At 28.2% G+C, this 193,465-nt stretch carries 138 protein-coding genes, 5 tRNA genes, 2 other RNA genes and 1 pseudogene (1 of these 146 only partly in view); 64 read left to right on the top strand and 82 right to left on the bottom strand.

Annotated features, from left to right (window positions below):
* A partial coding sequence (locus VBM89_RS01155) for a hypothetical protein (RefSeq protein WP_323188491.1) occupies positions 1–2,482 on the bottom strand: 2,482 nt, incomplete at its 3' end.
* 172 nt (positions 2,483–2,654) lie between these two features.
* Between VBM89_RS01155 and VBM89_RS01150 the strand changes: the two genes are divergently transcribed.
* From VBM89_RS01150 to VBM89_RS01100, 11 genes are read left to right on the top strand one after another with little or no spacing between them, the layout of a single operon-like run.
* Positions 2,655–3,689, top strand: a complete 1,035-nt coding sequence (locus VBM89_RS01150) for a DnaB-like helicase C-terminal domain-containing protein (protein WP_323188490.1) — start codon at positions 2,655–2,657, stop codon at positions 3,687–3,689.
* Positions 3,676–4,494 carry a hypothetical protein gene (locus VBM89_RS01145; RefSeq protein ID WP_323188489.1) on the top strand — a complete coding sequence of 273 codons (819 nt, stop codon included), beginning with the start codon at positions 3,676–3,678 and terminating at the stop codon, positions 4,492–4,494. The genes VBM89_RS01150 and VBM89_RS01145 overlap by 14 nt, the downstream gene beginning before the upstream one ends.
* Positions 4,495–4,503: 9 nt before the next feature.
* Positions 4,504–6,183, top strand: a complete 1,680-nt coding sequence (locus VBM89_RS01140; RefSeq protein ID WP_323188488.1) for a hypothetical protein — start codon at positions 4,504–4,506, stop codon at positions 6,181–6,183.
* A complete protein-coding gene (locus VBM89_RS01135) occupies positions 6,170–7,378 on the top strand; it encodes a hypothetical protein (protein WP_323188487.1) in 1,209 nt (402 codons plus the stop codon). The genes VBM89_RS01140 and VBM89_RS01135 overlap by 14 nt, the downstream gene beginning before the upstream one ends.
* The gene (locus tag VBM89_RS01130) at positions 7,362–9,512 is read left to right on the top strand and encodes a hypothetical protein (protein ID WP_323188486.1); all 2,151 of its coding nucleotides are present in this window, start codon (positions 7,362–7,364) and stop codon (positions 9,510–9,512) included. The genes VBM89_RS01135 and VBM89_RS01130 overlap by 17 nt, the downstream gene beginning before the upstream one ends.
* Positions 9,513–9,552: 40 nt before the next feature.
* Positions 9,553–10,068 (top strand): hypothetical protein, encoded by a 516-nt coding sequence (locus tag VBM89_RS01125; RefSeq protein ID WP_323188485.1) that lies wholly within the window; start codon positions 9,553–9,555, stop codon positions 10,066–10,068.
* Between the two features lie 11 nt (positions 10,069–10,079).
* The gene (locus tag VBM89_RS01120) at positions 10,080–11,039 is read left to right on the top strand and encodes a hypothetical protein (protein WP_323188484.1); all 960 of its coding nucleotides are present in this window, start codon (positions 10,080–10,082) and stop codon (positions 11,037–11,039) included.
* Positions 11,040–11,045: 6 nt separating this feature from the next.
* Positions 11,046–12,380: a hypothetical protein gene (locus VBM89_RS01115; protein WP_323188483.1), complete on the top strand. Its 1,335-nt coding sequence runs from the start codon at positions 11,046–11,048 to the stop codon at positions 12,378–12,380.
* Between the two features lies 1 nt (position 12,381).
* A complete protein-coding gene (locus tag VBM89_RS01110; RefSeq protein ID WP_323188482.1) occupies positions 12,382–14,052 on the top strand; it encodes a hypothetical protein in 1,671 nt (556 codons plus the stop codon).
* Positions 14,053–14,055: 3 nt separating this feature from the next.
* Positions 14,056–14,415, top strand: coding sequence for a hypothetical protein (locus tag VBM89_RS01105; RefSeq protein WP_323188481.1), 360 nt, complete (start codon positions 14,056–14,058; stop codon positions 14,413–14,415).
* A 1-nt stretch (position 14,416) separates the two neighbouring features.
* Positions 14,417–14,590 carry a hypothetical protein gene (locus VBM89_RS01100; RefSeq protein WP_323177455.1) on the top strand — a complete coding sequence of 58 codons (174 nt, stop codon included), beginning with the start codon at positions 14,417–14,419 and terminating at the stop codon, positions 14,588–14,590.
* Here VBM89_RS01100 and VBM89_RS01095 read toward each other — a convergent pair.
* Genes VBM89_RS01095 through VBM89_RS01080 form a run of 4 tightly spaced genes read right to left on the bottom strand, consistent with a single transcriptional unit; the run spans position 14,587 to position 16,907 of the window.
* On the bottom strand, positions 14,587–15,093 hold the full coding sequence (locus VBM89_RS01095) for a hypothetical protein (protein WP_323188480.1): 507 nt from the start codon (positions 15,091–15,093) through the stop codon (positions 14,587–14,589). The genes VBM89_RS01100 and VBM89_RS01095 overlap by 4 nt on opposite strands.
* Before the next feature lie 2 nt (positions 15,094–15,095).
* Entirely contained in the window at positions 15,096–15,554 is a 459-nt protein-coding gene (locus VBM89_RS01090) for a hypothetical protein (protein WP_323188479.1), read from the bottom strand.
* Positions 15,554–15,886 (bottom strand): hypothetical protein, encoded by a 333-nt coding sequence (locus tag VBM89_RS01085; protein ID WP_323188478.1) that lies wholly within the window; start codon positions 15,884–15,886, stop codon positions 15,554–15,556. Before VBM89_RS01085 ends, VBM89_RS01090 begins: the two co-directional genes overlap by 1 nt.
* Positions 15,873–16,907, bottom strand: a complete 1,035-nt coding sequence (locus VBM89_RS01080; protein ID WP_323188477.1) for a tyrosine-type recombinase/integrase — start codon at positions 16,905–16,907, stop codon at positions 15,873–15,875. Before VBM89_RS01080 ends, VBM89_RS01085 begins: the two co-directional genes overlap by 14 nt.
* A gap of 1,417 nt (positions 16,908–18,324) precedes the next feature.
* Between VBM89_RS01080 and VBM89_RS01075 the strand changes: the two genes are divergently transcribed.
* Both VBM89_RS01075 and VBM89_RS01070 read left to right on the top strand, forming a co-directional pair.
* Entirely contained in the window at positions 18,325–18,462 is a 138-nt protein-coding gene (locus VBM89_RS01075; RefSeq protein WP_323188476.1) for a hypothetical protein, read from the top strand.
* A 161-nt stretch (positions 18,463–18,623) separates the two neighbouring features.
* Positions 18,624–19,853, top strand: a complete 1,230-nt coding sequence (locus VBM89_RS01070) for an IS3 family transposase (RefSeq protein WP_323188475.1) — start codon at positions 18,624–18,626, stop codon at positions 19,851–19,853.
* Between the two features lie 95 nt (positions 19,854–19,948).
* On the opposite strand, the gene VBM89_RS01065 is transcribed toward VBM89_RS01070, so the two are convergent.
* The 7 genes from VBM89_RS01065 to VBM89_RS01035 all read right to left on the bottom strand — a co-directional run bounded on the left by VBM89_RS01065 (position 19,949) and on the right by VBM89_RS01035 (position 65,328).
* Positions 19,949–29,791 carry a lipoprotein 17-related variable surface protein gene (locus VBM89_RS01065; protein ID WP_323188474.1) on the bottom strand — a complete coding sequence of 3,281 codons (9,843 nt, stop codon included), beginning with the start codon at positions 29,789–29,791 and terminating at the stop codon, positions 19,949–19,951.
* A 300-nt stretch (positions 29,792–30,091) separates the two neighbouring features.
* Positions 30,092–40,348 carry a lipoprotein 17-related variable surface protein gene (locus VBM89_RS01060; protein ID WP_323188473.1) on the bottom strand — a complete coding sequence of 3,419 codons (10,257 nt, stop codon included), beginning with the start codon at positions 40,346–40,348 and terminating at the stop codon, positions 30,092–30,094.
* A gap of 448 nt (positions 40,349–40,796) precedes the next feature.
* Positions 40,797–50,072 (bottom strand): hypothetical protein, encoded by a 9,276-nt coding sequence (locus tag VBM89_RS01055; protein ID WP_323188472.1) that lies wholly within the window; start codon positions 50,070–50,072, stop codon positions 40,797–40,799.
* Between the two features lie 367 nt (positions 50,073–50,439).
* Complete coding sequence (locus tag VBM89_RS01050) at positions 50,440–60,234, bottom strand: hypothetical protein (RefSeq protein ID WP_323188471.1); 9,795 nt, start codon at positions 60,232–60,234, stop codon at positions 50,440–50,442.
* A gap of 841 nt (positions 60,235–61,075) precedes the next feature.
* Positions 61,076–62,875, bottom strand: a complete 1,800-nt coding sequence (locus tag VBM89_RS01045; protein ID WP_323188470.1) for a hypothetical protein — start codon at positions 62,873–62,875, stop codon at positions 61,076–61,078.
* Between the two features lie 186 nt (positions 62,876–63,061).
* Positions 63,062–63,439: a hypothetical protein gene (locus tag VBM89_RS01040; protein ID WP_323188469.1), complete on the bottom strand. Its 378-nt coding sequence runs from the start codon at positions 63,437–63,439 to the stop codon at positions 63,062–63,064.
* A 128-nt stretch (positions 63,440–63,567) separates the two neighbouring features.
* Positions 63,568–65,328 (bottom strand): GIY-YIG nuclease family protein, encoded by a 1,761-nt coding sequence (locus tag VBM89_RS01035; RefSeq protein WP_323188468.1) that lies wholly within the window; start codon positions 65,326–65,328, stop codon positions 63,568–63,570.
* Positions 65,329–65,462: 134 nt separating this feature from the next.
* On the opposite strand from VBM89_RS01035, the gene VBM89_RS01030 reads away from it, so the two are divergent.
* The 11 genes from VBM89_RS01030 (at position 65,463) to VBM89_RS00980 (ending at position 77,033) form a co-directional block, all read left to right on the top strand.
* On the top strand, positions 65,463–67,265 hold the full coding sequence (locus VBM89_RS01030; RefSeq protein ID WP_323188467.1) for an ABC transporter permease: 1,803 nt from the start codon (positions 65,463–65,465) through the stop codon (positions 67,263–67,265).
* Complete coding sequence (locus VBM89_RS01025; protein ID WP_323188466.1) at positions 67,265–67,978, top strand: ABC transporter ATP-binding protein; 714 nt, start codon at positions 67,265–67,267, stop codon at positions 67,976–67,978. The genes VBM89_RS01030 and VBM89_RS01025 overlap by 1 nt, the downstream gene beginning before the upstream one ends.
* On the top strand, positions 67,956–68,909 hold the full coding sequence (locus VBM89_RS01020) for an aromatic motif membrane protein (protein WP_323188465.1): 954 nt from the start codon (positions 67,956–67,958) through the stop codon (positions 68,907–68,909). The genes VBM89_RS01025 and VBM89_RS01020 overlap by 23 nt, the downstream gene beginning before the upstream one ends.
* Positions 68,902–69,897 carry an aromatic motif membrane protein gene (locus tag VBM89_RS01015; RefSeq protein WP_323188464.1) on the top strand — a complete coding sequence of 332 codons (996 nt, stop codon included), beginning with the start codon at positions 68,902–68,904 and terminating at the stop codon, positions 69,895–69,897. Before VBM89_RS01020 ends, VBM89_RS01015 begins: the two co-directional genes overlap by 8 nt.
* Entirely contained in the window at positions 69,887–70,762 is an 876-nt protein-coding gene (locus VBM89_RS01010) for an aromatic motif membrane protein (protein ID WP_323188463.1), read from the top strand. The genes VBM89_RS01015 and VBM89_RS01010 overlap by 11 nt, the downstream gene beginning before the upstream one ends.
* An 8-nt stretch (positions 70,763–70,770) precedes the next feature.
* On the top strand, positions 70,771–71,640 hold the full coding sequence (locus VBM89_RS01005) for a hypothetical protein (protein WP_323188462.1): 870 nt from the start codon (positions 70,771–70,773) through the stop codon (positions 71,638–71,640).
* A 179-nt stretch (positions 71,641–71,819) separates the two neighbouring features.
* A complete protein-coding gene (locus tag VBM89_RS01000) occupies positions 71,820–71,963 on the top strand; it encodes a hypothetical protein (protein WP_257088689.1) in 144 nt (47 codons plus the stop codon).
* Positions 71,964–72,001: 38 nt separating this feature from the next.
* Complete coding sequence (locus VBM89_RS00995; RefSeq protein ID WP_323188461.1) at positions 72,002–73,387, top strand: ABC transporter ATP-binding protein; 1,386 nt, start codon at positions 72,002–72,004, stop codon at positions 73,385–73,387.
* Positions 73,371–74,210, top strand: a complete 840-nt coding sequence (locus VBM89_RS00990; RefSeq protein WP_323188460.1) for an ABC transporter permease — start codon at positions 73,371–73,373, stop codon at positions 74,208–74,210. Before VBM89_RS00995 ends, VBM89_RS00990 begins: the two co-directional genes overlap by 17 nt.
* On the top strand, positions 74,203–74,982 hold the full coding sequence (locus tag VBM89_RS00985) for an ABC transporter permease (RefSeq protein WP_323188459.1): 780 nt from the start codon (positions 74,203–74,205) through the stop codon (positions 74,980–74,982). Before VBM89_RS00990 ends, VBM89_RS00985 begins: the two co-directional genes overlap by 8 nt.
* A gap of 2 nt (positions 74,983–74,984) precedes the next feature.
* Positions 74,985–77,033, top strand: a complete 2,049-nt coding sequence (locus tag VBM89_RS00980; protein WP_323188458.1) for a hypothetical protein — start codon at positions 74,985–74,987, stop codon at positions 77,031–77,033.
* Positions 77,034–77,116: 83 nt separating this feature from the next.
* Here VBM89_RS00980 and VBM89_RS00975 read toward each other — a convergent pair whose 3' ends face one another.
* The 3 genes from VBM89_RS00975 to rpsD form a co-directional block, all read right to left on the bottom strand.
* Complete coding sequence (locus VBM89_RS00975; protein WP_323188457.1) at positions 77,117–78,109, bottom strand: YwaF family protein; 993 nt, start codon at positions 78,107–78,109, stop codon at positions 77,117–77,119.
* A gap of 180 nt (positions 78,110–78,289) precedes the next feature.
* Complete coding sequence (gene rpmE, locus VBM89_RS00970; RefSeq protein ID WP_323188456.1) at positions 78,290–78,502, bottom strand: 50S ribosomal protein L31; 213 nt, start codon at positions 78,500–78,502, stop codon at positions 78,290–78,292.
* 27 nt (positions 78,503–78,529) lie between these two features.
* Positions 78,530–79,129, bottom strand: coding sequence for a 30S ribosomal protein S4 (rpsD, locus tag VBM89_RS00965; protein ID WP_257088713.1), 600 nt, complete (start codon positions 79,127–79,129; stop codon positions 78,530–78,532).
* A gap of 375 nt (positions 79,130–79,504) precedes the next feature.
* On the opposite strand from rpsD, the gene trpS reads away from it, so the two are divergent.
* From trpS to VBM89_RS00950, 3 genes are read left to right on the top strand one after another with little or no spacing between them, the layout of a single operon-like run.
* Complete coding sequence (gene trpS, locus VBM89_RS00960; protein WP_323188455.1) at positions 79,505–80,527, top strand: tryptophan--tRNA ligase; 1,023 nt, start codon at positions 79,505–79,507, stop codon at positions 80,525–80,527.
* Between the two features lie 13 nt (positions 80,528–80,540).
* Positions 80,541–82,286, top strand: a complete 1,746-nt coding sequence (thrS, locus tag VBM89_RS00955; protein ID WP_323188454.1) for a threonine--tRNA ligase — start codon at positions 80,541–80,543, stop codon at positions 82,284–82,286.
* A complete protein-coding gene (locus VBM89_RS00950) occupies positions 82,279–82,836 on the top strand; it encodes a hypothetical protein (protein ID WP_323188453.1) in 558 nt (185 codons plus the stop codon). The genes thrS and VBM89_RS00950 overlap by 8 nt, the downstream gene beginning before the upstream one ends.
* Positions 82,837–82,986: 150 nt before the next feature.
* Here VBM89_RS00950 and VBM89_RS00945 read toward each other — a convergent pair whose 3' ends face one another.
* Positions 82,987–84,291, bottom strand: coding sequence for a hypothetical protein (locus VBM89_RS00945; protein WP_323188452.1), 1,305 nt, complete (start codon positions 84,289–84,291; stop codon positions 82,987–82,989).
* A 237-nt stretch (positions 84,292–84,528) separates the two neighbouring features.
* Positions 84,529–85,326 carry a PTS glucose transporter subunit IIA gene (locus VBM89_RS00940; protein WP_323188451.1) on the bottom strand — a complete coding sequence of 266 codons (798 nt, stop codon included), beginning with the start codon at positions 85,324–85,326 and terminating at the stop codon, positions 84,529–84,531.
* A gap of 143 nt (positions 85,327–85,469) precedes the next feature.
* Here VBM89_RS00940 and VBM89_RS00935 point away from each other — a divergent pair.
* Positions 85,470–85,545, top strand: a tRNA-His gene (locus VBM89_RS00935).
* Positions 85,546–85,636: 91 nt separating this feature from the next.
* Here VBM89_RS00935 and atpC read toward each other — a convergent pair.
* The 9 genes from atpC to VBM89_RS00890 all read right to left on the bottom strand — a co-directional run bounded on the left by atpC (position 85,637) and on the right by VBM89_RS00890 (position 92,710).
* A complete protein-coding gene (atpC, locus tag VBM89_RS00930; RefSeq protein WP_257088725.1) occupies positions 85,637–86,056 on the bottom strand; it encodes an ATP synthase F1 subunit epsilon in 420 nt (139 codons plus the stop codon).
* A complete protein-coding gene (atpD, locus tag VBM89_RS00925; protein ID WP_323176570.1) occupies positions 86,056–87,492 on the bottom strand; it encodes a F0F1 ATP synthase subunit beta in 1,437 nt (478 codons plus the stop codon). The genes atpC and atpD overlap by 1 nt, the downstream gene beginning before the upstream one ends.
* A gap of 19 nt (positions 87,493–87,511) precedes the next feature.
* Positions 87,512–88,369, bottom strand: a complete 858-nt coding sequence (gene atpG, locus VBM89_RS00920) for an ATP synthase F1 subunit gamma (protein WP_323176569.1) — start codon at positions 88,367–88,369, stop codon at positions 87,512–87,514.
* A gap of 5 nt (positions 88,370–88,374) precedes the next feature.
* Complete coding sequence (gene atpA, locus VBM89_RS00915; protein WP_323188450.1) at positions 88,375–89,955, bottom strand: F0F1 ATP synthase subunit alpha; 1,581 nt, start codon at positions 89,953–89,955, stop codon at positions 88,375–88,377.
* A 3-nt stretch (positions 89,956–89,958) separates the two neighbouring features.
* Positions 89,959–90,519, bottom strand: a complete 561-nt coding sequence (atpH, locus tag VBM89_RS00910) for an ATP synthase F1 subunit delta (RefSeq protein ID WP_323177420.1) — start codon at positions 90,517–90,519, stop codon at positions 89,959–89,961.
* 62 nt (positions 90,520–90,581) lie between these two features.
* Positions 90,582–91,127, bottom strand: coding sequence for a F0F1 ATP synthase subunit B (atpF, locus tag VBM89_RS00905; RefSeq protein ID WP_257088735.1), 546 nt, complete (start codon positions 91,125–91,127; stop codon positions 90,582–90,584).
* Between the two features lie 5 nt (positions 91,128–91,132).
* Complete coding sequence (gene atpE, locus VBM89_RS00900; protein ID WP_257088737.1) at positions 91,133–91,435, bottom strand: ATP synthase F0 subunit C; 303 nt, start codon at positions 91,433–91,435, stop codon at positions 91,133–91,135.
* 19 nt (positions 91,436–91,454) lie between these two features.
* Entirely contained in the window at positions 91,455–92,234 is a 780-nt protein-coding gene (locus VBM89_RS00895) for a F0F1 ATP synthase subunit A (protein ID WP_323177418.1), read from the bottom strand.
* 20 nt (positions 92,235–92,254) lie between these two features.
* Positions 92,255–92,710, bottom strand: a complete 456-nt coding sequence (locus tag VBM89_RS00890) for a hypothetical protein (RefSeq protein WP_323177417.1) — start codon at positions 92,708–92,710, stop codon at positions 92,255–92,257.
* A 538-nt stretch (positions 92,711–93,248) separates the two neighbouring features.
* Between VBM89_RS00890 and VBM89_RS00885 the strand changes: the two genes are divergently transcribed.
* The 6 genes from VBM89_RS00885 to VBM89_RS00860 all read left to right on the top strand — a co-directional run bounded on the left by VBM89_RS00885 (position 93,249) and on the right by VBM89_RS00860 (position 104,927).
* Positions 93,249–94,244, top strand: a complete 996-nt coding sequence (locus VBM89_RS00885) for an Mbov_0400 family ICE element protein (RefSeq protein ID WP_323188449.1) — start codon at positions 93,249–93,251, stop codon at positions 94,242–94,244.
* A 605-nt stretch (positions 94,245–94,849) separates the two neighbouring features.
* The gene (locus VBM89_RS00880) at positions 94,850–96,418 is read left to right on the top strand and encodes a type I restriction-modification system subunit M (RefSeq protein WP_323188448.1); all 1,569 of its coding nucleotides are present in this window, start codon (positions 94,850–94,852) and stop codon (positions 96,416–96,418) included.
* Complete coding sequence (locus tag VBM89_RS00875; protein WP_323188447.1) at positions 96,418–98,358, top strand: restriction endonuclease subunit S; 1,941 nt, start codon at positions 96,418–96,420, stop codon at positions 98,356–98,358. The genes VBM89_RS00880 and VBM89_RS00875 overlap by 1 nt, the downstream gene beginning before the upstream one ends.
* 71 nt (positions 98,359–98,429) lie before the next feature.
* Positions 98,430–98,921 (top strand): restriction endonuclease subunit S, encoded by a 492-nt coding sequence (locus VBM89_RS00870; RefSeq protein WP_323188446.1) that lies wholly within the window; start codon positions 98,430–98,432, stop codon positions 98,919–98,921.
* Between the two features lie 75 nt (positions 98,922–98,996).
* On the top strand, positions 98,997–102,239 hold the full coding sequence (locus VBM89_RS00865) for a type I restriction endonuclease subunit R (RefSeq protein WP_323188445.1): 3,243 nt from the start codon (positions 98,997–98,999) through the stop codon (positions 102,237–102,239).
* Between the two features lie 114 nt (positions 102,240–102,353).
* Positions 102,354–104,927 (top strand): UU173 family protein, encoded by a 2,574-nt coding sequence (locus tag VBM89_RS00860; protein ID WP_323188444.1) that lies wholly within the window; start codon positions 102,354–102,356, stop codon positions 104,925–104,927.
* A gap of 56 nt (positions 104,928–104,983) precedes the next feature.
* Here the strand turns inward: VBM89_RS00860 and VBM89_RS00855 are convergent, their stop codons facing one another.
* Positions 104,984–107,230 (bottom strand): hypothetical protein, encoded by a 2,247-nt coding sequence (locus VBM89_RS00855; protein WP_323188443.1) that lies wholly within the window; start codon positions 107,228–107,230, stop codon positions 104,984–104,986.
* Positions 107,223–109,787, bottom strand: coding sequence for a S8 family serine peptidase (locus VBM89_RS00850; RefSeq protein ID WP_323188442.1), 2,565 nt, complete (start codon positions 109,785–109,787; stop codon positions 107,223–107,225). The genes VBM89_RS00855 and VBM89_RS00850 overlap by 8 nt, the downstream gene beginning before the upstream one ends.
* 275 nt (positions 109,788–110,062) lie before the next feature.
* On the opposite strand from VBM89_RS00850, the gene dnaE reads away from it, so the two are divergent.
* The 9 genes from dnaE to VBM89_RS00805 all read left to right on the top strand — a co-directional run bounded on the left by dnaE (position 110,063) and on the right by VBM89_RS00805 (position 119,815).
* Positions 110,063–112,978, top strand: coding sequence for a DNA polymerase III subunit alpha (gene dnaE, locus VBM89_RS00845; RefSeq protein WP_323188441.1), 2,916 nt, complete (start codon positions 110,063–110,065; stop codon positions 112,976–112,978).
* A complete protein-coding gene (locus VBM89_RS00840; protein ID WP_323188440.1) occupies positions 112,971–113,882 on the top strand; it encodes a 5'-3' exonuclease in 912 nt (303 codons plus the stop codon). Before dnaE ends, VBM89_RS00840 begins: the two co-directional genes overlap by 8 nt.
* Complete coding sequence (locus tag VBM89_RS00835; RefSeq protein ID WP_323188439.1) at positions 113,863–114,426, top strand: dephospho-CoA kinase; 564 nt, start codon at positions 113,863–113,865, stop codon at positions 114,424–114,426. The genes VBM89_RS00840 and VBM89_RS00835 overlap by 20 nt, the downstream gene beginning before the upstream one ends.
* A gap of 59 nt (positions 114,427–114,485) precedes the next feature.
* Positions 114,486–115,448 (top strand): hypothetical protein, encoded by a 963-nt coding sequence (locus VBM89_RS00830; RefSeq protein WP_323177405.1) that lies wholly within the window; start codon positions 114,486–114,488, stop codon positions 115,446–115,448.
* 15 nt (positions 115,449–115,463) lie between these two features.
* The gene (locus VBM89_RS00825) at positions 115,464–116,372 is read left to right on the top strand and encodes a hypothetical protein (RefSeq protein ID WP_323177404.1); all 909 of its coding nucleotides are present in this window, start codon (positions 115,464–115,466) and stop codon (positions 116,370–116,372) included.
* A 7-nt stretch (positions 116,373–116,379) separates the two neighbouring features.
* Positions 116,380–117,228, top strand: coding sequence for a methionyl-tRNA formyltransferase (fmt, locus tag VBM89_RS00820; protein ID WP_323177403.1), 849 nt, complete (start codon positions 116,380–116,382; stop codon positions 117,226–117,228).
* Positions 117,229–117,302: 74 nt separating this feature from the next.
* The gene (gene cdd, locus VBM89_RS00815) at positions 117,303–118,175 is read left to right on the top strand and encodes a cytidine deaminase (RefSeq protein WP_323188438.1); all 873 of its coding nucleotides are present in this window, start codon (positions 117,303–117,305) and stop codon (positions 118,173–118,175) included.
* 2 nt (positions 118,176–118,177) lie between these two features.
* Positions 118,178–119,059, top strand: a complete 882-nt coding sequence (gene era / locus VBM89_RS00810; RefSeq protein WP_323188437.1) for a GTPase Era — start codon at positions 118,178–118,180, stop codon at positions 119,057–119,059.
* A gap of 165 nt (positions 119,060–119,224) precedes the next feature.
* Positions 119,225–119,815 carry an FMN-dependent NADH-azoreductase gene (locus VBM89_RS00805; RefSeq protein ID WP_323188436.1) on the top strand — a complete coding sequence of 197 codons (591 nt, stop codon included), beginning with the start codon at positions 119,225–119,227 and terminating at the stop codon, positions 119,813–119,815.
* 61 nt (positions 119,816–119,876) lie between these two features.
* Here VBM89_RS00805 and rnpB read toward each other — a convergent pair.
* Positions 119,877–120,154: RNase P RNA component class B (gene rnpB, locus VBM89_RS00800), an RNA gene on the bottom strand.
* 153 nt (positions 120,155–120,307) lie between these two features.
* Between rnpB and VBM89_RS00795 the strand changes: the two genes are divergently transcribed.
* Together VBM89_RS00795 and VBM89_RS00790 are read left to right on the top strand one after the other, a co-directional pair.
* Positions 120,308–120,955, top strand: a complete 648-nt coding sequence (locus VBM89_RS00795; RefSeq protein ID WP_323188435.1) for a chromate transporter — start codon at positions 120,308–120,310, stop codon at positions 120,953–120,955.
* The gene (locus tag VBM89_RS00790) at positions 120,955–121,608 is read left to right on the top strand and encodes a chromate transporter (RefSeq protein ID WP_323188434.1); all 654 of its coding nucleotides are present in this window, start codon (positions 120,955–120,957) and stop codon (positions 121,606–121,608) included. Before VBM89_RS00795 ends, VBM89_RS00790 begins: the two co-directional genes overlap by 1 nt.
* A gap of 55 nt (positions 121,609–121,663) precedes the next feature.
* Here the strand turns inward: VBM89_RS00790 and VBM89_RS00785 are convergent.
* Both VBM89_RS00785 and VBM89_RS00780 read right to left on the bottom strand, forming a co-directional pair.
* Positions 121,664–122,424 (bottom strand): annotated as a pseudogene (locus tag VBM89_RS00785) (SPFH domain-containing protein).
* Between the two features lie 314 nt (positions 122,425–122,738).
* Positions 122,739–124,610, bottom strand: coding sequence for a ribonuclease J (locus VBM89_RS00780; RefSeq protein ID WP_323188433.1), 1,872 nt, complete (start codon positions 124,608–124,610; stop codon positions 122,739–122,741).
* A 219-nt stretch (positions 124,611–124,829) separates the two neighbouring features.
* Between VBM89_RS00780 and VBM89_RS00775 the strand changes: the two genes are divergently transcribed.
* The 3 genes from VBM89_RS00775 (at position 124,830) to ffs (ending at position 126,929) form a co-directional block, all read left to right on the top strand.
* On the top strand, positions 124,830–126,107 hold the full coding sequence (locus VBM89_RS00775) for a hypothetical protein (RefSeq protein ID WP_323188432.1): 1,278 nt from the start codon (positions 124,830–124,832) through the stop codon (positions 126,105–126,107).
* A 1-nt stretch (position 126,108) separates the two neighbouring features.
* Complete coding sequence (locus VBM89_RS00770; protein ID WP_323188431.1) at positions 126,109–126,819, top strand: pseudouridine synthase; 711 nt, start codon at positions 126,109–126,111, stop codon at positions 126,817–126,819.
* Positions 126,820–126,834: 15 nt separating this feature from the next.
* Positions 126,835–126,929: signal recognition particle sRNA small type (gene ffs / locus VBM89_RS00765), an RNA gene on the top strand.
* A gap of 129 nt (positions 126,930–127,058) precedes the next feature.
* Here ffs and rplL read toward each other — a convergent pair.
* Positions 127,059–127,430: a 50S ribosomal protein L7/L12 gene (rplL, locus tag VBM89_RS00760; RefSeq protein WP_257088781.1), complete on the bottom strand. Its 372-nt coding sequence runs from the start codon at positions 127,428–127,430 to the stop codon at positions 127,059–127,061.
* Between the two features lie 31 nt (positions 127,431–127,461).
* On the bottom strand, positions 127,462–127,959 hold the full coding sequence (gene rplJ, locus VBM89_RS00755) for a 50S ribosomal protein L10 (protein ID WP_323177393.1): 498 nt from the start codon (positions 127,957–127,959) through the stop codon (positions 127,462–127,464).
* Between the two features lie 458 nt (positions 127,960–128,417).
* Between rplJ and VBM89_RS00750 the strand changes: the two genes are divergently transcribed.
* Entirely contained in the window at positions 128,418–129,071 is a 654-nt protein-coding gene (locus tag VBM89_RS00750; protein ID WP_323188430.1) for a hypothetical protein, read from the top strand.
* A 117-nt stretch (positions 129,072–129,188) separates the two neighbouring features.
* Here VBM89_RS00750 and rplT read toward each other — a convergent pair whose 3' ends face one another.
* From rplT to infC, 3 genes are all read right to left on the bottom strand, one after another.
* Positions 129,189–129,539: a 50S ribosomal protein L20 gene (gene rplT / locus VBM89_RS00745; protein WP_257088787.1), complete on the bottom strand. Its 351-nt coding sequence runs from the start codon at positions 129,537–129,539 to the stop codon at positions 129,189–129,191.
* Between the two features lie 62 nt (positions 129,540–129,601).
* Positions 129,602–129,790: a 50S ribosomal protein L35 gene (rpmI, locus tag VBM89_RS00740; RefSeq protein WP_257088789.1), complete on the bottom strand. Its 189-nt coding sequence runs from the start codon at positions 129,788–129,790 to the stop codon at positions 129,602–129,604.
* 1 nt (position 129,791) lies between these two features.
* Entirely contained in the window at positions 129,792–130,340 is a 549-nt protein-coding gene (infC, locus tag VBM89_RS00735) for a translation initiation factor IF-3 (protein WP_416234920.1), read from the bottom strand.
* A 472-nt stretch (positions 130,341–130,812) separates the two neighbouring features.
* On the opposite strand from infC, the gene whiA reads away from it, so the two are divergent.
* Positions 130,813–131,685, top strand: a complete 873-nt coding sequence (whiA, locus tag VBM89_RS00730) for a DNA-binding protein WhiA (RefSeq protein WP_323188429.1) — start codon at positions 130,813–130,815, stop codon at positions 131,683–131,685.
* Between the two features lie 77 nt (positions 131,686–131,762).
* On the opposite strand, the gene VBM89_RS00725 is transcribed toward whiA, so the two are convergent.
* The 18 genes from VBM89_RS00725 to VBM89_RS00640 all read right to left on the bottom strand — a co-directional run bounded on the left by VBM89_RS00725 (position 131,763) and on the right by VBM89_RS00640 (position 150,020).
* Positions 131,763–133,610 (bottom strand): transglutaminase domain-containing protein, encoded by a 1,848-nt coding sequence (locus VBM89_RS00725; protein ID WP_323188428.1) that lies wholly within the window; start codon positions 133,608–133,610, stop codon positions 131,763–131,765.
* 555 nt (positions 133,611–134,165) lie between these two features.
* On the bottom strand, positions 134,166–134,591 hold the full coding sequence (locus VBM89_RS00720) for an MscL family protein (RefSeq protein ID WP_323188427.1): 426 nt from the start codon (positions 134,589–134,591) through the stop codon (positions 134,166–134,168).
* Between the two features lie 142 nt (positions 134,592–134,733).
* The gene (gene gyrA, locus VBM89_RS00715) at positions 134,734–137,121 is read right to left on the bottom strand and encodes a DNA gyrase subunit A (protein ID WP_416234919.1); all 2,388 of its coding nucleotides are present in this window, start codon (positions 137,119–137,121) and stop codon (positions 134,734–134,736) included.
* A gap of 374 nt (positions 137,122–137,495) precedes the next feature.
* Positions 137,496–138,215 carry a pseudouridine synthase gene (locus tag VBM89_RS00710; RefSeq protein WP_323188425.1) on the bottom strand — a complete coding sequence of 240 codons (720 nt, stop codon included), beginning with the start codon at positions 138,213–138,215 and terminating at the stop codon, positions 137,496–137,498.
* Positions 138,215–139,339, bottom strand: coding sequence for a nicotinate-nucleotide adenylyltransferase (locus VBM89_RS00705; RefSeq protein WP_323188424.1), 1,125 nt, complete (start codon positions 139,337–139,339; stop codon positions 138,215–138,217). The genes VBM89_RS00710 and VBM89_RS00705 overlap by 1 nt, the downstream gene beginning before the upstream one ends.
* Positions 139,340–139,344: 5 nt before the next feature.
* Positions 139,345–140,559 carry a DNA polymerase IV gene (locus VBM89_RS00700; RefSeq protein WP_323188423.1) on the bottom strand — a complete coding sequence of 405 codons (1,215 nt, stop codon included), beginning with the start codon at positions 140,557–140,559 and terminating at the stop codon, positions 139,345–139,347.
* On the bottom strand, positions 140,543–140,965 hold the full coding sequence (sufU, locus tag VBM89_RS00695; RefSeq protein WP_323188422.1) for a Fe-S cluster assembly sulfur transfer protein SufU: 423 nt from the start codon (positions 140,963–140,965) through the stop codon (positions 140,543–140,545). Before sufU ends, VBM89_RS00700 begins: the two co-directional genes overlap by 17 nt.
* Complete coding sequence (locus VBM89_RS00690; RefSeq protein WP_323188421.1) at positions 140,955–142,109, bottom strand: aminotransferase class V-fold PLP-dependent enzyme; 1,155 nt, start codon at positions 142,107–142,109, stop codon at positions 140,955–140,957. Before VBM89_RS00690 ends, sufU begins: the two co-directional genes overlap by 11 nt.
* Positions 142,109–142,627, bottom strand: coding sequence for a hypothetical protein (locus tag VBM89_RS00685; RefSeq protein ID WP_323188420.1), 519 nt, complete (start codon positions 142,625–142,627; stop codon positions 142,109–142,111). The genes VBM89_RS00690 and VBM89_RS00685 overlap by 1 nt, the downstream gene beginning before the upstream one ends.
* A complete protein-coding gene (locus tag VBM89_RS00680; protein WP_257088813.1) occupies positions 142,627–143,070 on the bottom strand; it encodes a transcription antitermination protein NusB in 444 nt (147 codons plus the stop codon). The genes VBM89_RS00685 and VBM89_RS00680 overlap by 1 nt, the downstream gene beginning before the upstream one ends.
* Before the next feature lie 104 nt (positions 143,071–143,174).
* Positions 143,175–144,593: a hypothetical protein gene (locus VBM89_RS00675; protein WP_323188419.1), complete on the bottom strand. Its 1,419-nt coding sequence runs from the start codon at positions 144,591–144,593 to the stop codon at positions 143,175–143,177.
* A 123-nt stretch (positions 144,594–144,716) separates the two neighbouring features.
* Positions 144,717–144,790, bottom strand: a tRNA-Gly gene (locus VBM89_RS00670).
* Between the two features lie 95 nt (positions 144,791–144,885).
* Positions 144,886–144,962: transfer RNA gene (locus VBM89_RS00665), tRNA-Arg, on the bottom strand.
* Between the two features lie 5 nt (positions 144,963–144,967).
* A tRNA-Cys gene (locus VBM89_RS00660) sits at positions 144,968–145,042 on the bottom strand.
* Between the two features lie 212 nt (positions 145,043–145,254).
* Positions 145,255–147,057 (bottom strand): molecular chaperone DnaK, encoded by a 1,803-nt coding sequence (dnaK, locus tag VBM89_RS00655; RefSeq protein ID WP_257088817.1) that lies wholly within the window; start codon positions 147,055–147,057, stop codon positions 145,255–145,257.
* 101 nt (positions 147,058–147,158) lie between these two features.
* Positions 147,159–148,055, bottom strand: coding sequence for a nucleotide exchange factor GrpE (gene grpE, locus VBM89_RS00650; protein WP_323188418.1), 897 nt, complete (start codon positions 148,053–148,055; stop codon positions 147,159–147,161).
* Between the two features lie 36 nt (positions 148,056–148,091).
* Positions 148,092–149,135 carry a heat-inducible transcriptional repressor HrcA gene (locus VBM89_RS00645; RefSeq protein WP_323188417.1) on the bottom strand — a complete coding sequence of 348 codons (1,044 nt, stop codon included), beginning with the start codon at positions 149,133–149,135 and terminating at the stop codon, positions 148,092–148,094.
* Between the two features lie 108 nt (positions 149,136–149,243).
* Positions 149,244–150,020, bottom strand: a complete 777-nt coding sequence (locus tag VBM89_RS00640; RefSeq protein WP_323188416.1) for a class I SAM-dependent methyltransferase — start codon at positions 150,018–150,020, stop codon at positions 149,244–149,246.
* A 197-nt stretch (positions 150,021–150,217) separates the two neighbouring features.
* On the opposite strand from VBM89_RS00640, the gene gap reads away from it, so the two are divergent.
* From gap to VBM89_RS00615, 5 genes are all read left to right on the top strand, one after another.
* On the top strand, positions 150,218–151,219 hold the full coding sequence (gene gap / locus VBM89_RS00635) for a type I glyceraldehyde-3-phosphate dehydrogenase (RefSeq protein WP_323188493.1): 1,002 nt from the start codon (positions 150,218–150,220) through the stop codon (positions 151,217–151,219).
* Positions 151,220–151,313: 94 nt separating this feature from the next.
* Entirely contained in the window at positions 151,314–152,084 is a 771-nt protein-coding gene (locus tag VBM89_RS00630; RefSeq protein ID WP_323188415.1) for a hypothetical protein, read from the top strand.
* 154 nt (positions 152,085–152,238) lie between these two features.
* Positions 152,239–152,700, top strand: coding sequence for a YhcH/YjgK/YiaL family protein (locus VBM89_RS00625; protein WP_323188414.1), 462 nt, complete (start codon positions 152,239–152,241; stop codon positions 152,698–152,700).
* 13 nt (positions 152,701–152,713) lie between these two features.
* Positions 152,714–154,069, top strand: coding sequence for an asparagine--tRNA ligase (asnS, locus tag VBM89_RS00620; protein ID WP_323188413.1), 1,356 nt, complete (start codon positions 152,714–152,716; stop codon positions 154,067–154,069).
* 75 nt (positions 154,070–154,144) lie between these two features.
* On the top strand, positions 154,145–154,915 hold the full coding sequence (locus tag VBM89_RS00615; RefSeq protein ID WP_323188412.1) for a hypothetical protein: 771 nt from the start codon (positions 154,145–154,147) through the stop codon (positions 154,913–154,915).
* Positions 154,916–154,956: 41 nt separating this feature from the next.
* Here the strand turns inward: VBM89_RS00615 and VBM89_RS00610 are convergent, their stop codons facing one another.
* From VBM89_RS00610 to VBM89_RS00550, 13 genes are all read right to left on the bottom strand, one after another.
* Positions 154,957–155,700 (bottom strand): hypothetical protein, encoded by a 744-nt coding sequence (locus VBM89_RS00610; RefSeq protein WP_323188411.1) that lies wholly within the window; start codon positions 155,698–155,700, stop codon positions 154,957–154,959.
* A gap of 106 nt (positions 155,701–155,806) precedes the next feature.
* Positions 155,807–157,609, bottom strand: a complete 1,803-nt coding sequence (locus VBM89_RS00605; protein ID WP_323188410.1) for a hypothetical protein — start codon at positions 157,607–157,609, stop codon at positions 155,807–155,809.
* Positions 157,610–157,784: 175 nt separating this feature from the next.
* Entirely contained in the window at positions 157,785–159,827 is a 2,043-nt protein-coding gene (locus VBM89_RS00600) for a hypothetical protein (RefSeq protein ID WP_323188409.1), read from the bottom strand.
* Positions 159,828–159,833: 6 nt separating this feature from the next.
* Entirely contained in the window at positions 159,834–160,106 is a 273-nt protein-coding gene (locus tag VBM89_RS00595; protein ID WP_257088842.1) for a hypothetical protein, read from the bottom strand.
* 3 nt (positions 160,107–160,109) lie between these two features.
* Positions 160,110–161,099 (bottom strand): carbohydrate ABC transporter permease, encoded by a 990-nt coding sequence (locus VBM89_RS00590; RefSeq protein WP_323188408.1) that lies wholly within the window; start codon positions 161,097–161,099, stop codon positions 160,110–160,112.
* Positions 161,056–162,123 carry a sugar ABC transporter permease gene (locus VBM89_RS00585; RefSeq protein WP_323188407.1) on the bottom strand — a complete coding sequence of 356 codons (1,068 nt, stop codon included), beginning with the start codon at positions 162,121–162,123 and terminating at the stop codon, positions 161,056–161,058. The genes VBM89_RS00590 and VBM89_RS00585 overlap by 44 nt, the downstream gene beginning before the upstream one ends.
* Positions 162,107–164,185 (bottom strand): ATP-binding cassette domain-containing protein, encoded by a 2,079-nt coding sequence (locus VBM89_RS00580; protein WP_323188406.1) that lies wholly within the window; start codon positions 164,183–164,185, stop codon positions 162,107–162,109. The genes VBM89_RS00585 and VBM89_RS00580 overlap by 17 nt, the downstream gene beginning before the upstream one ends.
* A 70-nt stretch (positions 164,186–164,255) precedes the next feature.
* The gene (locus VBM89_RS00575) at positions 164,256–165,671 is read right to left on the bottom strand and encodes a hypothetical protein (protein ID WP_323188405.1); all 1,416 of its coding nucleotides are present in this window, start codon (positions 165,669–165,671) and stop codon (positions 164,256–164,258) included.
* Positions 165,672–165,758: 87 nt separating this feature from the next.
* On the bottom strand, positions 165,759–168,164 hold the full coding sequence (locus VBM89_RS00570; RefSeq protein WP_323188404.1) for a P68 family surface lipoprotein: 2,406 nt from the start codon (positions 168,162–168,164) through the stop codon (positions 165,759–165,761).
* A gap of 311 nt (positions 168,165–168,475) precedes the next feature.
* A complete protein-coding gene (locus tag VBM89_RS00565) occupies positions 168,476–169,153 on the bottom strand; it encodes a potassium channel family protein (protein ID WP_257088853.1) in 678 nt (225 codons plus the stop codon).
* Between the two features lie 14 nt (positions 169,154–169,167).
* On the bottom strand, positions 169,168–170,739 hold the full coding sequence (locus tag VBM89_RS00560; protein WP_323188492.1) for a potassium transporter TrkG: 1,572 nt from the start codon (positions 170,737–170,739) through the stop codon (positions 169,168–169,170).
* A 207-nt stretch (positions 170,740–170,946) separates the two neighbouring features.
* A complete protein-coding gene (locus tag VBM89_RS00555) occupies positions 170,947–171,192 on the bottom strand; it encodes a YneF family protein (protein WP_323177362.1) in 246 nt (81 codons plus the stop codon).
* 46 nt (positions 171,193–171,238) lie between these two features.
* Entirely contained in the window at positions 171,239–172,318 is a 1,080-nt protein-coding gene (locus VBM89_RS00550; RefSeq protein ID WP_323188403.1) for a M42 family peptidase, read from the bottom strand.
* Between the two features lie 104 nt (positions 172,319–172,422).
* Here VBM89_RS00550 and VBM89_RS00545 point away from each other — a divergent pair.
* Positions 172,423–172,507 (top strand) — tRNA-Leu (locus VBM89_RS00545).
* Between the two features lie 91 nt (positions 172,508–172,598).
* Here the strand turns inward: VBM89_RS00545 and VBM89_RS00540 are convergent.
* Both VBM89_RS00540 and VBM89_RS00535 read right to left on the bottom strand, forming a co-directional pair.
* Positions 172,599–172,862: an HPr family phosphocarrier protein gene (locus VBM89_RS00540; protein WP_257088861.1), complete on the bottom strand. Its 264-nt coding sequence runs from the start codon at positions 172,860–172,862 to the stop codon at positions 172,599–172,601.
* Between the two features lie 106 nt (positions 172,863–172,968).
* Entirely contained in the window at positions 172,969–174,486 is a 1,518-nt protein-coding gene (locus VBM89_RS00535; protein WP_323188402.1) for a phospholipase D-like domain-containing protein, read from the bottom strand.
* Positions 174,487–174,722: 236 nt separating this feature from the next.
* Here VBM89_RS00535 and VBM89_RS00530 point away from each other — a divergent pair, with 236 nt between their 5' ends.
* From VBM89_RS00530 to VBM89_RS00515, 4 genes are all read left to right on the top strand, one after another.
* The gene (locus VBM89_RS00530) at positions 174,723–176,408 is read left to right on the top strand and encodes a hypothetical protein (RefSeq protein ID WP_323188401.1); all 1,686 of its coding nucleotides are present in this window, start codon (positions 174,723–174,725) and stop codon (positions 176,406–176,408) included.
* A gap of 55 nt (positions 176,409–176,463) precedes the next feature.
* Positions 176,464–176,724, top strand: a complete 261-nt coding sequence (gene rpsT / locus VBM89_RS00525) for a 30S ribosomal protein S20 (RefSeq protein ID WP_257088867.1) — start codon at positions 176,464–176,466, stop codon at positions 176,722–176,724.
* 87 nt (positions 176,725–176,811) lie between these two features.
* Positions 176,812–177,078, top strand: a complete 267-nt coding sequence (locus VBM89_RS00520) for a hypothetical protein (RefSeq protein WP_323188400.1) — start codon at positions 176,812–176,814, stop codon at positions 177,076–177,078.
* 35 nt (positions 177,079–177,113) lie between these two features.
* Complete coding sequence (locus VBM89_RS00515; protein WP_323188399.1) at positions 177,114–178,040, top strand: IS3 family transposase; 927 nt, start codon at positions 177,114–177,116, stop codon at positions 178,038–178,040.
* Between the two features lie 94 nt (positions 178,041–178,134).
* Here the strand turns inward: VBM89_RS00515 and VBM89_RS00510 are convergent, their stop codons facing one another.
* A complete protein-coding gene (locus VBM89_RS00510) occupies positions 178,135–179,004 on the bottom strand; it encodes a Cof-type HAD-IIB family hydrolase (RefSeq protein WP_323188398.1) in 870 nt (289 codons plus the stop codon).
* A gap of 66 nt (positions 179,005–179,070) precedes the next feature.
* Between VBM89_RS00510 and VBM89_RS00505 the strand changes: the two genes are divergently transcribed.
* The 3 genes from VBM89_RS00505 to VBM89_RS00495 are packed head-to-tail and all read left to right on the top strand — an operon-like array spanning position 179,071 to position 180,453.
* Positions 179,071–179,553: a hypothetical protein gene (locus tag VBM89_RS00505; RefSeq protein ID WP_323188397.1), complete on the top strand. Its 483-nt coding sequence runs from the start codon at positions 179,071–179,073 to the stop codon at positions 179,551–179,553.
* Positions 179,553–180,059 (top strand): hypothetical protein, encoded by a 507-nt coding sequence (locus VBM89_RS00500; protein WP_323188396.1) that lies wholly within the window; start codon positions 179,553–179,555, stop codon positions 180,057–180,059. Before VBM89_RS00505 ends, VBM89_RS00500 begins: the two co-directional genes overlap by 1 nt.
* A complete protein-coding gene (locus VBM89_RS00495) occupies positions 180,040–180,453 on the top strand; it encodes a hypothetical protein (protein WP_323188395.1) in 414 nt (137 codons plus the stop codon). The genes VBM89_RS00500 and VBM89_RS00495 overlap by 20 nt, the downstream gene beginning before the upstream one ends.
* Positions 180,454–180,557: 104 nt before the next feature.
* Here the strand turns inward: VBM89_RS00495 and rplA are convergent, their stop codons facing one another.
* The 10 genes from rplA to VBM89_RS00445 all read right to left on the bottom strand — a co-directional run bounded on the left by rplA (position 180,558) and on the right by VBM89_RS00445 (position 190,340).
* Entirely contained in the window at positions 180,558–181,253 is a 696-nt protein-coding gene (gene rplA / locus VBM89_RS00490; protein WP_323188394.1) for a 50S ribosomal protein L1, read from the bottom strand.
* Positions 181,254–181,255: 2 nt separating this feature from the next.
* Complete coding sequence (gene rplK, locus VBM89_RS00485; RefSeq protein WP_257088881.1) at positions 181,256–181,849, bottom strand: 50S ribosomal protein L11; 594 nt, start codon at positions 181,847–181,849, stop codon at positions 181,256–181,258.
* 165 nt (positions 181,850–182,014) lie between these two features.
* Positions 182,015–183,040 carry a hypothetical protein gene (locus VBM89_RS00480; RefSeq protein ID WP_323188393.1) on the bottom strand — a complete coding sequence of 342 codons (1,026 nt, stop codon included), beginning with the start codon at positions 183,038–183,040 and terminating at the stop codon, positions 182,015–182,017.
* A 2-nt stretch (positions 183,041–183,042) separates the two neighbouring features.
* A complete protein-coding gene (tpiA, locus tag VBM89_RS00475) occupies positions 183,043–183,780 on the bottom strand; it encodes a triose-phosphate isomerase (protein ID WP_323188392.1) in 738 nt (245 codons plus the stop codon).
* 68 nt (positions 183,781–183,848) lie between these two features.
* A complete protein-coding gene (gene obgE, locus VBM89_RS00470) occupies positions 183,849–185,114 on the bottom strand; it encodes a GTPase ObgE (protein WP_323188391.1) in 1,266 nt (421 codons plus the stop codon).
* Between the two features lie 122 nt (positions 185,115–185,236).
* The gene (gene secDF / locus VBM89_RS00465) at positions 185,237–187,834 is read right to left on the bottom strand and encodes a protein translocase subunit SecDF (protein ID WP_323188390.1); all 2,598 of its coding nucleotides are present in this window, start codon (positions 187,832–187,834) and stop codon (positions 185,237–185,239) included.
* Between the two features lie 65 nt (positions 187,835–187,899).
* On the bottom strand, positions 187,900–188,856 hold the full coding sequence (gene ruvB / locus VBM89_RS00460) for a Holliday junction branch migration DNA helicase RuvB (RefSeq protein ID WP_323188389.1): 957 nt from the start codon (positions 188,854–188,856) through the stop codon (positions 187,900–187,902).
* Positions 188,828–189,430 carry a Holliday junction branch migration protein RuvA gene (gene ruvA / locus VBM89_RS00455; protein WP_323188388.1) on the bottom strand — a complete coding sequence of 201 codons (603 nt, stop codon included), beginning with the start codon at positions 189,428–189,430 and terminating at the stop codon, positions 188,828–188,830. Before ruvA ends, ruvB begins: the two co-directional genes overlap by 29 nt.
* Positions 189,431–189,520: 90 nt before the next feature.
* Positions 189,521–189,721, bottom strand: coding sequence for a 50S ribosomal protein L32 (rpmF, locus tag VBM89_RS00450; RefSeq protein WP_257088893.1), 201 nt, complete (start codon positions 189,719–189,721; stop codon positions 189,521–189,523).
* Positions 189,722–189,860: 139 nt separating this feature from the next.
* Positions 189,861–190,340: a hypothetical protein gene (locus VBM89_RS00445; RefSeq protein ID WP_323188387.1), complete on the bottom strand. Its 480-nt coding sequence runs from the start codon at positions 190,338–190,340 to the stop codon at positions 189,861–189,863.
* A gap of 121 nt (positions 190,341–190,461) precedes the next feature.
* On the opposite strand from VBM89_RS00445, the gene VBM89_RS00440 reads away from it, so the two are divergent.
* Positions 190,462–191,397, top strand: a complete 936-nt coding sequence (locus VBM89_RS00440) for a nucleotidyltransferase (RefSeq protein WP_323188386.1) — start codon at positions 190,462–190,464, stop codon at positions 191,395–191,397.
* Between the two features lies 1 nt (position 191,398).
* Here the strand turns inward: VBM89_RS00440 and VBM89_RS00435 are convergent, their stop codons facing one another.
* Positions 191,399–192,628 carry a hypothetical protein gene (locus tag VBM89_RS00435; RefSeq protein WP_323188385.1) on the bottom strand — a complete coding sequence of 410 codons (1,230 nt, stop codon included), beginning with the start codon at positions 192,626–192,628 and terminating at the stop codon, positions 191,399–191,401.
* Positions 192,579–193,465: the 3' portion of a DNA polymerase III subunit delta gene (gene holA, locus VBM89_RS00430; protein ID WP_323188384.1), read on the bottom strand. The gene runs 67 nt beyond the window's last position; only the last 887 of its 954 coding nucleotides appear in the window; its start codon lies off the right edge, out of view — the gene reads right to left on this strand; its stop codon occupies positions 192,579–192,581. Before holA ends, VBM89_RS00435 begins: the two co-directional genes overlap by 50 nt.

The raw sequence follows: 193,465 nt of genomic DNA, 5'->3' as shown, positions 1-193,465 counted from the left end.
CTTTTTGTTTTTGTGTTAAATATGAATAATCAGAATTAATTTTTCTAATCGCTTCTTCTTTAGCTGTTTTTAATCTCTCTTCACCGTTTAAAGCAGTAACAGCATTATTAAGTGCTGTAGTTTTTTCTTTTACTTGTTCTAAAGTTAAATTAGGTCCACTTGTTTTATTAATGTCATTTTCTTTAGCAGTAATTAAATTTTCTAAAGTATTTTGATTATCTGCTTGAGTATAATCGGTAGTTGTTCTAATTGATTCAATGTTAGCTGCACTTTGACCATAACTTTTCATAGCACCGTCAAGTTTTTTATTTTCAGCATCTTGATTATTAACACCATTTACAGTTGCTAATGCGTTAATTTTATTAATTGCATCTGTTTTTTGCGCATCATTTAGATATGTATAAGAAGTATCTAATTTATTTTTTGCTTGTTGTTTGGCTTCTGTTAGATTTTCATCACCATTTAAATCTTCTTTCGTTTGTTTTAAGGCTGTAATTTTTTGATCAATTTGTTCAATTGTTAAATTATCAGTTGAACTTGATAAATCAGTGCTTCTTTGATCTAAAGCATTATCAAAAGCAGTTTTTTCATCATTATCTGCTTCAGTATAATCAGTGCTTTTCTTAATTGTTGCTACATTGTCTTCATCTCTGCTAGTATCATCCTTGAATGTATTTTTATAATCATTCATTTTTTGATTTACTGTTTCTGATTCAGTTAAAATTGCATTTACTTTTGTAGCATCATTAATATTTTGATCATTAATTTTATTTTTGAAATATTCTTTTTGTGCTGGATTTAAACTATCTAAACTATCTATTTTAGCCTTTGTGATTGTTTTAAGTAGAGGAAAATCATATGGACTATTATTTTCATTTATAGTTTCAGAACTAATTAAATTTTTATATTTATCTTTTTCTGTGTCTTCTAAAGAAGTTTGATTAATTAAATTATTAGCATTTTCTTTCATTTTGCTAAAAATTTCTTTTTCAATTTCTTTAATTTTTGTATCTTTTGCTTGATCGTCCAAATTTGAATCTTTATAAACGTTTTTAATTTGCTCACGATAAGGATCTTTTTGTTGTTCATTAGTTCATAAACTAAATTTATTTAAGATTTTTTCTACATTTGAATCCGCTTCAACTGAATTTTTGATCTCATTTCCAAGTTCTACCAATTTAGAATAATTATCTGCATCTTTGCCCAAACTATCGATTTTGTCAGTATAGCGTTTTTTCTGCTCATCAGATAAAGAAGAATCTGAAAGTATTTTTTCTAATTCTGCAACTTTTTCTTTATATTTTAATAAACCTTCTAATTTTTCTTCAGCAGCAACATAAGTGCTTAAACCTGTTGTTAACTCTTGATTAGTAGTAGTTAAATTTAATATTTTTTGTTTCTTTCTACTACTTCAACCAGCACTTTCAATACTTCCATCAATAGCTGTATTTAATCCATTTAACTTGTTTTGTAATTCTTGTAATTGAGTTGTTAATTTTTCTTTTTCACTATCAAAACCTGCTTTATCAGGATCTTCAGGTTCAAATTTATAATCAAAAGAAGATTTTTTCTCTTGATAAGTAGCCAATTTTTCTCTAATTTGAGCAATTTTGTTATTTATCCCAATTAATCCATTATCCCCTAATAAGTCCAAGGCTTTATCATAAGTTCCACCTCTTGCTTTTTCATTAGCATTGAAGTTATTGCTATTTTTTAATCAATTCAACAATGTATTGCTTAAATCCTGTGGAATATTTCTATTTAAATTATCTGGATCACTTGAATTAACAGTTGCATTTTTTACAATAGTTACAAAATTATCATAATATGCTCTAGGAGCGTTGTAAACTTCTTTTTTTAACTCTTCTTTAAGTTCATTTAAAACACAAGTTTCAAATTCTTCAAAAGTATTAAATCTTCCTCAATATTCACTAAGTGTTTTAAAAGTTGTTAAATCTTTTATTTTTTGATCAAATACATCAATTGCATTTTCAGCTGCGTGATCTTCATCAGTAATGGCTTCTTCAGGCATATATCTTCATTCTATTGAACTTGTTTTGTTTTTGGAGTAAGCACCATTATATGAATTAAATCTTTCAAAAAATCAATTTTTAATTTCTTGAATTCACACATTTTTAGAGTTTTCATTATTAATTTGATTAAAACTTGGTAATTGAATAAAGAAATCATAAACTGATTGCAATTTATTTTCATCAATTGCAAAATCTATTATTTCATTATATTTTCTTGAAGTTTTGTATTCACCTGGCATATGTAAATTGACAATTCATTTTTGAATTTCAGTTCAACTACTTGTATCACCCTTTTTTTGTTTTTCAATAAAAGCTTTGAGTTCTTGAGCTGCTGCTTTCTGAGAATCATTTCAATTTTCTTGATTGGCAACAGTAATAGCTGAAATCGAAACTAAAGATGATGCTATTATCGCACCAAAAGAAAGAAAAATTTTTCTACTTTTCTTCATTTCAATAACACACCTTTCCTATATATATATATATATATATATATAATTTTGAGTTGCTGATATCACAAGCAAGTGGTGGGTGCTAAGAAAAAAAATAGGGTCTATGTTCATTTAATCACAACGCAAAATTTCAACCAATAATCTCTTTCAAAATTGAAGGAGATTTTTTTGTATGCAAAACTTTGAAAATATCAAAATCAAAGGTGTAGGTTCAGTAATAACTGAATGAATGGAAAAACCAAACTTGAATCAAATGACTTTAAAAGGGACAGGGTTTAAGTTTATAGACAATGAACTTCAGGGGTTAAGGCCTTCACAGTTTATTGTTTTAGGGGGAAGACCTGGTACAGGAAAAACAACCTTTTTAATTAACTTGATAAATGAACTCAATAGTTCATTAGATAAAGACGAGTGTGTCTTGTTCATCTCATTAGAACAAACTGCTTCAGAGATTACACAAAAGCTTTTTTCTATGAATACGTTTTATGAATTAAAAAACTTTTATGAGTCTTTAAATATAGTTGAAGATTTAAAAGCTTTCAATAAGATGGGTTTTGATAGAGTGATTGAAAACTCAAAATGTTATTTTGTAGATGACCCTGATATAAGAGCAGAACACATTAAAAACTTAATTGTATTTTTTGAACAAAGAACACAAAAGAAAGTTAGAGCTGTTTTCATAGACCATATACAAATACTTTCAACAGCTAAACATTTCTCTAGTAAGTATGAACAAACTTCATATATATCAAGAATATTAAAAAAGCTAGCTTTAGATACATCCATTCCTGTCGTTGCTCTTTCTCAAATGAGCAGAGACTGAACAACTTCACAACAAAGAAAACCAAAAACAACAAAAAAAGCAAATGAAAAAGGACAGCAACCTACACCAGTTGAAAAGTTAAAAGCAGAACCACCTGTTCTTACTGATTTAAGAGACAGTGGAAGTATAGAACAAGATGCTGATATTGTGTTGTTCCTATATGAGAGAGACATTGAAGAGAATAAAGAGAGAAACAATTATTCAATGGTTAATTTATCAATTGCTAAAAACAGGAATGGATGTATAGGAAAAGAACAAGAAATTGTATTCATTCAACCTTTAGCTTTAATGATTGAATTAACACAAGAAAATCAATCTTGAATTGTTAGTGCTTTTAGAAATCTAGAGAAACAAAGAAAGGAAAGAGAAAATGGAAAACAATAAAACAATCAACTACACCTTTCACAAAGGTTTCTCATATTGTGAAGGTGTAGTCTATGTTAAAGAAGTAAGTCAATTAATTACAAAAACAACACAAAGTGGTTTTGAAGTTAAAGAATTATATGTTGATGTTCTTTATGCTGATAAATTCCATTCAGAGAATTACAGACCAACACCTGCTTCAGCTAAATTAAAATTCACAGGAAAGCAAGCAGAACAAGCATCTAAAGAAATTCAAGTGGGACACTTCTTAAATTTCTATGGAAGTGTGTTAGCAAATGATTTCAATAATGAACACACCAATCATATATTTAATACATTTATGTATCTAATTTATCACTATCAGATACTTAACAAATACGTATCAGAGGTAATTGCTTACCATATAGCAGACGCTTATAAAGCAGTGCAAGGAACATTTATTTTTGTAAATGCTTCAGTCGAATTATTAACTGATGAAATTAGAACAGAGAAAAACTTTGTATATTGCAAAGCTGCTATTCCATTAAAAGACAATCAAAAGAAATTTTTAACATTAATCAAAACCTTAAAAGTAAGACACCCTGCTATGATGGATGGAGCAGTTCCACCAATATATGAATCACCTTATCTAAACAAAAAAGGTTCAAGAGCATTTGTAAAGTTTGTCCCTTTAGTCCAAAAGAACTTATCAAAAGATGAAAAGACAACTTATTATCAAGTGTATGGAAGCTATGAAGAACTTTCGATGGTTGAAGAACCACAAGAAAAACCAACAGAGACAAAACCAAAACACGAATCAAATTTTGAATTCGTAGAAGAAAAGTAGGAAGTTAATATGTCGTTGTTCCCACTCGAAAAATTAAAGGAGATATTACACTATACAGACCTTCCAGATAACCCTGCTTTTGATGCTTTTGAAAGCTCTGAATTCTTTGAAATTCAGAGTGGAGCAAAAGGGGTTTCGAAGTCTTTCAATGGTGCTATTATCACACTTTATAGATTAGCTAATGAAACCAACTTTAACTCTGTGTGATGTAGAAATCAATACAACCATATTAAGAATACATTGATACCAATGTTTCAAAAAGCAGCAGACTTTTTAGAAACAAAACACAAAATCAATATCAAGAGATATTTAGTCTTTACACAGGATGCTATCTACTGAAGTGATGGGACTGATACCAAAACATGTAGAAAAATATTGTTTCAAAACTTTGAAAAGATTCAAGCATTCCAAGGTATCACATTACCAAAAGCAGATTATTATTTTGGAGAGTTGGTTATTGATGAACCAATTGAAGACCCTGAAAACACAAACTATACACCCGGTCAATTAAGGGACTTATACCAAAACCAAAAGGAGAACATACCTTTATTAATTCAAAACACTGTTTTGAGAACTAAAGCACCACAAGATACAAAATTAAAAGTTAAGTTCTTTTATAACATTTTTACAACAGAGCACTTTTTAATAACTGATTATCACAATAAAGTCATTCCATTAATTTCACACAATGGAACAACTAACATTCAAGTGTTAGATAGATTAGTTAAAGATAAGTTTATTTATGAAACATCCCCAACATTCTCTGAAGGTTTAGGCATTAATGTAATTATGTATTCAAAACTATTCACTCCAAATAGTGAAATGAGCGAAATACAAAAAAAACAATTTGAACTTTTAAAATCAACTAACTTCAGATTGTGAGTTATTACTGTAGCAGGTTTTGCTTTTGTTAATGAAGATAAACAAAGTGCTTTCTATCTTAAAAGTTTAATCTATGATAACAACAACTTTAATAGCAATATTGAATTCATTACAAAAGAGCAAGTATCAGAGTTTATAAGAGCAGGAAAAGTTTTAGGTGTTTTTGATGGATACGACCCCGGGAAGAGCGATAATGCTTCTTGATGTAGAACGCTGCTTTTAGATGATGGAAAGATTGTAATATTAGATGCTATAGAAGACCTTAAAAGGTTCTTCAAACATAGACCAACAAGAGTTGAAGTTAATAAGTTATTAATTGATTTGATTATTAAAAGCAATATTTGAATATTTGAAGAGTTAAAAAATTCTTATCATACAAATGAATTTTTTAACTTAAACAAATTTGAGAATGTTATCTTAACAGATAATGACCATGTAAGCGATTATGTAAATCTGGAACTCCAGCAATTAGCTAGCAAGTTCCCAGATTTCAAAATATATTCAAGATTAGCGAACAGAAAAGATACAAGAACTGAAAAGTTTGGTATCGAAAGCAGACAAAGATGAACAGAGTGAATCTTTGGAAATAATATGGTGTATATCTTAAATACAAATGATACAACAAAGCTATTAGAGAACTTATCAAAGCAATATGTTGAACCTGGAGAAAAGAAAAGAGATGAAACTGTTTTTCCAGAGATATATGACTTAATAAATGCTTTTGAAATGTCTAACAGCTTAACATACAAAAAGCAGAAAGTGCTTTGAAATTTAGCACAGCAAGGAGAGAATTATGGCGTTAGATAATGAAGCAATTTTCAAAAAAGGAGCTATGGTCATAAATAACTCCATTATTCCAACAGAGATTGATAATGAATTCAAAATCAACTCAAGAAGTTTTTTTGAAAAGCAAGGAGCATTACTTCAAGTTTCAGAGTTAGCAACTGAACTTCCAACTTTTGAGTTTGCTAATGGGAAAGAAGAGTTTGATGCTTTCTTAAAGAGAAATGATTTTCTTTCAATTATTCAACAACTAGAAAAGTTCTTATTCACAAAAGGAATTTGAGCTTTAGGAATTCAAAACAATAAAAAGGTAGTTTTAGCTCAAGTTGTCGATTATGAAACTAATGATGATAATGAGTTAGTTTATTTACAAATTAACACAGGTAAGTTATCAAACGGTGTTGATGAATATAACACATTTACAACATATGATTTATTAAATAATAAGGGTTATGTTGAAAAGTCAATTATTGATAAGAACGGAAAGAGACAACCGCTTTCAAGCTTATTAGGTAAAAGATACAAACAAGAAATATTCAAAGATAACTTTATTCCTTTTGTTATCTTCAAAAACAATTCAACAGGACAAGCAGAGATGGACTTAATAGACCAAGAACTTTTTGCTCTGTTAGACATTAAGTTGAGTGCTTTATATTTTGATAGTTTCTTATCTGCTCCAATTCCTTTAATCAATTGAGATTTAGGAAACTCTAAATCTAACAGTGTGTCTAAATCATTGTTCTCATTAGGAAAAGATAGAATCATTCAAACACACTCAATAGCACCTTATAGTGACCAAATGGTTAAACCTTTCGAAATAGCGCAATCACAAAGCACAGCGCTTTCAACAATTCAATCAATTGAAAGCATTATGTATTGAATCAAACAAGCTTTAATCTTCAAAAAAGATTCAACTGATGGTGGAACTCACAACATTCATTCAGTGGAAGCACAACAATTAAACAGTTCATATAATCACTATATTGAAGGTAAAGCAAACTTAAGAGAGATATATTATGAGAAGTTTGCTAGATTAGTGTTGAGAGTGTTAGGATTGGATTATTTACAAGATATCAATGTTATAACAACTAGCTCTTCAAAATATTTAGAACAACAAGCAAAAATATTATCAACTGACCAAAATGGGGTTCTATTAAATAGAAACCAAGACATTCGACAAACAAAAACAAATGAGGTAAACGATGAACTTCAACAATAACACTTCAAAGCTTTTTGTTTATAAGATTGAATCAAATAAACCTTTAAGCTTCATCAAACATAGTATCAATGTTATTAACTTATCAGAACCTGAAGAGTTTGATGTTATCAAGTTAAACCATACAAAACTATCAAACACCTTATTAGATGATGGTAATGTTAGCAATGAATTGTTTAACTCTTACACAATCACAGGAGATAGTGATTTATATAACTATTTAGAGGTTGAACCATCTAAAAACATCTTTTATCTTTTCACATTTGATAGTCCTTATGTGACTCAATTCAATGAGTTCTATATTATCGAAAACAAAATTGATAATATGGAACTCAACGATGTATTAGAAGCATATGCTGATATAACACTTACACAATTAGACTATTACAAAGAACTTCATAATATTGACTTTGTTATTAGGAAAAACAACCCTGTTGATTTAACAACTGATAACTTTGTCTTAAAGATGAATAAGGGAGCTTTAATCAACTCTATTAACTTCTTAAATGATAAAGATAGATTGATTAAAATGGACAACAGGTCTCAAGCTCCATATATGCTTACAATCAACCCTTTTAATGTGTTTAAAAATAGATATTCATTGAACTTCTGAAGTTTAGCAAATAACAATTTTTATTTATTAAATGAATATCTGAAAAACCAAAACACAATACCACAAAATGAGTTTTTAATTTTCTTAAAAGAATTAATAAGTGTAACTAATACAGTGAAGTCAGGTTATAAAGGACTTAATGAAGAAGCTATTAAGAAGTTTGAAGAAAAAAACGGGAAGATATCAGACTTAAAGAATTGAACAGATAATGCAATTAAAACAAAGTTAAATCAATATTTTGTATCTGGTGAGTTTGAAAAGACAAATATATTAAAAAACTATATTCTAGCTTTCTCAAATATGCTTATAACAACATATGCTTGAAAAGGTGGTCTGAATGATGAAAACTTCCTTTATTCTCCTTTAATCTCTTGATACAACAATGGAGAATATAAATGATTTTCTTACTTATATGATGTTGATAATAATGGAGACATCTTATCAAGGATAAAAAACACATTTTTGAATAACAACACTTTTATGTTCAATGGTTCAAATGTTCAACTTCCAATTTTAGGTGAATCATTAACAGAGATCGATTATTCATCAACACCAGTTGAATTTAATGATAAGTCTTATAACTATAACTGACCTTTTTACTTATTTTTAAAACCATCAGGGTTTAAGAAACTAGTTGAATATAGTGCTGCTATTGACCAAAATATAGGAGCAAGCACAAGGTCAGTAATTGTTCCTTATAGAGTGATGAATGTTGTAATTGGTGAAAGTAATAATTATCCTTCAGAGAGATTTTATATTCCACCAACTGTTATTTCAAAATTTATAAATGATAACCCTCAATATGGTGGAGAGTCAATTTATCATTTTTATGACTTTGAAAGATATTCAAACAGCTTTATATCAGTAAATACCGATTTAATTTATGGTGAAAGATATAACTGATATAAAAACCTTATAAAAGGAATTAAGGAATTTGAAAGTCAAGCAAGATATCATTATCATATTAGTGATGAGTACGAACTTATAGATTATAAGTTAGCATCTAAATGGATAAGGTCTGATGTTATTCAAGCACACGGTGGTCACGGGGGAGTTGCTTACACTTCTTCACTTGGAAGTGCTAGAAAAAATTATATTAATAAATGATTAAAAGAAGCAGATGTGATACTTCCTGAATTAGATAAGTACCCTGATAAATATCTTCCATTGTTTGATAAAAACGGAAATGAAATAAGTCCAACTCCAGGTTGAGCTGATAGACCAAAAGATTCAACAATTGGTCTAGCACAATTTGTTTTCTCAAACAAACCAAAAGCAATTAAACCACACCAATTCTATGAAACACTTAACAATACAATATTTAACTCACCTGATGAGTTTGTTAAGTCAGTAGGTCTAGTTGATGATGACTTTCAAGACCATAACAGTATTGTTATTCATAAAGAGAATAATGATACTGTTAGATGCATTGAAATTAGAGCATTATGACTAGATTGAATTATGGTTAATGATATGGAAATTCCAATCAATAACAAACCATATAACAAAATTATTTTCTGATAAGAAAGGACAAGGAACTGCGGCCTTATAAAGACAGAACATTATGGAAATTATCAAGAAGATTTCACAAAAATTAGGTCTTTCTGACCAAGAAACTTTTCAAAAATTAGGTTTATCTGAAGATGCTAAAAGAACTCAAATTCTTAATGCTTTAGATACATATGCTATTTTTGAAACAAAAGAAGAATTAGAGAACTATATTAAAACAAAGTTATCAAATAAAGAACAAGAGATTGAAACTCTAAAATCAACTCTCTCTGAATTTGAAACAACAAAAGAACTCTATTCAAAACTTTTTGAAGAGAATAAATTAGCAAAAGAAAATATTAAGTTAATTGTTGATAATACCATTGATACAATGAACTTTAAAGGAAAAGTTAACAAAGAAAAGATTGAGCTCAATAATTTAGATTTTACTAATTTAAAAACTTCAATATTAAAACAAGCTTCTGAATTAGGTTGAGAAGTTAAAGAAGAAACACCAGAACCAACACAAAGCAAAGAACCGCAACAAGAGTTCAAAGCTAAGTATTGAGGTAATGGAATAATCATAGATTAAAGGAGATAAACATGTTAAATACACAAATTAAATCAATTTTAACAAGTGAAAAGAGTTTAGTAGATGCATCAAACTCAAACTCACCAATTACACTTTCACAAATCACAGCGACACAATTAGTTGATTACTATAAAGACAGATCACTTTTTTCAAAATACGCACAAGGGAACACAGTTTTAGAAGTTTCACAAAGAAGCATTTCTGTTATGTTAAACCCTTCAACTGTTTTCAAAAATAGAGCAGAAGGAATTGGAGCAGGAGCACCTGATAAATTCAGATTAGGAAAACAAGTTTCAGTAAGCTGAAATGAACCTTTAGTTGCTTATGAAGGACTTACAGCTCAAGAAAAAGAATTGCTACCAATTGATATTGCTTCAATTAAGCTTTCAAAGATGTCTCAAGACTTCGTTAGATTAACAGAAAGAACAGGATTCAACCTTTTAGAAAATAGAGCTATTGAAAACAGCAAAGTTTCAGTTATTGATTTCGAAACAAAAACACCTGCTGAATATAAAAAAGAAATTGTTAAGTTAGCAACAAAACTTACATTAACATATTCACCAGAACAAGGAATTGACCAAATTGCACCAGATGATATTTTAGTATCAATTCACCCTGTAGCATTTGACTATTTAGCTGATGCTGGAGTTGTTGGAGACAGAGCAAAAGAAACATTTGATGGTGGTCAATACTCAATTGGTTATATCGGCGGTTACAAAGTTGTTTCTAACCCTTTTCTTAACCAATTAGATGTGTTGGTTGCTCCAACATTCGTTGGTTTAAGAGCGGTAAATGCTATCAAAATGTATATGGGACCAATTGATAATGCTTCAGCTGATATTGTTGTAAGAGCTGAAATTGCTAATGCTTTAGGTGTTTTATACACTGGGTTAGTTTATGGTATTGCTTCAAGCGCTAAATCTAAACAAAATGAAGACAAATTCATCACTGAACCAGCTACAAGAGATTAGACAGTTATGCTTTTAGTTTTCAAGGAACCTCAAATTAAGTATCAATCAACACAAGAGAGATTATCTTATTTAAGAGCTATCAGAGAAGACAAGGAGAAAAAAGATGAAACAATTTGAAGCAAAATATTCAAAGCTGTTTCATCTTTTTTTATAGACGTTGTTTTAGAGGTAGCAATTGATGCTTTAAGTGTGGTATTACCAATTGGTGCTATTCCTTTACAACTTATCAAGATAGGAGCAAGATTTGTAAAGAATGTAATTGTTTCATTGGTTGAGAATAATGGAGCAGTTGATTGAGCTTCTGTTGCTATATCAACTGCTATTGAAACAGCAACCTTTGGTTTAGCAAAAGGACTTTCATATATTAAAAAAGTAACTAAATTTGGAAAGGGTATTGCTAAAGGTATTCAAGCAGCAAAAAAAGCTGTTTCATTTATTAAACAAGGACTAACACAAAAGATTGAAACAATTACAAAGACTGCTTTTAAGTATGTTGATAAATACAAACTAATTAAAAGCACCACAATTAGAAAGTTTGTAAATGCTAAAACAATAAGCAAAGCAATTCAAACAGGAAAAGAGTTTTTCTCAATTGTAAAGAACCCTTTTAGTTTAGTGACTAAATTATCAACAAAAGCACAACAATTAGTTAAAAAGAATATTAAAGACAAAATGGTTAGATTACAAGCTGCTTATTATAAAAAGCAATTACAAAATCAAATCATTAAAAAGAAGGTAATTAGTCCAAAAACAGCAAACAAATATATCAGAGCAAATAGATTAGCAAATAAAGGACAATTCTATTTTAATAGTTCGTGAATTAGTGGAATACGACTTTATGATGAAAGATATTGAGACCAAAGCAATGATGTTTCATTCTTCTTATACTTTAAGAGAGATGCGACTAAATCAAAGAACTCTCCAAAAGGAAAAAGACCTTTACAATTCACTATGTCTTACCAAGAAATGTTTAACTTCTTAAAAGCTCCATCAAAAGGACAATATTATTTGGACAATTGAGCTTGAGGTTGAGATATGGGAAGAATAAGAATAGACACATCAACAGAGTTCGAAGTTGATAAGTTAGTTCAAAGAGATTTCCTTAAGAGATTCAGATTAGCTGAGCATTATGCTACAGCTGATGCTTTAGATGAAACATTATTTCAAACAAACCAATATGATAAATATGTTAAAAAACACAGAACAAACAAAACACAACTATTTGCTTATCAAACTACAAATGCTAAAGGTAAAAAAGTACTTAAATTCACACCTTACATTTACGGTAATGAATCACGAACATTTACAAAACAAGCAAAGAGAATAAAAAGGACAAAATAAGATGGACAGACAAGAAGTTTTATTTATCAAAAATATGGGTCTATCATTTGAAGAGTTTAAAAGCTCTGAATTCAATATGCTAGTCCCTTTCAAGACACCAAAAAAGCTCTCTAATTTAATGAGTGAGTTATCAGATGAAGAAATATATAACAGAGTAATTTACAGCGTTTATAACTCTGTTAATGCTTTAATAAACAGTGTTGTATCACTGGTTGCTAAAAAAGTTGATTACAATGTGGAACAGTTCAAAAACGCTATTGGAGATGATAGATATCAATTACTTAAAAAATCAATGTTCCACGAAGTAAATAATAGATATACAAATAATGCTATTCCTGAAGTTAATTCAAGACTTACACTTTTAGGAGGTTCTGCTCAAGTATTAGGAACACAAAGAGAGTTTGTATTTGCTGAACAACATTTGAACCCGATTGCTGCTAAATTGCTTTATGATGGTGAATGAGATAGTTTAGGGGTTGAAATTGTTAAAGGTTTAGACAAGCTATCAGGTTTTGTTTCAACAACTGATTTTGATAAGGTAAATGAAGATATTAAAGGATTTAAAAAGACAGTTGAAACAAAGACAGAACAAATAGACACAGACATTAAAAACCTTAAGTTATCAGCTGAAAGAATACCATCATCAATTGAATGAGCAGAGATTAGAAAAAATATTCAAATGGACAAAGTCCAAGCAAATCAAATTTTAGATAACATTAACAAAATTGAGCAACTAGAAGCTGAAAGAACTAGGTTAGAGAATGCTCTAAATCAAGAGATTGAAGCTTTTTCAACATTTAAAAGAAACTATGAAGAGCAATACACTAACACACTTCAAAGCATCAATGAAGTAAGAGCAGCAGATGAAGAGAAATGAAATTCAGTATATCCTACTTTAACGCTTTGAAAAGATAACGTTGACTTGAAAGTTAAAGAAGTGTACGACAGCTTATTCGGAAGTGATGATGCTGCTGAAGGAGAACCAGAACTAGGATTTCTTAAACAAGCTGAACAAAAGTTTAAAGAGCTAGTTCAAAACATCGAAGAGCTTGAAAAGACAAAATCAAACGGTGAAGCTACCAAATATCTTTATCAACTGGTTAAAGTAATGAGGGAAGAGTTAGATTCACAACCCTGAAATAGTGATATTGCGGATTTAGGAGAAACAGTTGACGAGATGGGAACAACACTAGCTTGAGCTATTAACACAACTGAACAGGAGCAATTCACAGGGGAATATCTAGACGGTTTCCCTATATATAAGAAATTAGTTAAATATGAAACTGAATGAAGTAACGACACACCTTCAACATTAATAGCAGGGGTTAAAGACTTAGTGAATATTGAGGGGAGTTTTTCTGCTTATTCATCAACTGATGAACCACAAAATAGAAAGCAATTTCCAATCTTACAAATATCACATGCAGCTATAGGAGCACAAGGAGATTACTTCTATGTTGAGAATAATGAACTTAAGTTCAAAGCAGGACAAAAAACACCATACATTTACAGAGAAGCAGTTGAGAAAATTGCAATCAATGTTGTTATCAAATATACAAAATCAACAGACACACAATTAACAATATGAGATAGAGCATCTAACCATAGAGACCCCATATCTCCAAATGAATATGCTATATTAGTAGCACGCTTTAAGAATAGTTCAAGGTAAAAAATGAGTGAAAATGTAATTACAGCAATAGCAGGAGCAGGTGGTTCTGTTACTGTTATTGCTTTGATGTATGTTGTTTATTGATTAATAACTAAATACAAACAAAACAAGCAGCCAAACAATGTAAATAAGTCTGCTAATCACATTAATATAACAAACACAAAACAAGGAGATGAAGTGAATGCATTGATTCATCTAATAGAACAGCAAACAAAGAAAATAGATGATATTAACAAAAGATTAAGAAACATTGAACTTTCACAAGATAGATATAATGCTGCTTTTAAGGTATATGTTGAAAACAATGGTGTATCTAATGATGTGAAAAAGATAGTTAAACAAATTATTGATGGAGAAAATTAAAATGGACAAGATAAGACAATTTTTTAAAAAGGTTTTAGATTTCTTTAAGTGAATGAAAGTTCATTCAATAGATGCTGCTATTACAGTGCTAGAGAATGTCCCTTTAGAGCAAGAAGAGCTCGAAAGACTTAAAGAGATTATTAAGACCAAGGACAAAGAAAAAACAGCAGTTTAAGCTGTTTTTTTGTTTGTATTGAGCTTCTTAATCTTTCATTGTTGGTTCTGTTTGAAAGCGATGTAAGGAGTAGCAGAGTGCTTTTTTGAATATTCTAACAAGTTAGTCAAATCATATTCATTATTATGATTATCGTGTGGTTTAACTTGTATAAATATAAGTTCATTATTTGGGTTGGTTCCATATAAATCAACTTTGTATTTCATATCAACAAAAGAAGAAGTTGCTTTGATTTTGAAGTTTGCTTTATTAAGTAAATTAGCAAGCTGTAGTTCTTTTCTGAAGTTTATAAAAGTCATATACATTAAAATATGTTTATATTGTGGGTATAAGTCAAGGTCGATTTCTTTTGTATGCATTCACTTTATCATATAAGTTTTAAATGTTTGTGAAAACTTCGAATCAAATTCACTAAATGAAGAAGGAAGGTTTTTTCAGAGATATTCTTTTATATCTATTCCAAGCTCTCCGAAGTTTGGAAGTTTGATTTTTTCTTTAATCATAATTATTTTAAAAACTTATCCCTTTGATATTTGTCTGAGTAATGCGTTTTTAGATAATATGTCGTTGTTCTATGAACTATCTCATAAATACCTTCAAAAACATCATTAAAGTTATTTGCATCGTTTTGATTTTGTCTATCAATATAATCATATAATTGTCTCTTCAAGAAGTCTAAAAATTCTTCTTCAACACTTCAAAATACTTCTAATTTCGAAATAAAGGAAATTACAGAAAACTTCTTATATGTTCAGAACATTTTATCAGCAAAAGACATTTGAACCATTAACTTCAAAGATTCTTTATTTGCAAGTATGGTAATTAATGAAATAACATTCTCATAGCTTTGTTTTTGTTTTCTGAAATCTCTTCATTCTCTGAAGTATCTTTTAAGCTTTTCTCATTTTCTTTCTTTTGGTTCTGTGAATAACAAAAGTTCAGATGGTATTTTTGTTTTCTTCATTATTTGTCCCCTTTATATTCTTTGAATGCTTTTATTTTTTTAAGTAATTCAACAGCTTCTGATTCAGTTAAGTTAGAACATACTTTATTGGTTCATAACTTTAAAACTTTAAGGTATGAATGAAAGACTGTCCCGTCTTCTTCTATCTTGCAAATATATGAGTTAAAATCATCAGAAATAGAGTTTTTGAACTTACTATCATAAACATAGTTTTGTTCCCTTACAAAGTCGTTTATTTCTTTAATAGGACAAGTTATAAATTCCTTTGAAGTTAAAAGTTTTGAAGTGATTTCTATTATTCTTGATATTTGTGAATGATTAATTGTTTTCATTATTTCCTCTTTCAAGCAATTCAATTTGTTTTCTTAATTTTTCATTTTCTTTTGCTAATTTTTGGTTTTCTAATCTTTCAGCTTCTAACAGTGCTAATTGTTTCTTTTCATTGATGAGAGCAATATCTTTAAAGTCTCTAAGTTGTTCAATTTCTCTCATCATTTCAGCTTGATTAATGAGTTTAAGTCTTGCTGGGTCAGTAGCATCTTTAACTATCTTTGCTAACTCTTCAGGTGTTTGAATTATGTATGTATTTATTAATGTTGTTGTGTCTTTATGACCTGTTGATTTTTGAATTTTTACAATATCTGTATTGTTTCTATATTGATTGGTAACAAACGCTTTTCTGAATGTATGAATTGTAATTGGTTTATCAGCAAACTCTGGTAAGTCTCTTTTTAGTTCAGCTATAAACTTTGTGAATTGATAATTCATATCTCTAGGGAATTTTGAATTATCAATGAATTCTTCATATAAAGGTCAATACTCTTTAGAGATGTTGTAAGCTCTAAAATTGTTGTTCTTGTTAGCTTGTGTATATGATGAATACACTTCTATTTCTTCCATATATACAAAGTTGTCTTTGTTAGCTAAAACATTACAAATTTCACTAAATCTAGCACCGTTTTCGATAGCAAATAAGACAAACGAAGCAACACCCTTTGAATTATCATAGTTGAGTGCATATTTCTTTATTTTAGAAAGTTCAACAACATCTGGAACATATGTTGCTGCTTTAACTGTTTTGATATTTGGAATGATTGAAACATCATAAACAAACTTTTGTTCTAGTTGGTTGTATTTTGTTATTAATGATTTAAGCATTGAGAAGAATGTTTGTTGTGAGCTAGGTTTTAATCTATCTCTGTAATCTTTTATTACTGTTTTAAGTTCTTCATTTGATGGTTCTGGTGTTGAGAAACATTTAAAGAAGTTATCAAAGAAATATTTATATGTCTGTCTTGTTTTTGAGTTATGTAAATTATCAACATAAATTTTTGAGTATTCTTTTAAATTCATTGTGCAAATAATCAAACTTTAAACTTTTCCCTGTTGATTTTTATGCTATACTATTCTTGAGGAAATCAACAGGGTCTGAATTAAAGGTTGATTTCCTTTCTTTTTTTATTTTCAAAGTTTGAAGCAGTTAAGTTAATAAATAAAGTCAGAGATTAAACAAGCATCTCTGACTTCTCTTTTTTAACATACTTAAAGAATGTATCACACAAATAACTAAAAGAAGTTATAAGTTCAACTGTATGCTAAACAAGGGTCTGACTTTTGTTTAACTGCTGTTAATATTATAACAGCATTTTTTTATTTTTTCCAAAATATTTTTTTATTCAACAAAATATATATTTTATTTATAAAATAAATAAAATATATGGTATAATATAAATGATATTTAAGCAGAGACAAATTTACAAAACAAGCATACAAAAAATCTCTTTCGTTTCTTAAGTATCACTGAACTCCAATCAGCCATAAGTGACCTTTCTTTGTAGAGATAAATGTAATACAAAAGCTAAAGCAAACTCACTTTTGGAGTTCTTTTATTTTGAAGAGTAAGCTGATACAAAATCAATTTATTATAGTTATAGATGCTGCTAGGGATTGAAAAGTTTTTTTCATTAATTATTCTTTTCTAAATTTAAAGAAATTGAACATTAATATATTATATTTTTTGAACTTAATTGTTGAGTTAGGTTATCACAAATAAGAATAAAGGGATTCTCACTCCTTAAAAGAATTTTCAAATAGTCAGAGTAAAAGAGCGATTTAAACAGTAATTAACATTGCTGTTTTTTTATTGCTTTGATGCTATCAACTTACACAAAGACTACTGATAAAAAGAACGTAAGCATATATAGTATATAAATATACTATATATGCAATAACATAATATGTATTTAAAAATATGTTAAAATAGTTTTTAAATACATATTATGTATATATACTAATATATAAAATATATTCATTAAAAATATATTTTATATATTAGTTATTAGTGTATATATCTTATATATACCTTATTTAATTTTTCCACTGTAGGAAGAAATTAAATAAGGTAATAAGGTATATATTTATATTTTAAAAATCATAATATTGTGTCTATATAGTTTGTTTTTCTCTGTTAAAATAATAGTAAGAAGATTATTGGTTGTTTTATGTCTTTTTAAAATATAAATAACAACACTTATTCTAATTAACTACTGAAAGACTTACTGTCCTCGTCTTGTGCTCCTGTTTGCTGACGACAAAACAAGGAGCTCAAGAACTTCGGACGGTTACTATTATGTTAGTTAAGTTATCATATGTGTAGTATCAAATTCTAAAAAGACATTGATAGACTTTATTTCTTAACACTTTTTAACTCATGATTATATATATATATATATATATATATATATATATATTATATACCTATGGAAAAATTATGAAAAAATTAAAACTTTTTTGAAAAATTGTATCAATTCCAGGTATGGCATTAATTCCTGTGGCATTTGTTGCTTCTTGTGAAAATTCTAAACAAAAAGAAATAAACAGGGACACCAAAAGTGGACAGAAGGGTTAATTAGACATAATAACACATCAATATTTTTAGGGTGGTTTCACATTTATGAAATTTTTAAGTGATTTTTGTGCAATTTTTTGGTTTTAAAAAAATACAAAAAATTAAACAGGGACACGAAATATGGACAATCCATATTTCGTGTTTTTTGTATAGGAGAATATATGAGACAACTTAAACAGCATGAATGACTTGAACTTTTTTCAATTTATCATGATTATAAAAAAGGTTTAATTGCAAAAAATGATTTTGAAAATAAGTTTCTTTCAATCAGAGGAATTAGCTTTTTTGATAAAAAATTCATAGAAGTGAAAAGATATTTTATTAGAAATTACAAAAGATATAATTTAGGTATGACTAATTTAGAATCTCAAACAGGCAAATCTTCTAAAAAAGGTAAAGGTGTAGGAAGGCGAAAAAAGAAAAATATAACCCCAATTGAAATTGTTAAAAAAGAGTGAGAGAAAATGCCAAAAGAACAATTAATAGAACTTTTGGAAATTTACAAAGATTCTTTTGATAAAAATGGAATTGAAGTTGATATTTCTAAGATAAAAAAGTCTTCAATTTCTGTAAGAAAATTGGCTCTTTCATTTAACAAGTCTAAATCAACCATTCATAATTTAAAAACAAAAAATAAACAAAATAAAAATCTAAAATTTAATAATAAATATGATGAATTAGTAATTAAATCATTTAAACAAAATAAATGTTTATTTGGAAGAAAAAGACTTGAAAATTATATAAAAAGACAATATCAAATAACGCTTAATTATAGAACTATTGGTAGAATAATGAATAGATTAAATTTGTTTTGTTTAATTAGAAAAAAGAGAAAAGACAGAGAACAAAAAAATACAAATGTAAAATTTATTGATTTAGTAAATCGAGATTACAAAGGTCAAAAAAATCAAATTATCGCAACAGATGTAACATATATTCAAGCCCCAAAAGATTGTGAAAACAATTTTGTTTTCTTGTCAGTTGCCATTGATCATAAAAGTAAATATATTGTTAATTACAATCTTTCAACAAAAAATGATCTTGAACTGGTTATGCAACATATGTCAAAAATAAAATTAAATCAAAAATGAATTGCACATTCTGATCATGGATTTCAATATTCTTCAAAAAATTATGTAGAAACAATTCAAAAGAACAATGGAGTGGTTTCAATGGGAAGGGTTGGAAATTCTTTGGATAATAGGAAAGCTGAATATTTCTTTTCAATTTTGAAATCTGAATGTTTAAAATTAATAGACATATCAAAAATTACATTTAAAGAACTTAAAAATTTAATTAATAATTTTATATTTTGATATAACACTGAAAGAATTCAATCTGTACTGAATTGAAAAACACCTCAAGAATCTTGAGGTGTTATGACAAATTAAACTTTTGTCCAATTTTCGTGTCCTAGTTTAAAATCAGCACTATTTTTATCTAGTACTGATTGATTTTGATTGTTTGTTAATTGTTAATTAACTTCTTATTTTTTCTTTCTACCGAATACAAAGATTAACATACCAATTAATCAAGTTACAGCTGAAACAGCTACAATGTATGGTCAGATTAAGATCCGTGATGCTTGTTTTAATTTTTTATCAATAGTTGTTTGTTTAACTACATCTTCGTTGTTATAAGAGTTAAGATTATTTAAAATTTCATCCGAATCAGCAATTGCTTTATTAATTGCATCTTGTTTAGCTTTAGTTAATTTTTCAAATTTCTTAGATTTGGTTAAATCAACTAAATCATTTTTAGCTTTAGCTAATTCTTCAGCATCAACATATAATTGAGTAATTTGATTATGTTTATTATCAAATTCTGTGCTTGTAGCATTATTATCTAAAATGTTATTGATTAATGTTGCTTTGGTTGTGTCATTAAGCACGTCGCTCGCTTTAACTTGTTGAATTAATTTGTCTTTAGCTTTAATGTTATTTAAGTTATTTACAAAGCTTGAATCATTAGCTAAATCCAGTGTTTCGCTAATTAATTTATCTCTGGTTTCATCAGAAATTTTGTTGTCTTTAGCTTCTTGATGTAATTGATCAATTAAGTCTAATCTAGCTTTTTCATTGGCTAATTTATTAGTAAATTCTTCGCTTGTTTCATCTAATTCTCTAATTTTTTGAGAAATTGAATCTTTTTGTTCTTGTGTTAAGTTAGGATTTTGTCTAACTTGATCAATTGCTTCTTGTTTTTTGTCAATGTTTCTAGCTATTTCATTGTAGTTTTGTTCAGTTGGATTGTTAGCTAAAACATCTTCAACTAATTTAGCTTTATCATTGTCACTTAAAGTTTGATCATTATTAATTTTGCTTAATTTATTTAATTGATCTTTGATGTTGTCAAAGCTTACTGAAGCATTTTTACTATTAGCATTAATTGGGTCTAATTCAGCAATTAATGCGTCTTTTTGAGCTTGTGGCAAGTCTGATTGGTTAATTTGTTCGTAAAGTTCGGCTTTTTTATCAACATTACTAATTTGATAATCAAGACTTGATTTTGTTCGATTGTTATCTAAGTCAATAATTTCATTAATTAATGTTGCTTGGTTTGGTTCAGTTAATTGATCATTTGCTTTAATTTGTTCAATTGCTTTAACTTTAGCTGAAATATTATTTGCTTCAGTAGCAAAATTATCTGAATCTTTTGCTAAGTTATGAACTTGATCAATTAAAGCTTCTTTAGTATTTTCATCTAAATTAGGGTTTTGTTTAATTTGATCAATTAAATTCAATTTAGATTCAATGTTATTTAATTTATCAGTTAATTTACTGTCATCATGAGGTACATTAATTACTTCATTTACTAATTTGTTTTTGTCTTCATCGCTAATGTGTTCATTAGTTTGAATTTTTTCAATTAGTTTAGCTTTTTGATCAATGTTAGCAATTTGATTTTCTAAATTATCTTGTTTATTGTCTAAGTTAGCAACTTCATCAATTAATTGTGATTTTTGATCATCAGTTAAATTAGGATTATTTCTAATTTCTTTGATTTTATCTTCTTTAAGACTTTCATTAGCTAATTGATCAGCAAATGTTTTATCTCTAGGGTCCAATTGACTGATATTATCACTTAATTTTGCTTTATCTTCAGCGTTTAATTGAGAGTCATCAGTAGCGTTAATTCTTTCATAAGCTTTTTCTTTAGCTTTAATGTTGTCTAATGTATCACCATATGAATTTTTGTCAGCTTCACTGTTTAATTTATCATCAACATTAGCTTTTTGAATATCGTCAATTAAATCTGCTTTTTGTTCAGGTGTTAAATCAGAATTGTTTTTAACATCATTAATTAAGTTTGTTTTATTAACGATTTTATCTAAATTGTCTTTGAAGTTTTGAACTTCATCAGCATTATCTGAATTAGAAGGAATAGTTAAGTCTTTAATTTGATCTATTAAAGCTTGTTTTTCAGCAGGAGTTAAGTTTTTATTTCCATTAACTTTTTCAATTGCTTTTTGTTTAGCATATTCAAAGTTTTTATCACCGTCAAGCGCATTTTTTGTATCAATTAAAGCTTTTTCTAATTCTAATACTTTAGCAACGTCTTCATTTGAACCTTGTTTACTGATTAATTCATCAACTTTGGTTTTAGCTTCGTCGTAGTTGGCTTTTGGTTCTTGAGAAGCTGCGACATATTTAGGATTATCTAGTTGAGTTAATTCATCATTAATTGCTTTAGTTGTTTCTTTTAATTGACCCATAGCATCGTTTAATGTTTGAGCCTTATCAACCACTTTGTCAACATTAGCTAACAATTTAGCTTTATCAACTTCTTCAATTAAAGCTGTTTTTTGAGCGTCATTAAGATGTTCAAGACCATTAATTAAGTTTTTTGCTTCATCTTTTTTGTTATTGATTTTTTCATCACCGTCAAGGTTTTGAGCAGCAACATTTAATTTTTCAATTAATGAATCTATGTTGTCAATACTTAATTCAGCGCTTCCATTTTCTTTATCAGCTAAATTGCTTGCATTATTAAACGCTTTATCAAATTCACGCATTTTTTCTTCAGTTGCATTTTTGTAATCAACACTATTAGTAGTGTCTTGATTGTCGGCAACTGCTTGTTTAAGCTCAGCCATTTTTTCATCTAATGCTGTTGCTTCTTCAGTTACAGCTCTAACATCTTCAGGAGTTGTAGCTTTATCAACTTTAGCAATTAAAGCTGATTTTTGAGCATCATTAATGTTTTCTAAAGCATTAATTTTAGCAATTTCTTCAGCTCTAACTGTTTTAATGTGTTCTTTACCATTTAAGTTATTAATTGCTTCATGAACCGCATTGATTTTTTCTTGAATCTTGTTATTGCTTAAGATGTCTTTTGTGTTATCACTTGGTTCGTTTAAAGCTGTTTTATAGTCTTTTAAGGCTTGAATAGAATCGTCATATGCTTTTCTTAAATCTTCTTCTGAACCTGTGTAATTAATATCGTTTTTAATCTTAGTTTCGTTGTTTAAGTATTGATCAAGTGTAGCCATTGTGCCATTAACTAATGCATTATTTGCATCAACGGTATTTACATCAGCAACTCTATCTTTTTCATTGATTTTACCAATGGCTTCATCTTTTTGTTGAGCAGTTAAGTTAGTGTAAATTGGGTTTTCACCATTAATTTTAGCAATAGCATTTTCTTTAGCTTGAGCAACTTTTTCATCACCATTTAAGCCATTGATTGCATTATTTAGTTCAGTAATTTTAGCATCAATTTGCTCAACACTTAAATTAGTTCCGTTATCACCTAAATCTTCAGTTCTAATTGCTACTTGATTATTGTATTTAACTTGACGATCTTCATCAGCTTCAACATAATCAACACTTGTTTTATTAACTTCAGCAATATCTTTGTAAGCTTTCATTTTGTTATCAATTGCTTTAGCCTTTTCAACAATATTATTAGCTTCACTTGCTTGGTTATTTTTGACTTTTTCAGTTAAGGATGATTTTTGAGCTGGATTTAAGTTAGTTAATTTATTAATTGTTTCAATAGCTTGGACTTTAGCTGTTTCATCAGCTTTGGCTTTATCTAAAAGATTTTTAACATTAATAGCAAAATCTTCTTTTGTCTTATCTAATGTGGTAGCATCAATTTTAGCAATATATGTATCTTTTTCAGCTTTAGTTAAATTATCCAGTTTGGCTAATTCATCTTTGGCATTGGTTTGTGCATATTTAAGAGCCTTGTCATAAATAGCTTGTGTTTGTTCTTGTGTTGGAACTTTTGGTAATTTTTCAATTTCAGCTTTTAATAAGCCTTTTTGATTTTCGTTCAGACTTGGGAAATGATTCTTAATGTCATTTCTTAATACTTCTCTATTTCCATCCAGTGCTTCATCAGCAGTTTTTAAAGCTTCTTTATTTTGGTTTGCTTCACCAGCTAAATTATTTAATGAATCAACAGTTGCATTGCTTAAATCTTTAGCTTTTAATTCTGTTAATTTAGCTTTAGCATTTTCCAAGACTTGATCAACAGCTTCTTTTCTATCTTGGGTATCGTTGGTATAAATGCTTGTTGCAACTTTAGCTTCTGTAGAAGTAATTTGCTTTTCTAAGTCACCAAGAGCTAAGTCTAATTTTTGAGCTTTTTCTAAGATTTTTTGTGCAGCTTCTTCATCAGTAGCATTATTTAATAAGTCTTTAATGTTATCTTTTTGATCTTCTGATAAATTATCAAGTTTATCAACTGCTTTAGCTTTTTTGTTTTTGTTTTCTTCGCCATCAAGTGCCTTGTAAGCTTTTTCTAATTCTTTTAATGCTTGATCAATTGTTGCTTTATCTGTGTTTTGGCTTAATAATTCTTTAATTTTTGCTAATTCAGCATCGTAATTAGCTTTAACATCATGAGAAGCAAATTGATAGTTATCTAAAGTTTTGTCTGCTGAATAAGCATCATCATTTAATTCTAAATTAGCATTTTCTGTTAATGATTTTAGTTCGTTTAAAATGGTTACTTTAGTATTTGTCATTGCTTGATCTAAATTATTAGCTTTTTCTTTAATGGCTTCAATTTGATCAACATTTGAATTGGTAATTTCTGTAACTAATGCATCTTTTTGAGCTTGATTTAAATCATTTAATTGTTTAATATGTTTAATTGCTTGTTCTTTAGCATTATTGTCTGCCTGAGCAGCTTGAATAATAGTTAATAAATTAGCATCTGGTGAAGCAATTGTTGCTTTTTGAGCATTATCCAGTTGTTGTTTGTATTTAGTTTGTTCATCATTGCTTAAGTTTGCTAAAGCAGCTACAATTTCATTAGCTTTTGCTTTAGCTCCGGCAAAAGCAGAGCTGAGTATTTCATCAACTTTGCTTTGGTCTGGATTATTTTGATCCAAAGTTTCAATTTGTGTTAAGAATCTTTGTTTATCAATTAATAAACTATTGTCATAGTTATTAATTTCATCTCTTAAAATTTGTCTTTTGCCATCTAATTTTTCAATTTCATCATTTAATTTTTTTGTTTCATTAACAACGTTTGTGTTAATTTGCGTTAATTTATCTAAACTATCTATGTTGGCAAAATTGTCTTGTTTAAAGTTATTTAAGGTTTTTTCTGCTGCGCTAATTGCCTTATCAAACGCAGTTTGTTTAGCTTTTGTATCATTCGTATAAATATCTTTAGCTTGTTTAGCTTTAGCTTCTGCTATTTTGTCAATTAAAGCTTGTAGATTGGCATTTAATTTTTCTGCTTCTTGGTAAATTTTATCAGCTTGCTTAGCTGAAGAAGCGTTGTTAATTAATTCTTTAATTTTAGCTTTTTGATTAGCACTTAAATTACCTAATTGATCTATTTTATTGTTTAATTCACTAACTTTGTTATTACCATTTAAAGCATTGTAAGTGGCTTGAAGATCACTCAATGTTTTTTCAACTTTTTGAAGATCTCCGTTTGTGCCTGTTTTTTTATTTAATAATGCTTGCGCAACTGACAAAGCAGTATCATAAGCTTGTTTTAAGTCATCGCTTGCTAATTTATATATAACATTAGTTTTTTCATCACTATTTTGATTGTCATTTAATGAATCATTATTAGTTAAAACTTTTAATTGATCAACAACAGTTGTGCTCAAAGCGCCCATTTTGTCATTTAAAACACTAGCATTATTAAACATTTGCTCGGAAGTTTGTTTGTCAGTAGCATTTCTAATTTGATCAGCTATTCTGTAAGCTTGATTGTCATTTAAATTAAGATACGTTGTAGCAACCTTATTAGCAATTTCATATTTTTCAACTTTAATTGTTAATTGATTTAATTTTTGAACTGTTTGCTCTTGTGCGTTTGCTTCATTTGAGAATGATGCTTGTTCTTGCTTGGTCAATAATTGACTATTGTTGATTTTTGCTAAAACTTCACGTCTTTTCTTTTCTAAAGTAGTTAAAAAGCCGTTTAAAACAATTGAATTTGTATCGCTTGAAACTTGGTCATTTAATTTGGCAATACTTGATTGAAGTGCATAATCAACTGTAATTGTGCCGTTTTCGTCATTTTTAGCAATATTGTTTATTTTTACTAATGCATTTTGATTGTTTAAAGCACCAAAAACAATTTCATTATCTTGAATTTCAGAAGGTAACCTGTTTGCTTGATTGCTAATTGAATTGTTTGAAACTGTTAATGTGTTCTTTTTAATATTAGCAACCAATTCATTTAATCTTTCAACTTCTGTTTTAAAGTTGTTTACTGTTGCTTGTCTTTGTTCAGTTTCAATATCATTAATTCTTTTTGACTTAATTACATAATCAAAAGTTAATGTTCCAGTCTTATCATCAACAACAAATGAATTGTCTTTAAGAACAATTTCATCGGTTTTATCATTAATTCCATTTACATCAATATATTGAGCAAAGTTTTCTTTAGTAATTTCACGAGCCAATACCGATTTAGCTGTTTTAAGGGCAAATGTAGCATTTAAAGTATCGATTCTTTGTTTTTCTTGAACTCTATCAGCAGCAAAACCAGTAATTCAATTAGATGTTGTTTCATCACTTTGAATAGTTGTGTTATATAAGTTTTTAGTTGATTTTACAACAAAATTTAATTTTGCTCTACCGCTATCATCTAATTGCTCTTTTTCAGCTATTGCTTTAATTTCCACAATTGCGTCTGTTAAAGTATCAATTGGATAGAATTTGACTAATTGAGCATCTCTAACCAAGGTATTTGATTTTGTTTGATTATTAGCTTGATCATAACCAAATTTATTTTCATCAGAAGCTAATGCTTTAGTCATTCCATTAATTCTATCTTGTTCTTTAGCTAAGTTTAATGTTTTAGTGAAATCACTATCATTTTTATAAACTACATTTAATTTATTTGTATCTAAATTTGTATCAATTAATTTGTCGATTTCGCCTTTAAAAGTTTGTTTTTGAGCATCTGATAAGTTTTGTAAGGATTTAATTTGCGCTTTAACAGCACTAGCAGATTCTTTATAAACTGCATTAGAAATTTGCAATAAGTAACCATTAATTTCGTTTTGATCAGGTTTAGTTAAAACAAATTCTTGGTTGGCATTTGTTGTAAAATTATGACGATTGCCATATTCTGTCTCAGCAACATTTATTTTGCTAATTTTTCCAAATCAATTTGTTAAAGCGCTTGATTCGTTAGCAATGTCGTAGTATTTCTTAGCATCGATATAAACATACTTTTTAAATTCTTCAGCTAATTTACCACCATTGCCAAAAATGTTGTCTAATGAAGTAACTAAGTTGTTAAAACCTGTTAAGTAATTTTGTTTTAAGTTGGCACTTAATAAATTAGTTTCTGAAGCAAAAACATTATTTGCTTTATTATTTTCATTGTCTGATCCAATTAATTGATTCATTAATTTTGTTCAAGCTGGTTCATTAACATTACTAAATTGTTCTCTAGCGTTTTGGCCATCTCAAACATAAGAAGTGTTAGCTTGATTTTTGTCAATTAATGTACTGCCACCTGTAAATAAATCACTTGTTTTGATTGTGTCTAATTCTTGATTAAATGTTTTGGTTTTAGTGTAAATGTCATTAGCTAAACTAACAGCTTTTTCTAGTTTTTGAATATCGCCTAAATAGTCATATTTTCAGTTTGCTTTTCAAGCGTTTGCTAGTGTTGTGCTTGATTGACCTTGATCATTTTTAACTTGAATATTTACAAAATCATTTAAAGCTTTATTTTTAATTTTTTCAATAAAGGTTTTAATTTGTTGTTTGTTGTATTCAGAATCGGCGATTACTGCGTAATTGTTAATTTTATCTTCTAATGCTTTTAAGTTTTTTAAACCATTTGGAGTGCCAAAGTTCGCTCCTTTTCAAATTGCTAGGGTTGATTGAAGATTGTTATAGCTAACAGTTGTTGGAGCATTTGATCTATCAAATAATTTTTCGCTTTGATTAAATTCATTACTCTTGTAAGCAGCATATTCTCAATAAGAAAATTTGCGAGAATCAATATTATTTTTGTAAGCAGGAGTTGAAAATAAATAATCCAACTTTTTAGTTCCATCATAGTCATCAACTGTTACTTTTTCATCGCTTGAAGCATAATTAACTGTTTCAAAGAACTTTTCTTCAATTTGTTTTTGCAAGTCATCATATGCCTTAACATAAGCAATTCATTCATTAAGATTTCTCTTGCCTGTTCCACCTGGTAAGTTGTAATCTTGATCTATTTGCTTTTCTAAATCTGCCATTAATTGTGCTTTTTGAAGATTCGTTAGTCATTTAGATTCTTTGATTGTTGCAATAACAGTACCATAATCAGTTAATGATCAAACAATGTTTGAATTTATGTTGGCTTCGCTTGAAAAGTTATTACGGTCGCTTAATGTGAATCTACCATTATTATTAGCAAATTTTCAATATTTTTTGCTTTTTTCATCTTGTTTAATAACTAATTCAATGTTAGATGCTTGTCAAGTAGAAGGTGTGGTTGATGCAGAATCAACGTTATCAATATCAATAGATTCTTGAATAACTGCTTTATTAGTAAAAGGTTTACTAAAATCAGAATAGTTGCTAATATTGTTTCTATTAATTTTTACAACTGAATTACTGTCATTTAAATTTTTAGAACTATTTAGTTGTGTATTAACTAAATAAAATTCTGCTTGTGGGGCGTTTAAATCTAAAGTATTAAATGATTTTTTAACTCTATCATCATATTCTTCTTTAATAATCAAATTGGTGTTTCTTCAAAAACTAGGTTTTTGCATAGAAAATTTTTGCAATAAGCTTTGATTATCATAACGATAGGCTTGAGTTGTTCCAAAAAACGATCTTGTTGTAGAGTTGAAATCGTTTGTAGTTGTACCATCCGAATTTATGTTAAATCTAACATCAAATTCTAATACCACTTCTTGTGGTCTAGCTTGTGTACCGCGACCTGAAGCAAAGTAAAAATAACCACCAAGACTATTACGAATTGTGATTCAACCATCTGATTTAGCAAAACTTGCAGCATCATTATATAAACCATTGTCAGGTTTATATAGTGCATATTTGTTTAAAAACGCTGCTCCATTAAAGCTAAAAATATCATGAACAATATCAGTTGTTCCCCAATCACTATTATCAGATCAACTTGTGTTTTTTGCTCCTGTTAAAGGATTTTCTGTGTAAAAAGCATTGTATCTACTTGAAAATTGTTTTGAAACGCTTTCTTCGTTTGTGCCGTCTGTAGTGGTAGTGTTTGAAATAACTGTAGGAGAAACGGTGGTACGACTAGTATAACTAAATGAGAAAGGGTCAATTGTTACGGTTTCGTGTCTTTCTAATTTAGGGCTTGTTTTATATTTTGATTTTCTCGCGTCATAAATTTTTACATCAATGTCGCTTGCCAAAACAATATCTTTAGAAAATCAAAAACCACCAGAAAAATAATTCTCGGGAATAAGCATTGAATCTTGGTCTTGATAAGCTCTCATCGACAAGTATCTAAGTCTAATTTTCTTAACGAAATTAGGATTTAAAGCGTTTGCGGAATCATCACTTGGATTTCAAATTGTTTTTTGTCCAGCGCTATTTTGTAATTCAACCCATCGACCATTTTCATAAATTTCCATAATTGTTTCAGGTTTTAAAGGGTCATCATTCTTTGGAAATCATGTTCGATCCACTTTTCCTCAAACTTCTTTGTTCCATGAACCTGTTTCATATTTTTCTACTGCTGTATTAGCGTTTCTTGTGATTGTTGAAAAAATATTTATTTGGTCATAGTCACCTGTTTCGGCTTCTTTGTTATCAACTCTTATCAATGCTGATGGTAAAAATAGCAACAAAGGACTTGTTGTTACTCCAATTGTTAAAAATTTCTTTATTAATTTTTTATTTGCCATATTCTTCTCTCTTCTTAAATTAAAAATTTATAATTAAATTTACAATTCTAAATTAAATTTAATAATTACCGTTATATATACATTAAATATTTAAGTTTAATTATTAAAATTTTTAATTATTTTACATTATATATGTAAAAAAAAAAAAAAAAACTAGGACAAGAAAAGTAGACAGAAAAATAAAAAACTGTCTACTTTTCTTGTCCTAGTTTAATTGCACAAAATGTACAAAAAAATCAGCACCAAGCAAATTTGGTACTGATTAATTGACTAATTTTCTTGTTAATTATTACTTAACAATTATTTTTTCTTACCAAATATAAAGATAGCCATTCCCAATAATCAAGTTGCTACTGAAGCAGCTACAAAGTATGGTCAGATTAAGATTGGTGAGTTGTCTTTTAATCCTTTAGTAATAGCTGTTGTAAGCACATTTAATCCCTCAATATCTCCAGCCTTAGAAACTAATTGTTTAATGTTTTTAAGGTCTGTTGAGTTAAGTTTTTTCTTAGCTTTTGTAGATGTTTCAAAGTAATTGTGTTTAATTACAGCGTTTGCTAAAGTATCGATATTTGCAAGGTCTGAAGCGTCAGCTAATTCTTCAAAGTTATTTCTTGATTTGTTTGTTGTGATTGAATCAACTAAATCAAGTAAGTTTTGAGCTTTAGCAATAGCAGCTTCTCCATTTGTATCTGAGAATGCTTTTGAATTAAATTCATTAATTGCTTTAACAACATTTTCTCTATGTTTGTTTGAAGCATCTGTTCCGTATGTACTTTGTAAGTATTGGTTCGTTAAATCGTTTAATTCATCTACTTTTTTATCGTAGATAGCTTTGTTTAAAGCTTTAGCGTCTTCGATAGCTTTTGCTAATGATTCACCATCTGTAGCGTTTTTAATAGCTTCAGAAGCTTTGAATTTTTCTGAATCTGATAAGTATGAAAGTTTATCAAGTTCTTTAAGAGCTTCTTCTTTAGCAGCATCTAAGTTTTCACTTCCATCAAGAGCAGCAGTTGCGTTGTTTAAATTATTTGTTAAATCAACGATGTTATCTACTGGCTTATTAAAGTTAGTAATATCTTTAATTGCTTCTACATCTGCTTTAGCTTCATCAAAGTTAGCTTTTGGTTGTTCTGAAGCTTTTGTGTAAGCAATTGTTTTTTGTGCTTTAGAAGCTTTATCTAGAGCTTCTTTAGCATTATTCATTAAAGTAGCATTGTTTACAATGTTATTTACATCTACAATAGCTTCTTTAGCATTAATATCAGATTTGGCAGTATCTTTTTGTGTTTTTGATAAGTAACTTAACTTATCAATAGCAGCAATAGCATCTGCTTTAGCTTTTGCTAAGTTTGAATCTCCGTTTAATGCTTTGTGAGCATCTTTAAGAGTTTGCACTTTATCTTGTAAGTTTTCTACAGCATTCTCAAAGTCTTCTTTGCTTTCTAATGAATTTAAATTATCCAATGCTGTAGTTAATGCATTTTGTTTGTCTGCATCAGCTTCTTTGAATTGAACTTTTTCTTTAACTGGGGCAATGTCTTTAATTGTTCCTAGAGCAGCATCAACTGCTGTTGTGTTTGTAACAATGTTATTTACATTGTCAATTGTGTTTTGTTCTTCAACTTTAGCTTTAGCAGCATCTTTTTGTGTTTCTGAGATGTTTTGTAATGCATTAATAGTTTTCTTAGCTTCTTTTTTATGCTTGTCTAATTCAGTTAAGAAACCACTTAAAGTAATAGTTTTAGATTGTTCTGATTCAATATCAGTTAAGTTTTCTTTAGTTGAAGCAATTTTATATTTAAAGGTAATTGAACCATCGGTATCATCAGCACTTAACTCAATAATTTTTAAATTAACTTGATTAATCGCTTCATTATCTAAGTTCATATCAAAATATGTACTTAAATTATTTAATACTTGTTCTTTATTAGCTAATAATTCTGAAGGTAAAATTTCAGTTTGATTATCTAATTTATATTCAACATGAGATTGAATTGTATCATCTGCTAATAAATTATTAATTCTTTCTTGTTCAGTTAAAAATCCGTTAATAGTGAATTTTTTATCATCAACATGAATGTCATTTAAACCATCTCTTGTTGAATAAATGCTATAAGTACCGCTTAAAGTACCATTTCTATCATCACGAGTTTTATTACTAATTGTAATATTTGTGGTTTTAACGTCATTTTTATTTAAATTACCGATAGTAATTTCAGTATCTGAAGCTTGTTTTTGATTTTTATCACTAACACTATTATTAAAATCAAAAACTAAACCTTCTAATCTTTGTAATTCAGTTTTGAAACCGCTTAATTTATTAGTATTAGCACTTCTTGTTTGATTAACAACAATTTCTGCACCTTCTAAACCTGGTTTAGTTGATTGCAAGGTATAACTTACTTTGATATATCCTTCACGATCATCACGTTCAGTAATAGTTAATGAATTTTCTTTAACTTTAATTTGATTTTGTTCTAAAGTTTCATTATTCTTTAATTTAACAATTACTTTTGAATCAATTACATCATTTTTATTATAAAGAGGTAAGTATTGATCACGATTTGTAAAATCAAGCACAATTTTTGGTAAGAAGTCTTCAATTCTTCTTTTCTCTTCTTCAGTATTTGTTAAGAAGCCAGCAAAATTAACAGGAGTTGATTCTTTAGAAATTACTTGTTGTTCTTTGAATGTTTCTTTTCAATTGCTTACTAATTTTTTCAAATCAATTTGATCAGTATTTACTTGTCTATTTGAAATTAATTTGTATTTAACTCCAATTTGACCAGTATTATCATTTGCATCTGTTAGAAGTAAATCAGAGCTATGATCGCTTGTATTGTCGGCATTTTCTTTAATTGAAGCACTAAAATTATCTTTATTTAATGTTGAAGCTTTTTGAGTTTCTTTATTAACAGTGTTATTTAATGAAATATCATATGGATTAGCATCAATTAATTTATTTAATCTTTGTAATTCTGTTTCAAATCCACTAATAATAATTTCTTTAGTATTAGAAACCACAGAAGCAAAGTCTGGTTTAGTTGATCTAATTTGGAAACTTAAACGAATTTCACCAGTTAAATCATTGTAACCAACAATTTTTTGATTAACAAATTCATAATTATCTTTATTTAATGTATCTCAAGTTCAATTAGTGGTTGCATTTGTTAAACTTGAAGCTTGTTCATTTGCTTTATTTGGATAATCAATACGATAAAGAACACCATTTTCAGCTTTGTCACTAAAATCAATAGAATCTAATCTTTCTTTTTCTTTTTGCGCTAAAGTTTTAAAGCCACTTAAAGTACCTGATTTATTATATTGTTTGCTTGAAGTTACAGCATTCAAGTTTTGTGAATTAACTGTACCTCTATTAGAAATAATTTGTCAAGTATAACTAATTTCACCTGTGTTATCATTAGCTGATTTATCTACTACTTTTAAGTTATAACTTGTATCTTTATTAGTTGCTAATTTATTTAAAATTAAGTCTTTTAATAATTGTGATGCCGTTCATTTATCATATTGGTCGTTTGCAATATTTTTAATTCCGGCTTCAATTGCTAAGTTTTGAATAATTTCATCAAGACGCATTTGCTCAGTTTTAAAGCCTTTAATTTGAACATATTTATTATCTGAAATTACATCTTGATAAATTTCATCACTTTTTTCAGAAACTAAATGGTATTGGATTCTAATAGAACCATCAATTTCATTTCTTGCATCAATACCATCAATTACAACTCTAGCTTCCGGAGTAGCTTCTTGAATAGTTGCAATTACTTTTTTAATATCTGCATCTGAAGGTAAAGTTGTAGTTTTGTTTTCATAATCTAATACAACAGTTAAATTATTTAAACGTTCTTTTTCTGCTTCACGATCAATTTTATCTTGCTCTGCCTTAGTTCTGAAACCAGATACACTAATAGAACCTAAATCAGTATTATCTGAAACAGGTGTTACAAAAGGAGCATTAGGATCAACTTCTCAATTAGAAATTAATTCAGCTTGAGTTTTGGTTGATCTAAGTTCGGCTTCAATATTAACAGTTCCTGCAGCATCATCTACACTTTCTTTAGAAACATTAATTAATTCAGCTTTATTTTCATTGCTTTGAGTATAGTAGAAATTACTTAAATCATCATTATCATCTACTGCTTTTGAAGGTATTGATAATGATTTTTGTGGATAATCAACATTAATATTTTGATTATACATCTCTTGACGTAAATTATTTAATCTACCTTTTTCAGTTAAATAATTATTAATAATAATTTCTTTTGGTTCTGAAACTACATCTTGACCGTTTTTGTTACTAATAACTTTAAATTGAACTTTTAAAGCCCCAATTACATCATTATAACCAATTACATTAGTGATGCTAATTCTTTCGTTAGCGTGATTATCTGGAGTTTTGAAAGTTAAGTTAATATCATTATGCTTAGAAGCATCATTGAAAGCAGAAGCTAATTTAGTTGCATCACCTAAACCAACAAATTCATCATTGGTGTAAGCATCAATTATTTCTTTTTCTCTATCAATTGGGCTTTGGAAACCACCAATAGTAATTTCTTTAGTTAAACTTGAAGTAACGTCACTTAAATTATCTTTAGTAGAAGTTAAATTATAAGTAACAATTACTTGTTGATTATTGTTTGGATCTACTTTTACATTAGTAATTTCAATTTTAGCTTTCGAATCACTTAATAATGTTTGGTTTGGACTCAACATTTCTTTTTTTACTTCTGAAGCTAAAACTTTATTTTTAGCTTTTTGTCCAGCATAAGTAATTTCTTTAGTGATTGTTTTGTCATTGATTACTTTGTCTAATCTTTGACTTTCAGTTAAAGTATTAAAAGTAGCAGTTCTTACTTGAGTAGAAACAATATCATCTAAATCAGTTCTTTTTGATTTAATCTTGTATTCAACAGTAAATGCTCCAGTTTTATCATTAATAGAATTTGAAACAATTTCAACTTCATAAGCTTTATCTGTTTCGCTTGTAGCAAAATCGATATCACTTGGTTTTATTTCAGAAGCAGTTTTATTTGATTTAGCATTTTCACTTAAAGTAGGTTGATAACTAAGAGCATCAATTCTTTCTTGCTCAGTTTTATATTTATCATTAGTTGCTGATTTAAAAGTATAAGTTTTAGTTGCAGTTTCTGCATTATTTAAATTTTCTTTAGTTGATCTTAATTTATATGAAATAGTTAAACTACCACTACGATCATCTTGATTAGTAATAGCTAATTCAACTACTTCAGCATCACTATTCTCAGGTAAAATTACAGCTAAAGCACTATTAATGTTATTAGCAGAAATTCCAGAAGGCATTAATTGTGGATTTTTATTTTGATATGAAACTTCTAATTCGTTTAAACGATTAATTTCTTCAAGATTATTAGTTAAATAACCTGCAAACTTTACAGTATTAGATTGTTTAGATTTAATAGGATCTGAATTAGTAACATCAGGCTCTCAATTATCTGAAACTAAATTATCTCTAGTTGAAATTAATGTATAAGCTACTCCAATTTCCCCTGTATCATCGTTTGAGTTTAATGTTAAATTAGAATCAATTTTAACATTTTGATTAGCAAGAGAATCTGGAACATTAGTAACAAAATCAGCTGATGTTAAAGCAGAAGGTTTATTGTTTGTTGTTCCTGATTTTTGACTAATTACAGAAGTAGGAGAAGTATTTTTAATTAATTCATTGATTCTGTCTAATTCAGTTTTAAAACCAGAAATAGTTACAAATTTCTCTTCTGATTTAATAGTTTCAAGATTTTCTTTAGCTGATTGTAATTTGAAACCTAATTTAATTTGTCCAGTAATATCGTTATAAGCAACAATTTTTTTATCAACGAAGGTATATTGACCATCTTCTTCAGGACTTCAATTTCACTTACTGTTATCTAAATCTTCTATGGTAATTTTAGAAGCTAAAATTTCAGATTTATCATTTCTATCAATACTATAACCACTTAAGCCATCTAATCTAGTTTTTTCACCATTTTTAAATCCAGAAATTGTTACACTATTGACATCAGATTGTGGAGCAGTATAAGTGATATTATCTAAATTATTATCTTGTCTTCAGAATAAATCTTCTTTAGATTTAGTTGAAGTTAAAGTGAAGTTTAAAGTACTTCTACCAAAATCGGATTCTGGATTAATGTTTGCGATATCGAAAGTTAATTCTTCATTTGTTGCATTTGAATATGAATAATTAGCTTTATTTTTAGCAGTTTCTGAATTAGCTAATTCATTGGCAGCTGTAAAATTAAGACTAATTTTACTTTTATCTTCATTAATACTATTAGCAATAGTATTTAATCTTTGTTTTTCAGTTTGATAATTATCTTGAGTATCTGCTTTAAAAACGTAAGTTTGCACTTTAGTTTTAACATCAGTTAAATCAGTTTTAGCTGAAACTATTTCATAAGTAATTTCAAGTTTACCATCAATATCATTAGCGGCAACTACTTGTATATTTTTAATAACAGCATCTGGTTGATTATCATTAATTGCCACAGTAAAAGGACTTTGATCAGTTGCATAATTTTTAGCTACATTAGTAGCAAATAATTGTGGTTTATTATTAGTGTGATTAATAGTTAACTTATATAAACGAGTGCTTTCATCAAGTTTAGATTTAAGTTTACTTAATTCTTCTTTTAAAGCTTTAAAGTTAGCTAAAGCTTTAGTATAAAGACCACTGTAATCATTTGGATCTGTTTGTTCAACTTGATTTAATTTATCTTTATTTTGATTACCATCTGCTAATTTTAAGTTAAATGCAGTATTTAACTTGGTAGTTAAACTATCGGCAGCATTTTTGAGTGAATCAATAGCATTTTTATAACCAACATTAGTATCTGCCACATCATTAGTTTGTCATTGGTTAATTTTTTCTAATTCTTTACCAATTGCTAGGTCTAAGGCTTTAACTTTTTTAAATTGATTTTCTTTATCACTTTCATTAGTAATTGTGGTATCAATTTCTTTTAACAATTGTTGTTTTAATTCAACTGTCATGTGTTTTAATTCATTTTGTCTTGGTAAATATGAACTAGAACCATCTAATTTAGATTTGGCATCTTCAAGATCTCTTAATAAAGTTTCAATTTCTGCACTATTAGTAATTGGAGTAGTAGCAGAATCATCAATTACTGCCTTGGTTTGCTCAATAAGTTGTTTGTAGTTATCTTTTTCACTTTGAGTTTTTTCATAAGCGTAAAGTTCATCAGTAATTTCGCCATTATTATTTGGTTTAAGTGAATCAGGTAATCCATCATAATAATCTTTTAATGCTTTAATTTGAGTATCTAAATTAGTTGCATTAGTTTTAAAGGTTTCATAATTTTCAGGATTTACATAATTACTATCATTGCTATCTGTAATATTTATTTGATCAATTAAAGATTTTTTTTGCTTAGCAGTTAAATTAGTTAATGAACGAATATGATCAATTAATACTGCTTTATCATAAATTAGTTTTAAATTTGCATCATTACCAAATTGAGTAAATTCTTCACTTATTGGATTAAGTTCTGCTTCATTGATTAATCTTGAAAATTCTGTCTTATCAGTTTCAGTTAAATTAGTTAATTTATTTAATTTAGCAATTGAATTAGTTTTAGCTTTAGCAAAAATTTTATTAATTTGTTCTGCTAATTCACTATTATTTTCACTTCATACATCGTCATTAACTGATCCATTATTACTTTTATAGTTATTTTGTAATCTTGCTAATAAAGTAGCAAATTCTTGTCTTTCAGTTTCATCACTTTCAACAAAAACAAATGAATCAACTGCTTTTTGAGCTTGATTTTTATTACCATTTAAAGCATTTAAACTTTCAGTTAATAAATTAAGTCCATTATCCAATTTAGTTTTGAAGTTGTTAAACTTAGCATAATCAGTTAAAAAGCCTTTACTTGGATCATTTAAAAAGATTTTTTGGTATTCTGCATTGTCAAAAGCATCAATAAATTTATTGTATTTTTCACCATCTTCATGAGAACTTATAGTATTTTCAGAAACAGTTTCTTTTCAACTTCCATCGTCATTTTTTAAATTATTGTTAATTCAAGTTACATAATCATTTAAATATTTACGCTTCAAAATTGCATCAGCAACTTCTGCTTGTAATTGCTCCAATGTTTCTAAATTGGTATTTGAATTGGTTTCAATTAAGTTATCAATACCACCATTAGCTGCAGTTAATTTAAACTGATTATTGATAATGTCAATTGCTTTTTCTTTAAACAATTTAACTAAATTATCTTTTTCAGCTTGGGTTAAACTTTGGTATGCTTCAGGATAATTTTGACTAAACTCACTAGTTGCGAGATCATTAATCTTACCACTAATTGTTTTGTCATTAGCAACTTTGTATCCATCTAATTTTGCCACTTCTTGATCATAGGTTTGGTGATCTCTACCTAAAATGTAATTTAATTTATAACCTCATTGAGTAGCAGTTTTTTGCCCTTGTGGCAGAGGTTGATCGTTTTTTAAGGCATTTTTTCCACTAGATAAAAATTCATGAAGTTTTTCAACCATTTCTTTTAAATTTTGAGTAGAAGAATAAGCAAAATTTAATTGAGAAATTAATTTGTTTTCATCGCTAGATAATCCTTTATTTGCATCAGAATAATAAATTTCATCAACTTCTGAAGCAAATTGAATCGTAGGAATCATAAATCTCAATAATTTAATAAAAGTGTATACATACTTTTTATCATCAGGTGTACTTCTGTTGTTATGATCATTAAATCAAACATCACTTTCGCTACTATTTTCACCCCTATCTTTAAATTCATTATTAATAAATTTTTGAACTAATTCACTAACTCAACCTGATAAATTAGGGAAATCTGTTTGTAACATTTGTTCAATTTTTAATCTATCAGTAATAAGAGGAGTATAGGCTAAATCATTAAAAACATAAAAACCTTGAGAATCTTTAGTTGTGTTAGCAAGTTTTGCTTCTGCAATATTTCATTGATTTTGGAAATTAGTGTCTTTAATTTTTGCTTTAATTTTGAAAGTGCTTGGATCAATATTATTAAGCGGTGAATTTAAAGTGTATTCACTATAATATTCTCTTGCATTATTTATGTTATTGTATTTTGTTCTATCTAAATCAAGTAATTTCATTTCTGTGCCATCTTTATTAGTGTAATAAAGACCTAATTCATACAATTTATTATCAATTTCATCATCTTCTCTTCTTTTAATTGATTTAGGTAAATATATGTTAGCTTCAGATGAATTAACTGTTTCTTTAATTCTAAATTTGTATTCAGTTGATTTAGTTTTTTCACTTCTTATGATAAATCCAGATTCACCTTCAAAACCAGAGTTAAATCCAACATCAAAAAGAGTGTAAGCTCCACCTAAAAAGGTTGGAACAGAAGTTTTGCCATTTCATTTAAAATTAGGATTATCAACTGTTTCAAATTCAACAACTACAACGTTGTTTGATCATCCCCTATTTCTGGCATTTGGTGCATCAATGAAAAAACTAAACATATATCCGGCATTTTTTTCTAATAAATTTCAAAAACCAATACCTTCATTATTTAATAATTCTTCATCATACAAGCCATCATTAATTAATTGTCTTGCTACTTCACCATTTTCAAATTTATTAATTTTTTTAGTAGATTTATGATAGAAACCAGGTGTTCCCTTTCCAAGGGTAGTAACTTGGTCGTTAATTAATCTATTAGCAATATCTGAGCGGCTATCACGAGTTAAACCATTTTTTTCAGCAATTACTTGTTCTTCTGCTGTTCAAGGGTAGGCAGAATTAGTTCACAATCCTCTTAATCTAATTTCGCTATTATTGTTATATCCAGCTGCTCCAGCAGTAGAAGTATTTTCTGGATTTACTCAGTTAACAATATTTTGTCACTTATCTTCAAAGTAAGGATTTTGAGAATAAAGCGGGTTAATAAAAGTGTAATCACTTTTATTGGTTGGTAATTTAGTTCATGAAACCGGAATTTCTTTTGTTGAAACATTTGCATAATCAATAACATTAATATCAGCTGGATAAAATGAAAATTTAACGAATGAATTATCAGCTAAAATCATGTCTTGAGAAAAATAAAAACCACCTAAATATCTGTTTTCTCTAAAATTAGCTGGTTGATCTTTATGAAAAATTAATTTTCATTTTCTACGTCTACCATTTAATGATTTATCATCAACCCAATTAGCTCTTTTAGTGAATCTATCAAAATAATTTGTATTTAAGAAATTAGGATTTCTATTATCAGTTACTGATGGATCACCAATAGTTACTAAATTTTGAGTTCCTTTATATCCATAGAATTGATACCCGTTTCCATCGTCATATGAACCATATTGACTATATCTTGTATTAGAATAAATGTCAGTATCTTCATAAAAGAAACTGTCATATTTAGCATCAGTAGTATCTTTACCCATATAGATAGGAACTGAAGAAATTAAAAGTATAGATGAAGAAAGAGCAGCGCTTAAAAGCGTAAATATATTTTTTTTCTTCATAAATGAAGTCTCCTGTTAATTGTTTTAATTAAATATAAATATATACACATTAAAATAAACATAAAAATAACTCAAGTCACGGGAGTTATTATTGATGATTTCTAAATACATATGAAATCATTATATATATATATATATATATAGGTTCATTATATATTAATTTTAGAATTATGAAAAAATTAAAACTTTTTTGAAAATTGTATCAATTTCAGGTATGACATTAATTCCTGTGGCATTTGTTGCTTCTTGTGAAAATTCTAAACAAAAGAAATAAACAGGGACACTAAAAGTGGAAAGAAGGGTTAATTAGACATAATAACACCTCAATGTTGCTGGGGTGGTTTCACATTTATGAAATTTTTTGGTTTTTAAAAAATACAAAAAAATCAGCACTATTTTTACCTAGTACTGATTGATTTTGATTGTTTATTAATTGTTTATTAACTTCTTATTTCTTTCTACCGAATACAAAGATTAACATACCAATTAATCAAGTCGCTACTGAAGTAGCTATAAAGTATGGTCAAACCACCATTGGTGAGTTATCTTTTAATGCTTTAGTAATAGCTGTTGTAAGCACGTTTAAATCTTGAATATCTCCAGCCTTAGAAACTAATTGTTTAATGTTTTTAAGGTCTGTTGAGTTAAGTTTATTCTTAGCTTTTGTAGATGTTTCAAAGTAATTGTGTTTAATTACAGCGTTTGCTAAAGTATCGATATTAGCAAGGTCTGAAGCTTCAGCTAATGCTTCAAAGTTATTTCTTGATTTGTTTGTTGTGATTGAATCAACTAAATCAAGTAAGTTTTGAGCTTTATCAATAGCAGCTTCTCCATTTGTATCTGAGAATGCTTTTGAATTAAAATCATTAATTGCTTTAACAACATTTTCTCTATGTTTTTTTGAAACATCTGTTCCATATGTACTTTGTAAGTATTGGTTTGTTAAATCTTTTAATTCATCTACTTTTTTATCGTAGTTAGCTTTGTTTAAAGCTTTAGCATCTTCGATAGCTTTTGCTAATGATTCAGCATCTGTAGCGTTTTTAATAACTTCAGAAGCTTTGAATTTTTCTGAATCTAATGAATTTGGTTCATCTGATAAGTATGAAAGTTTAGCAAGTTCTTTAAGAGCTTCTTCTTTAGCAGCATCTAAGCTTGCACTTCCATCAAGAGCAGCAGTTGCATTGTTTAATTTATTTGTTAAATCAACTATATTATCTACTGGCTCATTAAAGTTAGTAATATCTTTAATTCCTTCTACATTAGCTTTAGCTGCATCAAAGTTAGCTTTTGGTTGTTCTGAAGCTTCTGTGTAAGCAAGTGTTTTTTGTGCTTTAGAAGCTTTATTTAGAGCTTCTTTAGCATTATTCATTAAAGTAGCATTGTTTACAATGTTATTTACATTTGTAACAGATTCTTTAGCATTAATATCAGATTTAGCAGCTTCTTTTTGTGCTTCTGATAAGTAACTTAACTTATCAATAGCAGCAATAGCATCTGCTTTAGCTTTTGCTAAGTTTGAATCTCCGTTTAATGCTTTGTGAGCATCTTTAAGAGTTTGCACTTTATCTTGTAAGTTTTCTACAGCGTTCTCAAAGTCTTCTTTGCTTTGTAATGAATTTAAATTATTTAATGCTGTAGTTAATGCATTTTGTTTGTCTGCATCAGCTTCTTTGAATTGAACTTTTTCTTTAACTGGGACAATGTCTTTAATTGTTCCTAGAGCAGTATCGACTGCTTCTGCATTTGCAACAATGTTATTTACATTGTCAATTGTGTTTTGTTCTTCAATTTTAGCTTTAGCAGCAGCTTTTTGTGTTTCTGAGATGTTTTGTAATGCATCAATATCTTGAGCAGCTTTTTCTTTAGCTTTAACTAATCTATCTTTACCATCAAGGTTACTAATAGCATTTGCTAATTTGCTTGTTAATGATTCAATGTCTTGTACTTTGTTTTCAAAGTTCTTTGTATCTTTGATTGCATTTACAGCGTTTTTAGCTTTATCAAATGCATCTTTAGCAGTTTTTGAAGCTTGTGTGTAATCCACTTCATCTAATTTGTCGTTAGCAGCTTCAAGCGTAGACAATGCATTGTTTAATAATTTTGCATTATTAACAATGTCTTGTGCTTTTGCAAGTGTATTTGTGTCTTCAGATTTAATTAAATCTTTAGCAGCGTCTTTTTGAGCTTTTGATAAGTTGGTTAATTTATCAATTTCTTTAATTGCTTCAGTTTTAGCTGTAGCTAATTTATCATCTCCATTTAATTTTCCAGTTGCTAATGTCATATTTGATAATAAATTATCTGCGTTAGCAATTGGTTGCTTTGGATCTGTAAAGCTTGCAATAGCATCTTTGATAGCGTCTTTAGCATTAGTAAATGCAGTTTGTCTATCTTTATCAGCTTCTGTGTAATCAGGATTTGTTTGTTTTGCTTTAGCAGACTCTAATGCATCGACTAATTCTTTTAATTTAGCAGCATTATCAAGGATTTGATCAATTAATTGTCTTGAATTTGTTGATTCATCTTCAATAGCAGCTTTAATTAAATCTTTTTGACTTTGAGATAATCCTTCGATTCCATCAACTGTTTTCTTAGCTTCTTCTTTTGCTGTCACTAAGTTAGCTAAACCATCAAGTAATTTAGATTTAGCATCTAAAGCACTAATAAGTGCATCAGCATCAACACTTAATACTTCAAAATTTGTTGTGTTCTTGATTGCATCAAGTGCTTCTTTAGCTTTGTTAAAGTTTTCTTTTGCTTCATCTGAAGCTTCTACATAAGCTGGTGTGTTTTGTTTATCAGCAGCTTCATTTGATTTAGCGATAGCTTTATCAACTTTTTGAGCATTTGAAAGCACGTTAGCTACTTGATCTTTAGTTGTAGCGTTTCTGATTGCATCCTTAGCAGCGTCTTTTTGATCTGTTGTTAAGTTTACTAAAGCATCAATCTTAGCAATAGCATCATCCTGAGCTTCTTTTAAGTTTCTAGCTCCATCTAAGTTGCTGATTGAATTATTTAAGTTAGATGTTAATGTGTCGATGTTTGCAATAGGTTGTGAGAAGTCTTCAACATCTTTAATTGCATTAACTTTGTCTTTTGCATCATTAAATGCATCTTTAGCAGTTTTTGAAGCATCAATGTATGCTTTTGTTTTTTCGACTTCATTTGCTGCGTTTAATGCTCCTTTAGCAACATTTAACTTTTTAGCATTTTCAAGAGTTGCTTGAACGTCAGCAATTGTTTGTTTTTTCTCAACTTCAGCTTTAGCAGCTTGTTTTTGTGTATCTGATAAGTTTTTTAATCCTTCGATTTCGGCTTTAGCAGCAGCTTTTGCATCATCTAAGTTTTGGTTACCATCAAGTGAGTTGATTGCGTTATTAAGAGCTTCTGTTTTCTCTACGATGTCAGCAATAGGACTTGTTGTAAAGTCCATAATTGACTCAACACCTGATAAGTTGTCAAACGCTGTTTGAGCAGCTTGTTTTTTATTTGTAGGTGTTGTTGATGCTTCTGTGAATTGAGGTTTTGATTTAACATCATTAAATCTTTGAACTTGTTCGATGGCAGCATTAACATTTGTTGCGTTTGTAGCAATGTCTTTTGCTCCTTGAACTGTTGTAGCAGCATTTACTAATTGTTTTGCTTTATCTTTTTGAGTTTTTGATAAGTATTGTAAGTTTTCAATTTCTCTAAGAGCAGCATCTTGAGCATCTTTTAATTTGTTTGCTCCAGATAAACCATCTTTTGCGTTATTTAAATTATTAATTAATTCTTGTTTATTATCAACTAGTTGTGTTCCATCTGATTTTGCAGCAATAGTATTTTCAATTGCTTTTTTAGCATCATTGAATTGTTGTTGTTCCTCAGGTGTTGATTGTGTGTATTTTGGAGAATTAATAATTTCTTTAGCTTCTTCAAGTTTTTGTGCTAATTCATTTAAGTCGTTAGCATTATTTTTAATGCTTTCTACAACTTGTGAATTTGCAGCTTTTTGAATTTGATCTTTAATTTTGTTTTTGATTTTTTCATCTAATGGAGATAACTTATCAATTTCAGCTTTAGCGGCATCTCTTTTACTTTGAAGTTCTGTTTCTCCATTAAGAGCATTTTTAGCATTAGTTAAGTTTGTTAATTTAGTTTTTAACTGTTCATCTGCATTTTGGAAGTCAACTTTTTGTTTTAAGTCAGTAACTTTATCAAGTGCATTGTCAAATGCAGTTTTAAAACTTCCTTCTGCTTCTGTATATTTAACTTGTTGTTTAACTTTAGCATCTTCTTTAGCTTGTGCTAAAGCTGAATCAATATCTTGAGCATTCTTAGCAATAGCTTTTATTTGTTCTAAATCATTTGAATTTGCAACTAAATTGTTGGCAGTTGTTACTTGAGTTGGTGTTATGTTTTGTAAATTATCAATAATAGATTTAGCTTTTGCTCTTTCAGTTCTAAGTCTTTCTTCTCCATCAAGAGCACCTTTAGCATTAGTCAATGCTTGTTTTAAATTATCAATATTTGAAATTGGATTATTAAAGTCAGAGTGATTGCTATATGCAGCAACTGCTTTTTTAGCATCATCAAATGCTTGTTGATTTGAAGCTTGTGTGTAGTTTGGTGTAGTTTCTGTTGCAATAGCATCTTTTAAAACACCTAAAGCATCATTTAATTTAGATGCATTGTTTTTAATTGATTCGATTGAGTCAAGACTATCTGCAGCTTGAACAGCGGCTTTAGCGGCTGTTTTTTGATCGTCTGATAAATTAGACATTCCTTCAATAGCAGTTTTAGCTGCTAATTGAGCTGTAGTTAATCTACCTTGACCATTAAGATCTGCAATAGCATTTTCTAAGTTTTTAGCTAATTGAGCATCAACTGGTTGAGTAAAGTCTGTTTGATCTTTAATGTTGTTAACTGCGTTTTTAGCATTAATAAATGATTGTTTTTTATCATCTGAAGCTTGTTTATAGTTTGAAGTTTTTTCTGCTTCTAATGCTCTTTCTAATTGAGCTTTAGCAGCGTCAAGATTTTTTACATTTGCTTTAATAGCATCAATTGTTGCGACTACATTTGAACCATTAACAGCATTTCTTGCAGCTGTAATTTGTTTTTGGCTTAAGTGTGATGCAGCATCAATAGCGGCAAGTGCTTCTTGTCTTGCAGTTTGTAATCTTTCATCTCCATTAAGAGCTTCTCTTGTAGTTTTTAATCTTTGTAAATCTGTAGATAAGTTAGGAGTCGGTTGTGTAAACTCTGTTACTGATTTTCAAGATTGTAATTCGCTAACAACTGAATCAAAGTTTCTTTGTGGACCATCTTCAGATTGTTTGTAATCATCTGTTTGTTTAATAACTTCATTATTCTTAAGCTGACCAATAGCATTATTTAAATCTCTTACATTTGCTGAAATAGAATCTATTAATTTAAGAGTTTGTGCATTATTAACAGCTTCAATAGCTTTTGTTTTTTGAGCCTCTGATAAATGAGGTGTTTGAGCAGTATCATTGATTTTAGCAATAGCATCTTCTCTAGCTTTTCTTAATCTATCATTTCCGTTAAGAGCAGCTGTTTTAGTATTTAAATCACTTGTTAATGTTTGGATATTTGGTGTTTCATATTCGAAATTATTTTGTGATTTAATTGCATCTACTTTTCCTCTAGCAGTTTCATATGCTTTTTTTATGTCTGTATCTGCTTGTAAATGGTTTGGTGTTTGTCATTGAGCATTTGCAGTTTCTAATGCAGCTAAAGCAGCATTAAGTTTTTCAGCATTAGCTTTAATTGTTTGTACTTTAGCAATTGTGTTTGTCGCGTCTTTTTCTACAGTAGCTATTGCAAGATTTCTTTGTGATTGTTCATCTAATTTAGTATATGACCGGATATCTCTAATAGCATTCTCTTTAGCTTTTGCTAAGTTTGTATCCCCATCAAGAGCAGTTGTTTTTCTCTTAAGGTCTATTGCAGCTGCATTAAATTGATTTTGTGTTGTTTTGTTTACAAGTGATTCAAAGTTTGTCTCTGTTTCTAAGTTGTAAGCACTTATTTTACCTAATGATGTATCAAAAGCTGTTTTTAGGTTTGTTGATGTTGTTGAAGCTTCTGTATATTTAGGTGAATTCTTTGCTGTTTTAGCATCATTAAGAATAGCAAGAGCACTATTGACTAATTTATATGCTCCTACTAAAGCTTTAAATTCTTCATTTGTTGATTTTGAACCAATTAATTCTTTTGCTTTAAGTTTTTGCTCTTTTGATAAGTTTGTTAAATTATCAATTTGATCAAAAGCATAATGTTTTTGTACTTCTAATAATTTATCATTAACACCAGCAATTGTATTTTGTGAATCAATTTCATTTTTAGCAGTTTGTTTTTGTGTTGAAGCTCACGTGTCAGAGCTAAATCCATCAATAGTATTTTTAGCAGCTGTTTTTCCATTATTTAAGTTTATAATTCCATCTAGATTTTTAATAGCATTTTGTAAATTAGTAGTTAAGTTATCAATATTTGGAATAGCAGTTTTAAAGTCACTTGTATCTTTTATAGCATCAACAGCATTTCTTGCTGATTCAAAAGCAGCTTTTTTATTTGTCGGTGTTGTTGAGGCTTCTGTATGGTTAGGTTGATTAAGATGATTTTTATTAGCAATTTGTAATTGTTCACGTGCAGCATTTAATTTTTTTGCATTTGAAACAATTTCATCAACTTTAGCACTTGAGTTTGTATCTTTCTCATTTACTTGATTTTTAGCAAGTTCTATTTGAGATAGTGATAAGGAAGTCAATTTGCCAATTTCAATTAAAGCTTTTGTTTTAGATGTAGATAAATTTGTATCTCCATTTAAATCATTAATAGCAGTAGTCATATTTGAAACTAAAGTGCTTAAATCACTGGTTGGAGTAGTAAAGTTTGTATTATCTTTTACTCCATTAAGAGCTTCAAATGCATTATCGAAGTTTGATTTATTTGGATTCGGTGTTGCTTCAATATAGTTTGGTTTAGCTTTTTCTGCAAGAGCTTCATCATATTTAGCTCTAGCATTTGATAAACCTTCAACATTTGTTTTTACTGCATTAACTGAATTAATTGTTGTTTGTTGATTAATTTGTTTTTCAGCTTCATCTTTTTGTGTGTCACTTAAATTTAAACCTTTAACTGCAGCAATAGTCTTTGATTTAGCTGTATTTAAATTTGAAACTCCATCAAGATTAGCTGTTGCACTTGATAAATTAGTTAACTTAGTTTGTAAGTCTGGATATGCTGTTTCAAAGTCTGTATATGTAGTTAAATCATTTAATGCTGAAATAGCATTATCAAAGTTTGATTTATTTGGAGTTGGTGATGCTTCTGTATATCTTGTTTCATTATTTGTTTTAATCGCTTTAGCAGCAGTAAGTTTTGGAACTTCATTATTGACAGATGTTGCATTATTAACAATGGCATCAATTTGATCTTTAGATGATTTTGAGTCAATTAAACGTTTAGCAGCATCTCTTTGAGTATTTATCAAGTTACTTAATTGATCAATTTTGTTTTTAGCATCAAGTTTTTGTGCTTCAAATAATTTATCATTAACACCAGCAATTGTAGATTGACTTTCAACTTGATTATTAGCATTATTTTTTTCTGTTACACTCAAGTTAGGAAGTAAATTAATAGTTTGTTGAGCAGCAGCTTTAGCAGCATTCACATTATCAAATCCGTTAAGTGCTTTACGAGCTTCTACTAATGCATCTTTAGCAGATTTAATTGTATTAATAGATTGTAATAAGTAGTTTGAAATATCTTTTAAATTTTCAGCAACTTTAATCGCTTTATCAAAATGATCTTTTTTATTATCACTCGGTTCTTTTGAACCTGTTGTAGCTTCTGTGTAATTAGTGTGATTATCATTACCTGGGTTTTCTTTAATATCCTTAGATAGCTCTAATTCTTTTCTTAAATCATTAAGCTCTTCTGCTCAAGTTCGAATAGGAGTAGCATCTGAAATACTTTTTGCATTACTAATTAAACTTCAAGCTTTATCTCTTTGAAGTGTCAATAATTTATTTAGAGGTATTAATGATACAGTAGTTCCACCTTCATCTCAAGTAGGATTACTTTCAAAAAGGACTTTTCTGGCTTTCTCTTTGAAATTATCGAATTTTATCTTTCCATTTAATTTCAATCTTGCTTGATTTAAACTTTGGTATGCCGCGTTAACTTGAGGTTGTCTTGCACTATCATTTTCAAATACTTTTTTAGCTTCTGTTAAAGCTGCATTGTAAGCATTTTTTAAATCATCATCTGCATCAAGATATGGATGCTGATTAAAGAAATCACCTTTTGAATAATTAATTTCTTCTTCAAGTTTTGTTTTATCAGCTTTTTTTCTGTATACAGTTTGCACTACTACAGCATCTTCTAGAAATGAATTATTAAGTTTTTTTCTATATACATTCGTAGTTGTTGAAACAATATCAAATCCAGGTATTGCAGTAGGGTTAAATGAAATAGAGTTCGCTTTCTGCTCATTTGAAAGTCCATTTAAACTAGCAGGAATAATATCATTTATTAAATATTCATTTTTCACTGTATAAGATGCATTACCTGATGTTGGAGTTAATCTTTGCGCAGGAATTTGAACATCTTTAGTGAATGTTTTATATGATCAATCCACTGGAGATGTAATAGTCTTTGTTAATGTTGAATTGGTTGTAGGTATATTTGTAGTGTCATAAATATCCTCAAACACTTGTTCTACAATAACAGGATATCTTTCAAATTTCTTTGTTTCTTTCTTTCTAACACCATTTAAAAGAACTCTAGAGTACGTACCATCATCTTGCCGTGATCTTTCAGATGTCATAACTCCTGAAAAATAACCTTTTTGTGCACCTGGAATAGGTGCTGTTTTAAATTTAATCTCATATTTTGAATGATCTCATCCGGCAGTTTGAAATTCATAATCGTAAGTAAAATCTCTAATTGATGTTTTCTTACCATCAATAAATTTACCACCTGGATCATTAATATCGTTTGTATTTCATGTCGAAAATAGAAGATTTTGCTTATGATTAGAACTATCACTCGGTTTATTCTGAAGGTTATATCACTCAACTTTAGCCAGTGAAGATCTAGTTAGCTCATCATTTGTACCATAGTGATGTCAAGAACCACCAAGACCAACTTGTTTTAATTGACTTGAAGATAATTCATGTCCTGGTTGTAACGTAACTGAACTAGTGATTAGTCTATCAGAACCATCTTTTTCGAATCTCTTAATTTCAACAGGTGAACTTAATTGTATGTCTTTAGTAAGAAAGAAAGCAAAATATGTTTTTTGTTCACTATCAATACCTTCTATTTCTACGAAACCAAAAGGTTTAAAATACTGAAGTGTCCAATCAATTGTACCATCTTCATTTACGACTTTATCTATTTGCATAGATTCTCTTACTTTGGACTCAGGAAACTCTTTTATGTGACTCCATGATCAATGTTTATAATAGTATGTTCCATATTCATCACAATCTTCTCATACATAATCTGTCTGACTTGGATGGAATGTTCCTATATTCTCTCTACCTGTTCAATTTTGAATACCCTCATCTCATCTACCTGTTGGTGATAAACTCACTTCACGGGGTTCATTATTTGCAGATGCACTTACTGTTGTAAGTAAAGCAAGTGGAACTGTCACTCCTGCGCTTAAAGGTAAAAGAATTCATTTTTTCTTGTTTTTTAAGTTCATAAAATTTCCTTTTTCAACAAATACTTAAGGAAGCTAAAAATATTAATTTTTAAGCTAGAAAAGCACTTATTTTATTCTTTTTTATAAGTCAAATATTCATATTAAATTAAATATATTTATATATAGCATAAAATTAAATTAAATATATTTATATATAGCATAAAAAATCGTCTTTGAGGCAACTTTTTTTTTTTTTTTGCAAAAAATGTAATTTTTTACATATTTGTACCCTTAAAGTTTCACATTTATAAAATTTTTAAGTAATTTTTGTGAAATTTTTTGGTTTTTAAAAAAATACAAAAAAATCAGCACTATTTTTATCTAGTACTGATTGATTTTGATTGTTTATTAATTGTTAATTAACTTCTTATTTTTTCTTTCTACCAAATACAAAGATTAACATACCAATTAATCAACTTACAAATGAAGCAGCTACAAAGTATGGTCAGATTAAGATTGGTGATGCTTGTTTTAATTTTTTATCAATAATTGTTTGTTTAACCACATCTTCATTTCTATAAGAGTTAAGATTATTTAAAATTTCATCTGAATTGGCAATCGCTTTATTAATTGCATCTTGTTTATCTTTAGATAATTTTTCAAATTTCTTAGATTTGGTTAAATCTACTAAATCATTTTTAGCTTTAGCCAATTCTTCAGCATCAACATATAATTGAGTAATTTGATTATGTTTATTATCAAATTCTGTGCTTGTAGCATTATTATCTAAAATGTTATTGATCAATGTTGCTTTGGTTGTGTCATTAAGCACATCGCTCGCTTTAACTTGTTGAATTAATTTGTCTTTAGCTTTAACGTTATTTAAGTTATTTGTAAAGCTTGAATCATTAGCTAAATTCAATGTTTCGCTAATTAATTTATCTCTGGTTTCATCAGAAATTTTGTTGTCTTTAGCTTCTTGATGTAATTGATCAATTAAGTCTAATCTAGCTTTTTCATTGGCTAATTTATTAGTAAATTCATCGTTTGTTTCATCTAATTCTCTAATGTTTTGAGAAATTGAATCTTTTTGTTCTTGTGTCAAGTTTGGATTTTGTCTAATTTGATCAATTGCTTCTTGTTTCTTGTTAATGTTTTTAGCTATTTCATAGTATTTTTCGTCTTTTGGATCGTTAGCTAAAACATCTTCAACTAATTGAGCTTTGTCTTCTTGGCTTAAGTTTGGATCTTCTTGAATTTCTTTCAATTTATTGAATTGATCACGAATTTTGTCAAGGATTACTGGAGCTTTGTCATCGTTTCCCTTGAATGAATTTATTTCGTTAATTAAAGCTTCTTTTTGTTCATTTGGTAGATTTGAAGCTTGAATTTCGTCTATTAATTTTTGTTTTTCTTTAACCTTATCAATTTGGTAATTTAACGCTGATTTAGCTTGTTTATTGTCTAATTCAGCAATTTCATTAGCTAAATTGTTCTTTGTTGTTTCAGGTAAATTATCATCGTTTCTAATTTCTTTAATAGCATTTTGTTTGATTTTTTCATTGTTTAACTCTTCATTAAATTTAGGACTATTAGGCTCAATTTTAGCTATGTTTTTGCTTAATTTAACCTTATCGTATTCTGTTAATGAATCATCATTATTTAATGTTTTATATGCATCTTCTTTAGCTTTGATTTTACCAAGCACATCATCATAGTTTGCTTGTGTTGAATCTGCTTTAACAACGTCATCAATCAAGTCTGCTTTTTGTTCTGTAGTTAAATTGTCATCATTCTTAATTGTTTCAATTAATTTTGCTTTATCAACAATTTTGTCTAAATTGTTTAAAAATTCTTCTTTAGTAATTCTTTCATCGTCGTTAGGAGATTGAACATTATTTAATTGGTCAATTAAGGCTGTTTTTTCTTCATCTGTTAAATTAGGATTGTTTTGAATTTTTTCAATTGCTTTATTTCTAAAGTAATCATAGTTAGTTTCTCCATCAAGTGCTTTTTCAGCCGCTATTAAGGCTTTTTGTAAGTCTTGAACTTCTTTTAAGTTTAAGTTATTACCACTAGGATCAACTAACGCATCAACTTGTGCTTTAACATTATCATAATTTGTTTTTGGCTCTTCGGTTGCTGCTACATATTTATAATTACCTTCTTGGGCTAAATCATTAGCTATTTCTTGAGCTTTAGCTTTAATTTCTGCCATTGCGTTATCAAGAAGTTTAGCATCTTCACCAACTTGTTTAAGGTCGGCAATTAGTTTTTTCTCATTTAATGATTCTTTAAGCGCTGCTTTTTGAGCATCATTTAAATGTTCTAAAGCATCGATATCAGCAATAATTTGTTGTTTTACTTCATCGAATTTCTCATTACCATCTAGTGCTTGTTCAGCAACTTTAATGTCATTAATTAAGTTAGCGACTGCTTCTGGGCTTAGTTGAGCACCACCATTTTCTTTGTCAACTAAAAATGTAGCTTCATTTAATAAATCATCATATTTATTACGAGGATCTTCATCAGCATTTAAGTATTTAGGTGTGTCTTTAACTGGTGCTTGATTTGCTAATTCCTCTTTCAATAAGGCCATTTGGTCATTTAAGTTAGTTGCATTAGCAACAATTTCATCAATTTCTTCTGGTGATGTTGCATTATCGATTTGAGTAGTTAAAGCTGCTTTTTGTAAATTATTAATGTGTTCTAATTCTTCTAATTTAGCTAAAGCTTCTTCTCTACGTTTTTTAATGTTTTGTTCACCATTTAAGGCAGCAATTGCATCATGAACGGCTTGGTTTTGGTTTTTAATTCTATCTAAATCAACAATATTATTAGTATCAGAATTTGGCTCATTTAATTTAGCCAATAATTCTTTAGCTGCTTCAATAGCTTCATCATATTCGCCTTTTACATCATGTTCTGAACCGGTGTAGTGAATTGAGTCTTTAATACCACTTTCACCATTAATATTGTCTTTAAGCATTTTGGTTAAATCATTAATTTGCTTGTTCTTAGCATCAACTGCATTAACATCAACAATTGATGTCTGGGCATTGATTTGATTAATTAAAACTGCTTTTTGAGCATCTGTTAAATCAGTGTAAGTTGGATTATCACCATTGATTTTAGCAAGCGCTTCATTTTTAGCTCTTTGTAATCTTTCTTCACCATTTAAATCGTTGATTGCTTTATTTAATTTTTCGATTGCTTCATTAACTTGGTCTAATGATAAATTAGCACCATCAGTTTTATTTAAAGCATTGTCACGATTAGTAATTTGATTGTTGTATTCGGCTTGTCTATCTTCGAATGCTTCTTTATATTTGATGCTATCTTTATCAACAGAGGCAATTTCGCTATATGTTTTCATTGCGTCATCTAATGATTTAGCATCTTTTTCAAATTCATTAAGTTCAGCTAATGGAGTTTTATAAACTTTGTCAATTAAAGCCGCTTTTTGAGCATCGTTTAAATATTGCTTGTCATTAATAGCTTTAATTAAAGCTTTTTTGGCTTCATCATCCGCTTTAGCTTGGGCTAAAATGTCATTAATATTTTTGTCATATTTTTCACCGTCTGCAGTGTTTAATTCAGCTTCATTAACGGCATCTTTATAAGCTTGTTTTTCTGCTGGTGTTAAATGTGTTAATTTGTCTATTTCATTATTAACGTTAGTTTTAGCTAAGTTTAATGCTTGGTTTAGATAATCAGTCACTTTTTTAGCGCTTAACTCTTTGTCATCAGCATTAATTAAATTGATTAACGTTTGCTTGTTAGCAGGAGTTAAGTTATCAAAATTGTTTAATTTATCTTTAAGATCGCTTCTAATACCATCTAATAGGTCTTTAGCTTCATTTGCTTCACTTACTTTGGTGTCTAAATTAGTAGCTTCACTGTTAAGATCATCAGCACTTACAGAAGTTAAGTCTTTGTTGCTTAATTCATCTAAAGCATTTTGAAGATTTTTAAGTGCTGTATCATAAGCGTCTTTATTTTCTTTATCTAATTTATAAACATCATTGTTTTTGTAATCATTTAATTCGTCTAATTGTTCTTTAACATCGGCAATTTTGGCATCTAATGTTTCTGCTGCTTCTACAATAGTTTCAGCATCTGCTTGAGCGTCGGCGTTAGCAATATTTTCTTTTAATTGTGCTTTTTGATCATCAGTTAAATTGTTTAAAGCATCAATTCTTTCGTTTAATGCATTTTGGTTTTGATCACCATTTAACTCACCATAAGCAGTTTGTAAATTACTTAATACTGTTTCAACAGCACTCAATTCTGAGTTAGCACCATTAGTTTTATTAAGTAATTCTTGAGCTGCTAATAAAGCATTATCATAAGCTTGTTTTTTATCAGCATCTGCTAAAGTATAAACAATGGCTGTTTTAGCATCGTTGTTTTGATTATCTTCAACAACTTTATTGGTTAAAGCAGTTAATTCAGCTTTAACAGCATCACTTAATTCTTTCATTTTAGCATTTAATGTGTTCGCTGTTGTGCTACAAGCTTGAATTGCTTCAGTTGAAGTAGCTGATTTTAAATCTGCTTTATAAGCATCTAATTGATTGTTGTTTAAATAAGGGTAATTATTTGTTGCATCTGCAATAGCTTTTTCAATTTCTGCTTTAAGTTGAACTTTAGCTACTTCATCAAGAGTATTAGCGTTTGTTAATTCATCTAATAAAGCTTGTTTTTTTGTTTCAGGAACATTGTTATTAATGTATTCAGTAACTTTTTCTTTTTCAGCTTGTAAAGTTGTTTTAAAGCCTGTTAAAGTAATTTTTCTTGTGTTAGTTGAAACAACTGCTGGGTTTTGTGGATCATTGTTTGAATTTAATATTGCCTTGGTTGAAGCAATTTTGAATGTTATATCTAATGTACCATTGTCATTGTTTGGCGATAATTCAATACTATTTAAGTAACCTTCAACATCTAAGTTTGCTGGGTTGTTAAACGCTTTAATAGCTTCTTTAGCAACTGCATTTGGTAATTGATTTCTATCAATTGCGTTAGTATCATTTTCATTAATAGTAAACGGAATGTTTGAATCAGCTAAAATAGCGTCCACTCTTTCTTGTTCAGTTAAAGTGCTTAAGGCATTATTGTTATTTAATGTATAAACTTTGGTTGATTGAACACTTTCAAGATTTTCTTTAGTTGATTGATATTTGTAACTTAAGTCTAATTTACCTGTTAATTCATTTGGATTTGAAATAACTAAATCAACTGGAGTTACATTGTCAGGCATAGTTGAAGAAATGAATTCAACCTCATTAGTGTCAATTTCACTTGCTGTATCTGTAGCTTGTTTTGCATCTTTAACTTTAGCTAGAGCAAGAGATAAACCATTTAATCTTGCTAATTCTTCATCATAACGTTCTTGTCCATTTAAAGCATCAATTGCGCCTTTAATTTTTTTGTTTAAAGCATCAATTGTTTCTTTATTCATTAAATTGTCATTATTGTCAGTATTTAAAGTAGTTACTAAATCTTCGGCTTCTTTAATTACTCCACCTTTTTGATTTCCATCTTTAGTTGGGTTTCCATCATAGGCTTCTCTTAAGGCGTTAGTAGTATAAGTATAATTATTGCCTGCTGTTACAGCATCTTGATCTGCTATGTAATCGTTCAAGGTTTTCATTGATGAATTTAATGCATTATTAGTTTTATCTTGACTTTCAACATCTGCAATGGTATTTTTAGCATTAATTAAAGCAATTGATTTTTCTTTTTGTTTATCAGTTAATGATGAATAATCAGAATTAATTTTTCTAATCGCTTCATCTTTAGCTTCTTGTAATTTTTCATCACCATTTAAATTACTAATTGCCTCTTGAATTGCTTTAGTTCTATCTTTAACTTCTTTTAATGATAAATTAGATCCTTTAGTTTTATCAACATCGGTTTTTTGTTGATTTACTACATCATCTAAAGCACTCTTATTATCTGCTTGAGTATAATCTGTGCCTTTTTTAATTGTTTCGATATTATCAGTTGCATTGTTGTAAGCTTTCATTGCATCATTTAATTCACTTGCATTTTGCGCAATTTGATCTAATTGATCCAGATTAGCTTGATCAATTTCATTTTTAAGTGCTGTTTTTTGTTCATCATTTAAATGTTGATAATTATTAATTGCTTCTTTCTTTGCATCTTTTTGATTTTGTTCATATTTAGCTTGAGTTAAAAAGCCAGTTCTAGTTTGTGATGCTGAAAGATCACTATAAATATTATTGTTATCAACCGCTTCTTCAGCAATTGTTACTAAATCTTCTTTAGTTCTTGTAGTTTTTAATTTATATGTATACGAAACTGAACCATCAGTATCATTATTTGTAGGAGATGATAAATCAGTTAATTCAACTTTATTAGTAGTTCCATAATTATTTGCTAATGCAATTGTGTAATCAGTATTTAAAGTTGAATCTGAAGCACGTTTAATAGGGTCTGCAGTGATGTTAAGAATTGTATTTTGATTAGCATCTGTGTCTTGTTTGACTAAATTATTTAATCTAGTAGATTCTGTTTGAAAACCAGTAATTTCTGCAGTTTTTTCATTAGAAATTGCATTTGCATTAACAGTTGATTGCAATTTATATGCAATTTTAATTTTACCGTCTATATCGTTATAACCAAGATATTTAACACTACCTGCATAAATTTGTGTTTTTGTTGGTAATACTCAAGTAATATCTTCATCGTTATTATCTCTTTTTACAACAGCTGAAGCTTGAATATTTGGTTTTTCACTCACATCTTTATAATCTGGAGTAGCATTTAATTTATTAACTCTATTTTGCTCATTAGCAAAACCAGTAATATCATAGGTTTTATCTTGAGTATAAACATTAGTTTTATCACTTGTTTTTACTATTTTATAAGTAACGGTTAAAGTTCCGGTGTTATCATTACCGCTAATAGAAATAACTTTAGTTTCTAAACCGTTTGCATCAGGAGAAATACTTAGTTGAGAAACTAAACTTTTGTCAGCAGTTGTAGGTTCAATATTTTTATTTGGATAATCAAAAGTAGCAGTATAGTCTTTAATTCTAGCTCTTTCAGTTCATTTATCAACAATTGCTTTAATGTTTTTATCTGAACCTATTAAAATTTTGTCAGTAAATGGTTTATTTTCATCATAATTGTCTTTGTAAAGAGTAGCATTATCTATTTCTTGTTTAGCTTGATCTTTTTCTGTTTCTGTTAACTTATCTAATGCTGAAATTTGAGTTTTAGCTTCTTCTTTTGCAGTCACAAAAGCACTAGACATATGATTATTTATTTTTTTAATAAATTCATTATTTAGAATAAGTTTGACTGTATTTTCATTATAAGAAAAAATATTGAATGTACTCAAAGCACTTTTTAAATTATTTTTAGCACTTGTTTTTTGATTGTCGTCTAAATAGTTAAATTTATCTATTTCGGTATTAAATTCATTAATCGCACCGTCAAGACCTTTTGCTTTTTCTATTCATTGTTGAGTAAAAATGTTATTATTATCATTATAAAACTTAGTAAGAATAGCAGTTGATTCAAAAATATTTTGAACAGTTTTATCAGAAGCATTTGTTAAGTTTTTATCAAATGCCTCAAGAGCTTCTAAATCAATCTGACTTGTAGAACTTGCAAATTCAAAAGAACCTAAATTATTAAAGTCATTTTCTGATTGTTTATAAGTTTCAATTTGTGACTTAACTGAATTTTTGTCATTATTTAATTTATTAACTTTACTAATTAAATCAATAATTGCCTGAATTTGCTCGTTTGTAGCATTTAAATTAGCAAATGGATTTAGTTGGCTTTTTGAACTAAGGTTTTTAACTTGATCTTTAATTGTATTGATAATAAGGTTTTTAGCTTTATTGTAATTTCCACTATAAGTTGCAGAATTTTGTTCAGTAATTGGATAATCAGCTAATTTTGCAAAATATTTTTCAATTTCGGTTTTACCACTAGTTATTACAGCGTTGAAATAATCATTAAGTGCTTTGGAAACTGAATCCATTGAAGTTTTTAAATTATTATATGATGCACCACTTGGATTAGAAATTGAATATTCTGTAGAAGTAGTTCTATCGATTGCACCACGTTCGGTATTGTATTCATTTGAACGGAAATTAATTTTGTTAGTATTTCTAGTTATTATTGAATCTAAAGAATCTTTAGATGATTTTGTAGCTAAAGCATAAATGATTTTGTTAGTTATATTTGCATCGTATTTTGAATCATAAACACTATTACTTAAAGGAAAATCACGGATTTCTTTATATTTTTTTTCAATTGCTTCTTGTTGTTTATCAAGAGTATCAATTTTCTCTTTTCATTTAGTTAAAATAGTACTATCTGAATATTGCTTACTTGCTTCAAATCCTGATTCATTATCTAATACCATTTTTAAATAATCTTTTTGACCTTTATTTAATCATTGTTTATTATCAACATATTTCTTAGCTAATTCAAGATCAGTATATGTATAAGTAATTGAATTGAATTCAATTCCATCACTATCAAATCTACTTGATGGTAATGGGCTAGCAGTTAATGAACTACCGTTTTTAACTTTTCATTTTTTAGCATCTCTACTATTAATTGTACTTGTTAAACGTAAAGAATTTTTACTATTTACTGCTTTTGTATCTTGATAAACACTTTTGGTACTAATTGTTTTTTTGTTTCTATTAATTCCATCTTTATTAATCTCATAATTAATATTTGAATTTCCATTTTCAGTAATTCTTAAAGTAGTTTCTGGAAATGCATCACTATCAGGATCATAAAGATTAGAACCAAGTTCTGAATCAACAAGTTCTAAAGTATAGAATTTTTTACGTTGAGATTCAGATCTATCAGCTATTTTTCAAAATCCAGAAACAATTCTTTGATTATCGTCATCATCTTTTTGACGATATTCAGCTGATCCAAAGAAAGATTTATTGGTTGTTGATGAACCGGTATTACCAAAAAATGTTGTAGTGCTTGGATTAGCCACATCATTATATGGCTCAAATTCTACTTCTGCTACTGCTCCAGCAACTAAATAATCAAGCTTTTTATCCATTTCAATATTGAAGACAAATAAACCACCTTGATTGTTATATATAATGTCAGCTGGTCTGTCATTATTAATAAGGTTTTTTTGGAATAAACCAAAATTTACATATGAACCGCTACTATTTGATAATTGAAATCCTCTTGATCTAATATCTGACATATTGGTTGGAGTAGATACCAAAATATCATACATTCCGTTATGTTTTTCTGAAGATCTATAATTGTCTCAAGTTCTTTTTTGACTAAGTAAATCAGCACTCAATCCATTTGTATATGATGTTGGAATATTTTTGTAATAAGGCAAGTATGCATAATTAGTTAATCATGCTTCTAAAGTATCTCCAGCTTGAGAAGCACGAAGAGGATCTTTATTTACTCTTTGTGCTTTTCCAATTCAAGGTGAAATATCATAATCAGATAAGTTAGCATTTTTTTCTTCTTTTAATTTGATAGTATAAGTTTTTTGTTGTAAAACATTTGAATTATTTCTATCATCAACTTTAATATACAAGTGAATTTTAATATCACTTGCTATTTTCATATCATTTGAAAAATAAAATGCTCCTGTATAGAATGTTGATTGCGCACCTTGAGTTGCAGAACCATGTAATGGTTTATTAACTAAGTTGTAACCTATTTTAAATCTTTTGGTATCAGTACTTGGATTATATCCATTCCCATTTCATCACGGTCCATGATCTACACTTTTATCTCTAAAACCATCTACTTGTCAAGAATAAAGTGTTCCACTTTCTGTTGCATAATTAGTACCTGTTCAATCGGAAACATTTACGTTGTTTGGAAAACCCGGATTTGAGGCATCAAATAATCTGAATCATGAATCTCCAACTGCTCGATATTGTCAATTAGCATTGGTGTCGTTGAAATTCTGATTACCGTTTGAATTAAAAATATTTATATATCTATATGGTGCATATCTGGCATTATGATTTGAAGTTGGAAGTGAATTATAGTTCTTTCAAAGATTATCCTGTAAATCAATATTAACTTTATCAAAAGTTCAATTAGTGCCTGAAGTAGTTTTACTTGTCACATTGGTTGAGCTTGTAGTCGATGAAAGAGTCAAAACAAGTCCTGCTAATGGTACTGATGCAGGAACAATTAAAAGGCTCCTTTTTAATGCTTTATTTTTCATACATATCTCCTATTCTATATATATATATATATATATATGTGTGTGTGTGTAATATAAGTGTCAATTGTATCAGAATTACTAAGAGAATTATGAAAAAATTCAAACTTTTTTGAAAATTAAATCAATTTCAGATATGACGTTAATTCTTGTGGAATTTGTTGCCTCTTGTGAAAATTCTAAACAAAATAAATAAACAGACACACTAAAGGTGGATAGAAGTGTTAATTAGACATAATAGCACCTAAATGTTGTCGGGAAGGTGTTTTTCAATCTAATTTTGATTGAATACTTTCATTAAAGTATCAAAAAATAAACTAATTAATTATTTTGCTAAGATCATCAAAAATTATCTCGGTTACATAAATTAGTTTTAAACATTCAGATTTTAAAATGGAAAATAAATATTCTGCTTCTCTGTTGTATGACGAGTTGCCAACTCTCCCATTGAAACAACGCCATTATTTTTAGATATTGTTTGCAAATAATCTTTAGTTAAATATTGGAAACAATGGTCTGAATGTGCTATTTATTGTTGTTCAATTTTATTTTTGACATGTGTTTCATAACTAAATCTAAATCATTTATTTTGGACAAATTGTAATTTATAATAAATTTACTTTTGTGTTCAATGGGAATTGACAAAAAAACAAAATTGTTTTCAAAATCATTTTTTGACATTAAGCCCTTCTTAAAATCATCATAATCTGAAAAAAGTTCTAGTCATTATTCTTGTTTTAGTTGTTTCATAATCAACCCTTAATATAAAAAAACACAAAATACTGTTTGTCCATATTTTGTGTTCTAGTTTAGACAATTTTGTCTTTTTTATAGATTTTTTAGGTTAATTAACATTGGTTTTTGTAAGAAAAGTATCCATATCAATTCATTCATTTTTTGGATAGAAAGCACCGGTGTCAACAAAGTATTTATAAACTTGTTCCATTTTAGATATGTTACCTTGATAACCTTTTTTGTGGTCAGTGTAATAAGTATCACGAGATAAAATGTTAAAGGTATTTGCTAATGGGAAGTTTTGTATGTTGACAAAGCTTTTCATTTTTTCTAAATCTCAATCGAATGTTTGTTTTAGGAATGTCATTGTGGTTAAAAGCACTGTTGTTGTACCTTGTAAGCCATATAATTGAGTTCTTGAATTATTATTTTGATCAAATAATACTGATGTGCCATTTTCAATGTTACGATAATCAATTGCCAACATATTTTCTCAAGCAATTGTAGGATTTAATGTAATTGTATTAGCGTATTCTTCTTCGCCAACGAGCAATTTAATGTATTCAACAGCATCTTTAGCACTATAACTTGGATGCAATTTAAAGAAGTAATTATATTGATCTGCAGGATATAACTCTTTAATTTTGGCGAAATAAGATTTCACTTCATTGTAAGCATTTTCATTTTGATTCAATCTTCAGCCTCTGTCATTTTTTTTAAATAATGAAGATCCCATAAAGATTAAATTCTTTTTGTTTGCAGAATAATTGTTTTTGCCTTCAACAATAAGATCTAAAAAGCTCTTGCCATAAATTTGATTTAAGCGTTCAAAGTCGCCTTGATAATCAATGTTTTCGGCAAATTGTATGTAATCCTTATAAATAAATGGATTAATTGGATATGACTGAATGTTTAATTTAGCTCAAGCTTTACCTGCGTTTTCTAATCTTTGATTAAAAGCATTAATGTATGTGTTTTCTAAATTGTAAATTTTGACTTTCTCTTGTAAAGTGAAGAAATAACGACAATCAATAGGCATTTTAATATATTCATCTGCTTGTAAATCATTTCAGTGTTTAAGCAATTCTGCTTGAGTATATGATTTACCTGCTTTTAGAGCAAAATTTAAATAATAATTCTCAATAAAATCATAAGGTTGAGAATTACCATCACTTAAAATAACTATTTTATTGGCATGTTTAAAAATTCAATCTCTTACAACAGCGCGATCTTCATCGGATAAAGCTATTAAAGATACATCAGGTATATAGAAATCAAATTTATCAATTCCAGCTTCTAGATATGGTTGTAAATAAGTTGTTAATTCTTCTAAAGTTGTTGGTATTGTTGAATAAGCTTTATCTTTTTGATTGTTAGTTGCATATTTCAAGTTGTCTAAAACCAACAATTTTCCATCTTTAACATTCATTTCACCTGTTTCGGTATTTAGTACAGGTGTAAATTTGTTTAATAAATACTTAAAATTAAACCTTTGACTTTCTGGATTTTCATTAGTTTTGTCAATGTCCCAAACATCTTGATCAATTAAATAAACAACATCGTTGTAAGGTTGCTTTTCATTGTTAGATGCGTTTAAATGACCAACAATTTGCATAAATGATGATAAAAATACTTGTGATGCGTTTCTGGAAAGAACAACCGTTGGATATGAATTATCTGCCGAGTCTTTTAAATCAGCATAAAAATCTCTAAAATCAGCTCCTGGAGCAACTTCTGGATTTAATAATTTGATTTTTGATGAACTATTTTGCAATTCAGTTAAATTTTTTGAATTTGTGTTATTTGTTCAAGGATCTTTTGTTTTTTTCGCACATGAAGCTAGCAATGCTGTAGGAATAATCGATAATGGGGCAATTGCACAAAATAATTTTCTTTTAAATTTTTTCATAGGCAAATTATAATGTTTTTATTTTTAATCATTAAAATAAGCATTTTTTAATTAATTAACAAGAATTAATAAATATTTATAAATAAAAATGTTAATTAATAAATCTCATAATTACTGTAATGAATTTAATTCATAAATAAAAAAGACAAAACTATTATTACTTAAACCAATTGTTTAGAATAATCTTTATATTTCATAATTGTTTCTTTTTAATCTCCTTAATTCTTCAAGAATGCGATAATAAGTTGTGCTAAAAAGGTTAGTGTTAAGAATACGATTAGCATTATCAAGTGCAATGGGTTTAGTTGTTTGTAAATCAAAAACTAATCTTAATATCGCTTTTAGTCCCCAATTAATTAAACAGCCGTTATATCATTTTTCTTCGGTGGTTTCTTTGTTTAGACTAATACTATTACCAAATCTAATAGCATCCATTTCAATTAAACCAAACGGTTGGTTATAATTAATTAACCACCAATTGTTAATCAAAGCAATGATTTGGTTAATATCGTTTGCAAACATTGTTTCTAAATGTTTTGAAATATTAGATGGTAATAGTTTCATTCCCTCTCCTTTGTCTATGCAATTAGATTTTAATATTTATAAAATTTTATAAAAAGATTAAAAAAGTAAAATGGGTCACGAAATATGGATTGTCCATATTTCGTGACCCATTTTAAAAGTTAAATATTTTATTTTGAATATGTTTCGAAAATAATTTTAGATTTCTTTTTATCAATAACGTTGTTCAATTCTTCTATTGATGCATTTTTAACATTTTCAAATGTCTTAAAATAATCTAGAAGTTTTTTGACAGTTGCATCGCCAATCCCTGGTATTGAGTTTAAATCTGATTCTCTGAATTTATTTAAATATTTATGTTTCATTTTACTTTTAGCATACCTGTCAACTTCATTTTGCATTCTTGTAAACAAAAATAAAGCATCTTGTGAAATATTAATTATTTGATTTTTATCATTAATCAATTTTTCAGTTTTGTGTTTTGAATTTTTAACAAGACCAAAAACTTTTATACTTTCAAATTCTAATTCTTTTAATGCATATTTTGCTTCTTTTAATTGTTCAAACGATCCATCGACAATAAAAATATCATTTTCGTCAATATTTAAAGGTTTTGCAAATGTTTTAACAAATTTAAAAACAGTTAGATACATAAGTTCTAAATCAGAATGCTTGTTCATTTGTTTAAATTCTTCTTCATGATTAAAAAATCTATAATTCTCATGAATTTTTTTACCGTTTGAAAAACAAACTGAAACTCCTATTGGATTTTCTAAATATCAATGTGAATTATCAAACAAATAAATATTTTTAATTTTATTTTCAGCATTTAAAATGTTTTCTAATTCTTTTTGTGTTTTAATATTGATTTCTTCTTTTAAAATTGCATCATTAATATTAATCTTTAAATATTCATTGTTATTCAATAATGATAAATTCAGGATTTCTAAGAATAATCCTTTTTTTGGGAAGATGATTTTATTATTCAGTTTTGTATTAAGTTGAATTTGTTCATATTCACTTTGTAGAATAATGTGATCTGGATAATCTTTATCTGAATAGTATCTTTCTAAATAATCAGATACATAATCAATTACATTCTCAATGTAATAGTTATTTAATTTATTGATTTCATTATTGTGTGCAGTTTGCACTCCATATCTATAAAATAAACTTTGTATAGATATGTGTTCATCTTTAACAATGAATGTATGCACATCAATGTTTTTGATGTTTTGAAGTTCAACTAATTGTGTATCTTTGATTCTTTTCAATAAATGATAAGAATCATTATATTCTTTAGCAAGTTCAAAATCTCAATTTTCACTCGCTTTATCTCTTAAAGAAATTAACTTATCTAAAAAGTCATTATTTTGAAATTTTAAAATTTCAATGATTTTGTCAAATTTGTATTTTGACACAGAATAAGCTTGATTTTTAATTGGTAATCCATTTTCATACATGAAGAATCTAGTTAAAACCTTTAACAAATGTTTAAACTCGTGTTGATTTGAAAAAGGACCATATGAAAATGTTGTATCTGTTGTTTTAGAATATACATAGTTTTTGTATATTTCCAATTGGTCTTTAGTATTGATATTCAATTTTAAATATGGATATCTCTTATCATCAAGTAACTTGATGTTATATTTGGGTTGATATTTTTCAATATAGTTCTTTTCGGCTAAAAAAGCTTCTTGATCTGTATTGTATGTAACAAAATCAAAATCATAGATTTCATCAATCATTTTGTATGTCTTATAAGAGTTAATTGAATTATTTAAATATTGATTTAATCTATTATTTAAATCAATAGCTTTACCGATGTAAATGACTTGATCTAATTCGTTTTTCCATAAGTAAATTCCACTCTTATGTGGAGTTTTTTTAATCTTCTCTTTTATTCTGCTTATTCTTAAATCATCGTTCATAAGATATATTTTACCTATTTATTTTTAAAAAAAATATAAAGAATATAACCATCAGGTTATTTAATTAATGTATAATTATTATCAAAATTATTAATAATATTAAAGTAATATGAAAGTGCAAAAAGGAGTTAATAATGACACAAATAAAAAACTATATCTACTTTCTTCATAAGGTAATTTTAAAGAAAAAAAGCAGTTGAATCTTACCTGCTTTAGTTGGAACAATAATGATTGTCCTTTCAATTATTATTTCAATTATGAATATACAAAACAAATCGCTAGTTATTTATTGTGCTAGTTTTGGATTGTTATTTATAACTATCTTCTTTTCTTCATTAAAGTCAATTAACTTATATAAAGATTTAGAGGAAGAAGGTTTAGAAATAATTACATTTTCTAAACCCATATCCAGAAAGACTATTTTTATAAGTAAACTGTTAATGTTTTTATTGATGGGGTTATATTGAGCATTATTTTGTTCTTTATTTAATTTAATATTAGGATTAACTTTAAGATTAGATGCTAGTTACTTTGTAGCGTTCGTATTTATCACGCTAATCACAATATTTTTAGGATTTATCTTCTTTGGTTCAATTGCTTCATTAATAAGCTATAAACTTAATTCAAAGATTGCTATAACAGTTCCACTGTTATTCAGTATTCCGATGTTTTTAGCTGGAGGATTTATCTCATCAAACTCAACATCAACAGCTAATAACTTTGCTTACTATTTAAATTCTAAAAACCCTAATCAACCATCAGGTAATGATTCAAATACTAATTACTTTTATTTAGATAACAATAAAGATAATTACTACATCATCCCTAACGGATACGATGCAACGAGTTTTAGTCAAAAACAAGATGCATACTTATCAGAGGCATATGAGATTTCAAAAAACTCATCTACTTCATGAAGTGTTTATTCTTATTTAGCAATTCCTTATCAAATGTTAGAAATATTCAACATTAATAATGAAGATATATTTAATAAACTAAATAATCAGAACACTAATAATTTAAGTGATTACTTATATTACAATAATACTGATTCTCAAGTATATTCATATATTCTCGAGAAACAGCCAAACCTACGTAAGTATCAAATAAGTGAAGGTAAAGAACAATATATAGTTCCAGGTGCACTTAAAAATCAATCATCTATTACAAATATCATCAACACAGATATCATCTATGCAAGAGAAGGTGCTTCAGACTTTAACATTATTTACCCAGAAGACAAATACAACTTTGTTACATCTGAAAACTTAGTCGGAAAACTAAAATGAGAAAACATACAGCAACTATTAAAATCAAATGTATTTAATAGTTTTACAAACAAATACTTTGCTCAATTATTTAATTCAGAAGAATTACAAGAATATGTAAAAAACAATGATTTAGTTTCAATTAAAAACTTCATCTTAAGCGATATTCAAAGAAACTTAAATGATGAAAACTCTGAATTAAACAATTTAATTGATAACAACACAAATGTTCTTGATGAAAATGCTATTAAAAATAAATTAGTTAAATCAAAAGTTGAAAAACAAATTTATTTATATTCAGCACTTATTTACTACATTTACTTTACATACAATGATTCAATTTACTTAAATGCTCTTTTAATAAATGATGACTACACAGATACATATGCACCTTCTCAATTCAAAGTTAGATTAGATGATTACAATTATCAAATCGGTGGATTTGAAACATATGTACCAAAACAACAAATCATCAATGACCAAATTGTCATCAGATACGATTTAACAAAATCAAATAACTATTTATTTGCTACAACAGATCAAATTTATTCAATTCAAAGAAACAAAAAAGTTGTTAACAAATCAATCTTTGTTGTGATTTGAATAATCTTAGGAGCTTCTCTATTAGCTGCAAATACTCTTTTATACATTAGAAAGGATTATAAATAATGAATAACACAAGTATTAAAGTTCAAAATTTAACAAAGATTTATAATCATAACTCTAATGAGAAAAAAGGAGTATTTGATTTAAGTTTTGAAGTACCTAAAGGTTCTTTCCACGCATTTATTGGAGAAAATGGTTCAGGGAAAACAACAACAATCAAATCAATCATTGGTTCATACACAAACTTTAGTGGACAAATTTACATTAATGGAATTATTAACTCAAATCCTGAATCAAAAGCAAAACTTGGTTATGTTCCTGAAAATGCAATTTTCCCTAAAGAATTAAATGTATTTGAATATTTATACATTGTTTCTTTATTTGGAAACAAAGACAAACAACAATTAAAATACAAAATCAATAATTTTTTAGAAAAGTTTGAAATCTCTGATTTAAAGAAAAACAAACCTAACAACTTATCATCAGGTCAAAAGAAAAAAGTTTTATTAATTCAAGCATTATTAAATGACCCTGATTTAATCATTCTTGATGAACCTGCTGCTAACTTAGACCCGACAGCTAGATTTAAATTGTTTGAAATATTATCTGAATTAAATAAACAAGGTAAGACAATAATTATCAGTTCTCACATTTTAAGTGAGATTGATAAGTATGCAACTTCATACACACTTATTCATAAAGGTAAATTAGTTTCATCAGGGCAAAAACATAGAAGTCTTGAAGATATCTATTATGAAAAGATTATTCAAAATTAAGCTTCTTGCACCTTTATTGTTCTTACCAACAATAGCACTATCTTGTACTAATACAACAGAAAAAACTACTCCACAAGTTTCAAAAGAAAAAAGACCACATCAAACATTTCTAAAGAAATTAGGATCTTCTGAATTTATAAATAATTCAAGAGATTTGAATTTATATATAAATGCACAAAACAATATTCCAGATGAATTTATTAAAGAAATTCAATCATCATTAGTATATGCGCAAATATTAAACAATCCAATTTTAGAAAACAACACTCAAATTCAAGATACGTTAAAAGCATCAAAAACATTAGAAATGCTATTTAGAGATAACTGATTTTGATACTTAAGTAATCTAAATAAATTCAATTACTATTTAAACTTTTATCCATCAAATTTCAAAGATAAAAAAAATGATGCTGGTGTGAATTTAACATTAGCAAAATACACAAAAGCAACACAAGATGGTATTAAGTTAAATATTGATTTACATAATTACAAATTAAATAAATATGTTGTTAAAAATATTCAATTAGATAGCAACTCAACACTTCAAAGTTTAGACGTGATTTACGTTGTGCTAAACGAAAATTTAATACTACCTGTATTTAAATATTCACAAGAAGACAAAACACATTTAAAAGCATCTGCTGAAATCTTAAAAGTTGTCTCTACAGATAACATTGATGTAACAATTGATAATTTACACAGCAAATTAGTTGCTGCACACAATAAACTATTAAATGATGACATTGAATACAGTAAAAGTATAAATGTTGAAGATTTATCATTTATATATAAGAACTTTGATTATGCTAAATTTATTATGTTATTTAATTCATACAATTACTTTCAGAGCTTGTACTTAGCGTTAGAAGAAATTAATCAATATAACTGACAAATTATTAGATACACATTAGTAGGAGTACAAAATGATTAAAATTAAAAAAATGTTAAGTTTAATTAGTTTACCTCTTATTAGTGGAGTTGCAATTTCTTGTGCTAATTACACATCTTCAGATAAATTAGAAGTATACATAGATAACTCAACACAAATTAACCCTAAAGTTGAAAACTTGCAGCAAGTTAATCATAAAAAGATTATCGAAACTCTTTTAAACAACGTTTACAAACCAGAAAGTCAAAGAGAACGCAGTTTATATGTATACAATCAAGAACAAGACACATCATCAATCATTCAAAAATTCAAAGAAATAACAACAAGTTACAAACAAGAATTTAGATCTGATGAATTAAATGATTCTCTTGCTGAAAAAAGCAGACTGCAAGATCTCTTAGTCTACTTTTCAGGTGATGAAAGAACAGAAGCAGAAAACAAAATAACTGAATTAACAGCAAAAATTAATGAAATTAAAGAACATAATACACCTGCTAAAAAAGAAAAATTCGCTAATAGTTTCTCAGATTTTATTTCAGAAAACTGATACTTTATCTTAAATAATTTAGATAAATTTGACTTCACATTTGTATCTTGATTATTAGATCCAATCGGAAATGGTTATACACTATCAGACGAATACCAACAATCATTAAAAACAAAAAGCGAATACAAAAACTACAACGTACCAAACACATTCATTGACGACATCAAATTAGGTGATGAATCAGGTGAAATGTCTGATGCTAGAGTTTATTATTTAAAGAAAAATAAACTAGTTTTCAGAATTACTATCAACAACATTTTGCAACCTGTTTCTAATTTAAAATTAGAACCGTTAAACTGATACTTTGGAGATTTAAAAAATAACAAAATATCACTTAACTTAATTTCTAATATTGTTCACTCAAGATTTATTCACGGATACGAAACAGGATTAGTTCAATTTGAAAAAAGTATGGTTAAAGATCTAAGTTATGGAGAACCTGCTAATGTTTTCTTCTTATGAAAGGGGACTAATGAAAATTAGTAAATTATTTAAAAAGATTTTAATGATATCACCATTAAGTTTACCTTTAGCAACTTTATCTTTTACACCTAACACAGTATCAAAAACAGATGAAACTACCGAACAAGAAAACGCTTTAAAACTTGAATGAAATAACTTTATTAAACAAGATTCAATTTGAAACTTACTTAACATCGCATATAAAGATGAATCCCAAAAACAAGCTTACATTGACTCACAATTTGAATTACTAAGCAATCCTGATTACAAACAGCAAATTAAAAATGCATTTGTATTCGGGAACAACATGACTCAATCATTTATTCAAGGAGAATTTGATTGAGGAACATTCTCAAGAATAAAACCATTTCTAGTAGAACAATCAACTGCTCAAATAGATCAATTATTATCAACAAATTGACTATATGCACTATTTACAATTACTCAATTTGATTTAATCAAATCAACATTATTAGATAATGAAAACTTAGATACCACATCTAATGATCCTGAAAAAATTTATTCAAACTATGCAAAAATAAGTTCAAATCAATTCATTGATTATGTTTATGCAAAAAACAGTGATGAAACACTTGATGATTTATATTACTTGTTATCTAAAAATGGATTTATCTTAGAAATTGGAATTGAAAAAGATTGACAAAATCCTGAATTACTCAAACCTAAATTACACGGATATGTAAAAACATTTCCAAATATTATCAATAATGACTATATATTAGACATTTTTGATTTAAACAAATATGTGCAGTTATTTGCTCCATTCGGTGTAGATAACTCTAACAAAGCTAACACCAATGAAATTTTATTTATAGACAATTATGGAGGGGTAAAATTAACATATACATTTGTAGATGTTAATTAACATTCATTATGAAAAAATTACTATTCTCACTTTCTTTACTTAGTTTATCAGCATTACCAATTGCTTCTGTAGCTTGCATTGATTTAACAGGTGGTAATCAATACAAAATAGCTAAACCTTACGTAGTAACTAAATTTGATGAATTTTTAAAAGAACAAAACATTACATTAGATCCTAAATACAAAGAAAAATTAGATAACTTCACAAATGAAGATTTAACTAAGTTAAGAAGCAAATTAGCAACACTTAAAGACACAGTTTTAAAAATTAAAAAGGAAAACGAAGGTACACAAAAACCTGAATTCACTGCTTCATTAGAACAAATGTCACAATTGCTATCTGAAAACATTTACATCTTCTTAAAATACATTTACTACTTTAGCACTGTGTTTTATGATTACGGTTTATTATCATTTAACTTTGAAGATGATTCAAAACCAAAACATTCAGATGAGTATTTACACTATTCAATTAACCAAGTTAATAGTTTCTCAGAAACTAATGCAACTTCAGGACATACACACTATACATATATGACAAATGAAATCAAACCAGTTGGAAATATGTGGCCAACAAGTTTTTCAAATGTAACTGAATCAAGAATTAAACCGGGATACTATGAATTTTATGTTGCATTTTCAAACATTGTCTATAAGTTTTATGTAAAAGAAGAAAGTGGTGTTTCACAAATTATTATGGATCCAATTTGCTTTGCATTCAAATCATCTTTAGGCCAAATTGATGCACAACAAATTGAAGAACTATACAATCTAAATTTAGAAGAATTAGAATTAGATAGAGCAAACCAAATTCTTAGAACTTTTGAAAACACAACACAAAGAGAACTTAAGTTCCCTCAAAGAAATATTATTTTCTAATAAACACGACCACCACAAGGTGGTTTTTGTTTTAAATTTAAGGTCAAAAAATTCAATCAAAATCAAACCATTTTAACACACTTATTTTTATGGTCTTACAAAAATTTTTGCTTAAAATTTACCTCAAAAAAGTTAAAAAAACTAAGGACAAAATTAATCAATTTAGTAAAATAGCATTTATGAAAAGTAAGGCGCTTTTAATTCAAATTTTACCTATATCAAATGTGTTAAAAGTATTCAATGATATTGATTATTCAACTAAAAAATACTTACGTGAAGAATACATTGAAAACTTATTTGATACGGTCTCCCTTTTAAAATAGCTATTAAAACTATATTAAGGAAAGGAGATTAAAAAATAATGGCTATTAAAGTTAAAAGAAAAAAAGATAAGCAACCAATTATTGAATTGATTGATGTTGTTAAAGAATTTCAAAATAAAACAGTTTTACATAGTATTAATTTACAAATTCAACCTGGTGAGTTTGTTACTTTATTAGGTCCATCAGGTTCAGGAAAAACTACTATCTTAAGATTAATCGGTGGTTTTGAATGAACTACACGTGGTGAAATTAAATTCAATGGTTTAGACATTAAGGATCTTGAACCACACAAAAGAAATGTTTCAACAATCTTCCAAGATTACGCACTTTTTCCACACTTAAACGTTTATGGAAACATTGCATATGGTCTTAAACTTAAAAGAATTCCTAAAGAAGTTATTGACCAAAAGAAAGTAAAACTTCTTGAAGAATTAACTAAAAAATGAGATGCTTTAAGTCATAAAAAAATGGAACAACTTGACAAGTTACAAGAAAAATATGAAGAACAACTTGAAAACTTAAAAGAAGGAACATACCAATACAAGAAAATTCAAAAATGACTTGATAACTCAGACTTCGTTTATTCATATTGAGAAAGTTACACAGCATTAAAAGTTGAAGCATTCCAAAACCTACACTTCAAACGTAGAATGACAAGACAAGAAATGGATGAAAAAATTAACAAAATCATCGATCTTGTAGGTCTTACAGGAAATGCTGATAAAGCTATTTCTGAACTTTCAGGTGGTATGAAACAACGTGTTGCATTGGCTCGTTCACTTGTTATTGAACCTGAAATCTTACTTTTAGATGAACCACTTAGTGCACTTGATGCGAAAATTAGACAAAAAATGCAAGTATTATTAAGAAGCATTCAACAAGAATTAGGTCTTACATTTATTTTTGTTACTCACGACCAAGACGAAGCTCTTGAACTTTCAGATAGAGTTGCCGTTATGCGTGATGGTGTTATTGAACAATATGACACACCTAAAAACATCTACGACTATCCAGTTAACATCTGAGTCGCTAAATTTATCGGTGATTCAAACATCTTTGATGCTAAATTCACAAAACAAGGCAAAATTAAGATATTAAACAAAGAGTTCAAAACAATTCACGAAGCAGATGAATTTGAACCAGGTGAAGTACTTGATGCACTTATTAGACCAGAAGATATTGACATTTACTCAGAACCATCTAAAACTTCAAACAAATTATCAGGACACATTTCTGACATTTCTTACAGAGGAAGCTACTACTACATTAAAGTTGAAATTGATGAACAAACAGTTATTTATGTAGAAACATCTAAGAAATTTGAACTAGGTGAAAAAGTTTACTTAAGTTGAACAATTGACTCAATCCATTTAATGCGTAAAGACGCTAAGTGAGATTATTCAAATAATGAATTCCAAAACTAATAAATTCAACTTCACTTTTGATAAAAAAACACATCTAGTTTGACCTTATTTCCTAATTGCGCTCTTACTTATTATTCTTCCAATTATTTTAATTGTGCTTTATGCACTTATTCCAAATGAAAGCTTTGATAACTGAGTTTTAATCAAGTCATCAAGTACTTGAAAAATTATGGGACGTTCATTATGAATCGGATTAGCAGCATCAATGTTATGCTTAATCATTGGATTCCCATATGCTTACTTTGTTTCAACATCTAAATCTAAGATTTTTAAAATTTGTGCACTTAGTTTAATAATTTCACCACTTGCAATTTTCACAATTGCTAGAATTTATTCAATTAAGGCCTTATTCTTAGGGATTATGGCACACAACACAAAAAGTTTAAACAATGAAGCATTTATGGTATTTGGACTTATGTACCTTAACTTGCCTTTAATGATTATGCCTTTATACACAGTGTTTAAAGATATGCCAAAAAACATCATTGAAGCAAGTCACGACTTAGGTTACAATCAAACTCAAACAATTTTCAAAGTTATCATTCCATATGGTATTAGAGCTATCTTAAGTGGTTTTGGTATGGTGTTCCTTGCATCTGCTACAACCTTTGTTATCTCAGCGAAACTTCTACCAGATGGTTCACAATATCAAACAGTTGGAGATATTATCAACTCTAGAGCAAACCCAGGAAATAAATTTGACTTAGCAGCAGTTTCTGTTTTAGTTATTGTGGTATCTGCTATTTTCTTAAGTATTTATGGAATTATTTTATTAACTCCTAAAATAATTTTCAAACTTAAAAAAGGAGCGCACTATGAGTAAATTCTTAAAAAGATCTTATATTTACATCATTTTAGCAATCGTTTATATACCACTTTTATTTGGGGTTATTTACTCATTTAACCAACCGACACCAAAAGGTCAATTCAACCCAACTTGAACTAAAGGGACATTTGAAAACTGACTTCATTTATTCGATAACAACAGAGCAATGTCACTTGTAAACAGCTTACTTTTAGCGCTTATTGTAAGCTTTTTAGTATGTACAATTTCACTTGTAACTGTATATGCACTATACAGACAGAAGAATAAAATTGTTAGATCATACGTAAGCTCTACAATTAACATTCCTCTTATTAACCCAGACAACATTACAGCTATTGGGCTTGTTCTTGTTTTTGGTATCTTCTTTGGAGTTATTCAAACAGATAGCGAAGGATTTGGACGTGTTGTAGTAGCTCACACAATTATGACGCTTCCATATGCAATTTCACTTATGTTACCAAGAAGTGAAAAATTCAACAACAACCTTTACGAAGCAAGTCAAGATTTAGGTTACTCAAAATTAAGATCTTGATTCAAAACTTACTTTGTTTATATGATCCCTTCAATTATTATGTCTGTAATAGTAGCTTCTGTTCTTTCATTTGATGATTTTATCATCACCAGAACAGTGTCTAATATGCAAACAATTGGAACTGATTTATACGCAGGTTCATTTGAGCCTTGAGGACTTATTTTTGGTGCTATTATCCTTGTATTAACTATTATCGGAAACATTATTTACGTTGCAGTTAAGAAAGGTAAGAAATAATAATGAAGAAAATTATTAAAACATCATTAATTAGTGCTGGGATTTTAACAATTGCAGCAGTAGGAACTGGCTTAATTGTTTCAAAAGCAATTAACCGTTATAAACCACCTTTTTACAACTTTAGATCATATATGTCAAATGATAATAAAGAGAAGTTAAGAGATGTATTCAGTTATGCTGAATTTAACGAAGTTAATGAGTTTAATAATGCAATAATCAACCACAAAGCAGCTGCAGGAATCAGTGGAGATTTCCTAGCTGCATCACTTATTAAAAAAGAATGCTTACAAAAAATTGATTACTCAATTTTACTTAACAAACCTGAACTTAAAAACGACAGAGAAAAAACAAAACAATATCTTAAAAACATTATCAAATCTGAAGTTTGAGAGCATCTTAAAAATTACAACGAACAATTAAAGACTAAATTTAATGGTGAAGAGCTTAAAGACGAAAAAGGTAATTACCCTGAACTTTGAGAATACTTTTTCCCTTACTTTTCTCAAGATATGGTAATTGCTTACAACATTAAGAAAAAACCAATTGCACCTGAAAAGAAAACTGAAGACGATGCAATTAATCTTGATTTATACACTGATAAATTTAATAATGGATATGAAACAAATTCTATTATCAACTCACTTAAAATAGTTGCTGATAATGGATTTGATTCTTGAATCATCACTGACGCAGTCAGAGATAACTTGTTATATGGTTCATCTTATTGAACAAATGCAGATGGAACTCACAGTGCTGATCAGTTCACTGGTGCAGTTACAAAAGAAACATACAAAGGTCTAATTGATTCATTTGTTTCGCTTATTAAAGATGGAACAGGTTTACCAATCGGACACAAAAACATCTCATTCCAAGGAGATGGACTTGAATTATTAAATAACTTAATTAACCCTAAAAATGATATCAATGCAGCTATTATGTACAATGGTGATGCTATTGATGCATACTATGGAGAAGATAACTTTCCAGGTAAAGTCGAAGATGGCGAAATTAGAGTTATTAAACCTAAAGAAAACATTTTATTAGTCGATGGACTTATCTTATCTAAAGTTAACACAGAAGAATCAAACAAACTCTACTTAGAAACAATTAGAGATGGATTCTTAGATAACTTACCAGAATTAGCAGAACAATTCGACCACATCGACAAAAAATATACAGAACAAGATTTCGGTCTTAAAAAACAATTATTCATTGAGCACGCTGTTGCACAAAGATGAAAAGTCCTTCAAACAGGTACAGAAGATTCATCAAGTGCATTTAAGGAATTAGCTACTGATAAATTAATTGAGCTAGGTATCATAGACGAAAACGGAAATCAAAGCAAATTAAATAATGTAATTATCAAATACGCTGACTTACTTGATTTATCACTTCCTGCTAACAAAGAATACTTAGATAAGTATCTTGAATTAAATGCAGAACACAACAAATTCTTACATCACGAACGTGAAGAAGATGTTGATCTAAACGATAGAATTAACATCTATCCTTACAGACTTAAAGATTACTTTAGCAAAACAGAAAACTTAAATAACTTCTTTACACAAGTTGCAACTGATATTAAGAACTTTACATATACAGAAGCAGATGAAGAAGCTTCAGCACTTTCATTACCTGAAAATGCAGATGATGAAATTAAAGTCTTATTTGCATTAGTTTTCGAAAATGAAAAAACATTTAAAGAACAAAAAGATGAAAATGCAGAAATTACAATTGAAAAATTAGCAGACTTTATTAAGTCTTATATTGCAAAAGTAATTTCATACCTTGATTTAAGTAATGAAGATGTTATTAGTGCATACAAAAACTTAACAAACTTCAATTACATTAACTATGTTCCTTCACAAGCAGTTGATTATGAATTAGTGCTTAGAAACTACTTTGCTTCAGTTGAAGATGGAATTGATGCTAACGTAATTGATATTTATGAAATCAATAATAGTTCAACAATTCACAAAACACTTCAACCAATTAATGATGAACTTTCATCAAGCACAAGCACATATTACAATGAAAAAACTAAGGGGTAGTCAGCAATGACTGCTCTTTTTTTACAGCTTGAACACTACGGTAAAAGAAAAAAGCAACCAAATTTGATTGCTTAATTTTCTAATTAAAATACATATAAATTATCATACTTTTTAACATTGAATCTAGGTTTTAAGAATTGTTTTGAAGACTTACCAAATGATAAGAATTTCTTACCTTTTCCAAAGTTAAAAATAATTTTATCTTGAAGAATAAAGATACCAGCACATGCATATAAGTAAAGTGTTCCTAATGCAATTAATGTAAATACATTAAATGGTCATTTCATTAATGGACCAATTAAAGTTGAGAATGGATTATATTTGTCTTTTCCTACGTAAATGTAATTGCTCTTTCAAGCACTTGGTGCTAAGTCATCAAGTGCTCAGTTTAAGAAGAAGCAAGCTACAACAAGTAATCCGAATAATGCAAGTGTTCTTAAGATATCTTTGTTTCTCATTGAATATGGATACACAATAGAAACAATAAATGTAGAAAGCAACATAAATACGTGAAGTGCCATTAAATCATAGAATATGTAGTTATCGTAGTAAATATGGAACTCGTATTCTTTACCTTTTTCATAGAATTTACCAAATGCTGTAAATGTTTCATCAGGTGTGTAATTTATCTTAACATCAGGTAATAGAAGCGCAATAGTTGCACCAAGGAAACTAAGTGAAATTAAATATTTCATTCATTGTGGTTTATTTAATAAAAGTACAATACCAATTGAAATTCCTAAAATTCTACACATATGAAGCGGTATAGATTCTCATTTACCTGGATATTGTGTAACTCCAAACAAAATAGCTCTAGCAGTGATAAATGTAAGCGTTATTGCTCCTGCAGTTCTAATTAATATTTCTTGAGTTTTTGCAGACACATTTTTACGCTTAATTGCTTCGTGTATCTGTCTTTTGAAGATTCAAATAACAAAAATAATCAACATAGCAATAACTCAAGATAATCTAAGACCTAAATTAGTTTGAGCTAGCATTGTCTCTGATATTTCACCTCCACCGGTTCAAGATCAGAAACCAGGTTTTAAGAAAAAATATTTTTCTTCAAAGTTCATAATGCTCCTTTAAGGGTTTATAAATTATCTAACAATTATAATTGTTTATATATAAAAGTGAAATTTTATTATTAAGTTATTTAATTTATTAAATAAACTAAATTACCTTATTCCTAGGTGAAAAAGAAAAACCCAAACTACATAAAGTAATTTGAGTTAGATGTATAAATGAAACAATAATTATTTACCGTTCATTTTTTCAAGTCTTTTGTTGAATCTGTCGATTCTACCTGTCGCTTTAGCTTGTGCTCTTGACCCTGTGTAAACTGGGTGGCATCCTGAACATACGTCTACTGTAAAGTTTGGTTTAACTGATTTGAATTGGAACACTTTGTGGCAAGTTGAACAAGTAACGTTTACTTCGTGGTATGGTAAGTGAATATCTTTTTTCATAAATAAAACTCCTAATATTCCTAATTACTATTTTGAGTAGAACTCAACGATTAAAGCATCCTTGATTTCTGGGTGAATTTCGTTACGTTCTGGTAAACGGTCTAATTTAACTGAAAAGTCTTTTCTTGTCATTCAAGCTGAAGCAGCTTTTTGTTCCATAGCTTCAAGAATTTGTTTGTTGTCTCTTGATTTTTCTTTAAGAGTAATTTCTGAACCTAATGAGATTGACATAGAAGGGATGTTTGCTTTTTTACCATCAACAACAAAGTGTCCGTGGTTAACAAGTTGACGAGCTTGTCTTCTTGTTGTAGCAAATCCCGCTCTATAAACTAAGTTGTCTAAACGAACTTCTAATAATTGAAGTAAGTTTGTCCCTGTAATCCCTTTAGCTTTAACAGCTTTTTCAAAAACTCTTCTTAATTGTTTTTCATTTAAACCAAATAAGTGTTTAACTTTTTGTTTTTCGTATAAGTGTAATCCGTATTCAGATAATTTAACACGTTTGTTTCCGTGTTGTCCTGGAGCATAAGTTCTCTTTTTACCTTTAGCGAATTCTTTACCTGATTCTAAGATAGAGAATCCTAAACGACGTGACTTTTTAAATACAGGTCCTGTGTATCTTGACATAGTATTTTTACCTCTTTCTGCATAACTTAGAGGGTTTATTTCTAACTAGTTAAATTTAACTTAATGCTTTGGATTAAATCAGCTAATCTACTTGCAATGTTATAGTCATGTTAAATTTATTTAAAAGTCATAATAAACTGCTGTTTTATGCTTATTTATTCTATCATTATTTTATAAATAATGAATTATTATTTAGCTCTATATAACCTATTTAAAAAGATTTTTTAGATCGCTTCTTTTTGCTTAATTTATTAATTAATTTTGTTCGATTAATTCAGCTATTTGCATTTGTAAAATCAATCAACAAAATGAATATACATTATTTAAAAAACAATATAATTAATAAATAACTTTATTAATTAGTTAAGGAGTGTTATGAAACAAAAATTATTAAGTGGAATAAAACCAACTGGTGATTTAACATTAGGTAATTACATTGGTGCAATTAGAAACTTTGTGCAAATGCAAAATGATTATGAATCATACATTTTTGTAGCTGACTTACACGCACTTACAACCGGAAGTGTCAATCCAGCTGAACTTAAAAAAGCAAGAAAAACCATTGTTGCACTTTATTTAGCTTGTGGACTTAATCAGGAAAATGTAACAATTTTCTATCAATCACAAGTTAGTGCACACGGAATGATGAATTGACTTTGTACATCAGAAACGACAATTGGTGAATTGCAAAGAATGACCCAATTCAAAGATAAGTCACAACAAATTAAACAAGCTAACGGGACTTCTAAAATACCTACCGGTCTTTTAATGTATCCAGTATTAATGGCTGCTGATATTCTTTTATACAACCCTGATGTGGTTCCTATTGGAGAAGATCAAACTCAGCACCTTGAATTAACCAGAAACATTGCTGAAAGATTTAATTCAAAATACAATGCTAACTTCACAATTCCTAACGGAGTTGTTCCTAAAGTTGGAGCAAGAATCAAATCACTTACCGATCCTACTGCTAAAATGTCAAAAAGCGAACATGGTACCAAATCGACAATTTACTTACTTGAAGACCCACAGCAAGCTTACAACAAGATTATGAAAGCAGTTACTGACTCAGAAGGTAAAGTATATATTTCAAATGATAAACCTGGTATCTTAAACTTACTTAATATCTATGCTTCATTAAACAACATAACACTTGAACAAGCAGAAGAATTATTTAAAGATAAAAACTATAAAGAATTTAAAGAAGCAGTTGCTACATCAGTTAAAAATCTTTTAATTGATATTCAATCAAAATACAATGCAGCTTTAAAAGAAGTTGACAAAATAACTGATGAAGGTGCAATTAGAGCTTCTAAAATCGCAGATTATAATTTAAACAAGTTAATGAAAAAAATGGGGCTCTATTCCTCATTGACAAAACTCAAAAATGATAAATAAGAGGTAAATTAATATGAAAGCTAATAAAAAACTTAACCATACAACAAGTCACTTACTTGGTGCAGCTGTTGAAAAACTTTATCCAAATGTTAAATTAGGATTTGGTCCAGCTACTGAAGAAGGTTTTTACTACGACTTTGAATTTGTTGAACCACTTTCAGAAACAGAATTACCTAAAATTGAAAAGTTTATGAAAAAACTTGCTTCAAGAAATTTAGTTATGAAGCAAGTTTCAATTGATGAATATTCATTTGAAGGTAAACCTTACAAAAAAGAACTTTATGACGAATTAGTAGCAGCAGGTAAAGAAGTTACATTCTATGCTCTTGTAGATCCTTTAAGTAATGAAACAATCTTTGTTGATTTATGTGCTGGTGGACACGTTGAAGACACAAAACACATTAAACACTTTAAATTACTTAACTTAGCTGGTGCATACTGAAGAGGAAATTCAGATAACATCCAATTAACAAGAATTTACGGAACATCTTGAGATACAGCAGCAGAACTTGAAGAATACTTAGAAATCCTTAAAGATAGAAAAGAAAGAGACCACCGTAAAATTGGTAAAGAAATGAAATTATTCACATTCAACAAATTAGGTGGTCAAGGATTACCATTCTGATTAGAAGATGGAATGTACATTCACAATGAAATTAGAAACCTTGTTCTTAAAATGGATAGAAAATACGGTTTCACAGAAGTTTTAACACCACACTTTGGTGAAGAAGAACTTTACAAAATTTCAGGTCACCTAGCTCACTACAAAGATGATATGTTTAAACCAGTTGTGCTTGAAAATGAAAAGTTAATTGCACGTCCAATGACTTGTCCTCACCACATTATTTGCTACAACACAGAAAAACGTTCATACCGTGACTTACCAATTAGATATTCAGAACAATCACAACTTTACAGATATGAAAAATCAGGTGCTCTTACAGGTCTTGAACGTGTTAGAGGAATGCTTTTAACAGAAGGACACTTATTTGTTAGAAAAGATCAAATTGCTCAAGAATTCAAATCGATGTATCAATTAATTAAAGAAACATTAGAAATCTTTAAAATTCAAATTAGTTATGTTTCTTTAAGTTTAAGGGACCCTGAAAACACAGATAAGTACTATTCAGATGACAAAATGTGAAATGAAGCTGAAAACGAACTTAGAAATGTGCTTAATGAATTAGGTGTTAAATATGAAGAAAAAATCGGAGAAGCTGCTTTCTATGGACCTAAAATGGATATTCAAATCTTTACAGCCTTAGGACACGAAATCACAGTTTCTACATTACAACTTGACTTCTTATTACCTGAAAGATTTGATATTACATACACAAACAAAGACAATCAAGAAGAACGTCCAGTTATGATCCACAGAGGTCTTATTGGAACATATGAACGTTTTGTTTCGATTCTTTTAGAACAAACAAAAGGTGTACTTCCATTCTGATTAGCACCAAAGCAATTCACAGTTATTCCTGCTACAAATAATCCAGAAGATGTGAAATATGCTTCAGATATCAACCAACTATTATTCAATGCAGACTTTAGATCTAAATTAGACGACCGTGAAGAACGTTTAGGTAAAAAAGTGCGTGAAGCACAAATGTCAAAATCTAAATTCCAAATCATTGTTGGAGAAGCTGAAAGATTAAATGAAACTGTTTCATACCGTGAATATGGTAAACAAGAAACAACAACAATGCCTGTTGCAGAATTTGTCCTAAAAATGATGAGATTGAGAGATTCTCGTGAATAATAAAAAACAAGAAAACAAAAACGAAAAGAAAGTTAGAAAACCAATTAATGGTTGATACATATCATTTTTAGTAATATTTTGAGTTTTAGCAGCTGCAATGATTTTAACAAGTGGAAACATCATCCCTTGAGATAGAATCGTTCCAAATTCTGTTTATAATGTACCTCTTTATGCACGTATATTAGCATCAATTTTCTTTCCAATTTTAGTTTTATCATTTGGTTTCTTTGTTGTTTTAAAAGAAAAAATGAGTGTTTGAAGGCTTGTTAACTATGTATTCATTATTGGAATTATAATCACACTATTTTGAGTTCCTAGAATGATTAATGTTAACGAAGGAACGGACAAAGCTGAAGCTAGTTGACAACCAAAATGACTATTATTCCCTTATGATGTAACTGTCGTATTTGGTGTTTGTGTAATCTTATACGCTTTATGTTTATACTTTGTTACACCAAAATTTGTAAGTTACATAAGACCAAAATTCCAAAAATTCTTAGGTCGTTTCAAAAAACAAAAATCAGTTTTAGAACAAGAATCAAAAAACTAAAATTAATAATTATTAAAAATTCCTATCGCTTCAGCAGTGATAGGAATTTTAATATACTTTTCATAAAAACAAATCAACCAGCCATATTGAGATAAAATATGGAAGAAAAAACAGTTTTTTAGATTTTCTATCTTTCTTTTAACAACCTAGTTACATTAATCCGACCCCTTTTAGAATACCAAGAAGAATTCCTATCAAAATTAATGTTAATATAGCTCCTAAGGAAGTTCACGCAGCTCTAACCTTCACATTTTTTCTTTCAGCACTAATTTTAGTTGCAACTTCATTTGTAAGATCAGTTTCAACAGAGATCTGCTTTTCAACTTGAGCACCATTGCTTTCAGTAGGTATCTGATGATCACAAACAATAACATTTGTTTCAGTAGGTTTCTCAGGTTTAAATTCAATACTTTCAATTAATGAGTTATATTCATTATTTTTGTTGGTTCTATTATTAATAAGAATGTAAATATACCAACATAATTGATGAATATTTCGGTCACTTTTTAGATAGTTAGAATCAGAATACGTCTTGAAATCATAAATAAATGGCTTTAATATATTTACGTTATCTAAATCAACCATAAACTTTTTATCTGAAAATGTTCCTTCAGTTGAGTCTATGTGATTAAAATCAGAAATTTCTAATTCCTTAAGATATAAAGATGTTTCAGCATAAAAATGATAGTAATTTGCAAGAATAAATGTAAGTGAATTAGGATAATCTTCTGTTTTGTTGCCACAAATAATATATCATCATAATCTTTGCTTCTCACTCTCATTAAATATTTTCAGAAGTGATTCATCGCGAAATATTAGTTTCAAGAAGTAATATACAAATCATAATACAGGATTATCTGGTTCAAATTTTTCACAATTGAAATATTTATGATTTTTAGCAGGATAATTTGCAAAGTTATCTTTTCCCTTTTCAAAGAATTTTTTCAAAAACTCAGTAACCTTTTTATTTTTTATAAATTCCTCATCTTTTTTCAATATGTCATCAATATTAAACTTTTCTCGATTCTTTACTTTGGAATCTGTGAAACATATTGCTTTAAATAAGTATTCCGGCATTTTACCTTTAAAATTTGCTGCTTTTGTATCATCGGTTATTTTTTCAATAGCTAATTTTTCAATGGCATCAGTATATATTTCATATTTAGTTTTTTCTTCATTATTTGAGTTTCGATACAAAGTCGAAAAATCCACTTCAGTCTGCTTGCTATTGAATAATTCTTGAACATTCTCAAAAATTTTCTTATTAGTAAAATCACTATCAGAAAATGATGAAAAATTATCCTCAATATTTGAATTTGAATCAGCAAACTTTTTTAAAAGTGAATTTGAAATTAAGACTTTGTGAATTTCTCGTGTTTTTAGATCTATAAAACCTGTCAATAATTCTGTGTGACTAAATCATCTATGTCCTTTGGTATTCTTACTTTTACTCATAATATAAAATTGTAATACAAAAAAAGCACCATTTAAATGGTGCTTGTGTCCCGGAAAAAGAGATGCTATCAAAGAGTTTATATTTTCTAATTCCAGGTTACCTCATTAAATATCAAAATAATGAGGTACTTTTATTTTAAAACTTTTTTGGAATATATATCACCAAAAAAATATTTTTTTAATAAAAAAAGAACAGATTTTTTCTGCTCTGATTTACAACTCAGTTTAATCTAAAGATTAAACTAATTTACCAATAACTTCTGAATGTTTGATGTTTTTGTGTTCTAAGTTTTTAAAGTTTTGTAATTTTGAATCAGTTGTTAATGCAAAAATAATTTCTTGATCAATATTTTCTGCTTTGAATCTGTTTAAATCTAAAACGATTAATTCATCTCCAGATTTAACTTCTTGGTTTAATGAAACTTTAGCGTCCATACCAATTCCATCTAATTTGTATGAGTTTAAACCAAAAACAATAACAGCTTCAACACCTAATGATGTGTTAGATAAGATAACTTGTGATTTGCTTGCTGGTTGCATTGTTATTTTTCCATCAAATGGAGCAACAATTTTACCTGATGTTCCATCTAATTTGATTGCAAATCCTTTTCCAACTAAATCATTTGAAAATACACCATCATTTAATGATTCAAGTGAAACAATTTGTCCTGAAGCAGGTGCTAAGATTTCTAATTCTGAAACTGCTTGAGTAGATGCTGTTGCATTATTTGATGTTGAAACAGTTGAAACTTCAACTGATTTACACATTGATGAAATTAAGTCTTTGTTAATTTTGATAAGTGCATTTAAAGCTTCTGCATTTGGTAGTTCAACTTGAACGTGTTTTTGTGCTTCGAAAATTTTAACTGATGTAGCACCTAATTGTTCAAATTCTGCTTTTGAAACTAATGAAACATTTTTAACATCATATCTTAATTGTGATGCTGAATTATTGAATGAAGTAATATTGTCAAGCCCACCGAATGCATCAACAATTTTTACTAATAAGTCTATGTATTTATCTCTTTCAGTCATAATAATATACTCCTTAAATAAAATAAATTTTATATCATTTTTATAATGTTGAAAATAGATTTTAACACCTTAAAACAAGGTCTAAAAATTAATTAAATTGTTTACTAGATGCTTAAAATAGTGGTATAATAGTTTTACTTATGGCGAACGTGGTGAAGTGGTTAACACAGTGGGTTGTGGTCCCATCATGCGCGGGTTCGAATCCCGTCGTTCGCCCCATATGAAAAAAAGTTGTTAATAGCAACTTTTTTTGTTTTCCTTTTTTTTACATCAAGCTCATAATAAAAGCAACCTAAAAAGGTTGCAAATATTATTTATTGAATAAATTGTATGCATCAATTTTAAAAAGAGCTTTTTTAAGTTTAGACTCTAATTTTGTTTTGTTTACTGAATCATTGTGTGAAGCCTCTTCGATTTGTTTAATAAGTTTATCACGGTCACGAAGCGCTCTTTGGACATCAATGTTTTTAACATTGATAATATCATCTGTTATGATTGATACTTTTTTCTCATCAGCATATACAAGACCACCACCGATGTAGCAACGAATTTCTTCACCATTTTCAGGTTTGATTGATAAGTTGCAAATTTCAATGTTTGAGAAAAGTGGTGTTCTATTAGCTTGAAGCCCGATGTAACCTGATGCTGTTTTTAATGTAACAATGTTTACATCACCTTCATAAAATACACCTGATGGTACTGTGATTAATAAATGAGTTGTATTATTCATTATTTTTTATCTGTTGATGATTCAGTTGAAATGTTATTTTCTTCTTGATATTTTTTGTAACGTTCAATAACATCATCAATGCTTCCAGCATATCTGAACATTTCTTCTGGAAGGTTATCTAATTCACCTGAAAGAATAACTTTGAAACTTCTAATTGTTTCAGATAATGGAACATATCTACCTTTAATACCACTGAATTTTTCAGCAACTGTGAAAGGTTGAGATAAGAATTGTCTAATTCTTCTTGCTCTGTTAACAATTTTCTTATCTTCTTCAGATAATTCACCCATCCCTAAGATCGCAATAATATCTTGAAGTTCTTTAAATCTTTGTAAGATTGCAACAACTTCTTGAGCTGTTTCGTAGTGTTCATATCCAACAATTAATGGATCAAGTAATCTTGATGAAGAGTTAAGTGGGTCAATAGCTGGATAAATTCCAAGTGCTGCTGTTCCACGGTCAAGAACTGTTTTAGCATCTAAGTGAGTGAAAGTTGTAGCAGGTGCTGGATCAGTTAAGTCATCAGCAGGCACATAAACAGCTTGAACTGATGTAATTGAACCTCTACGTGTTGAAGTAATTCTTTCTTGAAGAGCACCCATTTCTGTAGCAAGTGTCGGTTGGTAACCAACAGCTGATGGCATACGTCCTAAAAGAGCAGAAACCTCTGAACCAGCTTGTGTAAATCTAAAGATGTTGTCAACGAATAAAAGTACGTCTTGATTTTGTTTATCTCTAAAGTATTCAGCCATTGTAAGACCTGTAAGAGCGACTCTCATACGTGCCCCAGGTGGTTCGTTCATTTGTCCAAATACAAGTGCAGTTTTATCTAAAACTCCTGCAGCTTTCATTTCATAGTAAAGGTCATTTCCTTCACGTGTTCTTTCTCCAACTCCAGCAAATACTGAAAGTCCATTGTGCTCTGTAGCTATGTTGTTAATAAGTTCTTGAACAAGAACTGTTTTACCAACTCCAGCTCCACCAAAAAGACCAATTTTTCCACCCTTTGCATAAGGAATAAGCAGGTCAATAACTTTAATTCCAGTTTCAAGCACTTCTGATGAACTTTTTTGTTCTTCATAAGAAGGTGCTAGTGCGTGGATAGGATCTCTTTCAATGTCTTTTGGTAAAGGCAAGTTGTCAATTGGGTTCCCTAAAACGTCAAACATTCTACCTAAAACAACGTTTCCTACAGGTACAGAAATTGGTGCACCTGTGTCAGTTACAACCATTCCTCTTTGAAGTCCATTTGTAGAAACCATTGAGATTGTACGAGCTGTATCATCCCCAATGTGTTGAGCAACTTCGAATGTGTAAACTTTTCCATCATGTTCTAATTCAACAGCATTAAGTAAGTGAGGTAATTTTCCTTCTTCAAATCTAACGTCCACAACTGGACCTAAGATTTGAACGATAATTCCTTTGTTTTTTACCATTCATTCCTCCTTATTTTAATTAAGTAGCATCTGCACCAGCTACAATTTCATTGATTTCTTGAGTTATGTTACCTTGACGTTTTCTGTTAAATTGTAATCTTAACTCATCAACTAAGTCTGTTGCATTATTTGTAGCATTTTCCATAGCATTACGTCTTGAAGCGATTTCTGAAACTTTTGAACCTGTAGCAAGTCCATAAACCATACTTGCTAAGTAAAGTGGAATTGAGTTTTTAAGCACCACTTCTGAGTTAGGTTCAAATTCAATTGTGTTTCTAGCTTGCACACTAGCATTTTCAGATTCAATGTCTAGTGGGAAAAGTTTAAGTTTTTTAGCTTCCTGTGTAATGTTGTTAATAAATTCTGTGTAATAGATGTAAATGTTAGCAACTCTTTTGTTTGAATATTCTTCAAAAGCTTTTTTAGATACAACAGAACCAAGTTCATAAGAGATTTTATCTCCTAGTTCTGTGTATTTAGAAATGACTTGTTCATCATATTTAAATGAATGCAATAGAGCAAGTCCTTTTCCTCCGAGCACAATGATTTTGTCGCTTGGTTTAAGAGTTTCTTTAAGTAATTTAACAATATTAGTATTGTATGAACCGCATAATCCTAAATCAGATGTGATGATGATGTGTAAATCAGAATCAACATTAGTGTTTTTAGGGAAAATTGAGTAAAACTCTCTCGGTTCAACGTGTGATGCTAATTCTCTAAACATTTCGTTTAGTGAATTTAAATATGTTTCAATACTTTCAAATTCAGTTCTAATTCTACGTAATTTAGCAGTTGATACTAATTGCATAGCATTAGTAATCTTTTTGGTATTGTTAATTACATTAATTCTATTTTTAATTGAATTTAAGTTTGCCATTTTAATTATTTAAGTAAGTCATTGTATTTTTTAGGAAATGCTTTATGCAACTTAGGATCATAGTTAGGAATTGTAGCGATGATGTTTTGTACTATCTTAACTAATACTTTTTCTGTTGTTTGGTAGTCTTCAGGTGTGAATAAACCTTTTGAAGCAATGTTTGAGAAAAGTTCCATACCTTCAGCTGTTTTGTTTACAAATGCAATAACGTTGTCTCTGTATTCTTTAATGTATTCTTTTGGAAGTGGGTTAATAATTCTTTCTTTAACTCCTAAAAGAATAATAGCTTGTGTAACTTGTGGAATCGCAAAGTATTGTTCTTGTTTTAAAAGTTCATATACTTTAGCACCGTGTTCTAAAATTGATTTAGTTGACTCATCAAGGTCAGAACCAAATTGAGCAAAAGCTAACATTTCGTTGTATTGAGCAAGTTCAAGTTTAAGTGAACCAACAACTTGTTTCATAGCTTTAATTTGCACAGCTGAACCAACACGAGAAACTGAGAAACCGATATCAACAGCAGGTCTTTGTCCTGAGTTAAATAGTGATTCTTTTGTGAAAATTTGACCATCTGTAATTGAAATTACGTTAGTTGGAATGTAAGCTGAAATATCCCCTTGTTGAGTTTCAATAATTGGAAGAGCAGTAATTGAACCTCCACCATTTTCTTTGTTAAGTCTAGCTGCACGCTCTAAAAGTTGAGAGTGCAAGTAGAAAACGTCTCCAGGGTAAGCTTCACGACCAGGTGGTCTTCTTAAAAGAAGTGAAAGCGTTCTATATGCAACTGCGTGTTTTGATAAATCATCATAAACAATTAATACGTCTTGTCCTTGAGACATTCAGTATTCTGCAATAGTAACTCCTGTATATGGAGCAATGTATTGTTGTGGAGCTAATTCTGAAGCTCCTGCAACAACTACTGCTGTGTAATCAAGTGCACCAAATTCATTAAGTTTGTTAACAATTTGCGCAACTGTTGAGTTCTTTTGTCCAATTGCTACGTAAACACACTTAACGTTTTTACCTTTTTGGTTGATGATAGCATCAATAGCCATAGCTGTTTTACCAGTTTGACGGTCACCGATAATAAGCTCTCTTTGACCTTTACCGATTGGAATCATTGAGTCAATTGCAATAATACCTGTTTCAAGTGGTTGGTTAACTTCTTCTCTAGTCATAACACCAGGAGCAATTTTGAAGATTTCACTTTTAATTGTTCCTTGAATTTTACCTTTGCCATCAATTGGTTCTCCAAGAGCGTTAACAACTCTACCTAAAAGAGCATCACCAACATTTACGTCAATAACTTGACCTGTTCTTTTAACAATGACTCCTTCAGAAACAGAGTTAGCATCACCAAATAAAGCAACTCCAACTGTTTCTTCTTCAAGGTTTAAAGTAAGTCCATAAACACCGTTGTCAAAAACTACGATTTCTGCGTTTTTAACCTTTTGAAGACCTGATACAACAGCAATACCATCACCAATTGAAATAACTTGACCAATTTCTGATCTGTCAGCTACTTTACCAATGTTTTGAATTCTTTCTTTAATGATTGCAGAAATATCATCTAATTTGATAGCCATAAATTACACCTCCTTTTCTTTTTGTTTAAAAATAATTTCGTTTTTGATTTTGTTTAAGTCATGTAGTATGTTCATTTCAATAACTTCAGTTTTAGAAACAATTCTAAATCCACTAATAATATTTGGGTTAATTACATTGTGAATTTCGATTGTACGTCTTGTAACTTTTTGAAGTTTGTCATTGATTTGTTGAAGTTGCTCATCACTTAATGGGAAAGCTGATTCAACTAATACATAACGAATTCTTAATGCATCATTTGATAACTTTAAATATTCAATGATTATGTTTTTTAATTGAGACACCATTTTTCTTTGAACTATAACTTTAATTGAGTTAATTACAATATAGTCAAACTGATTTTTATCAAAAGCCATATCGATTGTTTTGAATCTTTCAGCTTCAGGAATTAAGTCATTTCCTAAATATTCGATAAAGCCTGGAATTGTGTCAATTAAATCTTTAACAGCCTCAAATTGAGGTTGAATTAATTTAAATTTATCTTGTTTTTTGACCAAGTCATAAATTGCTACTGCATATGCAGATGTATTTCTTTTTTTGTACATAATAAAATCTTAAAAGTTTTGCTATTTTACTTTTATAGTAGTTATATAGCTGTAAAAGTTAATTACTCACTTGATTCAAGATAGTTTTTAATAATTTCATCTTGAGTTTGTGGAGAAATTTCTTTACGTAAGATTTTCTCTGCTAATTCTGTAGCTACTTGGATTACATATTTTTTAGCATTAGCATCAAATTCTTTCTTTTGCAACGCTATATCTTGGTTAGTTTCTTCAAGTAATCTATATGATTCAGCTTTTGCTTTGTCAATATAAGTTTTAGAAACTTCACCAGCTTTTATTTTTGCTTTGTTAACAATGCTATCTGCTTGCTTGTGAGCTTCTTTAAGTTTTTCGTTTGCATCGTTTAAAACTTGTAAGCTGTCTTCTTTTTGTTTAATAGCACTGTTGATATTTTCTTGGATGAAATTTGTTCTATTTTTCATCATCTTTTTAACTGGTTTATATAAAAGATATGTAAGTAATAAAAACACAATTAAAAAAGCGATGATAGTAGCAATCATCATTGGAACACTCGGAAATAGTCCGTTGAATTTTTCTTGGACTTGTTGATTCAATGATTCTTGCTTAAGATAAATTAAATTTTGAACCATAGTTATTATTTAATGAACATTAATAATAAAGCAATAATAAATGCATAAATAGCAGCTGTTTCAGCAATACCAACACCGATAATTAACATTAAACGGATTTTTGATTCTGCTTCAGGATTTCTTCCAACAGCTTCTGCAGCTTTACCAGCAGCATAACCTTGTCCGATACCTGTTCCTAAAACACCGATTGCAGCTAATCCTGCACCAATAGCAACAAGACCTGATTTGATGTCTCCACCATTTTGTGCAGCTGCTTGAGTAGTGTTGTTTGCAGTTTCTTCTAAAAATTTTGTTACTGTTTCAATCATAATTAATCCTCTTTTCTATTTAATAAATTGCTTGTGATAATTGTGAATTAAGGTTTTTGTTACTTCTTACAATTTTTGATTTACCTTTTTTAAGTTTTTTAGGCTTAACTTCTTCTGCAGTTGACTCAATAGTTCAGTATACAAGTGTTAAAAGTGAAAATATGTAAGCTTGTAAAGTAGAGCCGAATAAGTCAAAATAAAAGTGTAATGCAGGTGATAAAATCAATCCAAAGAAGAATTGTTGATTACTTGACCCTGTTACTTTTGTCCATATTCACCCACAGAATGAATAAAATAAGAAAATAACTGTAGATCCTCCTATAACATTTCCATAAATACGAAAACTAAGAGAAATAAGAGGAGATACTTTACCAGGTAAATCAAGTGGGTTGATAAATGATTTTAGATATCTTCACTTACGGTATACTGCACCACAAACAAAGATACCAAGTCAGCTCATTAAAGCTAATGTTAACGGAACTGAATAAGATGTTACGATTGGTTCTAAACCAAAGACAGCTGTAAGGTTACCGATTAGAATAAAAGTAGCTAAAGTCAAAATATAGTATCTTGAATTTTGCACTTGTGTTCCACCAGTTGCATCATCAAAAGTTTTGTCAATGAACTTAACATAACCTTCAGCAATGAGTGCTACACCTTTCGGAGCTTCATTTGGTTTAATTTTTGATACTTTGAAATAGACAACTAAACAAATAATTAGCACTATAAAAACAGTAACTACAAGCGATAACATTTGTGGTTGATTTCAAACTCAAAGACCTTTTAAAAATGTATCCATCCTGCTCATCTCCTTTCTTTTTAGTTTCTTATTTTTTTATTAACTATTTCTGTGATGATAATCACAAAAACATTAGTTAATATTCCTCCAGCAAATGCAAAGAAATTAAATGGCTGATCTAATACTTGCAATACTGAATATTCGGTAATCTGCATTTGTTTTAGGTACTCTGTATTAATAAAAAACATTAAGTACACGATCGCACCTAAAATTAAGAAAAATAAAACTGATTTTAAAATCGATAAAGCATACAATTTTGTTTTTTTATTTCTTAGAAATAAATACGCAAAAAGTCAGTTTAATTTAAATAAAAAATAAATTAGTAGACCACCTAATGCATACCCAAAAAATAGACCACGATTAATTCCTATAAGAGATAAAAACACTACAGAAATTAATAAAAAAAAGATTGCAAATATAAAAGTATGCATTTGCATATATGTCATTTTTTTTATAGCCTTTTTAATTGGTAGCATGTTTCTATTTTAATACTTTTAGAAAGTTATATCACCTTTTTTACAATATTTTTTTAGGTTGCTAAAATTGGTGAAATAAGTTAATAAAATAATAGAAAAATCCATAAATTAAGTTTTAGTAAGATATCAAAATCCACACACTAAAATTTTATGGATTCTAATTGGCAAAAATATTGAATTTTCAACTTAGTTGGTAATTTTTTTATACTTTTTTGGTTAGAGAAACATTAAAATAAAAAGGATAAAAAATTAATTTTTGGCTATAATAATCCTAAATCAAGAATAATAGAAATAATAATATAATTATTTTTAAAATATTTTGATATCAGATTTTAAAAAAATATAAATTTTTATAAATTTTTTCAGAAAAATTGTAAAAAGTTGTTATAATATAATTAACATTTGATATATGAGACACTTGAAAGCTTGAGTCGCTTGTAGAGCTGATAGTTTATATATCAGGTGACCGTGCGCAGAAACAGAATAGTATGGGCGTGTTTTCTAGATGAAAACATGGCTTTTTTATTATAATTTTTATATGTTAATCTTCAGAAATAAAAAAAGAACAAAATTCAATAAACAAAATCCTAGTTCTTGTTTTGATAATAAAGGTAATTTAATATCTCCATATGATAATGATGAAAATCACTATGGCACTATTGAAGTAAGAGCAAATTTTCAAAAAAATAATAAAGATGAATGAAGAAGTAATAACAGACCCATTATAGCATTCTATATAGGTCATAAAGTTTGTTATTTAAATTTAAGAACTGCAATTAAGAAAAAGAAAAATCAACCAAAAATTGATATATGAAAATCTCCTTTCTTCTATAAAGTTCCTAAATTAGGAGAAGTATTAATACAAGCAATTGATAAAAATACAGGATTAAAATACGATTCATATGTTGATACAACTTCTATTCAAATTATGGATAAAAAATTATTCAAAGAAATCTATATGAAAAATCAATTTGATTTGAATAGAAAAGTATCATGGGTTGTGATAAATAAAATAATGTCTCAAATAGCATTAAATAAAAATCAATATACCTTACAGGAAGTATATAAAGATCCAAATGAGAATAAATTAAAAAGTACAATTATCCATTCTATAAGAGATATTACAGATGAAGGGACTATTATTGAGAATTTTAATGACATTACTGTAGATAATACTTTTAAAAGAATTTATGATAAATTGCATTACTTATCCAATATATTCTTTTATCCTGACAAAGATGTAATGTCAGAATTTTCAAAAAATCTAAATATAGATTACGTTATTAGAAAATACAAATTACCATATAGAATCTTTTTTGGCCTTTCATTGAAAAAAGCAGGTTTTACCTTTGCTAATGACTCAACTAAAATATCTTCTGAAGAAATTAATAGACACTTTGATAAACCTGAAGATTTTATAAGCATACCGCTTTTAAGAAAAAATAAAGATGATAATAACAATAGTGAATTAACACTTTCTGAAGCTTTATTTGAAATAGGTGAATTATTCAACAGAGAAAAAAGCAAAAGCTAGGATGATAATAACTTGTATTTACTATCAAGATTATCTAAATATACATTAATAAATAATTTTATGGTGATATAATAAAAATGACATTTTGTTCAAAAGGCTTGAAAACTTGAGTCACTTGTATGGTTGATAGTTTACATACACAGGCGAGTGCACAGGATATATTGTTTGCTATGTTACGGAAACATAGCTTTTTTTATATCTTTTTTATGCTACATACTAAATCGCTTTTAATACAAATTCGATAATTTTGAATAAAACATTTCATTCTAACACTTACTATGATAATGTTAAATTAGTAGTGCATAACATATTTAATTAAGAAATTAATTTTAATCAGAAAATATATTTTTTATTTTTAAGCAATAACAATTTCTCTTATATTTTTTGTAATTCTGTTTATTTTTTGTTTTTTAGAATAGGTATAGGTAACGAAGGTTATCGATTTATTATAAAAAATAGTTATATGAACTGACTAAGTGTTGAATATTTTTTTAAATAAAAAAATAACACCACAATAACGTATATCCAGCATTAAAATATAAAATATTTTAATATAATATATAATTGAAAATAACTATAAAGAGGTCTTAAATCGAAAGGAACTTATGGACAACACAAAAGAAACACAAAGAGCTGAATTACATAAAACAATTTGAAATATAGCTGACCAATTAAGAAGTCAAGTTGACGGCTGAGAATTTAAAAACTATGTACTTGGAACACTTTTTTATCGTTTTATTTCAGAAAGTATCACAAGATATGTAAATAGCATTCAACACGAAAGTGGTGATTTAGAGTTTAATTATGAAGCTTTAAGTGATGACGAAATTACCAATAGCATCAAGGAAGCTATCATTTCTGCAAAAGGGTTTTTCATTTACCCATCAGAACTTTTCACAAATGTTGAAGTTAATGCTGCTAATGATGAAAACTTAAATGAAACACTTGAAAACATCTTTAAAAACATTGAAAACTCTGCAAAAGGTCGTTCAAGCGAAGGAGACCTTAAAGGTCTTTTCCAAGATTTTGATGTTAACAGCAACAAATTAGGAAATACAGTTCCAAAACGTAACGCTACATTAAGAGCACTTCTTACAGGTATTAAGAAAATGGAACTTGGAAAATTTGAAGACAACACTATTGACTTATTTGGTGATGCATATGAGTTTTTAATTTCTATGTATGCACAAAACGCAGGTAAATCAGGTGGTGAATTTTTTACTCCACAAGAAGTAAGTAAATTACTTTTCAAACTTGCTCTTGGAAATAGAACTGAAGTTAGAAAAGTTTATGATATGTGTGCTGGTAGTGGTTCTCTATTACTTCAATCAGTTAAAGTGCTCGGGAAAAACAACATTAAAGAAGGTCTTTATGGACAAGAAATTAATGTTTCTACTTATAACTTATGTAGAATCAATATGTTCTTACACGATATTAACTACAGTAAGTTTAAAATCATTTGTGATGACACATTAACTCATCCTGGTTTAGATGAGGAAGAACCATTTGATGTAATCGTTTCTAATCCACCTTACTCAATTAAATGGGAAGGCGATGCTAATGCAACATTAATTGCCGATCCTAGATTTGCGCCAGCTGGTGTGTTAGCTCCTAAATCTAAAGCTGACTGAGCATTCGTCCAACACGCACTTCACAAACTTTCGGCAGATGGTACAGCTGCAATTGTTTGTTTCCCTGGAATTATGTATCGTGCCGGAGCCGAAGCTAAAATCAGAAAATACTTTGTAGATAACAACTTTGTTGATGCAATTATTCAATTGCCAGACAACTTATTCTATGGAACAAGTATTTCAACTTGTATCCTTGTAATTAAGAAAAATAAAACAAGCAATGAAGTTAAATTCATTGACGCAAGTAAGGAGTTCATTAAAATTGCAAATAACAACAAGTTAACTGACGAAAACATTCAAAACATCATTAACTTATACAATTCAGACGAAGATAAAATAAATGTCCTTAAAATTGTTAGAACTGAAGATATAGCTAACAATAATTACAGCCTTTCTGTAAATACTTATGTTGAAAAAGAAGATACAAGAGAAGTTATTGATATTAAGAAACTTAACGCAGAACTTAAAGAAATTGTTGCTCGTCAAGCTGTTTTACGTAGCGAAATCGATAAAATCATTGCTGAACTTGAAGGTGAAGAATAATGAAATTATTTAGAGAATTACTTCAAAAAGAAACAATAAATAATGATTCAATAAAACACAAAACACTTGAAGAAATAGTTGTTTTTGAAAACAACAAAAGAATTCCAATCTCAAGTGAAAATAGAATAAAGGGTAACTTCCCTTATTATGGCGCTAATGGTATTCAAGATTATGTAAATGATTATATTTTTGATGGCACTTATATTTTGATAGGCGAAGATGGAAGTGTTGTAAAAAAAGATGGTACTCCTTATTTACAATTTGTCTCAGGAAAGTTTTGGGTTAATAACCATGCTCATATAATAAAAGAAAAAGATGTAAATGAGTTAAATTTAAGATATCTATATTTTTATCTTTCTAATTTCAATATACAATCATTTGTCACACCTGGTAATAGAGCAAAACTAACTTTAAACTCAGCTAAAAGAATTAAAGTTATAGTGCCTAGTTTGCAAGTCCAAAACAAAATAGTTGAAATTCTTGACAAATTTAGCGAATATTCAGCGGAGCTGAAAGCGGAGCTGAAAGCTAGATCCACACAGTATGAATACTACAGAAATTCATTGCTTTCAAATCAAGAAAAAGAAATTGGTAGTGTAACTAAAAAACTTTGAGAAGTCACTGTTTGAAATAGAATTTTCAATGATTTTGATAAAGATAAACAAACAAAAAATATTTCAAAATATCAGTATATTTCTGCGAGTGAAGCTAAAGATTTAATTGTTGATAATGGAAATATAAAATTATTAACAACATCACCATCAAATATTTTTACTTCAACTGAAAAATGAAACGGAGAAATCCATGACGATGAAATTGTTTATATTCCAAGAGGTGGAAATCCTTATATTCAATATTGAAATGGTAAATTTATAAACGTAGGGAATATAATAGCATCATCATATGATAAAAATGTTTTATCAAATAAATATTTATTTTACTTTCTAAAATCTAAAGAAAATCTTATATCTAAAGCATATAGAGGAGCAGGTATATTGATGCCATATATGCCTGAAATTCTAGAAATTGACATAACAATCCCTTCAATCGATATTCAAAATAAAATTACTGATGTATTAGACAACTTCGAATCAATTTGTAAAAATCTTAAAATCGGTCTTCCTGCAGAAGAAATAAAAAGACAACAACAATACGAATTTTATAGAAACTCTATCTTTGAATATCTTGAAACTAACTCATTTGAAAAATTAATGAGAGAGAGAGAGAGAGAAGATAACTTAACCACAGGATTAATTAAGTTAATTCAATATATTTTTGATCAAACTATTTCATTAAAATTATCTAAACTAATTCAATTTACAAATGGATTTAACTTCCTAACAAATGCAAATTTTGATGATAGCAAACCTGCAGCATCAATCATAAAAATAGCAAACATTGACAAAAACAACAATTTAAACATTAATAATGCTGAAAAATTTAATTTTAGTTCATATCCTAACAATGATTTATCTAAATACAAAGTTAATAAAAATTGCATATTAATAGCTATGTCAGGAAACACAATTGGTAAAACTTATTTTTCAAGCGAAGAATTAAACTGCTATATAAATCAAAGGGTTGGAAAAATCGAAACCCAATTAGATATTATTAATCTAAAATTCATTTACTTTTATCTAAATAAAATAATCCCTAATTGAATTAAACAGTTTTACTTAAAATCTTCACAACCAAATATAAATACTTCAGATATCTTTGATATTGAAGTAAAGGTTCCTTCTCTGGAAATACAAAATAAAATAGTTAATACACTAGAAAATTTTGAATCAATTTGTAAAGACCTTAAAATTGGTCTTCCTGCAGAAGAAATAAAAAGACAACAACAATACGAATTTTATAGAAATTCAATCTTTGAATATCTTGAAACTAACTCATTTGAAAAATTAATGAGAGAGAGAGAGAGAGAGAAGATAACTTAACCACAGGTTTAATTAAGTTAATTCAATATATATTCGGAACTATAAAAATTAAGTTAAAGTACTTTGTGACAATGAAATATGGAAAGGGAAACAATATTCCATCCACAGAAAACGGAATTTATCCTGTTTATGGTGCTAATGGTATTGTTTCTTATTTTGATGAATATAATAATGAAAATTCTGCAATTGTAGGTCATATAGGTAGTGTAGGTAATGTTATTTGAGGAGATGGAAAACATTTTGTTACATATAATGGAACAATCATTAAGGGCTTAAAAAATATTACTAATGACAAATTTATATATTATTTATTATCTTCTATGAAGCTACACCAATACCAAAAGGGTAGTCAACCCTTCTTATCAATCAGTGATTTTAGTGATATAGAATGTATTTTACCATCACTAGAAACTCAAAACAAAATAGTTGAGATTCTAGATACTTTTGACACTATGTGCAACAATTTAAAAATAGGTCTTCCGGCTGAAGAAGCAAGAAGACAACAACAATATGAATATTATAGAAATTTAATATTTGATAAATTATCAGATAAAAATAATTAACGCTTTAATACCTATATCCAAGCTGTATAAAACTAATATAAGCAACATATAACAACAAATAAAGGTGGATTTACTATGGCAAAAGAAAATCACGCAATATTACATACTCCTGAAAACACAGTTATTGCTGAGTTTGATTTTGAAAAACAAAGACAAAGACCTACAAATTATCAGTCAGAAGCCGATTTAGAAAAAGAGTTTATTAATCTTCTAACTAGTCAAGGTTATGAGTATATTCAAATCAAAAATTCAGAAGAACTTAAAAATAACTTTAGAAATCAAATTGAAAGATTAAATCAAGTTACTTTTACAGATAGTGAATGAAGACATATTCTTTCTGAAGTTTCAGGAGAAGGTAAAGGTATTAAAGAAAAAACTGAAATTATTCAAAAAAATAACATTATCCCTCTTAAAAGAGAATTATCTAATGGTGAATCTCAAACTAAAAACATTAGATTAATTGACTTTAAAAATCCACAAAGCAACATACTTCAAGTAATTAATCAATATGAAGCTGACCATGGTAAATACAAAAATAGATATGATGTAACTATTTTAGTAAATGGTCTTCCTTTAGTTCACGTTGAACTAAAGAGAAGAGGTGTAGACATCAGAGAAGCTTTCAATCAAATTGAAAGATACCAAAGTGAAAGCTTCTGATCTGATGAAGGTTTCTTTGAATTTATTCAAATCTTTGTCATTAGTAATGGGACTGAAACAAAATACTACTCAAATACAACTAGGGATTTAAAAACTTCATCAAATAAATCTGGTTCAGCTGTTAAGAAAAGTAAACAATCATTCCAATATACATCATATTGAGCAGATGGTAAGAATAGAAAAATAACTGATCTTATTGACTTTACTAGAACATTCTTTTCAAGACACACATTATTAAATATTCTTACTAAATATTGTGTCTTTGATTCAAATAAGCAACTATTAGTAATGCGTCCATATCAAATTGCAGCTACTGAAGCAATCATTTCAAAAATTAAAATGATGTCTTCATTAGGAAACTGAGGTAAAAAAGATGCAACTGGATATGTGTGACATACTACCGGTTCAGGTAAGACACTTACATCATTTAAGACCGCTGAATTAGCAAAAGAATTAGATGACATTGAAAAAGTTATCTTTGTTGTAGACAGAAGAGACTTAGACTTCCAAACAATTAATGAATATAACCGTTTTGAAAAAGGAAGTGTTAAAGGTGTACAATCGACAAACATTTTAAGTCAAGTGCTTGAAAATGAAACTGTTGAAGATGAAAGGTCTAAAATCTTAGTCACAACAATTCAAAAACTTTCAAAATTTATTGAAAAAACACCTAAATCAACTATATATGATAAAAAAGTTGTCTTCATCTTTGATGAATGCCACCGTTCACAATTCGGTAAGATGCATAAAAGAATTGTTAACAAGTTCAAAAAATACTTCTTATTTGGATTTACTGGAACGCCTATATTTGTTGAAAACGCAAATACAACAAATGGACAAATGCTAACAACTGATATATTCAAAGACCAACTTCATACTTACACAATTTTAGATGGTATTAGAGACCATAATGTTCTTAAATTTAAAGTTGATTTCTTGAATACATTTAAATCTGCTTCTGGTATTGAAGATAAGAAAATATATGGAATCGATAAGAAAAGTATCAAGGAATCAGACAAAAGAGTCGCAATGAATGTTCAGTACATTCTTGAAAACTTTGATAGAAAAACCAGAGCAAAAGATGGTTACTCATTTTCTAAATTAGTTAACTATGATGAGATGGTTAAAAGCAAGGATAACACTGCTAAAGAATTAAAAGTTGATACAAACCTTCAAGGTTTCAACTCTATTTTTACAGTTGAAAATATCTTGATGGCTAAAAAATACTACCTTGAATTCAAAAAACAATTAGCAGATCAACATAGAAATTTAAGAATTGCGACAATATTCACATATGCACCTAATCCAGATCCTGAATCAGGAGTTTTTGAGGAAGAAGATATTGATATCCCTACAAATGTAACTTATGATTCAACTGATAAAGAATTCTTAGCACAAGCTATGGTTGATTATAATCAAATGTTCAAAACTAACTTCTCATTAGATGGTGCCGAAGGGTTTGCTAACTACTATAAAGATGTTTCATTAAGAATGAAAAACAAAGATATTGATATCTTAATAGTTGTTGATATGTTCTTAACTGGATTTGACTCACCTACATTAAATACTTTATGAGTTGATAGAAAACTTGAATATCACCGTTTAATTCAAGCATTTTCAAGAACAAACAGAATTTTAAACTCTGTTAAAGTATGTGGAAACATAGTTTGCTTTAGAGATTTAAGAAAAGAAGTTCAAGATGCTATTGCATTATTTGCTCTTAACGATAAAGAAGCTTCTAATACAGCTTTATTTAGAGATTATAACTTCTACTTAAATGGTGAAACTAATGAGAAAACAGGTGTGCACGTCAAAGGTTACATCGACTATGTTAATGAAATAAAAGAAAAATTCCCACTTGATAATTTAGATCACAGAATCGAATACTTCCCTGAAAGTAAGAAGAAAGAATTTGCTAAGTTATTTGGAAAAATCTTAAAATGTAAGAATACATTAATGGTGTTTGATGAATTCCAAAAAGATGCTAATGAAATTATTCCTGACAGAGACTTGCAAGATTATCAATCTTACTACTTAAATATTTGAAATGAATTTAAGGACAAAGAAAAGAATGACGTTTACAAAGAAAATATCATCAATGATATTGTCTTTGAAATCGAATTAGTTCAACAAGATGAAATTAATGTCGAATACATCATTAGATTAATTGCAACTAGATTTGCTCAAAAAACAGATACTGAAAAAGTTAAGAAAGAAGTTGGTAAACTTGCACAATCAAGTACTTCTCTCAGAAACAAAAAGGATCTTATTTTAGAATTCATTGACCAATACAATATTCAAGATATTTCAAAGACTGCTACTGAAAATGAAATTGAAATCAACACTTGAGAAGAATGAGAAAAATTCGTTCATCAAAGAGCTGGACAAGAAATTAACACAATTATTAATAGCCAAAACATTCAAGCTGAGCAAGCTAAAGAATATATTCTTAACTCTCTTGAAAGTGGAAGCTTAAAATTTGATGGACAAGCCTTGGATTCAGCTATCAAAGCACCATTATTTCCACGTGGAGCAAATTCATCAAATAGATATGAAACTAAGAAAAAAGTGTTCTCAATCTTCCAAAACTTCTTTAACAAATTCAAGGATATTCTTAATATCAAAAAGTTCAAGAATACTTTAAAAAATGATAAATAACTCAATATTACCAGAGATTCTTCTGGTGATATTTTTATTTATCCCTATGGTTCAAACACAGAAGTTGCAATCAAATATTGACAACTTGATATAATCAAAATAAAGGGTGTAAATATGGAGCAAAAAAATATTATTAAGATAACTGCAAACAACTTTCTAAAGGTTTTTTTCAAAAATCCTTTACTTATTTTTCATTCAAATAACTTAGTTGATTGAATTAAACAATCAGCTTATTTTGATAAATATAATGTATCAATTGATGATTATTTGAGCAATATTAAATTTGGCAATATTGATGAATTAGATGATGATGAGGATGAAACTAGTGAAAATACAATTGATGCAAATAAAGTGTCTGAATTTATGACTCAGCAAAACTTGCAAATGGAACTAGATACAAATTCAGACAAACTTGTTTGAAGCAATAATTTCTTACACGAATTAGATTCAATTTTTGCAAAACAAGGAAACAGCGAACAAGTTGAATTTATTAAAGTTAACGTTTCTGAATTCTTGCAATTTAAATTAGATGCATACAACTGATATTTAAATAAAAACAACTATAAACCAAATGAAGTCGGTTATATTAAGCAAATTGATAATTTAGAAGTCAAATTACAACAAACTCTTAATTACTTAAATGATGACAAAATCAAAGTAATTATTGAACCTGCATTTGCTTATAAAATCGAGAATCAAAATGATGTATTTTATTTAACATCATCAGCACTTATATATGATAAACAACTTAAAAAATATGTAGGTTTATCATATGTCGATAAGACTAAGAAAGATTTATATCAAAAAAACTTTTATAACTACAACGTACTAAATAAAGCAAATATTCCTCTTGAATCTATTAGTGAAATTATTATTAATCCATTTGTTAATAAACTTGGATTAACACAAAAAGAAAAGATTGATTTTTATGAAGTCTTTTCAGCAATGACAAAGATAAAATCGCCTTCAAAACCAAGTAATAAATCTGATAAATTAGATTGAATGAGTGAAGATGATTTTTATAATTTGTTCACCCTGATTGAACACGGATTGTTAAAATCAGGAACACTTGCATTGTATGATTCGTGAAATGAACAAGACTACTTAAATAACTTTACAAAAAATTCAAATTCCTTTATTTTGAGTGCTAAAAGAGGATATTATTGCGATAGAAGTTTAGGGCTTAATTTAGAAGAATTTGTAGCAATACCTAATGTAATTGAGACATTTAGTGAATTTATAGACCAAATAAAAGAAACTCATGATATCTATAAATCAGTTAATTCATTAATTGAAAAATCAAATGGTGCTTTTCTTACAAAAGACAAGAGAGGTAGTTCACCTGAATCATATGTTTACTATGAGCCATTTGATAGTTACATTGACAAAATCATCAATTCTTATTATTTAGCACCTGAATTATCTAATATTGATTACAACTTATTTAGATATTGTTTTAGCAAAGATGCTGAAGATAATTTTGAATTAATGAATAGTTTAAATGATTATATAAATGCATACAAAAACTCACAGATTTCAAACAGTTCTCTTATTAATATACCTACAGATGTATTCAAATCACCTGATAAATTAGTTATTAGAGCATATCTTTATGGAAAAGATTTTATACCTTATTCATTTGGTAGAATAGTCAAAGAATCTGAAGATAAAGTACTTGAGCTAATTAACAAATATGAAAAAATAAATGCAATAAATGTTAAAGCGGCTCTTGATAAAATCTTTAAAATTCACTTAAAAGATTCGGTAATTGTTTGATATGACTATGAAGGTTTTTCATCAATCTATCCAGTTATCCCTGGTACATCATCATATCAGCAAATCGTTAACCAGGTATCAGTTATCAAAACTCAAAATGGTAAAGAAATTTACAAAGAGAACTTTGTCATAGACACAAAAAACTTTGATTTATCGAAAACAATATATATGTTTAAGATAATTCACGATAAAGATGCTAAAGGTTACGTTGTATATAACAAGACATATGAAAATACAAGAAACAAAGAGCTTCTTAATTTAATTGAAATTGAATACAAAAATAATAATGAAAAAATTCAAGAGCAAATTCACTTACATTTTGAAACATTAGCTAACTTCAAACAGGCAATTAATGAAATCAACAATTTAGCAATTGACTTAAATGATATTTTTAAATCAACATCAACAGAGCTTAAATCTAGGTTAATTTCAGACAAATATTTCATTGTATTTAAAGAAAACACAAGTAATGAAACATTAGAATTAGTTAAATTAATTAATAGTGATATTGAAACATTTGCATTAGATAGAATTTGTTATATTAATGAACTACTAAGATTTAGTAGCATTAAGAAAGTTGAAAAATACATTACACATAACAATTTAAAACTCAAAACATTGATTACACCTTATTCAGAATTAGTTATTCAAAAAGGTACTATGGCAATGGAAAAAGCGCAAATTAGACATGCAAAACTAATTGGTGATTCACATTGAGAAAACGATATTGTTCCTGAACTTAAAAAGTACTGTGAAAATGATGTTAGAGCTATGATAATGGTTTATGAGCTTATTATGTATATTCTTAGAATTAAGTTCCCAGAACTTGATGAATATGAGTACAAAATTGATTCAGAAAAGTATGAATACAAGATAGAAAATGAGCAAATAACACTAGCTTTAAGAGATTAAAATAAAAACACAAGCAATTATTACAACTGAAACTGTAATTATTTGCTTGTATTTTTTTAATTATATTTAAGAATGCCGATTAATTCATTGAGAAATTCAATTGTTCTATCGATTTGGTAATTAGTTTTAGATTTAACATCATCACTAAAATAATTGTTTTGATTTTCTGTTAATTTTAATCATTCATTAAAATTAATATTTTTAGCAGCATAATTTTTCAAATGTTTGAAAAACTTATGATTTGAACTTTTGTTGTTCCTACTTGTCTCGATTACATTTTTAATATGTTGCAATTGCTCAATTAATTCATAGAATTCGTTGTTATTATTGTTTGAATTCATCATTTCGTCAGCCGAGAAATATCTTTGCTTGATATTATTTATTTCATCTTCTGTAAATGAATATGAAATATTATATAAATTACCCAAATGCGAATAGTCGCCTTGTCTTATTTTTCTTTTGAAACCTTCCAACCCTGGTTCTTTTAAATATTCAACATTTTCTCCATAAGTAGATAAGTAATAAGATATTTTAAATCATTCCATATCTTCCTTAGTAAAGTCTGGTTTGCTCTGTATTTCAGCTCATATTTCTTTCATATCTTCAGATGACTTTTCAAGTAATTCTTTTGGTATTTTAGCTAAATCAATTAATTCTTCATAATGACTTAAACCTTCAAGATCCAAAATAGATGAAGGAAGCATTCAGTAAAACCTCAATATAAACTGACATATTCTCAAAAATTTATTCATAAAAGTTGAATAAATATTTTTAGGAGTTTTAATAAAAACCTTATTACCTTTATTATTTTTTACATATAAATTATTAAATGGATTTATATTAGAATTAGCAACCCAATTATCAATACCATCCTCTGGGTCATACCAAATTAAAATATCTTCATCAGGATTAAATCAATCAAGCGCAATTGATAAGGTTGTGATATTTTGGTTAAGATCTTCTAAACGCTTGTTCATTACATTATTATAGAATTGTGATTTTCTATTTTGTGGATTTTTGAAACCATTTGTATTTAGTGTATTTAAAGATCAAAAATTTGATTCTTCTCATTTTCTAGAGATATCATTTAAATATATGTTATTGTAATAATTTCAAAATTTAGTAGTAGCTCACTCTTTGACTCAAATATCACTTCTATCTACTATCCAATCAGGGAATATATTTCGATCATCTTTTTCTGAAGAATCTACTTCAAATTCTTTCTCAGACGGCATAAGTTCCAATACTTTTTTAATTATTTGAATAGCTTCATTTTTATTGAATTTGTAGTTGTTAAAAATCAATTGATCGAAAAAGTATTTTTTATTGTTTATTAAATCTACTTCAACCTTATTGCTTGATTCATTGCTTATGCTTAGTGAGTCTCAATAATTAATTGATCAAATATTTGCATTTTTAATTAATCTTAATAAATTAGGATCACTAATAAATTTATCTTCTTCATAGTTAAATTTTCAGAAATCTATAAATTTACCTGCTAATTTAACAAATTCTTCTTTTGTTTTACTATTTGTGGTTTCTGAAAATATTCTATTCACAACTTTATGGTTTAATGTTGTTAATAAGATATCAGAAAATCAAAATTGATCACTTCTGTTTTGGAAAATATCTTTTTCAAACTTAGATATAGAGTTGCCGAATGTTCATTCAAAATTTTTATAAAAATTCTTAAAAGACTTTAAGTTAATTTTAAATTTTCTGCTCAAGTTATATTTTTGAGTTTTTTCATTGCTTATTTTTTTAATTATATCCAACCCATTGTTTAAAATTGTTTCATTAAAATTAGTTTCAGCCATATACTGAGATAATTTAGATTTTAGTTCATTTAACTTTTCAATTTTAAATGATTCGTATTCAGATTTTGGTTGCTCTTTTTCTGTATTTGGATCTATTAATTGTTTCAATAACGCATATTTTTCTTCAATTGAATTTAATGTTGATGAAATCAAAAATTGAATTTTATTTCTTTCATTGACAAAATTGATCAACGATTCATTTTTATTATCATTGGAATTTGAGAACAACAAATTCTTTAAATATATAGATATATTTTCAATAATCTTTTTAATTTCTGTTTGAAGTTCATTTGTTTGATTAATTTCACTTATCAGCGAATAAGACTCATTAAAAAATTCTTCAGGTTTATATTGACCCCCTCATATTATCTTTTTTTCTTCTTTTGTGAAAAACTTACTTTCATCTTCTTCTGAACAGCTGACTGAAGAAATTAAGGGTATAAATAAACTAGAACCTACTGTTAATAATAAAAAAGCTTTACGCATCAGTTTCACCTGATATAGTTATAGTAAGTAATCCATCATTTAAAATTTTGTTTATTAATTTATATTTATAGTCAACTAATTCATTGTATTTTGCATGTGATTTCGGTTTCAAATAAACCTTTATTTTTTGAGCGTATTTCAAATCAGCTTCTTTTATTCTTATAAATTCTATCGTTGAATTTGTACCTTCGCTTTTTAATCAAGTAAATGGTGTTTTTTCTTTGACATCAATATTTGATCAAGTTCCAACTAATGAATCAATTTCAAGCTCAAAATCAAATAAATTAGTCAATTCTTTTTTTGCTTCTTTTAAATAGAAATCATCAGATATATTAACACCATTTTCACGATAATCGCGAGTATTGATATTAAAATCAAGCATATCTCAAGATAATATTAATCTCATATTCTTTTTAATTATTTTTTCACTAATGTCAATCTCTAAAATCTTTTTAATGGTATCTTTATTTTTTATTAATAAATCTTCATAAATATTTTTATTTTTCTTATTTTTATTAAAGTTAATTGTTAAACCTTTTTTATTTTCCTTTAATTTTATAAGAGGTACTTTTTCGTCATTTTTGCTTGGTAAATTAAGATATATCTTGTTATTTAGTGTGTCTCTCAATACATCAAAATTAACAGATCCAAATCCTGTCACAGATCTAGCATTGTTATCATGTAAACTTTGTATCGGTTCATCATTCATTGAATATATTAAATCAATGTCTTTCATAAAATTTGGTGTATATCCATAAGTTGGGTAGTTATCAGTATAGAATGATGATGAAGCCAGGGCTGCTCTCAATTCTCTTATCTTTATTTTACCTGGTTTTTTATTCTCTGAAGCGCAATATAACCCTACCAAACTGGCAGCTAACGGAGTTGCGAAACTCGTTCCTCTTAAACCAATGAAATTCTTCTTATAAATATGAATCAAATATTTTGAATAAGGTGAGTCAAAATAGTAGATATTTTTATTACCTATTTCAGAGCCATAATTAACAATGAGTGGAAAATCACTAATATCAAAAGCTCCTTGGTCAGAGAAATTCATAAACTCTCCTTTTCTATCTATCGCACCAACATATATTGCATTATGTGCAGTTTTAATAAATCCAAAACTTTGTTGATCCTTAAGATTGAAATTCATTTTTCAACGTAATTTTCAATTATTTTCTCACTCATTTGTATATGTATTTATATATCTTAATAAAAGATTTGCTCTTTCATAATTTCCTGCTGAAATGAAAAACTTCACATTATATTTATTTGCATATTCATCTATCATTCCACTTAACTTAGAGTAATGTCATCTATTTCTATCTAATGAAAGTACTTTTTCTATGTAGTTATTTCTATATCCTCAGTTATTAAAATCATTCTTGTTATCAAAATAAGTGAATAATGGATGTCCTGGATACATAAGAGCAAGTTTAAATGGATTAAATTTGTGTTTATTATTTTGGTATATTTCAAATAGAAATTCATGTTTCAAGTTCATTAATGTCTTTTTAAACTTTTCAAATTCTTCAGGACGTTCCTTTTGAAAAGTATTTGAATGTCACTTAAATTCAGTACAAATTTTTCAAAATTCATCCAGATTTTTATATTTAGGTTTTTTAGCAGTATCATTTTCATCTGGTTTTGTTAGATTTTTCAAAAACTCTTTATAAGCTGTACTGTTATACATTAAGCTTTGTAAACCAACACTAATATTAATAATGTTAACTTTAGATGCAAGCATCTTCTTTATAATTAAATCAAGTGATTTTAAATCAGAATAAAAATGATCGTCTGAATATTTTTTTCATTCATTCGTTCTTAAATCAGGGTTCGCTATTCTAACAACTTCATTTTTCTTATAATCATAAAATGCAACATTTCTAGAATCATTATAATAAGTGAAACTATTTAAACTAGCACTGTGAATTTCTGCATTTTTTAAAATACCAGAATCACCAGCTATTAAATTAGAAATTTGTGTAGAATGTGAATTGAAAAATTCATATAGTATTCTTTCAGAGAACTTCATATTGTTAGTCGAATCAGAATTTCTAGAAACATTATCACTTATATTTTTAGATAATGCTTTTTTTAGGGAGTCATAATTACCATCAATTATATTATTACCAGTTACAACATCAACTGCTAACCTTTCTTCGTTATGGTTTCCTCTATAAGTTGGTAAATATAACTTCACTTTTTCAGGTCGACCCAAAAATAGGTAGGGATTAACAAAACCTAGATCAATAATACCAATCTTGATTTTTTCTGTATTCTTTACCACTTCTGGATTGTTAATATAATTATCTATTCCCATTTTTTTATGAATATCTGAAAATAATGTCTTGCTAAAGGGTCTTAATTGATCATTAAATACTTCCAAACATTTTAAGTATTTTTTTAATTCCAATTCTTTTTGTTCTTCTCTAATTTCTGCAATATCACTTGTATTTGCACTTATAGAAAACGCACCACCAATTCCAATTGATGTAAGTGATAACCCTAGAAATAATTTCTTAAACTTATTTTTAATTTTGCTAAATTTAAACATAGTCACCCCTGACTGACATTTTTAATTTTTAAAATGTCTATATATCTTGATTGTACTCCTTATTAATCTTAATATCTTATTTTTATGTAATTTTTTATAAAAAACTTTATTTTTCATATTTTTTTACACATTTTGCTTTTAAAATTCAAAAAATTGATTTTATGAACTCAAAAAAATAAGTGATTAATGAAATTTTTATGAATTTAGTAGATATATTCAATTAAAAAAATCAGGTATTTTCTGTTAGTTTAATAAAAGAAAAATATAATTTAAATATGAAAAAAATATATCTTCACACAAACACTGAATATTCATTTTTAAACTCTGCTATTAGAGTTGAAAAACTCATTAAATTAGCAGTTGAAAATAATTTAGAATTCTTACCTTTAACAGATAAAGAAAACTTATATGCATTGCAATATTATTGAGATATGCAAGATAAGTTTAATATCAAACCGCTTATTGGTATTGAACTTGATTTATCACAAGGATTTACTGTTATTGCATTAGCTAAAAACAATAATGGATACACTTTTATTAATCAACTTATTTATGCTAAATCTGAAGGTAAAGAAGTTTCATACTATGAACTTGATAATTCAGATATTTTCATTATTGACCATCAATACCTAGGACATAGGGCTAAAGGTATTGCAGTTGATAAATATTTAAGTAATTTTTATTTAAATAATAAAACTCCACTTGAATATCAAACTGTCTATGCACCAGCTAAAAAAGTTTTAAATTTTGAGGATAATGAAATCCTCAGAGTTATTCAAAAAATTGGTTCAATTAACGAAGAAACTCAAACATATAATGAATATTTAGATGAAGAAGATTGAGAAGATCTTCACGAAGATGTATATAAAAATATGTTATACATTGCACAAAATTGCAATGTTTCTAAACCTAATAATTCAATTAAATTAGCTAAATTTTCAGACAATGCAGCAGCAGAATTTAAAAAATTATTAATTAATGATAGAACTAAAGAACTTATTTACAAATTCGGTGAAGATGTTGTTGTAAATAGAGTTAATTATGAGATTTCTGTTATTGCTAAATTAGGTTTTATTAACTACTTTTTGATTATTCAAGATGCAATTGCTTGAGCTAAGAAAAATAAAATTGAAGTAGGACCTGGTAGAGGTAGTGCTTCTGGGTCAATTATTTCTTATATATTAGGAATCACGGATATTAATCCACTCGAATTTGGATTGCTATTTGAACGTTTCTTAAATATTGACAGAGTTTCTCTTCCTGATATTGATATTGACATTCAAGATAACAGAAGAAATGAAGTTTTAGAATACATTAAAAATAAATATGGAGAAGAAAATGTTGCTCTAATTACAACATTTCAAACTTTAGCACTAAAAAACAGCATCAGAGATGTTGCCAGATACTTAGATGTACCACTTTCAGAAGTTGAAAAAATTTGTAATGCAATTAAGTCAACTGACTTAAGTCTTGTTGATGCTTATGAAACTAATCCAAAATATAGATCATATGTAGATAAATATCCTAACTTACACGAGTATGCTTCAAAAATTGAAGGCTTACCAAGACAAATCGGAACACACCCTGCCGGTATTATCGTTTGTGACCAACAAATTAATAAACTTATTCCTACAATTTACAATAATGGGCTAATTCAACAAGTTCAATTTACATTAAACCATTTAGAAAAATATGGTCTTATTAAAATTGACTTTTTAGCTCTTAAGAACTTAACTATTCTTAAAGAAATTGAAGATTTATTAGAACCTGAACAGACTTTTGAAAAAGTCATAGGAGATAGTTATTCAGTTCAATTAGAAGATAAAACTAAAAAATTACTTAATAACACACATACAAATGGAATTTTTCAACTTGAATCAATAGGAATGCAAAGAACAATTAAGGAAGTTAAAATTGATTCATTTGATGATATCTATGCAATTGTTTCGTTGTTTAGACCTGGTCCAATGGAATTTATTGGTACATATGGTAAAAATAAACAAAACCATAACAGAATCGAAACAATTCATCCACTATATGATCAAATTGTTAAACCTACATTTGGAATTATTGTTTACCAAGAGCAAATTATGCAAATTGCACAGCAGGTTGCAAATATGTCTTTTGCTCAAGCTGATTTACTTAGAAGAGCAATTTCTAAAAAAGATGAAAAGCTATTACATAGCTATAAAGCTGAATTTTTCAAAGGTGGATTACAAAACAATATTTCTATAGACTTATTAGAAAAAATTTATTCAAATATTGAAAAATTCGCTGCTTATGGATTTAATAAATCACACGCTGTTGCTTACTCATTAATTTCATATAAGTTAGCTTTCTATAAAGCGAACTACCCACTTATTTTCTATAAAGTGTTAATTTCGAATTCATCATCAGACCAGCAAAATATCAAAAAATACACTGTTGAAGCTAGTGATCAAGACATAAAAGTTCAATCACCTGAAATTAACAATTCATCAAATATGGTTGAAATTGTTGATAATGAACTTTATTTACCATTCAATATGATTAAAGGAATTGGCGAAAGTGCTGTTGAAAAAATACTTGAAGAAAGAAATCAAAATGGTCAATATGAAAACTTTATAGTTGCATATCTTAGATTAAGAAATTTAGGAAACGTAACTGAGTCAAATATTGAAACACTTATTAAAGCTAATGCATTTAGAGAATTTTATGGAATGCAAACTTTATTAAATGGACTAATCATTTGCAAGCAACTTAATGATTTATTTGTTGCTTCATATAAGAAAATTGAAGGCGACAAAAAACAACAACTCCAAGAGTTTATAAAAATGCAAAATATTGAGCAAATTGAATTTGAACTCATACCAAGTGATTTAAATGAACAAATTCAATATGAATCTCAATTATTAGGAAGCATTTATAACTTAAATTCAAATATTTCAAACAAACACAATACATTAACATTAGATCAGCTTACAGATCAATATGAGTGAATTGAAGTCATGTTAACTAAAGTGACTAAGGATGCTAAAGGTAGACCTAGATTATCAGTAACAGATTCAACAAAATCTGTAACAGTTTTTGGTTTCAATAATAGAGCTATTGAAATTCTTAATGATACAAGACCTAGAAAAATATTGATTTTAATCAAAATTAGTAAAGGATTTTATAACTTTAGTGATTGAAAAGAGGTAGATAATGGATAAGAAAAGCTTACATTTATTAGTTGATGGAAACTACTTAAGTTTTCAATCATTTTATGCAACATATTATGGAAATCCTAATGACATTTTAAGAAGTTCAACAGGTTTCCCTACTAATGCAATCAACTTATTCTTCCATCAACTTCTCAAAATATTCAACCAATTTAATCCAACACACATTTTTATAGCTTTTGATAGTCAAGGAAAAACTTTCAGACACGAAGCTTTTAATGAATACAAAAGTGGTAGAGCTTCAGCTCCATCTGAATTATTTGTCCAAATGGACAAAATTAAAGAAATGTTAACTCTTTTAGAAATTCCTTGAAAAGAGCAAACCGGTTATGAAGCTGACGATTTAATCGGAACTTATGTTAAAAATGTCGCTCAAGGAGAAGAGAAAATTATCTTTTCAAAAGACAGAGACTTACATCAATTAATTCATGAACACACATCAGTTATTATTAAGAGACCTAAAAAAAATAAATTTGATTTATTAACATTAGATATTTATCCTGAAGAATATGGAATTTATCCAAATCAAGTTCCTGATTATAAAGGTTTAGCAGGAGATAGCAGCGATAACTTACCAGGTATTAAAGGTATTGGAGAAAAAACTGCTATCAGTATTCTTGATAAATACAAAAGTTTCATTAATTTATATGAACAAAAAGATACTTGAGCTGATAATTTTACAAAATCAATTATTACAAAATTAGAATCCGGATATGACCAAGGGCTATTCTGTTATAAAATGGCTCAGTTATATACAAATGTTCCAGATTTTAATGAGTCAAAAGATAACTACTTATTAAAACTTAATCTACAAAATGCAATGTCTATTCTTGATGAACTTGAATTAGTTAGATTAAAAGAAAGTATGCTAAATTATGATAGCAATAGTAGGTAAAATTTGCTCTGGTAAAACACACTTTTTAAATACTGCAAGAGAATTAGGTTACAAAACATTAAATCTTGATGAATTTGTAAACGATTTATATGAAAAAAATACTGATTTTATCAACAAAATTAACAATAAAATCGGTAGTTTTTTAATCAAAAATAATCAAGTTTGAAAACCGTTTATTAAGCAATGGGTAAGTTTAAATCCAAATAACTTAAAAATACTTGAAAAGTATGTTTTTGAAGTAATTTTTGAGCACCTTAAAGCAAATCAGTACGATTTTGTAGAAATACCAATTTTATATACAAAAATAGTCGATTTTTCAATCTTTTTCTCTACAGTCTATCATATGCAAATAGATGAAGAAAATAGGACAAAATTCTTAAAAATTAGGGGTGTGGATAACTTTACAAAAGAAATTTTAGACAACCAAAACAACTACAATTGAGACACAAAAGATTTTTTTAGGTCAAAAAAGGTTGTGCATATCCCTATTAATATTAGAGATAGTAAAGAAAAAATAAAAGAATTTTTGGAGCTAAAAAAATAAGTAAGTAAAATTAGAGTACCAAAAATTTCAAACACAAGAAAAAACAGGAGGAAGCACCGATGATTTATCAATATTTCGCAGTTGAAAAAGTTAACGAAATAACAATGGAGGACCTTAGTAATTTACGTGAATTTTACGGTCCATTTTTAGGTGCTGACCCTGTTTTTCTTTACCAATATTTATTAGATATTGTTAAAGATAGCAAATACAAAAGAAGTAGCTATGATTTTTTAACTCTAACTACATTCTTAAATATGCACGAAAACAGATTAAATCAAGCTAGATTACAACTTGAAGCCGTTGGTTTAATTGATACTTTAAGAGATGATGAACAAAAAATCACTATCTTTAGTATTCAAAAACCACTTAATGCAGCTGGTATTAAAAATAACCATTTAATTTCAGAAATGTTGAAATCTAAAATCGGTGATACATACTTCAAAATTAAAGTTAATAATAGATTGAAAAAATCAAACATCATCGAAACACCACACATTCAAGATGTTTCAGCAAGTTTCTTTGATGTATTTAATAATGAGAATGAGCAAGCTCAATATCCAAAGAATGAATTTGTTGACAATTTAATTAATTTAGGTAAATTAAGACAACAAAATGCCGATTTTGCACCAGTTGATTTTTCTATGTTAGAGCCTATTAGTTTATTAAACGAATATAAGTATTCAAATAAATATGAAGCTTTAATTAAATTAAGCACAAGAGATTTCTATAAATCAATTTCATATGGTTTCAGAAATGAAAAAATTGAAAACAAATTAGATGAATGAATTAGCAAATTTACTGATTCAAAAATCATTAACTATGTTTTATATATTTCTAAAGAAAAATCTTCAACTCCTAACGAGTGATTTAAACATGCAAACTCAATGATGGTTGAAATTAAAAATGCAGGTCTTATGAGATTCGACACAATCGAAGCTTATTTTGATGGAAAATTTAAAGATAAAAAAGAACAAAAAATTTTCCATGAAAAAGAAGCTTTCAAGAATGCACTTAAACATTAATTGGAGACTTAATTAATGACAAACAATAATCAAAATCTAGATTGAAGAATTTTTCTAGATAAAAACTTGAAAATAGATCCTGCACAGATTATTGCTGATATCAAGAAAAAAGAAATATTAGCACAACTAATAGATGAATTAAATATCTCAGATAAGGAAATTTGAGATTATTTTGTTCATTTAATTGATTACTATAAGCAAAGAACTATCGATAAAAATCTACCTATTAGAAATTATTTTTTAAGAGATGAAAATGGTAAATTGCAGTTAGTCAGAAAAATAGCAAATAATGATGAAGGTAGAAAATTAAGATTAGAAAATCACTTAATTTTCACAGACATCAGTGAACCAATTAATGATGAAGTTATTGAAAATGTAGTTATAAATGATGAAGACTATATTGACTTACACAAATATGTAGAAGAGTTAAAGGTAAAATTAAAAGAACACAATGAACTATCAATGAAGGGGCTTTTAATTTCTGGAGTAAGAAAATCTCAAAGAAGTAATTTACTTTCAAGAATCGCAAATTCTTTTGCATTAGATAACAAAACTGTTGCTTACATCAATATAAATGATTTAGACCAAGAGATCAAAAAAACATTTGATAAGAAAAACTCAAATGACATTGATTTTATTAAAAAACAGCTTAGTGAAGTTGATTTGTTAGTTTTAGATGAAATTGGACTTAAAAACTTAAGTATTTGATTCTGAGATTCAGTAATTATGGAAATTTTAGAACAAAGATCAATCAATAATAAAATTACTTTCTTTGGAACATACTTTACATCTGAAAAAATGTTTACACACTTAAAAGAAATTAATGAAAATAGTAAATCAACAACTAAATTAACTGAACAAATGCTTACTAAAATCGTTGAAGTTATGAGAGAGCTAATTTACAAGGAAATCTCAATCGGATAGGAGAAAAATGAATAAAACGAAAATTTTATTAGCAGGAACACCGGAGTTCTCGGTTCCTATTTTTGAGGAAGTTATCAAAAACTTTGACGTTGTAGGAATTGTTTCGCAGCCTGATAAACCAGCAAATAGAGGTTATGCACTTTTACCTACTCCTACAAAATTATTAGCTCAAAAATATAACATTAGACTTTTTCAACCTGAAAAAATCGGACAAATTTATGACGAACTTAAAGAATTAGATTTTGATATCTTACTAACTTGTGCTTTTGGTCAATATGTTCCTGAAAAAGTTTTAGCTCTTCCGAAATTAGCTTCAATTAATATTCACGGTTCACTATTACCTAAATATAGAGGTGCTGCACCTATTCAATATTCACTTCTTTATGGAGATAAAGAAACCGGACTTTCATTAATGTATATGACAAAACAAATGGACGCAGGTAACATTATTAAAATGGTTTCAATTCCAATTGAAGACACAGACACATCTGATACATTGTTTGTAAAATTATCAAAATTAGCTACTGAAAATATCACAAAATGACTTGTAGACTATGTTAAAGGTGATTTTAAGGAAATTGTTCAAGATGAAGAAAAAGTCATTTTAAGTCCAAAATTATTAAAAGAAGATGCACTCATAACAAGCGATTTATCAGTTGAACAAGCATTTAATAAAATCAGAGCATTCTCATCGAACCCGGGTGCTTATGTTATTTTAGATAACAAAAGAGTCAAAATTTATTATGCTACAAAACACAAAGTTCCAAATGGATTACCACTTCAATTCACTGACGGAAAGCTATGAGCAGTTGATTATCAATTCGAAACTAAAAAACGTATTAAATTAAATTACTAAACTTGATTAATTTTCAAGTTTTTTTATTTGCTTCAACTAAATATGTTTACATATTTAAAGTATAATTATAAAGTATGAAAAAGACAAAAATATCATTGACTATTAATTCAAAAATTAAAGATGCAATTATTTTTGAAAAAGAAATGAAGCAAATTATCAAAAATTTTGCAGAATACTTTGGTATAAAAAAACAAATCATTGTTGATGTTTCATTAGTTTCTCCTCAAAAAATTAAGAGATTAAACAAAGAATACAGAAACAAAGATTATGTAACTGACATCCTTTCATTTGGATTTGATGATAGTTCTATGTATGACGAACTTCCATTTATTCATCTGGGAGAGTTAGTTATTTGTTGAAACAAAGTTGTAAGACAAGCAAAATATTTTGGACACTCAATTAAAAGAGAATTCTGCTACTTATTCACTCACGGATTAGTCCACTTAGCAGGATATGACCACGAAATTGAAGAAGAAAGAATTCAAATGAATAAAATGGTTGATGATATTTTTAATCCTTTAAAAATAACAAGGAAAGAAGGTACAAATATGACATTTGAAAAATTAAAAGATTTACTTAAATATACTTATACACCATATTCAAAATTCCCAGTAGCAGCAATTTTGATCGGAGAAGATGGGAAAGAATATTATGGAGTTAACGTTGAAAACGCTGCTTATCCATCAGGTTTATGTGCTGAAAGAAGTGCTATGTTTGGTTCAGTAGCATACGGTGGAAAAGTTGGAACATTTAAAGAAATTCACATTATTAGTGGAAAAAATGAAATCATTAGCCCTTGTGCTGGATGTAGACAAGTTATGACTGAATTTATGCCTCTTGATGCAAAAGTTTACCAATACAGTAATGATGGAAAACAATTAAGAGTTAACACAGTTGAAGAATTAGTTCCATACAGCATCAGAGCTGAAGAAATTACAATTAAATAATTATGAAAATATGTTTTGCAAGTATTTTAGGAAGACCAAACGTAGGTAAAAGTAGTCTTCTTAATGCTATTATCGGCTACAATGTTGCAATTGTTACTAATGTAGCTCAAACAACCAGAGACCAAATTACAGGTATCTATACAGAAGATGATTTACAAATCATTTTCATTGATACACCTGGTATCCATAAACCACAAAATAAACTTGGTGAAGCTTTAAACAAAAATGCTTATGATGCAACTAAAGACATAGATGTTCTTTTATTCTTATCTCCTGCTGATGAAGCAATTGGTAAAGGTGATGAAATGATTTTAGAAAAAATCAAGCACGTAAAAAACAAGATTGCTGTTATTTCTAAGATTGACAAAATTAAAAAAGATCCTCAAAAGCTACTTGATAAAATCAAAGAGCTTAAAGAACACGGTTTTGAAACAATTATGTCTACTGATGCAAACGATCCTAAATCAATTAGCGCTTTAATTAGTGAAATTGAAAAATACGCTTATGATGGTGAAGCTCAATATGATCCTGAATACATCACAGACAAATCTATGCGTTTTATAGCAAAAGAAATCATTCGTGAATCTGCAATTAATGAACTTTATGAAGAGCTACCTCACTCAATTGCTGTTGAGGTTCTAGAATTTGAAGAATCTGAAGATAGATTAGATATTGATGCAATTATCTATGTTAAAAAAGCTTCTCAAAAAGGTATGGTTATAGGTAAAAACGGTGAAAAAATCAAAAAAATAGGTACAGTTGCTAGAAAGAAAATTGCACATCAATTCGATATTCCTACCTCATTAACTTTAAAAGTTAAGATAGCTAAAAAATGAATCGATGATGCAGATGCGCTTGAAAAATTTGGTTACTCTACTAAATAATTTTTACAGTTGGTATTTGTTAATTAATGCCAACTTTTTATATTATTTTTGCGTTTTATCATACCTATTTTTAAAAGTTTGTTAAAATATAACTAATATAAAAAGTTATTTTTTAAGCTAAAAAATAACTAAATATTAACTTTTTATAAAATTTAAGGGGAAAATATGAAAAAAGTATTAATTTTAGATGGAAATCTTTTACAAAATGAAAAATCATACTCAACTAACATTTTAAATTACATTGAAGAAGCACTTAAATCAAAAGAAAATGTATTAATCGAAAGAGTGGACTTATCAACTACAAAGCTAAATGAACATTTTTTAACTAAGCAAACATTTACAACTTATTACACAGATGTTGAGTCAGATAGATGAATTCAAAAACTTAAAGAAACTGATTTATTAATCATTTCAAACCCAATGATTAACTTTGGACCTAGTGTCATAGTTAAAAATTTCATCGATGCTATTTCAGTTGCTAATAAAACATTTAGTTACAAATACTCAAAGCAAGGTGATGCAATTCCTTTATTAACTAACTTAAATACAGTTATAGTTTCAACTCAAGGTGCACCACAAGGTTGATACACTTGAGGCAATCACTCTGATTGATTAAAAGGAACATTTAAATTCTTAACAGGTAATGATTCGAAAGAAATTAAATACTTTGGAACAAAAGTTTCTCCAATTAATCAAACTGAACCAAATCACGTTGATGAACACATCAAAGAACAAGTAAATCAAATATTTAACTAATCCATCATTTGGTGGATTTTTTATATTAAATAAAAAAACATTCAGTTGCCTGAATGCTTGCATCTATAAGCCGTGTTCTGTCTAGGTCGACAATTTATCTAATGACTTAATGTCACTCCATTATTTTATTCAGTTCTAAAATAATGATTCCTCTACCAAAATTTGAGTTTCTAACTCGTGGAGTTTACCCGTTTCATATTTCTCGTCTCTGTGGCACTAGTCGTTTATACACATAATGCATAACCTAAGCTTATTTGGCTTAGCACGATCACTACCATCATCGCAGATGGTGTTAGCACGGACTTTCCTCTACATAAAATGCAGCTGTCGACTGATGCAAATATATAATAGCATTTTATTTATTTTATAGTCATAAAAAATCTTAAAAATTCTTAAATTCATCTGAATTAATGTGAAAAATCATTAAACTGTTATTATTGTTTAGTTATTTTGAAAAAACTATAAAATATTGCTAAATAAATAGGAGACATAATGAATAAAAATAAGAAAAAAGTTAGTTTTTGAGAATTATTTTGATTTATTATCAAAGTTACTTTTATTGGATTCGGTGGAGGTAATGCCCTTTTACCAGTTATTAAAAAAGAAGCAGTTGATAATAAAAAATGAATAACTAACGAAGAAATGGATGATATTGTAATTGTTACAAATATGCTCCCAGGTGCTTCGGTTATCCAAACACTTTCATATATATCTATAAGTCTTTTAGGTAAATTTAAGGGAACCTTAGTTACTTTATTTGGAATATTGCCTCACGTAATATTTGCATTTATTTTCTTAGTTATCTTGACTAGATACATACCTAGCGAGTACTTAAAAATAATTTCAGTCGGTGTACTTGTTTCAATTATTGCTTTTCTGATTGCATTTGCACAAAGATATATAAAGCAATCTAAACAATCACTCAAATTACCAGTTTGATTAATTATTATGCTCTTTTCAATTTGTGTTTCCTTGTTTGTTCCATCACCTTACAATTTACCAATTTTCTCAATTGTAATTATCTTATTTGTCTTTGCTGTAATTTTTTTAGTAAATAAAAAGCACTTTATCAATAAGCAATCATTAAATAAATCGCTTGAGGAAAATGGGATTACCTTCATTAAAAAAGGAGGTAAATAATGCTACTTACTGCTTTATTAGTTTGCTTACCTCTTTTAATTTTAATTTCGCTTTCAATCTTTGGTGGTGGTCAAGTTTTTATGCCGATATTCCAATGATTGTGAAACTTTTTAGCACAAGTTTTTGGAGCAAATATTGATGAAAATGCAATCAATAATGTGTTTGCAATTTCGAACACTACACCTGGTGTTGTGTCAACTAAATTTGCTTTTTTCACAGGTTACTTAGTTGCATCTGGTCAATGATGAGGTTATATAGCAGTTTTCTTAACTTATGTAATTTTTTGCTTACCAGCTATTATCATTATGGTAATTGCAATGAAGTATATTAAAAAATTTAAAACTAATACTTTCATTGCTAATATGTTGATCATTATGAAACCAATTGTTTCAGGAATAATTATTGCTCTTGCGATTCAATTATTCATCTCTATTTATGTACCTGAAATTTTCTTTAATTCATCTTCTAAAGGTTATGCAGGATGGACAAGCAATAATTATTTTGTGGGATACAAAAATATTCTGTTAAAAATCTATGTACCAATAGGTATTTTAGGTTCATATTACTTAGCTAAAAGAAGAATTTCTCTATTCTGAATTATTCTTATAAATATAGCAATTTCGCTTATCTTATTTGCTCCTTATGCTGGATAATTAAAATCAAAAAATGAACAGTGTTTTTAATAATTACACTGTTCATTTTTAATTTCTATTTGTTTGCTTTAACTTCTTCTCTAGAAGGTAAATCTAAAACTTCTTTTGCGACTGACATTGATTTAGCAACATCTGCTAAGTTAGGTGGAATAATGATTTTTGTAGCATGACCATTTGCAAGTTTTTCTAATTGTTCAATACTTTGTAATTGTAAGTATTCAGTTGAAATGTTTGCAGTTGTAATAAGTTCAATCGCTTGTTTCTTACCTGTCGCTCTTTCAATCATACTTTCTTTTTCTGCTTTTGCACGTAAGATTGTACTTTCATATTCCCCTTGAGCTCTAAGAATTTTACTTTCTTTTTCAGCGCTAGCTTCAAGGATTTGAGCTCTCTTGATACGTTCAGCTTGCATTTGTTTTGTCATAGCTTCTTGAACTTCTTTTGGTGGAATAATGTTTTGAATTTCAATTCTTTTTACTTTAATTCCTCAAGCATCTGAAGCTTCATCTAAGATTTTAGTTAACTTAGCGTTAATAATTTCTTGGATGTTAATGCTTCATCAAGTTCAAGTTCACCGATTAAGTTTCTAAGTGTTGTTGATGTTAAAAACTCAATAGCTAAAAATGGATCTTCAGCTCCATAAGCAAATAATTTTGGATCAAAGATTTTTAAATATACTGTTGTGTCTACTTGAATAGTAGCGTTATCTTTTGTAATAACATGTTGAGCAGGGTAGTCAAAAACTTTTTCCTTAAAGTTATTTTTAACTCTGACTTTATCAATGTAAGGAACCATAAAGTTTACACCCTTAGTCATTGTTTTCTTGTATTTACCAAGTCTTTCAACAATACAGAAGTTAGTTTCACTAACAATTCTCACTGAAAGACAACTTGTAATCACAAGCATTACTACGGCAAGCACTGCGACAATTATAATCACAGCAATAATAATACCTGACATATAACCTCCTTAATAATTTGGTTATTTTAATTATACTCCTTTGATTTATCTACCTTATATTATTCGAAAAGTTTGCTTAAAAATATGGAAAATTTACATAAAATTTAGGATTTTATTTTCGCAAAATAAAAGCACATAGAGTGTTTATCTATGTGCTCAAGTGTTATTGGTTAAATTTCATCTTCTTCATCAATTTCTAATTCATCGTTTTCAACTTCACCAAAAATTGATTCTTTAACCTTAAGTAATTGTTTCTTCTGTGATTTGCTTAAATTCTTTGTTGTAGGATCATTTAATTGTTCATCAATATCTAACTGTTTACCGAAGTTAAGTTTAACTTTAGCTAATTTTTCATCAGTTGGTTCGTCAAGGAACATAATTGTAGGAATGATAATAGGATTTCTACGTTTTTCTTTGTAGAATAATGTGCTTAATCTATCTTGAATTAATTTTTCCAAATCTTTAACAGATCATTCTGGATTATTTTTAATGTAGTATAGAACTGCACCGTGAGCAACTCTCCTTGTTTCTTCAATTAATTGTTTAGAAGTTTTCACAAAGAAGCTTCCTCTTGTTACAATTTGAGGTCTATTAACGATTGCATTTTTGTTTCTATCAATTAAGAAAACAATATTAACAAATCCACTATCTTTAAGTTTTGCTCTTTCTTGAAGCATTTTTTCTGAAATGTTTAAAACTGTGTTTCCATCGATGTAAATAGGGCCAAAGTTAATTGTTTTATTAGTTGGCTTAATAACGTTATTGTACATTTCAAAGACTTGGCCTTTTTTAGGTATTAAAACATTTTTAGGATTAACCCCATTTTTAATAGCTGTTTGTCCGTGAACTAAACACATTCTGTAGTCACCGTGGTATGGAAGGAAATATTTAGGTCTGGTTAATTTAAAGATTTTATCATGCTCTCACTCATAAGCGTGACCTGATGTATGTAAGTAGCCATCAACACCATTTTCTTTAATAATTGCACCTAATTTGTAAAGTCTATTTGTAAGTAATTCAACGACCATTCTGTTTCCAGGGATTGGACTTGATGAGAAAATAACCATATCACCTTTTACTATTTTAATTGTTGCATGCTTACCATAACTCATTCTAGATAATGCAGCAAGTTCTTCACCTTGAGAACCTGTTGTTAAAACAACAAGGTCTGAATCTTTAATGTTAGGCAAGTCTTTTTTATCAACAATCACACCATTCGGAACATTGATGTAACCTAATTTTCTACCAATTTTAATTCCTTGGATCATTGAACGACCGAATGGAATAACTTTTTTACCTAATTTAGCAGCAAGCTCAATAATAACCTTAACTCTTGTTAAGTTAGAAGCAAATGAAGTAATAATAATTTTTCTTTTTGCAGCACGCATATGACGTTCCAAGTCAGTTAAGATATCTGATTCACTAGGTGAATGCTCAGGTCTCATGGCATTAGTTGAATCTGATAAAAGAACTGTAAGTCCCTCTTTACCAATTTCATCTAATCTTGCAAAGTCTGTATAGTTTCCGATTGGTGTATAGTCAAATCTAAAGTCTCCTGTACACATAAGCGAACCATTTGGGGTAGTTAATCTAACACCAAATGCATCTGGAATTGAGTGTTGAGCGGTTCAAAAGTCAGCTCTACATCCATTTGCGAACTTATAAATGTCTGATTTATTGATTTCAATAAAATCAATTTTTCTTGTAATTTTGTGCTCTTCAAATTTAAGTTTTAAATATTGAATTGCAATTCTTGGAGCAAAAATCTTTTTGATTTTTGTTTGTTTAACTAAATAAACAACACCACCAATGTGATCTTCGTGACCGTGTGTAATGAATAAACCTTCAATTATTTTTCCAGGTTGATTTAAGTATGAATAGTCAGGAATAATACCTTTAACACCAGTGTTGTAAGTGTCTGCAAATTTAATCCCTGAGTCAATTAAGAAAATACGGTTCATATGCTCTACAACTAATGTGGATTTACCGATTTCTTCAACACCACCTAAACCAAATATGTAAGTCGGCTGTTTCTCTCTCATATTACCTCCAAAATATGAACAAATAATGTAATTTTTAATCAAATTATTTAAATAAAATAATGTTAAATACATATAAATATGTATTTGGTTTCTATATTATAAACTATTATTAGTTTATATCATGACAATATCGAATTTTATTATAAAAATAAGTGTTTTAAGATAGCAAACTCTAAAAATAAATATAAAATTTAATTAACACTATTAATAAGGAGAAAAATGTATAAATTCGGTAACCTAAATATCCAACTTAAGCATGTGAATTCAATATTAAAACACAGCAAAATTAATGAAATTATTAAAAAAGTTAATAGCATTCACAACAACTTAGTTTTAAATTTTCAAAACACTGACGATGAAGAAACTAATGTGCTTAAGTATATTGATGATAATCTTGAATTTAACTTAGAGTTAATTAAAGCTAAAGTTGAATTTTTAAAATCTACCAAAATAGATACATTAGTTGTAATTGCTGATGGAGAATCATACTTAACTACTAAAGCGATTTATGATTTTATTTTTAATAATTATTTAAATAATAAACCTGATTTTAATATTATCTTTACACAAAACAACATTTCTCCTGAAGTTTTAACAAATCAACTTTCTTCATTAATAGGGCAAAAATTTGCTATCTATTACATTTCAAAGAGTGCGATTTCTATCGAAAGCTCTGTTTCATTTAGAGAATATAGGAAACTGCTTGAAGCTAACTTGAAAAAAAGCGATAGTATTGAAATGCTAAATGCACTTATTACAGTCGCAAGCACTGAAGCAGATAATATACTTAATAAGATGGCTAAAATTCATAATTATTTATTCTTGAAATTACCTACAAACATACCTGAAAGATATGTTTCAATATTTGATCCATCATCATTATTTGTACTTGAATTCTTGAATTTTAATTCAAGAGAATTAATCGAGACATTTGTCTCAATTATTGAAAAGACGTTGAACACACCAATAAAAGAAAATATTGTGTTCCTTACAGCTATTTTTAGATACATTTTTGCAAGATACAATAACAAGACTGTTGAAGTTATTAATGATAATGATTTTATATTAGATTCTTTTGTTGAATACGTTTGTTCATTATATAACTCAAGTGAAAATAAAGAGAAAAAAGGTTATTTAACAATTAAGGATTCTGTTAATAATACAAATAGTTTGGAAAGTGATTTTTCAATCACAACAAACATTGTATTTAACAATAAAAAATACAACTTAAATCAAGACAATAAAAAATTCGACCAGCTAGGTCTCCTAGGCACAAAAGGTGAAAATCAACCTAATTTTAATATCAAAAATAATACATTTGACAATAATGATTTAATTATTGAATTTGATGAAATTTCAATCAATAATTTGGCTCATTTATTTGCTTTCTTCCAATTTGTTGCAATCTTATCTTCATTGTTATTTGGAGTTGACCCATTATCTCAACCAGGAGTAGAAGTTTATAAACACAACATTTATAATGCTTTACTAAAATAATATGACCAGATTAGATAAATGACTTTCATTTAACTTAAACATCAGTAGAACTGATGCTAAAAAGTTAATTTCCTCTAAAAGAATTAAAGTTGATAACAAAGTGGTTAAATCAATTATTAATATAATCAATGAAGACGTTTGTTTAGATGATAAATTAATCGGTCCTAAACAAGAATTTATTTATGTTTTACTAAATAAACCTGGTCACTATGTTTGTGCAAATTACGATAACTTAAATAAAACTGTTTTTGAATTATTAGATGAAAGCATTAACTCATATAAAGATATTCACACAGTGGGCAGATTGGACAAAGACACTACAGGGCTAATATTAATAACAAATGATGGACAATTAACTCACGATTTACTTTCACCTAAAAAGCATGTTGAGAAAACTTACTATGTTGAAGTTGATAACAAAATTGACCAAAACTTAATAACTGAATTTGAAAAAGGTTTTGATATAGGAGATAATGAAATTGTCTTACCTTCAAAACTTCAAATTCTTTCAAATAATTCTGCAAATCTTACAATAAATGAAGGTAAGTACCATCAAGTTAAAAGAATGTTTAAACATTTTGATTTAACAGTGACTAAATTACAAAGAATTTCATTTGCTTTCTTAGATATTAAAAACGAAACACTACAAGAAGGTCAGTTTAGATATTTAACTGAGGATGAAATTTTAAAATTAAAAAATAGAGAATATTAAAAAATGGTGTTATAATATTTAAGCCATCAGAACAGTAACCCACTAACCTGGTCAGGACAGAAATGTAGCAGCCACATGAGGAAGTGCTGTGTCTGGTGGTTTTGTTTAGATATTTTTAAAGAGAGTCTCACGTACAGCCATGAGCTCTCACTTTTTTTATAGTTAATGAGATAAAAAAGAAAAACCTTACAGATTTTGTAAGGTTTTTTAATTATAAATTTGAATTAATTGAAGTTATATTATTCAACTGAAACATCTGCACCAGCTTCAACTAAAGCTGCTCTAATTTGTTCAGCTTCTTCTGGTTTAATGTTTTCTTTAACAACAGCTGGTAATGTGTCAACGATTTTCTTAGCATCCATTAAAGCAACACCTAATAAGTCTTTAACAACTTTAATGATTGCAACTTTTTTACCGTTGTCAGCTTTTAAAACAACTTTAACGCTTGTTTTTTCTTCTGAACCACCTTCAGCAGGAGCTGCAGCAACAGCAACAGCAGCTGTAGGGTCGATTCCGAATTCTTCTTTCATAGCGTCTACAAGTTCCATAACTTCTTTAATTGACATTTCTTTTAATGATTCGATGAATGTTTCTTTTGTTAATTTAGCCATAATATGTTTCCTTTCAAACTAAATATTTTTATTATTCTGTTTTACCTTCACTTACTAATTTAAGTGATAATGAAATTTGTTGTAATGGTGCCATCATTGAACGTGCAAGAATTCCAAGTGCTTCTTCGTATGTTGGAAGAGTAGCAACTTCTTTAACACCTGCAGCGTTGATAACTTTACCTTCAAATGTTCCAGCTTTTACAACTAATAATTTGTGAGTTTTAGCATATTTTGTAAGTAATTTAGCTGCTGACATATCGTCATTGTTTGAGAATGCGAAAATGTTTGGACCAACTAAGTATTCTGCTAAGTCAGCAAATCCTGTTTGTTGTGCTGCTAAGTTGAATAAACGGTTTTTGTAAACTTTGATGTCAACACCAAGTTTTTTAGCTTCTTTTCTGAACTCTTCTAATTCAGAAACTGTTAAACCACGGTATTCAGCAAAAGCAACAGCTTTAGAGTTTTGAATTTTATCAACAATTTCTAAAACAACTTCTTTTTTAGCTGCTTTTAATTTTGATTCTGACATACTTGTGCCTCCCTTCAAAATCTATTACGCAATACAATTTGAACAGGAATGAGATACACTCGGTAACAAATTAAGTATAAGCATTTATACAGTTACTGTCTATATGTATTGCGTTTATATTATATAGCATAACTTAAAAATTAGAATAATACTTTTGATACTTTTATACCTATAGCATAGTAATAAAAGTAGTTTTATGAAATAAAATTAAATTTTTAATTTTCTAATGTTATTAGTAAATTTTGCTAATCAAAAAAATTGTAATTTTCCTATTTTTCATATTTTGTGAAAATTTCAGCTATTTCTTTTTGTTTTTAAATTTTGTCTTTATAATTCATTTACAGCAATCGGAAATTAATCAATTTCTATCGTTGTTTTTATTTCAAATTTAGATTGATAAAACGCATAATTTAATGCACTATTAACAATAAATTTATATAGATTCACAAGGAGACAATATGAGCAAAAATAAACACGTTATTATTTTAATCAATGGAAAAAGACGTAGTGGAAAAGGTTTATTAAGCAATGAACTTTCAAAACAATTAAAACCTCAATTTGAAGATAACACACACATTTTATCTTTTGCACAACCAATTAAACAAATTACTCAGCCAATCTTAGATGAAATTAATTGAAATGGTCAAGACAAAGAAATTGTTAGACCACTTTGAATCGCTATGGGTGAAGTTGGAAGAAACATCGATACAAACATTTGATGTTCAAGAGTTTTTGAAAAAATTAAATCAATTGCTAACGAATCTTCTAAAGCAGGTAAAAGCAGTTTATTCATCATTGACGACTTACGTTTCCCTAATGAGTTAGAATACTTCAAAGGAAACATTAATTCAGTTAGAGAAATGGTTTCACCTGATGATGAAGTTAAAATTGTTTCAATCAGAATTGAAAAATACTTTGACCCTGAAAAATTTGTTAAAGGTGTTGATGACAACTCAACTGAAACAAGTTTTGATAAATTAGTAAACATTAGTTTTGATCATATTGTTCCTCAAAATACATTAATAGATTGAGAATGAAAACCAATCTTTGCTAATGTTGACGTTACAGCTAAAAGTATCATTAGAAACTTTGTTGACAAACCTCAAAATTAATTTATATAGCTTATATACTATCTCGGAAGTTTATTCTGAGATTTTATTTTGCAATTTTAAGATATCAAAAAGCAAAATAAAACACATCCATTTGGATGTGTGAATAGCAATTTAAAATTAAGCTTGTTTTGCAATATCAACTAAAACTGCAAATGTTTTTGGTTCGTTGATAGCTAATTCTGAAAGCATTTTACGGTTAATTGTAACACCTGCTCTTTTTAAACCGTTAATAAATCTTGAGTAGCTCATTCCTTCTGCTCTAACTGCAGCGTTGATACGAGCGATTCATAATTTACGGAAGTTTCTTTTAACTTGTTTACGGTCTCTGAAAGCGTATGTTCAAGATTTTACAACTGCTTGTTTAGCAACTTTGTAACCGATTGATTTGTGTCCAAAATATCCCTTAGCTAATTTTATTCATTTTTTACGTCTTGCTCTTGTAACTGTCCCACCTTTAACTCTTGCCATAATTTAATTCCTTTCTTAAATAATGTTAATTATTATCTTGTTTATGAATTAACTTAACAAGATTAGATTAAAGCTTTAAATCTTTTAAGGTCTGATTTAGACATAAGAGCAGCTTTACGTGAGTGACGTTTTTGTTTTGTAGTTTTGTTTTGTGCTAAGTGTGAACGGTAAGCTTGTTCTCTTAAGATTTTACCTGTTCCTGTAACTTTAATACGTTTTTTTAACGCACTTTTAGTTTTCATTTTTGGCATTTTATTCTCCTTCTTTAGCATCTTGATCTTTTGATTCAAGATTCTTTTCTTTTTGGTATCTAAGTACTTTTTGTTTATTTGGTTGGAGATTCATGTCAAGGAAACGATTATTGATTAATTTAGGTTCTGATGTGATTTCAGCAATATCTTCTAATGTAGCGAAGAATTTTTCTAAAGTCTTGATTCCTAAATCTTTCATCAATAATTCACGTCCTCTTAATTTTAATGAAACTTTGATACGGTCACCTTTTAAAAGAAATTCTCTAGCTTTTCTACTTTTTGTAAGTAAATCATTTTCTCCAATCATTGCAGTTAATCTAACTTCACGATTTTGGATAATTGTTTGTTTTTCTTTTAGTTCTTTATTTTTCTTTTTACGGTCATATTTAAATTTACCGTAATCAAGAATACGACAGATTGGTTTAGGTTCAACGCTTATTAAAACTAAGTCCATTCTCTGGCTTTTTGCCAATTCAATTGCTTCAGATGTGTACATTACACCTATTTTTTCTTGATCTGCTCCAATTACAAAGACTTGTTTGAATGGAATATCAGAATTTACGTAATGTTCTGAAGGTGTTTTCTTTCCTTTTGCTTGAATAATATACTCCTTAAATAAATGTTAAGTAAAAAAGTGGTTACCCACTTCCTTGTTCTACTAAAAAAGGTATCAGAATTTTTGATACGTTTAATTGTAGCTAAACCCAAGACTATGGTCATCAGGTGAGAAGTGTCTTCTACTTTTCTGCAATTTAAACTTTTATATTGCTTTTTAATTTTATCAAAAAAATATTTTTTGATTAACCTTACATATAACTATGTTATATGTTAGTTTTTAACTAATATACCTATGTTTAAGGTAAAAAAGTTTTAGAAATTTCATTTATTCAAGTAATTACAAATAAATTTATTTTATTTGACTGTCTAAATCCAACTTTTATATGCATTTTTATGAACTAAAAATATTGCTTATTTGTTAAAAAATAACTTACATAAAATGTTATATTTTTTATAATTAAACTATGAATAAAGAACATAAAACATCATTTAGTTGGGAGCTAAAAAAAGAAGTCATAAACAACTTATCTAAACCACACGAAATTAAGAGGTTTTTAAGTGGTTTACTTTTTTGTGCTGCAGAAGTTGAAAAAGATTTTTATGTTCTCAAAATTAAAAATGAATATCTTTATTCAAAATTACTTAGAAAACTTGAAAAAATTAATATTAAACCAATCATTAATCTAAAATGAAAAACTAAAATCTTAATTAAGATTTCTGACCTTGAAATGATTGAGGAAATTGATTTTAAAGATTCACTCACAAGTTTTTTTGCTGGTGTATTCTTTGGGAGTGGTAGCATCTCAGGAAAATCATCAACTTCATACCACTTAGAAATTTCTTCACATAATCCTGGACACTTAGTAAAAATTCAAGAAAAACTAAATCAATATGACTTTAATTTCAACTTCTTGAATAGAAATAATAAATACATAATTTACCTTAAAAATAAGGAAAAAGTTATTGACTTTCTAGCAGCTATTGATGCTAAAAAGTCTTGGTATAAGCTTCAAAACATAATTATTGCTCGTGACTTTGAAAATGTTGTTAACCGTATTAATAATATTGATATGAGTAATATTAATAAGATTGCAAAGAGTACAATTAAACATATTGAAAACATTAACTACATGTTTGAAAATGGATTAGATATTTATTTCACAGACAATCAACTTGTTTTATTTAGATTAAAAGTTGAAAATAAATGATTGTCGCTTCCTGAATTGTCAAATTTACTTAACGCTGAACATAATATGTATGTTTCAAAAAGTGGAATAAATCACTGATTTAGAAAACTTAATGAAATTGTTACAGAACACAAAAATACTAAAAAATAGAATTTTTGCATCTCTATAACTTGAGATGTTTTTTTAATCAAAAAAGCAAACATTTTAGTCTGCTTCAATTTCTGTTGTTATTGTAAGTTTAAGTCAAATAACTTAACTAATTTGCTTTCTGAATTTTGATCTCCAAATGAAAATTCAAGTTTGTTTTTATTTTGATTTAGGAAGATAAAGAAGTTTTTGTAATCTCCACTATATACAAATTCTTTTTTAAGTTCTGCTGTCTTAATGTTGTATGAATAAATGTAGTTAGCATTATCATCTTTAGCCATAAAGAACATTTTATCCCCGTGCATAGCAGCCTTTGGTAAAACTTTTAAACTTAATCTGTTGACTAATGAACTAAATCCATCAACTGTGTGAATTGAGTTTTCAATATTTTCATTTGGAATTGTTTTGTTTGTTTCTACATATTGCAATTTAGGTTGATTATCTTTTGTTGAAACAAAATATAACTTATGATCATTATAGTTTAACGATGAAATTTTTTCTCCATCTGAATACATATCTTTAAGTTTGTAAGCTCATTTATTAAATAATGAATTATGCATTTCTTGAGAAATAAAGTTAATCGCTTCATTTGAACCGTCATTTGGGCCTAAATCAAATAATGTGAAATCTGTTGTGACTGCATTTTGATGATTGAAAAAGTTTTTCATTTCAAAATCTAAATCAATTTCACCTGATTTTCCTAGAGGGAAGTATTTTTCAGCTTTACCTGTATCTGCATGTGTTGGATCAGTTGAGAATCATTTACCATCTTCATTTTGGATATTTAATCAAGTATGGTAGTCACCTTGTATCACTTTGTATGAAATATTTAAGTTCGATAAAAGTAGCGCCATTTGATCAACATAATGTCTACATACACCTTTATGTTCAATGTAGGCAAAGTCAAGTGAATTCATTGTTTCTGTACCTGATTCAGTTTTATAAATTAAGTTTTCTAAAACGTATTTACCTAGAACATATACTTTTTCATAAGTATTCATTGAGTTATCGACTAAACTAAGTGCATTTTCAATGTATTTATCAACAACTTGATTCATATCATTTCTTCTAAAGTCATTTGCATTTATTAAAATTCCATAAACTTTATTCTGTGGTGTAACTTCAAATGAAATTGATGATGTTGAAACTAATGAAATTTGTTTGAAATTTCTAAAACCTGATTTTAAGAAATCTTTAACAACTTCATAATATGTATCGGCAGGAATTAAATATCCATTTTTATCATAATTGATTCTTCCATTTAATGGTTTGTAGTTTTCTTCATTTGAATGATCTTCATTTTTATCTGAAACAACTCTTTGAACGATTTCTTTGAAATGTTCTCTAACTTCATCAATTGTCATTTCAGATTTTAAAGAATAAGTAGGAGGATTTATCGCAGCTAATTGCTTATTAAAACCTTTAACAAATGTTGAAAACATTTTGTTAATTTTTGCATATTCTTCTTTAGCAGACTCTACATTATTTCCTACCACAGTATCTCACCCATCAATTACTGTATTAATTTTGCTAAAAATCACATCGGCAAAATTTTTGTAAGATCCATATTGCTCATCAGTTCCTTCAGGTCTAGCCATATGAAATACAAATGATTCAGCACGTCCTTTATAAACATTTGCATAATTGTTCAAGTAATTGTTAAAATCAACTCTTGTTTGCTCAATTTGTGATTTATATGATTCAACACTATTTAATTTTTCTGGAGCATCCGGTTCTGGTGTTACTGGATTTGGTTCTGGATCTAGTGCAGGAGCAGGATTTACAGGTTTTGGTTGTATTGGCGTAGGTTTTTCTGACTCAGCAGGCGTCGGCTCTTCAGTATTTTTATTACCACAAGAAATTGCTGAAATCAACAAACTTGTTGCAGGTGCTAAAAATAATAATTTAAATAAACTTGATTTTTTCATAAGTCTCCATCTGTAAGTAAAAACAAATAATTACTTTACTTACTCTTTATATAATTAAATGATATAACATTTATTATATTTTTACCTAATTAATTAATTTATTCTAAAAACTTAATAGATTAATAAAAATAAAGAAATTTAAATCCATGGATTTATATTGAATTGATTGTTTTCCTTACAGTCTCAAAATCTAAACGTTTTTTTAAAATGACCAGTCTTGGAAACACCTTTAAATGCAGAACATAAATAATTACATTTATTAATTCTTAAATCTTCAATTTTCTTATTAAATTCATCCTCAATTTAATTATAGACCGTTGGTTATTGCGAAGATTTATTTCTTACCCCCACGTCGCATAGGTTTAAACAACTATTCGTCACTGTCATAGGTTTAAAAGTATTAAAAATAATAAAAAACATGAATGATATAAACTCTAATTTTCAATATCGAAAATATCTATTGACCATTATTTATTTTTCAATTTGAACTTCATTTGAAAAAGTCACAAAAAAACTACCTTGTTAATTAGAAGGTAGCTTTTCATTTTGCATAAATTATTTTTTATCCATTTTGTCATTAAGTTTAACTAATTCTTTTAAGATTAATTCTTCTGTTGTAGGTTTAGCTGGAGCTTCAACAACTGCCGGTTTTTTAGCATCTTTGTGAGCTGCAATAGCGTTAGCAATTAAGAAGTATCCTAATAAAATTGCAAATGCAACAAATGAAACAATAATAAATGTTAATAATGCAGCTAAGAATTTTCCGTAAAGAACACCATTTGATTCCATTTTTGCTAATTCGTCAAATCCTAATACTTTAGAAATTGGGTTCATAATAATATCGTTTGCTAATGAAGCGACTAAAGCACTGAATACTGCTCCTAAAATGAAAGCAATGGCTAATAATAAAATGTTTCCACGTTTTAAATTGTTTTTAGCGTCAACTAATGATTTTTTGAAAATTGAAGGTTTTTTAGACATTTCAATTCCTTTCCAAATTAAGTTTTTTATATATTTTTGTCGTTTTGTATTTTAATAAATTAACGACGCTATTATACCCTTTTTTAACTTAATGCAAGCAATAAAAAAATAATGCTAATTTACTTTAGCATTATTGTACTTTTTAATTATCTTGTGAAATAACTTCAACAGCAACGATTGAATCGTTGTCTTTTAAGTTAATAATTTTTACACCTTTAGCATTTCTTCCTGTTTCAGAAATTTGGTTAATTTGAGTTCTTATTGTTGAACCTGATGATGTAATTACTAAAAGCTCATCTTTTGTATTAACAAATCTAGCAAATACTAAGTTTCCAGCTTTGTTACTATCAATACCAGCAACTCCTTTAGAACCTCTTCTTGTTAATCTAAATTGTTCTTTGTCTGTAAGTTTTCCAAATCCTTTTTCACCAAGTGTAAGGATTAATGAACCTTCGCTATCTGATGAAGCTGATACAACTTCTTGATTATCATCAAGTTTAATTCCCTTAACTCCTAATGAATTTCTTGAAAGCGGTCTAATGTCATCAGATTTGAACATACATACATTTCTGTAGTTGTTTGCTATTAATACAACTTCTTCATTTCCGATCACAAATGCTCTAACTAATTGGTCACCTTCTTTTAATTTAAATGCAATAAGTCCATTTTTTCTAATGTTTGCAAATAATTTAAGGTCAGATTTTTTAAACATACCTTGTTTAGTTACAGTTACTAAATATTGATCATCTGAGAATTTATCAACATTAAGAATTGAGATAATTTTTTCTCCATTTTCGACATCTAGTCCTGAAAGGATGTTTACAAAAGGAACTCCTTTTGATTGTTTTGAACCTTCTGGAATTTGGTGTCCTCTTAATGCATAAACTTTACCAATGTTTGAGAATAATAATAAGTTTGTATGCGTTGATGCGTGAATAATCATAGCAATATCATCATCTTCGTAAGTTTTCATACTTACTGAACCGACTCCACCTCTACGTTGTGTGTTGTATTCATCTAAGTCAATTCTCTTTACGTAACCTTTTGAACTTGATGTAATAACAATTTCTCTTTCATGGATTAAATCTTCATCTGAAATAACACCGACGGCCGATTCATCAATAACAGTTCTACGTTTGTCATTGAATTTTTCTTTGATTTCTTCAAGTTCTAAAACAATTTGGTTAATTAATTTTTCTTCTGAAGATAAAATGTCTTTGTAATGAGCGATTTCAACATTTAATTCACTAATTTCAAGATCCATTTTTTCAATGTTTAATCCTGTTAATCTGCTTAAACGCATTTCAAGGATAGCTTTTGTTTGTCTTTCAGTTAAATCAAATCTGCTTGATAATTTTTCTTGAGCTTCAGCATCTGTTTTAGATTGTTTAATTATTTTAACTACTTCATCAATGTTTGATACAGCAATTTTTAATCCAGCTAAAATATGAGCACGTTCTTCTGCTTTATTTAAATCAAATTTAAGTCTTCTTGAAACAACATCTTTTTGGTGTTCGATAAACACTTCAAGAGCTTGTTTTAAGTTTAATGTTTTAGGTTCTCCATTAACAATAGCAACTAAGTTAAAGTTGAATGATGTTTGGATATTTGATTTTTGGAATAACTTGTTTAAAAGAATGTGTGGATTTACACCTTTTTTAACATCGATAACTAAACGAATACCTTCTCTGTTTGATTCATCTCTTAAGTCTGTAATTCCTTCAACAACTTTTGCTTTGTGTAATTCAGCAATCTTTTCAATGATTGTAGTTTTTTTAATTGCATAAGGAATTTCTCTAATAATAATTTTTGATTTTCCATTAGGCTGCTCAATAACTTCACATTTTGAACGAACAGGAATACTTCCTCTTCCAGTTTCATATGCTTCTAAAATTCCTTTTGTTCCAAGGATAATTGCACCAGTTGGGAAGTCAGGACCTTTAATGCGTTGCATTAATTCTCTAACTGTAATTTCAGGATTTTTAGCAAGAGCAATAGCTGCATCAATTGATTCACCTAAGTTGTGTGGTGGAATTTCAGTTGCCATACCAACAGCAATCCCTGATGAACCTGAAACAAGTAAGTTAGGAAATCTTGAAGGTAATACTGTAGGTTCCTTTTCACTTCCATCATAGTTATCTACAAAATCAACTGTATCTTTTTTAATTCCTTCTAACATTTCAGAAGCAATTTTAGACATTCTTGCTTCTGTATAACGCATAGCAGCAGCAGAGTCACCATCGATTGATCCGAAGTTACCATGTCCATCTACAAGTGGATAACGCATTGAGAAATCTTGAGCCATACGAACCATAGCTTCATAAACTGATAAATCACCATGTGGGTGATATTTCCCTAAAACATCCCCTACAATACGAGCTGATTTACGATGTTGTGAACCAGGTGTAATTCCTAATTCTGACATATCGTAAAGAATTCTACGGTGAACTGGTTTAAGTCCATCACGTGCATCTGGAAGAGCACGTGAAACAATAACACTCATAGAGTACTCAAGGAATGATTGCTTCATTTCGTTATCAATAACAATTGGAATTAATCCTTCTGTTGGTGACTCAATGATTTGAGATTGAACTTGATATTCATCATTGTTTTGAGGTAATTCTTCCTCTTCTTCAATTTGCTCAACTACTGGTTGCTTTTTCTTGAAGATCATTTTGTTATTTTCTTCATATTCAAATTCTGTATCGTCTGAAGCTTTTAATGTAACATCAATTTCTTCAATTAATTTCTTGTCTTTGTCTTTATTGTCTATCATACAAACTCCTAACAGGATATATTTAAATGTAATTTAAATATATTATATATTTTTTACAAATTTATATAACATACATTATTTTTACCTTTTACAATAGTGTGCAAGCTTTAAAAGTAAAAAAACAAAGACTATTTTTTAGCCTTTGGTTTGTTTAATCACGCTTTTAAAGTTTTAACTTCTTTGATTGTAAGTGGTCTATATTTTCCTACAGGAATGTTTTCAACTGTAATTCCACCATATTCAACTCTTTTAAGATTGATAACTTCTTTATCAACTAATTTGAATAGTTCCTTAACGTGATGGTAAGTCCCTTGTGTTAAAACAACAAAGTAACTTTTTGATTCAATGTGAATAACTTGTTGGTTGGAAAATTTTTTGTTAATAATTACAGGTTTGTTTAATTTAGCTAATTCTTTTTTATCAAGCGGTTCATTTAATCTTGCTCTATAAACTCTTACAACTTCATATGATGGGTGCATTAATTTATTAGCTAAATCTCCATCATTTGTAAGAATAAGAACTCCGGTTGTATCAAAATCTAATCTACCTACAGGAAAAATTTTGTAAGGTGTATCAATTAAATCAGTAACTTTTGCTCTATTGAAATTATCTTTAAGCGTACATACAGTTTTTGGTGGTTTATTTAGAACAAAATAAACTTTTTGTTCTTCACCATTAATTGGTAATCCATCAACTAAAATTTCATCATTAAATGAAGCTTTATCACCTAATTTAGCTATATAACCATTAACAGAAATTCTTCCATCTAAAATCATTTGTTCAGCTTCTCTTCTTGAAGCAACTCCTGCTTTAGAGAGAATCTTTTGTAATCTTTCTTGCATTTGCATTAGTTACCTTCTTTCAAATCTATATCTAAAGGTGATTTACCACTTCTGTATTTGTTATATAAAGCAAGTTGCTTATCTGAAAAGACAACTCCTTTGTTAATGTTGTAATCATAAGCATCTTGAACCGCTTGTGAAAATCCTGCTTTTAAATCTTTTAAAGCTAGAGCTCTTACTTTTTGGATACCAGGATACTTTCTTCCTTGACAAATTTTGTCAGCTATATAAACTACAATATCAAGCGGCGTCATATTTTCTCTCATAGATGTGTGATACTTAACTGCATTTAAAATATCTTCATTTTTAATTCTCAAAGCGTGTTTAAGAATTAAGTAACCTGTGTATTGGTGCAGCATATGGTTTTCAAAACTATCTAATAATTCAGGTTCATTTTCTTTAATTATCTGCATTGAAACTTCGGCATCAATTTCCTTTGCAATGTCATGAACTAACCCTGCAAAATAAGCGTCTCTAGCAGATAGTCCGTGTGCTTTTGCAAGTGCAACTGCAAATTCAGCACAAGACATAGAGTGCTTTGCTCTAAGTGCTGTAAGTGTATTGAAAATAATTTGCTCTATATACAATCTGTGTTCTGCAATGTAATCTGCAACAACTTCTGGAACAAAGTTTAATTCACCTTTTTTATATAAAGTAGATGATTCAGGTCTAATTGGGTTATTTAAAATTAAAGCATTATATTTTTTTGCATAAATTTTATTGAAATTGTTACTTCTTTTGAAAACAACAATTTTTGCAAGCTTACAAATTTCATCAATATTTTTTCATTTATTAAGTGACATTAAGTTGTCTGAACCAATGAGCAAGAATAATTGGTCATTTTTGTATTTGTTTTTAAAGTATTTAAGTGTGTCAATTGTATAACTAACTCCACCACGTTTAACTTCAAAATCAGATACTTCGATTTTTTCTTCTCCATCTGTTGCTAATTGAATCATTTTAATCCTGTGCTCACCTGAAGCAGTTTTTTTAGTTGTCTTAAATGGTGATGAATATGCAGGAACAAAAATTAATTTATCTAAATTAAGTTCATTAATTGCATATTTAGCAATTTCTAAATGACCCTTATGAACTGGATCAAATGAACCACCAAAAATCCCTATTTTCATAATACCTACTTTCTGTATAAGCTACCTTGTAAGGTGAATTTGCTTTTTTCTTTGTTTACATTTTTAGTTACACCGATGTTTGCAAAGTTAATATTTAAGTTTTCATACTTTTTAATTTCAGTCGCTTCCTGGAATAATGGAACTGGTATGTAAATATCAAAAACATCTCTAAGACCTGATATTCTTACACCTATACCAATGTATTCTTTATCTCTGAAGTGTTTATCAAATAAATCAAAAGCAACTCTATGTAAATCTTCATATGTGTTGATATATTTGGAAATTTTATGTTGCTTTGTAAATCATTTTTTCTCTTTGGTTCTGATTAAAACAGAAACTACATTTCCAACTAAATTGTGTTTAATAGCTCTTCCTGAAACTTTTTTAATTAGATCATCAAAGTATTTGATTTTAATTTCTTCATCCATATAATAATCTTTAAAAGTAATTTCGTTCCCTAAACCTTGAAGTTGTTCTTCGTGATGTTGAATATTTTCATAATAATAAGGCTGTAAATTTTTAAGTATTGTTTCAGCATACTTACCAAATAATGTTTGCATTAGCAACATATTTGTAGATGCTTTATAAAGGTCACCGATTGTTTTTAGCCCCATTGATTCAAGTTTTGGAGCAGACCTTCAACCAATTCCGTGAAATTCACCAATTGGTAAGTGAAAGAATTGATCTTTGAAATTAGCTTCATTAGTAAATCCAATTCCAAATGGTTTTGAAATGTTAGTGGTCATCTTAGCTAAAAATTTGTTGTGAGATATACCGATTGTAATCGGAATATCAAAAACTCTTAAGATTTCTTGTTGGATTTGTCTAGCTAAAAACTTTGGTGAAACTTTTGTTTTATAAACTAAATTAGTTACATCTAAAAAACATTCATCAATTGAGGATATATGAATATTTTCAGTGTATTTTCTACCTAAAAAACCAAAAATGGAGTTAGATGTACTAATGCATAAATCCATATCAACATCAACGAACACTGTTTCAGGAACTAGTCTTCTAATTTCTTCTTTTTTCATTCCGACACGAACTAATTTTGTGTTTTTTAATTCGTAACTAATAGATACAGCTATTGCATGTGATTTACTTTTGCATATTGCAATTGGTTTTCCTTTGAGTAATGGATATTTTAATCTTGCTACTGATGCAAAGTAACTATCAAAGTCAATATGGAAAATAATTGGTTTTTTAGTTGTTGTTCTCATCTTGGTAAGCTTTTGTGATTAAAAGAGCACAATTAACTCTATTTAAGTGTGATTTAACATTATAGAAAACTCAAAGGTTTTCTAATTTTGTAATTTGCTCATCGCTTAATTGTTCTTGATTAACAAACTTTTCAAAAAGCGAAATAAGATTTGAGATTTCTTCTTTAGTTTTGTTTTTGATTAAACTTAAGAACATATCAGTTGAAGCAACAAAGATTGCACATCCAATTCCGTTAAAGTTTGCTTCTTTGATTTTGTCATTTTCTCATTGAATGTCTAATTGAACTTTGTCAGAACAAGTATTACTGTAATGGGTTTGAAATTTATCATCTAAAACTTTTTTGTTAACTGGCTTTTTATAATGCTCCATAATCATTTCACGAGCTTCATTTTGATTAAAACGCATAAAAGTCACCTCCATTTTTTAACTCTTCAATAAGTTTGTCAATATCTTCATATGAATTGTAAATTCCAAGTGAAATCCTTAAAAATGAATAATTATCTTGAATGTTTCTTAAATAAGGAGCGCAGAAAATTCCTGCTATTGTGTAAATTCCTTTTGAACCTAAGTAAGTAGCAACATCTTGAGGATTAATTCCCTTTACATTAATAAGTGCAATGTTGTCACCTGGTTTTGAGAAAACTTCAACATTGTCTAATGTAGCTAATTGATTGTGTAAGTAAGTTGATAAATCCTTAAGAATTTCTTGAGTTTTTTCATATCCGATTGAGTTGAAAAAATCAAGTGATTTATCAAACATAAAGAAGCCACTTAAATCAGGTGTTCCTGGTTCAAATCTTGAAATTGTCTTTTTAATAGTTCAATTATTATCTTTACCGATCGCATCAACTGAACCACCACCAAATTTAACTGGTCTAAATTGTGAAAGTAATGTATCTTTAATTGCTAAGACACCCATTCCTGTCGGTCCATAAAATTTATTTGTGCTGAATGCTATTGCATCAAAATCATTTAAGGAAGTTTTTTTATGACTAATAGCTTGTGCTGCATCAGCTAAAATTACAATATTTTTTTCTTTTGCTATCTTACAAATTGTATTAATATCTAACTGAATATTAAAGTTGTTAGTTTCGTTAGAAAATGAAATGAGTTTAGTTTTCTCATTAATATCACTTAAAATGTCATTTGAGATAACAACTTTTGAATTTGTTTTTTTAGCAATTTCTAATCAAGGAATAATGTTTGAAGAGTGATTGTATGAACTTAATAAAATTTCATCACCATCTTTTAGAATTTGCCTCATCATTTGGGCAAACATATTAATTGATTCAGTTGTTCCTGATGTGAATATAACTTCTGTTTCTTTTGCATTGATTAAATCAGCAACTTTTGAACGAACTCTTGAAATTGTTTGATTAACTTCACTACCGATTGGTGTATCTGCTGTACGTGATGAAATTGATTTATTACAATAAAAATCGACTAAAGCATCAACTGCAGTTTGGGGTTTTAAAACTAAGGCAGCTGAATCAAAATAAACAATAGACTTTAAGATTGGAAATTGTTCTCTAATTTCTTTATTTTTCATTAAAGCACCTTCTTTAGAATAGAACGTAAAACAGTGTTGTAATTTGGCAATTTTTGAAACTCATCTAAAAAGTCATAGTAGTATGTTCTTTTAACTTTATTAACTAAAAGATCAAACTCGTGTTTAGTTTCTTTTTTTGATAATGACTTATTGTTAACTAACTTAATTTGGTTATTTTCTAAATACTCAATATCAAAAGTCAAATTATCAATATTGTAATATTTAGCAATTAGTTGATAGAACATAAAATGATAAAAGTTGCTAATCATTTGTTTTTGAGTATCAGTTGCAGTTTCTTCAAATTCAATGTGACTTAAAAACTTATCAATAAGTTCATTAAGTGTATTTGAAGAAATACTCATTTCTTTTTTACTGTAAGCTGAATTATCTGCTTGCTTTTTTATTAACTTGTAGTTAGCAAACTGCTCAATTGTAAAATAAAATTGCTTGATAATCTTTTTTAGATGTGAGTTGTATGCAATTACAAATTTAAGATTGTTAATTTTGATTGATGACATTATTTTGCTTTATCCATTAACTGAATTAATTTGTAATAGTTTTCTAAAATACCATTAACAAACTTGTAGTAACTTTCTTCTTGTGTCACGTTTGATTGGTCTAATGCTGGTGGGAAAAACATTTTTGTAATTTCAACTGACTCATTGAAAACAATTTTAGGTTGATTATTGAACAACTCAAAAGCACCGTTTAAAATGATTGCTCTAACTACTGGAGAAAGTCTTTCTCAACTTCAGTCACTGTTTAAAAGTGATGATAAAGTCTTTCTTAAAAACTTGTAGTTAGATGCAATTAAACTTAATCTTTTTGTTTCTTCAATATCAATAAAATCAAATTCAGTAACTGCAGCAGGAACATCGATTGCTTCATTTAAAAGTTCGTATTTGTAAAGAACTTGAATAACATTTAATCTGATTTCTCTTCTTGATTTTTTATTGCTCATAAAATACTCCTTAAATATTTTTTTAATTATATTAAAAAAATGTTTTTGTGTATTTTGCTTTTAGTTCTATGGTGTAGAAAGTTTAAAAAATATCTAACTTTTAGTTAGATATATTTAACATTTTTTCTTGCTTCAATCTTGTTTTTGATTAATTCAAGAAGTGAGAATAAAGTAGATAAAATAAGTACATAAATCGGAATTGAAATTAAGGTTCTGAATATGATTGGTATCATAATGATTAGATAATTATTTCCTACTGTGTAATTACGTTTTAAGAATAAGTTTGCATAATTAATGAAGACATAAGGCCCATAAATTCATCTACACACAATCATAACAATCAGAACAATTCCAATAATCATAAATAAGTTTATGAAATAACTTGCAATTCTCTTATTTTGATCTTGTTTTGTGTATACATAAAGCATTATGAACAATAGAACAAAAGTTAGAATAAATGAAATTGCAATTATTATGTATAAAGTTGCATCTGTAAGAGCACCAACTCCAAAAATTTTACTGATTTTAAGACCTTCAATTAACTTAGTTTTTTTATTCTTAAAAAAGAATTTTGGATTATCTGAATTTGATACCAAAACCACTGTAAGGAAGGTAGAAAAGAGTGAAATAAGTATCATTACAAATGTCGCAATAACTGCTTTTATTGATTTTGTCTTATACATAAAAATGAATAGTTTTGCAATCAATACAACTGCAATTGGAACTATTGCATACATTCAATATCAAGATCAAACTCCACCATTAAATAATAGTGCAAAAAAGTCTGATGCAACTCCTAAAAGTGCTGCTTTATAAGTTGTGAAAAAGATTGCATAGATAATGTAAAACACATATTCAAAGTTTAATCCAGCTTTAGAAAGTCCTGTAAATTTAACAAGTGTTTGGACTATTAAAAATAATCCCATTGTTATGCCGGCAATTGACATTTCATAAACATCAAATTTAAATTCAACATTTTTGAATCTTGAAAACTTGTTTTCAGATTCTAAATTGATTAAATAAATTAATTCATCAACCTTTTCAATCGAATTTCTTTGCTTATCTGAAAGGTATAAAGTGTTTACAAAGAAAATTTTGTAAACAACATCAATAGGTGGTATTACTGCTGTTATATAAAGTAAATTAAAAAGATGCTTTTTATTACTTAATACAAAATGCATTCTCGGATTAAAAGTGTAATAACCATTTTTAACTTTTTTAGCCAGCTCACTAGCGTCGTAGAATGATTTGAGAGAATAAATAACTCAAATTATTGGGGCGAAAATTAGATATGTATATCATTGATTATTCTCCACTACATTTGATTTTCCACAAATTGCTAAAACAATAAATGTAATAATTATTAAAAAGGTTATTATTTGAGAAATTGATTTGATTATCATCTTTTTATTTAGGAAACTTCTAAATAAATCATTGATATATCAACGATTACCTTTATACTCCAATGTCTTCATGTATTTTTGTCTTCATGTATTTTTGTCTTCATGTATTTTTGTCTTCATGTATTTTTATATTATAAGTAATAAGCAAATTTTAGTAAGTAAAAAAGATAAAAAAACAACTCCCAAAAGGGAGTTGTCTTTCATAACAAAAAAACAAATGAGGTCAGCGATTTCTCGCTGATATGGAGCGAGTGAAGGGAATCGAACCCTCACAGTCAGCTTGGAAGGCTGAAGTTCTACCATTAAACTACACTCGCATTCGTTATTGGTGTAAATATTATAACACACAATTAATTTTTTATAACGAAATTTTTTAAATTTTTTATTTTCTCGCACAAAGCAAAGCAACATCTGGCGCGCCCGACAAGACTCGAACTCGTAACCTTTAGGGCCGTAACCTAACGCTCTGTCCAATTGAGCTACGGGCGCATTTATGGAGGCACCAACGGGATTCGAACCCGTAATCAAAGTTTTGCAGACTCATGCCTTGGCCGTTTGGCTATGGTGCCTTGTGCTAACTTATTATAGTATATTTTTTATACTATGAAAATTTTTTTATTAAATTTTTAAACAATTTAAAGTGTTATTTATAAATCTGATAAAAACATATATTTATTAAAAGTAAATATAGAAATAAATTGGTTTTATTAAGTTTTTTTTACTTACAAAAGCAAATAAAAACACCATAGTTTGCACTATAGTGTCCTAATATCTATATAAATTATTCTTCAACTACTTCAGCAACATCTTCATCAGAGTTATTTTGTGATGCTTGTTGTGTATTTTGAGCATTTTGTTGAGCTGATGCATTAGCAAAGTTTCTGATAACTTCTTCAACTTGATCTAATTTTGTTTTAAGAGCAGGAATGTCTTTTTTGTTAATTAATTCTTGTAATTCACTAATTAATTTTTCAGATTCTGCCTTAGCTTTTTCGTCTAATTTGTCACCTTGTTCTGCGTTAGCTTTCTTAATTTGGTCAATTAATGATTCAGCTCTAACGATTGTTTCAGCTTCTTCTTTACGTTTTTTGTCAGCTTCTTTGTTTAATTCAGCTTCTTTAATCATTCTTTCAATTTCTGCTTCCGATAGTTTTGAAGAGTTTTGAATTGTGATTGATTGTTCTTTATTTGTTTTAACGTCTTTAGCTTTAACTGTTGTAATACCGTTCACGTCAATTGAGAAGCTAACTTCGATTTGAGGAATTCCTCTAGGAGCTGGTTCGATACCTGAAAGGTTGAATTGTCCTAATAATTTGTTGTCTGAAGCCATTTCTCTTTCACCTTGAACAACTGTAATCGTAACTTCTGTTTGGTTATCTGCAGCTGTTGAGAAGATTTGTGATTTTGTAACTGGGATTGTTGTATTTCTTGGGATAAGTGGTGTAGCAATACCTCCAAGTGTTTCAATACCTAATGTTAATGGTGTAACATCAAGTAATAAAATGTCATCAATGTCTCCTGCTAAAACAGCACCTTGAATAGCAGCACCGATTGAAACAACTTCATCTGGGTTAATTGAACGGTTAGGTTCTTTACCTAATGTTCTTTTTACCATTTCTTGAACAGCTGGCATTCTTGTTGATCCACCAACTAATAATACTTCGTGTAAGTCGTTAGCTGTAATTCCGGCTTCTTTTAAAGCATCTTCAATAGGTTTTCTTGTTCTATCTAATAAGTTAGCTGTCATAGCTTCAAATTCGCTACGTTTTAATTCTAATTCAACGTTTAACGGTCCGTTTGGTGTGATTGCTAAGAATGGTAAGTTAATAGCAGCTGTTGATTGGTTTGATAAGTCAATCTTTGCTTTTTCAGCTGTTTCTTTTAATCTTGACATAGCCATTTTGTCGCTTCTTACATCAAAATCGTATTTTGATTTAATTTGTGAAATCATTCATTCAACAATAGCGTGATCTCAGTCATCTCCACCTAAGTGGTTGTCTCCTGAAGTTGATAAAACTTCAAATGTTCCGTTTTCTAATTCAAGAACAGAAACATCAAATGTTCCTCCTCCTAAGTCATAAACAAGAACTTTCATTGATTTATCAGTTTTTTCTAAACCGAATGCAAGTGCAGCTGCAGTAGGTTCATTGATAATTCTAAGAACATCTAATCCAGCAATTTTACCTGCGATTTTTGTAGCTTCACGTTGAGCATTGTCAAAGTAAGCTGGAACTGTAATAACAGCTTTAGTTACTTTTTTACCTAATTTAGCTTCTGCATAATCTTTCATATATTGTAAGATCATTGCTGAAATTTCTTCAGGTTTGTAATCTTTTCCATTTAGTTTAACTGTTTTATCTGTTCCCATTAATCTTTTAATAGAAACAACTGTGTTTGGGTTTGTTTCAACTTGTCTTTTAGCAGCGTCCCCAACAATAATTTCATCTCCTTTAAATGCAACTACTGATGGAGTTGTTCTTTTCCCATTAGGGTTTTCTAAAACAACAGGTTGTTTATTTTCAATAACAGTAACAACAGAGTTCGTTGTACCTAAGTCAATTCCTAATACTATTTCTTTAGCCATATTTAATCTCCTTTTGCAATAAAATGTTTTTTCGTCCTCTTTTTAATTGAGTATATTATAACAGAAATTTAGCAAAACAATAATTTATTTGCTAAATTTTTTTATTTTATTTTTGAGATAACAACTGATGCAGGTTTAACTACTCTATCACCAATTTTTAAACCATATCTAACTACTCTTATAATAGAATTGTCAGTTTTATTATTATCATGTTCGATTTGAACAACTTCTTGAGTGTGAGCATCAAATTCAGAACCTACAATTGGGTCAATTAATTGAGCACCATTTTCGTTAAATAGATTTTCAAATTGTTTTGCAACAATCGAAAATCCAAAGCAGTAGTTTTTAACAACTTCATTATCTGAATTTAAACCAGCATTCATAGCACCCATATAATTGTTATATGGCTCCATAAATTCTTCTAAAAACTTAGATAATGCATATTTTTTGTTTTCTAAAACTTCTTGTTTTTTTGCTTCATTAGTTTTTGTAACTAATTCTTCATATTTTTGCTTGAAGTTTCCGTCTAATTCTTGAAGTTTTAATTTGTATGTATATTGATCTAATTGAATTTTGCTTTCTAATTCTTTAACTTTTGCATTTAAAGAATCAATTTGTGAAGATAATTGAATTTTTTCTGCATTAAGTTTTTCAATTTCTGCAGCTAATAATTCTTTCTCTTTATCATCAGCTTTTGGTTCTTCTTTTTTAATGTGTGAAATCTGAAGTTTTATGTCTTTTAAATTAACATAAGCTTTTTTACCACGGAAGTCTTTAAAAATGTAATCACTTGGAAACACTAATTTAATAGTTAATTTTTTATTAAATTTTTGACCAATTAAATATTTGTCAAAATCAGGTAAGTATTCATTTTTACCAACTGTGATTGTTTTTTTACCTTTAAATTCAATAATTTCTTTCGAATCTAAGAAAAGCTCAAATTCAGCAGTAATTTTATTACCCTCAAAAATCTTTCCCTTTGTTAAATAATTATTCATTTTTCTCCTCTTTTGCTCCTAATTTTTACAGCAAGATTATTTTTTCTTATTGCTTAAAATTCTTTCCAACATTGCAAGCGCAGTCTTCATATCATCATATTTTGAAGTAGTAGCACCTACTATAGCAATTTCAGTGATTTGATTATGATTGCTAATTTTCTTAGACATATATGTTCCTGAATTATCAATTTGAATCCTTATGTTTTCCTCATCTTCAATTTGAGATTCAATACTTTCTCAAATTGAGTGATTTTCAATCAACTCAATCATTTTTGAAAGGTCTTCTCTTTGAATATTTTGGCTCAAGATAATGTTATTTTTTCCATAAACATTATTTTTATTTCTTGTTCTAGTCTTGAAGTTACCAAAAACATTTCTAACAAATGAGTTGATAAGCTCTTGATATTTTTGAACTGCTTCTTTTAAAATAGGTTCTAAAATTGCAACAGTTTCAGGAATTTCACAAAGTGGTTTATCAACTAATCTTTCTTTGAAAATTCTTACTGCTGTTTTAACATCAGTCATTTTAAATTCGTTATTTTCAATATTTAAAATTCTTGAAAATACATCACCATTTGATGTAACTAATACAATTGTTGCTTTTGTAGGTGACAATACAACTAAGTCAATACTTTTAAGAAGTGTTTGATCATCGATATTATTAGTTGTAATCATTGTATAACCTGACATATCAGCAATAATTTGAGCCGCTTTTTCTACTGTATTATCAATATCAACTTTTTTGTTTGCTAATATAGCTTCAATTTTGTTTTCAAATTCAGATGTCTGTGGTTTAGCAAGATATTTAGCATAATAATTAAGACCTAATAAAGTAGGAATTCTTCCACTTGTTCCTGACTCTTTTATAAGGTAACCTAACTCTTCAAGCTCACCTAAAATGTATCTCATTTTAGCACTTGAAAAATCTAATTCAGGATGTACCTTACTATATTTTTCAACTAAATACGCACTACTTACAGCGTTTCCTGTTTCAATGTAAGCTTGAACTGTAGATCTTAAAACTGGTTCGTGTTTTGGTTTTAATCTTGTGTAATATGAAGTTTCTTTTTTTGTTTCCATAGAAAATATTTTAGCATAAGTTAGCAAAAAACAAAGCTAATTGCTAAAATTATTTACAAGAGGAATTCTTCTTTATTTTAATAAAGAATTCTTTTGCTAAATTAACAATTAACTTTGTTTTTTAATTACATAATAGATAGCATTATCACTAAAATCTAATGCATTTTTGGTTTCTTTTCCTAAACTATCTCTATGTGCATATTTATAAATTTGTTTAATTCCAGCTTCATTTAAAAGCGACATAATCTCATTAAAATCATAATAAGATAAAACACCTTTTTGCCCTTCTTGATAGTAGACAAAGTCACCTTTATCTCAGTTAGAAATATTTTTAAACTTAATTTCTTTTTCTTGCTGCCTAATTAATTTTTCTCTATTAATATCACCTTTAGCTTCGTGAGCACTAAAAACTATGTATCCATTAGGTTTTAGTGCAGTATAAGCATTTTTTAATGCATTAATTTTATTAATTCTATAAGGAATGCACATTAGTGAATTGAATGTGAAGATCATAAAATCATATTGCTTTTGATATTTATAATTTGATAAATCAACTTCATAAAAATTCACATTTATGTTTGTTTTGTTTGAATAATTTTGAGTTAAATATTCTTTAGCTTTTTTAATTGAATTTTTACTAATATCATATCCATCAAGGTTTAAAAATCCTAAATCAAGTGCTCCAAATATAAAACGTCCAGTACCTGTTCCTAAATCTGCAATGTTTGCAGTTTTAGGAATATTTAGGTTTTTTAGCCAATATTTTTCAGCATTTAAAATACCAACATTTTCAATAGCTTCAAAATAATGTCTCAGTGAACTATCAGTATCATAAACTGAAGTTAACTCATTAACAGACATAGTAATAGTTTGTGAATTTTTCATAAAGCAATTATATTAAAAGTTAGATTATCACACTCAATTTTTAGACTAATTCATAAGCTGTATAAAGATAAAAAACTAATATTTAATTTACAAAATTAAATAAATACACTTTTTTAAAAAAAGTATAATATATAAGCAATTTATAAATAGCTTTATAAATTATCAAAAGTTTAGTTTAGATATAGAAAGGAAGCAAAATTATGAAAAAAGTTGCTATTAACGGATTTGGAAGAATCGGAAGATTATTCTTACGTAGATTATTACAAACAAACTCAAAAGATATGCAAGTTGTTGCTGTTAACGACTTAACAGATCCAGCTACATTAGCTCACTTATTAAAATACGATACAGCATACCACACATTACCAGTTGATGTTGAAGTTAAAGAAGGTGCTATTGTTGTTAATGGAAATGAAATTAAAGTTTTATCAGAAAGAGACCCTGAAAACTTACCTTGAGCAGAATTAGGAATTGACCTTGTTGTTGAATCAACAGGATTCTTCACAAAACGTGAAGGTGCAGAAAAACACTTAAAAGCAGGTGCTAAAAAAGTTGTTGTTTCAGCTCCATCAGATAAAGATGTTAAAACAATCGTTTACAACGTAAACCACAACATCTTAACAAGCGAAGACAAATTAATCTCAGCTGCTTCATGTACAACAAACTGTTTGGCTCCAGTTGTTAAAGTTTTAGTTGACAACTTCGGAATTAAAAGCGGTTTCATGACAACAGTTCACGCTTACACAGCTGACCAAAGATTACAAGATGCTCCTCACAAAGACTTAAGAAGAGCACGTGCAGCAGCACAAAACATTGTTCCTACATCTACAGGAGCAGCAAAAGCTATCGGATTAGTAGTTCCAGAAGCTACAGGTGTTTTAAGTGGGTCAGCTCTTAGAGTTCCTACAATTACAGGTTCAGTAGTAGACTTAACAGTTGTTTTAGACAAACAACCAACAGTTGAAGAATTAAATGCAGCTGTTAAAGCAGCAGCAAGTGAAACATTATTATATACAGAAGCTCCATTAGTATCTTCAGATATCATTGGTGCTACATATGGTTCAATCTTTGACGCTCAATTAACAGACGTTTTAGAAACAGAAAATGGAAGACTTTACAAAGTTATTTCATGATATGACAACGAAATGTCATACGTTTCACAATTGGTTAGAACAGTAGAACACTTCGCTAAATTATAATAATCAATGACACAGCTAAACAGCTGTGTTTTTTGTTACTCATCTCAAAAACTTAATATAATTAATAATATATTAATCATATTAAGGAAAAAATATGCCTTTTACATTAATCGCAATTTCTATAATTCAAGTTATCTTAGGTTGATTTGTTATTTTCGAAAAATCTGGTCTTTTATTCTACAAATCACTTCTAAAATTAACTAATGCAAAAATTGAACAACTTAAAATTTGAAATAAACAAAACAAAGTGGTAAACATAAAATACCTTGAAGGTAAAGATTATCTATTGAAAACTATCCAAAACAAGGTTATTATTCCTGCAATAGTTTTATTTTTGATTCACGTAGCTTTATATGTTGTTTTATTTTTAGAACTATTTTTACTACCTGGTAATGATCGTTTTAATGAAACATATAAAATATTATTCCCGATAGTTGTTATACCAATTAGTTATTTACAATTCTTTTCATTGTTTATTATTCCTTACTTTTTTGCATTCAAGAAAAGGTTAAATGACCAATTCAAAAAAGCTAAGAAAGTTAGATTTAGTCCTAATGCAGAAATGTTTGAAGGGGTTGAATTAACTGAACCACAAATGTCTGACATAAACTTATTCAAATTTAATGACAAAAACCCTAGATTAATTATTTGAAAACCTATTGTGTTCTATGGTAAAGTTGAATCATTTAGTTCAATTTTCCCTATTAATATAGTTTCAAGAAAAATGAAAAACAGAGCTGACATCGAAAAATTAGCATACTTCTTATTAAACTTCGATTCAATTGGAGATTGGCTCAAATCAGAAGATAAGCAAGTTTATGTTAAAGTATATAGAGCATTATTTGAAACTCAAAATTTCTTATAAATTAAACTATAAAACTACTTTTAAAGCTTACTCACTAGCTTAAAAGTAGTTTTTCTTATTATCAAGTTAACTGAAAATACTTTTTATTTTCTTTAAGTTCATAAGTTGTAAAAAATAATATAATATTGAAATATTATATTATTAGGAGGGTTGAATGATATATGACGAGTTTGTCAACGTAGGTAAATATGATTATGGCAATAGTAGTTTAAGTAAAGCAATGAATTTAATTAATTCATATGATTTTGATAATTTACCATATGGTGTAACTAATATTGATGAAAATATTAGAATAGTTAAACTTAATTACACACCATTTTATAACCATTTATTTGGTGAAATTCATAATAGCACTATTGATATTCATATTAATTTACTTGATACAAAAGAAGTTGTTTATTATGATTTAAATCCAAATAATGTAAACAATGAAATTTTGAATGAAAATAAAGATAATGATGTTAAATTCGTTCAAATGAATTCATACGATAATAAATTAATGTTAAACAAAAATGAGTTTGTTCTTTTCTTTGAAAACGAAACACATATGTTTGATTTATTAGACAAAAATAGCCCAAAAGACAAGATAATAATTAAAATTAAAACAAATAATTAATTAGGAGAAATTTATGTACTCAATTAAAAAAATATTATTAAGACCTGAGTTTTTTGACGGTTGAACTGATGTAACTATTAAAGGGTGAGTTTCATCAAACAGAGGAAACAAAAAAATTCGTTTCATTGAAGTAAACGATGGTTCAACTATTTCAAACTTGCAAGTTGTATTCAAAGGCGAAGCTTTTGATTTTGACTTATTAGACCAAACTAAACCTGGTTCAGCAATCATTATTAAAGGTTCATTGCATGCAACACCAAATGCGCCTCAACCAATTGAATTAGTAGCTACAGAAGTTACAGTAAAAAAAGTTGATGAAGATTATCCGATTCAAAACCAAGAAATAAACCTTGAAACATTAAGAGAAATTCCACACTTAAGACACAGAACAAACTTAATTAAAGCAATTATGCTTGTTAGATCAACATTAGCTCATGAAATTCACAAGTACTTCATTTCAAAAGAATTCTTCTTAATGGCTTCTCCAATTATTACAAGTAACGATGGAGAGGGAGCTGGAGAAACTTTTATAGTTTCAGATAACGAATCAAAAGATCCATTCTTTGGAAAATCTAAGAAAGCTACATTAGGTGTTACTGGACAATTACACGGTGAAAGTTACGCAGTTGGGATGAACAAAATTTATACTTTTGCACCTACATTTAGAGCAGAAAACTCAAACACAAAAAGACACTTAGCAGAATTCTGAATGATTGAACCTGAAATTGCATTCTACAACTTATTTGATGTTATTCATTTAGCAGACGATATGCTTAAAGTTGTTGTAAGAAACACATTAGCTAAAAACAAAACTGAAATTGAATATTTAGATAAAGTAACAAACAATGGTTTAATCGAAAGATTAGAACACTTTGTTGAAACACCTTTAAAAATCATCGATTATAAAGAAGCAATCGAAGAACTTAAAAAAGTTGCAGATACTTTCGAAAACAAGGAAATTTACTTTGGTTTAGATTTAGCTTCAGAACACGAAAAATACTTAACAGATAAACTTTATAAAGCACCTGTTGCAGTAATTAACTTCCCTAAAGATTTCAAAGCATTCTATATGAAACAAAATGAAGATAATAAAACAGTTGCTGCATTTGACTTATTAGTACCTGGTGTAGGAGAAATGATTGGTGGTTCTGAACGTGAATCTGATTATGATAAATTAGTTACACGTGTAAAAGAATTAGGCATTGACCAAGAAGACTTACAATGATACTTAGACTTACGTAGATTTGGGCATATGTTAACTTCAGGATTTGGAATTGGATTTGAAAGATTAGTTATGTATGTCACTGGTACAGAAAACATTAGAGAAACAATTCCATACCCTAGATCAAACGGAAGCATCAAAATGTAATTTAAACACTCTTTATGAGTGTTTTTATTTTAAAAAAGACGTGTAAATAATATAATAATTAAATAAAGGAGTTTAATGAAATTAATATTTAACGATTTGCCAATTGGAGCTCAATTACTCATCTTAGCCATATTTTTTGCAATTTTAATTGTAATACTAACTTTTGCACATTCTTTCATTCAAAAAACTGTAAGATTAACAAATTCATATAAACAAGTGCAAATTCAAAAATGAAGTGAAGAAAATAAAGTTGTCAATAAAAAGTATTTAGATGGAGCTAAAAAGATTTTTAAATATATCACTATACCATTTGTTATGCTTTCTGCTTGAATTTTTGTTTCACTTGTCTTTTCTATTATGGATATAGTATATTCAGCTAGAGAATTAAGTATTAATGATTCACTCGATACATCTGTTTTATATACATTAATAATAGCATGCAGCTGCATAATAATCACATTAATGTTCGTTTTTCATATTGTTATGTATTCTATACAATATGCAAAATTTGTTAAATTACTTAAACAAATTAAAAATAGCAAAATACAATGAAAAGAAAATGCAAAACTATTCACTAAAGCATATGACAATAATGGAAGCTCAACTGAATTTGAACTTAAAAAAATTGGTGCAAATAGTGACTTCAATAAATTTATGAATAATGGTGTTATAGGATTAGCTATTAATGGTGTAAGAGAGTTGTTTGCTCCTAAATTATGAAAATGAAACAAAGCAACCTACAGCGATATTACATACTTTGTATTCAATTTTGAAGATATCGAAGAATTTTTAGTTAATGAAAATGATTCATATGTTAGAGCTTGAAAAGAATTAAATCAAAAGTAAATGAAAATCAACTAGATAGAAAATTCTAGTTGATTTTTTAATTAATAAAACTTTTTAATTAATTGGTAAAGTGATTCTACAACATTTGTATCATCGACATGCATTAAGTCAACATTTACATATTGAGTGTCAAATAATGCAAAGTATAGAACCTTACCCTCTTTAAATCATTTAGGTAATATTGCGTTTTTATATAATTTTGTGAAATTTGGAAGTCTATATGAGAGTGTTGTCGCTCTGTTTTTGATTATTAATTTGTCTAATTTCATTTTTTTAGGAAATTCTTTAGTTGAAATTTTTGAATAGAAATAATCTGCAAGATTTTTATGTTCTTCTGTTATATCAATAATTTCTCAACCTCTCATTGTTTTATGTCATACACGAGCTACTACAATGAAGTTTTTAAATAATAAATATGAGAAGTATCCATTCATTAAGATTAAAGCAATGATAATAAGTAAGTTTGTTATTCTAGTAATGCCTTTGTCAGTATTTGTTCCTAAAAAATCTTTTAAAAAATATGCTGATGCAAGACAAATTGCAAATACATTAAAAATAAATTGCAGCGAAATTAAAATAATTAACATAATGTAATGAAAGTTTCAATATTTATTCATTCTTTCATCAATTTTGTAAGAATTAAAGAATTTTTCATTATTTTGAAAATGTACAGCATTCATTTTTGCATGATTAATGAAGTTTCCATAAGCAATAGCAATAGATGCAAATAGCAATAGTCCTGTACTACTAAACGCAACTGCTAATCAAAAAAATACACTTGACATAAGACTCCTTTTAGTTTATTGATATTTATTTTAATAATTTTACATTATTAAAATTAAAATAAAAATAACTAGATTAATCTAGCTATTTTTCAAATTTATATAATCATTATATTAATGGAATTTCAGCTTTGAATGAATCTCCAATTTTGTTGTTTTTAAAACTTGTAGGATCAAAGATATTTGCATCATAGATAATTACAACTTGTTCTTTTTGTGAGTCATATTTAGCTCATTTACTATCTTGAGGATATACTGCCTCTTCTCTGTCTTGAACAATCATTTTTCAATTTGAACCATCTTTATTTAACTCATCTAATATAGCTTGAACTTTATCTGCCCTGTCGTAGTTAATTTCGGTTAAACCAACTATGTCAAATCCTAATGCTTTAATAATTTTTGAGATTGCTATATATTTGAAATCTCTGGTACTTAGGAATGTTTCATAATCATCAGATGTTCCATAGTTTAACACATTTCAGTGAGCTATACGAAGTGCATTAGCATCTTTTCTATGTAAATCTATAGAATGGTTTGAATGTGGTAAAGTAACATTATTTTTAACTTTAACATCAGTTCACACAGGAGCATGATCTGATAATCTAGCTCTAATTGGTTCTTTAGGCTCATTACTTGTGTAGTAATTTAAGTTCATATCTCCAGGTGTAAGCACATTGTTTCTAAATGAACTTCAAATATCAAATTTAAATGCTAATTCAGGTGTATTAACTTGTGTCAATGTTTCTAAATGTTGTTTATTCTTGTTCTTAAAGAACATTTTATCATATGGTTGTGAATATACACCATTTGTTCTACCCAATGAAGTGTAGTGAGTCTTATTGTCAGCTTCACCTAAATTAGTAATTGTAAATTTATAGCTTTCTGGATAAAGATTTTGAATACTGAAGAAATCAGCACTAATGTTTGTATCACCACCAAAAATAACAAAACTATTATCTTGTGAAATTGATTCAAAATGTCTTGCTACATTTGGTAATCCTAAAAATTCAGAAACTTCTTGAGCACCTGCTGATTTTGGTTTACCATTTGCTGTTTCAATATTGAAGTAGTTTGTATTTATTGATTGTTCATTTTTGGCATTTTTAGCAACACCTGGTGAGTCTAAGTGAGCGAAAATTGTTGTGAAGTATATGTTGTCATTTTTGAGTTTAAATTGTGCTCCAAAAGGTGGTCTAACATATACTGTTCTTTTTTCGCTATTAATAATGTATCCTTCAGGCTCTTCTGGATTAACAGGTTCTGGTTGAGTTTCAGAACCAGGTTGAGGGTTGCGATTCTCATTTCCTGGATTAGGATTGTTTGGTTGTGGATTTCTTGGTTCTACAGGAGGATTTTGAGTACCTGGGTTATTTGGTGGAGTAGTTGGTTGTTCTGGAGTTGTAGTTGTTTCTTCTCCAAATAAGAAGACTTGTTCTCCACCTTTGCTGTGTAGTTTATCTCAGAAACGAAGAGTAACCTTTTTATCCTTTTTGTTAAATCTACATCTAATTTTCTTTGTTCTTAATCTTTTATTGTTAGCATCGGTTTCATTTCTGTATAAGTCGTGTTTTCTTCTATCGAATCTAAAGACAAATTCTTTAACAGTTCCTTTTTTAACAAAAACATTACCATCATCATCTAATGTTAAATCAAATTCAACTTCTTTTGTGTTGTTTTGATCTAATGATTCTACATAGTTTGTTAATGTTTCTTTTGTATTATCTAAAGAAACTGAAACACTGAGAGGTTGAACTGATAATGATGGTGTAGGTTGTTCTGGATTAGATGGGTTTTGTCCATCAACTGGAGTTGCTGGTTTATCTGATTCTGTTGAATTGCATGAAACAGCAACAGTGGCGACTGTTGGTATTGAAATAAGTGAAGTTAAAAGTAATTTAAATTTAGTTTGCATATTGTGCCTCCTTAACTTAATTTAATATGAACTTTACATATTTTTAATTGTAATAAATTTACGAAATTTGTTAAGGTTAAATTCAAATTTAATTAATTTTTTTCACATTTTGTGAAAATTAAAAAAGCAAAACCTTTTTAAGATTTTGCCTTTGTTTTTCAACTTTTTTGAATTCTTATTTAATATTTGCATATGGAAGATACTCAGCTGATACTGTGTATCCTGTTGGTAATGAAGTTTGAATTTGACTATTAATGTATTCAACTGATAAGTTTGAAATATCTTTTCTTGAACCAATACTGTTAACTAATTTCTTAGTTGCATTTTCCCCTTCACCTTCATTTACATATTCATTGCTTGTGTAATAGAATTCTGTGTAAAGTTTAAATACATCTAAGAAGTATCATTCACCTGTTTTTCTATTTTGGAATTCTAATCAGTAACTATTTTCAAGTTCTGGTGAATTTCCACGAATTACTTGGATGTTTGTGATACCTAATGTAAATCCAATTTTTGCAAATAATTCTGCAAATGATTGAACGTTTGTACCAACTTTAGCTTTTCCTTGTAATAACTTTTTGAATGATTGTTCATAACCTTCTTGTAAAGTTACATCTATTGTTGCTTCTAAGTTTGTTGCTCTTCTAGGTAACTTGTATTGATGAGTCATAATTGCATCAATTTCTTTATCAATAACTTTAGTTTCTTCATTTTCAACACCATTATTTGCTTTTAATAAAGCAATTTTTTGAAGCTCAATTTCTTTTAATCTTGCAATATCTCTCATCATTTGGTCATAAATTGGTTGACAGTGATCAAGAAACGCTTGGAATACTTCTCTATCTTTAGCTTTAGTTGTTGATGCTTCTAATTTCATTCTAGCATTTTGGTATTGTCCTTGTAATGATGTGAAGTACCCGTATGCTGTAAGAGGTTCTGTACCAAATCAAGCTAAATATTTGTGTGTTTGGAAGAATTTAAGTGGGTCAGCACTAAATTCAGATGCCTCTTCAGGTGTAAGAGCTGTTTGATTGAACTCTGTAATATTATGAGATGTTATCTTATTAATGTTATCAATTGAAATTTGTTTAAAGATTTTGAAATCATCTGATGGTTCATTTGTATCTGGGTTTAATCCATCAATGAAGTATAAAGGTGAAAACCCTCCTCCAACTCCCATTAATGATTGAGTCATAATGTTTCCATCTTTATCTCTTTTAATTGTGAATGATTGTGATTTTTGTATTAATAAGTTAACAATATTAGAAACCATATCACGTTCTTTAGAAATTGTTGAATCATAATCAAAGTTTAACAATGAACCTTGAATTGTTTTAAAGAATGATTGGAAAAGTGATGAAGAAATACCTGAATTAGTTTTGTTAACTACTGAGAAATTGATTGTGTAACTTCTATCAGCTGCATTTTGTTTAAGAATTCTGCTATTTGAATCTCTTGTTTCATCTTCAATAATTGCATCCATAAATGGAGAATTTTTAAAGTAAATTTTAAGAGCTTCTTTAACATCTTCTAATGAAATGAATTTAGCAGGATCTTCGTTGAAGAAAACAACTTTCATTAATGAATCAATTTTTGAAATGATTGCAATTTGTTTTTCTGAGTAACCTGCATCTTCTAACTGTTTAGCAGTTAATTTTTGAATTGCAACTTTTTCGAAATCTTCAACTTTTTCAGTAGGGTGTTTTGTATTTGTATCTTTTGAAGCGTAATAGTCATTAATTAATGTTGCAACGCTACCAACTAATGTACGTGCCTTATCTTTTGCATCATTATTTGCGTCTTTTAATGTTTCTGAAAATACTTTTTCATCTACTGAAATTGATTTGTGGTTTTCGCTAATTGTATATAACTTATCAGCAACAATTTTTACATCATCGTTTTTAATATCGAATGAATTTTTGAATAAGAAATCTCAGTATGTGAATGTATAAGTCATAACATTACTGTTATCAAGTTCTTTAAAGAATTGAATTAAACCAGGTTTTTGTTCTCATTCTTTGAATTTAGCTATAACATCAGCATCTTTACTTCTCTCTTGTGTTCTTTTTACAAATGAGTTATTGACATCATAGTTTTTAGCAAATTTTACAGTAACATCATCTTCATATAAACATGAGACTGCTGTAAGTGGCATTGTTACAACTGCAGCTGTTCCTAGTAAAAATGGGAAAGCTTTTTTAGAGAATAATTTTTTCATAAATAACTATCCTAGCATTTCAGAATATCTTCAAGATTTAATTCCAGCATATGTTATGACTGAACCCATCAAGAATAATAAGCATGAAAATGCTAAACCTCCTATTGAATAAGCTTTTGTGTATTGATATGATTGTAAAATTTTAGCATCTAAGGTAGTTTTTTTAATATCAAGTAATGATTGAACATTATTAATTAAAATTGATAAACCAATAATTGCAACTAATGCAACCACTGTTAATATTGCTCAAATAACAACTTTTGTTCTAACGTTTTTCATATACTATCCTTTAATTGTTGAACCTTGTCTACTGATTGATGCCATAATACGTTTTCTAAAGATTAAGAAGAATAAGAACACAGGAATAATTGAAAGAAGTGATGCAGCTAATTTGACGTTTTGCATTGTGTTTGCTCCTGATTCTGGATCACTTGGGTCAAATCCGGCTTTGAATAATCACACTGACATAACTTGTAAGTCTTGACCACCAATTGTAGAAATAAGAGCTGGTCATAAGTATGAGTTTCATGAAGCAAGAGATGTAAGGATAACGATTGTTAATGTTGTTGGCATAACCATTGGGAATGCAACTTTGAATAAGTATTTCATTCCTCCAGCACCATCAACAAGTGAAACTTCTTTAATTCTTCCAGGGATTGCTTCGAAAGCATTTTTATACATAACTGTATTGAAAATACTTGCTGTGAATGGGAACGCAACTGCTAATAAGAATGTAATGTAAGTTTTGTAAAGTTTTGTTTTAAGAACAATTAAGTATTGTCCTGATAATAAGGCAACTTCTGGTAACACAAGTAAGGCAAGGGCAATAAATCACACAAGTCCTTTTCCACGTCAGTTTCTTAATGAGAATGCATATCCCATTAAGAATGTAACAAAGACCTTAAGTACAACTGAAATAATAACGTTGAGGGTTGTGAATACAAAGGCCTTACCATAACCTGTTGAGAATGCTCTCTTATAAGTGTTAGCTACAACTTCAGATCATGAAGCAATAACAAGGTGCCCTTCTATGTATGTTTTTCCTTCTGCAAATGAAGGTAAAAATTTAAATTGTTGTTTTAATGATTGAGATTCACCATCGTTCATTAATGAAATTGAGATCATGTAGAAGAATGGGAATAGGATAATAACTCCAAATAATGCAAGTAAGAATAATTTTAATGCTGATGAGGTAAGAACTTTTGAAAATGAAGTCTCTTTAACTTGACTAGCTGACTTCTCTTGATTTTTGCGCAATTTCTTTTGCATCATGCGCTTGTGTATTCATAACTTTAACTCAAACATTTCTTTCTCCTAAGTTATTTAATGTTAACTGCATCAAGAAGAATCCTCCACGGATCATTGATGAGAATATTACCCCGATCACGAATAGCGAGATACTTGCTGCTCCGGCTAAACGTCTGTCTCCTGTAGATGTAGCGTAGTACACGAACATCATAAGAGATGAACCCCCGTTGTTTAAAGCGTTATTTGGTTTGTTTTCAAATAATGCTAATGGGAATACTTTAAGACCACCAATAATTCCTAATGTAATTAAAAAGTTAATTGTACTTTTAATTGATGGTAATGTAATTGCGAAAAATTGTTTAACTTCACCTGTTCCATCGATTGATGCTGAACGGTATAAGTTTTTATCAACACCCAACATAGCTGTTGTGAAGATTAAGATATTGAAAGCAAGACCACTTCAAATACCATTAATAATCATAGCTACAAGAGCGTTGAATGTGTAAGGATCACCTGTTGTTAATCATGGAATATTTTTTCCGATTAATTGGTTAACAAGTCCATATGTACTGAATAATTGAATGAATGCTAAAGAAACAGCAACAGCATTTGTAACATAAGGCATGAAGAATACTGTTTGTCAAAATCCTCTAGCTCACTTTCTGTAAAGCTTAGCAATAACTGATGATACTACTAAGGCAATCATCATAACAAATGGAAGAACAAATAAACCATAAATAAATGAGTTTCTAACCCCAACAGCAAAGTATTGGTTTGTGAAAACACTTGCATAGTTTTGTCCTGTTAATGATCCTGTTTCTGTTGTTAATGATTCATAAATATTAATGAATAAAGGTGTAATTGTGAATAATGATAACAATATAACACCTGGTAATAAGAATAACATCGGAATTCAGAACGGTGTTTTCTTATCTAAAATTGTGTGTGATAAAGTAGATTTTCTTTTTGCTTGTTTTTTTGTAGATCAATTAAACAAGAAAGGAAAATTTTCTTGTATAAAACTATGAAACTTATTTCTTGATATCATATTCTATTCTCTCTTCAGATAAAGCATCAAAAATGTGTAATTTCTTCAATGGTACATCGAAGTAAATTTCATCATTTTTAGCAAATGAGTAGTTGTTGTCTAATAAGAAGTTAATTCTTCCTACTCCTTCAACTAAAACAACTAATTTACTTTCTTTTCCGAAGTTTTCTACCACTACTACTTTACCTTTGAACATAGAACCTTGTTCTTTTGATTTAATAATGAAATCTTCTGAACGAACACCAATGTTTAATGTGATGTTGTCTTTATTGTCATGAAGTTTGATTTCTGGAAGTTTTACGTCAGCCATTGTAACTACACCATCTTTAACTTCTGATTTGAATAATCCCATTTCTGGCATACCAAGGAATCTTGCAACGAATTGGTTTCTTGGTTTTGAGTAAAGTTCCATTGGTGTACCCATTTGTTGAACTCTAGCAGTTGACATACATACAATAATGTCTGAAATAGACATAGCTTCCTCTTGGTCGTGTGTAACGAAAACTGTTGTAATACCTAATGATTGTTGGATTTCTCTAATTCATTGACGAGTTGAGATACGTAATTTAGCATCTAAGTTTGAAAGTGGCTCGTCCATTAAAAGAATTTGAGGTTTTTTAACAATAGCACGTGCAATAGAAACACGTTGTTGTTGACCTCCTGATAAACGAGTAGGTTTCTTTTGTAAGATGTGAACAATTTCTACACGTTTAGCAACTTCCATAACTTCGTTGTGAATAGCTTTTTTAAGACTGATAACCTTCTTAGATAATTCTCTAATTTGTTCTCTGTCTTCATCTGATAATAAAGCAAAACCAATAGTTTTTCTTTCTCTTTTCATTGCTTCTTTAACAGAATATTTGTCTTCAAGTTCTTCAACAATTCTGTAGAAATGTTCTTCAGCTACTTTTGGTAATCTCTTTTCATCAGAAACTAACCCTAAGTATTCTTCATCTTCTTTAATTGTTTTGTTGTATTCTGCTTTAGCATCTAAGTATGCAGCTTTTTTTTCAGCTTTTTCTACTTGGTATCTAGCAATGATTTCTTTTTGTTTTAATAAGAATTTGTAACGAGTTAATAATTTAATAGCTTTTTGTTCTAATTTAATAATTGCTATTCTGTCTTTTAAGACTAATTCACTTAAATCAAGTTGAACTAACTCAGCTGTGAAATCTTGTAAACTATTAATTCTTTCTTGATACTCTTCTTCTGATTTTGGTTTTGAGAATTTAAGAATGCTCTTGTCATATGAAGCTAAGAATTCTGATTGTTTTAATTCATTTTCATTAATTAACCCATTAGCTTTATCATGAGCGAACTTGTATTTAATGTCTTGGATTTTTGTCGCTGAATCTTGTTTTGTTTTTTTGTTAGTTTTAATAACATTCTTTGTTAATGCTGAAATTTCTGCATTTTCGTGAACTACTGAAACTGAATAATCAGTATGTGCTTTTTCAAGTTTGTTACTGATTCTTGAGTATGCTTCACTAACTTGACGTGAAATTTCAGTTTTAACTAATTTATAGTTTTTGAATGCTTTATTTAAGTGTTCAATTTCTGCTTCAGAAGCTCCTAATTTTCTTAAGTAAATAGAACGAATTCCATTTTTAGCTTCTTCTTTTTCTAAATAAAATTTTCTTTGTCATTCTGAGTCATTTCTTAATGGGAATGCAATATTGTGGTAAACACTCATGTGTGGGTATAAAGCATAGTTTTGGAAAACAAACCCGATTTTTCTGTTTTGAGGTGTGAAGTCAGTAACATCTTTACCTCTGAAAAGAATTTTTCCTGATGTAACTGTTAATAAACCTGCAATAGCATTAAGAGTTGTTGTTTTACCTGAACCAGATGGACCAAGTAATGTAACTAATTTTCCTTCTGGAATTCTAAAACTAACATTATCAACAGCTAATGTTTCACCGAAGTCAATGTTTAAGTTTTTTAATTCAATAGCAGGAATAGAATCAACATCAGTTGCTTCTAATTCTGAAACATATTGATTAATTTTACGAATATCTGCTTCGTGAGCTGATGAAAATGTTGTATTTTCTTTTTGTTTCATTTTATCCTTTCTTAATAAGAAAATTTAAAAACTAAAATTGCTTAAATCAATATTGTTAATTTTATTAATTCTAAGCCTCATTATTTTTTTGTAAGATTTTGTAAAGTTCCTCAAATGCTTGTCATTTACTATTTCTTTTTGCTATATAAACATATTTTTCAATTTGTTCTGCCTGTTCAAAGTAGTGGAAAAATCCTAATTTGTTTTCACGAGCATGGTTAAATGCTAATGCAATTTCTGGATAAATGCTGTTTACGTAGTTTGGAGAAGTTTTTGGTTCATTGTAATTTGCTTTTCAGTTAGCAAATGAATCATATGGTAATGTTAATCCTTCTCTTGTAATCTCTGCGTTATATGAATATCCAAAATCCTCACCAAAGAATATATCTGCAGTTAATCTACCATATGAGTCAGAACCAGATATGAATCCGATTTTAACTTCATTTTTAACATTATAGAATTCTGAATTTAGATCATCATTAAATAAGATTTGTTTTCCAAATTTTGATGATAATAATGCAAATCCATATTCGAATGGACAAGATAAAGTACTTGATACAGCTTTTTCTGGTGTGTCAATTCCTGAATATCTAATTGTGTATTTTGATCCTTTTGTTATAGAAGCGTTAATCATTTTCTTGTCTTCTAATGCTACAACAGTTGCTGTATCACCATCTGATACGCTAATAACTTTAGCTCTAAATGAGTTCATATCAATGAGTTTGTTGTTTCAATCAATAGATAATTTTTTCATTTTTGAATAAGATGGTTGTACTTCGAAATCAGACAATTTAGGTGTAATTGTAGAAGAAACGTTTAAACCGCTAGCTTGTGCTACAGTGCTAAATTTAGGCACTTTTCATAATTGACCATCTAATTTAATTGAAACTTCGAAATTAAAGTTAATTAATACAGGAATAGATGTCATATTTTGTAATAAAGTTTCTCTATTTGGTAAATCTTGTTTGAAATAATCGCTTTTTGTATTTAATCCCATTGAATATGGATTTTTTTTATCTATTTTTACAATAACTTCATATTTTTTACCTGCATTTATATCATTAATAAAGTATGTATATTCTTTATTAATGAATGACTCTTCATATGATACAGCTGAATTAGAAGGAATTAAATATTGTGATTGTGCGACTATTTCAGGGTTAATGCTGAAACCAGAAGTCATCTCATTATTAAGATCAGCACCAATAACATCTTTAATAGCATCAACAGCTTTAGCGAATTCAACTCTTGAATCTATAGATTCAAATGCCGGAACAACTTGTGCTGTTTTAGTAAATTTATTTTTTTCAAATTTTAAAGCAGTTCGAATAGGGCCACCCACTTCTACATCCACTATGTTAGTGCCCTCTTGAACTTTAACAACAGTAGCTTTATTGCCGTAACCACATGAAACACTCATCGCAATTGGTGTTAATGATAATGCTGAACCTAATACTAAAGGTATTAATTTATTTTTTAGCTTCATGTTTCTCCTTAATTTAAAAGCAAAAATATAGTTTTAACATAATTAAAACTATATTTTCATTTGTTTTTTAATGTATGAGAATTTTTGTTATTTAACTGTAGCGTTTCTAATAAAGTCCTCAAATGTTGGTTTTGCATGTGAAGAATCTGCTTTGTTTGAATCGATTCCTGCTTGTAATGAGTCTCATGCTCCTTGAACTCCACTTCTGAATGAATCAGCAAAAATTGACCCTGGTTCTTCAAATGTTACATATGGAACTTCATCTGCATCTGTTGACTTAGCAACGTTTGAGAATAATTCGAATGCTGTTTTTAAGTATGGGTTAAGTTTTCCTTTTGTAGGGAAATCTGTATTCTTTTCAAATCCTTTGTAAGGAAGAATGTATCCCATAGCACTTTGGAACATGTCACGTGGTGTTAAGTTTTCTGCAATAACTTCTTCTGCTCCACTGTTACCTTGAATTGTGAATCTTTCATATGTAGTTTCTGATGTCATTAATCAGTTTACAAATAATTTTGTTGCAAGATCACCTGCTTCAGTTGTATGAACACCGATCATTGATGGCCCTTGTACATAAACAACATTATATGGATCTTCAGAAGTTCATCTAAGTGGAACTGGTTGAGAAATTAATTCTTCTTTACCTAATAATTCAAGAGCTGTAGCTACTTTAATTGTGTATCCCATTGCAGTTAATTTAGCAACAAGAGCTTCGTCAGCGCTTTTAAGTAATTTGTTTTCAACTGAATCTAAAAGTAAAATACCATAGTATTTTGTGCCATTTTTCTTTTTCAATTCAGCAACTGGAACGTTTTGTGCTTTAGCTTTTTCGATAATTTTATCACTACCATCTTTGTTAATTATAATTAATGATGCTTTTGGTAATGCTTCATCTGTTAATGCACTAGTAAATGCTGTTTCTTCAGCTGCATTAACAAATTGAAGTTCATAATTAGCATTTTTACCATTAGGGAATGTTGCTTCTGATGCACTATGAATTGCATTTTTGTATTTTCCGAATGCCAATTTTCCAGATTCTAATTTTGATAATAAAACTATTCCTGGAGTTTTCTTGTTTTCAGAAAGTTTTAATGAGCTTCCTTTTTCATCGATTGTAACTGACGCACCTTTGTTAAGGCTGTTAATTAAATCTGATGATTCACCTGAAACATAGTTGTGTGAATATCCAGCTGTTGAACCGATTGAAAACGCCATGTAGTGTTTTGTTTGGTCATTTGATGAATATTGACCACCAGGATAGATTTTTAATCCTCCTGTTTCAATAGCAGCTTTTGTTTTGTTAAAGATTTCTTGTGTTTTTACATAAGCTGATGTACTTTGTTTTTTAAGAACATCATAGTTGATAGATAATTTTCCACCATTTCTTGATACTGATTCAATCATTGCTGCTGAAGCTTGTTTAAGGGCATCTTCTTGAGTTAATGTTGTTCCAGCTGATTTAGCTGCATCAACTTGGTCTTTAAGTAAAGCACTATATAAAGCTTGGTTGTATAAAGCTGTATAGTCGTCTACTCCAAATACGTGTAATGTTGAATTTGTTGCAGCTGAGTTTACAAATAATTTTTGTGCCATAGCTGCAAAATCAAGTAATTCAGCATATGAGTTAAAGATTGCTTTACTTAATTTCTTAACATTACCACCTGTTCCTTTGTATTCGTTAACAATTGTTTCAACGTTTGCAACAGGTTCTCCTCAGATTTTCTTAACACCTGCACGGTCTCCTTGACCTTTTGCTTTAATGTTGTTGTATTCTTCTTGAAAATCTTCTGCAACTTCCATACCTTTTTCTACTAAAGTATCAAGAATGTATGAAAGAACCGGTGCGTTAATTGAGAAAATTGTTGTTGATTTAAACGCAGGTAAAATTCATGTTGATGGTAAATCAATATTTTCTGTTTGGAAGTTAGAAGTAATGAATTTTTCTGAGAATTGTGATAAATCTGTACTTGCTGATTTTAAGTTATCATTAAAGCTTAAAAGCATTTTTGCTTTTGCTAACTCTGAAGCAACTGTACTATAGTTTAAGATAAGGTTCATAAAGTCTGAGGTTTGTCTTGATGAAAGACCTTTTGTAACAATATCTTTACCAGCTGAGTATCCTGAACCTAAACGTTTTAGTCCTACTGGTAATGAACCTTTAAGTTTTGGCGCAACTTCTGTGTTGTATTTTTCAACTAAAGCTGCTAAAGCTTTTTGTTGAACACCACCATCTGAGAATGTGTGACCAATAAGAATTTTGTCACCAACTGTAATTGTGTAAGGTTCGGTTGATGACATGTTAGGTGTTTCATTGTTTAAAATTCTGTCACCTAATGTTGAACCATTAATTTCTGATCCATTTTTTTCTTCTTGAGTAAATGTTTCACCAGATGCGCTTACGCCACCTTCGTTACGACAAGAGATTGAAATAACTGGAGCTGTAAGAGCTAATAAAGCTGCTCCGTTAATTAATAATTTTTTGAATTTTGTCATTTTATCTCCTATATTGAAATAAAAATTTGAATAAATTTAAATTGTTTTGTTTAGATATTTTTGTTATGAGATTCTATTAGAAATCAATATACACAAATATTTTTTACGAATATGAATGTGGAAATTTCTAATTTCTAAAATTGAAAAAAAGTCAATTTAATTTCTGTATATTAGATTTCGTATTTATTATAAATAAATAAATAAATTTATTTATAAATATTTTCAAAAATTACTTATTTTTTTCACATTTTGTGAAAAATTAAGAAAAAAATAATTCCACATGTGGATAACTTACACGTGGAATTGAAATTTTAGTCTACTTTATTAAATCATTCAAGCGCAGTTGTTACATCACCTATCTCACCGATGATTGTAATATTGTCATCTTTATGTAATGTAACATCACCTGTTGCAAGTTTAAAAACCTTATCAGCTGATTGAATTAAAACAATAGTGATACTCTTTTCATTTAAACCAATTTCCTTAACTTGTTTGTTAAATAAGTTTTGGTTCTTAATTTTTGTTGAACCAACAACAAAGTTTCCTCCAATTTCTTGAAGTGTTTCACTATATCTAATAAAGTTTTTGTTAGCTGCAATTAATGCTGTTCTTGTACCTGATTCAAACTCAGGACGAATAATAACGTTAACTCCGATTTGCTTTAAAACTCTTGCATGACGTTTTGTAGATGCTCTTGCAATAATGTTTTTTACTTTAAGTTCTAAAAGTGCAGCAACAATTTCGATGTTGTCTGATACAGCAACAACAACGGTTTCCATTTGGTCAATACCAATAGCTTGAAGTGTTCTTGTATCAGCTGCATCACCAATGATAATTTTGTCAACTTCATCTGCATAAAGTTTCGCATTTTCATCATCTTTATCTAAAATAACAACGTCTTTTTTAAGTTTAATTAATTGATCGATAACAGCTTGACCGAATCTTCCTGTTCCGATAACTACTATTTCATTTTCATATTTGAGTTTCATATTTTCTCCAATCATTAACCAATGATAATGTCAGCTTCAACATATTCATAGGTACGACTAAAATCTTTTTTACGTTTTCAAACATTAAGTGTTGAACTAATTCCAAATTGCCCAATGAACATTACAATAATTAATGTTAATTTTGAAACTATATTTAAGTTTTTTGTAATTCCTGATGATAAACCAGTTGTTCCAAAGGCACTTGCTACTTCGAAAATTAAATTCTCCATCGAGAATCCTTCATTAGGATCTTGCAAGAATGCATTTTCGATTTTTCCACCATAATCTTGGAATGAACTGAATAGAATCATTGAAGCAATAAGAATAATAATTGTTGCAATTGTTAATATTTTTGCAGACATATTAACAGTGTCTTGGTTGATAGCTCTCTTGAACACTCTAACTCTCGGTCTACCAAATAAAATTCTATATAGACCTAGAATTATAAGAGCTAAAGTTGTGGTTCTTATACCTCCACCAGTTGATGCAGGAGCTGAACCAATTATCATCATAAAGATAAACACAAAGGTTGAACCGTGTGTAAAATGTTTCATATTCACAGTAGCGAATCCAGCACTTCTTGTTGAAAGAGATGTGAAGAATACTGCAAAGAATTTATCAAATGTATTTCCGTATAATTGACCTTTTTCAATGTATTGCTTAAGATTTGAGAATTTTTCTAATTCTAAATCTTGGACATTTGCACCTTTTGAGAATCATTCAATGTAAGCTTTGTGAGTTTCATTACCAACACCCACAGGTAAGTGATATTGGTTTCACAACGAATATGGATTTGAAGATGAAAGTTCAAATCCTAAGGAAATTCCAAATCCAATTAGAAATACAATTACATAAGTTGTAAGTGAAACTTTGGTGAATATTGAAAATTTAAATTGTGTATCCTTTCTTCTAAGTTTGCCTTTGATATAAGACACAATGTCGTGAAGAGCTGGATAACCTAATCCACCAATAATAAGTAAGATAATAAAACAAATTTGTAAGAAGTAATTTTGATAATACGGCATAAGCGAAGAGCTTGACATAATATCAAAACCAGCATTATTGATTGCTGATATAGTATGGAAAATTCCATATTTTAAAGAAAGAACAAAATTACCTTGAGGATTTTTGAATGAACCATCAGTTAAAATTTGTTTCATTCCCTCTGTATGTTTTGGTGTTGCGAAATAGAAATAAAATGTAAGAATAACACTGAATAAACAAATACAAATAAAAATAAATTTAACTGATGAAATAATTAATTTTGTAGTCTGTGTTACATCAGATACACCCCGTTCAGTTTGCATAATTTTAATTTCAGCAAGGGTGGATGTTTTTTTACCAAATAAGTAGTTAATCGCAAAAAACTTAAGTGCAAAAATACCAATTCCACCAGCTAAAATCAAGATAGCAATAATTGCTTGACCTAAATCATTTCACTGGCTAAATGTATCAACAGTCACTAGACCGGTATCACTAAATGCACTAGCTGTTGTGAAAAATGCATCAATGTATTTAACACGTGCAGCTTCAGGATTTTGTGCTATTGGTGAGAACAAAATCAAACTGGAAACTAGAATAATCAATAAGTAAATAAATAATAAATACTTAAGTTTTGATATGTTGTTTTTTCAATATCAAAACCTTCTAATTAATTTTGCTAATCTCGAGTTCTGAATCCTTAACTTGATACTATAAGAAGTCTTACTCAAAATTCCTCCAAACTTACATTATTAAATGTAATTTAATTATATTAAATTAAAAAAATTCATTATTAAAATGAATTTATTAAATTATTTTTTATTTTTTTCAGCATTCATTGATTTCATAATTTGACGAATTTGTGTTTCTGATGCTGTTCTACCCATTTGTTTGAACATTACTCTAATCATTTTTTCATTGATAGGTGGGTTTTCTCTAAGTTGTTTTTCAAACATTCTTTTAGCAATAAAGAATGTTACTAAAGCAGCTGCAATAACTACAAATATTACAACAGCAATAATCATCCCAACAAATGCTCCAGTTTGCATTTCAACCATAATTATTCTCCTTAAAATAAATTTTGTATGAGTTTTAATAATTAAATTAAATATATTTTATTTTATCATAGTTTGTCTTATTAAAATCTTTTAAAAAGTTAACCAATAAATCTTTAGCAGCTATTAAATCAGAAATTGAGCAAACACCAATAGGGCTATGTAAATATCTTTGTGGAAGTGAAATTGTTAAAGTCGCAGCTCCACCTTTTGCAAATTGAAGCTCATGAGCATCTGTACCTCCACCCATTGCGACAAATTTGTAAGCTGGAATTTTATATTTAGCAGCAACTTCTTCAAAGAATTGAACTAATTTTGTATCCATTAATGTTCCACCATCTTTAATTCTAAGAGCAGCACCTTTAAATAATGCTGTTGTTCCTGGGATTACATCTGGCGTATCGTGTGAAGAAGTTGTGTCAAGTGCTATTGCAACATCTGGATTAACAAGTGCAACTGAACTTCTTGCTCCTCTTGTTCCAACTTCTTCTTGAACTGTTCCAACTAAATATAAATCAACATCTAGATCTAAATCAGCAACTTCATTTGCAATAAATTCTAAAACAGTTACACCTGCTCTATTGTCCATCGCTTTTCCACCAATCAAATCAGGATTATCAAATAAAATAGTTTCTCCACTCATTTGAACTCTATCACCGATTGTTACTCCTGCTGCTATTGCTTCTTGTTCATTTTTAAATCCAAAATCAGCATAAAGTTCATTATTAGTCATAGCTTTTGAAACTTTAGAATTTTCCATAATGTGAATACTTGTGTGTCCAAATACACCTAAATATTCTTTGTTTGCTGTGATTAATTTAGCTTTTGTTCCAATAACTGTTGAAGCTCAAATTCCACCAATTGGACTTAATAATAATTGTCCTGATTTTTCAATTCTTCTTACAATGTAACCTACTTCATCCATATGTGCTGCAATCATAACTTTTGGAGCAGATGGATTTTTAGATGGTTTGTGAAAAATGATTGAACCTAATTTATCTCTTGAAATTCTGTAAACTGATGAAATATTTTTTCTTAATTCATCTGCTACAGGTTCTTCGTATCTTGACATAGCTTCGATTTCTAAGTATTTAATTAATTGATTTTTAAATTGTTCTTTGTTATTCATAAACACCTTCTGATTTGTAAAAATAGCTTTAAATTAAAGTTAATTTAAATTATATAAATCTTTATAAATTTTTTTAATTTTGTTTTATAATATTTTTACTAATTGCGTGAGTGGTGAAATTGGCAGACACGCTAGATTAAGGCTCTAGTGGGGCGACCCATGCAGGTTCAAGTCCTGTCTCGCGCACCATATGACACTAAAAAGTGTCTTTTTTTATTTTCTTTTTATACAAAAAAAGTAAAAAGAAAAATCGCTATTATTGCAGCGATTTTCAGAACAATTAAATTAAACCATGATTTTTTAAAGCAGCTTCAATAGCTTTTACTGCTGCTTCTTCATCTTCTCCGAGCACTTTAACTGTAATTTCAGCTCCGTGTTTAATTCCTAAAGCCATAATGTTCATAATTGATTTTAAATTAGCTTCACGTCCATTGTAAATTAATTTAGAATCTGATTTGAATTTTGTAGCTGTTGAAACAATTAAAGTTGCTGGTCTAGCATGTAAACCAATTGGATCAATAATTTTAGCTGTGAATTCTTTCATCGTTTTCTCCTTTGTTCCTTTGTAATTGATTTTAATAAAATGCTATTTCAAAATTTAACAAAAATAAAATTAAAAAAGTAGTTTATCTAACCAAAATATACTCTTATTATATCAATGGTTTAGTTATATCAAAAACAAATTTCTTAAATAGATTACTTTTTTTCTTATTTTTACAGTTTTTTTTCATATTTTCAGATTTTTTATCATATTCATCAAAAATCTGAATTAGTTTTTGGACTGATTTTCCTTCAAAAACATCCATTGTTTCATATTGTGAAAACATACTTCTACTGTCTCAGTTAGTTGTTCCAACTCAAGCAATTTTGTCATCAACTATCCCTGCTTTAGTGTGTAAAAAATGGTCATCATAAATTTTTACCTCTAAACCATATGGAATTAATTCTTCAAGTTGAGATAAACTGATTTTATAAACGAGCTTCTTATCTGGTAAACCTGGGAAGTAAATTGTGATTTTCACATTATTTCTCAATGCTAAAATCAATTGTTTTTTAAGTGCATTAGTAACTGAAAAGTATGGCGTGCAAATACGAATTGACTTTTTAGCAGTTGCAATTAATTTTAGTCATAAAAATTCTGATTCTGAATAGTCAAAATTAGGTGATTCTAAAATTAAAAATGAATTATTTTCATATTCTTGATCACTAGTATCAATAAATAATGAACTTCTAATTTCAATTTTTTTATTAGTTATTATTTTTCAAAACTTAATAAAATGAATTATATATGTATTTATATATGGACCTGTAATCTTATAGTTAAGATCAATTCAGTGTCCATATTTTTTTGACATTGATGAATATTCATCTGAAATGTTATTTCCTCCTGAGAAAACCATCTTGTTGTCTATAATAATAAACTTCTCATGGTTTCTTGAGAAACTACTTGCATTAATAAATGGATAATAAATTTTTCCGATGTAGGCAAACTCAATGTTTGGATGTTTAGATAATTTAGATAACTTTCTTTTTTGTGAAGGCATAGCGCCAAAATCGTCAACAAGTCATTTAATTTTTACACCTTCATTAGCTTTTTTAAGTAGTAAGCTTAAGAAGTGCTCTGAGATTTCTGATTTTTTAATTATGTATGTAATGATGTAGATTGTTTTTTTTGCATCATTGATTCCATTAAATAAGTGATCATAGAATCTATATCCTTCTTCGTAGAATTCAATGTTCGCAGGTAGGATAACATTATTATTAAGATTTGTAAGCTCTGTTAAATTATTACTTTTATAACTTAATTGATTTTGATTTTTCATAAACAATGGAACATATTGTTTTAAACAGTACATCGGATTCTTATTAACCTTAATTTCATTTTTATTTTTTCAATGGAAACCATAAACGATAAAAATAACATGTCCGATTATTGGTAATAACATCGTTAAATAAATTCAAGAAAATTTCGACTCATGTTGCTTCTTTTGACTGTAAATAACAAAGACAAAAGTCACATTAATTACATAGAACAAGAAGATGAAAAAATATGAAACTTCTTTATAAATATTAAGCACTAAAAACGATACAAAAACAACAGTTAATGTAACAATAAAAAATGCAATGATAAATGAAATTAATCACTTTAAGTTATTTTTAGTAATCATGATTTAATTTTATATCATTTTATTCTTTTTGTCCTAAAAAATAGCACTTAAAAAATATTTTAATCACAAAAATAAATTTGGTTTTGGTATAAAATAAACATTATTTTAAATAATTAGAATTAAGACAAAAAGGATTTATGAAACAGCAGAATTTACTTAGAAAACTCAAAGCCTGATCAGCAATTATTATAATTGCTTTAATCTCAATTTTTACCTTTACTTTAGTCGGTGTAAAAATGAGTAACAGATTTAAACCATCCTTCTTTAATTACAAGTCTTATATCTCAAATGAGAATAGGGATAAAATTCAAGAAAACTTCTCTTACAAAACATTTGATGAAATTAACGAATTCACAGTTGCCCTTGTAAATTCAAAAGCAATTGCTGGAATTGGAAGTGATTTCCAAGCAGTTAATTTAATCAAAAAAGACCTATTAGCACCAATTGATTTTAAAAAGTTGCTAAATTTATCAGACAAACCTGATAAGGAGTTGCTTAAAAATATCTTGCAAACTATTTACACACCTATTGTGTTTGAACATTTAGCAAGTTATGATGAAGATCTAAAAACAGATCAATCAGGTAAAAAATATGAGGAACCAAGACACTTATGAGAATACTTTGTTCCATACTTTATGCAAGATGCAGTAGTTGCATTTAACACAAAGAAACAAAAGCAAACTAACGGTGTGCAACCAATCACAAAAGAATTATTAGATCAAAATAAAACAGAATTACAAGCTAATGGAACAAATCTTGAAGAGTTCGGTTCACTTAGTTTATATAACCAATTAAATGCATTGTTTAATAATGGATATTCTAATTTAACTATTACAGATGCTGTTAGAGCTAATATGTTATATGGTTCATTTTATGACTTTAAACCTACCGGTGTAGTCTTAAACACAAATAACGATGTTACTAAAGATAACTACACAAAGTTTATCGATAACTTCTATTCACTTGTTCAAAAAGGTACTGGAAAAAATCCAAATGATAGTAAGTACATCACATATGATGGTGATGGTCAAGGTATCTTAAATAAATTAATTAATCCACAGTATCCAGAAGCTGACTCAGCTGTTATGTATAATGGTGATGCACTGGATGCTTACTTCTCAGATAATAACTATGAAGAAGTCGAAAACGGAACAGTACAATCATTTAAAATCGCACAAAACATCTTACTTATAGATGGATTAGTAGTTGCTAAAAACACATCGCAAGGAACACTTGATGAACTTTATGAAACATTAAATTCATCAATTTATTCAAATATAGGTGAGTTATATAGATTCACAAAACAATTTAAAAATGATATTCAGGAAGGTCTAAATAATTATTCACTTAAAATGTATGATGAATATATTGATTTAGTGTTCAGAGACTACTATACAGATTTAAATAAATATAATGATTTCAAGAATCAACTACACGATCTTTATAAAACTACATTAATTGATATCAATACACTTAGTTCATATAAAGCAAAAGTTGAAGAATTATTTAGTATTCAAGAAACTAAAAATGTTTTTGTAAGGTTGATTCAAGATTTAAATAATGAAGATCCTGAAAATGCAGTAAATATGAATGATGAAGATGAATTTAAGAAAAAGATTGAGTTTATAGTAAATCACATCGATTTTGCTAATAGTAAATTTGTTAAAATAATGAATAAAAAATACTTACAGCTTAATAACTTCGACTTTGTTAACTATACTCCTCCAACAAGATTTGAATATGAGTTAGTTAAAAGAAATTACTTCATTACAGATAACAATGAAGTAGATAATAGTGCATTATACATTTATCAAATTGAAAACGATCCAAACGAAAAAGTCACACACACTAAGATAAATGGTGTAGATGATAACTTATCTTCAAAAATCGGAATTGCATATAACCAAAAATTCAAAAGCTAAAAATATAGTATAATAGAAAAGATTTTTCACATATATTTAGAAAAAGGGAGGATTTATGGCTAACATTAAATCTAAAGTTAAAAGTATAGCTAAGATGGAAAAAGCTCGTGTTAAAAACGCTGCTATGAAATCAAGAGTTAAAACAGCTATACGTAAAGCTAGAGAAGCTGTTTTAGCTAAAGATGCAAAAGCTGCTGAATTAGTTGCATTTGCTCACAAAACAATTGCTAAAGCTGTTTCTAAAGGTGTTTTCCACCCAAACAAAGGTGCTAGAAAACGTTCACGTTTAGATGAATTTGTAAACAAAAACAAATAGTTTAAACATCATAAAAAACGGACTAATGTAAACTGGGACACGAAAATTGGACAATCCATATTTCGTGTTTTTTGTATAGGAGAATATATGAGACAACTTAAACAGCATGAATGACTTGAACTTTTTTCAATTTATCACGATTATAAAAAAGGTTTAATTGCAAAAAATGATTTTGAAAATAAATTTCTTTCAATCAGAGGAATTAGCTTTTTTGATAAAAAATTCATTGAAGTGAAAAGATATTTTATTAGAAATTACAAAAGATATAATTTAGGTATGACTAATTTAGAATCTCAAACAGGCAAATCTTCTAAAAAAGGTAAAGGTGTAGGAAGGCAAAAAAGAAAAATATAACCCCAATTGAAATTGTTAAAAAAGAATGAGAAAAAATGCCAAAAGAACAATTAATAGAACTTTTGGAAATTTACAAAGATTCTTTTGATAAAAATGGAATTGAAGTTAATATTTCTAAGATAAAAAAGTCTTCAATTTCTGTAAGAAGATTGGGTCTTTCATTTAACAAGTCTAAATCAACCATTCATAATTTAAAAACAAAAAATAAACAAAATAAAAATCTAAAATTTAATAATAAATATGATGAATTAGTAATTAAATCATTTAAACAAAATAAATGTTTATTCGGAAGAAAAAGACTTGAAAATTATATAAAAAGAGAATATCAAATAGCGCTTAATTATAGAACTATTGGTAGAATAATGAATAGATTAAATTTGTTTTGTTTAATTAGAAAAAAGAAAAAGGACAGAGAACAAAAAAATACAAATGTAAAATTTATTGATTTAGTAAATCGAGATTACAAAGGTCAAAAAAATCAAATTATTGCAACAGATGTAACATATATTCAAGCTCCAAAAGATTGTGAAAACAATTTTGTTTTCTTGTCAGTTGCCATTGATCATAAAAGTAAATATATTGTTAATTACAATCTTTCAACAAGAAATGATCTTGAACTGGTTATGCAACATATGTCAAAAATAAAATTAAATCAAAAATGAATTGCACATTCTGATCATGGATTTCAATATTCTTCAAAAAATTATGTAGAAACAATTCAAAAGAACAATGGAATGGTTTCAATGGGAAGGGTTGGAAATTCTTTGGATAATAGGGAAGTTGAATATTTCTTTTCAATTTTGAAATCTGAATGTTTAAAATTAATAGACATATCAAAAATCACATTTAAAGAACTTAAAAATTTAATTAATAATTTTATATTTTGATATAACACTGAAAGAATTCAATCTGTACTGAATTGAAAAACACCTCAAGAATCTTGAGGTGTTATAACAAATTAAACTTTTGTCCAATTTTCGTGTCCTAGTTTACTAATGTCCGCTTTTTTATTTCTCTTTTTCGCTTTTACAATAGTGTGCAAGTTATAAAAGTATTTTAGTACATAATTTTCTTATTTGTTTTTGCAATATTTCCCATTTGAGAAACGGCTCTTTTAAGTTCATAATCTCCACGATATAAATAATCAACAATAGCTTCAGCTAATCCATCTTGAAGCACATCTGATGTGTAATATTTTGCAAATGATTTTGTATATTGGTCAGAATTATCCATTGCATATGAATATCCTGATAATTTAAACATTGGAATGTCATTTGGACTATCTCCAATTGTCATAACATCAGCTAAATCAGCATTGAAAATGTTTTCACATAATCATTTCATTCCTGAACCCTTATTTACACCAGGATTAGACATTTCGATATATAAATAATCAACATTAACTAAGTCTAATTTAATATCTGATTGATTATATAAATCAACAAATTTTTCTAATTGTTCTTTTGTTCCATAAGCTTCAATTCTGTGTAAATCAGCAGGAATAGTTCCATCTGTAATTCACTTATCATATTCATTAAATGATGTTAAAAACTCATAGATATCATCGTGAACATTGTATAAGTAGAATTGATTAACACCTGCATAATATAATGAAACATCGGCTTTGAGCGCTAAATCTCAAACCTTTTTAGCTTCATTAGGATCAATTATTTCAATGTGCAATGGTTTTTCTTCTTGCATATCATAAATAATCGCACCACTTGAACAAGATAAATATCTTGAATTAAGTTCTCTAGCTAAACGTTTGATTTTTTCTAAAACAGGATTACCTGTGTTGATTACAAATGGAATATTTTTAGATGATAAATCTAAAACTTGTTCTTTTACTTTTTCTGATAATTTTTTATGTGGAAATCCGTAAATTGTTCCATCCACATCACTAAAAACTGCAAATGATTTATTCATGCGAATATTATAAATTAAACTATCAAAATATAGCTAAAAATAATATTTTCAATTAAAATATATTTCATGAAAGATATTATTAAATATTTAAACAAAAGACTTAAGCATGATAAGAAGAAACTGCTTACTTACAAGATTATTGATATCAGTTTTTCTATCATAATTGCGCTGCTTAATATTTCATCAATTATCATAGCTGCAATTGCGCTTTCAATCATTGTGTCACATGGACAAACAAATGGAAATGTTGAATTACAAAGAAACTCATCATACATTTCAGTTATCTTACTTTGTGTGTTTATGATTATTCTATTCTTCTTAAACATTGGAATAGCTATTTATCGCAGCAATACTAAGATGTCAACTTATAAGAAAGTTTATGAAAGCTTGGGATATCTTGAAATTAAGTATGCTAATGGTTTAATTTCAGAAGAAAACTTAATTAAATTCATTGACTATATGTACACTGAAGCTAAATCATTTAAGAAATTGGTGATCTTAGAAGTTATTCAAGATGAAATTACCTCACCATCAGGAGGTAAGAAATAATGAAAAATAAAAACATTACATTGAATGCTTATTTCAAGCTTTATAGAGAAACAAAACTTAAGCTTATTCTGTTTTCGGTTCTATATTATTTACTAAATGCATCAATAATCTTGTTTACACTTTTAAACGGTGTGATAGCAATTTTATTCCTTGCAGGAGCATCTTCTTATTATCCTGACGGCATGACTAATCCGTACAAAAGTTTTTTAAACTCAAATAGTAACTACATTATCTTGTTAACAATTGTTAATGCAATAATCACTTTTACTTCAGGTATATTATCATTCTTTGTTATTAATAAAAAAGCAATCTTTTATCAAACTAAAATTAAAGCAATTCAACTTGAACACCTTTTATACAAATCTAAATTACACATATATAAGGATTTGAATAATAAAGAAGCAAACTTTACATTATTTAAAAGAACAATAAGCATATTAGAAATAGACAGATATAAATCAAGGGACATTGAAAACGAGGTTAATAATGGACAAAAACAAAACTAAAGAACAAAAGAAAAATAAATTACAAATCAACAGCATTAACGATATTGATAAGGTCAAAAATAGAGTTTATTTTAAATACATTACAAGTAAAACTTTATTTACATTATTAAACGTTATTTCTATTTTCTTATCTGCTTCAATTATTGTTCTAAACTTATATTCAATTAGATTTAATATCTTACCTGATAAAACAATGGACTTGTTTGTTGCGATTGCTTTATTCTCTGTTATCATAACAATGCTTGTATCAATTCAAAGCTTCTTGGCTATAACAAACAAGACAAACGAATATAAAGATAAGATTTCAAGAAATGTTGAATTCTTAAAAGAGTTTAAGGAACAAACTCAAATAACTGATAATGATATCGAAGTTATTAAGCAAATTATTGAATAAAATGGATGAATGAAACTGAATTAAAAAAGTTTCATTCATTTTTTTATTTGCCTTGCACATAGGAATAAAAAAAATCATAGGTTGCCCTATGACTTATAAATTAACTATTTTTCAATTTTAATTTTAACACTTGGTCCCATTGATGCTGAAACTGTTAAGTTTAACATATATGCCCCTTTAACAGCTGCAGGTTTTAATCTTTTAATTAATGAGATTAATGTTTGTGCATTTTCTACTAATGCTTCAGTTGACATACTTGCTTTTCCGATTAATGAGTGTACAATACCAGCTTTGTCTGTACGGTAGTTAGCTTTACCTTTTTTAAGTTCTTCAACAGCTTTTTCAGGTGTTGGAGTAACTGTACCTGTTTTAGGGTTTGGCATAAGACCTTTAGGCCCTAATTTTTTACCATATTTTCCTAATAAAGGCATCATAGCTGGGTCAGCTACCATAACATCGAAATCAAATTGATCTTCTTTAATTCTTTGTTCTAATGCTTGTGCATCAACAACAATATCTGCACCAGCTTCTTGTGCAGCTTTTTGTTTTTCAACATTGTTTGTAGCTACTAAAACTCTGATTGATTTACCTGTTCCGTTTGGAAGTAATACAGCTCCACGTAATTGTTGGTCTGCTTTACGAACGTCTAAGTTTAAGTTGAAAGCTAAATCGATTGAAGCGTCAAATTTTGCATAAGAAGTTTTTTTAGCAAGCTCAATAGCTTCAGCTAAATCATAAGCAACTGTTCTGTCAAATGCAGCTCTAGCAGCTTTTAAATTTTTAGAAACTCTTTTAGCCATAATTATTCTGCTCCTTCTTCTTTGTCGTGTTCGTGTGAAATAACGTTAACTTCGATTCTTTCACCTTTTGTTGCAACAAGTTCTTCAGCTTCTTTGTTTAATTCAGCTTCTCTAGCTTCAGCTTTTGCTTCTGCTTTAGCTGCAGCAGCAGCTTCTTTTTTAGCTTTAAAAATGTCGTCGTATCCTTCAACTAAAACACCCATTTGTTTAGCTGTACCAGCAATTGTAGCCATAGCGGCGTAAACATCATCTGTGTTTAAGTCAGGTAATTTGTATTCAGCGATTTCTCTTAATTGGTCTTTTGAGATTGTAGCAACGATTGTTGTTTTAGCATTTGAAGCACCTGATTGAATTTTTGCAGCTTGCTTAATTTTGTATGAAGCAGGAGCTGTGAATAATTTGAATTCGAATGATTTGTCTTTGTAAACTGTAATTTGTACTGGAACTGGTTCGTCCCCTCTATCTCTTGTAGCATCGTTAAAAGCTTTTGTAAATTCTGGCATGTTAACACCAACTCCAGCAAGAGCTGGACCTGGTTTAGCTTTACCAGCAGGGAATTGCAACTTAGCAATACGTTGAATTTCTTTTTTTGCCATAAACTCTGTATCCTTTCGATATGGTGGTCAAACGATATTTTTTATATCTCCCACATTAATTTGGCAATATTGTGTATATTGCTTTTTTATTATAATAAAAAAAATCATTTTTGATAATGATTTTAATGTGATTGATTTTTACACTTTTAGCACTGTGTGTATAGCTTAAATGTTTTTAATTTTATCTCTTAGATTCTGTGTTTTTTTAGAAAGATTTTCATAATCATCTGATAGACGTTCTAAATATTTTTTAATGTTTTCTCCATTAAATTCTGCTTCATTAACTAATTCAATTGCTTTCTCAAGTCATCTTAAGTTTTTCTTAAGAATTTCTAATAAGTCCTCATTTGCAATTGATTTAGAAATTTTATCAAGTATTACAATGTTATCAATTTGTCTAAATAAATTAATTTTATTGAGTGTCTGCATTCTTTTTTTATCAACTGATTTTAATTCAGTTGTTATTACATTTTTAGCTTTTATCCTATGATTAAGAGTTTCTGGATTTTTGTAAATAAAATCAATTCTGTGAATATCATCTGAATTATAAATTCTTAATTCATTTAATATTGTTGTGATTTCTGCATTATTAAGAAAATTCTTATTCTTTTTCTTATATTGTGCTTCAAAAAGAGCGAAACCAGCTAAAGAGGCAATTAGGCCAGGATCCGACTCATCAGTAATCTTGCGAATTGATTTTTTCTTAAGAATTTCTATTGTATTTTTAAAGTAGCTTTTATCTTCGTAACCTTTAGACATTCACTTTAATGAAATTTCTTGTTTAGATGTAAATTTATCCTTAAAAATATTTGCATTATGACAAATTGTTCGGTTGCCTAAAACTGTTTTTATGATTGTATTTTCTAAAACGGGATTTCAACCATAAAACACAAACTTCTCATTTATATTATTAACAGTTAAATCTTTGACCTTCATTCCATTTAATTTAGCTATATCAGCTAACAATTTAATTCTGAATTTTTTGAAGTATTCTTTTTTGTCGTAATTTCTAAAGTTAATAACATTTGTTTTTATTTGCATTTCTTGGTTTTTATCATTATTTGGATATTTCCCAATTGTGTATGCAAACGGAATTGAATGAAACTTCGATGTCTTTAATTCATCATAAATAAGAGCATGTCTTCTATCTATTGCTTCGAAGTCAATGTATATTTCTATTTTCTTATTCATTTTTACCTAGTTTTTAAAGCGTGCTTAATTACTTCGATAAAGTTATCTAATTGCAATGATGCCTTACCAACTAAAAATCCATTGATATTTGGTTGTGCACATAATTGTTCAATATTTTGACTTGTAACACTTCCTCCATATTGAACAATAACTTTGTTATCTAGCAATTGCGAAATGAAGCCACAAATTTCATTTGCAAATTCAGGAGTAGCTGAATGACCTGTTCCTGTAGCTCAAATTGGCTCATAAGCAATGATAAATTTATCTAAATCAAGACCTTTAGTTGTTTCTAAAACTTGTTGCTTAATAATTTCTTTAGTTTTATTGTTTTGATAATCTTCTAAACTTTCACCAACACAAATTAAAGGTGTAATTCCGTGTTCAATAGCGATTTTAGCCTTAACATTAACTCTTTCATTAGTTTCAAAGTGATGTAATCTTCTTTCGTTGTGTCCTAAAATAACGTATCTAACGTTTAAATCATTTAGCATAAGAGCACTAACTTCACCTGTGAATGCGCCGAATTGATGAATAGACATATTTTGAGCAACTGGTAGTACAAATTTACTTATAGCACTTGTGAATGCAGGTAAACTTGGATAAGGTGCTGCAATTCCAACTTTAATGCTTTTAGGAATGTTTAATTCTTTGAGCGATAAAACTAAATCATCTAAATAACTCAATGTTTGAGTATAAGTTTTATTCATTTTTCAGTTTCCGATTATTAAAAAATCTTTCATATTTACCTCTTTTATTTATTTTATTTTATTTAAAGAAAATAAAAAGAAATCAATAATTAAATTATTGATTACTCTTCATCTGTTCATTCAAATTGGAAACCGTAAATAGAAACAGTGTCACCATATTTAACACCTTTTCTAATTAACTCTTCTCAAACACCCATTTTCTTTAAGATATTGTTAAATCTAACAAGGTTGTCAAATGTATTGATTGGAATACGATTGTATAATTCTTCAACTTTTTTACCTGAAACTTCATAGTATCCGTGATATGGATTTGTAACAATAAAATCAGGTTCATACTCAATAACTTTTTCCTCTTCTTCTTTTTCTTCAATTGGTTGAGCTTTGTTATTGATAATTAAGTCTCATAATTTAGCTTTAACTTCTTCTAAGTTTTCGCGTTTGATTGCAGAAATTGAAACAACTTCAACATCCGGATATTTAGCCTTGAATTCTTTTAAGTGTGCTTTGAAAGCTGGTAAATCTTCTTTGTTAGCAATTACTAATTGTGGTTTTTGCTCTAATTTTAAATTGTATGACTTAAGTTCATTGTTAATAACTTCATAATCTTCAACAGGATTTTTTTCTTCTGAACCAAAGTCAATAATGTGAGCTATAACTCTGCAACGTTCAATGTGTTTTAAGAATTGAATTCCTAAACCCTTACCTAATGCAGCACCTTTGATTAATCCAGGTAAGTCGGCAACTGTAAATGAATCGTCAAAATATTTAACCATTCCTAATTGTGGCACAAGAGTTGTGAATTCGTATTCAGCAACTTTAGCTTTTGCATTTGAAACAGCATTTAAGAATGTTGATTTTCCTGCTGATGGCTTACCTACAACACCAACATCTGAAAGAATTTTTAACACAATGTGTGCTTCAAATTTTTCTCCAGGTAATCCATTTTCAGAAATTCTTGGAGCTGTATTTTTAGCTGTTTTGAATTTAGTATTACCTCTGCCACCTTTACCACCAGAAGCTATTAAATATGGCTTATGTGGTTCAATAATATCAGCAACTAAACGTTTACCATCGTAAACCAATGTCCCAACAGGTACCTTAACGTATGTGTCTTCTGCATTGGCTCCATAAAGGTTTTTAGGACCACCTTTAACTCCATCTTTTGCAACAATACGTTTGTTTTGGTAGAAAGTTAAAAGAGTATTTTTACCTAAGTCACCTACAAAGTAAACATTCCCTCCTCTTCCTCCATCTCCACCGTCTGGACCACCTTTATCAACGTGTGCTTCTCTACGGAATGAAACCATACCATTTCCACCACGTCCAGCTTGAATTGATACATAAACTTCATCTATAAATTTGGCCATATTTTTCTCCTTTATGGTAATTAATTTAAATTAATGTAATTATATTCTAAAAATATAATTAAGTTATGCAAATGCATTTGTTTTTGTTAAAAAAACAAACTCACGTTTGTGAGTTTGAAATTTTAAAGATAATCATTTACTCCAGCGAATGTTTGCTCATCTGGACGGTTAATGTTTCAGTAACCTGTATCAATTCTCTTTTGAATTTTTCTTTGTTTATACCCTTCTAACATTGCTCATACTCAAGAACAAATGAAGATTGATGAGTAAACTCCAATTGAAATTCCAAATAACATAACAATGTTAAATGACACATTTGTAGCATTGTTAAAGCATAATAGAACTAAAATAGCTAGAATTGTTGTTCCTGATGTATATAAACTTCTCTTGAATGTTTGTGCAATTGAGTGGTTAACAATTGACTTGATATCATCTTTTTTAAGAATTTTTCCATTGAATTTAGTTTTAATTGTTTCACGTATCTTATCAAATGTAACAACAGTATCATTGATACTTAAACCTAAAATTGATAACATAGCTGCGACTATGATTGTTGAAACTTGCAATCTTGTAATTATAATGAAAGCAATAACCATTAAGAAGTCGTGAACTAAACCGATAATTGCTGCAATTGAGTAAGTTCAGCTCATTCTGAATAATAAGTAAACAATAATTCCAACAAAGCTGATTACAGTAGCTAAAACTGCATTTAATACTAATTTGTTAGCTTCACTTGTTGAAATTGTGTAACTAATAATTTCAACGTTTGCATTATTACTTAAAATATCAGCTCTAATTTTTTCAACAACATCTGCTGATAATGATTGACTTGTTTTAATCATTACAACATATTCATTTCCTGAAGCACTTGCTTTTGAGAATGAAACTATTTGGTCAACATTTTCAATATTGTATTTTGCAGCATTATCTGCAATTACTTTTTTAATAGATTCAGCATCCTCTAATGTAATAGCAGAACCAATTGATGGTTGAACAGTTATATTTGTTCCTCCAGCAAATTCAAGTGATTTATTAAATCCTCCTCAAATATTGTGTTCAGATGCTGAAAGTGAAATAAACACAATCAATCCAATAAGAACAAATATCACAGAACCAAGTGCAAATCATTTTGATTGTTTCAAGTAATCAAAGTTTTCAATCATTGCACCAAGCTTAGTTTTATGGTTAATGTATCTTTTTCTGATACCTAACATATAAAGTTTGTCATCGAACATACCTGTTCCAACTAACATTGACGCTAAAAATCTTGAAAAGACTAACATAATTAACAATGTACATAAAACAGATAATACAAGTGTAATACTGAATCCTTTCACATCTTTTGTACCAAAGTAGAATAGGATAAATCCAACAATTAAAGTTGTAACGTTTGCATCGATAATTGATGACATACTTAGCTTATTAGCATTCCTGAAGGACTTCTTCAGCGAGTCTCCTGTGTAAACTTGCTGTTTTAGTCTTTCAAAAGTAATAACGTTTGCATCAACACTAATACCAATTCCAATAATCAAGGCAGCTAATGTAGCCGGTGAATATTCTCCTCTTAATACTGTAAAGATTAGCAATGTTAAGAAAATATAAAGAGCAATTGAGATTGTTGATAATGCACCAAGTAATCCATAGTTAACTAACATAAATATTGAAATTAAACTGAAGATAACAATTCCAGCAATCATTGCATAGTTAAATGATGAGTTATTTAAATCAGGTTGCACATAAACATTTGACAATACTTCTAACTCATAATCACTTAAACCAAAGTTAATTTGGTTAGCTAAGTGTTGTGCTTCTTGAGCTGTGAAATTACCTGAGATTTGTACGCTTTCACCATTTAATGGCTCATTAACTGAAGCGTTTGAAATCATATAAGCAGTTGCATTAAATTCAAACTCTTTTAAAGCATTTTCAACTCTTCTAGGGTAACCGGTTGAATTATCAATTGAGTAAGCTTGGTTTGTAACGTGAATAAAGTTTCATAAATTATGTCCTGATTGATCTCAATCTTCAGGAAACTCATTTTGTGCAATTGATAATAATTTTTCAATATTTAATCACATTAAAACACGTTTGTCTTGTTGACTTGAAACATATTCAGTTGCTTTTGTTCATTCAACTTGACTATCTGGTCTAAGTTTTAGACTAACTGAGTTTTTACCATTTGATGTATTTGCTTGTGATGTTGCAGAATCTTGTAAAAATGGTGGAATTCATTTTGAAGCAGGTATATCTGTAGGTGAACCATCCACTCCAATAGGCTCACCAACTTTAAATGAACCTTCATAGAATAATGGTCTTAACTGTCCATCAGTAATTGTTAATAATGGTTTATCAACAATTTCATTTTGGAAAAGAATTCTCTCTGAATCGGTTAATTGACCTGATTTAGTTATTCTTATTTTTCCATCACCTTCAGAACTAACTGTAATTCCATTTAAACCGGTACTATTAAGTCTGTTATATAACGATGTGTTAACAAGATTTGTAAGTTGATTGTCTGCGTTCTTTTTATCTTTTTGAACTTGGACTAAAACTTCAATTCCTCCACCATACTCAATAGATTTATTTACATTTTTACCAATGTAAAATAAACTACCAAAAACAATAGCTAAGATTGTTGAAATAATTGTGATAGTGCTTATCACAATTCTCTTTCAATTGCTTAACTTAAAAAATTCTGATATTCTGCTTCTTAATTTCATAATTAGTATTAATTCTACCAAAAATATGCTTTATTTTTTATCTATAAGATAAAAAGAAATTAAAACTAAATTGACAAGTTTTGTCTTAGTAAATAATCTATTCCTAAGGATGTTATTTTTCTTCCTCTAGAAGTTTTTTGCACTAATTTTAAGAGCAATAAGATTGGTTCTATTTCATTGACTATATCGTATTTGTTATGTAAGGTTAAACCGACAATAGTGTCTAATGAAACTGATTTTTCTTCAAATCCATCTTTTAAAATTTGAAGATATTCAATATGATCCTTTGTTAAACTATATTCATATAGATCAAGATATTTAAAAGTTTTCTTAATAATTTGCTTTGTAATTTCACCTTTTTCTGAAGAAAGTGCAAAGTCTAAAACTCTATAAATTAAGTGATTTGCTAACCTAGGTGTATTTCTTGAATAGGAAGCAATGTACTTAATTAGTTCGTCATCTAAATTTAAATTTAACTTTGAGCAAGTGATTTTTAAAATTTTGGAAATATCTTTTAATGTGTAATTAACTAATCTTCCAATGTAACCAAACCTATCTTTAAGAGGTTGTGAAATTTCATTGAATTTTGTAGTTGCTCCAATTAATGTGAATGGTTTTAATTTCATTCTGATCGGTCTAGAATTTCCATCTACACCTATGATTAAGTCAAAAACAAAATCTTCCATTGCAGCATAAAGAAATTCAACAACATTTTTATTAATGCTGTGGATTTCATCAATAAACACAATATCATTTTCATTTACAACTGATAAAACACTAATTAAATCAGCTTTCTTTTCAATGTTTGTGCCTTGTACAAAGTGAATTTTGCTACCTTTTTGGTTAGCTATGATAGTTGCTAAAGTTGTTTTGCCCATACCAGGCATCCCATAAAATAAAATGTGATCTAAAGGTTTATTTTGAACTTTAGAACTCTGTATCATTGCTAAAAGTGTTTGTTTTAATTTATCTTGACCAATGAATTTTTCAAAACTATGCGGTCTTAAATCTATTGTCTTCATCTTTTTGAGTTGCTATAAATTTAATGCTTTCTTCTACCATATCTTCGAGCGATTGATTTAATTTAACATTTTTAACTGCACTTTCAATTTGACTTTTAGTAAATCCTAAAACTAATAATGATTTATATAACTCATCTTTTAGTTGTAATTTTTCAGCTTTTTTAGCATCTCCATTTGTTAATATTTTTGCTCATTTGTTTCCTAATTCAAAACAAATTAAGTTAGCCATTCTTTCGGTAACAAATGGAATTGATGCTAATTCTTCAGTTTTGTGATCAACGATTAAGTGAGCTACATATTCTCATCCTTTTTCAAGAATGCTCATTGCAATTTTAGCCCCTACTTTTTCTATACCAATAAGGTCGATAAATAATAACCTTTCTTTAAATTCTTTGAACCCATAAGTGTGTGTCATATAATCTGTTCTGTATTCAAATAAATATAGTTTTGTCTTTTGTCCTACTTCTCATCTTTTGTCGTCAGCAACAGTTACTATGTATCCATCTCCTTTTGATTCTAAAATAATGTTTGATTTGTTTTTATAAACTATTTCTCCGATTGAATATAATTTCATTTTTTGTCCTCCACTTATTTAGTAAAAACTCTCAAAAAGGAACAAAAAAAGAACAGTTACCTGTTCTAGTTTATAAATTTAATTAAATTATTAGTTGTTACGATCTAATAAAGCTTTGTACCCTTGTACTTTTTTACCTTTATAAAATCCACAGAATTTACATACAACATGTTGTTCAATTTTGTTTGAACATTGCTTGCAATTTACAAGGTTAGGTAATTCTAATGCTGAATGACTGTTTCTTTTGTGTTTACGTTGTTTTGACGTTTTACGTTTTGGAACAATGGCCATTGTTACCTCCTTTTTAATATTTTGACTAGTCTAAAAGCTTTTATATTATAGTATAAAAGGTAAAAAATAATAGTTCATTTTTAGATTTTTTAGTGATATTTTCTAATGTAAAAAAATAAGTAACAAACGCTACTTGTAATTATTTGATAAGTGAAACTTCTGTTGAAGAATCTAATTTTTGAACCACTTGATCAAGTGTGATTAATTCTTTTTTCAGTAGCTCTGATGTAACGATTGGAAAGATTACTGCGCATAAGAAACCTATAATTTGTAAAATCATATGTTTTCTAAATAGTGATGCATATTTTGAACCTAATTTTCCATTTGCAATTAATCCAAAAATAGATTTTCTAATATCAAACATAAATACTATGCAAATTACATTAAGAATTCCAAATACAAGTATCAATGTCACTAATCATCATTGAGACATAAGTGCACTCAAATCTAAAAGCGAAATCACAGCATTTGATGGAGTAGTTGATTTTTTGCAATTTGTAAGCGCCATTAAAAATACAAAGTATGAAAAACCTGAAATAAGCACAAATATAGAAATAACTAAAATTGCTATGTTGAATTTAGCTAATTTTGGCTTGAGTTCTTTAATAATACTTAACATAATATGCTCCTTTCAGGTTACTAAACATATTTAGTAACCAAATATTTTTTAAATCATATGTAAGCAGTTATATTTATTATCATTCTAAAAACTTATATATTTATATTATAATAATTTATTCATGAAAAGTTTTATTGCAAGAAAAAAGAACATTGTTGGAATTGTGGCCGAATACAACCCATTTCACAACGGTCATATTTATCAAATAAATTGAATTAAGGAAAATATTCCTAATGCTTATATTATTGTTGGAATGACAAACAAATACACTCAACGTGGAGAATTCCCTATTGCATCATTCAGACAAAGAGCTAAAATAGCAAAAAAATATGGAGTTAATAAAGTTATTAAGCTTGATGATCAAAAATCAATTCAAGCAGCCCATATTTTTGCATCAAATGCTGTAAAACAGCTTGCTAAACATAAAATAAAATACTTAGTTTTTGGTTCTGAAACAAATGATATTGATTTGTTTTATAAAATCGCAACAACTATAAAAGATAATATTGGTGAATACAATAAGAAAATTAAGTTCTATTTAAAGCAAAATGGAATAGGATTTCCTAGAGCGGCTTCCCAAGCTTTATCTGATTTAATAGGAGTAAGCATAACTTTACCTAATGATATTTTAGGAATAGAGTATGTTAAAGAAATTGTTAATTCAAATTTAGATATTAAAGCAATTTCAATCCAAAGAACGATTCCATTTCATTCAGATGAAACTATGTCTAATTTTGCAAGTGCTTCAAAAATTAGAAGTATGATTAAAAACAATAAAGATGTTTCTATGTTCACACCTATGAAACTAGTTTATAAGTCAAAAAATGATATTTCAAGTACTTATAAAAAGTTTAAGAAAATAGTAAATAAAAAAACACCTCAACAATTAGCTTCAATTAAAATGATTGATGAGGGTATGGAAAATTTATTTAAAAAACAAGTTAATTTAAATGATGATTATTACTCATTTATTGATGCATGTGTATCGAAAAGATACACAGCAAGCAGAATAAAAAGAGCATACCTTAGTATATTATTGAATATTAAAAAAGATTAATTTAATAAATATAAAACCCTCAAGGTTCTAATTTCTTCTTATTAAATTTTTTAAATAAGAATTTAATTCTTACATAACCATTTGTTTTATTAATAATTACATTATGTGTAACATTGTTGCACATAATTTTTTTTCAAATTAACTTTTTAGTCTTAAAAGTTGAGACAGAAATCTTTTTAAGTTTTGGATTGTATTTTAGAATCTTGTATCTTTTGAAAATTGAAGTGTTGAATAAATCAAAAAATCTATCTTCTCAATTAATAACTGAATTTAAATTATTTTCATTGTTATTGAATGGCTTAAATGGAATTTGATATCCAAATAATTTAGGTGATATTAACAATAAATTTAAAATGTTTGATAATAATTCTGTTTTGTAAATTAAAACATCATTAAACCTATTGATGAATGAATTAGGATCGAATATGAAGTTTAAATTGTTTTTAGCAAAAACAACTTTATCATAGTCTCCAATGTTTCTTACTTTATGTGTATCTAACTTAGTAAATACATCATAATTGTTGAATAGTTTACATACTTTTAAAGCTTTGTCGTAGTACTTTTCATATAAAGTAATCCGAGTTACGGTTACGGATAAATTATCAATTGCTTTTTTGATTAATTGAATATGAGGTTTATGAATATTATTTTGCTTATCGTTAAGAAAATCAAATAAACCTGAAATAACAACACTAGAAATTTCATATTCAATTTCAAGTCACTTGTAAATTTTTTCAAAATCTTTATGTAACTGATTATCTGAATTTGCAAGAGATTCTAAATCCATCATTTGAGTGTTCAATAAATCAACATACTTTGTCTCATCTAATGATGTTTCGTTATTCAAAATTTTTTGAACATCGAAACCATTATGTCTGCTTAATAATTCTGCGAACGAAGTTATGTTATCAAACTTAATAATTCCTTGAATTTCAACATTTAATTTCTTTAAATTAGAAACAAAACTTTTCAACTTATCTATTTTCTGTAAGAAAATTTGCTCTGTATTTGTTTTTGAAGATAATAAATCAAAGTTATATAGAGAATATAAATCAGGTAGAACAATAACAAATTTTTCATCAATGTTTGAAGTAATCACCTTTAGCACTTGCTCATAGTAATTTTGGATAACTTCAACATTTTTTGATTTGACAATTTGAGAATCTAAGTAAATAAATGTTTTATTTATTTTTGGTGAAATTTTGGATCATAAACATTTCGAAAATATCATATGAATCAACTCCTGAAGTTTTTAATAATTTATCTGTTTTAGCTAATTGTTCAATTATTTTTTGCACTCTATCAAAACCAAATCTTTTTAAAATCATCACGTGAACAAAAACTCTTTTTTCATTCATATTTAAAGCTTGTGAAATTTCAGAGATATTAAGTCCTAAACTTTGATATCAGTAAATTCTATTTACTAATGTAAACGTTGAAACAAAGTTTGCAAACAATAATATAACAGGTGTGTTTTCGTTTTTCTTTTGTTCAAAGATCTTATACATAGCTTGAAAATCATCTCTTGAAATGGCATTGGAAAATTGAAAAGGATCATCTGATGGGTAAGGTGCAATGGTTTGCTCAATTATATCTTCTGTAATCGTTTTGCTTAATAAGCACAACTTATTAATTTCATTATTAATAATTTTTCAGTCATTAGGTAATTTTTGTAAAAATACCAATGCAGTTGTTTTATCTATAGCAATATTATTTTTCGCAAATTCACTTATAACATAGTCTGCAAGCTGTGTAGGTAATAATGCAGCTATTTTTTTAGGTTTTTCACATAGTTTTAATGCATCGTCACTTATAACTCTTTTATTTATTATTTCTGTTTTGTAAATTAAATAAACACTAATATTTGAATCAACTGATTTCAATAAATTTAATAAATACTCATTTTTAGAATTATCTTTAGATTTTGCAGGTTTGCTAAAACTAATATTCTCGAGGATGATCAGTTTTCTAGAAGAAAATAAACCATTGCTTAACAAAATCTCATTTAATGTATCAAACGAGCTTAAATATGAGTTGTTGTCAAAAATAAAAACATCTCTTTCAAGAA

This window comes from Mycoplasma sp. 1199 (assembly GCF_034863365.1).
Classification (GTDB): domain Bacteria; phylum Bacillota_I; class Bacilli_A; order Mycoplasmatales; family Metamycoplasmataceae; genus Mycoplasmopsis.
This window is presented reverse-complemented; position numbering and strand designations above follow the sequence as displayed.